Source organism: Pontibacter virosus, from assembly GCF_003096355.1.
Classification (GTDB): Bacteria; Bacteroidota; Bacteroidia; order Cytophagales; family Hymenobacteraceae; genus Pontibacter; species Pontibacter virosus.
This window is the reverse complement of sequence record NZ_QEKI01000004.1, coordinates 229,263-436,991: the sequence shown is the minus strand read 5'-3', so window position 1 is coordinate 436,991 and position 207,729 is coordinate 229,263. Positions and strand designations below refer to the sequence as shown.

At 51.4% G+C, this 207,729-nt stretch carries 169 protein-coding genes, 1 tRNA gene and 1 pseudogene (1 of these 171 cut by a window edge); 87 read left to right on the top strand and 84 right to left on the bottom strand.

The genetic code is table 11. The annotated features are described in order from the left end of the window. The first annotated feature begins 673 nt into the window (after positions 1–673). The 3 genes from C8E01_RS08960 (at position 674) to C8E01_RS08950 (ending at position 10,803) form a co-directional block, all read left to right on the top strand. Positions 674–4,099 carry a hypothetical protein gene (locus C8E01_RS08960; protein ID WP_133242748.1) on the top strand — a complete coding sequence of 1,142 codons (3,426 nt, stop codon included), beginning with the start codon at positions 674–676 and terminating at the stop codon, positions 4,097–4,099. Positions 4,100–4,164: 65 nt separating this feature from the next. Beyond that, positions 4,165–10,293 carry a DUF6443 domain-containing protein gene (locus C8E01_RS08955; RefSeq protein ID WP_133242747.1) on the top strand — a complete coding sequence of 2,043 codons (6,129 nt, stop codon included), beginning with the start codon at positions 4,165–4,167 and terminating at the stop codon, positions 10,291–10,293. 72 nt (positions 10,294–10,365) lie between these two features. Beyond that, the gene (locus tag C8E01_RS08950; RefSeq protein ID WP_116543014.1) at positions 10,366–10,803 is read left to right on the top strand and encodes a toxin-antitoxin system YwqK family antitoxin; all 438 of its coding nucleotides are present in this window, start codon (positions 10,366–10,368) and stop codon (positions 10,801–10,803) included. A 595-nt stretch (positions 10,804–11,398) separates the two neighbouring features. Here C8E01_RS08950 and C8E01_RS08945 read toward each other — a convergent pair. Next, positions 11,399–12,187 carry a hypothetical protein gene (locus C8E01_RS08945; protein WP_116543013.1) on the bottom strand — a complete coding sequence of 263 codons (789 nt, stop codon included), beginning with the start codon at positions 12,185–12,187 and terminating at the stop codon, positions 11,399–11,401. A 93-nt stretch (positions 12,188–12,280) separates the two neighbouring features. Between C8E01_RS08945 and C8E01_RS08940 the strand changes: the two genes are divergently transcribed. The 4 genes from C8E01_RS08940 (at position 12,281) to C8E01_RS08920 (ending at position 27,113) form a co-directional block, all read left to right on the top strand. Next, the gene (locus tag C8E01_RS08940) at positions 12,281–13,192 is read left to right on the top strand and encodes a hypothetical protein (RefSeq protein WP_116543012.1); all 912 of its coding nucleotides are present in this window, start codon (positions 12,281–12,283) and stop codon (positions 13,190–13,192) included. A gap of 1,514 nt (positions 13,193–14,706) precedes the next feature. Continuing rightward, a complete protein-coding gene (locus tag C8E01_RS08935; protein ID WP_116543011.1) occupies positions 14,707–17,949 on the top strand; it encodes an RHS repeat domain-containing protein in 3,243 nt (1,080 codons plus the stop codon). A gap of 125 nt (positions 17,950–18,074) precedes the next feature. Then, positions 18,075–24,620, top strand: a complete 6,546-nt coding sequence (locus tag C8E01_RS08930) for a DUF6443 domain-containing protein (RefSeq protein ID WP_116543010.1) — start codon at positions 18,075–18,077, stop codon at positions 24,618–24,620. Positions 24,621–25,943: 1,323 nt separating this feature from the next. After that, positions 25,944–27,113, top strand: coding sequence for a hypothetical protein (locus C8E01_RS08920; protein WP_116543008.1), 1,170 nt, complete (start codon positions 25,944–25,946; stop codon positions 27,111–27,113). A 259-nt stretch (positions 27,114–27,372) separates the two neighbouring features. On the opposite strand, the gene C8E01_RS08915 is transcribed toward C8E01_RS08920, so the two are convergent. Continuing rightward, a tRNA-Arg gene (locus C8E01_RS08915) sits at positions 27,373–27,446 on the bottom strand. A 69-nt stretch (positions 27,447–27,515) separates the two neighbouring features. Beyond that, entirely contained in the window at positions 27,516–28,235 is a 720-nt protein-coding gene (locus C8E01_RS08910; RefSeq protein ID WP_116543007.1) for a TVP38/TMEM64 family protein, read from the bottom strand. Between the two features lie 186 nt (positions 28,236–28,421). Here C8E01_RS08910 and C8E01_RS08905 point away from each other — a divergent pair, with 186 nt between their 5' ends. Together C8E01_RS08905 and C8E01_RS08900 are read left to right on the top strand one after the other, a co-directional pair. Continuing rightward, positions 28,422–29,561: a cystathionine gamma-synthase gene (locus C8E01_RS08905; RefSeq protein WP_116543006.1), complete on the top strand. Its 1,140-nt coding sequence runs from the start codon at positions 28,422–28,424 to the stop codon at positions 29,559–29,561. A 74-nt stretch (positions 29,562–29,635) separates the two neighbouring features. Further along, positions 29,636–30,160, top strand: a complete 525-nt coding sequence (locus C8E01_RS08900) for a DUF6141 family protein (RefSeq protein WP_116543005.1) — start codon at positions 29,636–29,638, stop codon at positions 30,158–30,160. Between the two features lie 90 nt (positions 30,161–30,250). Here C8E01_RS08900 and C8E01_RS08895 read toward each other — a convergent pair whose 3' ends face one another. From C8E01_RS08895 to C8E01_RS08885, 3 genes are all read right to left on the bottom strand, one after another. Continuing rightward, positions 30,251–30,967 (bottom strand): OmpA family protein, encoded by a 717-nt coding sequence (locus C8E01_RS08895; protein WP_116543004.1) that lies wholly within the window; start codon positions 30,965–30,967, stop codon positions 30,251–30,253. Between the two features lie 260 nt (positions 30,968–31,227). After that, positions 31,228–31,593: a SpoIIAA family protein gene (locus C8E01_RS08890; protein WP_116543003.1), complete on the bottom strand. Its 366-nt coding sequence runs from the start codon at positions 31,591–31,593 to the stop codon at positions 31,228–31,230. Between the two features lie 104 nt (positions 31,594–31,697). Next, positions 31,698–32,090 (bottom strand): DUF5329 family protein, encoded by a 393-nt coding sequence (locus tag C8E01_RS08885; RefSeq protein ID WP_243409491.1) that lies wholly within the window; start codon positions 32,088–32,090, stop codon positions 31,698–31,700. Positions 32,091–32,236: 146 nt separating this feature from the next. Here C8E01_RS08885 and C8E01_RS08880 point away from each other — a divergent pair, with 146 nt between their 5' ends. Together C8E01_RS08880 and C8E01_RS08875 are read left to right on the top strand one after the other, a co-directional pair. Beyond that, positions 32,237–34,165, top strand: a complete 1,929-nt coding sequence (locus tag C8E01_RS08880; protein WP_116543002.1) for a hypothetical protein — start codon at positions 32,237–32,239, stop codon at positions 34,163–34,165. A 41-nt stretch (positions 34,166–34,206) separates the two neighbouring features. Beyond that, entirely contained in the window at positions 34,207–34,704 is a 498-nt protein-coding gene (locus C8E01_RS08875) for a DUF421 domain-containing protein (protein ID WP_243409490.1), read from the top strand. 60 nt (positions 34,705–34,764) lie between these two features. Here the strand turns inward: C8E01_RS08875 and trxA are convergent, their stop codons facing one another. Next, positions 34,765–35,091: a thioredoxin gene (gene trxA, locus C8E01_RS08870; protein WP_076669473.1), complete on the bottom strand. Its 327-nt coding sequence runs from the start codon at positions 35,089–35,091 to the stop codon at positions 34,765–34,767. Positions 35,092–35,460: 369 nt separating this feature from the next. Between trxA and C8E01_RS08865 the strand changes: the two genes are divergently transcribed. After that, positions 35,461–36,051 carry a DUF3575 domain-containing protein gene (locus tag C8E01_RS08865; RefSeq protein WP_165820601.1) on the top strand — a complete coding sequence of 197 codons (591 nt, stop codon included), beginning with the start codon at positions 35,461–35,463 and terminating at the stop codon, positions 36,049–36,051. Positions 36,052–36,150: 99 nt separating this feature from the next. Here C8E01_RS08865 and dnaE read toward each other — a convergent pair whose 3' ends face one another. Then, positions 36,151–39,774 carry a DNA polymerase III subunit alpha gene (gene dnaE, locus C8E01_RS08860; protein WP_116543000.1) on the bottom strand — a complete coding sequence of 1,208 codons (3,624 nt, stop codon included), beginning with the start codon at positions 39,772–39,774 and terminating at the stop codon, positions 36,151–36,153. 286 nt (positions 39,775–40,060) lie between these two features. Between dnaE and C8E01_RS08855 the strand changes: the two genes are divergently transcribed. Then, entirely contained in the window at positions 40,061–41,389 is a 1,329-nt protein-coding gene (locus C8E01_RS08855) for an MFS transporter (protein ID WP_116542999.1), read from the top strand. Positions 41,390–41,463: 74 nt separating this feature from the next. On the opposite strand, the gene C8E01_RS08850 is transcribed toward C8E01_RS08855, so the two are convergent. The 4 genes from C8E01_RS08850 to C8E01_RS08835 all read right to left on the bottom strand — a co-directional run bounded on the left by C8E01_RS08850 (position 41,464) and on the right by C8E01_RS08835 (position 47,205). Next, a complete protein-coding gene (locus C8E01_RS08850) occupies positions 41,464–44,043 on the bottom strand; it encodes a LysM peptidoglycan-binding domain-containing protein (RefSeq protein ID WP_116542998.1) in 2,580 nt (859 codons plus the stop codon). A 341-nt stretch (positions 44,044–44,384) separates the two neighbouring features. After that, positions 44,385–45,029 carry an O-methyltransferase gene (locus C8E01_RS08845; protein ID WP_116542997.1) on the bottom strand — a complete coding sequence of 215 codons (645 nt, stop codon included), beginning with the start codon at positions 45,027–45,029 and terminating at the stop codon, positions 44,385–44,387. A 119-nt stretch (positions 45,030–45,148) separates the two neighbouring features. Beyond that, complete coding sequence (locus tag C8E01_RS08840) at positions 45,149–46,387, bottom strand: M16 family metallopeptidase (protein WP_116542996.1); 1,239 nt, start codon at positions 46,385–46,387, stop codon at positions 45,149–45,151. A 65-nt stretch (positions 46,388–46,452) separates the two neighbouring features. Then, a complete protein-coding gene (locus C8E01_RS08835; RefSeq protein ID WP_116542995.1) occupies positions 46,453–47,205 on the bottom strand; it encodes a hypothetical protein in 753 nt (250 codons plus the stop codon). 162 nt (positions 47,206–47,367) lie between these two features. On the opposite strand from C8E01_RS08835, the gene C8E01_RS08830 reads away from it, so the two are divergent. From C8E01_RS08830 to C8E01_RS08820, 3 genes are all read left to right on the top strand, one after another. Then, on the top strand, positions 47,368–48,366 hold the full coding sequence (locus tag C8E01_RS08830) for a glycosyltransferase family 9 protein (RefSeq protein ID WP_116542994.1): 999 nt from the start codon (positions 47,368–47,370) through the stop codon (positions 48,364–48,366). Between the two features lie 187 nt (positions 48,367–48,553). Further along, positions 48,554–49,846: an aminopeptidase P N-terminal domain-containing protein gene (locus C8E01_RS08825; protein WP_116542993.1), complete on the top strand. Its 1,293-nt coding sequence runs from the start codon at positions 48,554–48,556 to the stop codon at positions 49,844–49,846. A gap of 384 nt (positions 49,847–50,230) precedes the next feature. After that, positions 50,231–51,685, top strand: a complete 1,455-nt coding sequence (locus tag C8E01_RS08820) for an OmpA family protein (protein ID WP_165820600.1) — start codon at positions 50,231–50,233, stop codon at positions 51,683–51,685. Positions 51,686–52,639: 954 nt separating this feature from the next. On the opposite strand, the gene C8E01_RS08815 is transcribed toward C8E01_RS08820, so the two are convergent. From C8E01_RS08815 to C8E01_RS08790, 6 genes are all read right to left on the bottom strand, one after another. Beyond that, positions 52,640–53,563: an aspartate carbamoyltransferase catalytic subunit gene (locus C8E01_RS08815; RefSeq protein ID WP_116542991.1), complete on the bottom strand. Its 924-nt coding sequence runs from the start codon at positions 53,561–53,563 to the stop codon at positions 52,640–52,642. A gap of 7 nt (positions 53,564–53,570) precedes the next feature. Next, positions 53,571–54,119: a bifunctional pyr operon transcriptional regulator/uracil phosphoribosyltransferase PyrR gene (gene pyrR / locus C8E01_RS08810; RefSeq protein WP_116542990.1), complete on the bottom strand. Its 549-nt coding sequence runs from the start codon at positions 54,117–54,119 to the stop codon at positions 53,571–53,573. Positions 54,120–54,394: 275 nt separating this feature from the next. Then, positions 54,395–55,873 carry a hypothetical protein gene (locus C8E01_RS08805; RefSeq protein ID WP_116542989.1) on the bottom strand — a complete coding sequence of 493 codons (1,479 nt, stop codon included), beginning with the start codon at positions 55,871–55,873 and terminating at the stop codon, positions 54,395–54,397. A 106-nt stretch (positions 55,874–55,979) separates the two neighbouring features. Next, on the bottom strand, positions 55,980–56,384 hold the full coding sequence (locus C8E01_RS08800; RefSeq protein ID WP_116542988.1) for an EVE domain-containing protein: 405 nt from the start codon (positions 56,382–56,384) through the stop codon (positions 55,980–55,982). 101 nt (positions 56,385–56,485) lie between these two features. Further along, positions 56,486–57,049: a lysozyme inhibitor LprI family protein gene (locus tag C8E01_RS08795; RefSeq protein ID WP_165820599.1), complete on the bottom strand. Its 564-nt coding sequence runs from the start codon at positions 57,047–57,049 to the stop codon at positions 56,486–56,488. 55 nt (positions 57,050–57,104) lie between these two features. Continuing rightward, positions 57,105–57,503 carry a hypothetical protein gene (locus tag C8E01_RS08790; protein ID WP_243409489.1) on the bottom strand — a complete coding sequence of 133 codons (399 nt, stop codon included), beginning with the start codon at positions 57,501–57,503 and terminating at the stop codon, positions 57,105–57,107. A 118-nt stretch (positions 57,504–57,621) separates the two neighbouring features. Here C8E01_RS08790 and C8E01_RS08785 point away from each other — a divergent pair, with 118 nt between their 5' ends. Together C8E01_RS08785 and C8E01_RS08780 are read left to right on the top strand one after the other, a co-directional pair. Then, a complete protein-coding gene (locus tag C8E01_RS08785; RefSeq protein ID WP_116542985.1) occupies positions 57,622–59,367 on the top strand; it encodes a helix-hairpin-helix domain-containing protein in 1,746 nt (581 codons plus the stop codon). Positions 59,368–59,370: 3 nt separating this feature from the next. After that, positions 59,371–60,369, top strand: coding sequence for a glycosyltransferase family 9 protein (locus tag C8E01_RS08780; RefSeq protein ID WP_116542984.1), 999 nt, complete (start codon positions 59,371–59,373; stop codon positions 60,367–60,369). Between the two features lie 108 nt (positions 60,370–60,477). Here the strand turns inward: C8E01_RS08780 and C8E01_RS08775 are convergent, their stop codons facing one another. Beyond that, positions 60,478–61,425, bottom strand: a complete 948-nt coding sequence (locus C8E01_RS08775; protein ID WP_116542983.1) for a TraB/GumN family protein — start codon at positions 61,423–61,425, stop codon at positions 60,478–60,480. A gap of 121 nt (positions 61,426–61,546) precedes the next feature. On the opposite strand from C8E01_RS08775, the gene C8E01_RS08770 reads away from it, so the two are divergent. Further along, the gene (locus C8E01_RS08770; protein ID WP_116542982.1) at positions 61,547–61,957 is read left to right on the top strand and encodes a hypothetical protein; all 411 of its coding nucleotides are present in this window, start codon (positions 61,547–61,549) and stop codon (positions 61,955–61,957) included. A 204-nt stretch (positions 61,958–62,161) separates the two neighbouring features. Here the strand turns inward: C8E01_RS08770 and serS are convergent, their stop codons facing one another. Further along, positions 62,162–63,436, bottom strand: coding sequence for a serine--tRNA ligase (gene serS, locus C8E01_RS08765; protein WP_116542981.1), 1,275 nt, complete (start codon positions 63,434–63,436; stop codon positions 62,162–62,164). A 282-nt stretch (positions 63,437–63,718) separates the two neighbouring features. Between serS and rho the strand changes: the two genes are divergently transcribed. Then, positions 63,719–65,563: a transcription termination factor Rho gene (gene rho, locus C8E01_RS08760; RefSeq protein WP_116542980.1), complete on the top strand. Its 1,845-nt coding sequence runs from the start codon at positions 63,719–63,721 to the stop codon at positions 65,561–65,563. 212 nt (positions 65,564–65,775) lie between these two features. Here the strand turns inward: rho and C8E01_RS08755 are convergent, their stop codons facing one another. The 5 genes from C8E01_RS08755 to C8E01_RS08735 form a co-directional block, all read right to left on the bottom strand. Continuing rightward, positions 65,776–66,252 (bottom strand): hypothetical protein, encoded by a 477-nt coding sequence (locus tag C8E01_RS08755; RefSeq protein WP_116542979.1) that lies wholly within the window; start codon positions 66,250–66,252, stop codon positions 65,776–65,778. 67 nt (positions 66,253–66,319) lie between these two features. Next, entirely contained in the window at positions 66,320–67,225 is a 906-nt protein-coding gene (locus C8E01_RS08750) for a UbiA family prenyltransferase (RefSeq protein ID WP_116542978.1), read from the bottom strand. A gap of 155 nt (positions 67,226–67,380) precedes the next feature. Then, positions 67,381–68,193 carry a class I SAM-dependent methyltransferase gene (locus tag C8E01_RS08745; RefSeq protein ID WP_116542977.1) on the bottom strand — a complete coding sequence of 271 codons (813 nt, stop codon included), beginning with the start codon at positions 68,191–68,193 and terminating at the stop codon, positions 67,381–67,383. 24 nt (positions 68,194–68,217) lie between these two features. Then, the gene (locus C8E01_RS08740; RefSeq protein WP_116542976.1) at positions 68,218–68,679 is read right to left on the bottom strand and encodes a YciI family protein; all 462 of its coding nucleotides are present in this window, start codon (positions 68,677–68,679) and stop codon (positions 68,218–68,220) included. 20 nt (positions 68,680–68,699) lie between these two features. Beyond that, positions 68,700–69,212 (bottom strand): hypothetical protein, encoded by a 513-nt coding sequence (locus C8E01_RS08735; protein WP_116542975.1) that lies wholly within the window; start codon positions 69,210–69,212, stop codon positions 68,700–68,702. Between the two features lie 185 nt (positions 69,213–69,397). Here C8E01_RS08735 and C8E01_RS08730 point away from each other — a divergent pair, with 185 nt between their 5' ends. Next, complete coding sequence (locus C8E01_RS08730) at positions 69,398–71,737, top strand: penicillin-binding protein 1A (protein ID WP_116542974.1); 2,340 nt, start codon at positions 69,398–69,400, stop codon at positions 71,735–71,737. Positions 71,738–71,833: 96 nt separating this feature from the next. On the opposite strand, the gene C8E01_RS08725 is transcribed toward C8E01_RS08730, so the two are convergent. From C8E01_RS08725 to C8E01_RS08715, 3 genes are all read right to left on the bottom strand, one after another. Continuing rightward, a complete protein-coding gene (locus C8E01_RS08725) occupies positions 71,834–72,757 on the bottom strand; it encodes a TIGR01777 family oxidoreductase (RefSeq protein WP_116542973.1) in 924 nt (307 codons plus the stop codon). Positions 72,758–72,877: 120 nt separating this feature from the next. Beyond that, positions 72,878–73,573, bottom strand: a complete 696-nt coding sequence (gene folE / locus C8E01_RS08720; RefSeq protein ID WP_394342107.1) for a GTP cyclohydrolase I FolE — start codon at positions 73,571–73,573, stop codon at positions 72,878–72,880. Next, entirely contained in the window at positions 73,536–73,943 is a 408-nt protein-coding gene (locus C8E01_RS08715; protein ID WP_116542971.1) for a 6-pyruvoyl trahydropterin synthase family protein, read from the bottom strand. Before C8E01_RS08715 ends, folE begins: the two co-directional genes overlap by 38 nt. A gap of 221 nt (positions 73,944–74,164) precedes the next feature. Here C8E01_RS08715 and C8E01_RS08710 point away from each other — a divergent pair, with 221 nt between their 5' ends. Then, the gene (locus C8E01_RS08710) at positions 74,165–74,869 is read left to right on the top strand and encodes a coiled-coil domain-containing protein (protein ID WP_243409488.1); all 705 of its coding nucleotides are present in this window, start codon (positions 74,165–74,167) and stop codon (positions 74,867–74,869) included. Positions 74,870–74,937: 68 nt separating this feature from the next. On the opposite strand, the gene C8E01_RS08705 is transcribed toward C8E01_RS08710, so the two are convergent. The 9 genes from C8E01_RS08705 to C8E01_RS08665 form a co-directional block, all read right to left on the bottom strand. Continuing rightward, positions 74,938–75,525, bottom strand: coding sequence for an inorganic diphosphatase (locus C8E01_RS08705; protein WP_116542969.1), 588 nt, complete (start codon positions 75,523–75,525; stop codon positions 74,938–74,940). Between the two features lie 173 nt (positions 75,526–75,698). After that, on the bottom strand, positions 75,699–76,052 hold the full coding sequence (rplS, locus tag C8E01_RS08700; protein ID WP_007657440.1) for a 50S ribosomal protein L19: 354 nt from the start codon (positions 76,050–76,052) through the stop codon (positions 75,699–75,701). Positions 76,053–76,215: 163 nt separating this feature from the next. Further along, the gene (gene trmD, locus C8E01_RS08695) at positions 76,216–76,893 is read right to left on the bottom strand and encodes a tRNA (guanosine(37)-N1)-methyltransferase TrmD (protein WP_116542968.1); all 678 of its coding nucleotides are present in this window, start codon (positions 76,891–76,893) and stop codon (positions 76,216–76,218) included. Between the two features lie 11 nt (positions 76,894–76,904). Continuing rightward, on the bottom strand, positions 76,905–77,459 hold the full coding sequence (gene rimM / locus C8E01_RS08690; protein WP_116542967.1) for a ribosome maturation factor RimM: 555 nt from the start codon (positions 77,457–77,459) through the stop codon (positions 76,905–76,907). Between the two features lie 12 nt (positions 77,460–77,471). Continuing rightward, positions 77,472–78,017, bottom strand: coding sequence for a 30S ribosomal protein S16 (locus C8E01_RS08685; RefSeq protein ID WP_116542966.1), 546 nt, complete (start codon positions 78,015–78,017; stop codon positions 77,472–77,474). Positions 78,018–78,305: 288 nt separating this feature from the next. After that, positions 78,306–79,076, bottom strand: a complete 771-nt coding sequence (locus C8E01_RS08680; protein WP_116542965.1) for an acyl-CoA desaturase — start codon at positions 79,074–79,076, stop codon at positions 78,306–78,308. Between the two features lie 349 nt (positions 79,077–79,425). Next, positions 79,426–80,100 carry an RluA family pseudouridine synthase gene (locus tag C8E01_RS08675; protein ID WP_243409487.1) on the bottom strand — a complete coding sequence of 225 codons (675 nt, stop codon included), beginning with the start codon at positions 80,098–80,100 and terminating at the stop codon, positions 79,426–79,428. 158 nt (positions 80,101–80,258) lie between these two features. Further along, positions 80,259–81,077, bottom strand: a complete 819-nt coding sequence (panB, locus tag C8E01_RS08670) for a 3-methyl-2-oxobutanoate hydroxymethyltransferase (RefSeq protein WP_116542964.1) — start codon at positions 81,075–81,077, stop codon at positions 80,259–80,261. A gap of 85 nt (positions 81,078–81,162) precedes the next feature. Continuing rightward, positions 81,163–83,874, bottom strand: a complete 2,712-nt coding sequence (locus C8E01_RS08665; RefSeq protein ID WP_116542963.1) for a putative LPS assembly protein LptD — start codon at positions 83,872–83,874, stop codon at positions 81,163–81,165. A gap of 72 nt (positions 83,875–83,946) precedes the next feature. Here C8E01_RS08665 and C8E01_RS08660 point away from each other — a divergent pair, with 72 nt between their 5' ends. The 4 genes from C8E01_RS08660 to C8E01_RS08645 all read left to right on the top strand — a co-directional run bounded on the left by C8E01_RS08660 (position 83,947) and on the right by C8E01_RS08645 (position 88,655). Further along, entirely contained in the window at positions 83,947–84,729 is a 783-nt protein-coding gene (locus C8E01_RS08660) for an N-acetylmuramoyl-L-alanine amidase family protein (RefSeq protein WP_116542962.1), read from the top strand. Between the two features lie 22 nt (positions 84,730–84,751). After that, on the top strand, positions 84,752–85,807 hold the full coding sequence (locus C8E01_RS08655) for an MlaD family protein (protein WP_116542961.1): 1,056 nt from the start codon (positions 84,752–84,754) through the stop codon (positions 85,805–85,807). A 90-nt stretch (positions 85,808–85,897) separates the two neighbouring features. After that, complete coding sequence (locus C8E01_RS08650) at positions 85,898–87,526, top strand: acyl-CoA carboxylase subunit beta (protein WP_116542960.1); 1,629 nt, start codon at positions 85,898–85,900, stop codon at positions 87,524–87,526. Between the two features lie 280 nt (positions 87,527–87,806). After that, positions 87,807–88,655 carry a transglutaminase-like domain-containing protein gene (locus C8E01_RS08645; protein ID WP_116542959.1) on the top strand — a complete coding sequence of 283 codons (849 nt, stop codon included), beginning with the start codon at positions 87,807–87,809 and terminating at the stop codon, positions 88,653–88,655. A gap of 140 nt (positions 88,656–88,795) precedes the next feature. On the opposite strand, the gene C8E01_RS08640 is transcribed toward C8E01_RS08645, so the two are convergent. After that, positions 88,796–89,383: a thioredoxin family protein gene (locus C8E01_RS08640; protein ID WP_116542958.1), complete on the bottom strand. Its 588-nt coding sequence runs from the start codon at positions 89,381–89,383 to the stop codon at positions 88,796–88,798. A gap of 30 nt (positions 89,384–89,413) precedes the next feature. Further along, on the bottom strand, positions 89,414–90,052 hold the full coding sequence (locus tag C8E01_RS08635; protein WP_116542957.1) for a 4'-phosphopantetheinyl transferase superfamily protein: 639 nt from the start codon (positions 90,050–90,052) through the stop codon (positions 89,414–89,416). 85 nt (positions 90,053–90,137) lie between these two features. Between C8E01_RS08635 and C8E01_RS08630 the strand changes: the two genes are divergently transcribed. From C8E01_RS08630 to folB, 3 genes are read left to right on the top strand one after another with little or no spacing between them, the layout of a single operon-like run. Beyond that, entirely contained in the window at positions 90,138–91,106 is a 969-nt protein-coding gene (locus C8E01_RS08630) for a WD40 repeat domain-containing protein (protein WP_116542956.1), read from the top strand. After that, positions 91,066–92,049 (top strand): DivIVA domain-containing protein, encoded by a 984-nt coding sequence (locus C8E01_RS08625; protein WP_116542955.1) that lies wholly within the window; start codon positions 91,066–91,068, stop codon positions 92,047–92,049. The genes C8E01_RS08630 and C8E01_RS08625 overlap by 41 nt, the downstream gene beginning before the upstream one ends. Before the next feature lie 10 nt (positions 92,050–92,059). Then, entirely contained in the window at positions 92,060–92,416 is a 357-nt protein-coding gene (gene folB / locus C8E01_RS08620) for a dihydroneopterin aldolase (RefSeq protein WP_116542954.1), read from the top strand. A gap of 174 nt (positions 92,417–92,590) precedes the next feature. Here folB and meaB read toward each other — a convergent pair whose 3' ends face one another. The 10 genes from meaB to C8E01_RS08570 form a co-directional block, all read right to left on the bottom strand. Further along, the gene (gene meaB / locus C8E01_RS08615; RefSeq protein ID WP_116542953.1) at positions 92,591–93,571 is read right to left on the bottom strand and encodes a methylmalonyl Co-A mutase-associated GTPase MeaB; all 981 of its coding nucleotides are present in this window, start codon (positions 93,569–93,571) and stop codon (positions 92,591–92,593) included. A gap of 130 nt (positions 93,572–93,701) precedes the next feature. After that, on the bottom strand, positions 93,702–94,853 hold the full coding sequence (locus C8E01_RS08610) for a TolB-like translocation protein (protein ID WP_116543037.1): 1,152 nt from the start codon (positions 94,851–94,853) through the stop codon (positions 93,702–93,704). Positions 94,854–94,996: 143 nt separating this feature from the next. Next, positions 94,997–95,419 (bottom strand): hypothetical protein, encoded by a 423-nt coding sequence (locus tag C8E01_RS08605; protein WP_116542952.1) that lies wholly within the window; start codon positions 95,417–95,419, stop codon positions 94,997–94,999. Positions 95,420–95,492: 73 nt separating this feature from the next. Next, a complete protein-coding gene (gene treF, locus C8E01_RS08600) occupies positions 95,493–97,073 on the bottom strand; it encodes an alpha,alpha-trehalase TreF (protein WP_243409486.1) in 1,581 nt (526 codons plus the stop codon). A gap of 311 nt (positions 97,074–97,384) precedes the next feature. Continuing rightward, positions 97,385–97,579 carry a hypothetical protein gene (locus tag C8E01_RS08595; RefSeq protein WP_243409485.1) on the bottom strand — a complete coding sequence of 65 codons (195 nt, stop codon included), beginning with the start codon at positions 97,577–97,579 and terminating at the stop codon, positions 97,385–97,387. Between the two features lie 149 nt (positions 97,580–97,728). Beyond that, positions 97,729–98,253: a hypothetical protein gene (locus C8E01_RS08590; RefSeq protein ID WP_116542949.1), complete on the bottom strand. Its 525-nt coding sequence runs from the start codon at positions 98,251–98,253 to the stop codon at positions 97,729–97,731. Between the two features lie 141 nt (positions 98,254–98,394). Further along, positions 98,395–98,802, bottom strand: a complete 408-nt coding sequence (locus tag C8E01_RS08585) for a hypothetical protein (RefSeq protein ID WP_116542948.1) — start codon at positions 98,800–98,802, stop codon at positions 98,395–98,397. A gap of 180 nt (positions 98,803–98,982) precedes the next feature. Beyond that, positions 98,983–101,127 (bottom strand): methylmalonyl-CoA mutase, encoded by a 2,145-nt coding sequence (gene scpA / locus C8E01_RS08580; RefSeq protein ID WP_116542947.1) that lies wholly within the window; start codon positions 101,125–101,127, stop codon positions 98,983–98,985. Positions 101,128–101,226: 99 nt separating this feature from the next. Further along, the gene (locus C8E01_RS08575) at positions 101,227–101,598 is read right to left on the bottom strand and encodes a YybH family protein (RefSeq protein WP_116542946.1); all 372 of its coding nucleotides are present in this window, start codon (positions 101,596–101,598) and stop codon (positions 101,227–101,229) included. Positions 101,599–101,680: 82 nt separating this feature from the next. Further along, positions 101,681–103,519 (bottom strand): methylmalonyl-CoA mutase family protein, encoded by a 1,839-nt coding sequence (locus tag C8E01_RS08570; protein WP_116542945.1) that lies wholly within the window; start codon positions 103,517–103,519, stop codon positions 101,681–101,683. Positions 103,520–104,014: 495 nt separating this feature from the next. Between C8E01_RS08570 and C8E01_RS08565 the strand changes: the two genes are divergently transcribed. Then, on the top strand, positions 104,015–105,346 hold the full coding sequence (locus C8E01_RS08565) for an amidohydrolase (protein WP_116542944.1): 1,332 nt from the start codon (positions 104,015–104,017) through the stop codon (positions 105,344–105,346). 57 nt (positions 105,347–105,403) lie between these two features. Here the strand turns inward: C8E01_RS08565 and C8E01_RS08560 are convergent, their stop codons facing one another. Next, positions 105,404–106,810: a T9SS type A sorting domain-containing protein gene (locus tag C8E01_RS08560; RefSeq protein WP_116542943.1), complete on the bottom strand. Its 1,407-nt coding sequence runs from the start codon at positions 106,808–106,810 to the stop codon at positions 105,404–105,406. A 312-nt stretch (positions 106,811–107,122) separates the two neighbouring features. Here C8E01_RS08560 and C8E01_RS08555 point away from each other — a divergent pair, with 312 nt between their 5' ends. The 3 genes from C8E01_RS08555 (at position 107,123) to dnaA (ending at position 110,358) form a co-directional block, all read left to right on the top strand. Continuing rightward, a complete protein-coding gene (locus C8E01_RS08555; protein ID WP_116542942.1) occupies positions 107,123–107,878 on the top strand; it encodes a 5'-nucleotidase C-terminal domain-containing protein in 756 nt (251 codons plus the stop codon). Positions 107,879–107,891: 13 nt separating this feature from the next. Then, the gene (locus C8E01_RS08550) at positions 107,892–108,827 is read left to right on the top strand and encodes a bifunctional metallophosphatase/5'-nucleotidase (RefSeq protein WP_116542941.1); all 936 of its coding nucleotides are present in this window, start codon (positions 107,892–107,894) and stop codon (positions 108,825–108,827) included. Between the two features lie 106 nt (positions 108,828–108,933). Beyond that, complete coding sequence (gene dnaA / locus C8E01_RS08545) at positions 108,934–110,358, top strand: chromosomal replication initiator protein DnaA (protein WP_116542940.1); 1,425 nt, start codon at positions 108,934–108,936, stop codon at positions 110,356–110,358. A 93-nt stretch (positions 110,359–110,451) separates the two neighbouring features. Here the strand turns inward: dnaA and C8E01_RS08540 are convergent, their stop codons facing one another. Both C8E01_RS08540 and C8E01_RS08535 read right to left on the bottom strand, forming a co-directional pair. Then, positions 110,452–110,958, bottom strand: a complete 507-nt coding sequence (locus C8E01_RS08540) for a hypothetical protein (RefSeq protein WP_243409484.1) — start codon at positions 110,956–110,958, stop codon at positions 110,452–110,454. 61 nt (positions 110,959–111,019) lie between these two features. Next, entirely contained in the window at positions 111,020–111,454 is a 435-nt protein-coding gene (locus C8E01_RS08535; protein WP_116542939.1) for an OsmC family peroxiredoxin, read from the bottom strand. Positions 111,455–111,621: 167 nt separating this feature from the next. Between C8E01_RS08535 and C8E01_RS08530 the strand changes: the two genes are divergently transcribed. From C8E01_RS08530 to C8E01_RS08515, 4 genes are all read left to right on the top strand, one after another. After that, positions 111,622–113,133 (top strand): GH3 auxin-responsive promoter family protein, encoded by a 1,512-nt coding sequence (locus tag C8E01_RS08530; protein WP_116542938.1) that lies wholly within the window; start codon positions 111,622–111,624, stop codon positions 113,131–113,133. A 5-nt stretch (positions 113,134–113,138) separates the two neighbouring features. Then, positions 113,139–114,299 carry a 1-deoxy-D-xylulose-5-phosphate reductoisomerase gene (locus C8E01_RS08525; protein ID WP_116542937.1) on the top strand — a complete coding sequence of 387 codons (1,161 nt, stop codon included), beginning with the start codon at positions 113,139–113,141 and terminating at the stop codon, positions 114,297–114,299. 62 nt (positions 114,300–114,361) lie between these two features. Next, positions 114,362–115,675, top strand: a complete 1,314-nt coding sequence (gene rseP / locus C8E01_RS08520) for an RIP metalloprotease RseP (RefSeq protein ID WP_116542936.1) — start codon at positions 114,362–114,364, stop codon at positions 115,673–115,675. A gap of 14 nt (positions 115,676–115,689) precedes the next feature. Then, a complete protein-coding gene (locus C8E01_RS08515; protein WP_116542935.1) occupies positions 115,690–116,952 on the top strand; it encodes a LysM peptidoglycan-binding domain-containing protein in 1,263 nt (420 codons plus the stop codon). Positions 116,953–116,958: 6 nt separating this feature from the next. Here the strand turns inward: C8E01_RS08515 and C8E01_RS08510 are convergent, their stop codons facing one another. Together C8E01_RS08510 and C8E01_RS08505 are read right to left on the bottom strand one after the other, a co-directional pair. Beyond that, positions 116,959–117,705 (bottom strand): DUF4184 family protein, encoded by a 747-nt coding sequence (locus C8E01_RS08510; protein WP_116542934.1) that lies wholly within the window; start codon positions 117,703–117,705, stop codon positions 116,959–116,961. A gap of 21 nt (positions 117,706–117,726) precedes the next feature. Next, on the bottom strand, positions 117,727–119,712 hold the full coding sequence (locus C8E01_RS08505; RefSeq protein WP_116542933.1) for an OmpA family protein: 1,986 nt from the start codon (positions 119,710–119,712) through the stop codon (positions 117,727–117,729). Between the two features lie 226 nt (positions 119,713–119,938). Between C8E01_RS08505 and lon the strand changes: the two genes are divergently transcribed. The 28 genes from lon to prfB all read left to right on the top strand — a co-directional run bounded on the left by lon (position 119,939) and on the right by prfB (position 152,506). Next, positions 119,939–122,428, top strand: a complete 2,490-nt coding sequence (gene lon / locus C8E01_RS08500; RefSeq protein WP_116543035.1) for an endopeptidase La — start codon at positions 119,939–119,941, stop codon at positions 122,426–122,428. Positions 122,429–122,430: 2 nt separating this feature from the next. Beyond that, a complete protein-coding gene (gene porQ, locus C8E01_RS08495; protein WP_243409483.1) occupies positions 122,431–123,480 on the top strand; it encodes a type IX secretion system protein PorQ in 1,050 nt (349 codons plus the stop codon). 53 nt (positions 123,481–123,533) lie between these two features. Further along, complete coding sequence (gene hslU, locus C8E01_RS08490) at positions 123,534–124,931, top strand: ATP-dependent protease ATPase subunit HslU (RefSeq protein ID WP_116542932.1); 1,398 nt, start codon at positions 123,534–123,536, stop codon at positions 124,929–124,931. 345 nt (positions 124,932–125,276) lie between these two features. Then, positions 125,277–126,011 (top strand): SDR family NAD(P)-dependent oxidoreductase, encoded by a 735-nt coding sequence (locus C8E01_RS08485; RefSeq protein WP_116542931.1) that lies wholly within the window; start codon positions 125,277–125,279, stop codon positions 126,009–126,011. Positions 126,012–126,296: 285 nt separating this feature from the next. After that, the gene (locus C8E01_RS08480; RefSeq protein WP_116542930.1) at positions 126,297–126,716 is read left to right on the top strand and encodes an IS1/IS1595 family N-terminal zinc-binding domain-containing protein; all 420 of its coding nucleotides are present in this window, start codon (positions 126,297–126,299) and stop codon (positions 126,714–126,716) included. Between the two features lie 370 nt (positions 126,717–127,086). Next, positions 127,087–128,427: a hypothetical protein gene (locus C8E01_RS08475; RefSeq protein WP_116542929.1), complete on the top strand. Its 1,341-nt coding sequence runs from the start codon at positions 127,087–127,089 to the stop codon at positions 128,425–128,427. A gap of 30 nt (positions 128,428–128,457) precedes the next feature. Further along, positions 128,458–128,721 (top strand): DUF4212 domain-containing protein, encoded by a 264-nt coding sequence (locus C8E01_RS08470; RefSeq protein WP_116542928.1) that lies wholly within the window; start codon positions 128,458–128,460, stop codon positions 128,719–128,721. Between the two features lie 26 nt (positions 128,722–128,747). Next, a complete protein-coding gene (locus tag C8E01_RS08465) occupies positions 128,748–130,436 on the top strand; it encodes a sodium:solute symporter family protein (RefSeq protein WP_116542927.1) in 1,689 nt (562 codons plus the stop codon). Positions 130,437–130,886: 450 nt separating this feature from the next. Beyond that, on the top strand, positions 130,887–131,099 hold the full coding sequence (locus tag C8E01_RS08455) for a hypothetical protein (RefSeq protein WP_116542925.1): 213 nt from the start codon (positions 130,887–130,889) through the stop codon (positions 131,097–131,099). Between the two features lie 2 nt (positions 131,100–131,101). After that, a complete protein-coding gene (locus C8E01_RS08450) occupies positions 131,102–133,828 on the top strand; it encodes an ATP-binding protein (RefSeq protein WP_116542924.1) in 2,727 nt (908 codons plus the stop codon). A 4-nt stretch (positions 133,829–133,832) separates the two neighbouring features. Beyond that, on the top strand, positions 133,833–134,213 hold the full coding sequence (locus C8E01_RS08445) for a response regulator transcription factor (protein ID WP_116542923.1): 381 nt from the start codon (positions 133,833–133,835) through the stop codon (positions 134,211–134,213). 23 nt (positions 134,214–134,236) lie between these two features. Next, a complete protein-coding gene (locus tag C8E01_RS08440; protein WP_116542922.1) occupies positions 134,237–136,162 on the top strand; it encodes a propionyl-CoA synthetase in 1,926 nt (641 codons plus the stop codon). A gap of 310 nt (positions 136,163–136,472) precedes the next feature. Then, positions 136,473–138,371, top strand: coding sequence for an acetate--CoA ligase (acs, locus tag C8E01_RS08435; protein ID WP_116542921.1), 1,899 nt, complete (start codon positions 136,473–136,475; stop codon positions 138,369–138,371). Between the two features lie 126 nt (positions 138,372–138,497). After that, the gene (locus tag C8E01_RS08430; RefSeq protein WP_116542920.1) at positions 138,498–140,435 is read left to right on the top strand and encodes a DUF294 nucleotidyltransferase-like domain-containing protein; all 1,938 of its coding nucleotides are present in this window, start codon (positions 138,498–138,500) and stop codon (positions 140,433–140,435) included. Further along, complete coding sequence (locus C8E01_RS08425) at positions 140,435–141,133, top strand: 3'-5' exonuclease (protein ID WP_116542919.1); 699 nt, start codon at positions 140,435–140,437, stop codon at positions 141,131–141,133. The genes C8E01_RS08430 and C8E01_RS08425 overlap by 1 nt, the downstream gene beginning before the upstream one ends. Positions 141,134–141,249: 116 nt before the next feature. After that, entirely contained in the window at positions 141,250–141,846 is a 597-nt protein-coding gene (locus tag C8E01_RS08420; protein WP_116542918.1) for a hypothetical protein, read from the top strand. Positions 141,847–141,958: 112 nt separating this feature from the next. Continuing rightward, positions 141,959–142,780, top strand: a complete 822-nt coding sequence (locus C8E01_RS08415) for a retropepsin-like aspartic protease (protein WP_165820598.1) — start codon at positions 141,959–141,961, stop codon at positions 142,778–142,780. A gap of 89 nt (positions 142,781–142,869) precedes the next feature. Next, the gene (locus tag C8E01_RS08410; RefSeq protein ID WP_116542916.1) at positions 142,870–143,073 is read left to right on the top strand and encodes a hypothetical protein; all 204 of its coding nucleotides are present in this window, start codon (positions 142,870–142,872) and stop codon (positions 143,071–143,073) included. Positions 143,074–143,086: 13 nt separating this feature from the next. Next, positions 143,087–143,689 (top strand): hypothetical protein, encoded by a 603-nt coding sequence (locus C8E01_RS08405; protein WP_116542915.1) that lies wholly within the window; start codon positions 143,087–143,089, stop codon positions 143,687–143,689. 155 nt (positions 143,690–143,844) lie between these two features. Beyond that, complete coding sequence (locus C8E01_RS08400) at positions 143,845–144,225, top strand: RidA family protein (RefSeq protein ID WP_116542914.1); 381 nt, start codon at positions 143,845–143,847, stop codon at positions 144,223–144,225. A gap of 1 nt (position 144,226) precedes the next feature. Then, positions 144,227–144,787, top strand: coding sequence for an NUDIX domain-containing protein (locus C8E01_RS08395; protein WP_116542913.1), 561 nt, complete (start codon positions 144,227–144,229; stop codon positions 144,785–144,787). Between the two features lie 68 nt (positions 144,788–144,855). Beyond that, positions 144,856–145,629, top strand: coding sequence for a lysophospholipid acyltransferase family protein (locus C8E01_RS08390; protein ID WP_243409482.1), 774 nt, complete (start codon positions 144,856–144,858; stop codon positions 145,627–145,629). Continuing rightward, positions 145,604–145,891, top strand: a complete 288-nt coding sequence (gatC, locus tag C8E01_RS08385; RefSeq protein ID WP_116542911.1) for an Asp-tRNA(Asn)/Glu-tRNA(Gln) amidotransferase subunit GatC — start codon at positions 145,604–145,606, stop codon at positions 145,889–145,891. Before C8E01_RS08390 ends, gatC begins: the two co-directional genes overlap by 26 nt. A gap of 15 nt (positions 145,892–145,906) precedes the next feature. Beyond that, complete coding sequence (locus C8E01_RS08380; protein WP_116542910.1) at positions 145,907–148,951, top strand: tetratricopeptide repeat protein; 3,045 nt, start codon at positions 145,907–145,909, stop codon at positions 148,949–148,951. 10 nt (positions 148,952–148,961) lie between these two features. After that, positions 148,962–149,684, top strand: a complete 723-nt coding sequence (locus C8E01_RS08375) for an ABC transporter ATP-binding protein (RefSeq protein WP_116542909.1) — start codon at positions 148,962–148,964, stop codon at positions 149,682–149,684. Between the two features lie 3 nt (positions 149,685–149,687). Next, positions 149,688–150,239 (top strand): cob(I)yrinic acid a,c-diamide adenosyltransferase, encoded by a 552-nt coding sequence (locus tag C8E01_RS08370; protein ID WP_116542908.1) that lies wholly within the window; start codon positions 149,688–149,690, stop codon positions 150,237–150,239. Between the two features lie 32 nt (positions 150,240–150,271). Continuing rightward, a complete protein-coding gene (locus C8E01_RS08365; RefSeq protein WP_116542907.1) occupies positions 150,272–151,345 on the top strand; it encodes a branched-chain amino acid aminotransferase in 1,074 nt (357 codons plus the stop codon). Positions 151,346–151,428: 83 nt separating this feature from the next. Continuing rightward, positions 151,429–152,506, top strand: a protein-coding gene (prfB, locus tag C8E01_RS08360; protein WP_116542906.1) for a peptide chain release factor 2 whose coding sequence is annotated in 2 segments (ribosomal slippage) — positions 151,429–151,488 and positions 151,490–152,506 — 1,077 coding nt in all. Because the reading frame shifts where the segments join, the coding sequence is not laid out codon by codon here. A gap of 83 nt (positions 152,507–152,589) precedes the next feature. Here the strand turns inward: prfB and C8E01_RS08355 are convergent. Both C8E01_RS08355 and C8E01_RS08350 read right to left on the bottom strand, forming a co-directional pair. Beyond that, on the bottom strand, positions 152,590–154,047 hold the full coding sequence (locus C8E01_RS08355) for a SusD/RagB family nutrient-binding outer membrane lipoprotein (RefSeq protein WP_116542905.1): 1,458 nt from the start codon (positions 154,045–154,047) through the stop codon (positions 152,590–152,592). Between the two features lie 12 nt (positions 154,048–154,059). Further along, positions 154,060–157,251, bottom strand: coding sequence for a SusC/RagA family TonB-linked outer membrane protein (locus C8E01_RS08350; protein WP_116542904.1), 3,192 nt, complete (start codon positions 157,249–157,251; stop codon positions 154,060–154,062). 938 nt (positions 157,252–158,189) lie between these two features. Between C8E01_RS08350 and C8E01_RS08345 the strand changes: the two genes are divergently transcribed. The 3 genes from C8E01_RS08345 to C8E01_RS08335 all read left to right on the top strand — a co-directional run bounded on the left by C8E01_RS08345 (position 158,190) and on the right by C8E01_RS08335 (position 163,627). Beyond that, the gene (locus C8E01_RS08345) at positions 158,190–161,318 is read left to right on the top strand and encodes a SusC/RagA family TonB-linked outer membrane protein (RefSeq protein ID WP_243409481.1); all 3,129 of its coding nucleotides are present in this window, start codon (positions 158,190–158,192) and stop codon (positions 161,316–161,318) included. Between the two features lie 18 nt (positions 161,319–161,336). Then, positions 161,337–162,917: a RagB/SusD family nutrient uptake outer membrane protein gene (locus C8E01_RS08340; RefSeq protein ID WP_165820597.1), complete on the top strand. Its 1,581-nt coding sequence runs from the start codon at positions 161,337–161,339 to the stop codon at positions 162,915–162,917. Between the two features lie 92 nt (positions 162,918–163,009). Beyond that, positions 163,010–163,627 (top strand): ribonuclease HII, encoded by a 618-nt coding sequence (locus C8E01_RS08335; RefSeq protein WP_116542903.1) that lies wholly within the window; start codon positions 163,010–163,012, stop codon positions 163,625–163,627. Between the two features lie 3 nt (positions 163,628–163,630). Here the strand turns inward: C8E01_RS08335 and C8E01_RS08330 are convergent, their stop codons facing one another. Continuing rightward, a complete protein-coding gene (locus C8E01_RS08330; RefSeq protein WP_116542902.1) occupies positions 163,631–164,065 on the bottom strand; it encodes a response regulator in 435 nt (144 codons plus the stop codon). Positions 164,066–164,111: 46 nt separating this feature from the next. Continuing rightward, complete coding sequence (locus C8E01_RS08325; RefSeq protein WP_165820596.1) at positions 164,112–165,581, bottom strand: sensor histidine kinase; 1,470 nt, start codon at positions 165,579–165,581, stop codon at positions 164,112–164,114. A gap of 405 nt (positions 165,582–165,986) precedes the next feature. Here C8E01_RS08325 and gcvT point away from each other — a divergent pair, with 405 nt between their 5' ends. Together gcvT and C8E01_RS08315 are read left to right on the top strand one after the other, a co-directional pair. Then, entirely contained in the window at positions 165,987–167,075 is a 1,089-nt protein-coding gene (gene gcvT / locus C8E01_RS08320; RefSeq protein ID WP_116542901.1) for a glycine cleavage system aminomethyltransferase GcvT, read from the top strand. A gap of 97 nt (positions 167,076–167,172) precedes the next feature. Then, positions 167,173–167,892: a 2-phosphosulfolactate phosphatase gene (locus C8E01_RS08315; protein WP_116542900.1), complete on the top strand. Its 720-nt coding sequence runs from the start codon at positions 167,173–167,175 to the stop codon at positions 167,890–167,892. Between the two features lie 217 nt (positions 167,893–168,109). Here the strand turns inward: C8E01_RS08315 and C8E01_RS08310 are convergent, their stop codons facing one another. From C8E01_RS08310 to C8E01_RS08295, 4 genes are all read right to left on the bottom strand, one after another. Next, positions 168,110–168,436, bottom strand: a complete 327-nt coding sequence (locus tag C8E01_RS08310) for a nucleotide pyrophosphohydrolase (RefSeq protein WP_116542899.1) — start codon at positions 168,434–168,436, stop codon at positions 168,110–168,112. Positions 168,437–168,452: 16 nt separating this feature from the next. Continuing rightward, on the bottom strand, positions 168,453–169,379 hold the full coding sequence (locus C8E01_RS08305; protein WP_116542898.1) for a hypothetical protein: 927 nt from the start codon (positions 169,377–169,379) through the stop codon (positions 168,453–168,455). Positions 169,380–169,473: 94 nt separating this feature from the next. Beyond that, complete coding sequence (gene dtd, locus C8E01_RS08300) at positions 169,474–169,926, bottom strand: D-aminoacyl-tRNA deacylase (RefSeq protein ID WP_116542897.1); 453 nt, start codon at positions 169,924–169,926, stop codon at positions 169,474–169,476. Positions 169,927–169,994: 68 nt separating this feature from the next. Next, a complete protein-coding gene (locus tag C8E01_RS08295; RefSeq protein ID WP_116542896.1) occupies positions 169,995–170,645 on the bottom strand; it encodes a hypothetical protein in 651 nt (216 codons plus the stop codon). Positions 170,646–170,783: 138 nt separating this feature from the next. Here C8E01_RS08295 and C8E01_RS08290 point away from each other — a divergent pair, with 138 nt between their 5' ends. Beyond that, the gene (locus C8E01_RS08290; RefSeq protein WP_243409480.1) at positions 170,784–171,683 is read left to right on the top strand and encodes an ATP-grasp domain-containing protein; all 900 of its coding nucleotides are present in this window, start codon (positions 170,784–170,786) and stop codon (positions 171,681–171,683) included. 1 nt (position 171,684) lies between these two features. On the opposite strand, the gene C8E01_RS08285 is transcribed toward C8E01_RS08290, so the two are convergent. Next, a complete protein-coding gene (locus C8E01_RS08285; protein ID WP_116543030.1) occupies positions 171,685–172,554 on the bottom strand; it encodes a universal stress protein in 870 nt (289 codons plus the stop codon). A 174-nt stretch (positions 172,555–172,728) separates the two neighbouring features. Between C8E01_RS08285 and C8E01_RS08280 the strand changes: the two genes are divergently transcribed. Next, positions 172,729–175,443 (top strand): PQQ-binding-like beta-propeller repeat protein, encoded by a 2,715-nt coding sequence (locus C8E01_RS08280; protein ID WP_116542894.1) that lies wholly within the window; start codon positions 172,729–172,731, stop codon positions 175,441–175,443. A gap of 99 nt (positions 175,444–175,542) precedes the next feature. Here the strand turns inward: C8E01_RS08280 and C8E01_RS21905 are convergent. The 4 genes and pseudogenes from C8E01_RS21905 to C8E01_RS08260 all read right to left on the bottom strand — a co-directional run bounded on the left by C8E01_RS21905 (position 175,543) and on the right by C8E01_RS08260 (position 177,962). Further along, positions 175,543–175,839 (bottom strand): annotated as a pseudogene (locus C8E01_RS21905) (GIY-YIG nuclease family protein). A 144-nt stretch (positions 175,840–175,983) separates the two neighbouring features. After that, entirely contained in the window at positions 175,984–177,111 is a 1,128-nt protein-coding gene (gene corA / locus C8E01_RS08270; protein WP_116542893.1) for a magnesium/cobalt transporter CorA, read from the bottom strand. Positions 177,112–177,166: 55 nt separating this feature from the next. After that, the gene (locus C8E01_RS08265) at positions 177,167–177,769 is read right to left on the bottom strand and encodes an IMPACT family protein (RefSeq protein WP_116542892.1); all 603 of its coding nucleotides are present in this window, start codon (positions 177,767–177,769) and stop codon (positions 177,167–177,169) included. Between the two features lie 4 nt (positions 177,770–177,773). Beyond that, on the bottom strand, positions 177,774–177,962 hold the full coding sequence (locus C8E01_RS08260; RefSeq protein ID WP_116542891.1) for a hypothetical protein: 189 nt from the start codon (positions 177,960–177,962) through the stop codon (positions 177,774–177,776). Positions 177,963–178,100: 138 nt separating this feature from the next. On the opposite strand from C8E01_RS08260, the gene C8E01_RS08255 reads away from it, so the two are divergent. The 6 genes from C8E01_RS08255 to C8E01_RS08230 all read left to right on the top strand — a co-directional run bounded on the left by C8E01_RS08255 (position 178,101) and on the right by C8E01_RS08230 (position 184,934). Then, positions 178,101–178,514: a sugar 3,4-ketoisomerase gene (locus tag C8E01_RS08255; RefSeq protein ID WP_116542890.1), complete on the top strand. Its 414-nt coding sequence runs from the start codon at positions 178,101–178,103 to the stop codon at positions 178,512–178,514. A 15-nt stretch (positions 178,515–178,529) separates the two neighbouring features. Then, positions 178,530–178,757, top strand: coding sequence for a hypothetical protein (locus tag C8E01_RS08250; protein ID WP_207774879.1), 228 nt, complete (start codon positions 178,530–178,532; stop codon positions 178,755–178,757). Next, positions 178,750–179,718, top strand: a complete 969-nt coding sequence (locus C8E01_RS08245; protein WP_116542889.1) for a glycosyltransferase — start codon at positions 178,750–178,752, stop codon at positions 179,716–179,718. Before C8E01_RS08250 ends, C8E01_RS08245 begins: the two co-directional genes overlap by 8 nt. Positions 179,719–179,968: 250 nt before the next feature. Beyond that, complete coding sequence (locus C8E01_RS08240; RefSeq protein ID WP_116542888.1) at positions 179,969–180,946, top strand: acyl-ACP desaturase; 978 nt, start codon at positions 179,969–179,971, stop codon at positions 180,944–180,946. A gap of 977 nt (positions 180,947–181,923) precedes the next feature. Next, entirely contained in the window at positions 181,924–183,024 is a 1,101-nt protein-coding gene (locus C8E01_RS08235) for a vWA domain-containing protein (RefSeq protein ID WP_116542887.1), read from the top strand. A gap of 389 nt (positions 183,025–183,413) precedes the next feature. Continuing rightward, the gene (locus C8E01_RS08230) at positions 183,414–184,934 is read left to right on the top strand and encodes a sigma 54-interacting transcriptional regulator (RefSeq protein ID WP_116542886.1); all 1,521 of its coding nucleotides are present in this window, start codon (positions 183,414–183,416) and stop codon (positions 184,932–184,934) included. An 88-nt stretch (positions 184,935–185,022) separates the two neighbouring features. On the opposite strand, the gene C8E01_RS08225 is transcribed toward C8E01_RS08230, so the two are convergent. The 9 genes from C8E01_RS08225 to C8E01_RS08185 all read right to left on the bottom strand — a co-directional run bounded on the left by C8E01_RS08225 (position 185,023) and on the right by C8E01_RS08185 (position 192,447). Beyond that, the gene (locus tag C8E01_RS08225) at positions 185,023–185,313 is read right to left on the bottom strand and encodes a hypothetical protein (protein WP_116542885.1); all 291 of its coding nucleotides are present in this window, start codon (positions 185,311–185,313) and stop codon (positions 185,023–185,025) included. 30 nt (positions 185,314–185,343) lie between these two features. Then, positions 185,344–185,859, bottom strand: a complete 516-nt coding sequence (locus C8E01_RS08220; protein ID WP_133242746.1) for a DcrB/PsbP domain-containing protein — start codon at positions 185,857–185,859, stop codon at positions 185,344–185,346. A 93-nt stretch (positions 185,860–185,952) separates the two neighbouring features. Further along, the gene (locus C8E01_RS08215; RefSeq protein WP_116542883.1) at positions 185,953–186,543 is read right to left on the bottom strand and encodes a hypothetical protein; all 591 of its coding nucleotides are present in this window, start codon (positions 186,541–186,543) and stop codon (positions 185,953–185,955) included. A gap of 51 nt (positions 186,544–186,594) precedes the next feature. Beyond that, on the bottom strand, positions 186,595–187,785 hold the full coding sequence (locus C8E01_RS08210; RefSeq protein WP_116542882.1) for an NRAMP family divalent metal transporter: 1,191 nt from the start codon (positions 187,783–187,785) through the stop codon (positions 186,595–186,597). Continuing rightward, positions 187,782–188,561 carry a 5-oxoprolinase subunit PxpA gene (pxpA, locus tag C8E01_RS08205; RefSeq protein ID WP_116542881.1) on the bottom strand — a complete coding sequence of 260 codons (780 nt, stop codon included), beginning with the start codon at positions 188,559–188,561 and terminating at the stop codon, positions 187,782–187,784. Before pxpA ends, C8E01_RS08210 begins: the two co-directional genes overlap by 4 nt. Next, positions 188,558–189,538: a 5-oxoprolinase subunit C family protein gene (locus C8E01_RS08200; RefSeq protein WP_243409479.1), complete on the bottom strand. Its 981-nt coding sequence runs from the start codon at positions 189,536–189,538 to the stop codon at positions 188,558–188,560. Before C8E01_RS08200 ends, pxpA begins: the two co-directional genes overlap by 4 nt. A 16-nt stretch (positions 189,539–189,554) precedes the next feature. After that, the gene (gene pxpB / locus C8E01_RS08195) at positions 189,555–190,289 is read right to left on the bottom strand and encodes a 5-oxoprolinase subunit PxpB (RefSeq protein ID WP_116542879.1); all 735 of its coding nucleotides are present in this window, start codon (positions 190,287–190,289) and stop codon (positions 189,555–189,557) included. A 122-nt stretch (positions 190,290–190,411) separates the two neighbouring features. Continuing rightward, a complete protein-coding gene (locus C8E01_RS08190) occupies positions 190,412–191,725 on the bottom strand; it encodes a dicarboxylate/amino acid:cation symporter (protein WP_116542878.1) in 1,314 nt (437 codons plus the stop codon). 263 nt (positions 191,726–191,988) lie between these two features. Next, on the bottom strand, positions 191,989–192,447 hold the full coding sequence (locus C8E01_RS08185) for a peptidylprolyl isomerase (protein ID WP_116542877.1): 459 nt from the start codon (positions 192,445–192,447) through the stop codon (positions 191,989–191,991). 193 nt (positions 192,448–192,640) lie between these two features. Between C8E01_RS08185 and C8E01_RS08180 the strand changes: the two genes are divergently transcribed. After that, positions 192,641–193,270, top strand: a complete 630-nt coding sequence (locus tag C8E01_RS08180; RefSeq protein WP_116542876.1) for a fasciclin domain-containing protein — start codon at positions 192,641–192,643, stop codon at positions 193,268–193,270. A gap of 1 nt (position 193,271) precedes the next feature. On the opposite strand, the gene C8E01_RS08175 is transcribed toward C8E01_RS08180, so the two are convergent. The 3 genes from C8E01_RS08175 to C8E01_RS08165 all read right to left on the bottom strand — a co-directional run bounded on the left by C8E01_RS08175 (position 193,272) and on the right by C8E01_RS08165 (position 196,975). Next, positions 193,272–193,973, bottom strand: a complete 702-nt coding sequence (locus C8E01_RS08175; RefSeq protein WP_116542875.1) for an SDR family oxidoreductase — start codon at positions 193,971–193,973, stop codon at positions 193,272–193,274. An 831-nt stretch (positions 193,974–194,804) separates the two neighbouring features. Then, entirely contained in the window at positions 194,805–195,728 is a 924-nt protein-coding gene (gene rsgA, locus C8E01_RS08170; RefSeq protein ID WP_116542874.1) for a ribosome small subunit-dependent GTPase A, read from the bottom strand. A gap of 5 nt (positions 195,729–195,733) precedes the next feature. After that, positions 195,734–196,975 carry a 3-deoxy-D-manno-octulosonic acid transferase gene (locus C8E01_RS08165; RefSeq protein WP_116542873.1) on the bottom strand — a complete coding sequence of 414 codons (1,242 nt, stop codon included), beginning with the start codon at positions 196,973–196,975 and terminating at the stop codon, positions 195,734–195,736. 218 nt (positions 196,976–197,193) lie between these two features. Here C8E01_RS08165 and C8E01_RS08160 point away from each other — a divergent pair, with 218 nt between their 5' ends. The 6 genes from C8E01_RS08160 (at position 197,194) to crcB (ending at position 201,897) form a co-directional block, all read left to right on the top strand. After that, on the top strand, positions 197,194–197,694 hold the full coding sequence (locus C8E01_RS08160; RefSeq protein WP_116542872.1) for a hypothetical protein: 501 nt from the start codon (positions 197,194–197,196) through the stop codon (positions 197,692–197,694). 96 nt (positions 197,695–197,790) lie between these two features. Continuing rightward, positions 197,791–199,200 (top strand): leucine-rich repeat domain-containing protein, encoded by a 1,410-nt coding sequence (locus C8E01_RS08155; RefSeq protein WP_116542871.1) that lies wholly within the window; start codon positions 197,791–197,793, stop codon positions 199,198–199,200. Between the two features lie 123 nt (positions 199,201–199,323). After that, positions 199,324–199,806 (top strand): GNAT family N-acetyltransferase, encoded by a 483-nt coding sequence (locus C8E01_RS08150; RefSeq protein ID WP_116542870.1) that lies wholly within the window; start codon positions 199,324–199,326, stop codon positions 199,804–199,806. Beyond that, a complete protein-coding gene (locus C8E01_RS08145) occupies positions 199,803–200,429 on the top strand; it encodes a class I SAM-dependent methyltransferase (protein WP_116542869.1) in 627 nt (208 codons plus the stop codon). The genes C8E01_RS08150 and C8E01_RS08145 overlap by 4 nt, the downstream gene beginning before the upstream one ends. 377 nt (positions 200,430–200,806) lie before the next feature. Next, positions 200,807–201,436 (top strand): haloacid dehalogenase-like hydrolase, encoded by a 630-nt coding sequence (locus tag C8E01_RS08140; RefSeq protein ID WP_116542868.1) that lies wholly within the window; start codon positions 200,807–200,809, stop codon positions 201,434–201,436. A gap of 89 nt (positions 201,437–201,525) precedes the next feature. After that, positions 201,526–201,897 (top strand): fluoride efflux transporter CrcB, encoded by a 372-nt coding sequence (gene crcB, locus C8E01_RS08135; RefSeq protein WP_116542867.1) that lies wholly within the window; start codon positions 201,526–201,528, stop codon positions 201,895–201,897. A 3-nt stretch (positions 201,898–201,900) separates the two neighbouring features. Here the strand turns inward: crcB and C8E01_RS08130 are convergent, their stop codons facing one another. Continuing rightward, on the bottom strand, positions 201,901–202,215 hold the full coding sequence (locus C8E01_RS08130; protein ID WP_116542866.1) for a winged helix-turn-helix transcriptional regulator: 315 nt from the start codon (positions 202,213–202,215) through the stop codon (positions 201,901–201,903). 117 nt (positions 202,216–202,332) lie between these two features. On the opposite strand from C8E01_RS08130, the gene C8E01_RS08125 reads away from it, so the two are divergent. After that, complete coding sequence (locus C8E01_RS08125; protein ID WP_116542865.1) at positions 202,333–203,244, top strand: ClpXP adapter SpxH family protein; 912 nt, start codon at positions 202,333–202,335, stop codon at positions 203,242–203,244. A gap of 71 nt (positions 203,245–203,315) precedes the next feature. On the opposite strand, the gene C8E01_RS08120 is transcribed toward C8E01_RS08125, so the two are convergent. From C8E01_RS08120 to C8E01_RS08105, 4 genes are all read right to left on the bottom strand, one after another. After that, on the bottom strand, positions 203,316–203,945 hold the full coding sequence (locus tag C8E01_RS08120; RefSeq protein ID WP_116542864.1) for a peroxiredoxin: 630 nt from the start codon (positions 203,943–203,945) through the stop codon (positions 203,316–203,318). A 32-nt stretch (positions 203,946–203,977) separates the two neighbouring features. Next, positions 203,978–204,442: a Fur family transcriptional regulator gene (locus C8E01_RS08115; protein WP_116542863.1), complete on the bottom strand. Its 465-nt coding sequence runs from the start codon at positions 204,440–204,442 to the stop codon at positions 203,978–203,980. A 272-nt stretch (positions 204,443–204,714) separates the two neighbouring features. Then, positions 204,715–205,488, bottom strand: coding sequence for an enoyl-CoA hydratase-related protein (locus C8E01_RS08110; protein WP_116542862.1), 774 nt, complete (start codon positions 205,486–205,488; stop codon positions 204,715–204,717). 69 nt (positions 205,489–205,557) lie between these two features. Next, the gene (locus tag C8E01_RS08105) at positions 205,558–206,823 is read right to left on the bottom strand and encodes an aspartate kinase (RefSeq protein WP_116542861.1); all 1,266 of its coding nucleotides are present in this window, start codon (positions 206,821–206,823) and stop codon (positions 205,558–205,560) included. A 92-nt stretch (positions 206,824–206,915) separates the two neighbouring features. On the opposite strand from C8E01_RS08105, the gene fbp reads away from it, so the two are divergent. Further along, a protein-coding gene (gene fbp, locus C8E01_RS08100) for a class 1 fructose-bisphosphatase (protein ID WP_116542860.1) crosses the window boundary here: on the top strand, positions 206,916–207,729 show its 5' portion. The gene runs 212 nt beyond the window's last position; only the first 814 of its 1,026 coding nucleotides appear in the window; the start codon lies at positions 206,916–206,918; its stop codon lies beyond the right edge, outside the window.

The window sequence follows — 207,729 nt, the reverse complement described above, 5'->3', positions numbered from 1 at the left end:
AAAAGTTTGGCCCTTTTGCTGTAAGGACGCAGCCAGAACAGCAAAAGGGCCAGTAAATTAAGATATAGCAATGACACAGTTCTAATTACACTCCCTAATTAGGTTCCAGCTTTACGTTAACTTAATTCCCCTTCATCCTTTCAAAGCTGGCCCAAGCAAACTAGGGCCTCTGATAATTAAGAGCTTTCTACTGTATGATTACCTGATATATAAGGTTATGAGCCAGCAATAACTTTAGGATTTGGTTTGAACAGTTTTTATTACCTTTTTCAGAAGCACTGGTATATCTGACCCATTTATAAGTTACATACTGTTTTGTTCCTAACATAGGGTATATATAGTTATAAGATATATTAACTAGGTGCTAGTTACCTCCTTTGTTCTTTCTTCCTTGATGCAGTTGAGGGAAGCTCTTAACTTGAATACTATGTAGAGGCAGGGGCGTTTTTCAAATTTCAAAGTATCGCCTGGTTAGATCCTCCCATGATGATGCTGGTTTTACGCTAAGCCGATGGCTTCTGCAAATAATACCGATTCCTCTGAAGAATGAAAATGAGGAACAGTGTATAATGTAACTGAATATTTTATGAGACAAACTGTTTTATACGCAGGATTTATTTTAATAACCCTCTTTTGCAGTCATGTGGTTAATGCGCAGGACAAGCCAGCTCTTGTGAATTTTCCCAGCCCTAATGCGGCCAGCCTCGGCACATATGGGGAAGTGCCTGTCAGCCTTTTTACCGGTGTGCCCAATATACAGATTCCGCTAACCGAGCTAAAAGATGCAGGCGTATCGATGCCCCTCTCGCTGAGCTACCATGTGGCCAGTGTGAGGCCCAATACACGTGCCGGCTGGGTAGGTCTTGGCTGGAACCTGAATGTCGGAGGGGTGATAACCAGGACGATCAGGGGTTATGCTGATGAACAGAAATACAGGTCACAAACCAATGCGCCCGGTATCGGGTTCTTTGACCAGTATGCGTGGCTGAATCAAGATGACTGGGATCAACCCCACAGGCTGGAGGCGTATTATAAGGCGTTTTCTGAATTTCAAGGCAGAGAATCAGAATATTATAAAGGCCCCACTTATGATATAATGGCCGATGTTTTCAGCTTTAACTTCATGGGGTATTCAGGCAAATTCATGCTGGGGCATGACGGTAAGTGGAAAGTGGTGTCTGATCAGGACATAAAGGTGGAATTCAACGCTGCAACAGGATTTGTCAATGAGACTACCGTACTCTGGCGGGCGAGTAAAGTCGCTACAACGACCGGTTTCGACATTCCGGATTTGATGAAGAACTATCGACACCGCTTCTTCAATGAGTTCACGCTGATCACGCCTGATGGAACAAGGTATGTGTTCGGAGGGCAGCAAGTGCAGGACGGTTCTGATGAAACCGTGGCGGACGCCACGGAGTTCAGTGTGAGCTACAGGGGACAGAACGAGGAGGAGCTGGTTCCCACCAGTTGGTATCTCACTAAAATTATTCCTGCTTCAGGGACGGAAGTGACCTTTCGTTACCGGCCGGGACCTCCGGTTGCTTCGATTGGCAACAGTATAATTGATTCCAGTGTGTCCGCAGAAAGAAATGGTACGAGCTGTCATACAAACACCTTCAGCGGGCACGGTTACACCTGCGTGGACGGTGATCCTGTTTCGACAACAATGGGAGCGGCTGACGGATTCCTGATTCTCCCGGTTTATCTGGAAAAGATTTCCTCAGCCAACTACACTGTAAGTTTTTCGATTTCAAAGAGTGACGAGCTTAATTATCATGAGAAGGATCTGAAGCATACAGAAGACTACTATCCCTTCTCCAGGTACCTGCAGCGTGTGTCCGACCTGGAGTGGAAGAAGCTGGAAAGTATGAGTATCAATGGAAAAGATGGCCAATTAATAAAGAGGTTTTCGCTGGCATATTACCCATCTGTGGATGGCGATGGAAAGAAAAGGCGGCTGAAACTCCACAAGGTTACGGAGACGGGGCGGGATGGCAAGCCCTCCGAGCCGTATGTGATAAGTTACAACGAAACAGTCAAGCTTCCCCCTTACAACGTGGATGCTGTCGATCACTGGGGCTACTTCAATGGAGCAGACCTGTGCGGCATGAACAATATCTCTATCCATACCTATCATGCCTTGCGCCAACCAGATGGCTCAGGAGTGTACCAGCGGGCGGAGACTATCAATAGAATTACTTTCCCGACAAAGGGGTATACTGAATTCAGCTTTGAGCCACATGCCTACTACAAGGTGGTGGACAGGGACCGCGTATCATTTCAACAGGGGTACTCAAATCGCAAGGCAGGAGGTCTGCGGATCAAGGAGATTAAATCTTACAACTACGACGGACAATTGCTCGCAGCAAAGGAATTCTACTATGTGAAAGGCTTCAACGGCAATGAAAATCCAGATCATTTGAACTCCAGCGGCATTCTCGGCGGGCTGACTCAGTATGCGTGGGATGATTACGAAAGTAAGGATATAGAGGGAAATCACTACACCTATTCGTATTTCAACAGTGGCTCCCTGCTTCCCTTTGGCCTGAATGGGGATGGCAGCCATATCGGGTACTCGGAGGTGATAGAGCGTTCTGTTGGCAATGGCTTTACCAGGTACACTTTCAGTAATTTTGATACAAATTCTGAATCCAGCGTGCCAGGCGGGGTGGAACTCACGTCTGAGTACGGAGACCTGTCTGCCAATGGTAGAACGCATTATCAGACGAGTTTTTACTCCCCTTACAATGACAGGAGTATTCTAAGGGGAAAGCTTCTGCTCCGGCAGGATTATGACGAGTCAGCCAGAGAAGTTCGAAAGGCTATCATGCACTATGAAAAGTCCTCCCGGGAGGCGGTGCGCATGGTGGAGGTCCGCAAGCAAAAGCTATGCAGTCCTGTAAGCGGCTACTATGCCACTGCTTACCAGATTCCTCTCTACCGCTTTAACCTGGTGAAGGAGGAACTGATTGAATTCAATGAAAAAACACCTCCATTCACCTCAAAGAAGGAATACAGCTATAATGCAAGCAACCTGATCAGGGAGCAGGCCCTGACGGACAGCAAGGGTCAGTCACAGATTGTGGAGTACAGGTATCCGGGGGACTACGCTTTTGACGGGATTCTCAACAGCTACTATGCAGACCAAGTGCAATGGTGTGCTGCCAATGACCATGTGGGGCATTGCAAAGAAGTGGACCGTGCGTGTTACCCGTACTCGAGCTGCGAGGAGTTTGCAACGGCCATGACGGCGGAGCTAAGGTCTGAGAACAATGCTGCGACCACCTTGGAGAAAATGCAGGCATCGCATATGCTCTCTCCCGTTGTGGAGGAGCTCGTCTGGCTGCAGGATGCTAACGGAAGGGTGCTGCAGAGCTCAGTGCTGAATAAGTTCAGGGATTTCGGTGCCGCGGGTGGGGGCATTCGGTTGGAGGAGAAGTTGTCGGCATTCGTCAAGGAGCCCATAGCAGCGTCTGACTTTGTGCAATCAGTGATCAGCAGCGATTTCAAACTCAGCCATGACAGCCGTTACAGGCGGGAAATATACATGAAAGCGTATGATGACAAGGGGAACCTGATTGAAGCCCTTCCCGAGTATGGCCCACCGCTGACTTACCTGTGGGGATATAATGCGGCCTACCCGACAGCCGAGGTGAAAAACGCTACCGCTGACCAAGTATTTCATACAAGCTTTGAGGCTACCGGGACGGAGGGTGAAAGCGCTAAGACGGGCAATCGATTCCATAGCGGAGACTATACGTTTTCGCCACCCGCCGGTTTTTCGCCACTGCCTGGGTCTACATTATCTTACTGGAAGTGGTCAGCGACCGATAATAAGTGGAGCCTGGTGAAACAGCTATACAATGGGGGGCAGGTCACCTGTACAGGAGACCGGATAGACGAATTACGCATCGTTCCGCCTGGTGCTGAAATGAAAACCTATACTTATAACCCGCTGGTAGGTGTAACAAGCATGGCAGACACAAATGGCAAAACTGTTTATTACGAATACGACGTTTTAAGTCGCCTGAAGGTGGTGAAAGACCACGCGGGCAATGTTTTGAAGAGTTACGAGTACCATTACCGAGGCCAGTAATCCCTGACTTTATGAGAAAACGCTATACCCTTCTGCGCCATGCAGGCGCTCTAGTTTTGCTGATTATGTTATTACTTTCCCAGCTGAGCGTACTGGCGCAGAAGGGCCCGGGCAAGGGCAAGGCGGCGGTGCTCCCACCGGGCAACTGGTCCAAGTCCGCGCGTGACCAGGTGGCGGCGTCCTCTCTGCTGATGCCCGATCCGGGTAACGGGGGCTACACCTTCACCATCACAGGGCCGACCACTGTGTGCGTCGGCTCGACCTACACCTACACCGCGACGGGAGAGGTGGGCTGCTCGGCTGACTTCTGGAGCGTGAGCGGGGGCACCTACACGCAGAACGGCAACTCGGTGACGGTGACCTGGACCTCGACGCAGGGCTCCCTGCAGGCAGCCGGCGGCTGCCCGAGCCCGGACGGCAACTTCTACATGGCTACGGGCTCCCTGTCGGTGCAGGCCAACCCGGGCCCGAACGCCTACAGCGTGACGGGCGGGGGCAGCTACTGTGCCGGCGGCAACGGCGTGTCGGTGAAGCTTCAGGGCAGCCAGAGCGGGGTGCGCTACCAGCTGCGGCGCAACGGGGCGAACGTGGGCTCTCCTTTGACAGGCAACGGCGGTGAGGTGAATTTCGGCAGCCAGACGGCGGCGGGCACTTACACGGTCGTGGGCTCTTTTACCACGGGCTGTGCAGCCACCATGACTGGCAGCGTGCAGGTGGCGGTGAACCCGCTCCCCCCGGCCACTGTCCAAGTAGTTGGCTCCACTACTTTCTGTAATGGGGAAAATGTGTTGCTGCAGGCACCGGTGGGCGCGGGCTACCTTTACCAGTGGCTGCTTAATGGCAGCGCTATCTCAGGTGCCACGGGGCAGAGCCTTACGGCCACCGGGGGCGGCTCCTACACCGTAGCCGTGACCGTGACCAGTTCTGGCTGCACAGCGGTGTCAGCTGCCGTGCAGGTGAGCGTGACGACCGTGGATCAGCCGATCAACATGCCGACCATATCCACCAACATCTGCGGGCCGAAGACCATTACGCGGGACCAGCCGCCTTCGGGCATCTCCTGGTTCTGGCAGCTTTCGGCGACGGGTAAGGATACCTACCCAGTCAACAGTGCAGAAACGTTTACGGCCACCCGGACAGACACTTATTTCATCCGTGCCCGGAACGATGCAACCAACTGCTGGGGGGAGGCCGTGCCGATCCGGATAACAGTGGTCCCATTGCCCACGGCCCCGGCTACGCCATCCGTCTCGTCAAACCCCTGCGGAAGCAAAATACTGACGCGTACTGTCAGTCACTCGTCGGATGTGACCTGGTACTGGCAGGGACAGAACCCTGATGGCATGAACGACGATCCCGCTAACAGTGGTGAGACTTATATAGCCACATCCAGCGGAACCCACACCTACTACCTGAGAGGACATTCCAACTCGGGAGACTGCTGGGGGCCTGCCGTGGGGGAGCAGGTGACGGTGAATACACCGCCGCCTGCTCCCTTCGTCCCGGCAGCGTCACGGGTAGGGGAGGGCGCCGTGAGCATGGTCGTACAGTCACAGGTGGGCGGTTACACTTACCAATGGTACAGTGCCCCCTCGGGCGGGGCGCCCCTGCATACGGGGAACAGCTATACCCCGAGCCTGGCAGCGACGACTACATTCTATGTATCATCCGTGAGCCAGGGCTGCGAGAGTAGCAGGAGCGCAGTGACGGCAACGGTATATGAAATTCCTGTAATCACCGTTATCAACGGGTCTACAACCTTAGCCCCGGGAGAGGGTGTGACAATGGCGTCGGCTACGGCTTATGACACATACCAGTGGCTGCGTGACGGGAAGGTACTCACAGGTAAGACCGGGCGGGAGCTGTATGTCTCCACACCGGGTTACTACAGTGTGCGCGTGACTATGGGAGGAGGCATTCATCAGGTGGTCTCCAATGAGATACAGGTGCAGCGTGCGCGGGACCTCTCGGACATGAATTACATCGTGGAGAACACGCTCAGGGAAAAGGGTGTGGTGAGCGCTGAGGAGGCCGATGGGCTGCCGATAGACCCGCTGGCACAGCAGATTACCTACTTCGACGGATTGGGAAAGCCAGTGCAGGTGGTGCAGACGCAGGCCAGCCCGGGGTGGAAGGATGTCGTACAGCCGATTAGCTATGATCAGTTTGGGAGGGTGGAAAAGACCTACCTTCCCTATGTGAAAGGAGCTGATGGGACTTTCAGGCCGGAGGCCATCACCGGGGAAAACGAGCAGTTTTTGTTTTATAGTCCTTCAGCATCCAGCCCGGGCGTGGCTACAAGCGAACATCCCTGGGCAATTCCGATATACGAGAACTCGCCCCTGTGCCGGGTGCTGAAACAGGGGGCGCCGGGCACGGATTGGCAGCCCGATGGCCTCCCGGTAGAGACCAGCCCGGATCATTCTACCAAGCTGCAGCACCGCTCCAACACTGAAGGGGAAGTACGGCTGTGGCAGGTAAAGTCCATGGGGCCAGCAAGCACGGAATATTACACAGAGGCTTATTACCTGCCGAGCACGCTCAGTGTGACAGAGGTACGCGACGAGCATAATGCCCTGTCAATAGAGTATAAGGACCGGCAGGGACGGGTGGTGATGAAGAAAGTTCAGGAGGCAGACCAGGTTTCGGGGGTGGCCGAAGATTTCATGATCACACAGTACCTCTATGATAACCTGGGCAACCTCAGGCTGGTGATACAGCCCGAGGGTTACCGCGAGGAGCTCCCTTCCCCTAGTTTGAATGGGCGTATTACGCTCTCTTCCCAGTTCACACCTGAATTCCTGGAGCGCTGGTGTTTCCGTTACGAGTACGATGGGCGACGTAGGCTGATCGAAAAACAGGTGCCCGGTTCAGGCCCTACTAGGATGGTCTATAACCGGCGCGATGAGGTCATCTTCACGCAGGACGCCAATCAGGCAACTTCTCCGCAGAGATGGTCCTTCGTCAAATACGATGCGCTGGGCAGGCCGGTCATGACAGGCGTGGTAAATGATGATCGCGACCGCCAGGCTCTGCAGGATGCGGCAGAGGCTGTTTCACAGCAGTTTGAGGCAAAAGATAATTCAGGTGTAGGTGTTGGCTATACGCTCAATGCCTCTTCCCCGATCGGCATCGTGCTGGGAAAAGATAACCTGCAGACATTGACGTACTATGATGACTATAACTACCCGCAGCTCAGCGGCTACGGCTTTGATGATGCTTTTTTGGCAGGAGCGGGTTTAGAAGAGTTGAATAGCCAAGTGACGGGCCAGGTGACAGGCTCCCTTACCCGGGTGTTGGGAGCACAGGACGTATCGGGAGAACCAGTGTGGTTGACGGCAGTGAGTTTTTATGACGACAAATACCGGGTGATCCAGGTACTTGGTGACGGTTTTCTGAACGGGAAGCGGGTGGCCAAATGGGAGCGGACGGGCACAGTCTACAACTTCGTGGGGCAGCCGGAGGAAACCCTTTCTGCCTACCAGCTACCCACTGCAGGTTCAGTGCCGGCGCGCGCCCATCAGATTCACCAGCTACTAAAGTACGATCACATGGGCCGTCACACGAGGACGGAACAGAAAATTGACGAGCATGGACCGGAGATACTAGCCGAGAACAGCTACAACGAGTTGGGGCAGCTGGTGGCCAAACGGCTGCATAAGAAGAACGGTGCGGGGCAGGAGCCCTGGGAGCAGGATTTTCTGCAGAAAGTGGACTACCGCTACAACATCCGGGGCTGGCTAACGGACATCAACGGTATTGAGCTGGACAGGCTACCAGACGACCCGCAGGACGACCTCTTCAGCTTGAAGCTTCTCTACCAGGAGGAGTCGGCATTGGGAAATTCCCCTCAGTACAACGGCAACATTGCCGGGGCGCTCTGGAAGACTGCCTCCGGAGCAAAGGTGCAGCGGGGTTATGCCTACAGCTACGATAAAGCCAACCGGCTGCTGGGCGCGAGCTACCGGGCCCAGGGGGCCTCCGGGTTATGGGATGAGGAAGAGAACCACTACTCTGTCAGCGGCATTACCTATGACGCCAACGGCAACATCGGCTCCATGCTGCGCTACGGGCTGACAGCGGGTGACGCGCACGAGCGCCAGGACCCCAACAGGGCCTGGGGCGAGGTGGACAAACTCAAATACCGCTACGAGGGCAACCGCCTGGTGAACGTGCAGGACCTGGTCACGGATCCTGGTCTGGATACACAGTGGGCGGTGGACTTCCGCGAAGGCATCCACACGAGTGAGAACACTGTGGAATACCGCTACGACGACCATGGCAACATGAATTTTGATGCCAACAAAGGCATTGACAGCGTCATCTATAATTACCTGAACCTGCCCGAGCGGGTGAAAGTGGACGGCAAAGGACATATCCGCTTTTTCTACACGGCCGCGGGCCAGAAGCTGCGCAAGGAGATATACGACTTAAATGGTCAACTGACAGGCTCGACCGACTACGCAGGACCTTTCGTTTTTGAGGCTGGGCTGTTGCAGTTTGCTCACACACCGGAGGGTCGTGCGCTTTTCGATGGCAGCAAACCGGCAGATGAGCAGTGGCGCTATGAATACCACCTCAAGGACCACCTGGGCAACCTCAGGGTAAGCTTTGCAGAGCCGGTCAACTCAATGGAGGGGCTTTCAATGGAGCCGATGATGGCTTACGAGGAGGAGCAGACATTTGGTCGTGTCTCGGAGACGCGGCACCTGGACCGGGGAAGGGCGCGCTCAGGTTCTCACGCGGCACTCGTGGGGGCTGGGCATGATCGCCCGCTGGGGCCGAGCCGAAGGCTTTCTGTGAGAAAGGGTGACAGAGTCAGTGCAGAGGTATATGGCCTTTACGAAGAGGAAGTGAAAAGCAGTAGGGGCCTAGACCTTGCGACCTGGTTGCTGGGTTCGGCCACGGCTGGTGTGAGTACCATGGCAGAGCCTGGCAGCGGGAAAAGCAAAGCACTGCCTTACATCGGGGCGGGCATCGCCTTGGCCCCGCAGGTGCTGCAGAAAGAAAGAGGAGCACCTGTGGCATATTTGCGCTATATTGCCTATGACAAAGACTCCAGCTATGTGGATTCGGGCTACCAGCTGCTCACGCGGCAGGCTAACAGGGGCTGGGAGAAACTGGAACTGGCGTATACGGCACAGCAGGATGGCTTTGTGGAGGTGTTCCTCGCGAACGAGAGCCACGAGGCGGCCTGGTTCGACGACATGTCGGTGCTGCATGTGGAGCAGATGCTGGTGCAGGAGAACCACTACGACCCCTGGGGACTCAACCTGGTCGGTATTGAGAAAACCGGTACGCCGGACCACCTCTTCCAGTACAACGGGAAAGAAAAGCAGACGGAGCTGGGGCTAGGCTGGATGGACTACGGGGCCAGGATGTATGATGCCCAGATTGGAAGATGGCATGTGGTAGATCCTATGAGCGCAAAACATCCCTATGCAACTCCATATCATTACACTTTTAATAATCCAGTTCGATTTATTGATCCTTTTGGGTTAGATACAGCTTTATATAAATTGAATGGAGGTCAATTGCTAGCAACAAAGCCAGGAAATAATAAGAAGACACCTGTTTATGTAGTGGATGAGACGGCAGATAATTATAATGAAAATGATCCATGGGCAACAGCTAGACCTTTAACATACCAAGTTGGTAGAACGTCGGGAGGAGGTATTTCTGGGAGGTCATTTAGAGGTAACCATCCATTAAAGGGTAGAGGCACAAAGGTCGGTGCGCAAGTTTATAGTGAGGATCTGATGGATATGACTGATGAGTTTAATGCTCTTGTAGAAGGAGGTATTTCAGATTTTCTACCTCTTGCTAGTATGAAAGGTGGAATGTTTGGAGCCAAAGGACGTGCATTTAGGAACTTAGTCACGGATGATGCGAAATATGATTTGAAATCTGACATAACTAGTGATGGCACGTTGTCTTATGCTGCAAAAGTTATAGGGGAATGGTCATTCTTGAACGGTACTTTGAGACGTTATGATGATTATGGAAATATATCATATGGTATTTTTGGTGTAGCAGCAGGGTTTCCCAATTCAGATCTATTTAAAGGTTCAAATCTAAATCAAACTTTTAAAAATATATTTGGTGGTACTAGCGGTGGATTTGGAGATGAAAAGCGAGATGCATATATGATTCAAACTGGTATTTATAATGCTCAATTTTTCTTAAAGAAATAGGTTATGAAGGTATTTCTATATTTTTGTTTAATGGTATTTTTAAATGCTGGTTGTTCAATATCGACTATAACAATGGATCAGCTCCAAGAGAGAAAAGGGACATATTATTTAAATAAGAAGCCTTTTAATGGAAAAGCAGTTTCAAAATTTGATAATGGAAATATTTCAGGATTTATCGAGTTTAAAAACGGCATACCAAATGGTAAATGGATTGCATACGGCTATGCAGGCGAGATAGTACAAGAAGGTTCATTTCAACCTATTATTGTAAATAGCAATAATTCGCTTACGTCGGATGATATTAAACGTATAAATCTATGTACTACAAGAGAAGGTGCAATAGAGTTTACTGATGTTTATGTAATTGTTGAAACTAATGGAATCCTTGATAAATCAAGAATGAAAGCCAATGTTAATGCTTTTTTAAAAAGCGAATCAATTTCAATCAAGGGGGACAGTATAAACGAGATTAAGATCGTAAAGGGTGAGATAGATGAAGATCTAATATGAAGAGGCTTTAAAATAAACTGTGTCATCCACGTTGACGCGGACTTGTAGCCCGTTTCCTCAACCAAGTATCTGCATTGCAAAAGCCCATTTCACACAGGATTGGGCTTTTGCTTTTCCACTTATTTATACAGAGCTTAAACTACTGCTATTGAGAGGCTGTTGTCAGGTGAAGCGGGGTTCGTCCGTGTCCTCGGCCGGACTGCACTCCGGCAAGAGCAAGGCTATACAAGCTCGCTCCCGCTCGGCCTTGCTTTTGCCTTCGCTTGCCGGCCTGCGGTACTCCTCACGGTTGTTCCTTTTTTGCTTTTGAAGTTGTTTAGATCCCTGCGGGGCTAAGGCCAAAAAACAAAACCCACAACCCATGTTTTGCTCGCCTGCGGGTCAGCCGCCGCGCAGCCAGCCGCCCACCCTCTCGGGTGTTCTCCTCCTGGCTGGCTCTGGCTTCCGCTCGCAGCGGCTTCGCGCTTTGAATCTTACCCCCAACCCCCGGCATCAACCGGGGGCTTTACTTTTGATACTTTTAAGAGGAAGTTAGATTCTGTAATGTGACAAGTGCTTAATACATTTTATGAGTTAATTATTTTTTATACTTCTTTTATCTAATAATGTACTCCATAAATTCCCTACCAAACTGTGTAATGCTCATATACTCAAAAGGTTCAACACCAATGCCCCCAATACCCGTGTCAACTAACAAGCCTCTCGAAAAAAGCCTTTGTTTGAAGTAAAGGAATTGATCTTCTGTTATATTATAATATGGTGCTTCCAGTCTATGTCTGCCTAAGGTGATCTTTTCATTTTCAGATGCGATCAGATTATTCACTTCATTAATCTCTGCGATTAGAGAAAGATAATTGTTGGCATAACCAGCAGCTTTTAGTTCTCTTTCCGGTTCTAATCGTTCTCTAAGCTGTTCCAACTTATTGTTATGTCTTGCTAGATTTTGCTGAACAGGCTTAAGTTTAATATAGAAGAGGTTGAAATGATGCAAAATCGTGATTTCAGCTTCACTAAGACTTGAAATTAAGTCTAAATAAATCTCAGCACTGTCAATATTGATGCTCGGGCTAAGCATTTGATTGATCAATATATCCCTGAATCTTCTATGTTTTTCCTTAGAACTTGTCTGTACCACCCTCCTTAGCACGGACTCAAATAAGTCGCTAAATTCCTCGGTTTGAAGGATATCAGTGTTTATCGTCTGGGTATTAAAATCTGAATCATCTTTTAGCAAATCTGCAAAGTCGCTAATTCGATTCTTCTTGATCTGGCTTCTATCTGCAAATGCAACTAAATCAAGTGTATTGCCTATGTTCGGGATATCACTAAAGTAGTTTTGCATAACTGCAAGCCTTCGGTCTTTTTTATGGTTGCTATGCTTCATCGCTACATTTTATTTCTCCAAAGTTAATGTCATCATAACTTTACTCAATATTTTAGAGCTGCCTTTATCAAGGGTTTAACCAATACAAATTAAATGGAAATAATATTTCAATCTGGCGAGTTTTATGGCGAGGAAAATTCCTGGATAGGGGATTTCTTTATTACTTCAATAGGTGCATTTTTGGGGTTTTGTGGCGCATTGATTCTTTTTCGTTACCAGCTAAGTGTGGAAAAAGAAAAAAGTGGAAAGGTTGAAAAAGATTCAATAGAGAGAAAGCTCCATTATTTTACCTCGTTGATCCACAAAATAACTGGAGCAAGTAAAGAACAGGCTGATCATTTAAAAACGTTTGATAACTCGTTTAGTGAAGACCCTTTTGAGCTGCCTAGACCGGCACTGGTATCATCTCTGGATATTAGAAGGTTCTCAGAAGGATTGAGCCACGAAGAGTACTATTATGCATACATCAGCAAATTTGGGTTAACAAAATCAACAGTCTATGGATACAGACGCTTGTACTCTTATATTGATTTTCTAAATATGGCTTTCCCGCAGCTTGATGAAGTATACAAACAATCTGTAATTTACCACAACGAACTAAAAAGTGAATACACCGACCTGGTCAATGAAAGTGTACATATGGCAAGAGCATTGGTAAAGCAACTTGTTAATGATGATAAATACAATAGCTTGACTGAGTTTCTGGAAGAGCGACTTCACCGGAATAATGAGAATGCGGCAACTAGTTCAAGCCTTCTTTTAGCGCAGGAAGAATGGGTGGATGCAGTAAGTGAATTTCTAAAGATTAACTACAAAGATGATGAAACCCTAAGTGATTTGAATCAGAAACTGGACCGTATTACAAACGTCTTTATCTTCAAGGAGCAGGCTAATGAAAGAATAAAAGAAATGTTCAAAAAAAGTTGTACTAAAATTGAAGAAGCGCATCAGGGGTTACTTGAAGTATCTTCCAGTTTAGTTTCAACTTATATCTCATATCAATAGCGCTTATGCGACCGCTAAATTTCTTGGCTTTATTTAATTCTTTGAACTATTGCATTCTGATCTTCATAAAACGGATAAACAATGTATAGGCGCTGCTGGCTTATTTTGCAAGAGAATAGAAGAAAGGGTTTACCTCGTAAACTGAATATAATCTGGGCCCTGCATTTCCTTCAGTGTGTCTCCAATGCCAATCTAAGTACGAACTTAGCCTACCACAGAAGTTTCCTCACCCCAAGTTTTACAATTCCATTTCACAGGTAAACCAGCGGCCAATTTGGCAAATTAACGGGGAATCAATGATTGAGACCTCACCATGTACCGTATGGCTGATCATAACACATCCATGCTCAGCTCGTCAATAACCCGATTATTATGCAGAGTGCGGTAAGAAAGCCTCTGCATAATCCTATATGCTAGGTTCAGCAAGGCAGGCCTTCAAGGTCTTTGGTGTCCCCTCCCTAAAGGTCATTTGAGTTTCCCTTATGTCACATACCAGCAACAACGGAATTACAGTAAAGGGTGCTTACTTAGGAGTGCCTGAATCGATAGCCACTCAGATCTGAAAGCTCTAATTTCAGATGCCGGACCTACCATGTATCATGATTCCCTAGTAAGTTTGTATGCCTCATGGCCTACCTAATACGAGCTCCTGCTCGGAGAGAAAGCCTTTTACTACATTCTAGACAGACCGAGATCTTAGCAGTATGTGAAGAGCTTATAGTCTGCAGTAGACTTGGTTATAACAAGCAGGATTTAGGCAATTCAAATCACTTTTGCTATTGTAAGATCATCCAATAGGTCTATATAACATTTTCAGGATTATGTGTAAGCTGGTAGTCATTCACTACATTCCTCTTAAATATTCTTGGCGCAAAAAAAAGGCAAGTTCTGATAAGAAAGGTGCTCAATAGCAGTAATATAACTTAAATAAGATATATAAATATATTAGAACCTATCTGATCAAGCTTAGTATAATTCTGTAAAATTTTGTACACATAATTAGTCAAAACCACATTATGAAAACAATTTCTACTTCAGTTTCAAGCAGTTCTGTTTACCGTTTCGCCACCAATTACAAGCAACAGTACCCGCAGGGCTGCCGGCCCGGCTGTCACCATGCCCTTCTGGTACACTTCAGCATATGCCTATCTAAACAGGTCTGTCCCCTTTAAGAGTTCGCCCTGTATTTCTCGGCTTCAGGAAGTTATTTCGGTTCAGCCTAGCAGTCACATAAACATCATTTTAGAGATCAGAGCGTAACGCGCGAAGTGTCTCAGGAAGGAGCTGAGCGGTTATTCGTCTCTCCAGGGCATAGGTTCTCTGCGCGCGGGCAGGCTGTTTGTGACTGTCTCTACCAGCGCTTTGCGAAACTGTCTTAGCGGGTACAAAATGTTTCAGGATTTAAATCCGACTGGATTGCTAGGAGAGCGGCATAAAGCGAAGGTGCCTCTCAGGCAACGTAGCACCCCGGCCATTGTGCACACAAAATATAGTATGAAAATTAAGACTGAATTATGAAAAATCATTACCCATACTGTGTTCTTTTTCTGTTATTTTTCTTTCTGCCGGGCACTTCACTCGGGCAGCAGGGCAAAGACAACGGAGGAGCCGGCTCTGTGAGCGTGGACAACTTCAACATCGTTCCCACTACACCCGAGGCTGCCAGTTTCGAGCGATTCGGTAAACTGGAGGTCAACGCCTCCTCCGGGGTGCCGAACATCCGGGTTCCACTGCACACCATCAGGTTGAAGGATTTTGACTGGAACGTGGGACTGAGTTACCATGCCAGGGGCTTCAAGGTCGATGATATCGCCGGCAGCGTAGGCCTTGGCTGGAACATCAGCTTGAACGGCATGATCTCGGCCACGGTGCTGGGCCGCTCCGACGTGATCCGTCCCCTGGACGATGTGGAATCCGTGCTCAAGCGGGATCTGGAGCTTGGGGGCAGCTACAGCAGCACAGGCCAAATCGAGTACAACAACTACGATGACAAGCGGCTGGCCGATGAGGCCCTGGACCCGATGGGCAAGAACTACATGCCCGATATCTTCACCCTGAACATCGGGGAGCTGAACCATAAGTTCTTTCTGAAGCCTGTGGATGATTCTATCCCGGCTGATGACACCACCACGGTTCGCTACACCTCCGTCGGCTACACCATGCCAGCCTCCAACACCGTGATCAGGCTGACAAGCATGGTGGACCGCTACAATGAACAGCTCAAGGAAGCTGTCTTCGAGGTGACTGACCCGAAAGGAAACCGGTATTTCCTTAGCGCTAAGGGGGCGAACAGCGTTATTAATCGCTGCGGAACGCAGCGGCTGGCCTACTCTGACCCGAGCTATGTGTTTTACCTTGACAGCATCAGAACGTTCCGAGAGGAATGGGTGAAGTTTCATTACCAGGATGTGACTTACACCTACAGGTACGACAAGACCCCCTCGGAAGTGCGTGCTGAACGTATCTACAACGACTCGCAGTGCAGTGAACTGAACATTGAGTCCTACAACGGCGGGTGCCCTACCATCAGGTTCATTGCGGAGGAGCCGCTCCTGGCTGCGGTGGAGGCATCCGATCGGACGGTGCTGTCTGTGAATTACCGGCTGAGAGCGGATCTTCCTATCAGCTACGGGGCAGACGGCACACCGATCGAGACTGCTGTAAGTGGCTTTGCCGTTTTCAAAGACTCTCAGCACCGGCGCACTTTTGACTTTGAGCAGGGCCATTTTGACGCAGGGCCTGATGCGGATGACAAGCGGCTGCGGCTGGACGCGGTAAAGGAGCTTGATGCGGATCAACAAGACCCCAAACGGTACGTTTTCCACTACAACCCCGAAATGCTGCCCAACCGCTTGTCCCTGAGCCAGGACAGTGCCGGGTACTTCAACGGCAAGAGCAACACCACCCTCATTCCCCGCTTCTCAGACAGGAGGAGCTCACTTTCCGGCACGCAGGCCTGCGTGCTGGAAAAGATCAGCTACCCTACCGGCGGCAGCTCTGTCTTCCGGTACGCGCTCTCAGGGCTGCCGGATAAGGGGCTGGTCGTCTCTGAAATAGAGGACTTCGACGGCAGGGAGACCACACAAAAGCGCAGCTTCAGCTACCGGGAACCAAGGGGCGGGGGGCCGGAGGGTTGGGTGACGGTGGAAGATGCCTATTTTACGACGAGCACGGGCCGCTTCATCTCCTGCCTGGTTCAGAAAGAGCACTCCCATCCCTACGATGAGAACGTGCTTTCGCGGATAGACCGCCCCGACCCCTATTTCGGGAAGGTAGAGGAGGTGTTTGGCGCAGATGGCGAAGGGGGGAAAATCGTGTACCTGTTCACCTGGGAGCGGGTGGCAGGAAGGACTGCCGCCTTTCTGCCCGTCAAGCTTCGCGAAAAACAGACCTACGCCAGGGCGGCCGGTGCTCCGGGTGGGTTTGTGCCCGTGCAGCGTGAGGTTTTTCACCATGGGGCCAGGGTGGCAGAGATCGGTTCCCGCTATGAAGAGCCATCGGGTATAAAGGAAAAGAAAGTGTTTGGTAAAGAGATCGTCATGGTGCATGATGAAACTTTCGCCAACGGGGCCGGATATCCGGCCCAATACCTGCAGCGCCCCTTCGACCTGAGGAGTGTGCCTTTCTACCAGACAGCACATGAGACCTGGCAGTACAGCCCCGACGGAACCAACGAGATATACACCAGCAAGGAGTATCACTTCGACAATGACTGGCACGGAATGCCCACCCGCACGGAGGCCCCGACATCTGACGGAGGGTGGCTGGAGACCGTGACTAACTACCCGGGGGACTACAAGGAAGGGGAGGAGGGAGAAGCCGTCGCCGGTCTTTTGTCCAGGAACAGGGTAGAGGAGCCGGTCGAGACTGTTACCATTTACCATGGGGCGGGGAACGCATCGGAGGGAAGGGTAATTGAGGCGAAGGCAACGGTATTCACAGAGGAGGGGCTGCCGGGACGCCTGTACGAGCTGGGCAACCTGGAAGGGAGGGCGGAAGTGCCCCTGCAGGCGTTCCGGTACTCGAACTCCGCCACAGACGGTTCGCACCCCTATACAGAAGGTTTAACTCCGGAAGAGGATAGGCGCACCGCCTTTAATCCTGATCTCAGGAACTATGAACTGAAGGCGGAGTTCGTCTACGGCAGGTTTGGAACCGCAAATGAAATCCGCGTCACCGACAGGGCGTCCTATGCCTACCTGTGGGACGACGAGCGGCAGCACCCGATCGCCAGCGCTGCGAATGCGATACAGAACCAGGTTGCCTTCACCAGCTTTGAGGACGACCGCGGGGGCTGGGACTATGTCCCAGCCGTCAGTACCGAGAGCCACACGGGGCGCCAGTGCTTCAGCGGGCAGGAGCTCAGAAGCGGGACGCTTCCCTCTGGCGTCTACTTTGTGCAGCTCTGGACCAAGGGGAGCAACGCTGTCAAAGTGAACGGACAGGATCCGCTGACGTCTCTCCCCGCCAACGCGCAGGGGTGGGTGATGGCGGAATGGAAGCTGACCGACCCCGGCGTTATCACGGTATCAAACCCCGTCGGTAACCTGATTGACGAGGTGAGACTGTTTCCAGAAGGGGCGCACATGACCAGCTACACGTACCATCCGCTGTATGGCGTCTCCTCTTCCACTGACGCCAACGGAGTGACAACCTACTTTGAGTACGATGGGCATGGGCGCCTGAAGGCCGTGCTTGACCAGAGCCATCATGTCATCAGGAGCTATGAATACCATTATGCCGGGCCCGGACAGTGAGCATCCGGTTCGGCGGCCTCCAGTTGCCCCGAACTTTTTTAACGCACCTAATGAGAACCTGCTGCGGCACTACACGGTTCAGCTCTGCTTGAGCTGGAATTCGGCGCGGCGCTAAACGACCCCAAATGAGAACACTTTTACAGAAAATTATTTCAGTGGCCGTGTGTACCACTCACCCTGTTGGCAGGGGCAGGATGTTTCCCGGGACGAGCGGGACCATCTTTATTCTTTGGATGCTGTTTTGCATGCTCTCCGGCATACGAACAGCCCATGCCCAGGACGAGACGGGGCATCGGCGATACGCCGGCTTCCAGGAGGAGTTGTCCCGGCTCCGGGAAAGGCTCCTCAAGCCTGTGGAGACAGAAAGCTTCGACCCGGATGCGGAGAGTGCCCGGCAGGCGTGGCTGCGGGCTCTGCAGGCCTACGGCAAAGGGCGTGACTCGCTCCACCGCACATTCGCTGACCGTCAGGTGGCCCGGCAGATCAGCCAGAGGCAGGCCCAGGCGCTACAGGGGGAGACTCAGACGCTGCAAACCATGAGCACGAGCTCCTCGGGCGAGGGGAGTGTGCCGGACGCCGTGGAGCGGCAGGCGCTCGAGGAGCTTTTCAACAGCACCAACGGGGCGGGCTGGAACGCGAAGGCCAACTGGCTTAACGGGACTTCGAGTGCCGACATGGCCACCTGGCACGGGGTGATGGTGCAGGGCGGGGACGTAATAGGCCTGGCGCTCAACGGCAACGGGCTGAGCGGCGAGCTGCCCGCCTCACTTGGCAACCTGGTGGGACTGCAGTATGTGTACCTGCACGACAACGCCCTGTCCGGTTCAATTCCAGCCTCCCTGGGCAACGCGACCTCGCTCTACCACCTCTACCTGAGCAACAACAACCTGACGGGGGCCATACCCTCGGAACTGGGGGGACTTCCCTACCTGACGGACCTGGGGCTGAACGGGAATACGCTGAACGGGGGTATCCCGACCTCTCTGGGCGGCCTTGCCAGCCTGCGCTACCTCTTCCTCAACGGCAACAATCTCAGCGGCGCTATCCCTTCGTCGCTGGGCAACATTTCCGCATTGCGCCAGCTGTTTATGGGCAGCAACCCCCTGACAGGCGCTATCCCGGCCGGGCTGGGGAACCTGAGCCTGCTCCAGCAGCTGGGGCTTGACGGCTGTGCCCTGAGCGGGACTATTCCCGCATCGCTGGGCAATCTTTCCGCACTGCAGTACCTGTACCTGAACGGCAACAGCCTGACCGGCGACATTCCGGCTGCGCTGGGCAGTCTTTCCGCACTGCGCCAGCTGTACCTCCACAACAACACGCTGAGCGGCGCAGTCCCGGCGGAGCTGGGCAATCTTTCCGGCCTGTGGGAGCTGGGGCTGGACAACAACCAACTGGAGGGGGAGCTGCCGGCCTCGATGGCCACCCTTCCCAGCCTCTACTACCTGAGCCTGACAGGCAATGCCCTGACCGCGATACCCAATTTCACCACCGGCCCGAACGCCTCCTCCCTACACGTGGAAGCCTATGGCAACAGGCTGGGTTTCGGTTCGATCGAGGCCAACCTGACGGGGGTGGGCACCACCCCGCTGGCCTACTTCGGCTACGGCGGCCAGGCGCCGCTAGGGCAGCCTGAGACCCGGGAGCTGGCATCGGGCCAGCCCCTGGAGCTGCTGGTGGTGACGGGTGGTACGCGCAACTCCTACCAATGGCAGCGCCTGTTGGAGGGTGCCTGGCTGGACATCGCTGGTGCCACTGGCAGCTCTTTTTCCGTAGCATCTGTTTCCTCCACTGATGCCGGCGTCTACCGTTGCCGCGTGACCAACGAGTGGGCCACGGCCCTTACTCTCTACACCGCCGAGGTGACGGTGACGGTGTCTGCGGCCGGGGAGCCCCTGGCCTCTTCCCCTAGCCGGGAGGTGAACTACGTCATCACCAACACGGCGCAGATCGGAGGGATGACGACGCCGGAGGCGCTGGCACAGGGCACGGTGCGCGAGGTGAGCCAGCAAGTCACCTACTTCGACGGGCTGGGGCGTGAACTGCAGACGGTGCTCACCAAGGCCAGCCCGACCGGGCAGGACATCATCACACCGGTCCGCTATGACGCGCTGGGGAGGGTGGAGAAGACTTTCCTGCCCTATGCGGCGGGCGGGACGGCGGGCTCCTTCCGTCCTGCGGCCGCGGCCGAGCAGGCGGCCTTCTATGACCCGTCCAACACTTTGTTTCCAGACGTGGCCAAAGACGCGGCCCCTTGGGCCGTGCCGGTCTACGAAGCCTCCCCCCTGAACCGGGTGCTGGAGCAGGGCGCGCCGGGCGCCCTGCTCCAGCCGGGCACGGGCCGCAGCGTCAAGCAGGGCCACCGGACCAACCTGGCAGAGGAGGTGCGCCGCTGGGACTATGACCCGGTTTTAGGCTCTTTCTCAAGCCAGGACTTCTACAATGCCGGCACGCTGTACGTAACCGAAACAAGAGACGAGGAGGACGCGCTTACGGTGGAGTACAAGGACCTGCAGGGACGGGTGGTGATGAAGCGCCACGAGACAGAGGTGGTGCCGGAAGGAGCGGAGCTGGGTTCGGTAATCTGCGGAGCGGACCCGGTGCAACACTGGCCCTTCACGCAGGGCTCGCTTACAGAGGCAAAGACGGGACTGGTGGCCACGGGCTCCGGCAGCACGCCAGTAACGGGCAGGCTGGGGGAGGGCATTGGCTTCGACGGCATGGGCGGCCTCTCGGCGGCAGGCGCGGCCTATGACTGGGGGAGCGGGGACAGTTTCACCGTTGAGCTGTGGGTGCGCCGGCAGGGGGCGCCCGCCGACAACGAAGTGGTGCTGGGCCGCGACGACATGGAGTCGGGCGGCACGCTGCACTGGTGGATCGGGCTGGACCCGGCCGGCCGGGCGCGCCTGCAGCTACGCGACAACATTGGGGCGGGGGCTTACCTGGGAGAGGCACCTGATAACCCAACGATCACCGACGGTGCCTGGCACCACGTGGTGGCCGTGCGCGATGCGGCCTGGCTCAGGACAAAGCTCTACGTAGACGGCGTACTGGTAGAGGAGGAGACTGTCTCCTCCCCGGAGGGCTTTGCCAGCCAGGCAGCCCTGAACATCGGCTGGCTCAATAGAAGCAGCGGGTACCGCTTCCAGGGCGGGCTTGACGAGCTCTCCTTCTATGACAGAGCCCTCAGCGCCCGGGAGGTGGCCGCCCGCTTCGCCTCGGGCAGCTCCGAACCCGCCTGCCTTTCGGTTGAGCCGGAGCCCGGACTGGCCGACACCCACTACGTCTACGACGATATGGGCAACCTGCGTCTGGTGATCCAGCCCGAAGGCTACCGCAGCCACCAGCCCCAGTCGGGAGGTGACGGCACTGTCACGCTTGACAAGAGTTTTATAACGGACTGGTGCTTCCGCTATGAGTACGACGGGCGCAGGAGAATGATCGAAAAGCAGGTGCCAGGGGCCGGGCCGGTGGAGCTGGTCTACAACCGGCGCGACGAGGTGGTCTTCCAGCGGGACGCCGTGCAGGCGGCGGCCGGAAAGTGGGCCTTCACCAAGTATGACGCGTTGGGCCGCCCGGTCGTGACGGGCGTACTGGATAAGCAGATCGAACGGTCTGCGCTACAGGACGCGGTTAGCAGTACCGCGCAGCAGTTTGAGACGCGGGACAGCTCTGGCGAAGGGTACTCGCTCAACGATTCCTCCCCGGCAGGGGTGGCGGTCACTCCAGATGACGTGTTGACGGTCACCTATTACGATGACTATGACCACGCGGCCTTTACCCAGGACTATGATTTCACGCCAGCGGTGGGCGTGACAGCCCGCAACGAGCGGGTGAATGGGCAGGTGACGGGCACCCGCACGCGGGTGCTGGGCAAGGAGGACTGGCTGGTGTCAGTCAACTACTATGATGACAAGTACCGGCTGGTGCAGTCTGTCTCGGACGGCTATCTGGGCGGAGCAAAGCAAGTGGCTTCAGAGCGCATGGCCACCCGCTACGACTTCGTGGGCAGAGCTCTGGTGACGCTTACCTCCCACCAGGACGGCACCCACATGGTGCGGGACACCATGGCCTATGACCACATGGGGCGCCTGGCAAGCCACTGGCAGTCCATTGACGGCCGGGAGAAGGTGCTGCTGGCTGAGCGGGGCTACAATGAGCTTGGCCAGGAGACGGCGAAAAGGCTGCACCGGAACGTTGACGGTTCTTTTCTGCAGCAGGTGGACACGCGCTACAACATCCGCGGCTGGCTTGCCTCAATCAACGACCCGGGGCAGGTGAGCCAGCAGGGGGACCTGTTCGGATTCGTGCTCAGCTACAACACGGGCATGGAGCTTGGGGCGCAGGGGCAGTTCAGTGGCAACATCTCGGAGATGCGTTGGGCCACGGCCTCGGACGAAAAGCTGCGGGGCTACGCCTACGCCTACGACCGGGCGGGTCGCCTGACGTCAGGGGCTTTTCGTGCAAAGAGTGCGGCAGGCTGGGATGAAGAGCAGGACCACTACACGGTGGACGGGCTTTCCTACGACGCCAATGGCAACATCCAGCGCCTGGTACGCCGTGGACTGACTACGGGGAGCCCTTACGACAGACAAGACCCTGCCAGGTCCTGGGGGGAGGTAGACCGCCTGAGTTACCACTACGCGGGCAACCGCTTGGTGGGCGTGGACGATGAGGCCACGGCCACGGGGCCCGCAGGGGACTTCCGAGACAACGGCAGCGTGTACGCTGCCGCCGAGCCGGAGTACGGCTATGACCCCAACGGCAACCTGACGAGCGATGCTAACAAGGGCATCACGGCCGTGCGCTACAACCACCTCAACCTGCCTGACAGCGTGGCGCTGGGTGCAAAGGGCCACATCAAATACATTTACACGGCCTCGGGGGAGAAGCTTCGTAAGGAGGTGCACGAGGCGGCCAGACCGGCGGTGGCCACCGACTACGCGGGGCTGTTCGTCCACCAGGCAGACACGCTCTTCGCCCACACTCCGGAGGGGCGGGCGCTCTACGAGCCGGCAACGGACCAAGTGTGGCGCTACGAGTACCACCTGAAAGACCACCTGGGCAACCTGCGCGTGAGCTTTGTCGAGGAGGTGACCACCTCATCGCAGGCGACCATGGAGATGATGGCCGCGCAGCAGGAGGAGGCCGAGTTCGGCCACGTGGCAGAGACGCGCCACCTTGACCGGGGCCGCTCCCGCTCGGGCTCACACGCGGCCCTGCTGGGCGCCGGACGCAACAGGCCGCTGGGACCGAGCAAGCGCCTGATCGTGCGGGCGGGTGACATCGTGAAGGCTGAGGCCTTCGGTCTGTACGAGGAGGAGGTGCGCGGCAACAAAGGCCTGAGCCTGGCCTCCTGGCTCTTAGGGGCGGCCAGGGCCGGCGTGGGCACGGTAAGTGAGCTGGGTACGGGCAACGGCAAGGCGCTCCCCTACATCGGGGCGGGTATTGCAATAGTCCCGCAGGTGCTGCAGAAAGAAAAGGGAGCGCCTGTCGCCTACATGCGCTATATTGCCTATGCCAAAGACTCCTCTTACCTGGACTCGGGCTACCAGCTGCTCACGAGGCAGGCTAACGGACAGTGGGAGAAGCTGGAGCTGGAATACACAGCCCAGCAGGACGGCTTTGTGGAAGTGTTCCTGGCAAACGAGAGCTACGAGGCGGCCTGGTTCGACGACATGGGCGTGAGCCAGACCCAGCCGATGCTCGTGCAGGAGAACCATTACGACCCATGGGGCCTGAACCTGGTGGGCATCGAGAAGCAAGGGACGCCGGACCACAAGTTCCAGTACAACGGAAAGGAGAAGCAGACTGAGCTCGGGCTGAACTGGATGGACTACGGAGCTAGGATGTATGACGCCCAGATTGGCAGGTGGCATGTGGTAGATCCGTTGGCGGATCAAATGCGCAGGCACTCACCTTACAACTACGCCTTTGATAACCCGATCAGGTTTATTGACCCAGATGGGATGATCAGTACAGACGTTGTACAGAAAGAAGATGGGACTTATAAAGTTGTTGGAGGAAATTTAAACGATGGTGATAGAGGAATATATGTTGTTGATGGAGATGGTAAACGTACTGGTGAAAAAATTGGAAACTCAGCCACTATGTATTCATTCTATAACGATGATAAGCATGACCCGGTAGATCAACAGGGGTGGAAAGGTACCATTGATGTAAACTCTACAGAAGGTTCTGACTTTATTAATGATATAAGAAGTAATGAGCCGGGTCTTGTGAATTATATGGCTAACGCAATATCTGGAGGAGATTATGATTTAAAAAGATTAGATGAAAACGGAGTTCCTCTTAGTAAAAATGACGAAAGGTATAATGATCGTGAATACCATCATAGGGGTTCCCAATACGGAACTGAAAGTGACGGAACCAAAATATACGGATCTGCTAGAGATTTTGGTAATTATGCTGCTGGATATATAGCGGGTGTAAACAATATTGGATGGAGTGCTGCGAAAATTGCTTTTAATGGTTTAGAACAAATTTATAGTGGCGGTAAAAGTGAGGGGCTTCAAAGTGTGAGTGCTCAAAGGCTAGGGCATAGAGAAGGCGCTCAAATTGGAAGGGCAAGAGCAGCAGCTAGAGGGCGAGCTTTACAAACATTGAAAAGAAATTATCCTGAAATATTTTATCCAAGAGGAGCTACAAAATAACAGTAAGCATGAAAAAGCAATATTATATTTTTCCCATCTTCATCATATTGTGTTTATATTACTTTTTAGATTATAAAAGGAGTTTTGTACACAATAAAGATAAAACGGAGTACATTACGATCTGGAGAAAGCTAGGAGGGCAGACCTATATTATTCCCGGGAAGTATTATAGTATACTGCCCCCAAGCGCTAATTATATAAAGACATTAAGCTCCGCCAAGTTATATGTGATTTGGAACACTAGTGATGAAAATAGAGATATTGCTTTATATGTATATTCATCGTTTATACAACTGAATGATTTAGATGGAAGAGTTATGTTAGTTAATAGCTATAAGGATTTTTTTTATAGATATGGGGAATTTAATAAATCAACGAAGAGCAATATAATTAATACTAAGTATGATTTTGATTTGATTGATATAGGGTGTTTAAATGTACTTTTTACTTTGCTTCCTTGTCCTTCTAATTAAATTTCGCATGCTGAAAATTAATGTGGAGTAGAAACGTGTAAAGCTGAGTTCATGTGCTGCTCCCTCGCTATGGCGGCTTTGTATCCCATGCCCTCATTCCTGATTAATAGCAGTATCCTTTTCCACTCTGGATTAGGCTTTTGCGTTTACCGTCTACTCTCAGAACAAAAGCTAATACCAATAGAAAAGTCTAAGCAGGTAGAGCGGGGTTCGTCCGTGTCCTCGGCAGGACTGCACTCCGGCAAAAGCAAGGCTGTACAAGCTCCCTTCGGTCGGCCTTGCTTTTGCCTTCGCTTGCCAGCCTGCGGTACTCCTCACGGCTGTTCCTTTTTTGTTTTAAGAGTTGTTTAAAACCCTGCGGGGCTAAGGCCAAAAACAAAAACCACAGCCCGCGTTATGCTCGCCTGCGGGTCAGCCGCCGCGCAGCCAGCCGCCCACCCTCACGGGTGTTCTCCCCCTGGCTGGCTCTGGCCTCCGCTCGCAGCGGCTTCGCGCTAGATCTTGCCCCCAACCCCCGGAATCAGCCGGGGGCTTTTTGTTTATAGCTGGTGCCATACCTTATGGGTAAAGCTATACCTATACCTTATAGCAGGCGCTATACCTGATGGCAGCTGACTGGCCAGCGGCACGAAAGGTCAAGGGGTTTTTCCGGCCCCTTCCACCCTAGGAGCCTTGCCTTGTGAAAGGGAAGAGTATTTTCAATTCCTTTCTTGCCTATGTAAGTTGCAGTGCAGCATGATTTATTGAAAAGTAGACGTAATGTCCTATCTTGTAGGAGCGTTACCCATCCATTTTTTGGGAGCACTGCATCAAAAACCAGCTACCTTTTCGAAGAAAACAAAACTACTTTATGCGCTACCTGCTTTCGTCCCATTTCAGAGTCTGTTTTTACCTTCTAACCTTCCTTCTGCTTTCTTTTGCATCGTTTGCCCAGCAAACCAAACAGTATCTGCCGACCGGAGCACCGGAGGCCGGGGAGATGCTGCGCGAGATGATCGCCTGGCAGGACAGCCTGCGGGTAATCGATTACACATTGCAGGACTCCTCTCGCCTGCATGCTTCACTTGACAGCCTGCGGCAGCTGGGCGAGGAGGGGAAGGCGCTGGCACGAAGAGTTGACAGTCTCTCACAGGCTGTAGCAGGGGAGTCGGTGCTGCCTGAAGAGCTGAAGGAGGTGAGTACGAGACTGGAGCACCAGCTGCAGGAGGGAAGGGAGACCCTGGCCGCCCAGCTCCAGCCCGAGGAGCTCGAACAGGCCCTGCAGCAGTTGGAGGAGGCCGGGCGGAAGAGCACTGCTACACGGCTGCCCCAGTCCCCCGCGATGGGGCAGCTGCCCGCTTCGCAAGATGAGCTGAAGGCAAAAGCCAGGCAGGCGGCGCTGAAGGCGGCAGGGGAGCCCTTTACCGAATCCTTCGACAAGCTGGGGCAGGCGCATGCCGATTTCGACAAGTACAAGGGCCGGGCAAGCAAAGTGGAGAGCATGAAGGACATGCGAAAAGGCATACTGGGACCCAACCCGCTCAAAGGTAAGCACTGGACGGAGCGTCTGGTGGTGGGCAGCCTCTGGCAGGCGGGTAAGCAGGAGCGCTTCTTCCTGGACCTGGGGCCGACGGTGGCCTGGCGCTTCTCGGAACGTCTTTCGGCTGGCTTAGGCGGGCAATACCGCCTGCACCTGAGCGTGAAGGAAAAGCCCTTTGTAGGCGGCGCGGAGCGGGTGGGGGGGTACAGCCTCTTTTCAGACTTCCAGATCAAAAGCGGCTTTTTTGCACGGCTACAATACGAAGGCTTAAGTGCGCCGGTGGCGCACATGGATCCCCTCACGCAGGAGGAGACGCTTGGTCGAGAATGGGTGTCTGGGCTGTCGGCGGGGCTGGGCAAGGACTACACCCTCTACAAAAAGCTCAGGGGCTATGCGCTTCTGCAGTACAACCTGTTGCACGAGAAGGACCGCGCCCCATACCTGCACCCCCTGCAGGGCCGCGTCGGCTTCTTCCTCTATGGCAGCGATATTTTCAAGTGATTTTACGCAAGATTAAGCACTTACAATTTCATAGGCATCTTATTCTGTGAATGGCAACAAGCTTGCTTAGTGTTGGTAAGTCAAATCACATTTTAAGTTAATGAAGTTTGTTCGTTATAATTTCTAAATTTTTTGAGCGAAATAGGAAGAGATATAAAGGGCGGGATAATTAGCTCTTGAACAGGAAATCTGTGTGCAAATTGTGTGCACATAAAAAAAGCCACTTGACGATTTTATTCGTAAGTGGCTGATTTTCAAGTGGTCGCGAAGGGAGTCGAACCCCTAACCTTCTGATTCGTAGTCAGATGCTCTATCCAGTTGAGCTACGTGACCATTTTCCGTTATGGTGATGCAAAGTAAAGGCCTTTTTTCTTGCGATGCAAGCCCCAGAGCGAATTTTTCTCAATTTTTTGCCGTCGCTTTCCGAAGCGCCCTCTTCAGGGCATGGTCAAAAATAAAGTATAACCCGCCTATTGATATGATTACCAGCGCGATCATCAACAGTTGACTTCCTTTGTTGCTGCCGGGGTCCTGCAGTAATTTTATGACATCGCTGGCCTGCGTACCCACCCAGAAGAAGAAAAGTGTGCGCGGCAGCATCCCCACAATGCTTGCTAAAAAAAATCGGGTCTTGTCAACCTGTAGCAGCGAGAGTACGAAATTCATAAGGGCAAAGGGCAACACAGGCGAAATGCGTGTCAGAAAGATCAGGCTCCAGCTTTGGTCGCGCAGCTCCTGCATCAGGTACATTGTTTTTTCAAAGCGATTGAGGAAAGACATCATTTTGCCATGGTCGATGAGGCGGGCCAGGGTATAGCCGATAAGCGAAGCGATGCCGTAAGACACCACTACACCCGCAAAGCCAGGCCAGCCGAGGTAAAAGCCGCTCACCAAAGCCACAAACGTAGTTGGGGTGAGGGCCAGTGACATGGTAAAGGAGATCACGACAAAGTAGAGGAGCATCTGCGGCCAGCTCAGGTCCTGTAGCAGGGTTTCGTTCTGGTACAGGTATACAGCGGCCGAAGAGCTGACAACCAGCGGCACGATGACCAGCAGCAGCATGGAAATAAACGAAGGCGCGTTTTCCCGTATAAAAGTCCGCAGCATGGACAGTTTAGGCATAGTAGGCGTTTTAGTCAAAGATAGAGCCTTGCAGGCAAGAATTGCTGAAGGTATACGTAGATTCTGGTACGGCCAATAAAATTTTTACGATATGTGCTGAGAAGCGCGAAGCCCCCTACAGTGCTTCAACTCCTGGTGGTAAATTTATTAACTTGCATCAAACCACTTATCCTTTAAATAGATACTATGAGATTCGGAACAAAAGCTATACATGCCGGCGTGGAGCCGGACCCAACCACAGGCGCCATCATGACGCCCATCTACCAGACTTCCACTTACGTGCAGCGCTCGCCGGGCGACCACAAGGGCTACGAGTATTCGCGTACGCACAACCCGACGCGAACGGCCTTGCAAAATGCTTTGGCTGAGTTGGAGAACGGGAAGCATGGCCTTTGTTTCTCTTCAGGTATGGCTGCCATCGATGCCATTATCAAAATGCTGAAGCCGGGCGAAGAAGTAATTTCGACCAACGACCTGTACGGCGGTAGCTACCGTATCTTTACGAAAATATTCGCCAACTACGGCCTTAAGTTCCACTTTACCGACATGAGCGACCTGAGTAGGGTAGAAGCGCTGGTGAATGAGAACACCCGCATGATCTGGGTAGAGACGCCAACCAACCCGCTGCTTAACATCATCGATATCAAAGGCTGCGCCGCCATCGCCAAAAAGCACAACCTGCTGCTAGTGGCTGACAATACCTTTGCTACCCCGTTCCTGCAAACACCGCTCGATATGGGAGCCGACATCGTGATGCACTCGCTCACCAAGTACATGGCCGGTCACTCGGATGTGGTGATGGGTGCTGTGATCGTAAAAGATGACGAGCTGCAAGAGAAGCTGGCCTTTATCCAGAATGCCTGCGGCGGTACACCTGGTCCGCAGGACTGCTTCCTGGTATTGCGTGGCCTTAAGACGTTGCACATCCGGATGGAGCGCCATTGCGAAAACGGCCGTTCCGTAGCCCAGTACCTCAAAAACCACGATAAGGTGGAGAAGGTATACTGGCCGGGCCTGGAAGATCATCCGGGCCACCGGGTAGCCAAAGAACAGATGCGCTCGTACGGCGGCATGGTTTCGTTTATGTTGAAAGGCGACAGGATGGAAGACGCCATCGCCACGCTCGAGCGCTTCAAGTACTTTGCTCTGGCCGAGTCGCTGGGAGGTGTGGAGTCGCTTTGCGGACACCCGGCCTCTATGACACACGCCAGCATCCCGAGTGCCGAGCGTCTGAAAGCTGGCCTGAGCGACTCGCTGATCCGTTTGAGTGTAGGTATAGAAGACATCGAGGACCTTCTGGCTGACCTTGAGCAAGCCATTGGGTAATCTAAATAAAGACTGAAAGGTATAGCCGTTCCGCTCACAAGTGGGGCGGCTATTTTCGTAAAGTATAGCTATAAATGGAAGAGCAACGCATTTTGTTCCGGGAAAAGCAACGGTTCACGCAGTTCTGGCTATGGGCGCTGCTGCTGGGTCTGGCGGCCATTTTGTTGGCAGGTTTTGTGTACCAGGTCCTGCTGGGCGGCACCTTCGGCAACCGGCCCCTGTCGGATGTGCCGCTGAGTATTATGGTGGCCCTGATCAGTTTCGGGCTTCCTTTCTTTTTCTACTGGATAACGCTGACAACGGAGGTAATGCCAGGTATGCTACAGGTGCGCTTCCGCCCTTTCCATCTGAAACCGGTGCGTATACCTTTGCATACCGTGCGCGACATCGAGAAGGTCACTTACAACCCCATTGGTGAATACGGCGGCTGGGGTATACGCTGGGGAACAAAAGGCAAGGCTTACAGCACGTCGGGAAGGGAAGGGGTACTGCTGCGCTTCTACAATCAACAGTCTGTTCTGATCGGCTCACAGCACGCCAAAGAACTGTTTCAGGCCATAGAGCAAGCCAAAGCACTGGGCAAAGGTATAGCGGAGTGAGTCAGCAGGTATAGCACTCAATTAATACCTATAGAAAAGGCCGCTGTCCCATAGGAGCAGCGGCCTTTTTGTTTTATGCAGGTAAAAAGACTACTTCATAGACTGGATGCCTAGGATCTTGTAGATCTCTGTGAAGTCAGGTGTCAGGATGATTTCTGTACGGCGGTTCTTGGCTTTGGCGGCAGGCGTACGACCTGTGTCAATCGGCTGGAAGAAGGCGCGTCCGGCCGGTGTGATGCGGTCGGGCGACAAGCCGCGCTGTGCCATCAGGCGGGTGATCTCAGTGGCGCGCAGCACGCTCAGGTCCCAGTTGTCGGCAATGTCCTTCGTGCCTGGTCGTACCTCCACATCATCGGTGTGGCCTTCTACCATCACGCCCACGCTTTGGTTCTTCTTCAGCACATCTACCAACTGGTCGAGGGCCTGCTTACCGGTATTGTTCACTTTGGTGCTGCCGGTGGCAAACAAAAGCTTGTCAGACATAGACACGTATACCTTGCCGTCTTTGATGTTCACGCTCAGGTCTCCCTGGTTAAAACCGGCCAGCGCAGTATTCACCTCGTTGCGCAGGTCGTCCAGTATTTTTTTCTGGTCGTTCATGGCGCGCTCCAATTCTGTCAGTTTCTGCTCACGCGCACGCAGCGTATTACTTAGCTCTTTTTCCTTTTCGCGGCTGGCGGCCTGTTCGCGTTCCAGAGCCTCTTTACTGGCTTTCAGCTCGTCGTACTTTTTAGAGGAAACGCATGATGACATGAGGGCGCCACATAGAAGTAGTGACAGTGATGCTTTCGTGAAATTAGATTTCATGTGTGTTAGGGTGTTTATTGATCTGGTTGTTTGTAATTGATTTTTACTGGCAACTATGTGACAAAACGAAAAATGAGGCCTGGAAGTATAAATCGATTTAACCTTGCCCCTTGCCAGTCTGAGCTGAAGAGCAAATATTATGCTAAAGCTATGTATTTTATACAGCTTAAGAGATAAATATTTTTGATGTTGTAGTAAGGAATGAGGGAGAATGGGCTGACAAGGTTTTAAAGACCAAAAAGGCAGTCTGGCTTGATTTTTTACTCTTCGTCTTTTCGCACCCACTCAAGTGCCTTCTCGCGGTCGGTTGGTTCAAAGTACTTTACCCTTGCCGTGGTAAAAGGACTTGCCATGACGGTAAACCAGTCCAGCCACCTTTGGTTGCCAACGAGCGCCACTTTCTTAAAATCACCCGCATGGCGGAAGTCAAATTTCAAGTCTTCCCAGAGCGCCTGTAACGAAATCTCCTCAGCTTCCTGCAACTCGGCATACACGCGTATCTTACCGTACTGTTTGATCTTCTCTTCCAGGATCGGTAACATTACTTCATAGTCATGCCGGTCTATGCTGCCCGCCAGGCGAAAAGCAACTAGCTCTTCTCTCGACTCTTCAAGTAACTGTAGCATTGGGATCAGGTTTGTCGTCATAGATACGTAACGTCTATGTCCGCGTTCAAGTATAGCATTCCGTTTCCGCTATACTTATACCTGTTTTTGTACAGTATATGCGCCTATTGTACGACCAGTGTGCTTAGTCTGCGAAGCAGTACATCACGGGTGGTGCTGGTAGTGCCGTCAGCGAACCTTATGCTGTAAGGCGTGCCCGACGAAGACTCAGAAGCCAGTTTCGTCACAAATCCCTCGGCTGTTTTTACTTTAGAGCCGTGCTTTTCCCATTTGGAAGACAAGTGCTCTGCAGCCTTCTCTGGCGCAAATTCACTGTTATTTCGAATGAACGTGGCACCTTCGAGCGTGCGGACGTACTCGATCAATTTCTGAACTTTCTGCTCCTCCGACATAGGGACGGAAGCAACGCTGTATTCCTGAGAGCCCTGTGCGGATGCGGGTTGTGCTGTACTTTGGATTAACAGGATGGCAATCGCCATGATTAGTACTCTGAGCATGGATTTTGTACTCGTTTATTTTTAAAAAAATCTGATCGGCCAGGCAATTTTGCAAACCGATAAGGCACTTAATTTCAAGTCTTAACGTTAGGTTCAGAAGCAAAAGCTATACCTGAATCTGCCACTAAACCGGCTATGCGTATTTTATGAAGAAAATTTATTCACTCTTTGCGATAGCCCTGTTGCTATGCCAGCAGGCCTTTGCCCAGCAGAACATCGAAACAAGACTGGGTTATAGTTACAACGATAAATTTGAATTTTCGGACGAGTGGCAATACCTTTCCACTGATATTTATCTCTTCAACGGCGGTCAGTTCAACCGCGTTCTCAACGAGCTGGAGTCGGGGGTAAAGAAGAAAAGCAAGAAAAAATATGCCTATGAGTTGGAGTATCTGTTCATCACGGCGCAGCTCAAAAACCTGAAGCTCTTCGGCAATGATCAGATCGTGTACCCGCTCTTCAACTTTCACATCAACACCGACAAGAAAGAGTACCACACGCAGGTAAGCGACCACCTGGAAGTGGTACGCATTATCGACAAAATGCCGCTGACTTCTGCCCAGAACAGTATAGACGCAGCGATCAATGCAAAAGCAGTCACAAACCAGGACGGTGATCAGGTGTTCAACCTGGTGGCCAGCCAACTGGTCAACCTTTCGAACCTGACCAATCCATCTGTGGCGGTGATGTCACTGGTAGGGGAGTTTGGCAACCTGCTCAACTCACGTGCCAAGAAGAAAGAGTATAAGTTCAGCTCCACTATCCGATTGTATGAAGGGCAGGATTTTGACACGCGTCTGCACTCGGTAAAGGTTTATGTGTTCGTGCCGGGCAATGTGAAGACCGTTACGTTAAAGCCAGCCAAACTGGCTGACTACCTCAGCAAGAACACGAGCAAGCTGGACCGCAAGCAAATAGAAGACGCCATCGGGTATAAGGAGTACCCTTACATTGTGGTGGCCAACTACAAGTCGCTCTACAAAGTGGACGTACTGACCGGCGATGAAGTGACGATGGACCTGATCGAGAAGCGCAAGCAGAAGATCCAGACGGCCTACGACACGAAGCTGATGAATGACGAGACCTATCGCCAGGAAAAGCTGTACGTGGAGTTCCTGCGCATATTCGCCGAGATGAAGCAGAACCTGAATGCTTACCGACTTAACTACCGCAACAATAGCCCGGAGATCAATGCCAAAAACCTGTTCGGCATCATGCAGGAGTACAAGCGCATGAAGACCGCCTTTGAGGCCCGCGAAAAGGAGTTTGAGAAGAACAGCACTTATAAGAACATCTTCCGCTCAGAATACGAGTCCATACTGGCTAATGCAGACCTATACCTGGATGCCGACCATAACCTGAAAAACGCTAAGGTGCTGGTGAACACACTGCAGGAGCTTGAAAATAACCCGAAAGCATGGGATACACCCGCCAAACGCGAAGCCGCGCTGGCAAAGCTGTCATCGGTGGAGTTGCCCCGTGCAGATTACCTATCTGCCTCAGTGGAGGGGGAGGCCATTGTGCGCCTGACCAAGAGGCTCGAAGACATGCAGTACCGCGAAGTGTTTGAAAAAGAGGTGAAGAAATTGGCGGAGGCACAGGCTTCTGACGAAACGCTCTCTGTGCGCAATGCCTTACAGGACAAGGCCAACACAAGCAACTGCCTGAGCTGCCGCGAAAAGGTGCGTGATGCAGTGAACGAGTATAACAAACGCTACGAGAACTCCAGGTTAAAGGAGGAGACGAAAGAGATGGGCAAGCTACAAAGCGCCGCCGAGCAGCAAGTACTGCGCCACCTGCGCTGGCAGCTGTGCTTCGACAATAACCTGCAGGCTGTGGCCATAGTTAGTTCTGACAATGGCATGGACCAGTACTATGCCAAATTAGGAGAGAGAAGCAACGCCTTTGCCGCTACCATAAAGGAACTTGACACACTTGCCAAAAGCACACCCGAGAACCCGCGCCTGCAACAAGTACAGGCCTATAACAAACAGCTAACGAACCTGATGAAAGAAGTAGAGCAACACTATGCCTTGCTTTGCGAGTTAGATAAGAAACTGTGTGAGTGCCAGTAATCTGCCAATAACATTCCCACAATTTTACGCGTTGGGAGTGTATGGTTGATTATCTGGATTCGCTGTTGGGTATAGGCTCCGATTCGCTCACGTGGTGGCAGATGTCTGTTCGGGCGGTGCTGGTGTTTATTGTTGCCTTAATCATCATGCGGATCGGCAACAAACGCATTTTCGGCAAGCACACTGCCTTTGATATCGTGTTGGGGATCATCTATGGATCAGTCCTTAGTCGAGCCATTACTGGCAACTCTCCCTTCTGGCCTACACTTGCCGCGGCCCTCACACTAGTTCTCCTTCATCGCTTTTTGGCTTTTCTGGCTTACAATACTGGTGGCTTTATTGGTCCGTTTATCAAAGGAAACCCAGTCTGCTTGATAAAGGACGGGAAAATTCAAGAGGGAGAACTAAAAAAGCACAACCTCACGGAGAACGACCTGCAGGAAGCCTTGCGCGTAGGAGGTGTGACCGGTGTAAAAGAGGTGGCCTATGGTTGTTTAGAGCGAAGCGGGGATATCAGTATAGTAAAGAAAGACTCATAAACACGAAAGCCTTTCCAGTCTTGGAAAGGCTTTCGCTTTTAAATAATGTCAGACCAGTGCTTAAGCCATCTGCGCATCCAGCTTTCCAGCCAGTACGTTCTTAGGCACAGCACCAACTTGCTTGTCTACTACCTGTCCGTTTTTGAAAACGAGCAGCGTTGGGATGCTGCGGATACCGAACTTGGCAGAAGTCTGTGGGTTGGCGTCTACGTCCACTTTGCCGATCACGGCTTTGCCTTCGTATTCGCCAGCCAGCTCTTCCACGATAGGGCCTACCATGCGGCACGGACCGCACCACTCTGCCCAAAAGTCTACGAGCACGGGTTTATCTGAATTGATGATCTCATCAAAATTAGCGTCAGTGATTTCTAATGCTTTGTTAGCCATAACTATAACGTTTTGTTGGTTAAATTCTGTGTTTTAAATATAGTAACATTTTATAGCTTGTCAAATTTAAGCCCAAAGTGCTCCAGCCTGACAAGCTGTCCTGTTATCGGGCAAAACCCGTCGCAAATTTAGAACTTATACATACGGATTTACAAGCCGAGGGTATATTTATTTGTATAAACAAATGTTGCTGATAAAAGTTGCATGCGCAAGACAGCGAGAAAAATGAAGCATAAAAAGGACTTGCAACAACTCAATATATTATCTTTAGTTAATATAAGTTATAATGACAATTATTGAATTATAGGTATTTTGATTTTATAAAGCTTTCAACCCGATGATTCGATGAAGACTAGGTGCACTTTAGCTTTGTTTCTGTTCTTGCTTATAACCCGGGGAGTTTGCGCGCAAGATATCGAGGGAGAAGATAGTAAACTACAAAGGCCCAATGCATTTAAGCTTAATATAATACCTCTGTTTATTGGGTCTTTCAATGTTTCTTATGAGCGCCATATCACCCCACATTTTGCAGGGGCATTAACAGCTACCGCTTATCCGAGGCGACTCACTTTGATGAAAGACGATTTTTCTTCTACTTATGCGATCACATCCGATTTTAAATTCTATCCGAAGGGAAAATCTCTTAATGGATTTTATGCAGGGCCCTACATGAAGTACCGCTTACGCATAAACAATGAAAGAGAAGGAGGAAATGGCTTTTGGCTTTTCAGCGAACCCGATCGGGAATACGAGCAATGGGCAGGGTATGGCGCTGGAGCAATAATGGGATACCAGCAAGTGAAGCCTAAAGGTTTTACTATTGATCTGTTCTGGGGAATAGGTTATCATTTTCACCAAAAGCTGATCAGCAAATCAAATTATACGAAGGAAGAGATAGAGTACCACAAACCCTCACCTTATGATCTTCGGCTAGGTATGTCGCTCGGCTATGCCTTTTAAAGCAGAAAGGTATGCCACTTGCGCAGCATACCTTTCTATACCTAAAGAGACAGGTCTACTCAACTCTGAATCTCCCTTGTCTCCAAATTTTCAAATCAATTACAGCAACTTACACTCACCCAGCCCCAGGTCCTTGATCTGACCTAGAAACACTTTTGGATCAACGCGGTACTTGCGGGAGTAAGTGGGCAGCACCAGCTTTTCGTCCGGCACGTGCAGGGTAATTTCCAGTCGCTTCTGTCCCGGACTGGTCGCGATGGCTTCTTCCAGGGCCTCGGCAATATTCGGTGTAAGCAATTGCAGGTTAACGTTCAATTGCACACCCTGCGCCATTTTGTCCATCACGTCGCCTAGGAGCTGGATATTGGTTGGCTTGAGCTCCCACTGGTCTTCGGTGCGGTAGCGCAGCTGCACCTTGCCCCGGATGAACAGGTATAGCCCCTGCCGCAGGTAGGGTTGGAACTTCATGTAGTCTTCGCCAAACAGGGCCATTTGCAGCGTGGTGTCGTAGTCTTCGATGGAGAACAGCGCAAAAGGGTTGCCGTTCTTAGCCGTTCGGATCACCACCTCCGACACCATGCCGGCCACGTTAATGTCTTTGTTCTTGTGGTTGGCAATGTCAGCCAGCGCGGAGGTGCAATAGGAGTCAATCTCCATCTTGAACTGGTCGAGCGGGTGCCCCGAGATGTAGAAACCTACCACATCCTTCTCGCGGCGCAGCATTTCGGCCTGAGTCCATACCTGTACTTCCGGGATCTTCGGTAGCGGCGAAGCCACGGCGGCACTACCCCCGAACAGCGACTGTTGGGCCGCCTGTTGCTCCGCCTGGTAGTTGTTGCCGTAGCGAACCGCCTTCTCCAGCAAACTGATGTTTTCGCCTTCCGGCACTTCCATCAGCTGGGCACGGTGGTAGAGGCCCCACGAGTCAAATGCTCCCGCCAAGGCCATGCTTTCAAAGGTCTTCTTGTTCACGGCACGCAGGTTAATGCGCTTCGCAAAGTCGAAAATATCCTGATAAGGGCCGTTCTTTTCTCTTTCTGAAATAATGGCGTCTACGGCTGCTTCGCCGGTACCTTTGATAGCGGCCAGACCAAATCGGATCTGCCCCTGTTCGTTCACGTTGAACTTCAGCAAGGACTCGTTCACGTCCGGACCCAACACAGCAACACCTTGTTTGCGGGCTTCCTCAATAAAGAACGTCACCTTTTTGATGTCGTTCATGTTGTTTGTCAATACCGCCGCCATGTACTCGGCAGGGTAATGGGCCTTCAGGTAACCCGTCTGGTAAGCCACCACGGAGTAAGCGGCGGAGTGTGAGCGGTTGAAGCCGTACTGGGCGAACTTCTCCATTACGTCGAACACTTCCGAAGCTTTCTTTGCCGGGATCTTGTGCATTTCCATTGCACCGGCAATAAACTTCTCACGCTCCTCGGCCATCTTTTTCATGTCCTTCTTACCCATCGCGCGGCGCAGCAAGTCGGCGCCACCAAGTGAGTAACCGGCCAGAATCTGGGCCGTCTGCATGATCTGCTCCTGGTATACCATAATCCCGTACGAGTAATTCAGGATCGGCTCGAGCAGCTCGTGCGGGTATTCTACTTCCTCTTTGCCGTGCTTACGGTTGATAAAGTTCGGAATGAACTGCATCGGGCCCGGACGGTAGAGGGCGTTCATGGCAATCAAGTCTTCTATGTTGGTCGGCTGCAGGTCCTTGAGGTACATGCGCATGCCTTCCGACTCGAACTGGAACGTACCGATCGTGTCGCCACGCTGATACAGTTCGTAGGTCTTCTCGTCGTCTATCGGAATGTTGTCGATATCAATCTCCACCCCATGGTTCTTCTTGATCAGTTCCATGGCGTCTTTGATGATGGTCAGGGTTTTCAGACCCAAAAAGTCCATCTTCAGCATACCCGCGCTCTCGATTACCTTGCCATCGAACTGTGTCACTAACAGGTCGGAGTCCTTGGAGGTCGAAACAGGAATGTAATTGGTGATGTCGTCAGGCGCGATGATCACGCCCGCCGCGTGTATACCTGTATTGCGCACGGAGCCCTCCAGCTTCTCAGCCAGCTTCAACACGGCAGCACGTGCATCCGTCCCCTCACGTATGGCTGCCAACTCCAGGTTTTCCATAAAGGCTTTCGCCAGTGTCGTGCCCGGAGTTTCAGGGACCATTTTGGCCAACTCGTTGGCCTCGGCCAGTGGCAGGGAAGTAGAACGAGCCACGTCTTTGATCGACGATTTGGCAGCCATGGTACCGAAAGTAATGATCTGGGCTACCTGCGTTTTGCCATACTTGTCCACCACGTAGTCGATCACGCGCTGGCGGTTCACGTCGTCGAAGTCGATGTCAATATCGGGCATGGACACACGCTCCGGATTCAGGAATCGCTCGAAGAGGAGGTTATACTTGATCGGGTCGATGTTCGTGATACCGACACAATAGGCCACCGCTGACCCGGCGGCTGAACCACGACCCGGACCTACGAACACGCCCATGTCGCGACCACGGTTAATGAAGTCCTGCACGATCAAAAAGTAACCCGCAAAGCCCATGGTCTTGATCACGTGCAACTCAAAATCGAGTCGTTCGGTAACCTCAGCGGTAATTTCAGAATAGCGCTTGGCTGCACCCTCGTAGGTGAGGTGGCGCAGGAAATCATCGGCGTCAGCGTGCTGAGGCGGAATCGGGAAGTTCGGCAACAGGATGTCGCGCTTCAGCTTCGGCGGCGTGATCTTGTCTACGATCTCGTTGGTATTGTCCACCGCCTCCGGCACGTCCTTGAACAACTGGTTCATTTCGGCCTGCGTCTTGAAGTAGAACTGGTCGTTGGGGAAACCAAAACGCGTTTTCGGGCCGGCCTCGTCAATGCGCTGCAGCATCTGACGCACGTTCATGTGATTGCTATACTTGCTGCGCACGTTCTCCACGGTGTCGTAGATTACCTTCTGGTCGTCGCTCAGGAAGCGGTAATACTTGGTGGTAAAGTCACCCACCGGGGTGCTCTGGTCCTCTCCGGTGTTCACACAAAGCAGGATGTCGTGCGCGTTCCAGTCCTCCTGGTCCACATAATGCGAGTCGTTGGTGCAGATTACCTTGCAGTTATACTTCTTCGCCCACTTCAGCAGCACCTGGTTGATGTCCTCCTGGCTCTTGCCCGTGCCGTCGATGTTCATCAGGCCGTGGCGCTGTATCTCGATGTAGTAGTCTTCCCCAAAAACATCGAGCCACCACTTAAATATCTCTTCTGCCTCTTCTTCGCTTTTCCAGAGAATCGCCTGCGGTACCTCGGCACCAATGCAGCAGCTGGTCGCGATCAGGCCTTTGCTATACTTGAGCAGCAGTTCCTTGTCAATGCGCGGCCACTTGCTGTATACCCCCTCGATGTAGGAAAGCGAGCAGAGCTTGGCCAAGTTCTGGTAACCCTCCTGGTCCTTGGCTAAGAGCAACTGGTGATGCCGCACGTCCTTCTGTTCCTTGGTAAAGGTTTTCAGGTGACGGTCTTTCACCAGATAAAACTCGCAGCCGACGATCGGCTTCACGTTATACTTATTGGCCTCGTTCACGAAGTTAAAAGCGGCGAACATGTTGCCGTGGTCGGTCATGGCAACGGCGGGCATGCCATCGGCCTGCGCCTTTTTCATGAGCGCGCTGATGCTGGCCTGACCGTCGAGCAGGGAGTACTGGGTATGGGTGTGTAAGTGCGAAAAAACTGGCAAGACTATACAGAATTAGTAATGACGAATGATGAAATAAGAATGACACGCAGGTATAGTTCTTTCTATACTCTCGGTCATTTTCGGGATGTTAAAATTACAGAAAATCGGTCGGCTGCCCAAACTAAAAACAGCCCTGCTGCAAAACAAAACTAAGCTCGTATTGATCCCCTGCGCATTAAGTAATTTACCGACAGGCATTCATAAATAAAGCGTATAATTATAACTCAACAAACACGACTAACCGTAAGATAAAGCCTGTGCCAAACAGGCATAGCGAAGGAACAGCATGACAGAAACAGTTGACTCAGGGAAGATAGGAGGGATGTTCCGGGCTTTGCGCTCGCGCAACTACCGGGTCTTTTTCATGGGGCAGGGCATATCGCTCATCGGTACCTGGATGCAGCAGATCGCCATTAGCTGGCTAATATACCGCCTTACCGATTCGGTATTTCTCCTGGGTGCCGTCACATTCGCCAATCAAATCCCTTCCTTTCTACTTGGTCCCTTCGCCGGGGTGCTGGCCGATAAGTTTAACCGCCACCATGTATTGCTGGTCACGCAGTTCCTGTCGATGCTGCAGGCGGGTACCCTGGCTACACTGGTGCTGACCGGTACGGTACAGGTATGGCATGTGCTGACGCTGATGGTGGTGCTCGGCACAATCAACGCCTTTGATGTAGCGACCCGCCAGGCGTTTGTGGTGCAACTGGTCGACAAGCGGGAAGACATCAGTAACGCCATTGCGCTCAACTCCTCGATGTTCAACATGGCCCGATTGGTGGGGCCTTCGATTGCGGGAATACTGATTGCCTGGGTAGGGGAGGGTGTTTGCATCCTGATCAACGCGGTGAGTTACCTGGCGGTGCTGGCTTCGCTCCTGACATTGCGTCTCAATCCCTTTGTGCGGGAGATACGGCAGGAGAATATGTGGACTTCCCTCAGGCAGGGCTTTTCCTATGCTTTCGGTTTTCCGCCTATCCGGACACTTATCATAATCGTGGGCCTGATCAGCTTATTCGGTATGCCCTTCAGCGTGATGCTGCCCGTGTTCGCCCGCGACATCTTGCACGGTGGGGCCAACACGCTTGGCTACCTGATGGGCGCTTCAGGGCTGGGGGCCTTATCAGGTGCCTTGTTTTTGGCGCAGCGTAAATCGGTGATTGGCCTCGGTAAAGTCATTGTTTTTACGATGACTTTATTTGGAACAGCCCTGATGGCTTTCTCTTTTTCCACGATTCTCTGGCTATCGCTGGTGCTGATGCTGTTTACGGGCTTCGGTATGATCGTGACGATGGCCTCCTGCAACACGCTGCTTCAAACGCTGGTAGACGAGGACAAGCGGGGGCGCGTGATGAGCCTTTACGCCACTGCCTTTATGGGGATGGCACCACTTGGCAGCATGCTGGCCAGTGCTATTGCCGAGCAGGTCGGGGTAGCCTATACCTTGCTGGGTTGTGGTCTGCTTTGCGCTGTCAGTGTTATCCCTTTCGCCTGGAACCTGAAGCGCCTGCGCCTGATGGTGCAGCCCATCTACGAGCGCCTCGGCATTGTACCAGAGATTGCCACCGGTCTTCGCACCGCTACAAAACTGACCGGACCTCCGGGGAAACGATAATGGCAGCTATACCTCAAAACCGAAAGAGCCAGTTATTGCAGCTGGCTCTTTCGGTTTTGAGATCTTTTAAAGAACTACTTCTTTCTGATTGTCAGTTTGTCGCCGGGCTTCACGTTGAAGTCAGATTTGTTGTTCCACTCCATAATGTCCTTGATCGTAACACCATACTTGCGGGAGATCTGGTAGAGGCTCTCACCGGATGCCACCGTGTGCTGGGTGCTGGAACCTGTGAAGGTTTCTGCAGGAGCTTCTTCCAGATCCTCGTTTTTACCCTCCTGATCAGCAGGAGCAGTTACACGCAACTCCTGTCCGATGGAAAGTGCGCTGCTACGCAGGTTGTTCCATGCTTTCAGTTCGTTCACCGTCACGTTATACTTGCGCGACAGCACGTACAGCGATTCACCGGCAGATACGGTGTGGATCTCGGTTTTTTCAGCAGCAACTGGGGGCTCTGTATTTGCCTCAACGTTACGGGCAGACTCCTCAGGTAATGTCTGCGGCTCTGCTATAATCAACTCCTGGCCAATTTTAATCGGCGCGTCACCGAGGTTGTTCCAGGTCGTGATGTCGTTCACGGTCACGGCATACAGCCTCGATATGGCCCACAGCGACTCGCCCTGCTTTACGATGTGGCGGGCAGGTTTGGTAGGCGGAGCAGCATTTTCTTTCGCTATCGGATTGGCTTGGGTAGTTTTAACTGGCTCAGTCTTAGCAGGGGTTGATTTTGCCGGTGCAGCTTTAACAGGAGTAGGCTTGGCTGTCGCACGCTCGGTGGCAACAGCTTCCACTGTTTTCTCCGCTTCGAACACTTCAGCTGTTTCTTCCTCCTCGTTTCCGGAGAAACCCACAAACACATCTTCGCTCAGACCTACTGCCCACTCAGCATTCTCCTCTTCTGTCACTTCAGCTTGCGTCTCCTGAACTACCGTTTTTTGCTCCTCTGTTTCCTGGGCCTTCTTGCCAGGGTATAGCGTGGTATTCTTTGGCTTTTCCGCAGCGGCTGGCGTTGTCGCTTTTTGCTGTGCAACTGGTTCTGTGGCTTTCACCTCCTGCTCTGGCTGCTTCATCACAGGTATAGGCACCGTTTCATTTTTTGTGGTGACGGCCACCTCTGTTGTTGTTTCTTCTTGGGCTATACCTTGTTCAGCTTCTTTGGCAGGCGTAGCGGCGGCAACAGTTTCCTCTTCCTGTTTTTCTGTGGCAGCAGTTTGTGCTTCACTTTGTTCAGGGGCTGTCGGCTGGCCTTTCAGTTTGTTCCAGCTCTTTTTAAAGCGGGTCAGGAAATCCTCTTGCTGGGCAGCAGGCTCTTTAGCTGTTGTCTTAGCCGAAGCCGTAGCAGTTTGTGGGTCTTTTTCCTGGGCCTCTGTAACATTCTGCTTTTCAGCACCCGGTACTGGCTTTAACTCACGTACTTCGATGGCCACCTTGGCGGGACGGCGCTTCTGCAGCCAAAGCACGCGACCCGGTACAGGCACCTCCGCGCGTTTCATACGGTTCTTAAACTGCAGATAGTCCATGCGGATGCCGTATTGCTGGGCAATTTCCTGCATGGTTTCTCCGTGCTGTACCACGTGGTACTCTTTGTCGGCATTCAGTCGTTTTGCTTCAATGTAATAAGCCTCGCCTTCCTCGAACTTGTCGAAGTCGCGCATGTCGTTAAAGCGCAGCAGCTTGCGGGTGGTAATACCGGCTTTGATGGCTAGTTTGTCTTTGGTATCGCCTTTGCCGGCCACGATGGCGTTCAAGTTGTTACGTTTAATAATGCTGCCTGCCGCAGGTATAGTACCCGTCTGGCGGATAGGAGCTGTGCGAACCGGTTCTGTAGATGCCACAATGCCAGGCTCGGTCGTGTGGCGAACCGGAAGCATCACGTAATAATCCTTGTCGGCAGGTATAGTGCCGCCCAGCAACCACTTGTTGTATCTTTCCAGTTCAGACGGATCGGTTTCATAAGCTAGTGCAATGTCAGCGAGGCTTTGGCCGGGGGTGGCACGCAGTTCACGCAGTGAAACCACGGGCGGAGCGCTCTTTCCGATAAAGCTGTCATAGGCTACTTTGTGTGCCAGGAAAGTCAACAGGTATGGATCGGATTTTTCTGTGATGTCCATCTTTTTGCTGCCCTTGTCAGACTCCTTGGTATAGGCCTTGGCGCCCGAGTAGCCATGGTAATACGACAGGAGCGCATTGAACCAATTGTTATAGTAGTTGTTGCTGCGCTTAAAATAACGGGCAGCACCACGACTGGCCTCCACAATATGCCGGCGCTCGTCCACCAAATGGTCCATGCGCAGGTTGAAGTCCAGGGCTGCCTCTTTTTTGAACTGCCAGTAGCCCACCGCATTGGAGGTTGACACGGCATCGCCGCGCAGGCCGCTTTCTTGCAGGGCCAGGTATTTGAAATCGTCCGGAACGCCTTCTTCCTGAAACGTGCGCTCAATCAGCGGAAAATAGGCATCAGCCAACTCTACTTTCATTTGAAAGTACTTGGGACTACGGTGCAGGGCATCCACTTTTTTCTGAATCTCTTCCTGTGCCCGGGGTGAAATGCGCAGGTGGATGTCACCAAAATACAAGTTGTGAGGCACGGTGACAGTTTGTGCCATAGTAATCAATGGCAGGAGCAGGAGGAGCAGGAAAGGTAATGGTCTCTTCATAAAGGTAAACGGGTAAAGTAAGCCAAGCTATCCACAAAACGGCTACAGTATATGTTGAAACAGATGTGGATAACTCATTAAGGTATAGTATGTTCTCTATATAGAGATACACTTGCAAAATTAACGCAATTTACCCCGCATTCTAAAGCTTAGAACGAAGTTATTTTATAGAAATTTTTTAGTGTTGATAAGTAAAGGGGAGCACTTGCGGACTGTTGCGCCAACAACTGCAGAGTAGAGGTTATTCGATGTGGTCTGGTATACCTATACCCCGGCACTTTTTCTATACCTGGCAGCTATACCTACTAGACACAAAAAAAGCGGCACGGGCCGCTTCTCTGTTATTTTTTGCGGGCAACCATTAGCCCGTCCCGCACAGGCAGCAGGATGTTTTCTACCCGCGGATCGTCCTGTAATTTTTTATTGAAATCCAGGAGCGCAGCTGTGTCTTCATCGAGCTTCTTGCGGTACTTGGCCAGCACCTTGCCGCTCCAGAGCACATTGTCGGCAATGATGTAGCCGCCTGAACGTACACGGTCGATTACCAGATCGTAATAGTTGGCATAATTATACTTGTCGGCATCAATGAACACCAGGTCAAAAGTAGCGTCGATGGTAGGAATGATCTCCAGGGCATTGCCGATGTAGTATTTCACACTCTCGCTCAGGCCCGCCTCCTTAATATAACCACGCACCGTGTCTTCCAACTCTTCGTTGATGTCGATGGTGTGCAGTGTGCCGTCCTCCTGCAGTCCCTCCGCCAGGCAAAGGGCCGAATAACCGGTATAGGTGCCCACCTCCAGGATCTGCTTGGGACGGATCATGTGGGAGAACATGGAAAGCAGGCGGCCCTGCAGGTGACCGGACAGCATGCGCGGTCGCATCACATTCAGGTGCGTCTGGCGGTTTATCTTGTGCAGCAGCGCCGACTCCGGCGAGGTATGCTCCTCTGCGTACTGTTGCAGTTCTTCGTCCAGAAATTCCATCTGTTTAATTGTTAAATGGTTGATGGTTAAATTGTTGTTTTCTCAATTAGTGAATTAGTGGCAGTCAGCCTCTGTAGGAGTCGCCTTTTTAACAATGTAACCCTATAGCAATTTAGCCTTTAGTCTTTACTAGGCACATAATTCAGGAAGCTCAGCTTATCTTCACGGAGCACGTCGTTGGCAATATCGATCAGGTCCTGGGCGGTGGTATTTTTGATCTGTTCGAAGATCTCGTTTAGGGTGTCGATATGACCCTGGTCGAGGATGCTCTTGCCCATCATCATCATCAGGCCCATGTTGCTTTCTTCGGCCATGGCCAGCTGACCCATCAGCTGCTCTTTGGCAGTATGCAGCTGCAGCGAACCCAGTTGCTTTTCGCGTAGCTTCTTGAGCTCCTTCAGCACCAGGGAGGTGGTGCGCTTGAGCTGCTTCTTCTCCGTGCCGAAGTAAATAGACAGCAGGCCGGTATCAATGTAGGTAGCGTAGTTAGCGTCGATGGTATACACCAGGCCGTGCTTTTCGCGAACGGCCAGGTTCAGGCGTGAGTTCATACCCGGACCACCAAGCAGGTTCACTAGCATGAAGAAAGGTATGCGGCGGTCATCGTTGAGGGCGTAAGCCGGGCAGCCAATCACGCAGTGCGCCTGTGAGATCGGTTTCTCGAACGTCACCGTCTTCGGTATGTATTTCTCGAAAGCGACGCGCTGTCGTGGTTTGCTGATGGTCGGAATGTCAGCCAAATACTTTTCGGCCAGCTTTACCACCTTTTCGAAAGGCAGGTTACTCACCGAGCAAAACACCAGGGCCTCAGTACTCAGGTTGTCTTTAATAAAACGCTGAAAGTCGTCCTTCTTGAAACCAGACACGCTTTCTTTGGTACCCAAAATGTTGTTGCCAAGTGGGTGAGAGTCGAACACCACATTGTCAAACTCATCCACGATCGCCTCTTCCGGGGTGTCCAGGTACATGGCCATTTCCTCGAGTATCACGCCTCGCTCTTTCTCGATTTCCTTTTCAGGGAAGATGGAGTGGAAGGTAATGTCGGTGAGGAGCTCGAAAGACTTATCGAAGTGTTTGTCGAGCACGGAGCTGTAAAAGCAGAGCTTCTCTTTGGTGGTATAGGCGTTCAGTTCGCCGCCCACCGACTCCAGTCTGTTGAGGATGTGGAAAGACTTGCGCTTGGCCGTGCCTTTGAAGGCCATGTGCTCCCAGAAATGGGCCAACCCTAACTGGTCAGGCTGCTCATCGCGGCTGCCCAGGTCCAGGATAAAGCCGCTGTGCGCTATTTTGGTATGTAGTACTTGTTTGTGAACGATTCGAATACCGTTCGGCAATGTATGAATATGATAATCAAGCATTCAGTTCGCAATTAGCCTGCAAAGATAGGCAAAATTACCAAAATAGGCTGCTTGCCCGCCGAATGTTAGCGGTCGAGGCTGCGGCCGCCGACGTTGATCACGAAGCCCAGCGAAAATACAGAATAGCCTGCGGTGAGCGCCTTGCGGTTGCGCAGACCAAAGTTACTGCCGCTCGTGTACTGCAGCTGCACCGATGGCGTGAGCGTCATGCGGGTATAGAAGATCGGCTCCAGGAAAATGTTGTCCTCTTTGGGTTGCTCTACTGCATTGAGCAGGTGCTTGTTCATATTGACGTAGCTTACACGCAGGGCCGTACCGTAGTTGAGCGGGAACTCGTTTCCGAACAGGCGCAGCGACTTTTTCTTTTTGGAGCTGAAATTCACCTGCGTGAAATATTTGCTGAAACCTGCCTCACGACGGGTATAGGTCATCACGCCTTCTTTCTCTTCTTTCTCGGTGCGGTCGCTGCTGCCACCGCCAAAGCCACCGTATATCTCCAGCACCCGATTCTGGTTCGAACCAAACGTGGTGAAATAGCCAGCCCCGGCCTCTATCAGGTTATGGCGGAAGTCCCGCTTCTTGCGCTCCTGGTTCAGCATGGAGCCGTTCAGCATCACCCCGATGTTATCGGTAACGGCATAGGCCGTGTTGAACGTGATATTGCCTTTCGGTGTGATGTGTCCGCCGGCGCTCAGTTCGCCTTTTTCAGTGAACATGGGTACGTTAGGCACATTGGGCATGTAGGTAGACACACAACCTGTGGTCAGGAAGAGGAGGGCAGCTGCAAAGAGTTTAGTGGGATGTAATAGTGATTTCATACGGGGAAGCGTGGCTAAAAGAACTGCTAAACTAACTTTCCTGTCGCTAAGAAGAAAAATATTTTTGCTCTTTTCCGTGAAAGGCCGGGCTAACTTATACCTGCAGCTTCTAAACTTTCAAGTCTAGCCGCATTGGCGTAGCTTTGCGGCAGCTTATACCTGATGAAAAAGATCCTGATCATACAGACCGCCTTTCTGGGCGATGTGGTGCTGGCAACGGGGCTGGTGGAAAAACTGCATGCCCATTATCCGGAGGCGCAGCTCGACTTCCTGGTTCGCAAAGGCAACGAGTCGCTGCTGAAAGGGCACCCGCTGCTGCGGCAGGTCCTGATCTGGAACAAGCAGGAAGGCAAGTACAAAAGCCTGATGCGTCTGCTCCGGCAGATCCGGCAGGAGCACTACGACCTGGTAGTGAACCTGCAGCGCTTCGGGGCCACAGGTATACTCACCGCACTTTCTGGTGCCCGGGAGACAATAGGCTTCGACAAAAATCCTTTCTCCCGCTTCTTTACCCGCCGCTACACGCACGACATTGACTCCAGTACGCACGAGGTCGAGCGCAACCACCTGCTTATCGCCAGCATCACCGACGGACAAGCGGCCAAGCCCAGGCTATACCCTTCTCCGGAAGACTTTAACAGAGTGCAGCCGCTAAAGCAGGAATCCTTTATTTGCATGGCACCTACCTCGGTCTGGTTTACCAAGCAGTACCCGCTGGAGCAGTGGGTGGAGCTGCTCGATCAGCTGGACAACAGGTATACCGTATACCTGCTCGGGGCACCGGCCGACAAAGCCCACTGCGAGGAGATCATCAGCAAAACCAGAAACCGGCGGGTGGAAAACCTGTGCGGACAGCTTAACCTGCTGCAGTCGGCGGCCCTGATGCGCGATGCCGTCCTCAACTACGTGAACGACTCCGGCCCCATGCACTTGGCCTCTGCTTTGGATGCACCTACCTGTGCCATCTTCTGCTCCACGGTGCCGCGCTTTGGCTTCGGACCGCTGGCCAATTTCTCAGCCGTTGTCGAGAAAAAAGAGCCACTTTACTGTCGTCCTTGTGGTCTGCATGGCTATAAGTCCTGCCCGGAAGGACATTTTAAATGTGCAAAAGATATAGGAACAGTACAGTTGCTGGAAGTGCTCGCTAACCGCACAGCCTGAGCAGGTTATAGTAGTGACCAGAGTGTGGGAGTAAAAGGTATAAGACAAGTTAGAGGCAGCTGCAATATTAGGTTTTTTCTATAAAGGTATTTGCAGTTGATATAAAAGTACTACCTTTGCAGTGCAAGTTCAGTCGGGCCTCAGAACCTGACGAACTACTGCACCTAGCTACTATACCTACAAAACTATGAAATACCAGCCCATCGACAGGGAGCTGTTCTGCTATAACAGGCGCAATTTTGTGCGGCAGCTCAAGCCTTCCTCTCTTGCTGTTTTTCATTCTAATGATGTAATGCCGACCAATGCGGATGGCACCATGGCGTTCCGTCAAAACAGCGACCTCTTCTATCTTTCGGGAGTAGACCAGGAGGAAAGCATCCTATTGCTTTTCCCGGACGCACGCGACGAGCGCATGAAGGAAGTGCTGTTTGTGCGTGAGTCGAACGAGCACATCCTGATATGGGAAGGGTATAAGCTTACCAAAGAGCAGGCCCGCGAAACGTCAGGTATAGCCTCTGTGCTATGGCTGAAAGACTTTAAGCAGGTTTTCAACAGCCTGATGGCCGAGGCCGAGCACGTATACCTGAACACCAACGAGCACCTGCGTGCCGTGGTAGAGGTAGAGACACGCGATGCCCGCTTCATTAAATGGTGCCAGGAGGTATACCCGCTGCACCGTTACGAGCGCAGCGCCCCCATCATGCACCACCTGCGTGCCATCAAATCCGAAACCGAAATAGACCTTCTTCGTAAAGCGTGCGATATCACCGAACTGGGCTTTCGCAGACTACTGCAGTTTATCAAGCCCGGGGTGATGGAGTACGAAGTGGAGGCAGAGCTTTATCACGAGTTTATACGCAACCGCTCACGCGGCCCGGCTTACAGCCCCATCATCGCGTCGGGCGAGAATGCCTGCATCCTGCACTACACCGACAATAGCCGGGAGTGTAAGGACGGCGACCTTTTGCTGCTGGACGTTGGGGCAGAGTACGCCAACTATGCCGCTGATATGACGCGCACCGTGCCGGTGAACGGTAAGTTTACCAAGCGCCAGCGCGAGGTATACGATGCGGTACTGCGTGTGATGCAAGCGGCCACCCAAATGCTGGTGCCCGGCAACTCGCTTGATCAGTACCACGCGTTTGTGGGGACGGTGATGGAGAATGAACTGATCGGACTCGGCTTGCTTAATGCAGGTGATGTGCGCAACCAGGACCCGGCTAACCCGCTATACAAGAAATATTTTATGCACGGCACCTCGCACCACTTAGGGCTCGATGTGCATGATGTGGGCAGCAAGTACCGCTCTTTTGAAGAGGGAATGGTGTTTACCTGCGAACCAGGTATCTATATCCGGGAAGAAGGTATAGGTGTGCGATTGGAGAATGATATTCTGATTACACGAAACGGGCCGGTGGACCTGATGAAGAATATTCCGATGGAGGCAGATGACATTGAAAGGCTGATGCAAAAGCGCTAAGAGCGTGCATAGCAAGGGTTTACATATAACTACTTGCAGCCTTTTTTATTGTATTTACGTTAAAAAACAGATGCTTTGCATTTATTGATGTTGAGCACACAACCCTCGACCTGAAAAAAGGTTGAATTAGAGTGATACACGGTTGCAAATAACAGGTAAAGTAGTGCAACCAACGTATAGGAGTAGATTTAAGATTTAAGCTGTCAAGGACATTTTTTAGACATTAACAAAATGCTTTTGCTTATGGATAAAAACTACAACAATGCAACAACTACCCGCCTGACGTATCGAAATATACGTTCCGTCTGTTTTTTTATAGAAATATAAAAAAACTTACCTGAAAATATGTACGTATTGTCATATCAAAATATACTTTTTAAAATTATGCGAAAAACTCTAACGAAACTATTTACAACTGCTTTTGCTTTTGTATTCCTACTGTCTGCCAATACAGAGGTACAAGCGCAAAACGCTGACCAACGGACAAACCTCCAGCTATATGGAAGTGCGCTCCAATATAAAGGTGATTTAGGAAACAACTGGTGGAAAAGTAAAATGGGCTGGGGAGGCGGCGTATCGCTGAACCAATACCTGAGCCCGTCTTTCGACGCTGGTCTGCACCTGAGCTACGGTAACACTGAATTCAGCAGATTCGGATACTCCATGAATACCAAACTGGGTATGGCCATGGTTGGACTGAGACTGAAAATGTATGGCAACATCCTGAAAGAAGATGCTTTCATCGGTCCATACCTGTCGGTAGGTGGTGGTGCTCACTTCGTAAGACCAGAAGGTACTTCGCCAACTGGCAACTATGAAGATAACTTCATTGCCGGAGCTGGTTTTGGTGGTGCTGGTCTTCGTTTCAGATTCTCTGAAAACGTGAGCCTATTCCTGGAAACAAGAGCACACTTCACTAGCAACGACAAGTATGACAACATCGAGTCGAACATCAACGACCGCTTCTTGCAGCACAACATCGGCCTTGGCATTAACCTGGGCAAAGCGAAAGATACTGACGCTGACGGTGTTCCGGATAGAAGAGACAAGTGCCCTGACACTCCAACTGGCGTACAGGTTGACAAAGACGGTTGCCCAATCGATACTGACGGCGACGGTGTTCCGGATTACCAGGATGAGTGCCCTACTGAGGCTGGCGTAGCTAACCTGGGTGGTTGCCCTGACCGCGACGGTGACGGTGTAGCTGACAAAGATGACCAGTGCCCAGACGAGCCAGGTACTGCTGCCACACAAGGTTGCCCAGACAGCGACGGTGACGGTGTTCCAGACAAAGACGATAAGTGCCCTGACACGCCATCTGGTGTTCAAGTAGGTGCCGATGGTTGCCCAGTTGACTCTGACGGTGACGGTGTTCCGGATAACGAAGACCTTTGCCCTAACTCTGCAGGTACTGCCGAAACTAAAGGCTGCCCTGAGCTGGACGATCGTACTAAGAAACTGATCGAAGAGAAAGTTAAGTTCGAATTTGACCAGGCTCGCGTACAAGACGGTTACCGCCAGCTGCTTGACAGCATCGTGGTAGCGCTTGAGAAATACCCTGACCACGTACTGTTGATCAAAGGTCACGCTGACCACATCGGTTCAGAAGAGTACAACCAGGCACTGTCTGAGCAAAGAGCACAAGCTGTGAAGGATTACCTGATCCAGCGTGGTGTACAAAACCCAGACCGTTTGGTAACAAGAGGTTACGGTGAAACTCAGCCACTTGTACAGGTTAATACAAGACTCTCTAAAGCCAGAACTGCTGCTGCCCGTGCTCAGAACCGACGTGTCGGATTCGAGATGAACACGCCAGACATGCAACTGAATCTGGAGTAACATAAATAGCCGTTAAGGTTAAACGTTAAAAAGGCCCTGCAGAGCAATCTGCGGGGCCTTTTTGTGTTAGTGGGGAGCTGTAGTGTGGATTAAGGATTTTCAGAGTCGGATGGAAGTGAAAAAAACTCGCAGCGTCTTGCAGATTAGTGAGAGTATAAGTGGGCTACAGAGGTATAGCTTGTCTGAATCAGGATTTTCAGGATTTAAGGATTGACAGGATTCTCGAGCACGATTGTCATCCCCCTGCCCCCTTCGAAGGGGGACTTTCTGTAACTGCCAATTTACAGGTATAGTATTGTAGAACAGCAGTCCTTTTGTTGTACCGGATCCAACCACCCCTAACCCCTCCTTGTATAAGGCGGGGAATCTGTAACTGCCAATTTACAGGTATAGCATTGTAGCTGCTTACTATTTGTGCACGATTAACACACCTCTACCCCTCTCTTATAGAGGACCCCTACCCCCAGAGGGGAATCTCCGCCATTACCTCCCAAGGTATAAGTTCTAAATGCTTTAGGAAGACCACCGGCAGGTGTAGCAAGACTAACTCGCACGTCCACTACGAAGCAGATAACTATGACAGGTGCCCCAGTGACGATTTTGTGTTGGGGGTGAAGGGGTCCTCCTGTCAAGAGCGGTCAGCGAGTGGGGGTAGGGGCCCTCGGTTTTCATCAGGGAAAAAAGTAAGACCCGCCCGGCCAGGGCAAGCTATAGAACAAAACAGTTTGCTATACCTACAGCAGCAGCTACGCCAGGTATAGGCATACCAGACAAAGAGGCCAGAGGCCCCACCATAGCCGTCACGAGCGTGGACGCTTGCGCCATACCTGCTATACCTGCACTAACGGTAACTACAAGATAAAGAAAGCTCCGCCGGCAAGTCGACAAAATAGCCAAGCGGTTGCGAACGCCGCTATACCTATACAGCTTTCTTCAAAAATGATAAAGTGAGTTTTACTGCTTCGAAGCCAGCAGGTATAGCACTGCCATACGGATGGCCACGCCGTTCTCTACCTGGTTGAGGATGATGGAATGATGGGAATCCGCAGCATCGGAGCTGAGCTCTACACCACGGTTGATCGGGCCAGGGTGCATGAGCACGATTTCCTTATCGAGGCTGTCGAGCATCTTCTTGTCGATGCCATAATAGAGCGTATACTCGCGCAGAGATGGGAAATACTTCATTTGCTGGCGCTCGAGCTGTATACGCAGCACATTTGCTACATCGCACCAGGCAAGGGCTTTGCGGACATCAAATTCCACTTTTACACCCAGCTCTTTGATATACTTGGGTAGCAGCGTGACAGGGCCGCATACCATAACTTCGGCACCGAGTTTCTGCAGGGCAAAGATGTTGGAAAGGGCTACGCGCGAGTGCAGGATATCACCGATAATGACTACTTTCTTGCCTGCTACTTCGCCCAGCTTCTCCCGAATGGAAAAGGAGTCGAGTAGGGCCTGGGTGGGGTGCTCGTGGGTGCCGTCGCCGGCGTTTACGATGTTGGCGTCGATGTGGCGGCTCAGAAAGTGTGGAGCTCCCGGGCTGGAGTGGCGCATCACGATCATGTCCACTTTCATGGCCAGGATGTTGTTTACTGTATCAAGCAGGGTTTCGCCTTTCTTCACGGAGCTGCCGCTGGACGAGAAATTGATCACATCGGCGGAAAGCCTTTTTTCGGCTAGCTCGAAGGAAAGGCGTGTGCGGGTAGAGTTCTCGAAGAAGACGTTGGCAATGGTAATATCACGCATCGAGGGCACTTTCTTGATGGGCCGGTTCAGAACATCTTTAAAGTTATCAGCGGTCTCGAAAATGAGTTGAATGTCTTCTGCTGTAATGTCTTTGATGCCGAGTAGATGCCGGACGCTGAGCTCTTGCATGGGTGCTTTATTCTTCGTTTTTGGTCACTAACCAGATATTGTCTTCTTGTATTTCGGACCCTTGCCACTCCACCAGCACCCGCTGCGATTGCAGGGAGTTAACGCGCCGGCCTACGTAGGTTGGCTCAATAGGCAGGTGGCGGCTGTAGAGGCGGTCGATGAGCACCAGTAGCTCCACATTGGCCGGGCGTCCGAAAGAGATCATGGCATCCATCGCGGCCCTTACCGAGCGACCGGTATAGAGCACGTCATCCGCCAGGATCACCTTTTTGCCTTCGATCAGGAAGTCGATGTGCGTGGCGTTGGCGGCCAGCGGCGTTTCCCTTCTTCTGAAATCGTCGCGGTGGAACGTGGTATCGAGGTAGCCGGTTGGAACGGTAGTGCCGAGTATAGCTTTCAGGGTGCTTTGGATGCGTTGTGCCACCTGGCGTCCGCGGGGCTGCAGACCAATGATCACAGAATCAGAAAAGTCGCCATGATTCTCGATGAGTTGGTGACAAAGGCGCATCACCATAATCTCGAGCAACTGGTGGTTTACGATGAGTCTTTTCTGCATAGCCTGGGGGTCTTGGTTGCAAATATAGGATGTTCAGTTGAATTGTAGGATAGCTAAATGGCTAAATTGTTGGATGGTTGAATTGTTGAATTGCTTATTGACAATTGTTAATTGCTGATTGATATCAGGAAGAGTGAATCAGATTAGAATCGACAATTCTGATAAAAACTCAACAAGCACCCATAAATCATTTGAAAATTGAGCAGATTAACCAAAAGTAATGCAACAACCTGAATCTCAACGATTCAACCCTCAACAATTTAACAACTCAACCATCAAAAACTAATCTTATTGATGTAGAAGACTGCGCGGTTGGGGCCATTCGGGACGCGTACTCGCTGGAAGCCGAAAGCGGCGAAGTGAGGGCCATACCAGCGGATCAGGCCTGGCAAATCTGTGCTGATGATTTTTTCTTCTTTTTCGTAAGGCAGGAGCTCTATGGAGGTTTCCTTGTCTGTAAACTTGTTCTGCTCCATCCGGCGATAGATAATTTTCTCACGGTCAGGGTGGGCCATCACCAGGCGACCATCAGGCAAGCTGGCTATTTCTACAGCATGGGTAAGAGAGGAGGTTAGCACGTCGCGCAGCGGGAAAGTATTGTCCCACAGCAGAATACCATCCCGATCAAAGCCCAGGGCAATGGCATGCGTACGCTTGTAAGCCTGCGCCACTCGTTCCAATCCCCTGACACGGCTGTCGAAGTAACCGCTGCTGCTGCGATATTGCGGAAAGTATACCTCTGCGGCCAGAACATACCCGTTGGGAGTTTGGATCAGGTCGTGCAGGAGCATGCGGTAGCGCTGCAGGGGCTCCTTACCGGCAGCAATGCGGGCGAACTCACGCTTGCGGGTGCGCTCTTCGCGGCGGGGCTTCATGTATTTAAAGAAGTTCTGCAGATCCAGCAGCGAGTAAAATTCTCCTTCCACAATTTTAGAAGCCACCGGCGAGGTAAAAAAGCCCTGCACAAAACGTAGGTCCCTGGCCCCGTAAGTGCCCAGCAACATGCGGGAAAGCGTGTCGCCGGGTGTTACCTCGGCGTTGAGCAGGCTCCTGGCCTGGGGCTGCAAAATAAAGTAGTTCTGCTGCAGCTTGCCGTTGTGGTCAAAGCTCTTGACCTGCAAGCGCGATACCCGGCGGTTAGTCTCGACCAACACTACATCTACGCGACCATGCACGTGGTCGGTATGCAGGTCAGAGAAAGAGGACTCTTCGCCATAAAGGGCCGGTAGCATGGTGGGCTGTGGTTTTTCGGGGTTTAGGTATAGCAGGTTTGGCTTTGTGTCGTAATTGTTGCCGGTGATCAGGAAATGGTTGCCGCGCAGCACATTGAATTCATAAATGTACTCTACTTTGTCGAGTGTTAACTCGCTCTGTGTTACTGCGCCACTACCCAGGTGTAGGCGCACGAAGGTATAGAGTGTGGGTTTGGCTGCCTGAAAGATGAGATAGGTAAAGGGCGCCTCGGTGTAGTGGCGCACAAATTCGTACTCAGGCTTTAGATCCAGTTGGCTTTTCCAGACAGGCTCCAGTTGTGCGTTGTACTTCTCGAGGGTGAAATCAGGGTCTTTTGCCCATGTGTCGGACTTGCGACTGTAAACCAGCAGACTGCTGTCGGGCAGGGCCATTACCTCTACACGGCTGGTTTCGAGCTGATAGGGAAGCTCGAGGCGCACGGGCTGCAGGGGCTCCTGTGCCCACAACAGGACAGGTGCCAGCGCAGCAAAGCAGAACAGCAAAGGGCGCAGGTATGGCATGTTACAATCTTGTGCTGCCGGCTGGCAGTAGGTATAAGGCAGTTAAATGCTTTGTACTCTTTTTTGTAAAGTAACGTTGTGCCTGTGTGCGGCAAGCCGCCCCGGTTTAATTGCCCAGGGCGAGCAGCACGTCAAACTCCTCGGCTTTGAGCGGCATCACCGACAGGCGCGACTGACGCAGCAGGGCAATGTTCTCCAAGCGTGGGTCTTTCTTAATCTGGTCCAATGTTACGGGAGCCTTAAATTCGCTTTCCGGTACCAGGTCTACCGCCATCCACTTCGGGTCATCGGCGCTTGGGTCAGGGTAGGCGGCTTTCGCTACTTTGGCCATGCCCACAATGGCTTTTTCAGACACGCTATGATAAAACAGCACCAGGTCGCCAGGCTGCATCAGCTGCAGGTTGTTGCGGGCCTGGTAATTGCGAACGCCGTCCCAGCATACACGGCCTTCTTTTACAAATCTGGCCCAGGAATAGGCCTCAGGTTCTGATTTTACTAACCAGTATTGCATGTGGTAAGGTATAGGTAATTTCTTTATAATAGTTAGGTTGAATCGGCTCTGCTATAAGATGGCGAAGCTACCTTGTAGGTCTTGTTATGGGCTTTAATTTTTTATTCATCTGCAATCGAAGACAAATGAGATACTAATTGAAACACTCTTTCTTTTGTTAAAGTCAGAATACTAGATGATACTATCATCCTTTGAATTGTTCCTCCTCCAGAATATTCACCCTTTGACATTACTCCTATTAACTTACTTTCATTGTCGCGGTAAGCGATCCAACTTCTTTGTGCTTCCTTTAGTACCAACTGATCAGATGGAGACAATTTTGAAACTAGAATTTTGTAGTACTTATTCAATAGTTTGTCATATTCTCCTTTTAGTTCATGGGTAGCATTTACCATTCCTTTTGTTGAATAATCTACATCTATTCTTTTACCGTACACCTTTTCAATTTTAAAAGTATCTACGGTAAACTCAATAGAAATTTCCTTTTGATAATCCGAAATAAAAGAATCATCCTCCTCTAATTGAGTCCTTAAATTCTTCGATTGTATCTCAATTTCATTTTTCAACTGAGTCAACTCTTTCTCAGTTAGAGGTCGTGGGTCTTGACCTGAGGCACCATAAAAGGCTATCAATAATAGTACCCCAATTATCGTAAGCTTTTTCATATACTTATTGCCCATAACTAGCTTATAGCGCGACCTTCAAAGTTTTTATCAGCAACTAGTCCTGCACTTCAGGCTTTATCCGCACCTTCAGCACACTGTCTTTGAGCGACACGACTTCCATGGTGTATCGCTGCTCGGGGTAGCCGTTGCCCTGGATGTGTACGCGTATGGTGTTCTTGTCTTTGTACTCCCAGATGCCGACATGTTCTTCCAACCCGTCGGCAGGGGCTATAACATACTGCTTGGCCACGCCCTCACGCTCCAACGTAAAGCCGGTTCGCCCTCTTGACGGAGGAAAGTCGTAGCTGTTGGGCCGATACACGAGCACATCCTCCTCGTCTTCTTCATAAGAGTGTAACCAGGTTTGGCCCAGGAGCTCAGCTTCTGCCTGCTTTCGGCAGGTGTTGGCCAGCAACATGAGGCACAAAACGCATAAGAGCGAAGCGTATTTCATATTTTTTGTTTTGTGAGCGTCTTTTACAAACAGCTAAATAGATAGCCAAGATAGGGATTTCCTGCTTTATATAGAAGCCCCGTAATATAAAAGGACGCCGGATGGGGGTGGCAAAGGTATGGCGGCTTTTTCTATCTTTGTACTTATACACAACATCGTCTTGGAAAATAAGAAAATCATAAAGCTGTTTAAGCTGGCCGCCGAGCTCATGGAGCTGCACGACGAAAATCCGTTTAAGGTGCGTTCGTACGTGAACGGCGCCGCTGCGCTGGAACTGGTAGAGGAGCCGCTGTCACTCAAAAGCCAGGCCGAGCTGGAAGGTATAACAGGCGTGGGCAAGAGCATCGCCGCCCGCGTAATCGAGATCACCGAGACGGGTTCTTTTACAGAACTGGACCAGCTACTTTCGGTAACGCCGCCGGGCGTGGTAGAGATGTTGCGCATCAAAGGCATTGGCCCGAAAAAAGTGCGTAACCTCTGGAAAGAGCTGGGAGCGGAAACAGTGGAGGAACTCCTCGACGCCTGCGAGCAGGACAAAGTAAGCAAGCTGAAAGGCTTCGGTGCCAAAACCCAGGAGAACATCAAACAGGCGCTACTGTTTACGCAGCAGAACCGAGGCAAACTGCTCTATGCAGAAGCCGAATCAGCTGCCCAGGCATTGCTGGAGCAGGTACAACAGGCCCTTCCAGATGCTGAAGTAGCGCTGGTTGGCGATGTGCGCCGTTGCCTGGAGATAGTAGTGAAGCTGGAACTGGTTGTGAGCACCGACAATCCAACAGAAGCGGAAACTACCCTGAACAAACTGGATGAACTGCAGCAGGACGAGCTAAGCTCAGGCCCCATGGTATGGCGCGGCAAGCACAGCCTGAGCGGACTGGCCACTGAGATCCGCTTTGCCAGCCCGGCTAATTTCCAGAATGAACGCTTCATACGCTCTTCTTCGCCAGCACACCTTTCCCAGGTATTTGCAGCCAGCAAAAATATGCTCACCGTAGTCCGCGAAAGCAGTCACAGTTCTGAAGAGGATATCTACGCCTCGGCAGGTATGGCCTACATCGTGCCGGAGCTGCGGGAAGGCGCCAACGAACTGCAGCTTGCCATGGAAAACAAGTTGCCGAAGCTACTGGAGCTTGGTGACCTGAAAGGCATCCTGCATAATCACAGCACCTACTCGGACGGCGCCCATACCCTGGAGCAAATGGCCACTTACTGCCGCGACATGGGCTACCAGTATTTAGGTATATCCGACCACAGCAAAACGGCCGCCTATGCCGGTGGTTTGCGCGAGGGAGACGTGCTGCGGCAGCAGAAAGAGATTGACGAGCTGAACCAGAAACTGGCGCCTTTCAGGATATTCAAAGGGATAGAGTCGGATATTCTGGGCGATGGCTCCCTGGACTACGAAGAGGATATCCTCAAGACCTTTGACTTCATTGTGGCCAGCATCCACAGTAACCTCAACATGGATGAGCAGAAGGCCACGGCCCGCCTGATCACAGCCATCGAGAACCCTTATACCACCATGCTCGGTCACCCAACCGGTCGCCTGCTACTGCGCCGCGAAGGCTACCCGATCAATCATAAAATGGTAATCGACGCCTGCGCTGCCAACAACGTGATCATCGAAATCAACTCCAACCCCTGGCGCCTCGACATCGACTGGCGATGGGTGCACTATGCGCTGGAGAAGGGCGTGATGCTGAGCATTAACCCGGATGCCCACCACACCAGCGGCTACGACGACATGCGCTATGGCGTACTGGTCGGCCGCAAAGGTGGACTGACCAAAGAGATGACCTTCAATGCGAAGTCTGCGGAGGAAGTGGAAGCGTATTTTAAGGCCCGGAGCGAGAAGATAAAGTAGCGAATGCCGAAAATCCTTATTCTCCGTTTTTCCTCTATCGGCGACATCGTGCTGACAACGCCGGTGGTGCGCTGCATAAAGCAGCAGGTGCCGGACGCAGAAGTGCATTACGGCACCAAGCAGGCCTTTAGAGGTATACTGGTGCCCAACCCTTACATCGATAAGGTACATACGTTGGACGGCAGCCTGAACCAACTGGTGCAGCAACTCAAGGCCGAGAACTTCGACTTTATAGTAGACCTGCACAACAACCTGCGCACCCGCATCATCAAAATGCGGTTGGGCAAAGCCTCCAAAAGTTTCGATAAACTCAACTTTGAGAAGTGGCTGATGGTGAATCTGAAAGTGAACCGCCTGCCGGACGTGCACATTGTGAACCGCTACCTGGTGGCGGCTGCGCCACTGGGTATACAAGACGACGGCAAAGGGCTGGATTACTTTATACCTGCCGATGCCGAAGTAGACATTAATTCACTTCCGGAGCCCTTCCGGCGAGGGTATACAGCCTTCGCCATCGGGGCACAGCACTATACCAAGCGACTTCCCACGGAGCGCATCATCGAGCTGTGTGCGGAGCTAAAACAGCCAATCGTCCTGCTAGGTGGCAAAGAAGACGCAGTGGTAGGAGAGGAGATCGCTGCTCATTTTAATCAATCAACAACAAGCAATCAACAACCAACAACCATCTACAACGCCTGTGGCAGGTATAGCCTGGCTGGTTCGGCCTCGCTGGTGCGGCAGGCACAGCAGGCGGTGAGCCACGACACGGGGCTGATGCACATTGCGGCGGCTTTTCAAAAGGACATCATCAGTGTGTGGGGCAATACCATACCTGAGTTTGGCATGTATCCTTTCAGGACCAGGTATAAGGTGCTCGAAGTAAACGGACTGCCTTGCCGGCCCTGCTCTAAAATTGGGTATAGCAAGTGCCCCAAGGGCCATTTCAAGTGCATGCGCGATATCGATTTCAGTGCCATCGAGCGACAGCCTTTTAAGGTATAAAGCAGCTTAGGTATACACTAGGCAGGTATAAAAGCAGCATCGCCCGCACAGGTTTAAACTTGTGCGGGCGATGCCGTTTTCAGGTATAGCTATACCTGGAGGTTTGGTTTACTGCAGCGGTTTCACGGTGTAGCCGGCTCTTTGCAGCAACTGCAGCAGGCCGTTTTCGCCAGGCAGGTGCATGGCACCAACTGCTATAAAAGTAGACTGCTCTTTCATGATGGCAGGGAGCTTGGTCATCCAGTTTTTGTTGCGGTCGTCGGCTATGTAGGCCATGTCGCCACCGCCGGTCAGTTCGTTGTATTCATGTGAAAGCGCCCACATACCTGCCAGGTCTTTGTCAAAGTATAGCTGCACGAGTTTGTCAGACATTTGCATAGCCGTTTCCTTGTTCTTCACATAAGACACCAGTTGCTCAGCCTGCTTATCCAGCGGATGGTGGTTGTAAAGCAGGTCAAACTGCTGTTCCATGGTTTCGAGTGTGCTCACCTTCTTTTTGCTTTTCTTGTTGTAGCTGGCAAAATACATGTCAAGCGGCTGGCCGGTGTATTCCTTCAGCACTTCCATGCGCTGGTAGTCTTTCAGGGAAAGCATCAGGAGCAGTGTCATCGGCTTCATCTGGTCGGCCATGCTCAGCTCAAAGCCAAACTGCTCTTTAATTTCCTTGTTTACCAGGGCATAATCCTCTTTGCTCAACAGGTTTGAGAGCTTGTTGTCTGGCATCACCATTTTGGCACCCAGTTGCATCATTTTAGCTGAATCGATCTCGGTTTCTACCACCACACCACGGCTTTCCATAAACCGCTCAGTTACTTCCGGTACCGTGTTCAGGTAGCTGGCGTTGAGCAGGTGGTAAGTGCCGTACAGGTAAGACGGCTGCTTCAGACCGTTTCCGCTGATCTCCCAGAGTAACGATTTGGCGGAGGTAACAGGCTGTGCCTGGGCAGTAGTCGTTTTAGCCGGTTTTGATTTTACTTTCTGGGCCTGGCTGAGGGTAGGGCAGATAAGGAAGGCTACTAACAGGTATAGCCAGGCAATTTTGTTTTTGAAATGCATGTGTATAAGATGATAAAAGGTTGTTTCAGATTGAGCGGGATAGCTGTAGTTTTGCAAATGAAAAGGCCGTTTGCTGCTTTTGCGCAAACGGCACCTATAAAGATTCAGAAAAGTAATTAATATGTCCAAATTTAATCTGAGCTGGCAGGCCACTGACGAGCAATTACTCGATGCCCTGCTGCTGGCAACGGGCGGCGAAGGCGGCGCTACCCTGCAGGATGTGCTGCTGATGATCGACGCCCTGGATGGCGATGTGCTGGCGTTGCAAGACCTGGAGCAGGGGCTCGAAAAGCTGGTGTCAGCTGGCTTTGTACAAGTGCAAAAAAACAAGCTAGCCCTGTCTGAGCAGTTTCTGGCCCGGTACGAAGAAGTGACACTAAACTCAGCAGACGAAACATCTGAAAGTCCGCTGCAGAAGCTGCTCTCGCAGACATCGCTTAGCGAAGCAGGTATACAACAGGCCAAGACTGAAACACTCAAAAAGTATAAGCTTAAGAATTACTACCAGCAGTACCTGGAGCAGTTTGGATAGTTCCCCGATTTGGAGATAGGAAGCTCTGGAAAGTTAAAGGTTTGAAGATGATCAAGGAATGAATCTTCAATTCCAAACGCTAAGAATTGACTTCAAGCATTGGGGTATAAGTCCAGTAAAACAAAGAAGCGCCGCTGAAGTAACTCAGCGGCGCTTCTTTGTTCAGGTATAGAGGAATCTCTACAACCTTAAAATTTTCACTTTCTAGGAAATCTTCTCAAAACCCAGGTATGGGTGCAGCACCTTCGGCATGTTGATGCCGTCTGGTGTCTGGTTGTTTTCGAGGATAGCGGCTACGATACGCGGCAATGCCAGGGCACTGCCATTGAGCGTGTGCAGCAGCTGCGTCTTACCCGACTCCGTTTTGTAGCGCAGTTTCAATCGGTTAGACTGGTAAGTCTCAAAGTTCGAGGCAGAGCTTACTTCCAGCCAGCGGTTCTGGGCAGTAGAGTATACCTCCATGTCGTAGGTGAGGGCAGAGGTAAAGCCCATGTCGCCGCCGCACAGGCGCAGCACACGGTAAGGGAGCTCCAGTTTTTGAAGCAGGCCCTGGATGTAGCTGCTCATTTCTTCCAGCGTTTCGTATGACTTTTCTGGCAGCGTAATCTGTACAATCTCTACCTTGTCGAACTGGTGCAGGCGGTTCAAACCACGCACATCGGCTCCCCACGATCCGGCTTCTCTTCTGAAGCACGGTGTATGGCCCGCGTTCTTGATCGGCAGCTGCTCCACCGGCACAATCACGTCACGGTACAGGTTCGTGATCGGCACCTCGGCCGTCGGGATCAGGTATAGGTTGTCTTCAGTGGCGTGGTACATCTGGCCGTCTTTGTCAGGCAGCTGACCGGTGCCGTAGCCAGAGGCTTCGTTCACCAAAATAGGTGGCTGCACTTCTATGTAGCCGGCTTTCATGGCCTCGTCCAGGAAGAAGTTGATGAGTGCGCGCTGCAGGCGGGCGCCTTGCTTCTTGTATACCGGAAAACCAGCGCCGGAAATCTTGTTGCCCAGCTCGAAGTCGATGATGTCGTATTGCTGGATGAGCTCCCAGTGTGGCAGGGCGCCTTCGTGCAGTGTAGGAATTTCACCGTGTTGTAGAACTACTTCGTTGTCTTCTGCTGTTCTACCTTCAGGAACACTTGCATGCGGAAGGTTCGGCAGCTTGTATAGTGCTTGCTGTATTTGCTCTTCGATGGCGGCTAGCTGCTCACTCAGCGATTTGGTCTGCTGCTTTAACTCTGATGTTTCTGCTTTGGAGGCTTCCGCTTTTTCGCGGTCGCCGTTCTTCATCAGTATACCGATCTCTTTTGAGATGGTATTGGCACGGGCCTGCAGCTCATCGTGCTGGCTTTGCACCTGTCGGCGCTGCTGGTCCAGGGCTACAATAGCCTCTACCTCTTGGGCGGCATTTTTGTAGTTTTTCTTGGTAAGTCCAGCTATCACAAGCGCTGTCTGCTCTCTTAAAATGTTTAGCTGTAGCATAGTTTGAGTCTTTGTATAGCTGCAAAAATATACTTTTTTAGGTTGTAAGCGGCATTTACGAAATCTTTTAAGGAAAATCTGAAACATTTTCAACAAATTCTCCGCTAATATTTGTTAATTAATAAGCATTGCAATAACATTGCAGTGCAATTTATGGCAGGCCCTTTCCTGAGCCGCACAAAACTCTATCGCATTCATTCATTTTCCGAATTAATAAGTCAAGCTCTCGCTGCGTCCGCCCATGCGTGCCAAGCAGGTTAATTTAACTACCATACCACATTTATGTACAATATTGAAGAATTGAAAGATAGGCTTCTTTCAGAACTCAAGGAAATTGCAGAAGACCTGGGTGTTAAGAATTTCAAGAAACTCAGCAAACAGGATCTGGTCTACAAAATCCTTGACCAGCAAGCCATAACCCCTCCCGACAAATTGCCGAAAAAAGTAAAATCCTCCTCCAGTACAGCCGCCAGCGAACCCGCCGCTACGGAAAACACAATTACGATCAGTGAAGAGCAAGAGGCACCAGTAGCCGAGGCGCCAGCCCAGGCAAAACCTGTCCGCGAAGCAGCCCGCCGCGAGCAAACCAGCCCGACTTTAGTACAACAAGCAGCACCCGTAAAGGACCACGGTCCACAACGTGAGCGCGTAACGACCCGCCGCGACAACCGCAACGATGGCACGCCGCGTGAGCAGCGACAGGAACAGCGTGTGGAGCGCACCGAGGCTCGTCCGGAACGTGTGGAGAGAACAGAGCAGCGTCCTGAACGTGCAGAGAGAACGGAGCAGCGCAATGACAGAACTGAATCTCAGCGTCCTGAGCGTAGCGAAAGAAATGAAAGAAACGACAATCGTGAGCAGCGCCCTGAAGTAGGCAACCGAGCTGATCGCGAGCAGCGTCCTGAAGTGGGCAATCGCAGCGATAGCCGCCCTGACCAGAGCAACCGTGGCGGAGATAATGCGCCACGCCGTCAGCAGAACGCAGCCGCAAGTAGCAATAACTTCCGCGAGTTTGACGGAATAATCCTAAATGAAGGTGTGTTGGAGTTGATGCAGGATGGCTACGGCTTCCTTCGCTCTACACATTACAATTACCTGGCCTCGCCAGACGATATCTATGTGTCTCCTTCGCAGATCAAGTTGTTTGGTCTGAAGACGGGCGATACTGTGAAAGGACAGATCCGTCCGCCGAAAGAAGGGGAGAAGTACTTTGCCCTGCTCAAGGTGGATTTGGTGAACGGACGAACTACAGAGGAAATCCGCGACCGTATCCCTTTCCAGCACCTGACACCGCTTTTCCCGGAAGAGCGCCTGAAACTGACGACCAAGCCCAACCTGCTTTCAACCCGTATCCTCGATCTGTTTGCCCCGATCGGTAAAGGCCAGCGTGGTATGATCGTGGCGCAGCCGAAGACAGGTAAGACCGTGTTGCTGAAAGAGATCGCCAACGCTATCTCCGAAAACCATCCGGAGGTATACCTGATGATCCTGCTCATAGACGAGCGCCCGGAAGAAGTAACCGATATGGCCCGCAGCGTGAGAGCAGAGGTGATTGCCTCTACGTTCGACGAAACTGCTGACCGCCATGTAAAGGTTTCGAGCATTGTGCTGGACAAGGCCAAGCGTATGGTAGAGTGCGGCCACGATGTGGTGATCCTGCTCGACTCCATCACGCGTCTGGCGCGTGCCTACAACACGGTGGTGCCTTCATCAGGCAAGATCCTGTCGGGTGGTGTGGATGCCAACGCGTTGCACAAGCCGAAGCGTTTCTTCGGTGCGGCCCGTAACGTGGAGAACGGCGGCTCACTCACCATCATCGCGACTGCTCTGATCGACACCGGTTCTAAAATGGACGAGGTGATCTTCGAAGAATTTAAAGGTACCGGTAACATGGAACTGCAGCTGGACCGCAAACTGGCCAACCGCAGAATCTACCCGGCTATCGACGTGCCGGCATCAGGTACACGCCGCGAAGACCTGCTCATGGATCGCGACGAACTGAACCGCATCTGGATCCTACGCAAGTTTATGTCCGACATGAACTCCGTAGAAGCCATGGAATTCCTGAAAGACAGAATGCAGGGAACCAAGAGCAATGAAGAGTTCCTGATTTCGATGAACGGGTAAGGATACTTTACCAAAAACAGGCCGGCCCCATTGCTTTGTAGCAGTGGGGCCGGCCTGTTTTTGGAGGTTAAATTGTTGAATGGTTAAATTGTTAAGTGAGAACTTTTATCAACCACAGCGCTGAAATACTTAGGCTATCTTTTCAATTGATCGGTTTCCTTTACAAAACTTATTTAACCGTCAACAATTTAACCATTCAACAATTTAACCTTTTAATATAAACTCCAAAACGGGTAATCCGGCTTAGCTAACAGGTAGACGGTATAAGTAAGTACCAGGCCGAAGACAATGTGTGCAAAAACGAGTGTGGTCAGGTAAGTACGGAGTGCAATGAGCGGCGGCTTGGGGTGTACCATGAAAAACAGATACCAGATGAACATCGCGATCAGGCCATGCGCCAATCCGAAAAGAAATCCCCAGGAAGCATTGATGAGTCCGACATCGGAATGCCACAGCGCAATGTAGAAGAGCGCGAAAATAATCCCGACCAGGTAGTGCGCCACGGTGCCGTATCCCTTGGTGTTAGTCGCTTCCGAGAGCGAACCATCAGGTTGCGTGCGGTTCATGAGCATAGTCCCCAGTATCCGGGTTACCTTCATAACACGGTGCGTTACATACGAAAGCAGGTATAGGAAGGCCATGGCGGCGGTGGCGGCAAGTCCACCTATTACAGCGTAGAGAAGTTTCATGGCGAGACGGTTTTTGCTGTTATACGCAATCAGCCCAGGTAGTTATAAACCGATGTCTTGTATGAAACTACGAAGCGTAAACTGATCGCAGCAGGAGTATCAGGAAAAAAGCCAGGCTGATGCAAAGCGATGATATCTTGTTCATGCGCATCGTATTTTCAAAATTCACTTCTCCGGGGTTTTGCCATGACCGGCGCACCCAGCCTAGAAAGTAATAGGTGATGGGCGCGGTGAGAAGCAGGAAGATCACTATGTTGAGCAGTTGCCCCAGCGCCAGGTATAGCCCAATCAGAAGTGCCGCTCCCAGGCTGAGCGCAATACCTGCGAACACAAAAGTGCCCCGTATACCCAGCAGTAAACTTAGCGTTTTGTCACCTCGCTCACTGTCTTCCTGGTGCTGGTAAATTTGTGTGAGCGGGTAAGAGCCACAAAGAAAGAGTGTGCTCACCAAGGCAAACCAGACATTGGGTGCCTGCAGGGTTTGCTGCATGTCCAGACCAGTCCCGACCTGTACCATCAGAAAAGTAAACGCTCCCTGGAAAACTGTAACGACCAGCGTGCTGATAATGGGATATTTCTTGAGCCGGATACTCCGATCGCTGTAAGCCTTGGAAACCAACAGGTATAATGCGACCATCAGGGCGAACAGCGGCGATAGAAAGAAGCTGATCAGCAAGGCCAGCCCATCGAACAGCAGAACCAGGTGAAACAACTCATGCGTGACTTTTGGAGGCCGTCGGAGCCCGCCGATGCTGCCTTCGTCCCGATCGTGATAAGAGTTGTAGCCATTGCTGGCAGGGTATACGAGTACGTGCAGAATCAGGAACACAGCCGCCGCCCGCCACAAGGTATAGCCATCTGCCACGCTGAGCGCAAACCAGTACACCGGCATCAGGTATACTGAAAACGGGATCCGCATTAGGGTCAGGGCGCTGCTATATTTTGCGATGACAGGTATAGCGACTTGTTTCAAGTTGTGAATTGTTGATTGTTAGTTGTTGATTGTTTTTATCTCATTTACCAAAACCGTCAAGTCTTATGTTATCAATTCTCAAATCAGGCTTTATTCTTTTTATGATGTTGATACCTCCTTGTTCAGCAATTAGCAATCAACAATCAACAATTTTATTACTCCGGATATCCCAGCAGGTAAATGACCTGCTGGCCAGGTCCGCTCCCTACGATGCCGCTGCGCCAGGTATAGCCGGGCGGGGTATGCACGCGGGCCAGCAACTCGTCCAGCATCCGGGGATTGTATAGCCTGAACAACGATACCAGGCCATCCCACATGATACCCAGTGGGATAATTGGTATAAGGTACGTAAACAGAAGTCGACTCAGTTTAAAAGGCCTTATAAAAGGTGTCACCAACAGGATAATGATCGGGAAGGTAAGCAGGAAGATGATCAGTTCAGCCCAGGTTTTGCCGCCTCCTTCAAAGATGCCGATGGGCGCCCGCTGATCGGCAGCGTTCTGCAAAATAGCCACCGCCTGCTCTGGCCTGAAATGATGAAAAGAAGAAAAGATGGTACGAACGCCTTGTATTTGCGGTGGCACTTTGGTGGCATCAACAGGCGAGTCAATAAAGTCAATCAGGCCACCGGACTCGGCTTGTAAGTATTCGTACGCGCCCAGGTTGGGGTACCGGTCAGATAAGGTGACGCGCACAGGTTCACCCATGCGCTGGCTTAGGGCTTCGCGTATACCTGCTATGCCACCGCCGGCACCCGAGCAAAGGTCGGTGAAGTGCGTTTGACCGCTGCGCCGGAGCAGTTCCTCTAGCAGAGGTATAGCCGGGCCGTAAGCGCCGAGCTTCGAGATCATGAAGCGCAGAAAATCGAGCATGCCCTGCCGGAAAATGTGCGGAAACCAGGGCTGGTCTTCGAGCTCGAATAGATGCAGGCGGAAGTTCAAGGGCAGCAGCGAATGTTTTGTTCGCATACTGCCCTCTGCTTATAAAGGTTGCTAGGGTAATGTTGTGCCGCGCTGGCTCATCCAGGGATGCAGCTCCATGATCAGCTTGCCGGCTTTTACGGCCGGGTCTGCCTCTGTCAGTGCCTTCGCCTCTTCCAGGGTAGCCACGTCAAAAATGAAAATACCACGCAGTTCGCCATTGTCCAGAAACGGACCGGCCATCACCAGTTTGCCATCAGCGGCCATCTTCCGGATATGCGCCATGTGCCCACGCTGAATGCTGTTTACCTCAGCTGTGTCGGTTGGCTGGTAAGGACCTTTCTTGAGCAGGGCCATGTAGTAGGTCTTCATCTGGCTCATGTCCATCTCGCCAGACTTTTTAGGAGTCTCATTCGCTGTAGCGGCCGGCGCTTTTCTGGCAGCAGGCTTTGCCTTGGATTGAGCCTGAGCGCCTAGTGTGCAGCAAAGACCGAGGGCCAGAGCTATACCTGTGGTTTGTAGCAGTTTTTTCATTACGGTAAAGGTATAGAAACTTATCTGCGTTCCACAACGCCTGCAGCCCCGACCCCGATGCTGAAATTATCACCGGAATTGCTGAACAGCTGCCAGTATTCTTCCTGTGGCTTGCCCAGATCAGGAGTCAGGATCAGGCGGTCGCCGTTCACAAAAGTCAGGGTTATACCGTATGCGTCTCTTACTACAGCGCTCTCTATTGCCAGGGCCTGGCTGCTGATCACGAGTCCCTGCAGGCGCTGGTCGCGGAGGTTGGCACCGGGCACTTTCCAGTCGAATTTGGGGGAAGGCAGGCCGGGCTCACGCTTGCGCATAAACACCTCGCTGTGCTTGATGGTTTCGCCATTGGCCTGCTCAAAGGTCCAGGGGCAGTTCACGGCCAGGGTATAGAGGCCCACGTCTAGAATCAATCCTTGCGGCGTGGTATAGCTGGTTTTGCCGAAATGGAAGTATTGCACCAGTTCACTGCGGGTGGTCTTAGTCAGTGGCAGCCCCTTGATCTTGTCGAACGCTGCCTGTAATTGCTCTTGCATGGGTGTATGGGTAATGCTACCCGGCAAAGATAGGCAGGGCCTGCCAAAGTTATAACAGCTAATGCATATTGCTAACTAAGTTTTATCCGTTTCTGAGAAAGTATTTGTACACAAAAGGTATATTTGCAGTAGATTAGAGAGAAGCGATCCGGAAAAATACAGGCAATTTGCCCTGATGAAATAACATGCTGCAAGAGCAAGAAAAAGAACAAGTAAAGCAACCGGTTAAAAAGAGAAGGTCCGTTTATGGCCGCATCATTGGCTATACCTGGAAGCTGTTTCTGTTGGGACTGATGGTGGTGGTTGGCTACCTGGTAAGTGTGGAGTACAACTTCTTTTACCTCTTCGGTTCCTCCCCAAGTCTGGACAGGCTGGAAAACCCGCGTAGCGACCAGGCCTCCGAACTCTATACCGTCGACGGGCAGCTGATCGGAAAGTACTTCCGCGAGAACCGCAGCCCGGTAGGCTACAAGCAGATGTCGCCAACGCTCATCAACGCCCTCATAGCCACCGAGGATATCCGTTTTTACGAGCACGCAGGTATAGACCCGACGGCCATTTTCGGTGCTGTGTACGACAACTTGCGTGGCGAAAGCCGGGGAGGTAGCACGATTACACAACAGCTGGCTAAAAACCTGTACAAGACCCGCACCGACGACTCCAAAGGCGTGCTGGGTCACATACCTGGTCTGAACATTGTCATCTCCAAAACCAAGGAGTGGCTCACCGCCATCAAACTGGAGCAACGCTATACCAAAGAAGAGATCCTGGCCATGTACCTGAACACGGTAGACTTTGGCAGTAACTCCTTCGGTATACAGGTCGCCTCTAAGACTTTCTTCAACACCTCTCCTGATAGCCTCAAACCCGAGCAGGCCGCTGTGCTGGTGGGTTTGCTCAAGGCCCCAACTTTCTACAGTCCACGCTTTAACCCGGAGAACTCCACCCGCCGCCGCAATACAGTACTGGGGCAGATGGCTAAGTACGATTACCTCAGTGCAGCTGAAGCTGATTCGCTGAGCCAGTTGCCTTTGGAGTTGAATTATAAAGTAGAAAACCATTACGACGGACCAGCCACTTACTTCCGGGGGGCTGTGGCCGATTTTATGAAGGAGTGGTGCAAGCAGAACGGTTACGATCTATACCGCGACGGCCTGAAGGTATACACCACCATCGACTCGCGCATACAGGCGCATGCCGAGGCTGCCATGGAGCAGCAGATGCGCACGTTGCAGCGCCGCTTCGACAACCACTGGAAGGGCCAGAACCCTTGGGTGGACGAGAAGAACCGCGAGATTCCGAACTTCATTGAAGAAACCATCAAGCGTACCGACTATTACAAGCGCCTCAAAAAGAAGCACGGCGACAATACAGCCGCGATCAACAAAGAGCTGAACACGCCCCGCGACATGATGGTGTTTACCTGGGACAACCCGGAGCGCGAAAAGAAAATGACTATGTCGCCGCTGGATTCGCTGCGCTACTACAAGCGCTTCCTGCACGGCGGTATGATGACCATGGATCCCTTCTCCGGCGAAATCAAGGCTTGGGTAGGGGGTATCAATTATAAGTATTTCAAGTATGACCACGTGAAGCAGGCGCGACGCCAGCCGGGCTCAACCTTTAAGCCTTTTGTGTATGTAGCGGCTATAGACAATGGTTACTCGCCCTGCGACAAGATTGTGGACACCCGCATCACCATCAATTACGTGGAGAAAGGGGAGAAGAAAAGCTGGTCGCCTACGAATGCTGACTGGGAGTATACCGGTGCGCCTATGACGCTACGCCGTGGTATGGGTAAATCGGTGAACTCTGTCACTGCCCAACTTACCGAGCTGGTTGGCTGGGAAACCGTGGTTGATTATGCCCATAAGCTAGGCATCAGCAGCCCACTGGATAAAGTGCCTTCGATTGGCCTGGGGCCGAGCGATGTATCGGTTTACGAGATGGTGGGCGCTTACGGTACGTTCCCGAACCACGGGTTCCATACCGCGCCGCGTTTCATCACCCGCATCGAGGACCGTGACGGCAACGTGATCGAGCAGTTTGTGCCGGAGCAGAAGAAAGTGCTGAGCGAAGAGACGGCTTTCCTGATGATGCACATGCTCAAAGGAGGTATAGAAGAACCGGGCGGCACGTCGCAGGCACTGTGGGAATACGACCTCTGGAAAGGCAACGAAATCGGCGGCAAAACCGGCACGACCTCCAACCACTCCGACGGCTGGTTCATGGGCGTAACCAAGGACCTAGTAACCGGTGTGTGGGTTGGCGGCGAAGACCGCAGCATTCACTTCCGTACTTCTAACCTGGGAGAAGGCTCCAAGACGGCGCTGCCGGTATACGGCCTTTTCATGGAGCGCCTCTACCAAGACAAAGACCTGGGCTATACCATGGGCCGCTTTCCGAAGCCGACTGTTAAGATCAGCAAGAAGTACAACTGTACCACTGTGCTGCCTAAAGCTGAGCCTGACTCCATTTTCTTCGATCTGAACTTTGAGATTCCGGAGTTGATAGATACCTTTTAAGGTATACCTGAACCATAAAAAAACAGCAGCGCCGACTAGAGTATAGTCGGCGCTGCTGTTTTAAAGTATACGCTATACCTGTGCAGGTATAGGAAATCAACTTCTGTCCTTGCTATTGCTATAAAAGGATTCCAGCGCCTCGTCCAGGTAATTGTACTCGAAGGTAAAGCCGGTTTGCATCACTTTGTTAGCGCTCACGCGCTGGCCGCTTAGCACCACATTACTCATCTCGCCAAGCATCAGGTTAAGGGCAAAAGAAGGCACTTTAGGCAAGACCAATGGCTTATGCATGGCTTCGGCCAAAGCTTCTGTAAACTCCTCATTTGTGACAGGGTGAGGAGACACGGCATTGTATACGCCAGCAAATTGTGTGTCTTCAATGGCCCTGATGTAGAGGCGGCACAGGTCGTCGATGTGGATCCAGGACATGTACTGCTTGCCGCTGCCAAGCGGAGCGCCTGCCATCATTTTGATAGGCCGGGCCATCTGGGGAAGTGCGCCCCCTTTTTCGCTTAGCGCTATACCTGTGCGCAGAATGACAGTGCGTATGCCCAGGTCTTTGATCTGCCACACGGCCGCTTCCCAGGCTTTGCATACTTCGGCCATGAAGTCTTCGCCGTAACTGCTTTCCTCCGACATCAATTGGTCACCTGCATTGCCGTAAATGCCGATGGCAGAAGCCGAGATAAAGCCCTTGACGTGGTGGTTGTTTTGTTGAAGGCCGTTGAGCAGCAGCTGTGTGCTGTCTACCCGACTGCTCAGTATTTCGCGTTTGCGTTCTTTCGTCCATTTCTCGTCAGCCAGCCCGGCGCCCGCCAGGTGGATGATATAGTCTGCATAGGGGATGGCGTTCTCATCAATTGTTCCTTCCTTTATATCCCAGCGGAACGTCTTGTAATGAGAGAACTTATCGGGAGCTCTGGACAGGTGCGCTACCTCATAGCCCTGATCGATCAGCATCTCTGAAAGACGTAATCCGATCAGCCCTGAACCACCTGATATGAGTATTTTCCCAGCCATAGGTAAAGATCGTCGTTATAAATTATATAGAAATATATCTATACGGGTAAGGACTAATTGAAAGTTGCTTTCACCGATCAAAACCAGCAGGCGGCGCAAAGGTTTGCCTGAGAGCAGGTCTTATTTCTTACGGATGTGGCTCAGGAACTCGTTGCGGTACTGGTCCTGCTCGAACAAGCCGGAGTACTCCGCAGTGATGGTGCTGCTGCTCACATCGTTCACGCCACGGCTCATTACGCAAAGATGATCCGCCTCAATTAGGACAGCCACATCATCCGTCTGCAGGGCCTGCTTCAACTCGTTGGCGATCTGCATGGTCATGCGCTCCTGCACCTGCGGACGGCGGGCATAGTACTGTACAATACGGTTCAGTTTAGAGAGGCCAATCACATGCTCGTTGGGCATATACGCCACGTGGGCTTTGCCAATGATCGGCACGAAGTGGTGCTCGCAGGAAGAGTACACAGTGATGTCGCGCTCTACCAGCATCTGCTTATACTTGTACTTGTTCTCAAATCGGCGGATAACCGGCTTGTTCTCCGGATGAAGGCCACTGAAGATTTCCTGCACATACATTTTGGCAACACGTAGCGGCGTTCCTTTCAGGCTATCATCCGTGAGGTCGAGCCCCATGGTATGCATAATTTCGCGGAAGTGCCTTTCAATGATCACGATCTTCTCAGCGTCAGAAAGGGCAAATGCGTCAGGGCGCAGCGGCGTTTCCAGGGAGCTCATCATGTGATCGTCCATCTCTTCCGCTTCGGTGCCCAGTTCCTGGTTATCCATTATATTCAACAAAGTTTCGTTCAGTTTCATAAAGCGTTACCGCCAATTCATATTCCCGGCTTATTTTTTCACGCAATCGCTTCCAGATCACCATGGCAATGTTTTCAGCAGTCGGGTTCAGTTGCCTGAACTCCTCTGTGTCGAGGTTGAGGTTTTTGTGGTCAAACCTGTCGATCACCTCTTCTTTTACTAGCGTGCTGAGCTTTTTCATGTCGTACACATATCCGGTTTCCTCGTCCACGGCGCCCGTCAGCTTCACAATGAGCTCGTAGTTGTGCCCGTGGAAATTGGGGTTGTTGCACAGCCCGAAAACCTCCGCGTTTTGCTCGTCGCTCCAAGCCGGATTGTGCAGGCGGTGTGCGGCATTAAAGTGCTCTTTTCTGCAGATCGTTATTTTCATTGCGTTTCCAACAGGTGGGACTGTGTTATTGTTCGCGTACGTGAAAAATTCACATTGGGCTAGCCGGGCTGTAAACCTACAAAGGTAAGCTTCGCGGCCCCTAAACCCAAACAGAACGGTCGCTAAATTAATCCTGCCTCTTATATCTGATATATGCTATGGATTAGCTATTTTCGTAGGTATACGATTGTTCCTGTCAAATCATTATTTCTAAGTAGAGTATGCGAGTAAAAGGATTGTTGGTAGCGGCCATGTTGCTGGTATCAGGTATGGCGAGTGCGCAGGTGATGCGTGTAGAGGAAAACGAACAGGTGGTGAGCGGTATCAAGCGCAGTGGCCAGCAGCTGAGCGTACAACTGGACCCGAAGTTCGTAGAGAAGATCTGGAAAGACCACCTGAGCAAAGAAGCAGGTAAGGTAAAGCATACCAAAGGCGTTTACACGGTAGAGGAGGCAAAGCTGATCAGCATCAGCAAACAACCGGTGCGCGTCATCTCCACCGTTGGCACGCATGCAACCGGCAGCTATGTGTGGTGGTCGTTGGAAACTGGAGAGACAACCGTTGATAAGAATGCGACCCCCGAGCTGTTCACTGCTGCCGAGCAGTTTATGGAAAACTTCGGTAAAAAGCTGTATCAGGAAGATGTCCTGCTTCAGATTAACGAGGCCGAGAACGTGCTGCGCAATACCAAAAAGGAGCAGGACCGCGTCGTAAAGCAGGCAAATGAACTGCAACTAAGCATCGAAAAGAATAAGAAGCGCAAGCAGGAACTGGAAGCCGAACTCGTGCGCAATGCCGACGAACTGCGTCAACTGGAGCAGAACGTAGAGCTAAACGTGAAGCAGCAGGAAGCCAGCCGCCAGCAGGTGCAGGCTATGGAGAAGGCAGTGGATGAGGTTAGAGCGAAGCTGCGGGATATCAAGTAAGGTATAGCTGCTATACCTGTCGGAAACAAGAAAGCCTCCACATCAGGAGGCTTTTTCTTTGCTATACCTTACAGCTTCATCCAGCGCTGTATTTCCTGTTCGGCAAACTGCTCGTTGCGCCAGCCTACAATCTTACTCTTGGCTGTTGGGTTGTGGTGCACAAACCACTGCTGCAAGATAGCTTTGGCGGCCGGGTAGTCAGCGGTAAAGCTGTTGTAGTCGGAGGCGTTGATGGAGCGCTCGCTTGGCCTTGCCGGTACCGCGATGATCTTGTGGTCCAGTTCGCCGGCTGTTTCCAGCTGCAGCACGCCCACTGGGATCACTTCCATCACTGTGCCTGAGGCGACGCTCCCGGCCAGCACGATTACTTCCAAGGGTTTCTTCTGTGCGTTGGTTTCTGTGGAAGGTATAAAGCCGAAGTTGGCCGGGTAGGGGAGAAAAGGTATGATGCGATCCTGGCCGGCCTGCTGCTCGGGCTCAAAGGCTTTCGTCTGTCGATTATAATGCAGCTTGGTCGAACTACCAGCCGGTACCTCGATCACGGCCTGCAACTGTTTTTTGCCATTGTAGGTAGGCAGGGCGGCATAGTCTGTCTGGCAGGAGGCTAGCAGGGCCAGGGAGAACAACAGGAAGGTATAGCGTTGTAGAGTTTTCATGGGTGTAGAGAACAACAAAGGTAGAGAGCAGGTATAGCTGCACAAATATAGCAGGCCTGGCCAAAGCAGGTATAGCCTGACAGGTATAGCAGGTGTAAAAAAAGGGAGCCGTTTGGTTAGAAACGGCTCCCTTTACTAAAACTATGGAAAACTTATGAAAACAGGTTCTTCAATTATCTTCTTTCCTTGATACGAGCAGCCTTACCCTGCAGACCTCTCAGGTAGTATAGTCTAGCTCTTCTAACACGGCCTTTTCTTACCAGCTCGATCTTCTCGATAGATGGAGAAAGCAGTGGGAAAATACGCTCCAGACCAATCTGGTTAGACACTTTTCTTACAGTGAAAGTCTCACCGTTTGTGTTTACGTTCTTGCGCTGAATAACAACGCCCTGGAACTGCTGGATACGCTCCTTGTTACCCTCACGGATTTTCACGTGGATGTTGATGGTATCGCCAGACTGGAAAGTCGGGAAAGAGGCGCGCTTGTCTGTAGATTCCTGCTCGATAAATTTAAGTAATTCGCTCATGGCTATGTTGTTAAAGCTAAATATCTTCTTCAAAATTCGGACTGCAAAGATATGCAATTATTTATTACATAAGAATCTTTGCAGAAAAAAAATGTAAGTTTTTGAAACTTATCCTTTAAAAGCGCAAAAGAAACGCTTTTGACACCTTTACAAAGCTGTCCTGCTACTCGTTCAGCAGGTCCGGCCTGCGCTGTCTGGTACGCTCCACTGCCTGCTCAAAGCGCCATTGCTCTATCTTAGGCCCGTCTCCGGAAAGCAGAATATCAGGAACCGTCATGCCTTTGTAGTCGGCCGGGCGGGTATAGACTGGCGGCGCCAACAGCCCGTCCTGGAACGAATCGGTCAGGGCGGAGGACTCGTCGTTGAGTACACCCGGTATGATCCGGATAATGGCATCGGCCAGCACAGCTGCTCCCAGCTCGCCACCCGAAAGCACATAGTCGCCTATGCTGATCTCATGGGTTACGTAATGCTGTCGCACGCGCTCATCCACGCCTTTGTAATGCCCGCACAGGATGATGACGTTGCGGAGGAGTGAGAACTGGTTTACTATTTTCTGGTTAAGCGTCTGCCCGTCAGGCGTCATGTAGATGACAGCGTCGTACTCCCGCTCGGCTTTCAGGTCCGAAAGCATCCTGTCGATCGGTTCGATCATCATCACCATACCAGCTCCGCCGCCAAAGGCATAGTCGTCTATCTGACCATGTTTGTTGATGGCGTACTTGCGTAGGTCGTGTATGTGGATCTCTACCAGACCTTTTTGTTGGGCTCTTTTAACGATAGAATGGCTAAAAGGACTGTCCAGCAGGTCGGGCTGGCAACTGATGATGTCAAATCGCATGATAATGGGGGCTACTCGTCGGCGTCGTCAGGGGTGCCGGGCTGGGTGTATACTTCCAGCAGGCCTTCCGGCAGGTTTACGTGCAGCACTTTGGCTTCGTGGTCGGCGCGTACAAACACCTCATCCAGCACAGGTACCAGCATTTCCTGATCGTTATAGTCCATAGCCATCAGCTGTTGCTGCGGCATGTCGTAAAAGTCTTTCACGGTGCCAAGCGGGCCGTGGTTCTGGTCCACTACCTGGTAGCCGATCACCTCATGGAAATAGAACTGCCCTTCTTCCAGCTCCGGGAGCTCGTCTAGCGGCAGGTATAGGTTGACATTGCGTAGCTTCTCGGCCTGCTCGATCGTTTTTATATCCTCAAAAGTGATAATAAAACGGCCTTTCTGCACGGGCTCCATCTTGTCAATAAAAAAAGGAATCAGCCTTCCTTGTTGTTCAAGAAAGACTGATTCCAGACCATCATAATCTTCGGGGTAGTCCACGTCAAAAAACGCAACCACTTGTCCCTTGATGCCATGGGTCTTGACGATGTGACCTAACAGGAAGCAGTCATCAATGTGCATGGCCGATGTAATTTATGCTTGTTCTTCAGTAGACTCGCCTTCAGCAGCTGGTGCTTCAGGAGCTTCTTCTGCTTCAGCAGTTGGCTCAGGAGCAAGCTTGGCAGCCTCACGCTGACGGATAGCCTCTGCACGAGCTTCTTTTACTTTCGTTTCAGCATCAAGAGCAGCCTTACGCTTCGCATCTTTCTCAGAGCCAAGGGTAGTACGCTTGCTTTCGATTTTCGCGTCTTTCTCTTTCTTCCACTCTTCGAAACGAGCATCAGCTGTTTCTTGCGTGATAGCGCCTTTTACAACACCGATCTGCAGGTGCTTCTTGTACAGAATACCTCTGTAAGAAAGCATTGCCTTCACTGTGTCAGTTGGCTGAGCACCATTCATTAACCACTGGAACGCCTTCTCCTCGCTAAAATCGATAGAAGCAGGGTTAGTGTTTGGGTTGTAAGTCCCCAGTTTCTCGATGAATTTACCATCACGTGGTGATCGAGCGTCAGCTACTACGATATCGTAGATAGCAGCTTTTTTGCGGCCTCTGCGGGCCAGTCTGATTTTAACAGCCATTTTTTATATAAAATTTAAAGTCGGCGAAACCCGTCCGCCAGTTTTTAGAACCGCAAAGGTAGTGATTTTGTGCCGATTAATGCAAGGTTTTTACAGATTGATTTAGGGGAGGCCTATACAGGTATAGCGTTGCAGCGGTGCCCCTGCAGGTATAGGGTGTGTAAACGCTATACCTATTAAGTATTCCGGTTTACGTAGAGTAGTTATGTACCCAACAGCTTTTGTGTGCAGTGCTATACCTTGTTGTAAACAAAAAGCCCTCCGTTTCCGAAGGGCTTTTAAATCTATTTAAGCGTTGGCTTTTGCTCTGGGAGGTATGGCTGTCTTCACTTTTACAGGCTTTAGCTTGATGATGCTCAGCTTGTCCAGCGTCCAGATCACCGGCCAGGTTGGGTCTACTTCCCACCACTTCACACCGAAGTTTACGCGGTTAGGCAGTTTGTGGTGGTTGTTCTGGAACAGCTCACCGCCTGTCAGGAAGTCGAAGAAAAGCGAGTTGCGCGACTTGTCGTTGTTGTCGAAGTTCTGGTAACCGTACTTGTGACCGCTCCAGTTTACAATCGCGCCGTGCACCGGACCCATCAGGAAGTGAAGCGGCAGCAGCAGGAACATCCACCACTGGGTGGCGAAGGCGATGTAGAACAGCACATAAGCCACGCCCCAACCAATACGAGAAACCTTCGAATCCCCTATCTTCTCCAGTGCTGGCCATAGCGGGTAGTCGCCATCAAAGCGGCGCTCGGGCTCCACGCGGTGGTTGAGTACGTCGTTGTAAATGTTTTTGGTCTTCCACATCATCGCAAATGCGTTGTTGGAGTAATGTGGCGAATGCGGGTCACGCTCCGTGTCAGAGAAGGCGTGGTGCATGCGGTGCAGAATTGCATAGGCACGCGGCGACAGGAATGAAGAGCCCTGTGCGATGTAGGTCAGCAGGTAAAACGCCTTCTCCCAGAACGGGTTCATGGTGAACATCTTGTGTGCTGCATAGCGGTGCAGGAAGAATGTCTGCACAAACAAGGAGAGGTACCAGTGCAGTACGAAGAAAATAAGTATGGCCATTAAGCAATTAGTATGTTGAAGTGATTGATTCTGATTCAGGTATAGCGGCGCTTAAAGCACACACCAAGCCTCCGCAAAATTACGATCTGATTTTATAGAAAGAATAAAAACCGGTATAAAAGTTCAGAAAGATGATAAATGTCAGCTTTTAATAATGACGAGTTAGGAACGAATAGTGAATAATGAGGAATGAATAAGTAATAACGAATAATGGTAGAGCGCGATGGGTTTAGGACAATGATCAATGAACAGGGAGTGCCAGACGTGGGAGGCCAGGCTTATAAGCTGAAGCAAGGTGTAAACTGATTGTATACCTGTACTCTAATCATTACTGATTATTCATTCGTCTTTACTCATTAACAAAAGGTTTCCAGATCGGAGCAGCAGGCAGAGGTGCGGTGACTGTAATTATGGTCTTCAGGGTGGGATGCTCGAACTGCAGGCTGCGGGCATGCAGGGCGATGCTCTTGTCTGGTAACGGTTTGGTGGCGCCATACCTCAGGTCACCGGCAATAGGGCAGTTCATGGAGGCTAGCTGCACCCGGATCTGGTGCGGCCGGCCCGTGACAGGATTAACTTCCAGTAGGTAATTCTTGTCGTGCTCCCCGGCCAGGCGGTAGCTCAACTCGGAGCGGAGTCCATTTTTGTTTTCGCGGGCATAGGCTTTGGTTACGTTACGACTGCTATCCTTGATGAGCCAGTGCACAAGCGTCTGCTCAGGTATAGCAGGCCGGTTGAGCACCACGGCCCAGTAGGTTTTTACCGTCTTTTTGCTTCGGAAGAGTTCGTTGAGACGGCTGAGAGCTTTGGAGGTTTTAGCTAGCACCACCACCCCACTAACCGGTCTGTCCAGACGATGCACCACCCCAATGTAAACGTTGCCTGGCTTGTTGTACTTCTCTTTGATGTAGGCTTTGGCCAGATCGGCAAGGCACTCGTCGCCGGTTTCATCGCCGTGCACAAGCAGTCCTGCCGGCTTATTCACCACCAGCACATGGTTATCCTCAAAAAGTACATCTAACAATTTAGTTGAGAGTTAAAAGTGAAGAGTTATGAGTTAAAAGTGTTTTATCCAGAGGTGCCCAGTATCAAAGCCGGTATTAGCGTTAAGACTGTAGCCGCGCACTCTACCGTACGCATACCGCTCACTCTTAACTTTTAACTCATAACTCTTCACTGAAATTAATACGCTTCTTTCTCGTTCGGGAAATCTTTGCTCTTCACGTCTTTCACATAGTTCTGCACGGCGTCGGTCATGATGGTGTGCAGGTCGGCGTAACGACGCAGGAAGCGTGGCTTGAACTCCTTGTTGATGCCCAGCATGTCGTGCACTACCAGCACTTGTCCGTCCACGTGCGGACCTGCGCCTATACCTATGATCGGAATTTCCAGCTTCTCGGCAACACGCTTGGCCAACTCCGAAGGGATCTTCTCCAGCACAATCGAGAAGCAGCCCAGTTCCTGCAGCAACAGGGCGTCTTCGATCAGTTTCTGCGCTTCGGCTTCTTCTTTGGCTCGCACGGTGTATGTGCCGAATTTGTAGATAGACTGTGGCGTCAGGCCCAGGTGCCCCATCACAGGTACACCAGCACTCAGAATGCGGACAATCGATTCCTTTATCTCAGCACCGCCTTCCAGCTTGATGCCATGTGCGCCCGACTCCTTCATAATGCGGATGGTAGAGCGCAGTGCCTCTGAGGAATTGCCTTGGTAAGAGCCAAACGGCAGGTCCACCACTACAAAAGCGCGGTTCACGCCACGGATCACCGAAGAGGCATGGTAGATCATCTGGTCCAGCGTGATGGGGAGCGTGGTTTCGTGCCCGGCCATTACGTTAGAGGCGGAGTCACCGACAAGCAGTACGTCTACGCCGGCAGCGTCCAGAATGGTGGCCATAGAATAGTCGTAGGCCGTGAGCATGGAGATCTTCTCGCCGCGCTCTTTCATGTTTTGCAACTGGTGCGTGGTAACTTTTTTTACGTCGCTTTTATGAACAGACATAGGATGCTGGTTTGGATTTGATTCAAAATTATAAAAATCAAAACAAAAACAGCCACCCATTTTTCTGGCGCGGCTGTTCGGAGTGTTATCTGAAGTTCATGCCTGATCTGTTTCTGGTCAGGCGCAGGTCGCGCAGCAGGGCAGATCGGGCGTTGATGGTCACATTATAGCCGCGCATCAAGCCGAATGGTCTCCAGCCGATGCTCATCTCCCAGCAGTGCAGGTCGCGGTAAATGTCGAGACTGGCGTTGGAAATGTTCTGGTTCGTAAAGTCATACCCGGCCATGTAGCCAAACTTCCACTTTTCGGTCAGGTTCAGGGTACCCTGCATGCCAATGTTCTGCGTAATCTCGCCCCGGTTCTGCTGTGTGCCACCGGTGTAGAAGATCGTGTAGTCCAGGTTCAGTGTCCAGGGGATGTTGAAATCCACATAGTCAGGCAGAAACTGGTCGTTTGGGTTCAGCATACCGGGCAGGTTGGTCGGTGGCGGCACGTTAGTGGACCGCGCAGCAGGGTTAAAGTTGGCCCGCACACTCAGGTTGGCATTGGTGAGCCTGGCGAGTTTAAAACCAGGGCCTTCCAGCATGTAGCGGTTTACGGGACGGGTGCCACCCGGATTAAGCTGGTAAGGGTTGAGGGTAGAGGTAAAGTTCACATCAAACACTTTGAACAGGCGTGTGTTCATGCTGATGTTAATGGGGGAGAGCCGCAGCGAGTCGGCAGCCAGGTTGTAAGATGTCCCTATGTTCAGGTTGTCGATCAAACTCACCTTTTCAGACTTAGCCTCTGTGGAGTCGCTACGCGAGCGCACTTTCATCTCGACACGGTTATTGATCTGCATGCTCAGGCTGCTTTGCAGACCTCCGGAAGGCACGTTACCATTAAAGCGCGGCAGCGTCTGAAAGATCGGTTGGTTCGTCAGTGAGTCCAGGCCTACCTGTGTGGTTTGGGAGAAGCCAAAACGATTTTCGTCGCCAAAGTTAGGACGGTAGCCGTAGCTAACGCTCGGAATCATGGTATGGCGGATGGCCTCTACCCGCTTGCTCTTCGGGAACTGGACAGTACCGTACACAGTCGTGTTGAGGGAGGCGCCTGCACCGTACTCGTACACCCTGCCAAAGCTCGCCGTGTCGATGCGTACGGCCTGCTGCTCGTCGTCGTAGGTATAGGTCAGTTTGTTGTCGAACCAGGTCTCCCGGTAATTGACGTTCGGCGTCAGGTTGAAGAAGCGGAACACCTTGTAGTTACCCAGCCCGATGGTAAAGTTATGGTCGGCGCTCTTGCGGCCATTACGCCAGAGACGATCCAGGTTGTTCAAGTTAAGCGCAAAGGTGGTGTCTCTTTCTGTGCCATCTACCACAGGCACATTCCCTAGTCTGCGGGCAGCCACCTGGTTGGACACCTCGTTTCGGGCCCGCAAGTTGTATCCGAAGGTAAAGTTTTCGTACCACCTGCCGGTAGGCACATTCTTCGAGAAGAGCTCGTACAAACTCGTCTGCGTCATCGCAAAGTTGAGGTCAGGCAGCGTAAAGCGCATGGTGGTGGGAGCCGGTCTTTGGTTCTCACCCTCTCCTACGAAGCCCCCGTTGTTCTGGCCCTGGCTCAGTGTAGCAGTATAGCTGAAAGGCGTGTTCTGGATGTTCTTCTGGTACTGTATGGTTGAGTTGAAGGTCGGTGTCAGGTAATTGTTCGGGTTGTTGAAATTGACACGGTTGTGCTGGCTGCTACCGGCCCGCACGTTGGCTGAGAATCGTCCACGACCAGGCTTCTGCACCGGACTGTGCGACCAGTTAACAAAGGCAGTGCGTTGGGTAGGCGGCAGACCGGCCAGGCTGTTTGTAGAGCGGTTCGGGTCAGCCACATCGGCTTCGTCATTCTTAAAGTAATCGTAGCTGATGTTGAAGTTGCCACGGTATGCGTAGCGCTTGATGTAGGTGTTGTCTACCGTTACCTTATACCCGCCCAGCGAGTAAATGTCGCCGGTGATGCGGGTGCCGATGTAGTCGTTCAGGGCCAGGTAGTAGCCACCGTTGCTCAGGTAGAAGCCACGGGCCCGCGACTCACCAAAGGTTGGCATGATCACGCCCGAAGAGCGTTTGTTCTTTGGCGTTGGGAAGAGGCCGAACAAAAAGCCGAGCGGCGTAGGTATATCGGCGATCACGAGGTTAAACGGCCCCGACATGATCTTGTCGTTGGGTATGGCCTTGATCTTGCCAGCACTGATGTAGAAGTGCGGGTGCTCGAGGTTACAGGTAGTGTACTTGTTGTGCAGACCAAAAATTTCGTTCGCCTCATTTTTTTTCACCACCTCAGAATGTATATACCCCTCGCCTTGTTGCGTTACTACTTCAGAGATCCGGCCACGTTTGGTTTTGTAATTATAGGCGATGCGCTTGGCGGCGTAGCTTTCAGCCCCGTCCTTAAATACCGGAGTACCAGTCTCCTGGCCAGCTGAGTCGGCAAGGGTAGTAGCCGTAAGGGTATTGAGGTCGTAGTTGATCTCGATGTAAGCTGCCGAAAGCTCCATGGTGCCGTAATCAATTTTGGCATCTCCATACAGATGTACTACTTTGCGGTCTACCTCAAACAGAATGGAATCTCTGGCAGAGTAATTGATTGTGGTCTCGATGTCGCCCTGCGGTGCCGTTGTCACGAGTGAATCCTGAGGTGGAGAGATGTTGACAGTGTCTTTTGGCGAGGCTGTAGTGGTGGGACGACGCACCCGTTGACCCAGCGCAGGCTGGGCAGAAAGCACGGCGAGCTGCACCAGCAGCAAAAAGATGAAAATGTAGCGCAACTTCTTCAGACTTCCCTAAAGTTTTATTTATTTTGTACAAAGTTATTGTTTAACTTTTAACTAACGAGCGTTGTGAGAAATATTGTTACTATTTCAATTCTGGCCCTAAGTTTACTTTTACTATCCTCCAGCAAGCTCGAATACCGTAAGGCGTACAAGCTGCGCACGGTAGTTATCGATGCGGGTCATGGCGGCAAAGACATAGGTTGTAACGGCAAAGTCTCGCACGAGGCTGATGTGGCCTTAAAGTTGGCCTTACAGGTCGGTACGTTAATTGAGAAGAACGTGCCCGACGTGAAAGTTGTTTACACCCGCAAAGACGATACGTTTGTAGAACTGATCGACCGTGCCGGCATCGCCAACAAGAACAACGCGGACCTGTTTATCTCTATTCACCTTAACGCAGGACCTCCTTCTGCTTACGGCACCGAGACCTATACGATGGGGCTTCACACTTCCAATAACAACCTGGCCGTTGCCAAGCGCGAAAACGCCGTTATTTTGCAGGAAGACGACTATAAGGAAAAATACGGCGGCTTCGATCCGAATTCCCCGCAGAGCCACATTATGTTTGCGCTGCACCAGAGTGCCTACATTGATAATAGCCTCCGTTTTGCCCAAAAGGTAGAAAATGAGTTTAAAAACAGAGTAGGGCGCACCAGCCGTGGCGTGAAGCAGGCAGGCTTTCTGGTCCTCTGGAAATCCTACATGCCAAGCGTGCTGATTGAGGCCGGATTCCTTACCAACCCGGCTGAAGAAAAATTCCTTAACGATAAAACCGGTCAGACGTATATGGCATCAGGTATATATCGTGCCTTCAAGGAATACAAGCAAGAGCTTGAAGCCATGAACTAAAGCAAAAAGCAAACTCACCTACGTGAAAATATCAAAGGAAATTAAGGTTGCCCTGTTAGGTATAACGGCAATTGTAATACTATACTTCGGGTATGAATTCCTGAAAGGCTCCACGCTCTTCTCCAAATCCAATACTTATCATGTGGTTTACGACAGCGTGGATGGGCTTACCATTTCAAATCCTGTATTTTTGAACGGCATACAGGTAGGCCATGTGAAAGACATGGAGCTGCTTACCGACCGTGCAAACATGGTACGTGTGGACATTGAAGTGCGGAAAGACCTGCAGATCGGGGACTCTACTATCGCCAGCCTCGGCAACTCCGACTTTTTGGGAAGCAAGGCCATTACACTCTTCCTTCGCAACAACAATAAGGAATACAAAGGTGGAGAGGAACTGATCGCCTTTAAAGAAACCAGCATCACGGACATGCTCTCATCCAAGTCGGTGCCGGTAATTGACAAAGTGGACACCACGCTGGCCCGTGTGAATCGCCTGCTCGACAGCGAGGCAAAGGGCAACATACAGCAGATACTGGCCAACTCCAACAAAACGACAGAAGCGGTAAACGAGATCATACGCGACAACCAGCGTAACATCAACCAGATCACCAGAAACCTAAGCCAACTTACGGCGGCCCTCAACCAGACCCAGCGCAACATCGACCGCCTGACCCTGAATATGGTCGAGATTACAGACACCCTAAAGCAGGTAGAAGTAAAAAAACTGGTAGCCGACGCCAACTCGGCCGTGAACGAACTGGAAAGCACAATTGCTAAACTCAACTCGAACGAAGGCTCATTGGGCCGTTTGATGAACGATGAGCAGCTGTACCAGAACATGAACCGCTCAACAGAGGCGCTCAATCTGTTGCTGCGCGACATCCAGGCCTATCCGAAGCGCTATGTGCAGTTTTCGCTTATCGGTCGCAAAGACAGGTATAAGGTGGATGCCACGGGGCGTGTGATTACGCTGGAAGAGGTGAAAGAGCTACAGGATGAGAACCCGGATGAGTTTCGTCGCCCTGTTCAAGACTCTGTCAAGGTATCCCCTGCCGATACCACAAAAAGGCAATAAGCTATCTTATAAAAATTGTATATTTGTGAAATCCGCCCTTAAAGCGGATTTTTCATTGTAAGTAGTCCCCTTATTTATAATAACCCCTTCATGGATATCGAATTCAATAAGAACGAAGACTCTCTCAAACAGCTGAGTTTCCAGCTGAAAGGCAAACTGAAAAAAGTACACCTGGGCGGCGGCGAAAAGCGCATCGCAAAAGAGCACGACAAAGGTAAAATGACAGCCCGCGAACGCATCGACTACCTGCTTGACGAAGGAACCGAGTTTCTGGAAGTAGGCGCTTTTGCCGGCGAAGGTATGTACCAGGAGGTGGGCGGCTGCCCAAGCGGCGGCGTGGTGACAGGTTTAGGCTACATCAAAGGCCGCCAGTGCGTGGTGGTAGCCAACGATGCTACCGTAAAGGCCGGTGCCTGGTTCCCGATCACGGCCAAGAAAAACCTACGTGCGCAGGAGATTTCCATCGAGAACAAACTCCCGATCGTATACCTGGTGGACAGCGCCGGCGTGTTTTTGCCCATGCAAGACGAGATATTCCCGGACAAAGAGCACTTCGGACGCATGTTCCGCAACAACGCCGTGATGAGCTCAATGGGCATCGTGCAGATCGCCGCCATTATGGGCAGCTGCGTGGCCGGTGGCGCCTACCTGCCGATCATGAGCGACGAGGCCCTGATTGTGGAAGGTACAGGCTCTGTGTTCCTGGGTGGCTCATACCTGGTGAAGTCAGCTATTGGCGAGAGCATTGACAACGAAACGCTGGGTGGCGCTTCGACGCACTGTGAGATTTCAGGCGTGACCGACTACAAATGCAAAGACGACAAAGAGGCGCTGGACCACATCCGCACCATATTCGATAAACTGGGCGAAAACCCGAAGGCTGGTTTCAGCCGCGTGGAGCCTGCCGCTCCGAAGCTCGACGAGAAAGAGATTTACGGCATGCTGCCAGCCGACCGCACCAAGCCCTACGACATGATGGACATCATCCATCGCCTGGTCGACAACTCCGAGTTCGAGCCATACAAAGAACTGTATGGGCAGACGCTGATCTGCGGACTGGGCCGGATCGATGGTTGGGCAGTGGGTATAGTAGCTAACCAGCGCAAGATCGTAAAGAGCAAAAAAGGCGAAATGCAGATGGGCGGCGTGATCTACTCCGACTCAGCTGACAAGGCGGCCCGCTTTATCATGAACTGCAATCAGAAAAAGATTCCACTAGTGTTCCTGCACGATGTGTCGGGCTTTATGGTGGGCAGCAAGGCCGAACACGGCGGCATTATTAAGGACGGCGCCAAAATGGTGAATGCCATGGCCAACTCGGTGGTGCCGAAGTTCACGGTCATCCTGGGCAACAGCTACGGGGCCGGCAACTACGCCATGTGCGGCAAGGCCTACGACCCGCGCCTGATTTACGCCTGGCCATCGGCGCAACTAGCCGTGATGAGCGGTGCGGCAGCGGCCAACACCTTGCTGCAGATCCAGGTATCGGCTTTGAAAGCGAAAGGAGAAGAGATCACTCCAGAGGCAGAAAAGGAACTGCTTGAGCGTATCACAGCCAAGTATAACGAAGAGCTTTCACCCTACTACGCGGCGGCCCGCCTGTGGATAGACGGCATCATCGACCCGCTGGAGACCCGTAAAGTGATCTCGATGGGTATAGAAGCTGCTAACCATGCGCCAATCGAGAAACCGTATAATGTAGGTGTGATTCAAACGTGATAGTTGACTGCTCTTTTATTGCTATACCTGTTCAGGGGCTTTCGGATAGTCTTAACTTTGAGCTAATTGTTGCTTCGATCAATCACGCTACAGACTGTTTGGATAAGGAAGGTGTAGACGGTATACAGCAGGCTGACGTACAATTTGTAAGATTTTATTTTCCGTTCTGAAATCTTCCGGAAGAATCAGGGGTTTGTTTAAGAAGGGCGGTGTTATAAATTATGACGGACATAGCACTGTTCAACTAGTACTTATTACGCTTTAACCATTACGCATTATTTTGACAAAGAAGGAGATAAAGGCGATGATCTCGCTGTTGGATGATATCGATTATGAGGTCGCGTCGCACGTAGAGAAGAAGATTGTATCGCTGGGGGAGAGCATTATTCCGTTTCTGGAAGAGGAATGGGAGGAAACCCTGAACTCAGACCTGCAGAAGCGGATTGAGGATCTGATCCATAGTCTGCAGTTTGACGGCTTGTTGCAGCGCCTAAAGAATTGGAAAGAGAGCGGAGGACAGGACCTGGTGGAAGGGATGTGGCTGGTGAATACCTACCTGTACCCGGATGTGGAACTGGCTACTTTATCGAAAGGGCTGGATCAGTTGTACTTCGACGCCTGGACGAACATGAAGGAGAACATGCACCCTTATGACCAGGTGAAATCGCTGAACAACACACTTTTCCGCGAAAAGAAGTTCTCAGCCAATACCAAAAACTTCCACTCCCCGTCGAATTCCATGATGCACCTGGCGCTGGAAACCCGGCGCGGGAACCCGCTGACGCTTTGTGTGATCTACATGACCATTGCGCAACGTTTAGGTATGCCTGTTTACGGTGTTAACCTGCCAAACCTCTTCATCCTGACCTATAAACTGGGCGAGGTGCAGTTCTATATCAACGTATACAACAAAGGGCTGATGCTTTCAAAAGCTGATATAGACAACTACATCGTGCAGCTTAACCTCAACCCGATCGATATTTTCTACGAGCCGTGCTCTAACATCGAAATTGTGAAAAGGGCGCTCCGTAACCTGGCCTTCTCGTTTGAAAAGACCAACGACCTGGAAAAGGCAACCGAAGTGACTAAACTGCTGACGGCGATCACGGACGAGGATCCAACAGTATAAGCACAGCAACGATCAGGTATAAATAGAAAGGCAAAGGCTGGTACTCAGAAGTGCCGGCCTTTGCCTTTTTATCTACTACAGGTATAGCATTACCCTATTGTCCTGGGAAATGGCAGGTATAGCTACCGCCGTAGGTTTAATTAGTATCGCTTGATCATACAACCGGTCGCGCGTTTGTCGGCTGCGCTTATATTTTTATTGGCCAACACATCATCAATTACAGTTTTAAGGTAATTGTTGCGCACGCCGCTCTCAACTTGCGGACTGTCATCTATCGCGCCCTTGTACTTCAGCACAAATTCGCCGCCTATGTTGTGCAACACAAACACTTCCGGCGTTTTAGTAGCTCCGAATTTTTGACTGATGCGTTGTCCCTCGTCTGCCAGGTATGGGAAGCTATAGTTTTTAGTTACCAGATCTTCCATGGTATCACTGCCTTCGCCCACGCCTACGCCCGGATTAATGAAGATGAACTGCACACCACGGGCCGCATAAGTGCTCGATAGCGTGACAAGGCGGTTTTCGTAGAGTTTAGCGTAAGGACACTTGTTATCCGTAAACACCAAAACAACTGTTTTGCTGTCGGCAAAATTACTTAGCGACACATTGTTCCCTTGCCCATCTTTGAGCGAGAAGTCCGCGACTTTGCTGCCCAACTGGTAGCTGCCTTGTGCAAATACACTGGCCGTGACCAGGAATGCTACAACAAAAGAAGCCAGATATTTCATGTTTGTTTGTTTAGGTGCGTGTAAGATGTATCAACGATCAACACTATAGGTTAGTACGTGGTTGTGAAGCACTTCGTGATGGATCTGATACAATTTAGAAAAATTATCCGTAATAACGTGACCCTGCAATAAGTTGTTTTCAGGGCTCTGCGAAGGTTCCACTAATAAGTTTTCCTTAAAAATAAGTCGTTTTTGGCTGTACATCTTGTACAAGGTTTCTTTAGCGCTCCAGTACAGACAAGTCTGCTGTTCATCGTCGGCGGTAAAAGCCTTCTCCTGGTCAGTCAGGAACTTGTCAGCTACCCGCAGCGCCTTTGCGCTTACTAGTTCAAGATCTATGCCAACATCATATTTTTCGGAAAGTATAACGGCGGCCATGCGCGGCGAGTGGGTGATGGAAAGCTGAAAAGGAGCACTTGCAAACACAGGTTTGCCAGTAGCGTCGCGCAACAAGGGCAGCGGTTCGTTGGTGAAGCGTTGCAGTAGCAGGTAAGCCAATGCACGGCTGGCGAGCCATTCGCGTTGTCTTCTGGGGTGAGCCAGTTGCAGGCTCTCGTCAGGGTTTATGTGCGCAGGCAGCAAAGAGCGTAAAGCATCCGGCGCTTCGTCGAGAAGCCACACTCCGAGTAGGGTATGGGGGTCAAGTTCACGGGTCTGGAGCAGGGGCATGGCAGTAATTTCTGATTGGCAGCAATAGGGTTAGCGGCAATTGTTGTAAATTTAGCTAAATTTAAGTACATCAGACCAAGTAGAGATGGCTAGCAAGATACAAGTACAGAAAGTCGCCACCCTGACAGGCCACCGCGATTGTGTGTATACCCTGGAGGGTGGTGCTTCGCCTGCCACTGTTTATTCGGCGGGCAGCGACGGCATGGTGGCTTCCTGGGACCTGGACCAACCGGATAATGGCGAACTGGTAGCAAAGGTCACCACATCGGTATACGCCCTGCGGTTTGTACCGGAGCGCAACCAGTTGCTGATCGGGCAAAACCAAGAAGGCTTGCAGGTAATCGACCTGAACAGCAAGGCTATTCATAAGTCCGTGGCGCTGCCCAAAGTGGCGATTTTCGACATTGCCTACGTGCCGGAAACAGGGCAGGTATACGTGGGGATGGGCAACGGAGGTATAGCTGTGATCGGAGCAGAGGACTTTGAGCTTCGCAGCATGGTACGCAAATCGGACAAGAGTGTGCGCTGCCTGGCTTACAACAAAACCACCAACGAGCTGGCCGCCGGGTACAGCGACCACACCGTGCGTATTTTCGACGCCACCAGTATGGAGCTGAAGTATGAACTGCCTGCGCATACCAACTCCGTGTTTACGGTCGTTTACTCTCCGGATGGCACGCAGTTGCTCACAGCGGGCCGTGATGCCCACCTGCGGGTTTGGGAGGTACAGGAAAAATACAAGGAGCGCGGCTATGTGATTGCTCACATGTATACCGTCAATCACATCACCTATAGCCCCGACGGACGACATTTTGCGACCTGCAGCATGGATAAGTCCATTAAAATTTGGGACGCGCAAACCTTCAAACTGCTCAAGGTTATTGATAAAGTCCGAAACGCGAGCCACGGCACCTCTGTCAATAAATTATTTTGGTCGGCTCACCAGAATAAGTTAGTTTCGTGTAGTGATGACCGCACCATTTCGGTGTGGGATATAAAATTCAGTTTGGATCATGAAGATTACACCCTTAGAAATCAGACAAAAGACATTTGAGAAGGCATTTAGAGGGCTGGACAAGGACGAAGTAAATGCTTTTTTGCTGACTTTATCGCAGCAGTGGGAAAAGCTGCTCGATGAGAACAAAGACCTGCGCAACAAGCTGGAGGCGGCTCACCGCGAGACGCAGAAGCTGCGTGAGGTGGAATCTTCATTATACAAAACACTGAAAACCGCCGAGGACACCGGTAACTCTATTCTGGAGCAGGCCAACAAATCATCTGAGCTTAAGATCCGTGAGGCGCAGCTGCAGGTTGACCAACTGCTGAACACAGCCCGCAACCAGGCCCGTGTAGTGCTGGAAGACAGCCAGAAGCAGGCCGAGCGTATGGTGAGCGAAATGCAGCAGGAGGTAAAAGCCCTGGAGCAGGACTACCAGCGCATGGAGTCGTACCTGGAGAGTATGGTGCGTGACCTGCGCAACCTGGCCAACGAGGCGCTGGAGAAAGCCGAGAAGACAAAGTCAAAACCTAAAACCAGTACAGCCAGTATTCTTTCAAGAGCGGCCGAACTTCGGGTGGAACAGCCCGAGCTGCTGCGTAACATGAAAGATATGGAAACCACAACGAATAGAACGATACAACTGCCGGAGGCTACGGCCACTGCAGCAACTGCTATACCTGCTCTTGCCATCAGCAATAGCTACGAACCGCTTGGTGATCCGGCTCCGGACGTGACACAGCCGCACCCGGAAATTCCGAATCCGATAACGCCGGTGCCAAACGTACCATCGCCGGAGATCGAGCAGCCGAAGCCGGACTATCCGGGTACTATCCCTTCTCCTGAAATTGAGCAGCCTATACCTGAGATACAGCCTATTACGCCTGATAAGCCTGAAGTGCAGCCACCGATGACGGAGCCATCCCGCAATAGTCTGTCTGACTGGGCGCAGAGCCGTCAACCAAAAACGGCAGGCTCTTTCTTTGACGAGATAGGCTAGTTCGAAACGGATGGGACAGATTGCACTGGAAGGAATGGAGTTCTTCGCCTTCCACGGTTTTTACGACGAGGAACAGAAGATCGGTAACAAGTACGGCATCGACCTGTTCATTGAAACCGATCTGAGACGTGCCGCCGAGAGCGACGACCTGGGGGAAACCGTGAACTACGAAGTGCTGTATGCGCTGGCGCTGGAAGAGATGAGAGTCCCGGCCCGCCTGCTGGAGCATCTGGGCCACCGGATCATCGACAAGATCTACGACCGGTTCCCGTTTGTGCAGTCAGTCAAAATAAATGTATACAAGTTTAACCCTCCGCTGGGGGGTATTTGTAAGTGGGCCAAAGTGACATTAGCAGAGGCCCGATAAGTTTACTTATTGATGAAGAGCAGCCGGCGCAGTGATGTGCCGGCTGTTTTTTTTCTACTTTTTCAGCTTAGGGGTAAGGCCTAGTCCTGGAGGCTAAGCCTTTGCTGCATGCTACCTGTATCCTTACAGGATGACAAATAAGGTATTATGTGACGGCTCGGGCTCGGGGAGAAGTTATACCAGTTTCAGTAACTCAGTTGCGGCTGCAAACGCTGATTTTTTGCCTTCCTTTACCTCATCGGCTATACCTGGCAATTGGTCTTTCACTTGCTGGTGTGCATAGAAACTGTCCTCCAGCCCCTGGCGTATGGCTTCGTACATCCATTGCAGGTTCTGGCTGTGGCGCTTCTTCTCGAAGAATCCGCTTTGATGGGTCAGCTCCAGGTATGCCGCTATCGTCTGCCAGATGGTGTCGAGACCCGTTTGCTCCACTGCTGAGCATACGGAAACCTTCGGGAGCCAACCGGAGGCCGCCATCGGGTATAGGTGCAGGGCATTCTTGTACTCGGCGCGGGCGGCTTTGGCTTTCATCGCGTTCTCGCCGTCGGCTTTGGTAATGGCAATGGCATCGGCCATCTCCATGATGCCGCGCTTTATACCTTGCAGTTCGTCGCCGGCACCTGCTAGCATCAGTAACAGGAAAAAATCCACCATGGCATGCACCGCCGTTTCAGATTGGCCTACGCCCACTGTCTCCACAATAATGGCGTCAAAACCGGCTGCTTCGCAAAGGATGATGGATTCGCGGGTGCTGCGCGTTACGCCACCCAAGGACTTACCGGCAGGGGAGGGACGTATAAAAGCCTGCGGATTAACGGAGAGTGATTCCATGCGCGTCTTGTCGCCGAGTATACTGCCGCCGGTGCGCTGTGAGGTCGGGTCGATGGCCAGCACGGCCAGTTTCTTGCCCTGTTCCTGAATCAGGTAGTTGCCAAAGGATTCAATAAAGGTACTCTTACCCACACCCGGCACGCCGGTTATACCTATCCGCACTGATTTGCCGGCATGCGGCAGCACCTGGTTGATAACGTCCTGTGCCAGATCCAGGTCAGAGGCCAGCCGACTTTCTACCAACGTAATGGCACGACTCAGCATGACACGGTCGCCGGCCAGGATGCCCTCTACATACTTATCAGCACTGAAACGTTTTGCCAAGGCGGTATAGCGTTAGGTATAGAATCGATTGCTTTACAAATTTAGAATTTATGCGTTACCGAGCCAGTTATTTGTGTGAAACAAAAAAGCCGGACACTGCTGCCCGGCTCTTAAATCTGATTTTGAAACCTTATTTTACGTTTGCAGACCTACCTGCGCCCGACTGTATACCTTGCGGAAAGTTTGGAAGTCCAAGATCGCTCTTGCGGCCACCCAGGTGAAAGCCCGTGTCTACATAACCACTTTCCTTACCCAAGGCATTCGGATCGTTGATCACACCTAGATGAATGTTATCCTGGCGGGCCACATACATCTTGCCATTCGGCCCCATTTGTATAGCGCCGATGCGCGGACTGCCGGAAGTGCCCACCACCACAGCTGATTTGGCAATGGCTGCTTCGTCGCCAGCCTGCAGGTCGAATTGGATGATCTGCGCCTTGCCGCCCCCTTTGCCGTTCGCGGTGCCATAAAGCTTGGTGCCATCCGGAGAAAAGCACACGCCATACGCTTCTTCATAGCCTTTCAGCAAAACAGGGTCTGATACCTCACCGGTACTACGGTCGAAACGGAGCACCTCGAAATTGCTGTCGCTGTCCCAGAGGGCGGCGGCCAGACGGGTGCCGTCAGGAGAAGGAACGAGGTAGCCGATGGCTTTGCGGTGCGCGCCACCATGCACAGTGCCCACGTTGCTCATCACAGGCTCTACGTTCACGCCCTCAGCTGTCACCAGGTAGGCCATGTAGGCGTTGCTGTTCCAGCGGTGCGCAATCACCCACCAGTCGCGGTTGTTGCTGTGGCGAATGGCCGTGAGCTTTTCGGTGGCCGGCGCGATCATAAACACGTTTCGGGCCGTAATGGCCCCGTTACCATCGTCTTTGTTCATGTTCACCACACTGTAGCGCAAACCATTGGACTGCGCCTGTATGTCGGTTGTGAAAATGTAAAAGACGCTGTCAGCAGCTGGCTTCGGTATGATCAGGGCAGATTGGGTGGAGGACTTCATACCCATCAGGCCGTTGCCGTTTGGCAGCACGCGGTGGTGCTTGTTCCAGACGGTGATCCCGTTGGTATAGAACAACAGGTTGCCCGATTTATCGGAGATGGTGGCGCTGCCTTCTTCGGTCTGCAGTCTACTGTTGACCACTGCGGTTACCGTGTCGCCCCTAAAAATCATACCGGCTCCTTTGCCAAAGTACCAGTTGGATGTTTCGCCCTGCGCAAAAGCTGTGAAGGTGCTCAGGAGCAAGGCAAGTGCCGTTAATGTATGTTTAACCTGAATCATATCCTGTTTTTTTGTATAACGCTGACTTTGCAAACTGAGTGCCAGTTTCTGGACCAATCTGCAGATCAGGTACAACAACTACTCTAGTACCGGACTTGGTATATGCAGTCTTTAGTGTGCTAAAGATATGGGGAGAACGTGTTTTACTGTTCTAATACTATCAAATCAACTTGTTCGGCATTTATTTTTATGGTTTGTCCACCCCGAAAAATAAGAATCATATCATCATTTTTATAGTCTGGCTTCAGGCCAAAGCTGTCCATAACTTGCCTCATGTTTTGGGGAAGCCATCCAAGCACATCTAAACATTTGTCCTCGCTCACAGGAACTTCAGCATCTCTTTCTTGTATTTTAAGAAAACTAACTGCGCTAAAGCGTAATTTGAATTTATCAATATTATTAGATGTGGTTTCTTCAGTTTCTAATTTATCCCATTGTATTTCGAAGACTTGAGATGATAGTGAATACTTAAATTCATGAAAGTCATAATCGTTGTGAAGGTCTAAGTACAAGCCAGTATAATGTAGTGTGACTGTATCCTCTATCTCAAAATTGGTCAGTTTCATAAAATAAATAAGAGCTAACTAATCAGTATAACCGAATGTCCGCCTGCACAGAGGCTATAATTCAGGTATAGCTTTACCGATTTTGCAGCATGGCGGGCTCGCGCTCGGCAATTGGACGCAGTTCAGGGTATAGCGAAAGCAGTTTCAGAAACACACCGTTGGTCCAACCGAAGCCATCTTGGTTCGGGTACTCTCCGCCGCCTGCTTCGAGCTCCAGATTTTCTACATTATATTTCTCTACCATCTTGCCGGTGCTTTCATGTACTTCGGTGCCGAGGGTAATCCAGCGGGTAGCGATCGTGCGGGCCAAATCTTCGTGATCGTAATTGCGCAGCGCCTGTATACCCATCCACTGCAAAGGTGCCCAGCCATTTGGGGCGTCCCATTGTTGATCGGTATGCACCAGAGTTGTCGCCAGTCCGCCTGCTTTTAGGAAATCGTTTTGCAGGCGCTCAGCCACTGCATTGGCTTGTTTGCGCTTGGCCATACAGAAGTAAAGCGGAAACACGCCAGCCAGTGTTGGGATGTTGGTGGTGGTGCCCTGTACAAAATCATAATCATAAAAGAAGCCGTCACCATCGTGCCACATGTGGTGGAGCACTGCTTTGCGACGAGCTTTTGCTTTTTGGCGGTATAAACGTGCCTCCGCAGGGTTGCGCTCCAGTTCGGCCATCTCAGCCAGGGTCAGTTCCATGTGGAAAAGGAGCGAGTTGAGGTCTACGGGCAGGATGTCGGTGGTATGGATCGTGTTTAGGTTTTGCTTGTCGGCGAACCAGCGGCTGCTAAAGTCCCAACCCGACTCGGCCGCTGCCCGGATGTGGCGGTATACCTTTTCGGGTGACCTGCCAGATTCCTGTGCAATGTGCAAATCTTCTCTGTAAGATTCAGGGCGGGGGGCCGGTTGGTCGTCCCAGTAGCGGTTGAGGATGCTGCCGTCCGGTAGCAGTACCACCCGGCGGTGGGTTGGATTGTTAGGGGTAAGTTGTTCTACGCCATCCATCCAGAAAGCATACTCCTTGCGAAGGGCGGAGGCATATTTTACTAACACATCGCGGCCCAACTCCTGTGTAAGCAAGTGCAGCATCAGCGCATAAAATGGTGGCTGGGAGCGGCTAAGGTAATAGCTGCGGTTGCCGTTTGGTATATGGCCGGTGGTATGGATCAGGTGCGTGAAATTGTCGACCATGTGCTGGATCAAGGCTTTTTCGCCGCTTACCTGCAGCCCGAGCATGGTGAAGAAGCTGTCCCAATAGTAGATCTCCTGAAAGCGGCCGCCCGGCACTACATAGGCATGGGGGAGGGGAAGAAGGGAGCCGCCGCCCTCGTCCGGCATGCGGGTGAGGACTGGCCAGAGCTGTCGTATGTGCGCTGTTACAGAAAGGCTGGTGTCTGTCGTGAAGTTAGAGGAAGGCTGTGTTGGCAGCAGGAAATGTTCGAGCACAAACTCCTTCAAATCGAAGCCAGACTGCCCGCGCTGTTGGCGGTAGGCCTGTAAAATATGCGCTGGCTCCTGCAGGGGCACACAGTCTGCAAAGGTTTTAGAATCCGGGAAAACAGGCAGTAACTGTACATCACGAAAAAGCTCTTGCAAATCGGTCTCCGGCCGATATTGGGCATGTACCGGCGATGGAGCATAAATATAGGATAGAAGCAAAAGAATCAGGTTTAGTAGGAAGTATGATTTTTTTGATTTGCCTTGCTTCATAGTCAGCGCATATTATATGAATGTGTATTCATACGAATTAAAGAAGCAAGGGGTCAAGTATACTATTATGCAACCTGGTACGCAAGCGATATTCCGATAAGCTTATTTGTTTCCTGAATACCTGCAGGAAAATCTTGAAATTATAGGAGTCATTTGGATAGCATGAGAGTGTTCCTTTAATACTAAAAACAAAAGCGAGACACTGCTTTAACAGCCTCCCGCTTTTGCGCAACTAGTATGCTTGTCGGAATTACAGTTGTTTACATGGTGGTGCCACCGGTTGTACTTCCACTCGTGGTGCCGGTGGTAGTTGTACCAGCAGCATTCGTACCCGTACCTCCGCTAGCGTCTTCACCTTGGTTGTCTTCCAGTGAGTCACTGTCTATATCACTTGTTTCGATAGACTGATTATCCGGTACAGATTGTTGGTTGTCGCTTCCGCAAGAAGTCAACAAAAGAGAAGCTGTGCCTAAGCAGCAAGCAGCAAGCAGTGAAGTCCATTGTTTTTTCATAGCTTATTTTGGATTTGATCGATCGTATGGGTAGGTGTTAGATTCTGGTTGCTACGACCCATTCAAGGTGTAGCAACCAGAATGGATCTTAATTAATTGCCTGTTGTAGTACCAGTAGTGGTTCCCGTGTTCGTACCTGTAGTAGTTCCTGATGTAGTACCGGTCGTCGTACCAGTCGTGGTTCCCGTAGTAGTTCCTGATGTAGTACCGGTCGTCGTACCAGTCGTGGTTCCCGTAGTCGTACCTGTTGTTGTTCCGGTAGTGGTTCCCGTAGTTGTGCCAGTCGTAGTTCCAGTAGTTGTGCCTGTAGTAGTTCCAGTCGTAGTGCCTGTTGTGGAGCCTGTTGTCGTTGTGCCCGTAGTGGTACCGGTCGTGGTCATACCTCCCGTGGTGGTTCCAGTAGTTGTCGTACCTGTGGTACCGCCTGTAGTAGTTCCTTGCATACCAGCAGTATCTTCCGTCATGCCAGTGTCCTCCATGTCAGTGTCCATCGTATTATCTTCCATGGTTTCGGAGGGCGTATCTGTGGTATTGCCCTGATCTCCGCTACAAGAAGTCAGTAGTAACGCTGAACTCATGAAAAGTGTAGCCGCCGCTATTTTCCAAATTATTTTCATAGACTATTAGTTTTTAGGTTTCACATCCTCTCTTTTACGATTAATTTAAGGATGAGCCTAATAACTAAGCTGCAATTGTTAGGTGATAACTACTTAATTATCAGTAAGTAGTTATGGTATATTGAGGTGATTAAGCCCCTTTTAGCGGCTAAATGGATGTCGTACAAAGGATATTTGGCCCATGGCGTCTTTTTCGTAGCGAGCTAAGGTATAAGGCTCAAACTGGGAAGGGAAGTTTGGCTGTCCGGGTTGCACCTGATCGGGCGCTGGCTGGCTGTTCAAAAAGAAATAGACCCTGGTAGTGCCATATTTAGTGTGTGGCATGTAATTCCCGTATTGCTCCATCTCCTGCCACAGCGTATCAGCCACAGTCACTGCATATATCCTGACGATCGGGCCGGTGTTATTCTCATTGCGATAAAAAGCCACTTCTTTAAAATCACCATCCAGGTCGTCAACGCTGGGAAGGGAAAACGAATCATAGATGAAGTAGATGATGAGGGCGGCAGCGAAGCCTAGCAGAGTGTATTTTGTTGATTTAGAAGACATAATAAGTTTTTGTAAGTGCCACAAAGGTACGGCTTAAAAAAGGGTATGCCAAAGTACTTCCAGGCTGTATGCCGCTCAAAAGTGGGTGTGTGTCTAAAAGAACAATGTCCTTTTAAAGCGCAAAAGCTGCAGCCAACCAAAGTCAACTGCAGCTTTCAGATTTTAACTCTTAACTCTTAACTATTCCACTACTCTCCTGATCAGGTTTTCCAGAATGTTCTGAGCCGCTACTGAGATAATGGTGCCAGGTCCAAACACACCAGCTGCGCCTGCCTTGAACAGGAAATCATAGTCCTGGGCAGGTATAACACCGCCTACGATCACCATAATGTCTTCTCGACCGAGTTTGCGGAGTTCTTCTATCAGCTGCGGTACCAGTGTTTTGTGGCCGGCTGCCAGCGAGGAGACACCCACCACGTGCACGTCGTTTTCAGCAGCCTGCATGGCTACTTCCGCCGGGGTCTGGAACAGTGGGCCGATGTCGACGTCGAAGCCGAGGTCGGCGAAGGAGGTGGCGATGACTTTGGAGCCGCGGTCGTGACCGTCCTGCCCCATCTTGGCGACCATGATGCGTGGTCGGCGGCCTTCCATTTCCTCGAATTGGTCGGCCAGCACCTTGGCCCGCTCGAAGTTCTCATCGTCGGAGAGCTCGGCAGAGTAGATGCCTGATATGGATCGTATCACAGCTTTGTGTCTTCCGTAAATTTTCTCTAATGCGTCAGAAATTTCGCCCAACGTAGCACGGTGGCGGGCAGCGTTCACCGCCAACTCCAGCAGGTTGCCTTCGTTGGATTCTGCCGCAACGGTGAGTGCCTGTAAAGCTTCATTCACAGCTTCGTTATCACGACTATCCTTTACCTGTGCCAATCTGCGGAGCTGCGATTCGCGTACAGCCGTGTTGTCGATGTCGAGGATGTCGATTTCCTGAATCTGATCCGGGCGGTATTTGTTCACCCCCACAATCACGTCCTTGCCGGAGTCGATGCGGGCCTGCTTGCGGGCGGCAGCTTCCTCAATGCGCATTTTCGGCAGACCGGTCTCAATGGCTTTAGCCATACCACCGAGTTCTTCCACTTCCTGAATCAGCTCCCAGGCCTTGTGCGCAATCTCGTGCGTGAGCGCCTCCACATAATAAGAACCTCCCCACGGATCTACCACTTTGTTGATGTTGGTTTCCTGCTGCAGGTAGATTTGCGTGTTGCGGGCAATGCGGGCCGAGAAGTCGGTTGGCAGCGCAATGGCCTCGTCTAGTGCGTTGGTGTGCAAGCTTTGCGTACCGCCTAAGGCGGCGGCCAGTGCTTCCACGCAAGTGCGGGTCACGTTATTGAACGGGTCCTGCTCGGTCAGGCTCCAGCCGGAAGTTTGGCAGTGCGTACGCAGCGCCAGCGATTTCGGGTTCTTCGGGTTGAACTGCTGGATAAGTTTCGCCCACAGCATACGGGCGGCGCGCATTTTGGCAATTTCCATGAAGTGGTTCATGCCGATGGCCCAAAAGAAAGAAAGGCGCGGCGCAAATACGTCGATGTCCATACCTGCCTTCAGACCGGTGCGCACATACTCCAGACCGTCGGCCAGGGTATAGGCCAGCTCGATGTCGGCGGTGGCACCGGCTTCCTGCATGTGGTAGCCTGAGATGGAAATGGAGTTGAAGCGCGGCATGTTCTGGGAGGTATACTCAAAGATATCCGCTATGATCTTCATGCTCGGCTCCGGCGGGTAGATGTAGGTGTTGCGCACCATGAACTCCTTCAGGATGTCATTTTGGATCGTTCCGCTCAGCTGCTCCGGCGTCACGCCCTGTTCTTCGGCCGCCACAATGTAAAAGGCCATGATCGGCAGCACGGCCCCGTTCATGGTCATCGATACCGACATCTCGTTGAGCGGGATCTGGTCGAAAAGGATCTTCATATCCTCCACCGAGTCGATGGCCACACCGGCCTTGCCCACGTCGCCCACCACACGCGGATGGTCGGAGTCGTAGCCACGATGCGTGGCCAGGTCGAAGGCTACAGAAAGGCCTTTCTGCCCGCCTGCCAGGTTGCGGCGGTAGAAAGCGTTGGATTCCTCGGCGGTGGAAAAACCGGCATACTGGCGGATAGTCCAGGGCTTCTGCACATACATGGTGCTGTACGGCCCGCGCAGGTAGGGCGGCAGACCGGCAGCAAAGTCCAGGTGCTCGAAGTGCTTTACATCTTCTGAGGTATAGTAGCTCTTCAGCGGAATCTGCTCGGCCGTTTTCCAGTCCTTCGGCGGAATCGGGTCTACGGGACCGTGCTCCGCTCCGGCTACTTGCTTTATGTCTATGTTCGAAAAGTCAGGTTTCATCTAAATGAGATCAAATTGCTTAATTGTTAAATTGTTAAGAGTTAAATGCGCGTTTTGGAGAATAACAATTTAGCCATTCAACCATGTAGCAATTCAACTCTAACTCGCGTGCTCGGAGGTAATGACCCAGCGGCCGCCAATTTTCTTCCAAAGCTGCGACGATACACCGCCCATCAATTTTTTGCCTTGCAGGTCGATCTTCCAGCGGTACACGTAGTACACGGCCTCCGGGCCTACCTGCTCGATGTGTAAAGGTTCGTAGGTGTACTCACCCATCTTGCTGCGGTCGGTAAAGTCGGTCTGGAACATCTCCAGCACTTCTTTCCAGCCTTTTTCGGTGCCGTTGCGGCTGATCCAGAGCATGTCCGGCGACTCCCAGTAAAAGTCCATGGCCTTCTCCAGTTCGCCTTTGTTCCAGGCGGCTACCTGTCCGTCAAGGGCTTGCTTTACTTCGGTGATCGCTTCGTTCATGATCGCTGGTTTGTGTTTTTTGAATGTAAAGGTTGCTGTTGCAAGCGACGGTATACCTGATCACAGGTATAGCACGCGGCTTCTAGTGCTTCCCACCATTGTTTTCATCCCGGTCCAACCGCTTCTGCACTAATTCGAGTATGGTCGACATGTCGCAGTCCTCGAAAATGAACTCGTCGTACCCATGGGCTACCAGCTCGTCTTTCATGTGCTGCGGATCGTCGGCCATGATGATGGTCGGCTTGGATTCGTGCTGGCTGATCCGGGGACCGAACTCACGGGCATATGTTGCTTCTGAAGTAGAAACTACTACTACCTCAGCGGCTGCGTGTAATAGCCTGGTGACGGCGGTTTCCACATCGTCATACTGCTGTATGTCTGTTTCAAAGCCAGCGCAGCTGAAGAACTCCTTTGCGAAAGAGGCGTTGATGTGTCGCTTGGCGGCCTGTCCTATGACGGCGATAATCGCTCTCGGACGGCGTTTGCGCTTGCGCAGGTGCAGTTCGGTTGCCATGCGCATCACCTCGGTCGGGTAGGCGGCGCGGGTGGTGTCGAACTCGGCGCGTTGGATAAGCTCCTCCGGGTCGAAATCGATCTGCTCTTTCGGGTTAGGGTATTTGTTGGTGCCTACCAGCACCATGCGGCCCTGTGCGATGTCACGGAACTTCTGGCGGCTTACTTCGGTGATCGAGCTCAGGATAAAGCCATTCTCGTAAGCGGCCTCAAACCCTCCCTGTGCCTCTACCTCTTTAAACAGCTCCCATGCATTAGTGGCTAGCTCGTTGGTAAGCGACTCCAGGTAATAAGAGCCGGCAGCTGGGTCTACGGCTTTGTCGAGGTAGGATTCCTCTTTCAGAATAATGGATACGTTGCGGGCAATGCGCTCCGAAAATTCATCTGAATCCTTGAAGGTGCTGTCGAAAGGCAGCACGGTGAGGGAATCAGCGCCGGAGAGCACTGCTGACATGGCTTCGGTGGTGACACGCAGCATGTTCACGTAGGGATCGAGCGTGGTTTGGTACCAACTGGAAGTCGTGCTGTGGATACGCAGTTTGGCGGCCAGGGCAGGATCAGCCTGGTAGGCCTCCACTACGGCAGCCCACAACAGGCGCAGCGCACGCAACTTGGCGATCTCGAAAAAGTAATTGGTGCCGGCTCCCATGCAGAACAGCATGTTGCGCAGTACCGACCCCAGGGGCTCACCGGCTGTGGTAAGGCGATCGGTATAGGCCACGGCGGCACTCAGGGTATAGGCCACTTCCTGCGTGAGCGAAGCCCCGATACTGCTGAAATTGGTGCCGCAAACAGTCACACCATAAAAATCGGGGCTGTCCTTGGTCAGGTCGAGCACCTGTGCGATGATCTTGTTTTCATCATCGCTGAGCTGGCCTTTTCCTGACATGGGGTCGTAATTTGCGAAGCCTCTCAGGTTGCGGTGCGAGATATTCTGCTTTGAAAGTAAGGTATAGAGACCTTTGAGGAAATCAGCCGGATCGCCGTTCAAGGTATAGCTCACAGACTGAGAAGTTAGGTCGATCTGCTCGGTCAGATAGGCGATGTCGAAAGTCTGCGGATCTTCCACAATAAAGAGCACGCCGTCCGCGCCTCTGTTCAGGGCATCAACCGCTTTATCGATGGCCGGTTTTCCGTTGCCTAAGGCCTTTATTTTCTGAATGTTTTGCCAGTTATTGTCGCTGCCGGTGTTGCCGCGCACAAAGGGGAAGTCGCCGGGTTTCTGCTGCACAAACGGCAGGTGCTGAATGTCTTCGCGGGTATAGTAGGGCTTGATCGTAATGCCTTCGTAGGTATGCCAGTTCAGGCTTTCGAGTGGGGTCTCGCGCAGGTCTTTCTGCGTGCGCGCCGCCCAGTCGGCTGCCGTGCCCGGCTTGAATTCTGAGAATAGCTTCTGCTCGTCAGTCATCGTGTAGGGTGTTATTTCCTGTAAATATATACTTTCTCTTGCAGCTTATAAAAAGCGGTAAGAAGGTCTGGAGGTTTTATCACTGTGAATTTAGTCTACGTGAACCACAAAGCGCAGGTATAGCTAATTGACTAATTAGAGCCAGACCAGAGGGATGACACCTGCCAAGATATAAGTGCGCTTGCGTCTCAGCAGCTGTTATCTGGCTTTTGCGCTATGCTTCTGTATAACTTCTAAGGAAAGCAGCTAACGAGATGGACAGATGGCCTGTAGGAGCAAAATCAGGTGGGTGAGGTAATCCAGGGTAGGTATAGATAGCAGGTATAAGAACTACCCCGGCAAAAACAAATCACGGGCGGGTAGCAGTAGGCCAGGCATAAGGTATACGCGTCCTCTCTTAGCTCCTTGTCTGTGGCTTCCCACTGCAGCAAGGATTGTTTTACGTCAATCCCAAAAATTATGTAGCTTTAGAGGAAGCAAACATCTAATCTGAAAATGACACACCCTTATACCTTCCTTCAAAAAACGCTGCCCCTTTGCCTGGGACTGCTCGTGACTGTGCCTGCTCTTGCGCAGGACTCCAAACTGCTGGCGAAGGCCAATACTATGGCTGATAAAATCGAGCCGAAAGTGATCGAGTGGCGGCGCGACTTTCACCAATACCCGGAATTGGGTAACCGCGAAACCAAGACAGCCGAAAAGATTGCAGACCACCTCCGCAAACTAGGTATAGAAGTACAAACAGGCGTGGCCCATACCGGTGTAGTGGGCATTCTGAAAGGTGGAAAGTCCGGCCCGGTCGTGGCCCTGCGCGCGGATATTGACGGCTTGCCTGTAACGGAGCGCACTGATGTGCCTTTTGCCTCCAAAGAGCGCAGCACCTACAACGGCCAGGAGGTAGGTGTGATGCACGCCTGCGGCCACGATACCCACATCGCCATGCTGATGGGGGCGGCAGAAATTCTGGCAGGCATGAAAAACGACTTGAAAGGAACCGTGAAATTTATCTTTCAGCCAGCTGAGGAAGGCTCTCCGATAGGGGAGGAAGGCGGTGCCGCCCTGATGGTAAAAGAGGGCGTGCTCGACAAAGGGCCAAAGCCTGAAGTGATCTTTGGACTGCACATCAACTCGCAGACGGAAGTGGGCACCATCAAGTACACGCCGGGCGGGACTATGGCGAGCGCCGATATCTTCCGCATCAAAGTAAAAGGCAAGCAGTCGCATGGCGCCTACCCATGGTCAGGTATAGACCCGATCGTTGTTTCGGCGCAGATCATCAACGGACTGCAGACCATCATCAGCCGTCAGACTCAGTTGCCGGAAGGCGCCGCTGTGATTACAGTGGGCAGTATACACGGTGGTGTGCGCAACAACATTATTCCGGAGGAGGTGCTAATGGAAGGCACGATCCGGGCGCTGGACGTGGAAATGCAGAAGAAGCTGCATGAGAAGATCAACCTCACCGCCACTAAAATTGCAGAGAGCAGCGGAGCTGTCGCTGAGGTAGAGATCATTCCGCAGACCCCTGTTACCTACAACGACCCGGCCCTGACCGAGCGCATGCTCCCTACGCTGCGTACCGTGGCAGGACGCGATAAAGTGGTGCTGGCCAAGGCAGTGACCGGAGCTGAAGATTTTGCTTTCTACCAGGAAAAAATTCCCGGGCTGTTCCTGTTCGTGGGCGGTATGTCGAAAGGCAAGAAGCCTGAAGAAGTGGCCCCACACCACACACCTGATTTCTTTATAGATGAAAGCGGCCTAAAGCTTGGCGTGAAGACCCTGACCAGCCTGACTTTGAACTACATGGAAGGAAAAGGTAAGAAATAAACAGGTATAGAAAAGCCTCCCTCAACACCAGTTGAGGGAGGCTTTTTATTGACTAGCTTATTGCAGCATGAGTTTGCCTGTTTCGATGGGCGAGAGTTGACTGGTTAAGGTATAAGTATAGAGTCCCGAGGCTAGTTTGGCAGGGCGGGCGAAATCGTTTCTGCCCGGCCGCAAGGTATAGCTTGCCACCACCTTACCCGTGATGTCGCGCACCAGCAGGTGGAGGGCTGGCAGGTCGGGTGCCAGGACGGTGAACTCGCCACGTGTCGGGTTTGGGTATAGCTTCGGCCTTTCGGGAGGGAAGTCGTCGCCGGAGGAAAGCGGACGCCGCTGCTCCCCCACATAAATGTAAGCAAAGGCCCAGTCATCCTCCACTTTGGTATAGGGGAGCCTATCTCCCGTAAATTCTTCTCTCGGTCTGCCTCGCATGCCTATCAGGTAAGGTTCTGAGCGCTCCATGTCAGGGCCAGGAGTGAAGGAATAGGTAATGGCAAAACCATCTGCAGTATCCCGGAAAGTAAGCGACGTGTTGATCAGTTCTAAGGTATCTATCTCCCCGAATGGCCTGGCACTTAGTGGTAAATCACTGGCCGGATTCTTTTGCAGGTAAAATTCCAGCTTCACCGGTTGGCCAGGCCAGGTCTGAATTGAACCATCGCCGTTCACCGTCAGGCGGTTCTTATTCAGGAGGCTCATTTTCGGTTGATCCGCCCGCTCGGTCACCACGAAGCTCATGTCAACTATCATGTGGCCTATTTCCCTGCCATCACGCATTTCTGTAACTTTTAGAGCGATCACGTATTCTCCTTTTTGAGCGGGATTTGGCCAGTGGATTTCCCCAAATTCGCTCACTGTTAACCCCTCCGGAAGCCAATAACCGGGAACATCGGCAATCTCGAAAGAAGAAGATCTGTGTTTGGGAGTCACCAGATCATACTTCAGGTAGTCTCCATCCTCATCGTAGGCTAAGAAATTGTGAGTCCAGGGCTCACCTATATAGGCTGCAGTAACTGGTACGCCGGCAAGCTTTGCTCCATGCAGGTTTTGAGTAGCAGTGCCTGCCTTCACAAGTGTAACTATTTTTAAAGTTATTAAGTCGCTGGGTGCTGCCATATTTATGACTCCCCCGTTCCGGTTCTCGCCAGTCCAATGCACGGTATAGTTTCCAGGGGCGGCGTAGGTATGGCTCCAGATGAAAATTTCCTTATCATAACGATAGGAATAAGGAGTAATTCTGGCTCTTTCAACCGTCTGAACCTTGCCATCGCCCATGTTTATGGATACAAAAGGATCATCGGCCGTGGAAGCGGTTTTTGTGTAAAGTGTAAACACAAAATCAAACTTGAGCGGATTTTGCGGATCTGTTGTATAGCTGATGTGGCCGCTGTAGAGGTGCGTCGCCTGTGTTAGCAACGGCGCAAAAAGCAAAGCAGTTAAGCAAAAAAGGTGGTATATTTTCTTCATAGCCAAACAGTTATCTGTGGAAGTTTCTAAGAATACGATTTATAGGGATGTTTTAGTATTATTCATTCAATTTTTTGACTATTTGTTGCTTGCCCTATACATACACTACTTCCCAAGGGATAAATAAATGGGTTTAGAGAATCTCGCTGATGCAGGCATAAAAATTGTGCCTCAATAATATAGCCAAAAGCTTATATAACTAGGTAACAACGTGTAAGTTTTTTGCAGACGCAAAAGAAAAATTAATCTTGGGTAGCATTTTGCCTGAGCCCGACAATGTTGATAACTTTGGGGATAATTACAGCAGCACCCATGAAGCGCCCTTTCAAAAAATACATCTCCGGACTGGTCCTGGCCGTTAGTCTGGTCGCCTGCCAGCGGCCGTTGCAACCATCCGCCAACCTGAACGAGACAGACGTAGCCGTGGACCATACCATCACGGCCGATCCGGCTGTAGAGGCACTAGTAGCCCCGTACCGCGAGGAGGTGACCGTGAAAATGTCGGAGGTGGTGGGATCGGCGCCGGTAGCCCTGGGCAAAGGCGACTACGAATCGCCGCTCGGCAACTTTGTGGTGGACCTGCAACTGGCCCAGAGCGAACCGATCTACGGTAAACCCATCGACCTGTCCGTGACCACGCAGGGCGGACTGCGTGTGCCGCTGCCACAAGGCGATATCACCACGGGCCATATCTTTGAGCTGATGCCTTTCGAGAATGAAATGGTCGTGCTGACCCTGAGCGGCGAGGCTGTCAAGCGATTGTTCGACGATGCCGCGGCCCGTAAGATCACCTACATCGGCAATGCGACCTATACCGTAGCTAACGGCAAAGCACAGGATATTAAGCTCAAAGGCCAGCCCCTGGACCCGAATAAAAGCTATACCCTGGTTACTTCTGATTACCTGGCCGGAGGCGGCGATAAACTCGACATGTTGAAGAATCCGATCAAGTACGAGAAGCTGGGCCTCTTACTGCGCGATGCCATTCACCAGCACATACAGCAACTCACGGCGGCCGGAAAGCAGGTGACAACCCCAGCCGAAAAACGCGTGACCATCCTTCCATAAGCTATACCTGACCATGAAGAGAAGAGACTTTTTGAAGCACACCGCCCTCGGCGCGGCAGGTATCAGCATGCTGGGCCTGCCCTTTTCGGCAGAAGCCGCCCGCGAAGGTATTAGGCTGACCATTCTGCACACCAACGACCAGCACTCGCGCATCGACCCCTTTCCGGACGATGGGCGCAAGTACGGCGGTATGGGCGGCATGGCCCGCCGTGCCACGCTCATCGAGCGCATCCGGCAACAGGAGCCCAACGTGCTCTTGCTCGACTCCGGCGACATTTGGCAGGGCACGCCCTACTTCAATTTCTTTGAAGGCGAGCTCGAGTACAAACTCATGACTCAAATGGGTTACGATGCCTCTACGCTCGGGAATCATGATTTCGATATAGGGTTGGAAGGGCTGGAGAAGCAATTGCCACTGGCTGGTTTTCCGTTCCTGACGGCCAATTACGACTTCTCCAACACCATCCTGAAAGGTCATTTTCAGCCATACAAAGTGTTCGAAAAACAAGGTATACGGGTAGGTATATTCGGGCTAGGTATAGAGCTCGACGGACTGGTGAGCAAAAACATGTACGGCGAGACCGTATACTTGGACCCCGTGGAGAAGGCACGCGAAATGGTGCAGGCCCTGCGCGAAAAAGAGAAGTGCCATTATGTGGTCTGCCTCTCGCACCTCGGGTATAGCTACGACACCGATAAAATAGACGACCGCAAGCTGGCCACGCAGGTGTGCGGCATCGATCTGATTTTGGGAGGTCATACCCATACCTTCATGGAAAAACCGGAAGTACTGCGCCACGAAAATGGCCACGAGACAATGATTAACCAGGTAGGTTGGTCGGGCTTGTTTTTGGGCAGAATAGATGTTACATTCAGCAGAAAATCAAAGCGAAGGACCGACACAAGGACCGCTGTGTTGGCTGTGGATAACCCTGTATTAACTTCGTGAATAAATAATTTTTTGTTTAGAATAAATTAGTCAAATTTGTAACCCCCCCGCCGTCAAGGAGAGGTTTGTTTCACCAAACGAATCTTAGTGTGTTTTGGAAAATTGGATGATAAAAGACTGTTCAACAGTATGGAGTAACTGTCTACAGGTAATTAAGGAAAATATTGGAGAACAGAGCTTTAAAACTTGGTTCGAACCGATCAAGCCTTTGTCCCTGCGCGACAACGTGCTCACCATACAAGTGCCTAGCCAATTCTTTTATGAATGGCTGGAGGAGCACTATGTAGGTTTGCTGAAGAAGGTAATTTACCAGGAGCTTGGCAGTGAGGGGCGCCTGGAGTACTCGATTATCGTGGACCGTGGCAATGAGTCCAACAAGCCGCAGACGGTCAATATTCCGACCAAGAAAATACCGCAGGCCGTTGTTAATTCTTACCGGCCGGAGCAGAACTTCATCAAGAGCCCGTTCGAGTCGAAGACCATCGACCGCAACTTCCTAAACTCGCAGCTGAACGGCGCCTATACCTTCGAAAACTACATCGAGGGAGATTGCAACCGCCTGGCCCGCTCGGCAGGTTATGCCGTGGCCAACAAGCCAGGCACCACTTCCTTCAACCCATTGATGGTATACGGTGGTGTGGGACTGGGCAAAACACACCTGGTGCAGGCCATCGGTAACCATATCAAAAACAGCAACCCGGATAAGTTCGTGCTCTACGTTTCTTCCGAGAAATTCGTGAACCAGTTCATCGAATCGCTCAAGACCAACAACGTGCAGGACTTCGCCAACTTCTATTTGCTGGTAGATATTTTGATCATCGACGACGTGCAGTTCCTGAGCGGCAAGGAGAAGACGCAGGAAATGTTCTTCCACATCTTCAACCACCTGCACCAGTCCGGCAAGCAGATTGTAATGACTTCTGACTGTCCGCCACGCGACCTCAAAGGCCTGGAGGAGCGTCTGCTGTCCCGCTTTAAGTGGGGCCTCACCGCCGACTTGCAGAGCCCGGATTTCGAGACGCGTATGGCCATCATCCAAAAGAAAATGCAGGGCGACGGGATTGACATTCCGGACAACGTAGTGGAGTACCTGGCTTACAGCGTGGACACAAACGTGCGTGAACTGGAAGGCGTACTGATCTCTTTGATTGCGCAGTCGTCGCTGAACCGCAAAGAAATTGACCTGGAGCTTGCCAAGCAGGCCCTGAAGCATATCATTGAGGATGTGGAGACCGAGGTAAACCTCGACTTCATCCAGAAAACGGTGGCTGAGTACTTCCAGGTGAGTCTGGACTCGCTCAAAGCCAAGACCCGGAAGAAAGAGATCGTAACGGCACGTCAGGTGGCCATGTACTTCGCCAAGGAGTTCACCAGCCATTCACTTAAGTCCATCGGTTACCACTTCGGCGGCCGCGACCACAGTACGGTGATCCACTCGGTGCAGACCGTTTCAGACCTGATCGATACGGACAAGAAATTCAAAGTGAGCATTCAGGAGCTTCAGAAGAAATTCAAGTCAAAGGCAGGTTAAGCTATACCTGTTGCATATAAACAAAGAAGGCCATCCCTGCAGGGATGGCCTTCTTTGTTCAGAACTACCTATTCACTTCTTCTGGTCAACGAACTAATTGTTAGGTATGGCCGCTTCACTTACGTCGAAATTATGAACCTGTGCCAATTCGCGGATGCGTGATTTTATTTTTTCAATGTCACGCTTCTTACGGATCTGCTTCAGGTCGAGGTATACCTTGTTGCCGTCGCGCTGCGTAATGCGCAAGGCCATCGGTGACATGTGTACCGCTTCGATATCAGGTATAGCCGTGATCATCTTGGTTCGAAACACGCCATTCTTCTGTACGATGTATTCTGGTGTCACTTCGATGTAAGACTGTATACCAAACACAGAGGTATTCTGCAGGATCACGTAGCCCAGGAAAACGACAGCCAAACCGAAAAAGATGTAGTACAGGTAATTCTGGTCGTTAGTCGGGTTTTCGCTTACGAGCAGCATAATGGCCCAGGCCAGCCAGAAAAGGGTGAGTACCAGTTGCACCGTGAACGAGAGCTTAGCATTGCGCGAAGGGCTTAACTGTACTAAAAGCGACGATCTTGCATTACCGGCTGTTGGCATATAAGGATGTTAAAGTGAGACGAACGTGCACAGTTTATGTGCAAGCTGCAATATAGTAAATTTATTTTTTCAGTGAAGCGGTAAGTGTGATCTCAGGAACAGCTCCCAGTGCCTTTGATATAGGGCACTTGGCTTTCGACTCTTCGGCCAGTTTCTGGAATTCTTCGTCGCTTATACCCGCCACGCTCGCCTCGGTGTTCAGTTCGATCTTCATCACATGCGGTCCGCCGTCCTTTTCGCCCAGGTGCACGGTGGCGGTTGATTGCACCGACTGTGGCTCGTAGTTGGCCTTCTCGAGCAGAGAACTCAAAAACATAGAGTAGCACCCTGCGAGGGCCGCACCGATCAGTTCTTCCGGGTTGGTGGCCGAGGCGTCGTTCTCGAAGCGGGAGGCGAAGGTATAGCCTGCTTTAAAGTTGCCGGTGCCGGATTGTACCTCGCCATTACCATTTTTCAGGCCTTTGTTCCATTGGGCCTTTGCTGTGCTCTTTTTCATAAGTTTTGTCGTTAGTGTTAGTTACAGATAAATACAATACCTATAAACTACGCGAGTGCGTTTTTTGTTGGCTCTAAAAAAACGGTGTGCTGGTAAAACATGGCGAATGACTATGACAAAACCCGTTTATCTGGCTATATTTACCCCTCTAAAAAAAGAAAAACCATATGGGTGTGAAAGCATGGCTCAGTAAGCCTCTGGCCGCTTACGTGCACAAAAAACACCAGTCCTGGATACAGAACCCGGTAGAAGCGCAACAGGCTGTTTTTGAGATGATCATTAAAAAAGCACAGCAGACCGCCTTTGGCCGTGAACATCATTTTTCTCAAATAACGACTCACGCTGACTTTGTAGAGGCCGTTCCCGTGCGTGACTACGAAGGCCTTGCCTCGTACTTCAACCGCGTAAAGGCGGGGGAGCGCGACATACTATGGCCCGGCAAACCCATATACCTGGCCAAAACATCCGGTACCACGTCCGGCACCAAGTACATTCCGATTACCAAAGACTCTATACCCAACCACATAAACGGAGCGAAAGACGCGCTGCTCTCTTACATCCACGAAACAGGCAATTCCAGTTTTCTGGATGGGAAGCTGATCTTTCTTTCGGGCAGCCCGGTGCTGGACGAAGTAGGTGGCATCCACACAGGGCGTTTGTCAGGCATCGTGAACCACCACGTGCCGGGCTACCTGCGCACCAACCAGATGCCGAGCTACGATACCAATTGCATCGAAGACTGGGAAACCAAGCTCGACCAGATCATCGAAGAGACGATTGACCAGAACATGACGCTCATCTCAGGTATACCGCCCTGGGTGCAGATGTACTTCGACAAACTGATCAGACAGACAGGCAAGCCGATCAAGGATATTTTCCCAAATTTCTCGCTGTTTGTGTACGGTGGCGTGAATTTTGAGCCTTACCGCAAAAAGTTGTTTGAGTCGATTGGCCGCGAAGTGGATTCCGTCGAAACATTTCCAGCCTCCGAAGGGTTTTTCGCTTATCAGAATGAGCAGCATGACAAGGGTCTCTTGCTGTTGCTGAACGCAGGCATCTTCTTTGAGTTTATACCTACGGATGAGTATTTCAACGAAAAGCCAACCCGACTGACCATCGGTCAGGTAGAGACCGGCGTGAACTACGCATTAGTGGTTAGCAGTAACGCAGGGCTTTGGGCTTATTCCATTGGCGATACTGTGAAGTTTACTTCCGTGAAGCCCTACAAGCTGATCGTGAGTGGTCGCATCAAGCATTACATTTCTGCCTTTGGCGAGCACGTGATAGGCGAGGAGGTGGAAAAGGCGATGCAGCGCACCATGCAAAGCTACCCAATGGTAGAGTTGGTGGAGTTTACAGTGGCACCTTACGTCAGCCAGGACAAGGGGCAGTCTTTCCACGAGTGGCTGGTAGAGTTCTCGATCGCGCCCGCCAACCAGGAGGCGTTCGAAAAAGAACTGAACGCGCAGTTGCAGAAATTGAATACCTATTACGACGACCTGATTACGGGCCATATTCTGGCAGACCTGAAGATCAGGGCGTTGCCACAGGGAACGTTCCGCCACTACATGAAGTCGCAGGGCAAGCTGGGAGGACAGAACAAAGTGCCGCGCCTGAGCAACGACCGCAAACTGGCCGAGGGCCTGATCGAGTCGGCAGGCGCTCTTAACGCTAACTAAAATTAATGAAACGAATTGCTATACTTGGTTCTACAGGCTCCATCGGCACGCAGGCACTGGAGGTGATCGGGGCTAATCCTGATAGTTTTGAGTTAGAGGTGATTACCGCCAATAACAACGCCGACCTTTTGATAGCGCAGGCGCTGGCCTTTAAGCCGAATGTGGTAGTAATAGCCAACGAAGCCCTGTACGAGCAAGTGCGCGATGCCTTGCAGCACGAGGATATCAAGGTATACGCCGGAGCCAATGCCCTTAATTCGGTGGTGGAGATGGGTACTGTGGATATGGTACTGACTGCCATGGTCGGTTATGCCGGTCTGCAGCCAACCATCCGCGCCATCAAAGCCGGGAAAGAGATCGCGCTGGCCAATAAGGAAACCCTGGTGGTGGCCGGTCAGTTGGTGACCGAACTGGCTCGCCAGCAGGGCGTGAACATTTACCCGGTAGATTCTGAACATAGTGCTATTTTTCAGTGCCTGGCCGGTGAGTTTCACAACCCGATCGAGAAAATTATTTTGACCGCTTCTGGTGGGCCCTTCCGTGGGCGCAAAGCCGACGAGTTGCGCCAGGTTACCCGGGCACAGGCCCTTAAGCACCCGAACTGGGAAATGGGTGCTAAGATCACCATAGACTCGGCTTCGCTGATGAACAAGGGCCTGGAGGTGATTGAGGCGAAGTGGCTTTTCGGGCTGAGAAACGAGCAGATCGAAGTGGTGGTGCACCCGCAATCCATTATCCATTCGCTGGTGCAGTTCGAGGACGGCTCCATCAAGGCGCAGCTTGGGCTGCCCGACATGAAACTGCCGATCCAGTATGCGCTGGGCTATCCGAACCGACTCAAGTCCGATTTCCCGCGCTTCAACTTTATGGACTACCCGCAGCTTACGTTCGAGCAACCGGACCTGGAGGCTTTCCGCAACCTGCAGCTGGCATTTGATGCCATGGAGCGTGGCGGCAACATGCCGTGCATTCTCAATGCCGCCAACGAAATAGCGGTGGCTACCTTCCTGCGTGAGGAGGTCGGCTTCCTGGAGATGTCCGATATCATCGAAAGCAGTATGGCAAAAGTTGCGTATATTGCGAATCCTTCTTACGAGGACTATGTTGTAACAGACAGAGATACACGTGCTTACGCGATAGAAGCAGCAGGCAAGCTAAGCCTTTGATCGTCGCTTTGAGGCATAAATTTTTCTGTCAAAATCATCGATTCTAAATTTATTTCTTTTAAATGGATATTTTAATAATGGTGGGCCAGCTCATATTGGGCCTGACAATACTGGTTGGATTGCACGAGCTGGGACACATGTTGACTGCCAAATGGTTTGGCATGCGTGTAGAAAAGTATGCGATTGGATTTCCTCCCAAGATTTTTAGTAAGAAGGTAGGCGAAACAGAGTATATGCTGGGTCTCATCCCGCTGGGTGGTTTCGTTAAAATATCAGGCATGGTGGACGAATCGCTGGACACCGAGGCCCTGAAAAAAGATCCGGAGCCTTATGAATTTAGGGCCAAGCCAGCCTGGCAGCGCCTGATCGTGATGATGGGTGGTATTATCGTGAACGTGATCACGGGTATCGTCATTTTTATCGCTCTGAACTACTACTACGGAGAAACTTACCTGCCTGCCAGTGAAGTGAAGTATGGTGTACAGCCAAATCAGCTGGGTCAGGAACTGGGTTTTGAGGCCGGCGACAAGATCGTGGCGCTGAATGGCCGTCCGCTCGAGAACTTCAACGATGTATACTCCATGGACATGCTGCTGGACCGCGGCTCATATTATACCGTGGAGCGCAACGGCAACCAGGTGGATATACCTATACCTACTGATTTCATGGACCGCATGGCCGATAATAAGGAGCGCATGGTGTTCATTCAGCCGCGTGAGCCTTTTATGGTAGGTCAGGTAGCGCCAAACAGCACAGCAGACAAGGCCGGTTTGAAGGCGGGTGACTATATCAAATCGGTGAACGGTGAGAGTACGCTCTTCTTTAGTGATTTCCAGGCGGCGATGCAGAAGTACGCCGGCAAGCCTGTGACTATCGAGGTAGAGCGCAACAACGAGCCTGTAATCCTGAAAGCCACTGTGAACGAAGACGGTACCCTGGGCTTTTACCAGAAGCCGCTGCTGGAGTATGCAACCCGTGACTTTAGTCTGGGAGAATCTATTCCGCGTGGCACGAACCAGGCTTTTGGCGTGATCACAGCCAACCTCAAAGGGTTTGGTAAAATATTCAGAGGAGAAGTATCGGCTTCTAAGTCATTGAGCGGACCAATCGGTATCGCCCAGATCTTCGGCGACACCTTCAACTGGTACAAGTTCTGGTCGATCACAGGTATGTTGTCGATGGTGCTGGCCTTTATGAACTTCCTGCCAATTCCGGCGCTGGACGGTGGCCACGTTGTATTTTTAACATACGAAATGATCAGCGGTCGCAAGCCGTCAGATAATTTTTTAGAAAACGCTCAAAAAGTGGGCATGGTTTTATTGTTGGGCTTAATGGCTTTTGCTATATTTAACGATGTATTCAAGATAATCTTCTAACCAAAGATTCGTTTATGAGAGCCGTCGTGAAGAGCGCCCTAACTGTAGCCATACTTTTTGTTTTATTTGCATTTAATCAAGCCGGTGCTACACCAGTAGCATCGGCTTTTTCTATACCTCAGCGTTCCGCTGCAGTTGACACCACCTACCTGGTGCAGCAGGGAGATACCTACTACAGCCTGTCGCGTCGGTTTAACATCCCGCTCGACTCACTGCAAAAGTGGAATGGTACGCAACTGCAAATGGGCCAGACGCTATACCTAAAGCGCCGCGGTGCCAAGGGTAATGCTATTGCTACCAAGCCAGCAACTACTGCCAACCCACAGCGCAATGTGGTAAATGCTACGCCAGCAGCTGCAAGTCAGCCAGCCAGCACTGCAGCCAAAACACCGGCTACACCGGCCAGGCAGCCCGCCACCGCCAAGGCTGAACCTCAGGCAGCTAAGCCAGCCGCTATACCCCCTGCACAGCCAGCAAGAGCAGCGACTACAACCAATCCAACGGGCCCGGCCCGCACGCAAGCGAGTACCTCGGCTGCGGCCTCTACACTGCCAACGCTGGAGAGTAAAGAAAAGCAACGTATCCTGGTAGTACCGTTTGACCCTTACTTGTACTTCTCTGACGCCGACGACGAGATAGCTCGCCATTCTAAAATACCGCGCCAGAACGTGCGCCACGTGTTCCGTGGTAGACTAAATGCTTTGTTGGCTCCCGAAGGATACGAGACTATCAACCTGCTGGGCGGTGTTTACCGCGACAGCGTGAGCGAATTGAGCACCCTGTACAAATCGCTGAGCTACGGCTACCAGGATAACAAACAGTCGCGCTACAACCACCAGCCTACCATAAAAGCAAAGGAGCGCGAAAACGCACTGGACTGGGTGAAACGCAAAAAGAACGACCTGAATATCAGAGGCGGTCAGCCAGCTACAGTGCCCGTAGCGCAGGACGAGAACAAGCACTTTGGTGTGAAAGTGAAAGACCCGAAATTCTTCTCCCACTTCAACGGCCAGTATGGCATCGACTACTACGTATTCATCAACCAGTTTGAGGTGAAGACCAATTACGAAAACTGCCTGGACCGCGCTACCTGGAACTACGAACGCGATTTCCTGGTGCATTACTCCATCTACAACAGCAACGGAGAGCTCGTTTCAGGCAACAAGGTAAAAGTGCCTTACCAGTCCAACCTAAACGACGTGCAGCGCATTGTGAGCGACAACATGCCGAACATGGCAAAACGTGTGCTGGCTGACTTGCCGCAGGCCCAGAAATAAGTTATTCTAAGTCCTTTTCCTCGACCAGCTCAGCTTCAGAACTGTGCTCACGGCAATTGTTGCCATTATGGAGCCGGTCAGGAAGGAAACAACAATACCCATCGGAGAGCGCATAAAGGCGCTGGCATACAAGGCGTAGCCCATAAAGGCTATACCTGCCAGCGCTATACCTGCCCAGAACACGAGCTTTTGCTGAAGGCGCACCTTGTCAGGTATAGCCACGCTTGGTTGTCGCCAGGTATAGAGCAGAATGAGCAGGCCTCCTGCCATCGTGCTGCCATGCTGTATGATGCGGCAGAGCATAATTTCCTGTCCCATCATATGCATCCTACTTGTCAGCGCAGGCCACTTGCCTGCAAAGTAGCCCGTCTCGTGGGTGAAGGAATCCCAGAAAATGTGCGTGGCTGCACCGATCATGACAGAGAAGGCAAAAACAAACCACCGTTCTTTTAGGTAGCTAAGCCAGTTAAGTTGCGGTACAGCCAGGGCCCGGCGTTTAAGCCAGTTGGGGAGATGCGCAACAGCAGGCCGGCGTACGATCAGGTGGAAGACGGTCGCGATGACCAGCGCAACAGGCAGGTTAAAATACAGCAAGCCTTCCAGTGTATGCCCGCTATGCTTGAAAAGGGGGAGGAGCAGGAAATACTGAAAATCCGGTGCGATGCTGCCTGCTACCAGGCCGGTGGCTGAAAACCAGCGGCTGTGCTTCAGAAATGGCAATACGGCAGCAGGATGTGCGGCGGTGAAGGGCATAAGGCATAGAAAACAATTAAACTACCTTCCTATACCTCGCCCCTGTAGTACTGGTTTTATCAATCGGAATTCTACGCGGCGGTTAATGCGGCGGTCCTCTTCTGTCTTTTCTTCGCGCAAGGGCTTGCTGCTTCCATAGCCATAGGAGTCGATGCGCCCATCCCCAATGCGCACTTTATGCTGAATGTACTGCATGATGGCATCGGCACGGTCCTTCGACAGAATCTGGTTGAATTCAGGATCACCGGCACTATCCGTGTGTCCCGCAATCTCCAATCGGAAAGCCGGGTTCTCTACCAGGAAGTAAGCTACTTCATCCAGTACAGGCTCCATTTCTGCCGTGATATTCGACTCGTTCTGCTCAAACTCAATGTTTCGGAACACGATCGGGATATTATGATCGATCACTTTGGTCATGATCTGCAGCGAGGTGTCCTGCTGCAGCGCCAGTTCCCGCTCAATCGTGAAGAAATCCGGACTCTGGATGATCATCATGTAGCGCGAATTATCGATCAGGTGGAAGGCAAAAGAGCCGTCCGGACGAATGTACTTCGACGAGATCTCAATGCCATTGTCCAGGTCGATGATGGAAATGATGCCCGAGAGCGGTTTGTTGGAAACCGAGTCGCGCAAGACGCCCTCCAATTTGGTCACGGCCAGCGGGTGCGCTTCCATCGGCAGCGGAAAAGAGAAGAGGTCCAGGTTTTTGAGGTCGCTTTCTTCGGAGCGGGCATAGTACAGGTTCTGCGACTGCGAGTCGATGGTGAAGTAGTACTCGCTGCCCCGCCCGTTTACGAGCGGACCAATATTCCGCGGTTCCTGCCACTTGTTGCCTACCAGGTAGGTCTTGTAAATGTCGAAATCACCAAAGTTGAATAGCTGCCCGCGGGAACTGAAGTAGAGCACCTTGTACTTGGGGTGGTAGAAAGGACTCACCTCGCTCTGGCGCGTGTTGATGATCGGGCCCATGTTCTGTGCCGGTGCCCACTGACCGTTTTTGAGCTTGTGCGTGAAGTAGATGTCGGACAGACCAAAGCCACCCAGGCGGTCAGAGGCAAAGTAGAGCGTGTCTTCGTTAGGCGACAGGGTAGGCTGCGAGTCCCAGGACGGGCTGTTCACATTCGGGCCCAGGTTCTCGATCTCGTGCCAGCTGCCGTCGGGCTGCAAGGTCGCTTTGTACAGGTCGCAGTTGCCAAAGCCGTCCGGCGATTCGCAGCGGGCGAAGTAAAGCGTCTTGCCGTCGCGGGTGAGCGTGGCGGAGCCTTCGTTGTAAATACTGTTGATGGGCTTGCCAAAAGACTGTGCCTCGCTCCAGTAGCCGTTGTTGTTATGGGAGTAGTAGAGGTCTTCGTTTGGTTTGCTCTGTATACCCTGGAAAGTACGCTTCGAAGTGAAGATAAGTGTACTGTTGTCCGCGTTGAGGGTGGGGCCGTAGTCTTCGTAAATGGAATTGATGCCGTTGCCCATATTCAGGTATACCCCGCGTGGCGGCTGATAGGTCGAGATAGACTTGCGGTACTCTACCAACTCATAGTAATAGCTCAGCGGCACATAGTAGTCTTTGGTGTTCTGTTCCAGCGAGTCGTAGTAGGACTGCACCTGGCGCACATCGCTGCGGTGGTGCTTGAGCACGAGGCGGTATACCTCCATGGCCTGGTTCAGCATGCCCTGGCGCTCATAAAGCTGGCCCAGCCTCCAGAGCAGGTTGGTATCTTTGTAGAAGTTCTGTATGCCGAAATTGCGCACGTAGCCTTCGAGCAGCCTAAGGGCCTGTCCGTACTGTTTGCGTCTTTCCAGGCGCTGGATTTCCGATAGCTTTTTGGAGTCCTTGTAGTGGGCGATCTTATTCAGGTTTGGGAAATCCAGGTGCATTTCCTGGTTCGGGGCTTTTTTCTTCACCTTCACATCAGGCCCGTCCTGCAATGGCGTATGCTTTAGCTGACCCATGCACAGGAGCGGAGCCAGCAACAGCAGCAGAAAGAAAACAGGGGCTTTAAATCGTTTCATCGGCGCAGAGCATGATACCTGAAACCAAAGATATTATTTTTTAGCCTATGTTCTGAAACGATTTATTAATAATCCCTTATATTTTGGGGAGAAGCAGCAACACGGCTGCTAATGCGACAATTTGGGCGGACAGGAGCACTTGGCACAGCTCTTGACAATAATACACTCCACAGGCATAAAGCAGAATTTCCACTATCTTTATGTCAATTTGGCACTGAAACAATCTATGAACTATACACTGAAGAACTTTCTCAACCATCTTTTAATCGGAAACTTGTCGGTAGATGATAGCGACGATCTGATTCCGGTAATCACCACAGACCCTGACGAAGAAATGCTGCCGGAAGACATGCCGGACGAACTGCCTCTACTGGCTGTTCGCAACACAGTATTGTTTCCGGGTGTGGTATTGCCTATTACTGTTAGCCGCAAAAAATCAGTGCGCCTTGTGCGCAAAGCCCACAAAGGCGATAAGATCGTTGGGGTGGTGGCGCAGCGCAACACCAATAGCGACGACCCGTCTGCCGAAGACCTGTACGGGATCGGCACCATGGCCAAGATCCTGAAAATGTTGGTGCTGCCCGATGGCAATACGACCATCATCATTCAGGGCCAGAGCCGTTTCAAAATAGAGGAGGTGACGCAGGAAGACCCTTATCTGTCGGCTAAGGTAAGCTACTGCAAAGACACTTTCCCGAACAAGAAGAGCAAAGAGGTAAAAGCCCTGGTGCACTCGCTGAAAGATGCGGCCGCCAAAATGCTCAAACTCAACCCCGAGATTCCGCAGGAGGCGCAGGTCGCCCTTGATAACATTGACAGCCCGAGTTTCCTGACGCATTTCCTGTCGAGCAACCTGAACGTGGATGTGGCGCAGAAACAGAAGCTGCTGGAAGTGAACGACGGCGTGGAGCGCGGCACGCAGCTCCTCGAGATTATGCTGCGTGAGATCCAGCTGCTGGAGCTCAAGCAAGAAATCCATACCAAAGTGCACACCGACATTGACCAGCAGCAACGCGATTACTTTCTACGTCAGCAGATCAAGGTGTTGCAGGACGAACTGGGGCAGGAGGGACCCGATCAGGAGATCGAGCGCTTCCGCGAGCGTTCCATGAAAAAGAAATGGCCGGAGCAGGTGGCCAAGCATTTCAACAAGGAGATCGAGCGACTGGCCCGCCTCAACCCGCAGGCAGCTGAGTACCCGGTGGCGGTCAACTACCTGGAGTTTCTGCTGGATCTGCCTTGGAACGAAACCACCAAAGATAACTTCAACCTGAAGCGCACCAAAAAGATACTGGACGCCGACCACTACGGTCTGGAGAAGGTGAAGGAGCGCATCATCGAGTACCTGGCCGTGCTCAAGCTGAAAAAGGACATGAAAGCGCCTATTTTGTGCTTGTACGGTCCTCCGGGTGTGGGTAAAACCTCTCTGGGGCGTTCTATTGCTACGGCATTGGGTCGTAAATATGTCAGAATGTCACTGGGCGGCGTGCGCGACGAGGCGGAGATCCGTGGTCACCGCCGTACCTATGTGGGCGCCATGCCGGGCAAGATCATCAGCCAGATCAAAAAAGTAGGCTCTTCCAACCCGGTCATCATCCTCGATGAGATCGACAAACTGGCCTCTGACTTCCGTGGTGATCCTTCTTCGGCTTTGCTGGAGGTGCTGGACCCGGAGCAGAACCATACCTTCATGGACAACTACCTGGACGTGGAGTACGACCTCTCGAAGGTGCTCTTCATTGCCACAGCCAACTCACTGGACACCATTCAGCCTGCCCTGCGCGACCGTATGGAGATCATCGAGCTGACCGGCTATACCCTGGAAGAGAAGACCGAGATCGCGAAGCGCCACCTCGTACCGAAGCAGGTGAGCGAGCACGGTCTGGAGGAAGAAGACGTGAAAATGTCGAAAGCCACGCTTCAGAAAGTAATCGACGACTATACCCGCGAGTCGGGTGTGCGCAGCCTGGAGCGTAAGATCGGGCAACTGGTTCGCAACACGGCCAAGCAAAAGGCGATGGAGGAGAAGTATGCCCCTTCTATCAAACCGGAAGACGTGGTGAAAATTCTCGGTCCGGAGACTTTCGACAAAGAAATCTATCAGGATATTGACACAGCCGGTGTGGTAACAGGTCTGGCCTGGACCTCGGTGGGTGGTGATATTCTGTTCATTGAGTCCATTCTGAGCAAAGGCAAAGGCAAACTGACACTTTCGGGTCAGTTGGGTGATGTGATGAAAGAGTCGGCCATGACGGCCATTTCGTACCTGAAAGCTCACGCCGAGCTATTGGACATCGACTACCGCCTTTTCGACCAATACGACCTGCACATTCACTTCCCGGAAGGCGCCGTGCCAAAAGACGGTCCGTCGGCAGGTATAGCCATCTTCACCTCCATTGCCTCAGTGTTCACGCAGCGCAAAGTGAAGTCGCGCCTGGCGATGACGGGCGAGATCACGCTGCGCGGTAAGGTACTGCCGGTGGGCGGTATAAAGGAGAAAATTCTGGCTGCCAAGCGGGCAGGTATAACCGATGTGATCCTCTGCCAGAAAAACCGCAAAGACATCACGGAGATACCGGATCAGTACATCAAAGGCCTGCACATTCACTATGTAGACCGCGTGGATGACGTGGTGCAGATTGCCTTGCTCAAGCAGAAAGTGAAGCACCCGCTTAATCTGACGGTGTCGGAGGATGTCAAAGGTATAAACATCTAAAGGTGAAACTTGTTGTTCTCCTATTGCTTGCTTTGTTCCTGGGCTTTCCGCTCATGGGATGGGCGCAGGTAGGCGGGCAGCGCGGTTTTCCTTTCTTGCAGTTGCCCGGCAACGCGAAAGTGGCAGCACTTGGGGGCATAAACGTGAGTGCCCCCGGCCATGATGTGAACATGGTGGCATCGAACCCCGCTTTGTTGAGCGAGGCGATGGACCAACAACTTTCCCTGACCTATGTTGGTTACTTAGCTGACATCCGGCAGAGCAATGTGGCCTACGCCTTCAGCACGCCAAGGTATGGCCGCTGGTCCGCCAGCCTGAATTACCTGAACTACGGGGACTTTGTGCAACGCGACCTGACAGGTATGGAAGAAGGCAGTTTTTCAGTCAACGACTATACCTTCAGTCTAAGCCATGCACGGCAGGTAGAGGCCTTTACTCTGGGCGCAACCGCGAAGCTGGCCATTTCGAGTATGGCGGGTGATAAAGCGGTAGGTATACTGGCCGATGTAGGAGGCGCTTTCCGGCACCCCGAGCATGACCTGAACATTGGTATGGCGTTTAAGAATATCGGCTACCAGGTGCGTACCTTTACCGGTGCTGACCGACAGGCCATGCCCTTTGACCTGCAGTTGGGGACAAGCTATAAACCGGAGCACATGCCGGTTCGTTTGTCGCTCACGGCACACCACCTGTACCGTTTTGACGTTGTATACCTGGACCCCAACGCATCGGGCCAGCTCGATGCGAACGGCAACGAGGTAGAAGAGGAAAAGAAACTAAGCGATATGATAGCCCGGCACTTTGTGGTGGGCACAGAGTTTATCTTCAGCAACAACTTTCAGGTGCGGGCCGGATACAACCATTTGCGGCGAAAAGAGCTGCGGCTCGACAGCAACGCTGGTGGTGCTGGTTTCTCAGTAGGAGCCATGCTGCGGGTTCGGGCTTTTGAGTTAAACTACGGTAGTGCCTTATTTCACCCGTCGGGCGGCACACATTATGTTACGCTCAGCACCGACACAGGTACGTTCCTGAAACGTAAGCGTAAAGAGTAAGGCAGCCTATACCTGGTATATGGCTGCCGGGTTTAAATTTTTAAATAGAGAAAATGTTAGATTCAATTGAGCATTTGACCCCAGCCCAGATTGTAGAGGAGCTGGATAAATATATTATCGGGCAGAAAGACGCCAAACGAAACGTAGCCATTGCACTGCGCAACCGCTGGCGCCGCATGAATGCCGACGAGAGCATTCGCCGTGAAATAGTGCCCAACAATATTCTGATGATCGGTGCAACGGGTGTGGGTAAAACCGAAATCGCCCGTCGTTTGGCTAAGATTGCCGATGCGCCTTTCACCAAAGTGGAGGCATCTAAGTTTACCGAAGTAGGCTACGTAGGACGCGATGTAGAAAGCATGGTGCGCGACCTCGTGGAGCAATCGGTGAACATGGTAAAGACCCGGAAAAAGGAAGAAGTGAAGCAGAAAGCCGCCGAGGTGGTGGAAGACATCATCCTCGATGCGCTGATTCCGCCGATTCAGGGTGGCCGCGCAACACCAAGCTTCTCAAGTAGTGCTGATTCGAACGGCATGCCGGACAACGATTATGAACTGAATGAGCGTACGCGCGAGAAATTCAGAGAGAAAATCCGCAACGGGGAGCTGGAAGACCGCAAGATCGAAATCCGTATTCAGCAGAGCGCCATGCCGGGTATAGGTGCTATGGGGCCAGGTATGGACGAGGCTTCGATGATGAACATCCAGGAGATGATCAGCGGCATGATGCCCAAAAAGACCAAAAAGCGCAAAGTGACCATTGCCGAAGCCCGCAAAATTTTGCTGGAGGAAGAAGCCTCCAAGCTGATTGACATGGACGAGGTAAAGGAGGAGGCCATCTTTAAGGCGGAAAACTCCGGTGTGATCTTTATTGACGAGATTGACAAAGTAGCCAGCGCAAGCAACAAAGGCGGAGGTGGTCCCGATGTGAGCCGTGAAGGTGTGCAGCGCGATCTCCTGCCGATTGTAGAGGGCTCTACCGTGAACACCAAGTATGGCGTCATCAACACCGACCACATCCTGTTCATCGCCGCCGGTGCCTTCCATGTGGCCAAGCCGTCGGATCTTATACCTGAATTGCAGGGTCGTTTCCCGATTCGCGTAGAGTTGCAGAGCCTCACCAAGGACGACTTCTACCAGATCCTGAAATTCCCGAAAAATGCCCTGACGAAGCAGTACGAAGCGCTACTGAAAGCAGAGGACGTAGAATTGAGCTTTGCCGACGAAGCTCTGGACGAGATTGCGTCTATCGCCTTTGAAGTCAACTCCGAAGTAGAGAACATCGGTGCCCGCCGTCTGCACACGGTCATGAGCCGCCTGCTCAACGACATCCTCTTCGACGTGCCGGACAAAATAGGCCCCAACGCCCACATCGTCATCAACCGCGAGATGGTGCTGGAAAGGCTGTCTGATATGGTGAAGAACCGTGATCTGAGCCAATATATTCTTTAAGTTTAGGAGTTTTAGAGTTGGGAAGTTGAAGTGTAGCGAGGTTACATGGTAACGTCGTGGTGCTACGAAGCATTTCCGTTTCATTGTAGAGACAGGTCACCACCTATCCGAAGCGGACACGGACTTTTGGAGGTGCTGCCACATGAGCATATCCTGTGACTCTTAAAATAAAGCTGTTTTACAGCTCGTGAAAACAAAAGCTGGAGTTTCTGTGAAGGCAGGGGCACCAGCTTTTTTGTTTGCAGAAACATCTGCTACCGGGTTTAGGTATAATCAATACACGATCTAAAAATTGTATGTTTAGAACAGCTCTTAACTCCTAAACCCTCAAACTCCTAAACTTCCATGAACTACTACTTCATCACCGGAACAAGCAAAGGTATAGGCAAGGCGATTGCCGAAGAACTGCTGCAGGACGAGAATAACTTTGTAATCGGGGTTTGCCGCAACAGCACCATACAGCACAAAAACTACCGGCATCAGCCGCTTGACTTTTCGGATATACCTGCCGTAGAGCACAACCTGCACAAAGTGTTTGTTCCTTATAGAGACGCTCAGAAGCTTGTGCTGATTAACAATGCAGGCGTTTTGGGCGACATTGGCTATGTGGGCGAGGGGATGCCAAACGAGCGTTTTGAATTCGTGTTTGATATCAACGTGATCGTGCCGGCTATGCTGATGAACAGCTTTCTGTATGTATACAGGCCACTGCAGGTTCCCAAAGTGATAGTGAATGTTAGCTCAGGGGCTGGAAGATACCCAATAGATGGCTGGGCTAGCTACTGCGCTTCCAAAGCGGCGATCGATATGCTATCGCAGACGATACAGCAGGAACAGAATGTGCGTGCCTCTGGCGTGCGGGTATTCTCTTTGTCACCGGGCGTGGTAGACACCGCCATGCAGGAGCATATTCGGGAAAGCGACGCGCAGAAATTCAGTAACGTGCAACGATTTATAGATTATAAAGAACAAGGGGAACTGGCCTCACCGGAAGAAGTGGGCCGCAAAATCGTCTGGTTCCTAGATAACACTGACGATTTTGATGACGTGTTGGTATCGGTGCGGGATATGGAGGTATAGCGCTTAAAGCATTTTCTTAACCAACTAGAGATATAACAGACAGCATAGGGATTATCTTGAAGCCTTGCCATACCGGCTGGGCTTTTTTATGGTGCCCGGCAGGTATACCTACCAATGAAATGGATAGTTACAGGTAGAACTCAGTTTAATTATAAACTCCTGATTTGATTGCCCTTAACCTGCTGATACTTAAAAATATAGACTTTATACTAAAGTTTGCTAAATTGATATAGTTATGCTAAATTAGTATACCTGATTTCAAAAGCCGCTATACCTTAGTCCTTTATGAAGAAACCCCTTTGTCCTCGCTGCAGTGCTCTGGAAGTCGTGAAGAGCGGCATCATCAACGACAGGCAGCGTTACCGCTGTAAAAAGTGCAGTTATTACTTCACAGTGAATAAACTTGGGAAGGGGATTGACAGCTATTACGTAACCAAGGCCCTGCAGCTTTACATCGAAGGCATCAGCTACCGCGAGATTGAGCGGATTCTGGGCATAAGCCACGTTTCGATCATGAACTGGGTGCGCAAGTACAAAATCAAGGCTCCGGAGCAGACTGAGTATCACCCCACCTACAAAATCCTGAACCACACCGAACTGGTAGAGCATATGAAGAACAGCGCCAACCTAAAAGGCGCCGGCATGATGATCACCGAACTCGGAGACAAGTACATGATGATTAAGTGGAAGCGGTTTAAGGATTAGGTGCATTGTTAAATTGTTAATGGTTAAATTGTTGTTCTAGGGTAGGGTCGTTTCAGATTTAAGAAAACAGGCTAAAAACTTACTGTCATTCTGATAGGAAACTTGGTTGAAATCGAGAGCCCGCCACACAGGCGAAGTTATAAAACACCATAAGTTACTATACCTGCAACAGCCGCAGCTACAATACATAGCAAGCTATACCTATATCAGAGACCCCTAAATATCAGATATAAGCATGTACGCCCCATTATGTATACCAATTTACCAAATATATACACCTCTTCACCCTTTTTCATAAATCTTCCTTAAAATAGATAAAGAATTCGGGGAAACAGCTGACCTCTCTTCACCTTAACATTTAGTATTCCAAATGAAAAAACTGTTACTATATGTAGCGGCAGGGCTGATGCTTTGCTGCGCAGGAAGGAGTGCGTCTGCTCAAGGCTCCACAGAATATGGCGCAGGCATTAAACTGCCTATTAACGAAGACGGGTCAAAGTACATTCGTTTTATCACCTGGCACCAGGTATGGGTTAGGTATAACGAGCACAACTCGGGCACGATCCGCAACGGCGAGCCTGTCGACAACACCCTGGACTTCGGTTTGCGCCGTTCCCGTTTCCTGACTTACTCTCAAATCTCCCCTCGATTCCTGGTGCTCATGCACTTTGGTATCAATAACCAGAATGCGGTTAGTGGGGGTGTGAACCCGGGCCTGGATGGCAAGAAGCCGCAGATCTTCATTCACGATGCCTGGACCGAGTATAAGGTGTTCGACAAGGCGCTTTCCATTGGGGCGGGTCTGCACTACTGGAACGGTGTGTCGCGCAGCACCAGCGCCAGTACGCTCAATTTCATGGCCATCGACGCGCCGATTTTCAACTGGGCTACCATCGATGCCGCCGACCAATTTGCTCGTATGCTAGGCGTGTACGCTAAAGGTAAATTGGGTAAGCTCGATTACCGCATGGCCGTAAACGATCCTTTCCTGACAAACACGGCAGAGGCGATCGGGCCAAATGCCAACTACAATCCAAAGAACAACAACAAAGTATACCAAGGCTACTTCAACTGGCAGTTCCTGGAGCAGGAATCGAACTTGCTTCCTTTTATGGTGGGCACATACCTGGGCACGAAGCGCGTGTTTAACATCGGCGCAGGCTTTATGCACAACAGCGACGGCATGTGGCGCGAACAGAATACCATCAATGGTTTCATAACGGAAAAAGAAGACATCAACCTGTTTGGTGTGGACGCTTTCCTGGACCTGCCGCTCAACACCGAAACCAACACGGCCCTGACAGCTTATGGTGTGTACTACAACTATGATTTTGGGAGAAACAATGTCCGAAACATTGGCATCATGAACCCGGCGCAGGGCGGGGGCGGCCTTCGTGGCAATGCCTTCCCGACTATTGGCACGGGCGATATTCTGTACGGACAGGTGGGCTACTTGCTACCCAAAGATTTAATTACCGAGAAAGCCCGTTTGCAACCATACGCTGCTTATAGCTACGGCAGTCTGGATGGCGTGCAGAACAGCCGTGGCGAGAAAGTGCCCGTGAAAGTGCTTGACCTGGGTGCCAACCTCTTGCTCGAAGGGCACCACTCCAAACTCACGCTCAATTACCGCAACCGGCCTGATTTCACGAACCCAGACAACCTGAAGTACCGACCTGAAATCACGCTACAGGCCATGATCTACTTATAACAGAACCTCAAAAAACAAATCGCTATACCCATGGAAAATAACAAGAACAGAATGCAGGAGTACTGGCAGCGCAACGTGCGCATCCTCCTGACGCTATTGGGCCTTTGGTTCGCCGTGTCCTATGTCTTCGGCATTTTGCTCGTCGACGAGCTCAACCAGTTCCGGCTGGGCGGCTTTAAGCTGGGCTTCTGGTTTGCGCAACAGGGCTCCATTTATGTGTTTGTGCTGATCATCTTCATCTATGTGTGGCTGATGAACAAGCTCGACCGCGAATTTGACGTGCACGAAGACTAATCTCCCACCACAAAACACTTAAGACAATGGATATCTTAACCTGGACATACATCATCGTGGGCCTCACGTTCGCCCTCTACATCGGTATCGCCATCTGGTCGCGTGCCGGCTCTACAAAAGAATTTTACGTGGCAGGTGGCGGCGTTTCGCCATTGGCCAACGGTATGGCAACTGCTGCTGACTGGATGTCGGCTGCCTCGTTCATCTCCATGGCGGGCCTGATCTCGTTTATGGGCTACGACGGCTCGGTATACCTGATGGGCTGGACGGGCGGCTACGTACTGCTCGCTTTGCTGCTCGCCCCGTACCTGCGCAAGTTTGGCAAGTTTACGGTGCCTGATTTTGTGGGTGACCGCTATTACTCCAAGACCGCCCGTCTGGTGGCCGTTATCTGCGCCATCTTCATCTCCTTTACCTATGTGGCAGGCCAAATGCGCGGCGTTGGCATCGTGTTCTCCCGCTTCCTCGAAGTACAGATTGAAACAGGCGTAATCATCGGTATGATCATCGTGTTGTTCTACGCCGTGTTGGGTGGTATGAAAGGCATCACCTATACCCAGGTGGCGCAGTATTGCGTGCTGATCTTTGCCTACATGGTACCTGCCATCTTCATCTCGATGATGCTGACCGGCAACCCGATCCCACAGCTTGGTTTGGGAAGCACCTTGGCCGACGGCACCTACCTGCTCGATAAACTGGACGGTTTGCTTCCGGAGCTTGGTTTCACCGCCTACACCGATGGCAGCAAAGCAACGATTGATGTGTTCTTCATCACAGCGGCCCTAATGGTGGGCACAGCGGGTCTGCCGCACGTGATCGTGCGTTTCTTCACAGTGCCAAAAGTAAAAGACGCTCGTATGTCGGCGGGTTATGCGCTGGTGTTCATTGCCATATTGTATACAGCGGCTCCTGCCGTGGGTGCTTTCGGAATGTACAACATGCTGCAAACCACTAGCAACCAGGAGATAGCAGCCATGCCGCAATGGGTGAGCAACTGGCAGAAAACAAAGCTGATTGGCGTGGACGATAAAAACGGGGATGGTCGCATCCAGTATGTGAAAGACCCAGTAGTGAATGAACTGACAATAGACAAAGACATCATGGTACTGGCTAGTCCGGAAATTGCGCAGTTGCCTAACTGGGTGATTGCCTTGGTAGCAGCAGGTGGTTTGGCAGCAGCCTTATCCACAGCAGCTGGTCTGTTGCTGGTTATCTCAACTTCCATCGCCCATGACTTACTTAAGAAGTCTGTGATGACCGGGATATCTGAAAAGCAAGAACTGATTGCAGCCCGTATCGCAGCAACTTTCGCAGTAGTAATAGCTGGTTATTTCGGCATCAACCCTCCGGGCTTTGTGGCCGAGGTAGTAGCCTTCGCCTTCGGTCTGGCGGCGGCTTCATTTTTCCCTATCATCATAATGGGCATTTTCTCGAAGCGCATGAACAAGCAGGGCGCGATCTGGGGTATGGTCTCAGGCTTGCTGTTTACGATCAGCTACATCTCCTATTTTAAGTTCATCAACCCAGCTGCCAACCTACCAGAAAACTGGTTCATGGAGATCTCTCCGGAAGGCATCGGCACGGTAGGTATGGTGATCAACTTCATCGTGTCATTTATCGTGTCCCGCTTCACACCAGCCCCACCAGCCCACATCCAGGAGCTGATCGAGGATATCCGTATCCCAAGAGGTGCCGGCGAGGCAGTGGCGCATTAAGATTGGATGGTTAAATTGTTAAATGGTTAAATTGTTGGGTGGTTGATTCGGTGCTTTTCGCCAGTCAGCCATTCGGCAGTTTGCTGGTACGCAAAGAGCGATCATCCCCCTGGCCCTTTAAAAGGGGGTTTCCTTGCACGATGATTCTCCTCTGGGGGAAGGGGCACTCGACAAAGAGAAGGGCAAGGGTGTGTTATAGCATCGGCCTGACCTCCCTTCAACCAAGATCCTTTCAGGATGACAGGTGGAGAAGCAAAGTCCCCTTAGGGGTAAGGGCACTTGACAGAGAAGGGGCCAAAGGGATGACAAACGTGCACCAGCAGCCAGAGCCCAATAGATACTTTACATTCGCGAAATACTAGCGAAGGTATAAGCAACTTTCTAAATTTAACTTCCAAGCATAAAACAACTCACTCAATCACTAAATCACTCATTCACTAACTGAAAACCATGCGTGACCGCTCCAAAGGCAGACGACTCTTTTTCATCAGTGCCTTGTTTATGGTGCTGTTGAACTTTCCGGTGCTTTCGATTTTCAATTCGGGAGCGACGGTGAGCGGTGTGCCGGTGCTATACCTGTACATGATGGTAGTGTGGCTTGTGTGCATTGCGGCGATTGCGTTTTTCATTAACCGGCAGAACCCCAGAAAGGAGCGGAAATAACCATGAACTACTGGCTTGTCATTGGTGTGTCGTTTTTCTACCTGGCTTTGCTCTTCGGGCTGGCCTCGTGGGCAGAAAGGCGTTCGGCTGCGGGCAGGAGTTTTGTGGGAAATCCCTACATCTATGCACTTTCCATGGCCGTGTACTGCACCGCCTGGACCTATTATGGTTCGGTGGGAAGGGCTGCCACAACAGGGCTGGGCTATCTGGCGATTTACATCGGTCCGACGCTGATGGCGCCGCTTTGGTGGGTGGTGCTGCGCAAGATCATCCGCATCTGCAAGGTGCAGCGCATTACGACCATCGCCGATTTTATCTCGTCGCGCTATGGCAAGAACATCACGCTGGGCAGCATCGTCACCTTCATCTGTGTGCTTGGTATTATACCTTACATTTCTATCCAGCTCAAAGCCATTGCCAGTAGTTTGGATATACTCACGGGTGCTAACGAAGTGGGTCGTAGTCCGCTGTTTGGCGATACGTCCTTCTTCATTACACTGGGCTTGGGTCTGTTCACGATTGTATATGGCACGCGGCACGTGGAGGCTACTGAGCGACACGAAGGTATGGTCACAGCCATTGCCTTTGAGTCGCTTTTCAAGCTGGTCATTTTCATTGTGGCGGGTGTTTTTGTGACCTACGGCGTGTTCAACGGCTTCGGCGATATCATGCAACAGGCCACGCAACTGCCCGACTTCGAGCGACTGATGACCTTCGATAATGATAGCGGCTTTTCGCAGTGGTTCTGGATGGTGGTGCTTTCCATGCTGGCGGTTCTGTTTCTGCCGCGCCAATTCCAGGTGGCCGTGGTCGAAAACGTGAACGAACAGCACCTGAACAAGGCCATGTGGCTGTTTCCGCTATACCTGTTCGCCATCAACATCTTCGTGTTGCCCATCGCCTTTGGCGGCGACTTGCTTTTCAATGGCGCCAACGTAGACGCTGACATGTTTGTGCTGGCTATACCTTTGAGCGAGGGTAAATCCATACTTGCGCTAATGGTATACCTGGGTGGCTTTTCGGCGGCCACGAGTATGGTCATTGTGGCCACGATCGCCCTTAGCGTGATGGTCAGCAACAACCTGGTGATGCCGCTTCTGGTAGGTATACCTGCCATCAAGAACAACTACCAGAACCAGCTCACCAAAATCTTACTCTTCAGTCGCCGGTTCGGTATACTGGTGGTTCTGCTACTGGCCTACCTGTACTACAAAGGTGTGGCTGAATATTACTCTTTGGTGGAAGTAGGGCTGGTGTCCTTTGCGGCGGTAGCACAGTTTGCGCCGGCCATTATCGGGGGTATTTTCTGGAAAGAGGGGACTAAGAACGGGGCGCTGGCAGGTATAGTAGTCGGCGCTGTGGTTTGGTTTTATACTTTGGTGGTGCCGTCGATGGTGGGCGTGGGTATGCTGCCGGGCTCTATCTTGGAGAACGGTCCGCTCGGTATAGCGTGGCTCAAACCTTTCGAGTTGTTTGGCCTGCAAGGCATGGATTACATCTCGCATGCCATGTTCTGGAGCATGTTTCTGAACGTGGGACTCTACATCGGCGTGTCGCTGCTGAGCAAGCAAACGTCGCAGGAACGCAACCAGGCCGAGGTGTTTGTAGACATCTTCAAGTATTCTACCGTGTTCGAAAGCTCCATTGTCTGGAAGGGCACGGCGTATATACCGGATATCAAATCCTTGCTGGTCAACTTCCTGGGGGAGAAAAAGGCAGAGGTGGCGATGAAAGCCTACAAACGAAAATACCCTGAGCCGGAAGACGAATCAGGCAAGGCCGATCCGAAGCTGGTGACATACGCAGAGAAGGTCTTGTCAGGTGTCATTGGGTCTTCTTCGGCCCGCATCATGGTGTCGTCGGTGGTGAAGGAGGAGGAAATCAGTATCGACGAGGTGCTCAACATCCTGAAAGAATCCCAGCAACTGATCTCGATCAACAACGAACTGCGCCGCAAATCCATGGAACTGCGACGAGCCACCGAGCAATTGCGCAGCGCCAACGAAAGGCTGAAGCAAATCGACGAACTGAAAGACGAATTCCTCTCCACGGTCACACACGAGCTGCGCACGCCGCTGACTTCGATTCGGGCACTTTCTGAAATTCTCTACGACAACCCCGAGATGGAGCGCGAAGACCAGGAGCATTTCCTACAGACCATCGTGAAGGAATCGGAACGGTTGACACGACTGATTACGCACGTGCTGGATTTGGAACGCTTCGAATCTGGCAAGCAAAAGCTTAACCTGGCGCCTGTGCAAATAGAGGAAGTAGTGCGCGAATCGGTGCAGACGCTTGAGCAACTGGTGCAGGAAAAAAATATTGATTTGGTGGTGGACGTGCAGCACAATCTGCCAAGCATCAACGGCGACAGAGATCGCTTGATACAGGTGCTGGTTAACCTGATTTCCAACGCCATCAAATTCTGCAACCCCGAGCAGGGCCGCATTATCGTGTCGGGCTACTACATCGACGGCGACATTAAAGTGAACGTGGTGGACAACGGCAAGGGCATCGACCCTGAGTTTCACAAACAGATATTCGACAAGTTTTACCAGGCCCAGAACCAGAACATCCGCAAACCCGAGGGCAGCGGGCTGGGGCTGCCTATCAGCAAAAAGATAATTGAATCGCACCAGGGGCACATTTGGGTGGAGAGTGAACTGGGCAAAGGGGCCAAGTTTTCGTTCGTGCTGCCCGTGAAAGTAAATGTGCCCGCAAACGTATAAGACTATGAGTACCAAAGAGAAATTGAAGGTGTTGGTCGTGGATGATGAACCGAGTATCCTGATGCCGCTGGAGTTTTTGATGCGCAAGAACGGCTACCAGGTATACATTGCCCGCAACGGTACCGAAGCCATGGAGAGTGTGGACAAGGAGCGCCCCGACGTGGTGTTGCTTGACATTATGATGCCCGACGTGGATGGCTACGAGGTGTGCCGCCACATACGCGGGCAGGAAAACATGAACGGGGCCAAGGTGATCTTCATGAGCGCCAAGACCAAAGACGCCGACATCAAGAAAGGCTACGACGTGGGGGCTGACCTGTACATCCCGAAGCCCTTTTCGACACGCTTCCTGATGGAGAAGATCAAGGAGCTGACACAGAGTTAATCGCAATAAAAGACGCAGGAGATATGGAAAGCTTAACCCAAACCAACAGCTCGTATGCCGAGGCCTACGAAAGAAGCATACAGGACCCCGAAGGATTCTGGGGCGAACAAGCGCGGCAGATTGCGTGGTTCGAGGAGCCGAAGCAAATCCTGACCACCGATGAGAACGGTTTCTACCGCTGGTTTGCGGGCGGCAAGCTTAATACCGCTTATCTGGCGCTGGACTACCACGTAGAGAACGGCCGAGCTGACCAGACCGCCCTGATCTACGACTCACCGGTGACCAACACCATCCGCAAGTACAGCTATCGCGAGTTCCGCGACATGGTGGCCCGCTTTGCCGGTGCATTGCGTGGTTTAGGGGTGAACAAAGGCGATACCGTGGTGATTTACATGCCGGTTATACCCGAGGCCGTAGTCGCGATGCTGGCCTGCGCCCGACTGGGAGCCATCCACTCGGTGGTGTTCGGTGGCTTTGCGCCGCACGAGCTCACCGTGCGTATCGACGATGCCCGTCCAAAGGTGGTTATCTCCGCTTCCTGCGGCATTGAGTTCGATAAGTACATTCCGTATAAGCCCTTGCTCGACAAAGCCCTGAGTGACAGCAAGCACAAGCCGGAGCATACCATCATTTTGCAGCGCCCCTACGTGGAAGCCGAGATGCAACCGGGCCGCGACCTCGACTACGTGGACGTGCTGCAGAAGGCGCAACCCATCGATCCGGTGCCGGTAGACGCCCACGACCCGCTGTACATTCTCTATACCTCTGGCACTACTGGCAAACCCAAAGGCATCGTACGCGACAACGGCGGCCATGCAGTGGCGCTCAAGTTCAGTATGAAAGCCGTGTATGGCGTGGACCCGGGCGATGTGTTCTGGGCCGCGTCGGATGTGGGCTGGGCCGTAGGGCACTCGTACCTGGTATACGCCCCGCTGATTCATGGTTGCACCACGGTGCTCTTCGAAGGTAAACCCGTGCGCACCCCGGATGCCGGCACGTTCTGGCGCATCATCATGCAGCACGACGTAAAAGTGCTTTTCACCGCCCCAACCGCCATCCGCGCCATCAAAAAAGAAGACCCCGACGGGATAGAAAAAATCAAGTACGACCTGCCTTCGCTCAAGTACCTGTTCCTGGCCGGAGAGCGCTGCGACCCCGCCACTTACTACTGGGCAAAGGATTTACTGCGCATACCTGTAGTCGACCACTGGTGGCAAACCGAATCGGGCTGGCCGATGGTGGCCAACATGGTGGGCTATGGAATAAAGCCAGCCAAACCGGGTTCTGCGGGTTTGCCGGTGTGCGGGTATAAAGTGGAGATTCTGGGTGAAGAAGGACAGGAGCTTATACCTGCGCAGGAAGGCTACGTGGCGGTGAAGCTGCCGCTGCCTCCGGGTTGCCTGCCCACCTTGTGGGAAGACAATGATCGCTTCTACAAATCCTATCTCGACCGCTTCCCGGGCTATTACATGACCGGCGATGGGGGATATATGGACGAAGAAGGCTATATTTATATCATGGGTCGCATTGACGATGTCATCAACGTGTCCGGTCACCGTCTCTCAACTGGAGAGATGGAAGAGATGGTCGCCTCACACCCTGCTGTAGCCGAATGCGCCGTGGTAGGTATAGCCGACGACCTGCGCGGACAGCGTCCGATTGGTTTGGTGGTGCTAAAAGACGGGCAGCATATCAGCGAACAGCAAATCGAGCAAGAGCTGATTTCCCTGATTCGGGAGAAGATCGGAGCGGTAGCTTACTTCCGTAACGCCCTGATCGTAAAGCGCCTGCCCAAGACCCGATCCGGCAAGATCCTCAGAAAGATCCTGCGTAACATCGCCGACGGGGTGCACTACGCTATACCTTCCACCATCGACGACCCGGCTATACTCACCGAGATTCACGATGACCTGAAGGAGCGGAAGATTGGGAATGCTTTTTTGGAGTGAGTTTTAAAATAGGGGTGACCATCGTTCCCAAGTTCCCCTTCTCGGAGGGCCAAGTTCATTCAAATAAGACAGACTCAAAAATCATTGTCATTCTGTTAAGAAACTTGGTTGAAATAGAGGGCCCCTACCCCCGGGAGGTTAAGCCTTTACTACTAGCGAGGGTAGGGGCCCTCTTTACCAAGATCCTTTCAGGATGACATAAAAAGTAGGATGAACTAATCCTATTCCTTGGAGGGGCAGGTTAATCACAAAGAAGCCCCAATTTTTTAATCAGAACATAAACATTAATCACCAATAACAAACCGATACCATGCCTAACATTCAAATTAAAACTTATCAGGAATACGAGGAGGCCTATAAGCGCAGCATAGATGACCCGGAAGGATTCTGGTCCGATATAGCGAGCACTTTTACGTGGCGCAAAAAATGGAACACGACGTTGGAGTGGAATTTTGAAGAGCCGAACATCAAGTGGTTTAAGGGCGGCAGGCTGAATATCACCGAAAACTGCCTCGACCGCCATTTGAAAACCCGCGGAAACAAACTGGCCCTAATCTGGGAGCCCAACGACCCGAAAGAAAGATTTGTGCGCTATACCTACCGCGAACTCCACGAGAAGGTATGCCAATTCGCCAACGTACTCAAGAAGAACGGTGCCAAGAAGGGCGACCGCATCTGTATTTACATGCCGATGATCCCGGAGTTGGCTTTCGCTGTTTTGGCTTGCGCCCGCATTGGGGCGATCCATTCGGTGGTGTTCGCCGGTTTCTCCGCCGTAGCTATGGCCGACCGCATCAACGATGCACAGTGCAGCATGGTGCTCACCTCTGACGGTCTGAACCGCGGCGCAAAACAGATTCCGGTGAAGCGTGTGGTGGACGAGGCTTTAGAGCGCTGCGATTCCGTGCAAAAAGTGATTGTGGTAGAGCGTTTGGGCTGGGCTGTGAACATGGTCGAAGGTCGCGACGTGTGGTACCACGACGAAGTACAGGGAGTGAGCAAAGACTGTCCGGCCGAAGAAATGGATTCAGAAGACATGCTCTTCATTCTCTATACCTCCGGCTCCACGGGCAAACCCAAAGGGGTGGTGCATACCTGCGGCGGTTACATGGTATACGCCCAGTACAGCTTCAGTAACGTGTTCCAGGTGCAGGAAAACGACATCTACTGGTGTACCGCCGACGTCGGCTGGGTTACGGGGCATACCTATTTGCTCTACGGTCCGCTCTTGTCAGGCTCTACCTCGCTGATGTTCGAAGGCGTGCCTACTTACCCGGACATGGGCCGCTTCTGGCAGGTAGTCGATAAGTTTGGCGTGAACATTTTCTATACCGCTCCAACGGCCATTCGCTCGCTGATGGGTGGTGATATTGACGATGTGCTGTCCTATAGTCTGGACTCACTCAAAGTGCTGGGCTCAGTAGGCGAACCGATTAACGAAGAGGCCTGGCACTGGTATCATACCCACGTGGGCAAGGAGCGTTGTCCGTTGGTAGATACCTGGTGGCAGACCGAGACCGGCGGCATCATGATATCCTCCCTTGCCAATGTGACGCCCACCAAGCCTGCCCATGCGGCATATCCATTGCCCGGGGTCCAGCCAATTCTGGTGGATGCTGAGGGCAAAGAAATAACTGAGAACGAAGTGGAAGGATACCTCTGCATGAAGTTCCCTTGGCCGGGCATCATCCGCACCACCTACGGCGACCACGAACGCGCCCGCCTGAGCTACTTCTCCACCTACAAAGGTCTGTACTTTACGGGTGACGGTGCCAAGCGCGACAAAGACGGTCTGTACCGCATCATCGGCCGTGTGGACGACGTGATCAACGTGTCCGGTCACCGCTTTGGTACGGCCGAAATCGAGGAAGCCATCAACCACAACGATCACGTGGTGGAGTCGGCTGTAGTAGGGTATCCGCACGACGTGAAAGGGCAGGGGATTTACGCCTTTGTTATCTGCAAAGAAGTACCGGAGCGCGAGGATTACCTGCGTGCTGAAATCATCGAAACGGTAGTGGAGAAGATCGGCAAGATTGCCAAGCCAGACAAGATTCAGATCGTGAGCGGTCTGCCAAAAACCCGCTCGGGTAAGATCATGCGTCGAATACTCCGCAAAGTGGCCGAGGGCGACACTTCTAACCTGGGCGATACTTCTACCTTGCTTGATCCGGATGTAGTGGATGAAATCAAAGCGGGTGCTTTGTAAGTTTTTTAATTGATAAGTTTAGTTGATTGCGTAAAGTCCTGCGGCGTGTGTTGCAGGACTTTTGCGTTTCAGCCTCTTGCAATCCTCTGCCCAAAACCGTATCTTCAACAGGTATAAATCCAAGCTATGAAGCCCTCCAACGTCATACAAGAACGCGTCCACGAGTTTCTGAATGCCTACCCGCCCTTCAACCTGATCGACACCGAAAATCTGCGGGCTTTGGCGAGGCAGGTGCGGGTGTTGTACCTAGAGCCGGAACAAGTGCTCTTCTCGCAGGGCGATGCAGCGCACGAACACTTTTACGTTGTTCGGCAAGGCTCTGTGAGGTTGGAGCAGGCAACCGAAATCGGTAAACCGAAGCTACTCGATGTGTGCGACGAGGGGGATGTGTTTGGGGTGCGGGCGCTGATCGCAAAAAAGAATTACTCTTCCACGGCTACCTCTGCAGAGGAGTCGTTGGTGTACGCTATACCTATCGCGGCCTTCGATCCAATCCTCACCGAGAACCCGCAGGTGGCGCTGTACTTTGCGGCGGGTTTTGCGGCAGGGCAGCCGGTGCAGAATCCCACCCTGCGCGATGCGCAACGAGCACGTATTGGCCTGAGCACCATCGCACCTTCGTCCATACCGCTGCACCTCGAAGACGCTCTCAGGATCGATACGGCTAAAAGCATTGTAGCTTGTCCGCCTGATACCTCTATCCGGCTGGCCGCCCAGATGATGAGCGACAGGGATTCCAGCTTCATGATGGTGATCGACACCGAAGAACGGCCACTGGGTATTCTGACCGACACGGACCTGCGCCGTCAGGTAGTGGCCGGGCACGTGGCCATCGACGATCCGGTAAAGGTGATCATGTCATCGCCCGTCATCACGACCGTGCCTAATCCGCCGATGGCAGATGCGCTGATCAACATGATTCGGAACAAGGTGAAGCACCTCTGCGTGACGACCGACGGCACCGTGAACTCCAAGGCCTTGGGGGTGCTCACCGAGCACGACCTGTTGCTGGCACAGGGCAACAACCCGGCCGTGCTGATTTCCGAGATCCGCCAGACCCGCGACATTGCTTCACTGCCAGGTATACGCGACCGTGCTGAGGAGCTGTTGCTGAAGTACCTGGAGCAGGAGGTGAGCATTTCATTCATCGCTAACATCATTACCGAGATCAACGACGCGATCATTGTGCGGGCGCTGCAGCATGCCGAAAAGGAGCTGGGCGAGCCGCCGGTGCACTATTGCTGGCTATCGCTGGGCAGCGAGGGGCGCGAAGAGCAACTCCTGCGCACCGACCAGGACAATGCCTTGGTGTTTGAAGACAAGAGTATCGCACTGGAAAAGGAGTACCAGGAATACTTTGTGAAACTGGCCGCTATCGTGCGCGATATCATGGTGCAATGCGGCTTCGAGAAGTGCCCTGCCGACATGATGGCCAGTAACCCGAAGTGGTGTCAGCCCCTACATACCTGGAAGCAGTACTTCTACAACTGGATACACGAGCCGACCGAGGAGGCGCTGATGCACACTTCCATTTTCTACGACTACCGTCCTGTGTACGGTGACTTCAGCCTGAGTCGGCAGCTGACAGACTACATCTACGACAACATCCAGCAGGAGCGCATTTTCCTGCCTTTCCTGGCGAAGCATGCGCTGCAGAGTCCGCCGCCGCTGAGCTTTTTCCGTAACTTTATTGTGGAGCGTGGAGGGGAGCACAAAGACCAGTTCGATATCAAACTGCGCGCTATGACCCCGCTTGTGGATGCCGCCCGAGTACTGACCTTAGACAACCGCATTGCCGGCGAGAACAACACCTTCAAACGCTTTGCAAAACTGGCTGAGTTGGAGCCGCAAAATGCCGAGCTGTACCGCGAAGCTGCCATGGCCTATGAGATCATGATGCGCTTCCGGGCACTCAACGGTTTGCGGAACAAAAACTCAGGTCGCTACCTTAATCCTAATCAACTCAACAAGCTGGAGCGGCAGACGCTTCGCAGCACCTTCAAACCGATCAGCGACATTCAGGAGCTCCTGCAGGTGCGCTTCCAACTTAATTACCTCGGCTAATGGAGTGGCTGAAAGAGTTAATACATCAACTGCAGCCAGTCGATAAGAACGCCCCGGCTTTCTGGCACAGGTATAGCACTGCGCTAAAAGAACAAGCATCGGGGGGCACCCCGCTTGCCGAAGCCGAGTTTGTGGTATTCGATACAGAGACCACCGGTCTGGATCAACGCAGGGACAAAGTGCTTTCCATGGGTGCCATCAAGGTGCGCAGTTTGCAGGTGCTCGTGTCAGACACCTTCGAATGCCTGGTGCAGCAGGAGGGGGCGCCCTCCACCAAAAGTGCCGAAGTGCATGGTTTGCTCTCTAAAGAACTTGAGGGAGGTATAGCGGAGCAGGAAGCTGTGGAGGGTTTTATTGATTTTATCGGGAACGCCATTTTGGTCGGGCAGCATGTGGCCTTCGATATTGCCATGGTCAACCAAATGCTGAAACGGCAAGGTATAAGCGGCAAGCTCCGAAACCGCTCCGTCGACACGGCACACCTGGCCATCCGGTTGGAGCGGCGCCACGCGGATAGCCATACCTTGAAAACAGGTGAGTATAGTTTAGATGCTCTCTGCGAAAGGTATAACCTGCCCTCCGACGACCGCCATACCGCCTCCGGTGATGCTTTTGCCACAGCCTTGCTTTTGCTCAAGTTGCTCTCGCTGGCAAAAAAACGGGGGATAGCGACCGTTGGAGAGTTGTTGAAGGGCTAGGGGATTAGTTTTATATAGACAGAAGCCTATATTTTAAACGCTGCTAAGCTGATGGCTCACCGTAAAAGCATAGCTTTACCAGAACTGAATTAAATTCAATTTAAAATCATAACCCAATGAAAAAACCTCTACACCTGATCTGCTTACTGGCGCTTGTAATTTCGGGCTTCACAATAAACAAATCAAAGCCCACCGATTACCTCAACATACCTGGGCCAATCAACTTTAATGAAACGGCTTTCAATCTGGCATGGTCTTCAAATCCTACACCTACATATTTCAAGCAAGAGTACATACCTGCCGGAGAGGTAGTTGAAAGGTATAGCCAGATGATCCTGGTAGAAGCTGTGTATGGAGACCTAACCGTAGAAGATGCGGTGAGGGCTCAGGTGAATGTGATTCAGCAAAGAAAGAAAACAGACGAAGTAGCCCAGTATCAAATCATCGAGAATCCCAATACAGGAGAAATTATCCTTGATTTTTTGATGAGCGCCGGCACTAAAAAGAAGCTGGATGTGGTAGAATGGAATGCGTATCGCTATAAAGGATTTCAAGATGAAAAAGGGCGAAAAGGAATTCTGCTGTTTGCCTTGAGCAGACGTGGCTACAACGATAATATTACGCCTTTTCTGAAAGGACTGAAGGATGAACGAATAAACTTTATAAATCTGCTGGGGGCGTACGAAATGCCTGTTGTCAGAGTTAATCAATAGCCAAGATCATGCCTTTGGAATGAAAGGATTCATGTAGGCTAGTCGTTATATCATTTGCTAGCCAAAACCTATTTCCGACGTACACGCTTAGATGATCAGTAAATTTTTCAGTATGAGAACATTCTTCCTGAGTCTCCTATTAAGTCTGGCTTTGACTTTAGGAGCCAGCGCCCAAGAAACAATTCTGCTCAAAGACTACTTTCGGGAATTGAAACAAGTGGAAGTGACCATACAGGGGCAAACGTATAATTTTCTGTTCGACACCGGCGGAGGCGAAACCTTTGTATCGCCCGAAGTGGCCAGGAAACTTGGCCGAACTGTATATGGCCGTGGCACCGCCTACCGGATGAGGGGGGAGCGTTTCAGCTATGAGAAAATGGATTCTGTTGCGATGCAGGTAGGGAAAGTGTCTTTTCCTGCTGCCACGGTGGGCGTTTGGGACGTCATGGGCATTTTGCCGGAAGGGCTTCCTAAAGTGGATGGCGTACTCTCGCTCAAAACCTTTCGGGACAAAGTGCTCACGATTGACCTGGCTGCCAATCAACTGACGCTGGAGACGGCAACCTCACTCAGAAGGCAGCGCAACAGACTTACACCACTAACAAGCCGCTTCGCGAGTGGGCTGGATGGGAACGAGCTCACTATTTTCCTGGAAGTTCCACGCCAGGGCCGCGCCTATTGGTTCCTCTTCGACACCGGCAACATCAGCGAACTGCTCCTGTCGCACCACACGGCCGCTGAATGGGGCCTGCAGAACGACACTACCTCCCAGCGCATCCAGCTTAACCCCATCGCCTTGCAGCTAGGAAATCGAAAGCTGGTGAGCCGGGCAGCCGCCGAGCGAATTCTTTATGACGGGGTGCTCAATTACAATCTGATCGGCCAGGCCAAATTCACCATCGATTTCAAGGCCAAAGAGGTATGGATGCATTGATGCTGCCACTTTCAGTGCCTAATGAGTATATTGCCAAATCGCAATAGTACCAACATCTGTTTAACTAATACTCAAATAACCCTGATTTTATGAAAAAACATCTTCTAGTATTCGCCCTTGGTGCTTTACTAATGGCCAGCTGCAACAGCACGCCCGACACGGAGGAAACAACCATAACCAAACCCGAAGCTGATACGGCACCCGCCGACACAGCTGGAGTGGAAATGGACAACACAAGAGTAGAAATAGAAGAAGCTGCTGCCGAAGTAGATTCCTTGTTGAACGAAATTTAACCGATAGCACATCATGAAAAACAGCATTACCAAAAACATAGGCGTGGGCCTGGCCCTTGGCCTGAGCATACTCGCTACCGATACGGCATTAGCCCAGCAAGCAAGAGGCAACGCAAATAAAAATGCCACTGAAGTAGAAGAGGAGCTGGATGCTCGCGAGAGAAACCAAAACGCCAGAGCCAATAAGGACAACCAAAAGGGCGGTCAAAAAGATAACCAGGGCAAGGATAAGCAGGAGCGTGAGCAGCGCGACCGCGCTCAGGCGCAAGGGAAGCAAGGCCAGCAAGCTGACAACTCAGGCAAGGGCAATGCTTATGGCCAGGAGAAAGGTGACCAGAGTGGCCGTGAATTTGGGCAGAACAGAGCGGCTGAAGCCCGTATGACTGGCGAGCAAAGAAAAGCCCAACTCGTTACGACAGTTGATGAAGGAGACAGCAAGGTAAAAGAAGCGAGGGGCCGGATTGCAAAGGCGAAAGACGAATTGGAAAAAAACAGAAGATCTGGAAAGATTTCTAATGCGGAAGTGGATGAAAGAAGAGCCGCCATTGAACGGGCGGAAAACGCCGTGCGCGTACTCGAAGAGAGAGTGAATGCCGGCAGAGCCATATTGCAGTGATAAATTAAATACCGCCATACCTGTTCAACCTGCAACGGCTGCGCATCTAAAGCCTGGCTGTTGCAGGCTTTTTGTAGGCATTACTTATTGTCTTTAAATTGAATTCCCCTATACCTTATCTTTGCTCAGAATTAGATTTTAAATAAGCTTAACCTATGTCCAGAAAAGCTTTTAATGCGGAAGGAGCAGTCGCCGTAGGCCCCTATTCCCATGCAGTAGCATCGGGAGAACTGGTTTTCCTGTCAGGTCAGACTCCGATTGACTCCAGTACAGGCAAGCTGGTGCAAGGCGACATTGCCGCGCAGACAGAGCAGTGCTTTCAAAACTTGTTTCAGGTGCTCAACTCCGCCGGTCTTGGCCCTGACGATGTGGTAAAGGTGAACGTCTTCCTGACCGATATGGCCAATTTTGAGGCGATGAACAAGGTATACGCCGGCAAGTTTGCTAGGCCATACCCGGCCCGTACCACCATTGGAGTGGCTTCGCTTCCGCTGGGGGCGCAGGTAGAGATAGAGATGATCGCCAAACGGAAATAGCATGATGGTCGACGAAAAACACAACCCCTGGACCACCCTATCCAGCAAAGAGATTTACCAGAACCCCTGGATCAAAGTGCGCGAAGACCAGGTACTCAACCCACGTGGTGGCGAAGGCATTTACGGCGTGGTCAGCTTCAAGAACAAAGCCATCGGCATTATACCCGTTGATGATGAAGGCTATACCTACCTGGTGGGGCAGTACCGCTATGCGCTCAACGAGTACAGCTGGGAAATACCGATGGGCGGCGGCCTGATCGAAAACGACATCCTGGCTTCGGCGAAGCGCGAGCTGCAGGAGGAAACCGGCTTTACGGCCGAAAAATGGACCAACATTGCCCGTTTGCATACCTCCAATTCTGTTACAGATGAAGAGGGTTTTGTTTTTCTGGCACAGGAACTAAAGGCCGGTGAAACCGCTTTTGAAGAAACGGAGGAGCTTCACATCCGGCGCGTGCACTTTGAGGAGGCTGTGCGCATGGTCATGGACAACGAAATTACCGATGCCATCAGCGTGGCAGGTATACTCAAAGCGGCCATTCTGCTGCAGCAGGACAAGTAATCAGGCAAAGCCTGTTTGCCCGAGCGCCTCTGATTGATAACTGGTGGATTATTCTTACATTTGAAGGCATGAAAGCGCTTAAATACCTGTCCCATCGCCTCTACACAACCTGGTGTGTCACCTGGTTCGTGATGCCGTTTGTGGTCACGTATCCGTTTCAGGCAGTGCTTATTCGCAAGCAGCGCTGGTACCCGCACGTGCACGGCATCAACCGCTTCTGGTCCTCATCGGCCCTGCGCATGTTCCTGGCGCCGCTGCAGGTGGAGTGGCGTATGCGCTTCGACCGAAACAAACAGTATATATTCACGCCGAACCACAGCTCATACCTCGACATACCGCTTTTGCTGCATGCCATTCCGGGTTTTATTAACTTTGTCGGGAAAAGCTCGCTCACCAAAATACCGCTCTGGGGCAAGGTGTACGAAAAGCTATACATTGCCGTAGACCGCAAGAGCGCGATCAGCAGTGCCAAGAGCTACATCCAATCCGTGCGCACGCTGGAGCAGGGGCGCAACCTGGTGATCTTTCCGGAGGGCACCATACCGCCCACGGCCGGGGAGGAGCTGTTGGCTTTTAAGGACGGGCCTTTTCGCCTGGCGATAGAAAAGCAGTTGCCGGTGGTGCCGGTTACCATGCCTTACAACCACAAGTTTCTGCCCGATCTGGAGGGCAAGCTAAAGGTGCGCTGGCATCCGCTTAAAATTGTGATTCACCAGGCGATCGAAACCAAGGGCATGACGCTGCAGGACCTGCCCGCCCTGAAACAGAGAGTATTTCATATTATTCAGAAGGAACTTACGAAACATAACAAGACAGATGTCAACCGATATACAAACCATTAGAAAGATCGCGCACTTGGCCCGATTAGAGTTTAATGAAGAAAAAGAGCAGGAGATGCTGCAGGACCTGAACAAGATCCTGAACTGGGTGGATCAGCTTCGCGAACTCGACACCGAGAACGTAGAGCCGCTCATTCACATGTCAGAAGAGGTGAATGTGATGCGCGAAGACCTGGCGCAGAACACGGTATCGCATGATGAAGCGCTCAAAAACGCACCAAAGAAAGACTCCGATTATTTCAGAGTACCGAAAGTGCTCGAATAATCTGACAGTTTGTCTATGAACAAAATCAAGTTTTGGAACAGTTGGGATGCGGACACCAGGTATCCCTTTCTGTTTTTGCTGATCGTGGCCGTGCTGGCGCTCATGCTGGGGGTATACCATTACTTCACCGGCGAGAGCAATTTTCTGGCCTGGGATAAGCTGCCTGAGCTGCAGGTGGTGCAGGTGCCCGTGCACGAGTTTTCGCGGCTACTGGAGACGTTCACCCTATATGCCGACGGTTATCTGCTCACAGAGCAGTACGACGTAGCCATCCCTTCCCTCAACAAATTTGCGGCCGTCGCGCTGGTGCTCTTGCTGGCTCTCTGCCTGGCTTTCTATGCAGCGGCGATCTCCACCATGAAGCGCATTCCTTACTTTGCAGGTATACTGCTGCTCATGATGCTGCTCGCCTCCTTCAACCTCGATCTGCTGGGCATTATTGGCAACAACACCGGTCAGAGCACGCTGCTGGTGTCAATCGTTTTTTTTGCGCTGGCGACCTACGCCTTTCAGGCTTTTTACCAGCAGGTTTCCTTTACAGTGCGGGTTATGGTGATGATCGCGTTGGTCAGTGTACTGGGTGCTTTCATCTACACGGAGTCCGACTTCACACCGCTGCTCACCACGTTGCACCTGGCCAATTACAGCTCGCTGGCGCTCATGGTGGCTTCGCTGCTGTTCATGATCTGGGTTGGTTATGAAAACATCAATGCCCTGCTCTGGATCAACACGCAGGCGGCCAGGCCGGAACGTCGTTTCAGCGTATGGCAGTTTGTGCTGGTCAGCGTGCTGTACCTGGCGAATCTGGTGTTGCTATACCTGCGCCACGTCGGCTATGTGAAGGGGGATTTCTTTTACATCAATGCCTTCGTTATTCTGCTTTTCTCGGCATTAGCCGGCTTTTGGGGCATGCGCCAGCGCGAAGCCCTGTATGGCAGGCTTTTCCCCTTCAGGCCCACCGGTGCCATCATTTATCTGGTGTTTGCCACTATTACCTTCCTGAGCATCGGTTACGCCTATGCCACCGCCAACGATTCTGCTATTTCCGTCTTTCATAACCTGATCGTCTACACGCACCTGGCCTTCGGAGCCTTCTTTTTTGTGTACGTGATGGTGAACTTCGGGGAGTTGATCAGTCAGCGACTGGCCGTTTATAAGGTCGTGTACCAACCCAAAAAGCTGCCGGTGTATACCATCTATACCATGGGCGCCATTCTGCTGGTCATCCTGGTGATGCGCACACAGTTCAGGGTCTACTTCAATGCCTACGCCGGCTACTACAGCTACCTGGGTGACCTCTACCAGGGCTCTGATAACGATATTCTGGCGGAGCGTTTCTACAAAGAAAGCGACCTGTTCGACTCGCATAACACAAAGGCCAGCTTCAGTTTGTCGGCCATGTATCGTGAACAAAACGAGCGCAACAAAGAGATTCTGACACTGCAGGAAGCCCTGGAGCGACGCCCGAACCCGAAACTCTACATCCGTCTGGCCAACCTGTATGACCGCAAGCAGTACTTTTTCGAAAAGCTGTATGTGCTGCAACAAGGGGCAGAGGCTTTCCCAAAGAACGGGGAGATCTACAACAACCTGGCCCTGCTTTATGCGCAGACAAGCGTACACGACAGCGTAGCCTACTACTTTGATCTGGCCCAGCGGCACGCGGAAAATCAGGATCTAGTGCGCAGCAACCGCCTGGCTTACTATACCCGCCAGGCCATGCCGGAAGAAGCCAAGGAACTGATAACGGAGATACGCTCTGCTAAATACAAGCCGCTGCGTAGCAACATGGCCGCACTCAATCAGTTGCTGGGCCGTACTTCCGATGTCAAGGAAGATAATTTTGTGCCGGATTCGCTGGAGCAGGTAGAGGACCTGACCTTATTCTACAACAAAACTATTTCCAGTGTAAACAAAGGCGATACATCGCTGTTGAAACCTATCAACCGCTACCTGGGCTCGCAGGAAAACAGGCTCTTTATGGAGGACCTGCTATACCTGAAGGGCCTGGCGCACCACTACGATGGCAGGCCGAAAGAGGCGCGCAGCGTGGTAGAGAACCTGGCGCTGGCCGCAGGTGAGCGAAGTGGCTACTATTACAATGCCCTGGGGCACTGGATGATGGAAGAAGAAAACTACGGTGCTGCAGCCCATTACTTTAAAGAGGCCAAAGACAGGGGCTTCACGCAGGCTTTCCTGTCGCATGCCTATGCGCTGGCGCTCAACCACCAGTCCGACGAGGCGGTAGTGGCGCTGCGCGATGTCGCCTTTACAGAGCTGGAGTCGGCGGTTGCGGTAGCGCAGTCGCTGGAGGAAGTGCTGGAGCAGGCGCCGTCTGCCATCATCACAAAGGCCCCGGACCGCGACAAGGTGCAGTACCTGATCGCCTATCTGCCCGACCTGCTGCCTGCGGATATAGACCGCATCGTGAAGAGCGTGCAGGAAAAAGACCTGCGTCGTGAGGCGCTGGTGGCTAAGGTAGACTACTTTATGGGAAAACGGCAGTGGAAGTTGGCCAATGAGGCCATCAAAGAGGCAGCCGCTGAACTGCAACCCGAAGGAGAGCTCCGTTCCAGGCTCAATCTGCAGCAAATGCGCCTGTGGCTCAATACCAAGAACCACGAGGTGCTGGTGAAGCGGATGGACAATCTATACCTGACACCGAAGGACAAACGGCATAAACTGTATTTCCGGGCAAAAATAGCTGAAATAAAAGAACGTGACCGCGAAGCCGCCGAGCGATATAGCCAGGCACTGAAGATGCTGCTGTTCGACGAGCAGGTGGTAGAGGATGCCGCAGCTTTCTTTGCCAGGTATAGCCCGGCCGAGATGCAGGCTTATGACATCCTGCTGGACGGAATCACCTATAATCCATACTCTGCCAGACTTTACAAAGCCTATGCGCTGGAGAGTGTAAACAGGGGGCTTGTCAGCTATGCAGACCAGGCACTTGTTTCGCTTCGCAGCTTGCTTCCTGCTTCGGAATATAGTACTTTTAAAGAGAAATTTGATAAACAGCGCCAGGCTAAAGAGGCGGAGGCGGACCAGTGGCAACTCTAAAACAAGTTCTATGAGCACCATCATCGAGACACATGATATTTCGAAGGTATACCGCATGGGGAGCGAGACCATTCATGCACTTAAGTCTGTGTCTATCAAAATAGAACGAGGAGAGTATGTGGCGTTTATGGGGCCGTCCGGTTCCGGAAAATCGACGCTCATGAACATCATCGGCTGTCTGGATACCCCCTCGGGAGGACAGTACGTCTTGAACGGGAACGATGTGAGCAATATGACCGACAACGAGCTGGCGGAGGTGCGCAACAAAGAGATTGGCTTTGTGTTCCAGACCTTTAACCTGCTGCCCCGCCAGACTTCGCTCGAAAATGTAGCCCTGCCACTGATCTACGCCGGGTATAACAAATCGGCGCGGGAGGAAAAAGCTCAGAAAGTATTGGAGAGTGTAGGCCTGGGCAACCGGGGCAAGCACAAACCAAACGAGTTGTCAGGTGGTCAGCGCCAGCGTGTGGCCATCGCCCGTGCCCTGATCAACGATCCAAGCATCATTCTGGCCGATGAACCAACCGGTAACCTCGATACCAAAACCTCTTACGAGATCATGGAACTCTTCGAGAACCTGCATGCCAAAGGCAATACCATCATCATGGTGACGCACGAAGAGGACATTGCCAAATACGCCCACCGTATTGTGCGCCTTCGCGACGGTTTGGTAGAGACAGACGAGGTTAACCAGGATATAACTTCGCATGCGAAAATGAACGCAGCGCAATAACTCATGAAAATATACACCAAGACAGGCGACAAAGGCACCACTTCTCTCATAGGCGGTACCCGTGTAACCAAGTCGCACTTACGCATTGAAGCCTACGGTACTGTAGACGAACTTAACTCATACATCGGGCTGGTACGGGACCAGGAAGTAAACAAGAGCCGTGCCGACATCCTGAAGGAGATTCAGGACCGCCTCTTCACCATTGGCTCCACGCTGGCCACCGACCCCGACAAGAACACCAAAATGGTAACGCCCGACCTCCAACCCGAGGACGTCACTCTGCTGGAGCAGGAAATTGACAAGATGACGGCAGAAGTGCCTCCGTTGCGCTCCTTTGTGCTGCCAGGCGGTCATCAGTCAGTTTCGTTCGGGCACCTGGCCCGCTGCGTTTGCCGCCGTGCCGAGCGCCTGGCCATCCGCCTCCAGGAAGAATCGCCGGTCGAAGATCTGGTGATCGTATACCTCAACCGCCTGTCGGATTATCTGTTCGCTCTTTGCCGGAAAATGACGTATGAGTTACAGGCTGAGGAAATCGCCTGGAAGCCACGCGTCTGATTGCATTGTTCAACTAATAATTCCCTTTATTTATGTCAGTTGATACCCTTACTATACCCACTCAGACGGTTTCGCAGAGCCGCATCGCTGAGGTAGACTTTAACAATATTGAGTTCGGGAAAATATTTGCCGACCACATGCTGGTAGTCGATTACAAAGACGGCGCCTGGCAGAACCCCGAAATCGTGCCTTACGGCAACATGTCGCTAAGCCCGGCAACCTCAGCCCTCCACTACGGGCAGGCCATCTTCGAAGGAATGAAAGCCTATAAGAATGCTGAAGGCGAAATCCTGCTGTTCAGACCGCTCGACAACTTCAAGCGACTGAACATCTCCGGAGACCGCATGTGCATACCTGAACTGCCAGAGGAAATCTTTATGCAGGGGCTGGAGCAACTGTTGCGCCTGGATGCAGCCTGGGTACCACCAACACCGGGTTGTGCCCTGTACATTCGCCCCTTCATCTTTGCCACAGACGACTTTATTGGTGTGCGTCCATCCTCAACTTACCGTTTCGTGGTGTTTAGCTGTCCGGTAGGAGCCTACTATGGTCAGCCGCTGCGTGTGGCCATAGAGCCAAATTATGTACGTTCGGCCGAGGGTGGTGCAGGCTATGCCAAAGCCGCCGGAAACTACGGTGCTGCGCTATACCCTGCCCGCAAAATGCAGGAGTGCGGCTATCACCAACTCATCTGGACAGACGCCCGCGAGCATAAGTACATTGAGGAATCCGGCACCATGAACGTGATGTTTGTGATTGATGGAAAGCTCGTGACCCCTGCCGTGAGCACTACCATTCTGTCAGGCATCACCCGCGACAGTGTACTGCAGGTAGCCCGCGACAAGGGTATACCTGTAGAGGAGCGCAAAGTGGCTATAAGCGAGATAGTGGAAGCGCATAAAGCGGGCAAGCTGCAGGAAGCTTTCGGTACTGGAACAGCAGCCACCATCGCCCAGATCGCCACCATTCATTACAATGGCGAAGACATAGATCTGCCGTCAATAGAAGGCCGCGAGATATCCAATAGCATCGCAACCGAGCTGGATCGTATCAAGACCGGTCAGGCACCCGATGCCCATAATTGGATTTACAAGATCGGCCTATAGCAAACAAGTATAAGTAAATGCTGGATTGGAAGCATGTAGGGCTTGCGATCCAGCATTTTAGCGTTTAATAAATAATAGAAAGCATGACTTCAGAACAATTGAAGGAATTAAAGGCTCGTGTTGCAGCCTTGAGGAGGTACCTTTGACTACGATGCCAAGAAAGAGCAGATAGCGGAGACCGAGAAGCAGACCCTGGCGCCTGACTTTTGGGATGAACCAAAGGAAGCAGAGAAAGTACTCAAAGAAGTGAAACTACTGAAGGTATGGACAGACCACTACGAAGAGGTAGAAAAGTCGCTGTCTGACCTGGAGGTGCTCTTTGATTTCCACAAGGAAGGCGATGTGTCGGAAGAAGATATAAAAGAGGAGGCGAAAAAGACAGAGCAGGCCATTGAGGGACTGGAATTCAAGCGTATGTTAAGTGGCGAAGAAGACCAGTTGAACGCCATCCTGGAGATCAACCCGGGAGCGGGTGGCACCGAGAGCCAGGACTGGGCCGAAATGCTGATGCGCATGTACATCATGTGGGCTGAGTCCCATAATTTTGGGGTGAAGCAGGTGAACTACAATCCCGGCGACGGGGCAGGTATAAAGTCAGCCACGCTGGAGATAACCGGAGACTTTGCCTACGGTTATCTCAAATCCGAGATCGGGGTGCACCGTCTGGTTCGTATATCGCCCTTTGACTCAGGCGGGCGTCGCCATACCTCTTTTGCCTCGGTATTTGCCTACCCGGTAGTAGACGACACCATCCACATCGATGTGAACCCAAGCGACATTGAATGGGATACTTTCCGATCAGGAGGAGCCGGTGGCCAGAACGTGAACAAAGTGGAGACGGCTGTGCGCCTAAAGCACAAACCAACCGGTATCGTGATCGAATGCCAGATTGAGCGCTCACAGCTGATGAACAAGGAACACGCCCTGCGCATGCTCCGTTCGCGCCTATACCAGATTGAGATAGACAAGCGAAACGAGGAGCGTGACAGGGTAGAGAGCACGAAGAAGCGTATCGACTTTGGCTCACAGATCCGGAACTACGTGCTACATCCATACAAACTTGTAAAGGACGTACGTACGGGCGTAGAGCGGTCTGATGTGCAGAACGTGCTGGACGGTGATTTAGACGAGTACATAAAGGCATTCCTCATGCAGGCGTAAAACAAGCTATACCTGTCATCAAAAAAACAGGCTCCCCAACAGGAGCCTGTTTTTTTGATGTGAAAAAATGTTGCCTGCCCGGTTTACTCAGGGCCTCCCGCCCACCAGACAGGCACGGAGAATATTTGAGTGCCTCTTATATCAGGAACATTTCCCTCATTGGTATCCAACTCATTTTGTGCATAAGGGAAGCGCAGTGGCGGAGGAGAAATCTGATGTTGTGAAATAAAGGCGGGCAGTCCTGTCCTTCTCCAGTCATTGTAAGCTTCTATGGATTGGAACAGCCAGAAGGCGATCCATTTCTGGCGGATTATGTTTTCTAATGAAACAGTAGTCGCATTAGCTGCAATGTAGGCATCAATGGCAGGGTCTGGTGCATTAATCTGTCTTCGCATAGCCTCCCGAATGCCATTTTGATAAGCAGTAAGGGCTTCGCCTGTATTACCCAGCCTGAGGTGCGCTTCTGCCTGTATGAACAGCAGTTCATCATATGTCATAATTGGCATGGGGGCGGTGGCGTTGAGCACAGCAGGAGTAGGGTCAGAGAAACTTTCATTTGCCTGATCATTGGTTTGTGTTCCATTAGGTGCCCCCACTATCGCAGGGTCTTCATCTTCCGTACTTGGGTCAGGGTCGGGAGCAGGTGCTACCAAAGCTTCTAAGCGTGGATCATTTAGACTCTGGAGCGTAGTCACAAAAGATTGGCTCACCGCATGGTGGCTGCGGTCGTTAGACTCCTGGTACCACGGGTGCTCACCAATGGCTGCGGCAGTATACCTTGTAAAAGTGAGGTTTTGGGATGCGTTCTGGAAGCCTTGGGCTGCCGCTGCAAGCGCAGCTTGAGCCGAGCCTGCCGGGTCTATATTGCTCAGTCTGTTGTGAAACCTTGCTTTCAGGGAGTAGGCCGTTCTGGTCCAGTTGTTCACGTTGCCCGAGTAGATCAGGTCCTGCCCCCCTGGCGAGGGAGCCCCACTGGCCAGATCAACGATCGCCTCATCAAGCAAATTTTGAATCTCGGTATAGATTTGCTGTTGGGAGTCATAAGTAGGGGTCCGGTTCTCCACACCCTGGCCTGCTTGAGAATAAGGCACGCGGCCCCACACGTCTGTAGCTACGGACATGGTATAGGCCTTGAGTACTTTGGCTATACCTACGTGCACAAGGTTGCCTTCCTCTTCCCCACCGGGGGAGCCACGCTCAATAATAATGTTCAGATCCGGTAGCACACCAGCGTAAATGTTATTCCACATATTATTGACCAGTGTATTGTTTTCGAGTCCGGAGCGACGGTCTGCCTCCTGCAGCTGGGCATGCACCCCAGCAGTGTGCTGCACAAAAACAGAAGAGTACCAGGACAAGTCAGCGCCTGTCACTGCCGTAGGAACGTTTACCGTAACCTGGGGCAAGAGCAGGTTCACTGAAACCTCCTCCGGGCTATTGGGGTTGGTGTCAATCTCGTCCAGTGTGTCGTCGCTGCATGAGCCGCCTATTAGGACTAACCCGACAGCGATTAGATAACTTATATATCTATGCTTCTTCATGATTTCTGTCTGTTAAAATGTTAGTCTTAATCCAGCGCCAAAGCTTCTCGCCTGTGGTAGCGTCACATACTCCAGTCCCTGGAAATTACTGCCCCCACCCACACTAGTCTCGGGGTCAAAGTTGGGGTAATCTGTAATCAGGAAGAGGTTGCGGCCGGTCAGCACCACCGAAGCATCTTTGATGAAGGTCCGTTCGGTAAGCGTTTCAGGTAGGGAGAAGCTGAGCGCAACCTCCCGCAGCCTGACAAAGGTGGTGGAATACACGTTCGACTCGTCGATGGCATCCAGTGTGCTTTGCCAGTAAGTCTGCCCCCGAACGATTGGGATGTCGTTGGCTCCCTCCACGACCAGGTTGCCGTTTTCATCCTGAAAGCCTTTAACACCCGGGTACACGGAGTCGCTTTCGCGGTCTTCGGTTACTTCGTCCATGCCGTACAGTTTCAGAAGCCTGGTGTTACCGGCGTACATGTTGCCACCTTTTCTCCAGTCTACCTGGGCGGTAAGGTTGATGCCCCGGAAGGTGAAGCCGTTAGTGAAGGACATCTCGAAGTCAGGTTGTACGTTGCCGATGTTCTTGGCCTCGCCTCCGAGCAGCGGCATGCCATACCTTGGGTTAGGGTTGCCAGTCGTTAAAGTTTGGCGACTGTCCACCACCACGTTGCCATTGTCGTCTCTTATAAAGGAAGATCCAAAAATGATAGGGTAGAGCGCCCCCGCCTCAGCCCGGACGTTCGGTGTCACGAAGCCTCCAAGGAAAATGCTCTCTACACCCTCCGCCAGTTCAACTACCCGGTTTCTGTAGCGCGTGTAGTTGGTGGTGAAAGTCCACTCAAAATTGTCTGATCGGAATGGGACGATAGTGGCAATTAACTCATGCCCTTTGGTCTCCAGGCGACCGGCATTCCTGAACTCAGCGGTAAAGCCCGAAGAGGCAGCAACCGGAACACTGAAAATCTGATCTTCCGTCGTTTGCACGTAATAGGTATAGTCCAGCGTTAATCGATTGTCGAACAGTCTGAAGTCACCACCAAACTCAATGGTTTTGGTGTTTTGCGGTCTCAAGTCCTCTGTTCTGAATACAGCGCTACGGGTATAACCAATCGTGTTGTTGAATGGGAACTGGATACCATCGTTCAGGAAGCCGGAGCCAGCACCACCCGGTATGAAGATGTTCCGCGTAATATAGGCCTGATCAGGCGCCTGCCCTGCCTCTGCATAGGATGCTCTCAACTTGCCAAAATTCAGGATGTCATTTTGTAGCTCAAAGGCATCTGTAAAGGCAAAGCCCACACCCACTGATGGGTAGAAGAAAGTGCGGTTGCCACGAGCCAGGTTAGAAACGTAGTCCTGTCTGGCTGATGCGTTCAGGAAGAGATAATCCCGGAAGCCTACCTCCGCATTGGCGTAGAAGCCGGCTACCCTGCGTCGGGTGATGGTCTCTGCGGCGTTCTGCACCACGGTGTTGCTTATGTTGCGGAAACCACCCTGGGCAATACCCCGGCCTACTGTAGAGATCAGCCGGTTGCGTATGTCATAAATTTCGTTGCCCAAGAGGAAATTCAGGTTAATATCCTCACCTATCTCCCTGTTGAGGATCAGGGACAGGTTGGAGTTGATCTGGTTCTGATTGAATGAAAAGTCGTTGATCTGACCGCCGGCAGGTATAGTGGTTATACCACCAGTAAATCCCGAACCAAGTTCATACACCTCTTTGCCGTCCGTAATAAAGAAGTCACCACCCAGTCTGTAGTTTACCTGCAGCCAGTCGAGTGCCTGGTAGTTGATGTTGGCCGTACTGATGACACGGCGCGTATCTTCGTAGAATTGGTTATTGGCCAGGGACCAGCGCGGGTTGTCTATCTGTCCGCGGTAGTTGATTTGTCTGTAGGGGTTCAGTGGATCTGCAAAAGGCAGCCCCCACAGGTCGAAGTTACGCGGGGCGGCATACAGTGTGAACAGCGGATTAGAAAGGTTAGAGCCGCCCGGCACCTTATCGATGTGTACGTCAGAATAATTGGCGGATGCCCCAAGGGTCACTTTCGGATGCACCTTAAACTCACCGGCTATTTTACCGGTAAAGCGTTCCATGCCTGTAGTAGGGATAATGCCTTCCTGGTCGGTATATCCCAGCGTTACGGCGTAGTTGCCTATTTGTCCACTGTTGGCCACCGAGATGCTGTTTGTGGCCGTATGGCCAGTCTGAAAGAACGGATCCATGTTGTCAAAAACCCTGTTGCCCGACACCGTGGCCCCCGTGGCATCCACCACATCACCCAGTGTGCTGATTCTCGGGCCCCAAGACAATGAGGTGGCACGATTGTAGACACCGGCAGACCCCTGCGAGTAAGTGCTCTGCAGGTCAGGTAACCTGGACACGCGGTCGATCTGATAATCGGTGGAAAACGTAACAGTGGCTCTGTCCTGTGCATCAAGGCCCCTTCCTTTTTTAGTGGTGATCAGCACAACCCCGTTTGCAGCTCTTACACCGTATAGTGCCGCTGCAGCCCCACCTTTGAGCACGGAAATAGACTCTATGTCGTTCGGGTTGATGTCGAGTGCGCGTGCCGAAGCATCTGTTCCGCTCACACCCCCAACACCTATACCTGTGCCGCCGGCCTGCTGTATGGCGTCACTTTCAATTGGCATGCCGTCCACCACATACAGTGGCTGGTTGTTGCCAACAAGGGAGCGCGCTCCCCGAATGGTGATCTGAGAAGACGAACCCGGCATACCGCTGGATTGGCGCACAACCACACCAGCTACCTTGCCTTGCAGCGCATTCGTAACATTGGGGTGGTTGGCACGGCTGACATCCTCTCCATCCACCTGTTGCACCGAGTAACTGAGTGCCCTTTCTTCTCTTTCAATACCGAATGCTGTAACCACAACCTCACCCAACTGCCGTGTGTCCACGCTCATGGTAACGTTGATCGTGCTCTGGTTGTCAATATTGCGTGTAACGGTGGCATAGCCAATAAAGCGGAAGGCGAGTGTATTGGAGCCCTCAGGCACGTTAATAGTGTACTCTCCGTTGGCTCCAGTTGCGGTGCCGACGCTGGTGCCTTGTACCAGCACGGCGACGCCGGGCAGTCCTTGCCCTGTTTCCTGGTCTGTCACGGTACCCGTGACCGTTCTAGTCTGAGCCATGCCCTGTTGAGAAAAGGCAAGCACCAGAATAAAACATACTAGTAGTAGTTTGTTCATGTCCCAAAAAGTTTTGGTTTCATAAGATGTGTAGAGTCAATCTGGCAAAAGTGCCTCGTGTTAGGGCACTTACTGGTGAGGTAGGGCGGGGGAGCCTTTCAGAAGGGAGTCCTTTGTAGGTAGAACAAAAGTTAGAACATTAAATATGGTAATGTATGTATTGTTTAATGTTAAAATTCAATTAGATAATCATAACATTATACGTGACAAATTTTAATTAGCATTTGATTAATAGTATTTTAACTAAAAAATAATGCAATTAAGGTAAGGTGAAGTTATTTATATATTTATGTTTTTATAGTATGATTTGGGGTAATGCAGCCTTTAAAGGGAGGAAAGGCTAGCGGAATGGCTGAATAAAGAGGAGCCTACATAAAGCAAGTTGACTTTAGCTCACATTTTTATAATAGTTGTTACAACCTTGTTGACTGAAGGGGTCATAGCTTATTTACTACCCAAATGCAGGTATGTGTCATAACATTGACTAAGAAAGAGTTAAGAAGATTGATAATTAAACTGTTTTAACAGATTTGGTAGAATGTTGAGAAGGAGGTAAGGCAGGGTTGATGAAAAGTATTCTGATGATCAGTTGTTTATGGTCTTTATCAGATTCAGAAAGTAGGATTGTATTTGTAATAACATAGGATAAAGGCTTAAGTAACTGAAAAAGACGTGTATACGGGTGCGTAAATTTAAATTGCAGTTTTGTATATATTGAAAAAATATGCTTAGTTTGGAGCATTCAAATAGTGTAGAAAGTTTACTTAAATACTAATTAGGCTTGTTTTATTCCTGTTTGATTGCTAATATGGACATGAGTTTGGAGGGCTTTAATAGTCCGTAACATAAAGCCCATGTATTTGTTAGCATCTTAACATTGCTTGTTGCAAACCATTAATCTTAACTACTATTTATCTTTCACCTCAATTAACAGACCAATGAAAAAACTACTACTATTGAGTTTTGCGCTGGTATTCGTCGTGCTTCAACAGGCATTGGCGCAGGGCAGAACTGTTACGGGTACTGTGACAGACCAGTCGACTGGCCAAGGCCTTCCTGGTGTGGCAGTACTTGTAAAGGGCACTAGTACCGGTACGGCTACCGGTGCAGACGGTACTTACTCTATTACTGTGCCGGCAGACGGAAACACGCTTGTGTTCCGCTTCCTCGGTTACAAAACAACTGAGCGTGCGATCGGTACAGCAGCTTCTATTAACGTAGCACTTGAAATCGACCAGAGACAACTTGATGAAGTTGTGGTGGTGGGTTACGGTACACAGCAGAAAAAAGACGTGACCAGCTCTATTGCGCAGGTTAAAGGTGAGACAATTGCTAACATGGCAACACCGTCTTTTGACCAGCAGCTGGCAGGCCGTGCTTCTGGTGTGCAGATCACGCAGCCATCCGGTATCCTGGGTGCGCCTCCAAAGATCAACATCCGTGGTGTAAACTCTATCTCTTCCAACACGCAGCCACTTATCGTAATCGACGGTGTGCCTGCTACTTCTGGTAACCTGGGCGGTTTTACACCTTCAAACGCACTTGCCGACATCAACCCGAACGATATCGAGTCTTTCGAGATCCTGAAAGATGGTGCTGCGACAGCGGTTTACGGTTCACGCGCCTCTAACGGTGTAATCCTGATCACAACGAAGCGTGGTAAATCAGGTCAGGCTAAGTTCTCTTATGATGGCTGGGCTGGTTCTGCAAAAGCAATTGAGCTGCACGACCTGCTGAACGCCCGTGAATTCGTTGATATCACGAACGAGAAGTACGCTAACCTTGGCCAGACATCTCCGGCAGCGTTGGGTGATGCAGACACTGACTGGAACGAAGAAGTGTTCCGCTCTGCTTTCCAGCAAAGCCACGCATTCTCTGCCAGCGGTGGTACTGACAAAACGACTTATTACTTCTCTCTTGGTTACTCTAACCAGGAAGGTATTGGCCGTGCGAACAGCCTGGAGCGTTACTCCATCCGCACAAACCTGCAGACTAAAGTAACCAGCTTCCTCGATTTCGGCTTACAGGCTGGTTTGACCAACCAGATCAACTCTGGTCCGCTTACTGGTTCTAACAACTTGTCTGGTAACATCTTCGGTGTTATCCGTATGCACCCTAACGTGCCTGTGTTCAACCCAGAGCACCCAACCGGCTACAACATCGACTTCAACGAGCCTAGAGCACTTGGTCGTGGTCCAAACGCTGGTATCATTGCCAACGGTATTCCAAACATCCGTTTCGTACTGGATAACAACAAGCGTAGAGCTACTACATACCGTGGTCTGGGTAACGTGTTCCTGGATTTCAAACTGGTGGACAACCTGCGTTTCAGAACACAGCTTGGTGCTGACTTAACGCTGGTAGACGACTTCCTGTTCAACGACCCACGTCATGGTGACGGCCAGGGTTCTGGTGGTGTAGTTTCTCAGGCTTACTCTCCTATTAAAGCATGGAACTGGCAAAATATCCTGAGCTACAACAAGTCGTTCAACGAAGTGCACAACCTGGACGTGACTGCAGTACAGGAGTATAACAAAACAAGATCAAGCTTCTTCCAGGCGCAAGGCACAGGTCTTTCTGACCGTTTCTTCAACGAAAACCTGGTTTCTGGTGCATTTGCTAACCAGTTTGCTTTCGGTGGCATCGGTGAAAATGGTCTTGCTTCTTACCTGGGCCGTTTCAACTACAACTATGCCAGCAAGTACTATATCGGTGCTTCTATGCGTGCTGACGGTCTTTCTAAGCTTTCTCCTGACAACCGTTGGGGTTATTTCCCTGGCGTGTCTGCCGCCTGGAGAATCTCTGAAGAAGAATTCTTCAAGAACTCATCTGCTCTTAGCGTTATCTCTGACCTGAGACTGCGTGGTAGCTGGGCTGAAGTTGGTAACATCGGTATCCCTGGTGGTAACTATCCATACCTGGGTTCATTCGGTGCTGCTCAGTACGGTACTTTCAACGGTATCTCTTTCAGCAACACGGGTAACCCTGACCTGCGTTGGGAAGCTCAGAAAATCACTGACTTCGGTGTTGACCTGGGCTTGTTCGACGGTCGTCTGAACGTAGAATTGGCTTACTGGATGAAGGACAACTCTGACGTAGTTCTTGCTGCGCCAACTCCTCCATCACTGGGTGTGCCTAACAACTCGATCATCCGTAACATCGGTCGCGTTTACAACGACGGTATCGAGATCGGTATCTCTGGTACGGTAATCGACAAGTCGAACTTTAGCTGGAACTCTAACTTCAACTTCTCTACACAGAATAACGAAGTGAAAGAACTGGTTGAAGGTCAGGACATCGTGTTTGAATACACCATTCACCGTGAAGGCGAGTCTATCAACTCGATCTACGGCTACCAGTACGAAGGTGTGAACAGAGCAAACGGTAACCCAATCTACCGCAAAGGCGATGGCTCTCTGGTACAGGGTAACATCTCTGGCAACGGTGGTTCTGCTGGTGTATACTACGGTTACGACCCTGCTAACCCAACCGCACTTGGTACACAGTCTTCTCTGTCATCTGCTGACAAAGTAATCCTGGGCACTACGCTTCCTAAGTGGTTCGGTGGTTTCGATAACAACTTCAAACTTGGAAACTTCGATGCCAACGTATTTGTTCGCTTCTCAGGCGGTAACAAAATCATGAACCGTACACGTCAGGACCTTTTGACAATGGCGTTTGAGAACAACGGTCGCGAGATTCTTGGCAGATGGCAGTCTCCTGAAAACCCAGGTGACGGTCAGACTCCAAGGCTGGCTGCCGGTGCAAACTACGGTAACTTCATCAACACGAACGGTGAGTCTTCTTCTCGCTTCGTTGAGAGCGGCGACTTCCTGAAAGTGAGCAACCTGTCGCTTGGCTACACACTGCCAAAGACACTGTCTGATCGCATTAGTGTTGATCGTCTGAGAGTTTACGCCCAGGTACAGAACGCTTTCGTGTTCACAGATTACACAGGTCTTGATCCAGAAACTTACACTAACCTGAACAACAACAACCTTGGTGTGGACTGGAACGGTCAGCCACAGCAGCGTACGTTCACAGTTGGTTTAAACCTTGGCTTCTAATTTCTTAATTCCCTTAAAATGAAAAATAGATCATTCATCAAAAATAAACTGAAGTTAGCGTTGCTCGCCCCCGCGGTGTGCTTCTCCCTGATGCTGACTTCGTGCGAGAAGGATACAGTAGAACTTGATCCTTTCGATAGACTTACCGAAGAGAGTGCCTTTACAACCCCTGAGCGTGTAGAACTGGCAGTAGCCGGTGTGTATGATGCTGCTCAGAGTGGTTTCTATGCTGGTGGTGCTGTGCGTGGTTATCCGTTTGGTGCGGCTCACGTAGAGCAGGGCGACAACCGTGGAGAGGACATGCTGAACCTGGAGGCGTTCTACGCTATCACGTACGGCTCAACTTACAATGCGGCTTCTGCCAACAACGTGTACCACTTCGAAACACTTTACTCGGTAATCAACAAAGCTAACATTGTGATCGAGGGTGTTGAGAAAGCAGTAGCGGATGGTTTGATCACACCTGAAGTAGGCAATGCCTACAGCGGTGAGGCTCGCTTCCTGCGTGCTCTTTCTAACCACGAACTGTTGGTGCACTTTGCGCGTCCTTACAACCACACAGCTGATGCTTCTCACCCGGGCGTTCCGATCAGAACGATTCCGGTGAACACACCAGCGCGTGTAGAAGAAGCAAGACAGCAAGGTAGAAATACGGTGAAAGAAGGTTATGATGCTATCCTGGCAGACCTTGACTATGCTGAAACCAACCTGCCTGATACACGTGCAGCCGGTGCTAAAATTTCTAGAGCTACGAAAGGTGCTGCTATTGCCATGAAGTCTCGTATAAGACTGCACATGCAGGATTGGCAGGGAGTAATTACTGAGGGCAATAAACTGATCTCTGGTACAGAGACATTCACTAGCCCTATCGGTGGTTATGCTTTGACAGCTTCGCCTGACGCTCCTTGGGCCAGCAACTCTGGAAACTCTGAGTCAATCTTCTCGTTCATGAACACTGCGAACGATAACGCCAGTGTAAACGGTTCGTTGGGTCAGATGTATAACGCACAGCCAGGTGGTCGTGCGCTGGTTGCCATCAGCCCACTTATCTGGAACGCGTCTTTCTGGCCAGCTGATGACGCCCGTCGTGACATTACGTTTACTACAGCTCGTGCTATCTTCACAAGAAAGTACAGAGATGCTCAAACGCAGACGGACTGGTCTCCAATCATTCGTTATGCTGAAGTGCTGCTGAACGTAGCTGAGGCTGAGTCTAGACTGGGTAACAGTGGCAGAGCACTGGATCTGTTGAACGCAGTTCGTGGTCGCTCTACTGACGAAACATACACTGGTCTGGCAGGCGATGCCTTAACACAGGCGATTGTAAACGAGCGTCGTATCGAGTTCCTGGCTGAAGGTATGCGCTGGAAAGACATCCACCGTCTGGCAAAAGAGGGTAGATTCGGTCCGGCCGGTATACCTGCTAAAGTAGCTTCATTGTCGAACCACATACCACAGTACAGTGCGGCAAGCGGTACGTTCCCAGCTGCTACTATACCTTTCATTCCGTACGATGACTTCCGTTTCATCTGGCCAATTCCAGTTTCTGAAGTGGCATCTAACCCTGTGTTAGCTGCTCAGCAAAACCCTGGATACTAAGCCAAACGGTTAGTATAAATTTAAAAAGCCCTGTCAGCATAAGTTGACAGGGCTTTTTGTTTTATTTTTGTTTACAAACCTACCTACACACCATGGCTCTTCTACCTAATTACAGTGGCTATACCTTAGAAGCAGGTATAGATGAGGCTGGCCGGGGCTGCCTGGCGGGCCCAGTAGTGGCCGCTGCCGTTATATTGCCACCAGACTATAGCCACAGCCTGTTGAACGACTCAAAGCAACTGAGCCATAAGCAAAGGCTGCAAGTGCGGGTAGATATAGTGCGTGATGCGGTGGCCTGGGCCATAGGAGAGGCGAGCCCGGCCGAGATTGACCAGGTCAACATTCTGCAGGCAACCTACCTGGCAATGCACAGAGCTATAGCAGGACTTGCCCGGGAACCAGAATATTTAATAGTGGATGGAAACCGATTTAAGGTATACGAAGCGCTGCGCCATACCTGTATTGTGAAGGGGGATGGGAAGTACCTGTCTATTGCGGCAGCCTCGGTGCTAGCCAAGACGCACCGCGATGAGATGATGTGTGCGCTTGCAAAAGAACATGGCGCTTATGGTTGGGAGCGAAACGCAGGATACCCTACGAAAGAGCATCGCAATAGCATTGCGCAGTATGGAGCCACGCAATACCACCGCCAATCTTTTAGATTATTGTCAGAAGAGCAATTGCCGTTGTTCCCAACGAAAGAGAGCTAAAGTTTATTTAAGCTTTATGAGGTCGAGGAACAGGGTGAAGTTGTCGAGAGAGGAGGGGCTGGCTTCAAAGTTCTCAAAACTCATCGGCTTTACGATATAGCCTGCCACATTCAGCTTTTGTGCAGCCATGAGGTCAGTCTCCTCATTTGAAGTGGTCATGATGAAAACCGGGATGTGGCTGAACTCCGGCTCGTGGCGCATTTCGGCCAGGAACTCCAGGCCGTTCATGCGCGGCATGTTGATATCGAGCAAAATGACGCTAGGGGCTGGAGATATTTTGGGCACACCGCTTCCGCGTAGCATATCAAGCGCCTCGCGGCCATTGCGGGCTACATGGATCGGGTGTGTAATGCCTATTTTTTTAAGTTCGCGTTCTACATTCATAATATCCAGGTAGTCATCTTCCACTAAAAGGATATTAACGTCTTTATTTATCATAGCACTTCTAGAAATTCAATAATCAAATTTAATACAATTATTTTAGTTATGCCTGATTTTTAGGCCAGGTAAAGCTAAATGTTGCCCCTTGACCGGGGCTGGAGGCCACCCAAATATTGCCTCCATGGTGCTCTACGATCTTTTTCACAATAGCCAGACCCACACCTGTACTTTCTACTGCATCGCGTTCCTGTAGCGTCTGGAAAATCACGAATATGCGTTCGTGGTAGTGCGGATCTATACCTGGACCATCATCTGACACAGAGAAGGTATAGAAGTTCTCAGACTCCTGACAGGAGATGTCAATACGGCCATCTTCGCGATGATGGTATTTGATGGCATTCGAAATTAAGTTGAGGAAAATCTGGTGCAAATGCACCCGCTCTGTGTAAATATACGGCATATTGGGGCCAATTTCGATGGTAAAGCCCTTCGGTGGTGAGGCCATATCGGTTACCTCGGCCAGGAGTTGCTGCACGTCCACCATCTCCTGCGCATAACTGTTTCGGTCCACGCGGGCAAGAGCCAGTATGCCATTAATCAGGTTTTCCATGCGGTGTACCCGCACACGCATCATCATCAGGTACTCCTTGATATTGTCAGGCAAGTTCTGCCCCATGTCTTCCTCCACCCACCGCGATGCCACTTCTATACCTCTCAAAGGCGCCTTCAGGTCATGCGATACCACATAGGCAAACTGATCGAGCTCTTTGTTCTTTCGATCCAGTTCCGAGAACGTTTCATCAATAGTGGCCGACATCCTGTTCAGGGAGTATGATAGCTGGCTAAGTTCGTCCTTGGAGGTATCCACGATCTGGGTCTGGTATTCCCCCTTCGATATCTTTTCGGCCAGTGTCACCATCTTCATGATGCGGTTAGAGATAATGCGGGTGATGTATAATGCCCAGCCAAGGCCCAATAGTACCGACAGTATGGTTAGAACGGTGGACACCTGTCTCGTAGTATTGATACTGGTGTTCAGTCGCTCATTTCTTTCTCCCCGCAAAGTATACTCATGGGAGTTAAACACACGGAAGTCGCTTCGGATGGTGTCCATCAGCACTTTTTCGCCCAAAACCAAAGTGTCTAACTTCATGTCGAATGCTCGGGAGGAGTATTCGAGCGTGTCGCCCCTTTTCATCTCTATAAGCGGCTCTGCATACTTCGTAATCCAGTTATCATGCGTGCTGATGATTTTGGAAAGTTTTTGCTGCTGGCTCTCGGAAGCGGTATAGCTTCTGACATCCTCACGCAGCCTGGGCAATATACTTTTGGCCTCATTGTAAGGCTCCAGGAACACTTCGTTTCCATTAAGCAGGAAGCCCCGCAAACCCGCTTCCATATCAATGATGTTACGCTGCAGCGAGGCAGAATTGCGGACCACGATCTGAGAGCGCGATACCCAGCGCATGTTTTCGATCACGTCCTCCGACAACCTGAAGTTTACAATGGCAACAGTAGTGAAAAGCAGTGATATCAGGACGAACCCGATAAACAGCTTGGTAGATAGCTTCATGGAATATTATCTGATGTGCGCCAGACTGAGCTTTTGATAAGACAGACGATATGCTGCTAATTTAGTAAAAATGATGCGAAGCAAACTAAAACGGTAAGCAAAACGCATAGCAGATTGCAGTTTGAGCAAATAAGGAGTAGGCACACTTATCCTGTGTGCTGTGCGGTAAAGAGTAGTAAATGGCATGATCCTTTTGGCTAAAAAGTGACGGGTTGATTTACGTACCGACCCTGACAAGGTTATGCACAGCAGGGTGTTGATAAATGCCTGCAGGAGGACGGCGGCAAGTAGAAACGTGTAAAAATAGCGTTTAAGCTATACTAAGCTTGTTCCTGCATAAAATTTCGGAAGCGGTTTTATTTTACTTAATTTTGGGCATCTACTTTATAAGCAATCAAACCTGATATGGAACTGAAGAAAATAGCTTTGAATGATGTGCACGAGTCGCTGGGAGCGAAAATGGTGCCTTTTGCTGGGTATAACATGCCAGTGCGCTACTCGTCTGACCTGGAAGAGCACAACACCGTACGCAACGCGGTAGGTATATTCGACGTGTCGCACATGGGCGAGTTTCTGGTAAAAGGCCCTGAGGCACTCGACCTGATTCAGCGTGTTACCACGAACGATGCCTCAAAGCTAACACCTGGCAAGATCCAGTACTCCTGCTTCCCTAACGAGGAAGGCGGCATTGTGGACGACCTGTTGGTGTACTGCATGGCCGAGAATGAGTACATGCTGGTGGTGAACGCATCAAACATCGAAAAGGACTGGGCCTGGGTGAGTAAGTACAACACCAAGGGTGCGGAGCTACAGAACATTTCGGATGAGATGTCGCTGTTTGCCGTGCAGGGTCCCAAGACAGTGGAGGCATTGCAATCACTTACTTCTGTAGACCTAGGCAGCATGGCCTACTATACCTTCGAAAAGGGCGAGTTTGCCGGTGTGCCTGATGTTATACTCTCTGCCACAGGCTATACCGGTTCGGGTGGTTTTGAGATTTACGTGAAGAACGAAGATGCCGAGAAGGTGTTCCATGCGATTATGGAAGCTGGTAAGGAACAGGGTATCAAGCCAATCGGTTTGGGTGCCCGCGACACTTTGCGCCTCGAAATGGGCTTCTGCCTCTACGGCAACGACATCAACGACTCGACTTCGCCCTTGGAGGCTGGCCTGGGTTGGATCACTAAATTCGACAAGGAGTTTGTGAATGCTGAGAACCTGAAAGAGCAGAAAGCAGCGGGTGTACAGCGTAAGCTGGTTGGTTTTGAGATGCTGGAAAAAGCTATACCTAGAGCGCACTACGAGATCGTGAACGCCGATGGCGAAAAGATAGGAGAGGTTACCTCTGGTACGATGTCACCATCACTTGGCAAAGGCATCGGAATGGGCTACGTGCAAACCGAGTACAGCAAGCCGGGCACCGAGGTGTTCGTTCGCGTGCGCAACAAAGACATGAAAGGCCAAATTGTGAAGCCACCATTTGTGAAGAAGTAAACTAATTGTTGATGGTTAAATTATTAAACGTATTCGCAGTATCGAATACGTTTAATAATTTAACCATCAGCAATTTAACCATATAGCAATTTAATTAATGCCGAGTATAGATGTGTGTTACAGCCCGGAGCTGTTGCACTTGTATGAACTGGAGGGGAAGGCAGTGGTGGCCGTGGATATTCTGCGTGCTACCTCTACCATGGTGACGGCTTTTGCGCATGGCGCTACCGATATTATACCTGTGATGCAACTAGAGGAGTGCCGCGGCTATGCCGAGCAGGGCTGCCTGACCGCTGCTGAGCGCAACGGTATAAAAGCGGAAGGCTTCGACCTGGGCAACTCCCCGTTTGCCTACATGAACGGACAGGTAAAGGGCCGTACCGTGGCCATCACGACCACCAACGGTACCCGTGCCATCCGATTGTCAGAGGCCGCCGACGAGATTGTGGTGGGGGCATTCCTCAACCTGGAGACTGTTGCGGAGCACCTGCGAGAGCTGCAGCTGGATGTATTGGTGGTTTGTGCCGGCTGGAAGGGTAAGTTCAATCTCGAAGACACACTGTTTGCCGGTGCACTTGCCGAGCGCCTGCAGGGCGAGTTTGAGTTTGAAAACGACGCCACCCTGGCCTCGCTATACCTGTACCATGCCGCCAAAGAGGACATGGTCGCTTTCCTGCGCCAATCCTCTCATGTGCGCCGCCTCGAAAACCTCGAAATCCACAAAGACATCGAATTCTGCCTCCAGCACGACACCTACAACGTATTGCCGGTTTGGAAAGGGGACAGACTGGTAAACCTGAAGGAGAAGCTGAAGTAAGTTTGGGAGTTTGAGAGCTGGGGAGTGGAGAATTACAGGATTTTGGAAATCAGAGGGTATGACTTTTTCACTCTTAATAACCAACACCTGAATCGACTTAACCATTTAAAACAGAACAGGGCCGGTCTTTCAAAACCGGCCCTGTTCTGTTTTAAATATCATTCTCAATTCCTCTTTTCCTAAACTCCTCAACTCTCAAACTCCCAAACTCCCAAACTTACTTCAGCTTCTCGTTCTGCTTATGCCGGTCGCTGTCGCGGGAGGTTTTCTTTTCCAGGTTTTTGCGGAGGGCTTCGGTGAGGTCTATACCTGTCTGGTTGGCGATGCAGATGAGCACGAAGAGCACATCGGCCAGCTCGTCTGATAGTTGCTTTCCCTCGTCGCTTTTCTTAAAAGACTGCTCGCCATACTGCCGGGACATAATGCGGGCCACTTCGCCTACCTCTTCCGTCAGAATGGCCATGTTGGTGAGCTCGTTGAAGTAGCGCACACCGTTTTCTTTGATCCAGTTGTCAACAATAGTTTGGGCTTCGGCAATGGTCATAGGTATAGGGGCTTTGTTATTTGCCAAATTTAATCACAAAATCGACGTAGGGTATACCGATGGCGATAGATTCCGCGATTTCACCGTTGTTGATAAAAGCCAGATCGACTGTTATACGCTCTCCCATAAACCGCACGCCGTACGAGATCAAACCGTAATAGCCGTCGCTCGGCACAAGCCAGTTCTCCGAAACCAAGCCCACCCGGCGACTTAGCCGCTTCATCCCACTCAGGTTAATCACGGGTCTTTTTGAGAACTCGTCGTCCACAAAGCCATAGCCCATACCCAGTGTCACGTTGTCGTCGGTGTTGCCATAGGTCACGATGCCATAGCCTATACCTAAGCCGGAGAAATCTTCTTCCAGCCCGATCACATTCATGTAAAGCAAGCCGCCGCCAGCCCGCCACTTGTCATTGATCCCGAAGGTAGCCTTTGGGGTGAGGTAGAAAGCCGGTGTGCCAGAGAAAGTGGAGATCAACTCAAAGCCACCGCCCATGGTGATGTTATCGGTGATGCCGATGTTAAAAGAGTTGAGCACCAGGTAAGTGTTCTGGTAATAGGCTTCGCCTTTTTTGAGGCTGAAGGCAGAAGGAGAGAACAGGTAGCGGGTCGCATTGGGGTTTTCGAACCAGTATTCGCCGTCGCGCATGCGGCTGTCGTCGATGATCTTGGTGCTCTTGATCTGGGTATGCGGAATAAGCACCTCGCCGGCGCTGTCAGTCTGCAAGCGTATACCACCATCCGTTTGGCCTAAGAATATACCCTGTATTACAGAACCATCACGGGTTTCCACGATCCAGCGTTTGCCAATCACACTTTTGGTGGTGGTAGTATCTGTCTGGGCCTGCGCGCCAGTTGCTATACCTGTTATGAGTAAGGCGCACAGCAGTAGCCGGCCAAGAAGTAGTGGCAGCCAGGCTGCCTGATGGGGTAGGGCTTTCATATAAACTGTCCGGTAAGGTATAGCTGAATCAGGTAGAAATATAAGTATTATTTCTTTTGCTTTTCCAACCTGCCTTAGAATTATTCGGAGCGGTTTATTCCCTGTTTTTGGAGTCGATTGTAATCGTAACCGGGCCATCGTTAAGCAGCGCCACTTTCATGTCAGCGCCGAATTCACCAGTCTGTACTTTCTTCCCTAAAGCTTCCTCGAGAAGCACTACAAAGCGCTCGTACAAAGGTATAGCTATGGCAGGAGCAGCAGCCTGAATATAAGAGGGTCGGTTTCCTTTTTTGGTGAGGGCGTAAAGCGTAAACTGGCTGATCACCAGCACATCGCCCTGCACATCCTGCACACTCAGGTTCATTTTGTCTTCGACATCACTGAAAATGCGGAGCTGCACCACCTTGTTGGCGATCCACCTCAGGTCTTCTTCCGTGTCGTCGTTAGTAAAGCCTGCCAGCAGCAGCAGACCGAGGCCGATCTCGCCTTTCACCTGGTTATTGATGGTAACAGATGCCTGGGTAACGCGTTGGACAACGATGCGCATAGGGTATACCTTTGGTTCAGCGGCAAAGGTAGGGTTTCTAAGCTATTTATGCTTTGAACAGGAGTTGCTTAATCCACATAGCCCTCGTACCGGATGCGGTTCACTTTGCCATTCTTCAGGAAGAAGCGCAGCGAAGTAGGGGCCCCTTCCACCGAAGTAGCCACGATCTCGGAGTTGGTTTGCAGGATGCGCACGTCAAAATTTTTGAGCTTGGTCATCAGCTCCGGCTGGCCCATACCTACTTTCATGTTGTTGCGAAGCGCTATACCTGCGTTGCGGATGTCAGCCACCTGCAGCAGCAGATCGCCGGTTTGCGTTGGGGCATAGAGTTCTATCACCGACTCGCCAAAGCGGATGGTATAGATTGTGTCGGTAACGGACGGGCGGTGTATGTTCTCAATGGGGTCGGCATCGAGTGTGAAGTCGGTGTTAATGCGGGCAAAGTAGGCATCCAGCTTTTTGCTCTGGCGATAGTCCGACAGAAAAGGGTTGCCCAGAAAATCGATCTTAGCTGGCGGGCCGGCTGGCTGGCGACGGGCCAGCAGCGTGTCAGGTTCTATTCGCTGCTGCTTGCGTTCCCTGGGCTCTTCTGTGTGCTCTTCCTGCGTGTCCTCCGGGCGACAGGCGCCTGCGGTGGTACTGATCAGCAACAGCAGCACCAACAGGCGTACAGAGAGACTGTACCTGTGTCGTAGGCTGAGGCTGAGAAGATGTAACATGGTATTAGTTAAAAAGCGGGAAAGCAGATTATACTTTTCATACGAGAACAGACGTTCTTAAAGTTTTGTTTAATTAGGAATTTATTCTGTAGATTCTGCGGCGGATAAAGTATAATTTTGCGGCAAATATCCGCATTTATGTCATTACAACAAATAGCTTTGGTCACTTGCCAGAGCCTGGGCGATTATACCACCAACGCCGACAGCGAAGATGAGCGCCTATATCGTTTTTTGGCCGAAAAAGGCCACAAAATTTCTTTTCAGGTATGGGACGATGACCAGGTTGACTGGACGGCATTCGATGCCCTTATCATTAAGTCGCCCTGGGATTACTTCGATAAAATAAACACCTTCTATACCTGGCTCGATAAGCTGGAGGCACTGGGCTGCCGGGTGCTCAACCCCGTGAAAACACTGCGCTGGAACGCCGACAAGGTATACTTCCGGGACATGCAGACGCAAGGTGTTAAGATCGTGCCCACGGTGTGGCTGGAGCAGGGCGGCTCGTTCGATGCCGACCGTGTGTTCGAAGCGATCGGGCAGGAAAAAATCATCGTGAAGCCCCGTGTAAGCGGAGCAGCCAAGAATACCCTCGCCATCAGCAGAGAAGATGCAGCTGGGTATACTGAACGCATCAACGCCCTGCTGCAAGACGAGCCATTTCTGGCGCAGCCTTTCCTTGAGGAGATCAAAACACAGGGCGAGTGGTCTTTTATTTTCTTCAATGGCAGGTATAGCCATGCCGTGCTCAAAAAAGCCAAGTCAGGCGACTTCCGGGTGCAGCACTTTTTCGGAGGCAGCGTGCATACCCCGGTGCCACCAGCCGGCATGCTGCAAACCGCTTCTAAGATTGTAGAGCAGTTTGCGCAAGACTGCCTGTACGCCCGCGTGGATGGGGTGGAACTGAACGGCGAACTGGTGCTGATGGAGCTTGAACTGATCGAGCCCTTCCTTTTCCTGAGCACAAGCGACGGAGCTTTGGAGCGGTATTACCAGGCCTTTTTGGATTTGACCAATCAGTCTGCCGCCAAGGTATAGCCTATACCTTACCCTGGAATACAAGCACAGGCAGCGGCGCGTGCAGCACCATTTTCTTTGCCAGGCTGGGGTTGAAAAGCGAATCGAACGTGCCGCGCTCCTGGGTGGTCAGGGCCAGCAGGTCGATGTTTTCGCTGCGGGCAAAGTCCTGTAGGGCCTCGGCCACATCATCTCCCTCGAGCAGGGCGTAGCGGATGTCATTTTCAGGGGCGCCGTGCTGTAGGTTTTGCTGCAGTACGAGCAGTTTCTCGCGGTCCTCTTCCGGATCGTCGGAAATGTGCACGCAGTAGATCATGGGTTGCAGATGGCCGAACAACTGCCGGATGCGGTCGATGTCGGCCACGTCCGTTTTGCCGAAGTCGGTGGCATAGAGGATGCGGCCAGGTATAGCGCCATCAAATTGACTGGGCACTGTCAGCACAGGCACCCGCGCCTCTTCGATCACCTTGGTCGACACGGTGCCGAACACAGCCCGTCCGATGCTCGACTCGACTTTGGTGCTCATGATAACCAGGGCAGGGCGGAAACGCTCCGCCTGTTCGGGAATTTCCTCTTCGGGCAGGCCATGGATAAAGGTCCGCTCGATGTGGAGGCTGCTGACCATGCTGTGGGCTTTCCGCTTTAACTCCTCATAAATCTCTTCGAGTTGCGCCAGTGCCTCGGTTTCGTTGCGGTGCAGCACACGCTCCGTTAGTTGCTCCGAAGGATTTAGGCTGGCAGCGCTGGCAGGCGCCGGATCGGCCAGGTAATCCTGAAAGCAGTGGAGCAACAGCAGTTTAGCCCCGGGCACGCCAGCCGCGAGCTGTAGCGCATAGTGACTTGCCTTGGCCGAGCCTTCTGAAAAATCAACGGGTGTGAGTATCCGAAACATATTTGGAGTTTTGGGTTGGCCCATATATACGCATCCAGGCTCGTGCAGGTATAATGCATGGTATTTAAATAAACATTCGACCCCTATATTTTCAGTTTGAAATGGGTCGGGAGCAGACAGTGTCGGGTGAATTCTAATTTTTTCGGTTAATTTGTAGCTTCATACACCCCCACTATGCCGAAACGCATTGTCTTTTTCTTCATCGGATTTGTGGTACTGGCCTCCCTGGTCTATTATGGCTTTAGCAGGTGGCAGGACGCACAGCAGAAGGTGGACCTCTGGACGCTGGTGCCGGAGACGGCAGCTTTTGTAGTGGAAACCAACAACCACAGCGAACTGAGGGAGCACCTGCAGGAGACTGACTTATGGGAGAGCTTCTCGGTGCTTCCGGTGGTGCAGCGTTTTCAGGAAAACATGGCCATGCTCGACAGCGTGGCGCCCGGCAACCAGCGCCTCGAACGCTTCCTGGACAAGAAAAATATCCTCACCTCTGTGCACGTACGCGGCAAGACCGATGTGGAGTTTGTGTACTACATCCCCGTGGTATCGGTAGGGGAGCACCGTTTTCTGCGCACACTCAACGAGAATATTAACAAAGACCCAATCTTTAAAGAGGAGAGCCGTGAATACCAGGGCATGTTGCTCACCGACGTAACCAACACACAACTGGGGAATGGCTTTACTTATTTCTCTTTCCACAACAATATCATTCTGAGCGCTTCACCCGTGCTGGTAGAGGAGATCGTGCGCCGCATCAACCGTGGCAAGCTCAACTCCATTGCCGCTGATTACAAAAAGGTTAATTACTTGAGCCAGGCCGATGTGTATGCCAACGTGTTTGTGAACTACCGTGCCCTGCCCGACCTGCTTGGCCTTTTCCTGCAGGAGGAACTGATGCCACAGGTGCGCTACCTGAGCAGCTTTTGCCGCAACGCCATGCTCGAGCTCAAACTCGACCAGCATAAGGTCTTCCTGAACGGTTTTTCTAATCCCGAAACGCTCGAAGGCTCTTTTCAGGCGCAGCTGCGTCCATCCAAGCCCCGTCCGCTCGACATCAAACTGCTGCTGCCTACGCGCACAGCCATCCTGATGCACTTTGGGGTGGGGGAGGTGGCCCGCCTGCGCGACGGCAAAGCACCCAACGACGCATACAGCCCCGCTATCGACAGCCTGGCCCGGTCTTTTAATCAGGAGATCGCGCTAGCTTACATGGAGTCGTACAACATGAACACGAGCCCCGACAAAATGGTGATTGCCCGCATGGAAAGCAGTGGCAAAACGAGGACTCGCTTTAAGATCCTGGCAGAACAGGTCGGCAAAGCGCAGAACGAAAAGGTCTATTCCGAGAAATATGGAAACTATACCTTGCAGCTGCTGGATCTGGAAGAGTTGCCCGCCCGGTTGTTTGGCAGTCTGTTCGCTGGTTTTGAGCAGAGCTATGTGCTGCAGCTCGATAATTACATGATCTTCTCGCCAGAAATAGCCAGCCTGCGTGCCCTAATCGACGACATCAATGCAGGAGAGGTATGGGGACGTTCCGTGGCGCAAAAGTCTTTTCTGGAGGAAACCCTGCAAGAGGGTAATTTTAGTTTATACCTGAACACCGTAAATGCCTGGTACATTTTGAACCGCTATGTGCAGGAAGAGAACCGAGAGGACCTGTTGCAGAACTCCAGTCTGATCCGAAGGTTTAATCAGGTGAGCGTGCAGTTCGCCCGCGCCGAAAACCAGTACTATACCAGTGTGCTGTTCAGAAGGCAGGAGCGCCATGCCGACGGTGTGCAGGAAGGTTTTGAAGAAGAGCTGACCATCCCTTTTGCAAGTCGCCTGATATCGCCGCCTTACCCGATCCAGAATGCCATAGACCGCAGTCGCGAAGTGGTGGTGCAGGACTCGCTGCTTGTGCTGCACAACATTACTTCTACCGGCAGTCGTGGCTGGACCGATACGCTGCAGGCGCAGGTAAGAGGTAACCTGCACCAAGTCGAACTCGGCAGCGAAAAGCGGCTAAGGTATGTGTTTGCCACGGGTACCCGCATACAGGCCATCGACCACCTGGGGCGTGATCTGGAGCATTTCCCGTTTAATGTGGGCGACACCCTTCGCCTGCAGCGTTTGGCTGTATTTGACTTCGAGAAGAACCGTGACTACCGCTTTTTGGTGGATGATGCTTTGGGCAACCTGTACATGTTCGACACACGCGGCAATGCCATACCTGGCTGGCAGCCCCGCCACATGGACTACCGGCTGGCTGCCACACCGCAACATGTGCGGGTAGGAGGCCGAGACGTTATCCTGGTGCTGCTCGAGAACGGCTATGTATATGCTCTCAATGCCAAAGGCGAAACCTACCCGGGCTTCCCCTTCAGTTTGCGGGTGCCAATCACGTCAGAGGGCGTTATCCGGGTGGGTGCCGACCTGCGCCGCTCCGTGGTGACAGTGGTAACGCGGTACGGTGAAGTGGTGGAGTTTAACCTGCAGGGCCAGGTGGTGGAGCGGGAGCAGCTGCCGCGGCCGAGCAAAAGCGCCATGTTTGATCTGGTGCCCGATGCCAGTGGCCGCTCATACATTATTGTGCGGCAGGACCAGGGCAAAGTAGCCGCCTTCGACCAGGACCTGAAAGAACTGTTTGAGAAGCGCTTCGTCACATCTGCACCCAAAATTGTTCAATACTTTAACTTTGGGGGAGGCAACCAGGTATACGCCATCACCGAAACCGGTCCGCAGAAAACCTACCTGTACGGCCCGGATGCCCGCCTGATCGGAGGCAAATCGCTGGAAAGCAACCAGGCTGTGAGTATCCACTATAACGAGGTAGGCAACAACTACTCCGTCTATAAGGTGTTTCGAAATGAACTGCAGAAGCTGAGCTTCAAATTGCCTAATTAGGACAGTTCAGTATTCCTCCCAGTATTTTATTGGACAGAGTCACTCTACTTAATTTGTCATCCTGGGAGGATCTTGGTAGCTAGGGTTAATGACTGTTATTCAGGGCTCAGATTTCAGGAATCGCAGGTATGGATTCTCACTTTTAATAAGTTCTATTTTCTTTTCACGATTCCAACTCTTCAGCTCCTTTTCTCTATCGATGGCGTGCTGTACATAGCTATAGCATTCATAGTAGAGCAGCTTGTAACAGAAGTAGCGGCCTGCAAAAGTTTCAGGTTTGCCTCGATTTTCCTTGTGTTGCTAAAGTCGATATACTAAATCATTTGTCACTCCCACATAAAGCACCGTTCTGCTCGGGTTAGTCGTAATGTAGACAAAGTAATTGTGACTTTTCATAGCTGCGGCTTAACCTCCCTTCTACCTGGTTTCTTTCAGAATGACATAATATTTGGGTTCCGTTTTAAAAATTGTCGCTCCTACCTAAGGTATAATTAGTACAGAAAGTAACCAGTTTAGGAATAGGAAGACGTAATAAAAATTCTAAAAGCTATTAAACCAACCTTTTTTATAGAACAGGTATAGCTGCACCAGTACCAGGGTAGTCATCAGCACCATCAGGATCGGATAGCTGTAGGGCAGGTATAGCTCGGGCATGCTTAGACGGAACACTTCGCCTGTTTCGGGGTCTTCGCGCGAGAAGTTCATGCCGTATACCCCGGCGATAAAACTCAGTGGGATAAAGATACTCGAGATGATGGTGAGCACTTTCATGATCTCGTTCATGCGGTTGCTTACCGTGGACATGTACAGCTCTACCAAGCTTGTAGACATTTCCTTGTGACTGTCAATCAGGTCGATGAGTTGGATGGTATGGTCGTAGGCGTCGCGGAAGTATACCTTCAGGTTATCCGGTATAATATCCTCGTCCATGCGCAGCAGTTCGTTCATTTTGTCACGCTCCGGCCAGGCAATCCGTCGCAGCTTGATCAATTCGTTCTTCAGATCGAGAATCTCCCGCAAGGTCTGTTTTGAAGGCTTATCCAAAATCTTCTGCTCCAGTTCCTCAATATAAGCGCCGATGGCTCCCATCACCGGGAAGTAGTAGTCGAGCACTACGTCCAGAATTGCATAAACCACATACATCGGCGGCCGCTGCCGGATAATGCCTTTGCCAACACGGATACGCTCACGGAGTGGCTCCAGGCAGTCTTCGTAGTCGCTTTGCAGAGTGAGTACGTAGTTGGGGCCTGAGAAAACCGAGAGTTGCACATCTTCCAGGGTATGGTGCTCTTCCCTCCAGCGCAGCATGCGGGTGATGATGAAAAGGCGGTCGTCGAGCTCGTCTACCTTGGGGCGCTGATAATCGTTGATCACGTCCTCCATCTGCAGCGAGTGTATGTCGAAATCCTGTTTGAGCAGCTCCAACATGGTCAGGTCGGCATAGCCGCGGATATCGACCCAGTGTGTTACCTCAGGCTGTGACTTTACCTGCTGCACCAGTTCGGCGTACGAAACAAGCTCCTGCTCCTTGAACAGTTGCTCGTTGAAGGACATCAGAAAGTAGCGGGGGGCATGCGCCTCGGCAGGTATAAACAGGGAGCCCGGGCTGATGCCGAGCTTACGATCGAGGATTTTATGACGGGAGCGGTGACGTTTTTTCTTAGCCATACTGCTTTTAGGGTGTACTGCAACTGTACAAGGTAATAAATTTTGGCTTGTACTGCTAGTCTACAACCTCTACGGTTACCCCATCGATATCTTCCAATTTCCCAGCCAGTTCTACCTCCAGCTTTTTACGAACCTCCAACGTCATGCGGCAATCGAGTTCGAACTGCTGGTCTTTCACGCCGAGTTCGTACTCTTTCACCAGGCTCATCACATCGTTCATCTGTGGGTAGGCGAAGTGGACCTGCAGCATAGTGGTTTCATGCTTTTCGATAATCGTGGCATTGGTTAGGGCTTCGGCAGTAGAGGTTTTGTAGGCGTTGATCAGGCCGCTGACACCGAGCTTGGTGCCGCCGAAATAACGTACCACTACAACCAGTACATTGCTCAGATCAAAGGAGCGGATCTGGCCCAGGATGGGGTCGCCGGCGGAGTGGTTGGGCTCGCCGTCGTCGTTGGCGCGGTAGCGGCTTTTGTCAGCGCCAAGGCTGTAAGCGTAGCAGTGGTGACGGGCATCGTAGTACTGCTTGCGCAGGTCAGCGAGGACTTCTTTTACTTCTTCCTCCGTGTAAACCGGGTAGGCCAGTGCGATGAACTTACTACCCTTCTCTTTGTAGAGGCCTTCGGAGGGGGCTTCGATGGTACGGTAGGTATCTTCCATAATTTTAAAACAGGTGGGCGGCTTTTCCCTGATACGAAAGTAGCACCAGCGCCAGTACTGTAAGGCCCATCGCGATGCACGTCACGTAATAGACAGCGATCGCCTGAAACGAATGTACATTGAAATGCTGGTAAAGCCTAAACGGGAACACGAGCGAAACGCCCGGCAACACACGTAAAATCAGGTATAGCATAGGTATAGAAGCAGGAGCAAGCGGCACATCCTGCTTTGCAAAAGTAACAGAAGCGTCCTCAAGGGCAAAGCCGAGCCCGGATGTATAGGCACATTAGCCGAAATTGTTTTAATTTGTGGCAGTCCTAAATTTTTCCTTTTGTCTGCCACCCCATACCTGATCCACTTTACCGAAACCGGTAGCCCGGAAATAGGCTTCATTGCCTCCACGCAACTGGCCCAAAACATACCCTTTGTGATTAAACGGGTGTTCTGGACCTATGGTACTCCGACCGGTGTGCTGCGGGGGCAGCATGCCAACAGAGCTACCGAAGAGGTGCTGATAGCTGCAACAGGGAGCATAAGGGTAGAAACGGATAATGGCAAAGACAAACAGACCTTCGTGCTAGATGATCCTGCCACGGGGCTATACCTGCCGGCCATGTGCTGGACCGACCTGCATTTTGCCCCCGGCACCGTAGCCGTCTGCCTGACCTCCACTGATTTTGAGGAATCTGACTACATCCGCGATTACCCAACTTTTCAGCGTCTGGCAGCCCATCCGGCCCTGTAATCATTGTCCATACCTATGCCTGCAACTCAGGTCCCATACTTCGCTTTCCGTGGCTTCCCTGCAGGTATAAACCAGCAGACAGAGGAGGCCTATACTTATTTAAGGTATAAAAAAGAAAGCTATCCGGTAGCGGAGGAACTAGCCGACACAAGCCTGGGTCTGCCTCTTTTTCCGGGTATGATGGAGGCCGAGCAGGATGTGGTAGTCACCTATAGTCACACTTTTTTTGAGCGCCATGATTGATGCTGCTCCACTGCCGCTAGTGTCGGTCATCTGCCTGTGCTACAACCACGAGCGCTTCATCTCTGAGGCGCTGAACTCGGTGCTGGCCCAGACATATCCCCATCTGGAGATCATCATCATGGATGATTGCAGTACCGATAACAGTGTGAGCATCATCCAGGAATACGTACGGAAATACCCGCAGCTCACCTTTATGAGCACTAGCACCAACCAGGGCAACACCAGGGCGTTCAACCTGGCCTGGCGGGCTTCCAGAGGGGCGTACATCATCGATTTTGCCACCGACGATGTGCTGCTGCCTGAGCGGATAGCACAGCAAGTAGCGGCGTTCGAAAAGTTGGATGATTCGTATGGTGTGGTTTACTCGGATGCGGAGTACATCAATGATAATGGCCGGCATGTTCGCTACCATTGCCAGCGCAACAAAGCGGGTGAGGTGATCTCCTTTGCACCTTCCGGCGATATCTTTCACCATCTGCTGGGTCGCTACTTTATCTGTCCGCCTACTATGATGATGAAGCGGCAGGTGTTCGAAGACTTGCAGGGCTATGACGAGACGCTGGCCTATGAGGACTTCGACTTTTGGGTGCGCTCCTCGCGCAGGTACAAGTATTTTTTTCTGGATGCCGTTACTACGAAACGCCGCCTGCACGCTAACTCGCTGTCGCAGCAATTGTACAAACCGGGTGACAGACAGCTGAACTCAACAATGTTGGTTTGCGAGAAAGCGGCGAAGCTGGTGCAAAGTACCCAAGAGCGCCAAGCTCTGACCAAGCGCTTGCAGTACGAGGCCCGGCACGCTTTTCTGACAGGCCACTACCTACAGACCGAGCAATTTTTAAATCTGCTACGACAGCATGCCGGACTTGGACCGGTATACCACACTCTCCATCTCCTCAACAAACTTAAAGTAGACCTGCGCTTCCTCAGAGTGCTGTATCAGAAGCTTTTAGGTCGCTAAAATTGCACTCTGTCAGGGACTTACTACATATTGCAGGTAAACGTGTAAACTGTTTCCCGTTTCTGCGTAAGTATAAGTTATCCCGGGCGTGCTGTATGGTTTGTGTTTTTGATAATGGACAAGTCGAAGTTTAAACACGACGCTAAACCCGAACTCCTTTTTCAGCAGAGAGTTAACTTAATATTACGCAACGGACAACAATTTTAGTATAAATACCTATATTTGAATTTCAATCGCCTAAAACAATACCATGATTACAGCCATTGCATCCCGTGTAGAAGTCATGAAGTGGATGGAAGACTTTGTCCACGAGAAAATGACAGAGTTTCTAAAGTCTGTAGAGGACAGCTGGCAACCAGCTGATCTGCTGCCTGACGCCCGCATGGAGAACTTCTTTGAAGAAGTTAAGAACCTGCAGGAGCGTGCCCGTGACCTTAGCTACGATCTGCTTGCCGTACTGGTAGGCGATACCATTACCGAAGAAGCCCTGCCAACTTATGAAAGCTGGCTGATGTCCATAAAGGATTTACCAACCAACGAAGAGAGTCCATGGATGAGGTGGAACCGTGCCTGGACAGCCGAAGAGAACCGCCACGGGGACTTGCTGAATAAGTACCTCTACCTGACCGGCCGCATCAATATGCGCGAAATGGAGGCTTCTACACAGTACCTGATTGCCGATGGCTTTGACCTGCAGACTGATAATGACCCGTATCGCGCTTTCGTGTATACCTCTTTTCAGGAAACAGCAACCAATTTGTCGCACCGCCGCGTGGCCCAGATCGCCAAAAAGCAGGGCGATGGCATGCTGGCAAAACTTTGCGGCTATGTAGCTTCCGACGAGGCCCGTCACGCCAAGGCGTACAAGGCTTTTGTAGGCAAAATATTTGAGGCTGATCCGAACGAAATGATGCTGGCCTTTGAAGACATGATGCGCAAGAAGATCGTGATGCCAGCACACTACATGCGTGAGCTTGGTGTGGACATGGGCAAAACGTTCGGCCATTTTACCGATGCCGCCCAACGCATCAACGTTTACACCGCACTCGACTATACCGATATCCTGAGTGACCTTGTGAAAGAGTGGAAGCTTGAAACCGTTTCTGGTTTGAATGATGCCGGTGAGCGTGCCCGCGACTATTTGACTGCTCTGCCAGACCGCCTCAAAAGAGTAGCGGAGCGTATGAGATCGCCACAACTGGAGTACAAGTTCCGTTGGATTGACTAAGTAGCGAAAGCTATACCTTATAAAGTCAGAGGGCAGGTTGCGAAAGCAGCCTGCCCTCTGACTTTATAGCGCTGTGTGTATTGTTTTGCTATTGCATAGCGGATTAGTCTTCTTTTTGCCGGTTATTGTGATGATGTTATGGTGCGAGCGTACTCGCTCGTGACTGGTATAGAGGGGCCTCTGGCCCCTTTTTCTATCAGGTAATTTTCTGGTATAGTTGCGGTTTTGCAGGTATAGTAACTTATGCTGTTTTATGGCTTCGCCTGTGCGGCGGGCACCTTCTTTTTGTCTTGACACAAAAAGAAGGCAAAAAAGTCAAGACGATTTTAAACTCGCTGACCGCTCAAACAGTGTATTGTCATTTTGTGCACCTGGCTCAGTTGATCTGTTTCATAGTTTAAGGGGCAAGTTACTCTTGCTTCACCTGCCAGTGGTGTGTGGTAGAAACTACAACGCTTATACCTGTAGATAGGCAGTTGCAGGTTCCCGTCCTTGGACAAGGAGGGGTAAGGGGTGGTTGGACCCGGTACTGCAAAAGAACAGCTGCAACAACAGGGCCTATGCCTGAGGGTTGGGCAGTACCAGAAATTACCCTCTGGGAATAGGGACCTCTAAAAGAGAGGGGCAGGGGTGTGTTATAGCGAGGCTTAACCTCCCTTTAACCAAGATCCTTTCAGGATGACAGATGGAGAAGCAGTAGCCCATAGTCCCCCTTAGAAGGGGACAGGAGGATGACAATCGTGCACGGGAATCCTGTCAATCTAAAAATCCTGCAAATCCTGATTCAGACAAGCTATACCTCCGTAGCCACCCCAGACGCTCGCGGGTCTGGAAGACGCTGTAAGGTCCTAACAATCCCCTCCAACACAACTAAACAAACCTAATCAAAGCCAGCCAGGGTATTTCACGTATAAGAACGGATGTGCAAGAACATTCGCCTGTGTAGCGTTGTTAGAGTATAAATCAGAAGAGAGCATATGAGTATAGGGTATAGATTTGGAGAGTACGTACCGCCGCAGGATGACAAGCAGGGCTTCGAGTCGCTGCTGAAGATATTTTTGCAGCTGGTCATGATCACTTCCGGTGATGTCGCCGAGGCCTTGGCGTGGCTTAGCTCGCTGGACAAGCAGTATAGCCTTACGGGCGACGACTATGGGATAGGGGACTTTATTGAGGACCTGAAGAAGAATGGATACATCGACGAGAATCCGCAGGAGGAAGGGGTACTGAAACTGACTGCCAAAAGTGAGCAGAACATCCGGAAAAGTGCGCTCGAGGAGATTTTTGGTAAACTGAAGAAAGGCGGAAAAGGCAGCCACGCAACACCCCAGACAGGTATAGGCGACGAGGCCAGCACCGACCGACGGGAGTACCGCTTCGGTGATGCGCTGGAGCAGATCTCCATGACCGATTCCATCCGCAACGCCCAGATCAACCACGGCCTTTCCGACTTCCGACTGACAGAGCAGGACCTTGAGATCATGGAGACGGAGCACAAAACGCAATCTTCCACCGTGCTGATGATCGACATTTCGCACTCCATGATTTTGTATGGAGAAGACCGTATCACCCCGGCCAAAAAAGTAGCCATGGCGCTGGCCGAACTGGTGAAACAGAAGTACCCAAAAGACACCTTGGATGTGATCGTGTTCGGCAATGACGCCTGGCAGATCGAGATAAAGGACCTGCCATACCTGGAAGTGGGGCCATACCACACCAACACGGTTGCCGGGCTCGAGCTGGCCATGGACATCCTGCGGAAGCGCAAAACGCCTAACAAGCAGATTTTTATGATCACGGATGGTAAACCGACCTGCCTGAAAGAAGGGCTGCACTACTACAAAAACAGCTTCGGCCTTGACCGCAAGGTGGTGAACAAGACCTTAAACCTGGCAGCCCAGTGCCGTCGCATCAAAATACCTATTACTACCTTTATGATTGCGTCGGACCCATACCTGCAGCAATTCGTAGATGAGTTTACCAAAGTAAACAACGGCCAGGCGTATTACAGCTCGCTGAAGGGCTTAGGTCATCTGGTGTTCCGCGACTATGGCCGCAACCGGAAGAAGAGCTTTTAGAGTTTGAGAATTGAGGAGTTGAAGAGTTAGACAGGTATACCTGTCCGAATCGTGCACTAAAACTTGCCGACTGAATAGTGGCTCTTTGCTATCAGAAGATGGAAAGCTGGTTTGCGCATATCAGGCAAATCAGGCCCGTCAGCACTTACGAATGCTTCTTCAGTGAATTGGCATACAAAAACAGAAGAATCAAAGCACCTAAGGCAGTGTAATACAAAGCAGTACTTAGATCAAAATATAGTCTGGAAATGAACGCGACGAGAAACAGCAACAGTCCGGTCATTTCCAGCATTTTATAAAGCGGGATCTTTTTCATGCAATCAAGATAAGATTTATCTGAAAAGATCACTAAAAATTAAACCATTTAACAGTCATTCAACCAAAAGAGAATGCAATACAAAGACATACCAGCAGAGAACTTACTGAAGATAAAAACCCTGGGCCAGCTGCGTGCAGCCGGGTACGAACCGCAAACGGTGAAGCAGGAGCTTCGCCGTAACCTGATCCGCAAACTACAGAGCAAAGAGGAGGTGTTTCCGGGCATTTGGGGCTATGAAGAAACTGTGGTGCCGGACCTGCAGCGGGCTATCCTCTCCATGCACCACATTAACCTGCTGGGTTTGCGCGGGCAGGCCAAAACGCGCATTGCCCGCCTGATGGTGAACCTGCTAGACGAGTACATACCTGTTGTGCAGGGCTCCGAACTCAATGACGATCCTTTGCAGCCGCTTTCGCGCTACGCCAAGGACCAGGTGCACGAGCACGGCGACGATACGCCTATCGGCTGGATGCACCGCTCTGACAGGTATACCGAGAAGCTCGCTACACCCGATGTGTCGGTGGCTGACCTGATTGGCGATGCTGACCCTATCAAAGCGGCCACGCTCAAATTGCCTTATTCTGACGAACGGGTGATCCATTTCGGACTGATTCCGCGTTCACATCGCGGCATTTTCGTGATCAACGAACTGCCCGATCTGCAGGCCCGTATTCAAGTGTCCCTTTTTAATATTCTTCAGGAAGGCGATATCCAGATCCGGGGTTTTAAGGTGCGCCTGCCACTCGATATTCAGTTTGTGTTCACGGCCAACCCCGAGGATTATACCAACCGTGGCTCCATCGTGACGCCGCTCAAAGATCGCATCGACTCGCAGATCATCACGCACTATCCAAAGTCCATTGAGATCGGCAAGAAGATCACGCAGCAGGAGGCGCATATCAAAGAAGAACAGGAGCAGCTGGTGACGACCAATGACATCATCAGCGACTTAATAGAGCAGGTGGCGTTTGAGGCGCGAGAAAGTGAGTATGTGGATGCCAAGAGTGGTGTGTCGGCACGTCTGACAATTTCTGCTTTTGAGAGTTTGCTCAGCGCAGCCGAGCGACGTGCTTTGCTGAACGGCGAAAGCAAAACCTATGTGCGCCTGTCCGATTTTCTGAACACCATACCTGCCGTGACGGGTAAAGTGGAACTGGTGTACGAAGGTGAGCAGGAGGGCGCGGGACATGTGGCGCAGGTGCTCATGGGCAAAGCCATCCGCACGCAATTCCTCCATTACTTCCCTGACCCTGACAAGGCCAAGAAGTCAAAGGAAGGCAACCCTTACAAGAAAGTAACGGACTGGTTTGGCGACGGCAATACAGTAGATATTCTGAATGACGCCACAGCTTCGGAATACAAAAAAGCACTGCAAGCTATACCTGGTTTAAGCGAATTGGTAGAAAAATTCCGGTCCGATGCCAAAGGGGAAGAGAAGCTGTTTATGATGGAATTTGCCCTCCATGGCCTGGCCGAACACAGTCAACTCAGCAAAAACCGACTGAGCACCGGCCTGCAGTTCAAAGACCTGCTCAGCGGCATGTTTACCATGCCAAGCTTCGGTGAGGAAGAAGACGAAGATGACTTTTAAGAGTTTGAGAGTTTAGGAATTTAAGAGTTGAAAGGCAGAAGCGGTACCAGTACTGCTCCTGCCTTTTTTGGTAAGGCCAGGTTGGGATTTATACCATCAATAAGGCAGTAGCGATGCTCTCCCATTCTTCCTGAAGCGCGATTGCGGGTCTTTTGCGGCCTGCACGGCTATACCAATAGTCCGCATTCCAGGTGTCACCCTCTCTGCGGTGCAGGTAAGCGTGAATCCAGGCAGCGGTTTGGTCTGGCAGGTCTTGAATGAACACATGCGCCTTGTCCCAATCGCCCTTCGCCTCATACCACAGCGCCTGCAGGTATACCGTCGACTCCGGGGGAGGAGCGGGAGCGGTGAGGCTGGCTTTGAAGGTGGTGAGGTTCATGGGGAAGAAAGCTACTTGGAAGAAGACATTTTAGAAATGCAAACTCAATGCAATTTTGTCAAAAAGGGCTCTGTAAGATTCAAAGTTGGGAGAAGTAGTCACCATAGTTAAAATCAGTAGTACTCCGTCCCTATTTGCAAACAGAACATAGTTGTGCATGTCTTCTTTGCTGTATTTATTTTTATGTGTTTCTATCAGGTATTTGTATTTCCTGTCATTGATTACAGTGTCACCCTGTTCAATAACTGTAAACCCTTCGACCGTTCCAATGCTCTTTAGAAATTCACTATAAGTTGCATCCAGGCTTGTTTCGTCATGATGCAAAATGTTAATATTAAAATTCTCCCTGGGCACATCTTCCTCACTATGTTTCTGCCTGAATGCCATCAAGGCCAACGATTGATCAGCAGGTACACCGTACTTCCAGCCAACCGGAACTCCAATCTGGTAATTTTTTACAGTATCCTGAATAATGGCAAGTTCCTGTCCGAAACTTATAGTTTTGACAGATACTAGAATAAGGAGGGTGAGTAAAAGGTGTTTCATGTTCGGTATCAGTTCTAGAGGGTTGTCTGTCGTGAAATTACTAATCAGTCCCAATTCTGTAAAGTTAAAGCACAGATTACTGTCTATTATAGTTTAGTATCCCTGTGTATCGTTCTTATTTAAAATTGGCTTTTCAACATTGCTTCTGTAAAGCGCTAGTGCACTTGAAATAAATTGGTAAAGTAAAGGATGCGTATCATGTCGGGGTGATACCGCATAAAGTTCATATGCTGGACCATTTTCATGTTGTACTTTTATTCTTGCACTTGTCCCATCTATGATTATTCTGTTTTTGTCAGTGTCATTCACTTTCAATGTCTTTTCCTTTGATAGTGCATCGCTGATACGAAGCAAAGGATGGTTTGATGATATGACTAAACTATCTTTTTCATAACTCTTATACTTTTCAAAAATCTGGGTAAGCTGCTTCCGAGTTTCAAAATCATTCAAGTTTTTCACTAATTCTTGTATCTCTAAGCTGTCTTGCTGAGTTGGTTTTAAATCCTCCTGCTTTCTTTTAAAATAAACAACTTTTGTTGTGTTCCCTTTTTTTGAGAGATGAATCTTAAACTCTGAATGACTGGCTGATGCTTTTGATGTGATTTCAATTTGGTAATTGTCCGTAGTCTGAGAATAAGAACGAAGCGCAGTAAGAGTAAGAAGGAAAAGTAGTAATATTTTCATGTTTTGAAAGGAGTTTATACAGAAGCTAAAGGACTGTTGCACATGATGATCCTATACAAACAAAGCCGGCAGCTGCTTTACCAGGGTATAGCCGCCCATCCAGGCCATTACCAACACCACTAGTATACCAAAAATCGTCAGCCAAAGCGGGTGCTTATACCTGCCGATGATCCTGGATTTGTGAGCGGCGATCAAAATAGTGCCGAGCGTAATCGGGAGGATGAGGCCGTTTAATGCACCCGCCAGGATGAGCAAATGCACTGGACGGCCGATGGTAACGAAGATGGCGGTTGAGACCACAATGAAGCCGATGATGAACCAGTTTTCGTAGCGCTCGATGCTCCTGTGGAAGGACTTGATAAAGGAAACCGATGTGTAAGCCGATCCAATCACTGAGGTAATGGCCGCCGATACCATCACGATGCCGAACAATTTATAACCCACATTGCCTGCCGCCAGTTGAAAGACCGAGGCTGGTGGATTACTTTCGTCCAACACAAGGCCTTTGCTCACTACACCCAGGGCCGCCAGGAAAAGAAAAATGCGGATGATGGATGCCACGGTTATACCTGATACGGCACTGGTGTTTACCTCTGGCAAAGCCGTTTCGCCTTTCACGCCGGCATCGAGCAGACGGTGACCGCCTGCAAAGGTAATGTAACCGCCTACTGTGCCGCCTACCAAGGTGATGATGGCGATCAGGTCAATCTGGTCGGGTACGAAGGTTTTGACAGCTGCCTCGGCAAGGGGAGGAGAGGAGGTGATGGCCACATACACGATCAGCAAGATCATCAGCAGCCCCATGATCTGGGCAAAGCGATCCATCACCTTTTTGGCTTCCCGCACCAGGAAAATGCCAATAGCTATACCTGCGGCAATGATGGCCCCCAACTCCGGGGAAATACCGAATAGCACGTTGAAGCCCAACCCGGCGCCACCCACGTTACCGATGTTAAAGGCAAAACCACCCAGCACAATCAGCACCGCCACAAACAGGCCAAGACCTGGCAATAGCATGTTGGCAATATCCTGCGCCCGTTTCTCTGACACGGCAATGACCCGCCAGACGTTCAACTGCACGCCGATATCGAGGATGATGGAAGCGAGTATAACAAAGCCGAAGCTGGCGGCAAGAGATTGTGTAAAGACGGTGGTTTGGGTGAGGAAACCGGGCCCGACGGCGGAAGTGGCCATCAGGAAGGCAGCACCCAGCAAGACGCTCCAGTTGCGTTTCTGCTTCATGGGCGCTGCACGTTGGGTCTGGCAAGCGCTATACCTTCGCGCTGCAATGTTTCATGTATATGGTGTGCAAATTCAAGTGCCTGCGGACCGTCGCCGTGGATGCAAACCGTATCAGCCTGTATATCTACCTCAATTCCCTGCTGCGACTGCACTTTGCCTTCCTGCACCATGCGCAACACCTGGTTGGTAGCTTTGTCCGGGTCCGTGATCAGCGCATCGGGCTGACGACGGGAAGTAAGTGTGCCATCCTGCTGGTATGTGCGATCCGCAAACACTTCGTTGGCAGCACGCAGTTGTAGTCTGTTTGCCGCTTTGATAAGTTCACTTCCGGCCAGGCCGTACAGCAACACTTCGGGATTTACCTTATACACGGCTTCGCCAATGGCTTCGGCCAGTTTGGTGTCGGTGGCAGCCATGTTATAGAGCGCGCCGTGTGGTTTCACATGGTGCAGGGTACTGCCCTCAGCCTGCACAAAGGCCTGTAGTGCTCCCATCTGGTAAATTACCATGTCGTATACCTCCTCTGCCGAAACAGCCATGTTGCGTCTGCCAAAGCCCACCAGATCGGGCAAGCCGGGGTGAGCGCCGATGGCCACGTTGTGCCGCAGGCAAAGCTGAACGGTTTTGCGCATCACGCCCGGGTCGCCGGCATGAAAGCCGCAGGCAATGTTGGCTGAGGTGACGAAGGGGAGAATCTGTTCATCATTACCCATACGGTAGGCGCCATAACTTTCGCCCAGGTCGCAGTTCAGGTCAACGGAGAGGGGTTCGTTCATGTGTTGTGCTTTAGTTGGATGGCACGTGCCAGTTGCATTAGGTTTTGCTCCCGACGGATGTAAAGCTGCTGGGCTTCCTCCAGCGACACTTCCTCAAACGAGATGGTCTGCCCTGGCACGACCTGCGCCAAGATAGGCAAATCGACGCTAACTACCTGCAGGATGCGCGGGTAACCGCCTGTTGTCTGGTGGTCGGCCATCAGCACGATCGGTGTACCCTCGGGCGGTACCTGCACCGTGCCGAATGTCACGGCTGTCGAAATAAGCTCCGCCTCTTCGCTCAGGTGGAGCGAGACACCCTGCAGCCGGTAGCCCATCCGGTCTGATTGCGCCGATACCTGGAAGCGCTCCGACCAAATCTGCTCCTGGCTGGTTTCAGAAAAGAGTTCAAATTCTGGTCCCTTGATGGCTCGAATGGTGGGGTTTGGATCGTAAGCAGGATAGAATTGCGGATCGGGTGTCCAGCTGGCAGCTACATAAGCGTGCCCACTCGTGGCACTCATCGATTGCGAGAGCAGGGCTATACCTGCAGGTGTAGGGCTGTTGCAAGGTATAACATCTCCTACCTGTAACGCGCGTCCCTGCCAGCCGCCTATACCTGCCTGCAGGTAAGTTGCATAGCTGCCCATCAGTTTAGGCATGGCAAACCCGCCTGACACAGCCAGGTAAGCTCTGCAGCAAGCTACAGGCGCTCCGAAAGACAAGATACTGCCTTTCTTCACCAAAAGTGGCCGCCACATCGCTACCTGTTCTCCGTTAAGCTCAGCGGTCAGGTCTGCACCAGTCAAGGCGATCAGATGGTCTTCAGTAAAGCGGATGGTAGGCCCGGTAAGGGTAATCTCCAGCACGGCTTCGTCATCCGCATTGCCAGCCAGCATATTGGCTACCCTGCAGGCAAACCTATCCATGGCGCCACTGGTGATGATGCCCTCTTTCTGATGCCCATACCTGCCGCTGTCCTGCAGGGTAGTAAGCATGCCAGGTTTGATGATCTCAAGCCCCATGCGCCCGCTCCTTTCGCTCCCAGAACTCGTCTTCCGAAATAGCCACAAACTTTACCTCGTCACCGGCCTGCAGCAAACTGGGCTGCTCCCGGTTTGGATCAAAAAGCCGGAGTGGTGTTTGGCCAATCAGTTGCCAGCCACCCGGCGTTTCGATGGGGTAGATGCCTGTTTGGTCGCCTGCTATACCTACGGATCCGGCAGGAATGCGCGGTCTCGGATTCTGCTTGCGGGGAGTGGCTAGTTTCCTGGCCATGCCGCCCAGGTATGGAAAGCCAGGGGCAAAGCCGATCATGTATACCTGGTAGGTGCCACGTGTGTGACTGGCTATTACTTCTTGTGGTGTGAGTTTGGTATAACGGGCCACGTACTCAAAATCAGGTCCGAAGGAGCCGTTATAGCACACCGGTATTTCTACCACGCGGGTAGCTGCGGCCTTGTCGTTTTCACGGGCCACTTTGAGGATATACTGCAGCTGCTCGGTTACGCGGGTATATGGGTTGTGAAAGCCCCGCTCGCTCGCCTGCCAGGGGTTGTAGTACACAGTCACGGTATTGTAAGCGGGCACCTGTTCTATAAAACCAGCAAAGGGATGGCGGTCCAGGTAAGTGCTGAAGGTGCGCACTTTGGCGTGGGTCGCCCTGTCGATGCTATCGCCGAACTGCACCGTTATGGCGCTGTCGCCAAGCGGGTATAGCCGGAATAGCTGCATGTCTTTTTGCTTCATACCTGCGCTGAGTTGTGTGCCTCTGTATACCTGATGAGGTAAGGTATAGTTAACCAAGGTACATAAAAAAACACAAGACCGCATGGGGCAGTCTTGTGTTGTTGCTAGGAGGTCAGGATTACTTAGTCGTGCAGGCCGATGTCTTCAAGAACGGGGGGATGCAGCTGCCCCTCGGAGTGGGCCACAATCATGGCCACAGAGGCGTCACCGGTTACGTTCACGGTAGTCCGCAGCATGTCCAGTAAGCGGTCAGGGGCCAGGATCAGGGCAATACCCTCAATGGGTATACCTGCCTGCTGCAGCACGATCACGAGCATCACCACGCCTGCACCTGGCACGGCTGCCGCCCCGATGGAGGCAAGTGTTGCCGTCAGCACTATGCCGGCCTGCGCTGCAAGCGACAGGTCCATGCCATAAGCCTGCGCGATAAATACAGCCGCTACCGACTGGTAAAGACTGGTGCCGTCCATGTTGATGGTGGCGCCAAGCGGCAGTACAAAGCTGGTAATCTCGCGGTTAATGCCCAGTCTTTCTTCGCAGCGCTCCATGGTAACCGGAAGCGTTGCCGCGCTGGAGGAGGTAGACAAAGCCAGCATCTGGGCCGGGAAAATGCCTTTGAAGAAATCGACGTAGCTGGCCTTGCCCAGGGCTTTGATAAGAAGCGGATATACTATAAACATCATGATGCCCAGGCCAATCGTTACGACAATACAGTAGTAGCCGAGCACAAGCAGCAGTTCGGCAGCGGCCGAAGGGTCATCGCCTGCAAACTCCACTACCAGACCCGCCAGCAGGGCGAACACACCGTAAGGAGCGGCCATCATGATGATATCCACCATCTTGAGGATGACAAGATTGACTGCATCGAAGAAGGCGTTGACAGGGCCGGCTTTGTCCCTAGGTATGAGGATGAGGGCAATACCGAACAGCAGGGCAAAGAAGATGACCTGCAACATGCTCGCATTGTTTGTCATGGCCCTGAAAATGTTGTCGGGCACGATGTCGATGAGCGCCTGCAATGGCCCCTGCTGATCTACGGCGGCGGCGTCTGAAGACTTATCCATAGCGGTAGAGGCATATTGGGCTTTAAACTCCTCCCGTTTTTCAGGGGAAAAAGCTTTGCCCGGCTCCGCTACATTCACGATCACAAGACCCAGCACCACAGCGATCAAGGTTGTCATCAGGTATAGGCCGATCGTTTTGGTGCCGATGCGGGACAGCTTGCTGATATCACTCAGACTGGACACGCCCGTAATTAAGGACACCAGCACAAGCGGAACAGCGATCAGTTTGAGGAGGTTGATAAAGATGGTGCCGAACGGCTTTATCCAATCGGAGGTGAACTCCATGAGGCCGAAAGAGCTGGCTGAAATACCCCAGGCTACCCCAAGCGCCATACCGATCAGAATCTGCCAGTGTAAAGCTAATTTCTTCATATACAGGGTGATGGCAGGGTGTTAGTAGGTACCTGCCGGTAAAAGATGTAAGGTTCAGGAAATCACAGGAAAGAGCAAACACACCACGGAAGGCTGCATCATCTGCCCGAAACAATTGTTCCTTTCAGGTAAAATTAAGAATAATTCCTTAAGAAAAAGGGACAGTATTAGAAATAGGAAATTTAATCTGATCAAATAAAAGGGTCATAAATGAGGAAGGCCGCATTTATGCGGCCTTCCTTTAATAGCTGACAGTAAGCGGACTATGCCTCGTTTACCACGATCTTTTCGATCCTGTCGTTCGCGCGGATCTGATCGATTACGTCTACGCCTTCTACCACCTTGCCAAAGCAGGTATGGTTGCGGTCGAGGTGCGCCGTGTTTTTGCGGCTGTGCACAATGAAGAACTGTGAGCCACCTGTGTTGCGGCCGGCATGCGCCATGCTCAGCACACCGCGGTCGTGGTACTGGTTCTCGCCAGTCAGTTCGCAGTCGATCTTATAGCCCGGTCCGCCCGTGCCCGGCACGCCCTTGGCGCCTTCGCGTGAGTTCGGGCAGCCGCCCTGTATCACGAAATCAGGAATAACGCGGTGGAAGGTAAGGCCATCGTAAAAGCCTTCTTTGGCAAGCTTTATAAAGTTGTCTACCGTCTTAGGAGCGTCCTTTTCATAAAACTCTACTTTCATGACGCCTTTGCCGGTATGGATTTCTGCGGTTTTCATAATTTTAATTGTTTGAGGTAATGTGATACTAACAAGTACAAAAGTACGCAAAATATTAATTGGCAGCCAGACACCCGCCTTGCGATTTGGCTAAACATAGGCCTGGCCCGGTATTTGCCAAAACTTGTAGCGCTTTAAAACAGTAATTGTATTATAGCGCGACACCTGAATCTGACTAAATCCTAAGCCTAGTATGAGAGCAATTCCCTACATATTAACCTTTTCTGCACTGGTCATGCTGCTGATCACTGCCTGCGACCAGCCCAAAGATACCCAAACCGGAAACGAAGTTGCCCTGCAAGAGGGTGTCAACGCCCTGCAGACTGATGGACCCGTTGAGCCACAAGCCAGCACCGCCCGCCAAATTCCTGGCAGTAACGAGGCATCCCGTGTGTCTTCCCGCAGTTTACTGGACATTGTAGAATCCAACAGCGACCTGAGCACTTTCAACTCGCTTTTACAGAAGGCAGGTGTCGCCGAAAGTCTGAGTGGCACGGGCCCCTACACGGTTCTCGCTCCCACTGAAGCAGCTTTTCTGGAGTTACCTGACAGCCTGCGGGATAACCTCGATAGTCCGAAGCACCGCGAACTGGTGCAGCAACTACTCAACAACCACATCATAGCAGGCAGACTGACCACGAGCGACCTGCAGGATGGCGCTATTTTGAAAACAGCAGCCGGTCACCAGCTGAAGGTGGCGAAGCGCAACGACAAAGTTCAGATCGGCCATGCTGTGATAGAAAAGCCCGACGGCATGAGCAGCAATGGTGTGCTTCACACGATAAACAAGGTGCTGGTGCCCTTAAAAGAAACAGCTCTGTAGTTTAGAACGGGTTCGTCGCCCACACCGCCAGTTCAGGCACAAAGCCCCGGTCATCCAACTCTAATACTCCTTTAATGGCTCGCGCAATTTCACGGCCGCGCAGTTTGTTCGGCTGGCTGTCGCGTTCTTCTCTATCTTCACGGCCAAAAGCTGTGGTTACCTCGCTGGGGTTGAGTAACACAACCCGCACATTGTACCTGCGCAGCTCTGCCTGCCAGCACTGGGTCATGCCACGCAATGCAAATTTAGAAGAACAGTATATCGAGCCGCCCTCGTAGCCTTTGGTTGCTGCTGTGGAGCCGATGTTGATGATGTTGCCGTAGTTCTGCTTTTTGAAAATTTCCGCAGCCCTTTTTCCCATCATGGCTGCACCAAACACGTTCACGCTGTATACCTGCTGAAAATCCTCCAGCGTTATGTCTTCCAGCTTTTTGGATACGCCTATACCTGCATTGTTGATGAGCGCATCGAGCCGGCCGTATTCGTTCAGAAAAGTCTTGAAAGTCCGTTTCACATCGTCCGGATTGGCCACATCCGCGGTGATGGGCAACGCACCGAGTTCCCGTGCCGCCTTGTGCGTTCGTTTCTCGTCACGGCCTGTTATGGCTACGTTAGCACCGTGCTCTATAAGTAGTTTGGCAGTAGCGTACCCGATGCCGAGTGTGCCACCTGTGATCAGGATGTTTGCATTTTCGATTTTCATAGTTTTGAAAGTGAGTGGTTTGTGTTTTGTAACGTGGGAGGGGTGGTTGTTGTTGAGGTTATGCGTGCAGCTGGGTTTCGCCTTGCCGGCGTGGCTGGTCTACAGTGCGAACTCACGATGCCGCAAGTTTTGCGTTAGCGCAAGTGTGTTTTCATATGATGTGCAGGTTGCAACTGGCGTAGCGGCGGCTTTTGTATGTATGGCAAACAGTGTTGTTCTATAGCTTGCCCTGGCCGGGCGGGCCCTACTTTTTTCCTTGATGAAAAAAGTAGGCAAAAAAATCAAGACGATTTAAAACTCGCTGACCGCTCAAACACAAAATCGTCAAGGGTGCACCTGGCTAGAGCTATTTGCTTTGTAGGTTCAGTGCAAGTTAGTCTTGCTATACCTGCCAGTGGTATATAATAGTAACTACAGGATTTATACCTTTGGATTGGTAGTTACAGATTCCCCGCCTTGGATAAGGAGGGGTTAGGGGTGGTTGGACCCTGTACTACAAAGGAACGGCTGTAACTACAGGGGTATACCTATATATTGGTAGTGGCTAATTCCCTTCTCGGGAGGGGCAGGTTAAATTAATAGGAGCCTAAGCAGCAGAAGCAACAATGCTATACCTGTGAGGCGGACTCAGCCGAAAAGTCCCCCTTGGAAGTGGTCGGGGGGATGACAATCGTGCTTGAAAATCCTGGGAATCTTTTAATCATGAAAATCCTGATTCAGACAGATTAAACATACACACAATTTGAGCAGGTCCCGACCTGTTCAAACAGGTATACCCATCACTCTTTTTTAACTTTCTAACTCCTCAACTCCTAAACTCCCAAACTTAAACTACTTCCTGTTATCCTCCCCATGCATCATGCTCAGGTAGCTTTCATATCTGGTTAGGGCGATTTCGTTGTGGCGGACGGCCTCTACTATCGCGCAGCCGGGTTCGTTGAAGTGGGTGCAGTTGTTGAAGCGGCACTGATTAAGGCGCTCGCGCATTTCGGGGAAGAAGTGACCGAGCTCTTGTTTGGGGATGTCGACGATGCCGAGCTCTTTGATGCCGGGTGTGTCGATAATAAAGGTTTCAGTATCGATCTCGAACATCTCAGCAAAGGTGGTAGTGTGCACGCCTTTGTCGGAGAAGCCGGAAATTTCAGAAGTTTTCAGGTCGAGATCGGGCACGATCAGGTTGATGAGCGTGGACTTTCCTACACCCGAATGACCCGAGAAGAGTGTGGTTTTACCGTGCAGCAGGTTTTTGAGTTCGTCCATACCTTCGTTGGTATGTGCTGATACGGCCATTACTTTGTAGCCAATCCGTTCATACAGGTAATTGATCTGCCGCTGGTACTCCTGCATGTCCTCGTCGTAGAGGTCGGTTTTGTTGTACACGATTACGGTAGGTATACCGTAAGCCTCAGCCGTTACCAGGAAGCGGTCGATGAAACCGAAAGACGTGCGTGGTGACACCAGCGTGGCGATCAGCAGCGCCTGGTCGAGGTTGGCTGCAATGATGTGGGCGTGCTCGGCTTTGTGTGTGGATTTGCGGATGATGTAGTTTTCGCGGACTTCGATTTTGTGAATCACGGCGGTGTCTTCGCCGGTGGTTTCCACGTCGAACTCCACACGGTCGCCGACGGCCAGCGGATTGCTCACCTTCATGCCCTTAAGCTTGAACTTGCCACGCAGACGCGCCCGGTGCAGCTTGCCCTCCACATCACGCACCAGATACCATGACCCCGTCGATTTTACTACAACTCCTTTCATTCGTTTTATTTCAACAATTGGCGCACGTCAGCCATGATCTTGGCCGTGGCACCCGCCTGTTCGTGTACGTAAGTTTTTTCTTTGTCGGTTATACCTTGGCGCAGTCCTGGCGTGGTATGCACCCGCTCAAACGCCTGGAGCAGCTCCTCCGTATTGTTTATCGGGAAGGCACAGCCCAAGTCCACCAGATCTTTCGCTTCCTGAAACTTGTCGAACTTCGGCCCGAAGAACAGCGGCAAACCGAATACGGCCGCCTCCAGCGTGTTGTGCAGTCCCTTGCCGAAAGCCCCGCCGATGTAGGCGTAGGTGCCGAAGCTGTAAAGCGACGAAAGCATGCCGATGTTGTCAATCACCAGCACGTTATACCTGTCAGCGTCTGACTCCGTGGCCTGCGAAAAGCGCACAGCGCCCTCACCGAGCTGTTGCATGAGCTGGCTAATACCGCTCTCGTGAATCTCATGCGGCGCGATGATAAACTGTATACCTTGTCTATACTTCTGAATCAGCGGCAGCAGCACTTCGATATCCGCAGGCCAGCTACTGCCGACCATAAACACTTCCTTGCCCTGCGCAAAAGCCTCCACCACAGGTATTACCTTTACACTGGCAGCTGTCTGCAACACGCGGTCGAAGCGGGTGTCGCCCGCAATGCTGGCTTTGTCTATAGCTATACTTTGCAGGAGCTTCAGCGAAGTCTCGTTTTGGGTATAGATGTGCGTGAAGCGCTGCAGCATGCTGCGGTTGAAGCCGCCGTAGGGCTTAAAGAAGACTTGATCAGGACGGAAAATGGCAGAGATGGACAGCACAGGTACAGCCCGCTCTTGCATGGCTTGCAGGTAATAGTGCCAGAACTCGTACTTCACAAACACCGCTAGCTTGGGCTGCACGATGTCCAGAAAACGGTTGGCATTGCTTTGGCTGTCGAGCGGCAGGTAGAAGATGTAGTCGGCTCCTGCGTAGTTTTTCCGCACCTCGTAGCCCGAAGGAGAAAAGAACGTCAGCACTACCTTATACCTTGGAAACTCCTGTTTGAAAGCTTCAATAACAGGCCGCCCTTGCTCAAACTCCCCCAACGAGGCGCAATGAAACCACACCACAGGCGCTGTGTTGTCCTGTAGCTGTTGCGCCATCCGCTCAAACTGCCCCACACGCCCTTCCTGCATTAGCTTCGCCTTCTGGTGAAAAGGCGCCGCCAACGCGATAGCCGCTTGGTAAGCTTTCAGTCCAATGTCGTAGAGTAGTTTCAAGTATAATTTGGGGACTATTACATCACAGCGTATTTCTATACGCTGATTTCAAGGTGCAAATATAGGGTATTCTGAAGCGATAGTGGCAAAGGGGTTTTAGTTTATCAAAGGGTAGGGAAGGCTTGTGGGGTTGGTGGGATGTGGTATATTTGGTAGGCTGAATGAAGGATGGTATGTTCAGATGAAAGTTCTACACTATTTAAAATAAGAACTAATAAATGCCAACAATTGAAATAGTCTCGGTCGGAGCAAGCAGATTGAGCTTGAACCAGAGTAACTTTGAGTTGGCGCTTATTGAAGAAAATAAGCTTAAAAGTCATCGTGGACTCTTTTATGATTGGTTGAATGGGCAAGAAGGTGTAATTGTTCATCTCGGCAATCCAAAATTTAAAGAAGATAAAACTGGTGGGTTCTTCGCAGGAGAGTTGATTGATTGGAGCTTCGAGCCGACTACCATTGAGCTACCTAACTTTGGTAAAGTAGAAACAGGAGCTAATCAGATTTCAGGTTTTAGATTCTTGACTAACTATCAGATTGAAGTTGCGCTCATACTTGAGAAAGCAATTACCGCTTCACCTGAACTCAAAGTCTATTTTCTAACAGACATTCAGTTCGGAGCAGGCAATGGAAAGATGGAAGAATTGAACCTAAAAGAATTCTGGACAATGCACGATACAGAAGGCTTAAAATGGAATACTCTTTATAAGCTGGGAAAGTGAAAACCACGGGGATAAATTCAATTTATAGTCTGTACCTCAGCTACGCCTTTCACACAATATACACGAGTACATTGTAGAGCATTTTAAAATCCGACAGTGAAGCGAATAGTAAACTCAGCACTAAAAATCACAGGACTTCTAACAGTCATTCTCGGAGTGTTAGGAGTGCTAACTTTTAGTTACTTCTTCTTTGTTGGTATTTACCTTATTGGTATAGGACTGCTTTTATACCTTTTTGATTATCTAACGCTCAAATTTATAAGGAATAGAAGGGCTTACAGCGCAACGCAAACGATATTAACCATTGCCTATTTGGGTTTGGCCTTTGTGACCTACATGAACTGGCAGGAACACAACTACATTGTTTTTCAAAAGAACTTTAAAGGGCAGGCAGGAATTATTTTTGGGATTGAAGGGTATCCGGAACTACCCAAGACTAAATACTGGAAGAAGACCATAAAATTACCTAACGACGGAATTTTAATAACGTCAACCAAAGTAGAAGATATTCCGAGCACAATTCGCTTTGCATTTACCGACAATTCAGAAGTTGATTATCTGAATATTGACTGGGACCCGAATTTTGAAATGGACTGTATTGTTAATGACAGTAAAATAAAGAGCTGGCTTTTTTATGTCAAAGGGGAAGAGAGCACAACTGTGAAGGAAGTAATGACTTCAATGTGTAACGAAATCTCCTCAAACACAAAGAAAAGTGTTTATAAGAGTGAATATTCACCTATAGTAGCGGACAACAAAGGGAAGTATTTATGGCTTCAAAGTAAAGGCTTGAATTCCCTGCCCGACGGGCTTGGAAGCCTAAGCATTTATAAAGCCATACTAACAGGAAACGGCTTCAATGAAATTCCGGAACAAATTTTCGAAATAGGTACGCTCGAAGACTTAATAATGGCAGTAAATCCTATCAGTGAATTTCCTTGTAACCTTACACGACTAAAAAGACTTAAAAGTATCTCATTTGCAGAAACCAGAATCAAAGAGATTAGCTGCGACTTATCTCAACTTGACAGCTTAGTGCATTTTGATATTGCACGTAATGAGTTGACAACATTTCCCGACCAATTAAAAACTATCCCTAATTTGACATGGTTATCATTAAATAATAATCAGTTTACTGACTTTTCATTCATTGACAAAAGGCTTAATAAGCTGGAAATGCTTTATCTATATACCAATAAAGTTAACCGCATTTCATCGGAAACGAAGTACCTTGGAAACTTAAAAGAGCTCTTAATCTTCGATAACGAAATAGATAGCATCCCAGAAAATATTTCTGACTTAAAGAATCTAGAGAAGCTTGAAATTTGGGATAATCCAATTAAATATATTTCACCTAGGATTGCCGAGTTAACTCAGTTGAAAACTATGCGAATTGACGACGATTATCTCACGCAAGCAGATAAAGAAAATTTAAAAAGATGGCTCCCAAACTGTAGTATCAGTTACCAGACAAGGAGTGAAAAGTTAGATATTTTAGAACGATAAAATGAACTAGACTTGCTGAATGACAGGCGGAAACCTCAAAAAAGATAAGCTGACAGTAGCCATACTTATTCAGATAACTCTCAGAAATGCTCATGCCGAGTTTGACAAACCATACCCTATACCATGCCCCTCACCATCCGCCCCATACAACCCTCCGACAACGAGCCACTGGCAACCCTAATCCGAAAGGTTTTCCGGGAGTTTAAGATCGACAAGCCCGGCACGGTGTATACCGACCCGACCACCGATGCTTTGTACGAGCTGTTTCGGCAGCCTGCCAGTGCCTACTTTGTGGCCGAAGAAGATGGCACCATTATAGGAGGCTGCGGCGTATACCCAACCGAAGGCCTCCCCACTGGCTGCGCAGAACTGGTGAAGTTTTACCTTGCCGCCGAAGCCAGAGGGAAGGGAATTGGCAACCAACTGATGCAGCAAAGTATAGCGGCGGCCCGGGAGTTGGGCTATACACAGCTATACCTGGAGTCGTTCCCCGAACTGGCCAAAGCCGTATCGATGTATGAGAAAGCAGGCTTCAGACCCATACCACATGCGATGGGCAATTCAGGTCACTACGCCTGCAACATCTGGATGCTGAAAGACCTATGACCGTAGAGGAAGCCTATAATAGTTGGGCCGCACAGTACGACACCAACAAGAACAGAACCCGCGACCTGGAAGCCGTGGCCTTGCGCACGACGCTGGCCGGTATACCTTTCGAGACCTGCCTGGAAATAGGTTGTGGCACCGGTAAAAACACAGAATGGCTGGTGCGCAGGGCGATGCACGTCACAGCAGTGGACTTATCTGCGGCCATGCTGGGACGTGCCCGAAAGAAAGTAAACTCGAACAAAGTAGCCTTCCAGCAAGCCGATATTACCAAACCCTGGAACTTCGCCACACAGGTATACGACCTCGTTACCTTCAGCCTGGTATTGGAGCACATCTCACAGTTAGATTTTATTTTTGAACAGACGGCAGCAGCCCTGAAACCCGGGGGATACGTTTACATCGGCGAATTGCACCCTTTCAAGCAATACACAGGCACCAAAGCCCGCTTCGAAACGGACGAAGGACGGCAGGAAGTCGAATGCTATACCCACCACATATCCGAATTTGTGCAGGCGGCCAAATCCCACGGCTTGAAACTGGTCGATCTGAACGAGTTTTTCGACGACCACGACAGAGCAAGTATACCCCGGATTTTGACTTTGCTTTTGCAGAAGGTATAGCCTTGCCCTGTCCTATTGCTCTTCTGAAAAAGTGAATGCTGCGAATTATGTACTACCTCAGGGATTGGGTCGTTTCGTTATAGCAAATTCTCCCCTTGAGGGCAAAGGCACGTCATTCTAGGCAAATAGGCTCAAAATCCACTGTCATTCTGTAAGAAACTTGGTCGGAGGGAGGTTAAGCCTATACTACTTGCGACCAAGATTCTTACAGAATGACAAAGAAGTTAGAAAAAACGACCCTGCCCTTAATAGAGGTTTTGGGTTGCGTATACCTAGTAAGTCATCCCATACCTGTTCTCTTCCTGCTTTCATCAGCCCAATCCACTTGTTTTCCGTAAACTCCATACCTGCTTCGGCAGGTATAAACGCACTTTCGCATGACGGAAAATAAGCAAGACGAAATAAAAGTAGTGGTGTTCGACCTGAACGGCACTTTCTATACCAAAAGCTCCAAAGAGGAGTTCTTCAAGTTTATCAGCAAGAAGAAACCTCATAAACTGGGTTATTACTTCCAGATGCTCTACTACAAGGCGCTCCTCAAAATGAACCAGATCCGGATGACCGAGTTTAAGGAAAACTTCTTCAACTACCTCGACAACATTCCGCCTGAGCAGGTAGAAAAATATGCCCGCGAGTTCTGGAAAGAGGAGTTTCCCGGGGAGTTTAACAAGGAGGTCAAGGCCAAGTTGGACAGGTATAGGCAGGAGGGGGTGCAGGTGATCTGCGCCACAGGAGCGCTGGAGGTATACGTAAAGCCACTTTTCGAGCTATACCCGATCGATGCCGCTTTCGGGACGGCGACCAGGTACAACGGCGAAACTTACATCGTGGAAGGAAAGGCCTGCAAAGACGAAGAAAAGATAAAGCGCCTCGACAAGCATTTCAAAGGCAAGCCCTACAAGATCGTGGAAGCTTTTTCAGACGCAAAAGAAGACATACTAGACCACGCTGAAAAGGCCTGGCTGGTAAAAGATGACGGGGAGTTGGTTCCCTATACCGCATCCTAAAAGATATTTTTTGCGGGGTATACCTGGCGATTATACTATATTTGAAGGTATAAGATCAGTTCAGGCATGGGATGCCCCACTAGCAAAAGATGAAGATACTATTGGTCATTGGTTTGGGTAGTTTTATTGGCGGCATAGCACGCTATCTGCTCACGCTCTTCATCCAGACACGGGCTATTGTTGTTTTTCCCTTTGGCACCCTTGCTGTAAATGTGATCGGTTGTTTTCTGATGGGGCTTGTCTTCGCGCTGATTGCAAAACACGATATGGCTGCCTCCTGGCGTCCTTTCCTGGCAACAGGTATACTGGGTGGGTTCACCACTTTCTCCGCTTTCTCACTCGAGTCGGTTTACATGCTGCAGACAGAGCAGTACGGGCAGGCAGTTTTGTATATTTTAGCCAGCGTACTGCTGGGGCTGCTAGCTACCTTTGCCGGTATGTGGCTGGTGAAACTGGCCTAAGCCTTAGCTCAGGAATCCCTCCATACTTCTGAAAACCGACACCATTGCATGGCCTTTCTCTGACAAGGTATACTCTATGTGCAGTGGCTTCTCCTGCACCACGGTCTTGACAAGTATATCCGCCTCTTCCAATTCCTTGAGTGCCGTTGCCACCGACTGCTTGTTGGAGCCTGGCAGTTGGCGCAGCAAACCATTAAACCGCACCGGTCCGTCCAAGGCCAGCCTGAAAATCTGTGGCTTCCATTTTCCGGATAACTGCTTTAGTATGCCCTCGGCAGGGCAGCTTGCCTCATCCTGTGGTAAATTGTTGGTAGTCATGTTTTTTTGACTAATTGACTCTCCGAAGGTTTAGTCCGACCTTTGTAAAAGTAACTCAGAAAAGCCTACTGGCTAACAGGCTGATTTTTATAAAGTTCAACGCTAAAATAGAAGATCATGGATACAAAACCAACGATGCATTGCGATATTGAGACCGGTATTTGCGAAATTCCGGGAACACAGGCAAGCACAGAAGATACCAACATTGCTGCAGCCCAAAAACCAATCAAGCTGCTGTACTTTACTGACCCAATCTGCTCCTCTTGCTGGGGCATCGATCCGCAACTAAAGAAACTGGCGCTGGATTACGGCCCATACTTTGAGGTGGAGTACCGCATGGGCGGCCTGCTACCAAGCTGGGAAGCCTACGGCGGCCGCGATGTAAATGGCCCTGCCAGCGTGGCCCAGCACTGGGAAGAAGCCGGTGCGCATTACGAAATGCCCATCGATGGCGACTTGTGGCTCGAAGACCCGCTGCCATCTTCTTATCCACCTTCCATCGCCTTTAAGGCGGCCCAACTGCAGAGCGAAGAGAAAGCCGTGAAGTTCTTGAGAAGAATAAAGGAGATGATCTTCCTGGAGAAGAAAAACATTGCCCGCTGGGATAACCTGGCACTGGCCGCCGAACAAACTGGTCTGGATGTGGTACAACTTAAAGCTGATTTTGAGGGTAAGGCCGCCGGGTTGTTTCAGCAGGACCTGGCGCTGGCACGTCAGCTGGGCGTGCGGGGCTTCCCAACCATCTTTGTGACCGATGGGAACGATAACCGAATCCTGGTATATGGCTCCCGTCCTTACGCGCAGTACGAGCAGGCGCTGCTCCAGCTGCACCCAGAGGCTACTAAGCAGGAGTATGACACAACCTATACCTCGATGTTCGGCAAGTATAGCACGCTAACCACCAAAGAGTTTGCGGTGTTGTCCGGAATGAAGACCAGTCAGGCAGAAGCCCACTTGCAGGAGCTAAACACGGAGGGAAAGATCGGAAAGTATGCTTCCAAGAATGGTGCGCTCTGGAGCGGATTCTAAGCTGATAACCAATTAAAAACAAAAAGCCCCGGCAATGGCCGGGGCTTTTCTTTGTTCAAGCTTCGTAAAGCTTAGTGCTTTGCAAGGTAGTTAGATACACCTTCTTTTGTAGCGCTCATCGCTTCTTTGCCTTCAGACCAGTTGGCTGGGCAAACTTCGCCTTTCTGCTCGAAATACTGCAGGGCATCCACCATACGCAGCGCCTCGTCGATAGAACGGCCAAGCGGAAGATCGTTTACAACCTGGTGACGAACCACGCCTTCTTTGTCGATCAGGAACAAACCGCGGTAAGCAACCGGCTCACCTACAAAGATCGCCTCGCCTTCTTCGTTGTAGTCGTAGTGACCAGCCAGCACGTCGAAGTTCTGAGCGATCGTCTTAGCTGCGTCAGCTACAAGCGGATACTCAACGCCTTCGATACCGCCTTGGTTGCGTTGAGTGTTCAACCATGCAAAGTGAGAAAAATGCGTGTCGGTAGAGCAACCAACTACGGCAACATTCTTACGATCGAACTCTTCCATTCTGTCCTGGAACGCGATAATCTCGGTTGGGCAAACGAAAGTGAAGTCCATTGGGTAAAAATAGAATACCACGTGCTTCTTGCCGATGTACTGGTCAAGAGAGAAGTCTTCTACGAATTCGCCGTTCACTACTGCTGTAGCTTTGAAAGAAGGAGCTTTTTTACCTACTAATACTGCCATTTTGTTTTGTTTTTATTGGGTTTTGAAATAATCTATTTGGAAACTCTTGTAATGCTTATCTTTTTGTCGGGCTCCACCTTACAGCCTGTCAGCTGTATCGAAAAGCCCTTGATTTCGAAGTTCTCTACCTGGCGCTCACTGAAAAACTTGATCAGCAGCTGCTCCAACTCTTTATCCTCGAAGTCAACAATTTCCTTGGTCTTGCTGCAGTAGATGTGGCTGTGCGTCATCGTATTCGAATCATACCGCTTGCTGCCTCCCTCTGACACGACCCGCCGCAGCATACCTGTTTCGGTAAAGGTGTCCAGCGTTTTGTAAACCGTTCCGAGCGAAATCGTCGGGTTGGCCGGTCGTAGCCGCTGGAAAATATCCTCCGCCGTAGGGTGCGACCCATGCAGCTCTGCCACCGCTTCGAGCACCACAATGCGCTGATGCGTCGCCTTCAGGCCACACTCAGTTAAGCTTTGTCGTATTTCGTCTCGGGTCAGGTGTTGCATACTCAGATAAGAATGATTCTTAACTAGGAATAGTTCCGTAAAGGTATGGCTTCTTCTTAAGAATAAAAAGTCGAACTATAAAAGTTGTTCGTGAATGGGGAACTTTGGGTGGGAAAAAAGTTGGAAAGTAGGGAGGGTATATAGTTGGTGCCGGAACAGGTATAAAGCAATATGTCATTTCGAACAGAGTGAGAAATCTGGTTTTCTAGTACCAGTTCAGATTTCTCACTCTGTTCGAAATGACATCAAAGTAAATTTTATTATTTGTTATTCTACCGTCCCTTAAACTCCGGCTTCCGCTTTTCCACGAAGGCATTCATCCCTTCGGTTTGGTCTTCGGAGGCGAAGCAGAGGTAGAAGTTCTTGCGCTCGAAATGCAGGCCTTCGTCGAGGTTGGTTTCGAAAGAGCGGTTAACGGATTCTTTGGCTAGCTTGGCGGCTACCGGAGACATCTGGGCTACTTCTCCTGCCAGTTTAAAGGCCTCTTCCAGGTATAGCTCCACCGGCACCACACGGTTGATGAGACCATGTTTTTCAGCTTCGTCAGCACTCATGAATTTGCCGGTTAGTACCATCTCCATGGCTTTGGCTTTTCCGATGGCTTTGGTCAGGCGCTGCGTGCCGCCTGCACCTGGCATTACCCCGATTTTAATCTCAGGCTGGCCAAACTGCGCCGTTTCAGAAGCCACGATCATGTCGCAGGTCATGGCCAGTTCGCAGCCACCGCCCAGCGCAAAACCCGACACAGCCGCGATAATAGGCTTTTTGGTTTTGCGTATCTGGTCCCAGGTAGAGAACTGATCGATGTTGAGCATGTCGATGGCCGTCTTGCCCGCCATCTGCTTAATGTCGGCCCCAGCGGCGAAAGCGCGCTCGTTACCCGTAATGATGATGGCACGCACCTCGTCGTTGTCGTCCAGCTCTTTCAAGGCGTCGCGCATTTCACCCATCAGCTGCAGATTCAGGGCATTAAGTTCTTTGGGGCGGTTGAGTTGGATCAGGGCCACGTGCGGACGGGCCTGTGGCGTAACCAGTATAAATTCCATAGTTCAGTCGTGTTTGTTTCGGACTAAGTTACGGCTTTTGCAGGAATTGGGAAAAGGGCAGGAGGGAGGTCACCGGCACACCACCTGAAAGGTCGTTCTGGTCCGCTGCTCCAGCAGCACTTCTTTGCCTTTGGTAATCTCCTGTATACTTTCGTTGTCGTAGTTCTTGATCGTGAAAAGCTGCAGCCCGGTGTTGTAGTGGATCGTGAACTGGTCCTTTAAAGTATCCAGCAACTTCTGAAGGCGCTGCTCATTATAATCCGTGCAGATCGAAAAAGAGATGGCGGAGTTCTGCATCAGGTTGATCTTGAGCCGCAGTTCGGACAGGGCATTGAAGATCGTGCCCAGGTTTTTTTCGCTGATAAAAGTAAAGTCCTTGGCGCTGAACGATATAAGGCACTGGTTGTCTTTCACAATATAGGCCGGACTCAGCTTTTCGAAGCGGCAGTCGCAGATCTTGGTACCTTCCGCCGTCGGATCCAGAAAGGACTTCACATAGAGTGGAATCGACTTGTTGGCCAGTGGTTTGATGGTTTTGGGGTGGATGACCGAGGCACCATAGTAGGCCATTTCCACTGTCTCCTGGTAATCGAGCATGTGGTAGCGCACGGTATGGGCAAAGCGCTTCGGGTCGGCGTTTAGCAGACCGGCTACGTCCTTCCAGATGTAGAGTCCTTCGGCATCGAGGCAATAGGCAAAGATGGCGGCGCTGAAGTCGGAGCCCTCGCGGCCTAGTGTGGTGGTGAGGCCGTTGTTGGTGCCGCCCAGGAAGCCCTGCGTCACAATAAGTTGCTGAGCCAGTATGTCGGGCAAATCGCGCTTGATTACCCGTTCTGTCCAGGCCCAGTCCACGCGGGCTTCCCGCCAGGTGTTGTCGGTCTGTATATATTTTCGGCTGTCCACCCAGGCATTGGCTATACCTTGTTCCTGCAAAAAATAATGTACTATAACAGAAGATAATAGCTCCCCAAAGCTCACGACCTGGTCATAGCCTTTGTCGTAATTTGTAACTGGCTGGCTTTTAAATCCCTGCAATACTTGCTGCAATTGTGCGAACTGATGTTCGAGGCGTTCGTATATAGGGTGTTCTCTGTTCGGGAAAAGCTCATGCACAATAGCTAAATGGTACTGACGATTCTGATTCAGGGCGTCACTGAAATCATGACCCGCGGATGCCAGGTCGTATACCTGCTCCAGGGCATTGGTCGTTTTGCCCATGGCAGACACCACAAGTAGCAGTTCTTTTTCGCCGCCCTGTGCGGATACGACCTGAGCCAGGTTTTGCAATGCACTGGCGTCTTTAACCGAGGCGCCGCCAAACTTAAATACTTTCATCAATTGAGACTATTGCTGCGTAAATGTAAGTATCCTTCGGTTATGTTTCAAAATATCATATTTTTGTAGCTATATATTTAAATTTCACCATAATGAATGACAAACTAGCGCTTCCTGTCGGTACCACGCTTGACAGGTTTATCATGAGAAAGCAGGAGGACTTCCCTTTTGCGACCGGAGAACTATCGCAGTTGCTGCGCGACATAGCCCTGGCAGCCAAGATCGTGAACCGCGAAATTAACCGTGCCGGCCTGATCGATGTGACCGGCGCTTACGGTCAGCAGAACGTGCAGGGAGAAGAACAACAAAAACTCGACGTGATCGCCAACATTCGCTTCATACGCGCCCTTCGTAACGGAGGCGAGGTGTGTGCCATCATCTCAGAAGAGGAAGACGAAATCATTCAGACAGGCAACCTCAAAGGCAAGTACATCGTGGCCATCGACCCGCTGGACGGCTCTTCTAACATCGACGTGAACGTTTCGATTGGTACCATCTTCTCGATCTACCGCCGCGTTTCCGAAGCGGGTTCAGAGGGAACTATGGAAGACTGCATGCAGAAGGGTACGGCCCAGATCGCAGCCGGCTATGTGGTATATGGCTCTTCCACTATGCTGGTATACACCACAGGCCATGGTGTGAATGGTTTTACATATGAGCCATCGCTAGGTGAATTCTTCCTTTCTCACCCTAACATGTGCATGCCAAAAACAGGCACTATCTACTCCTGCAACGAGGGCGGTTATAATAGCTTCCCGGAGGGCATCAAAAATTACCTGAGCTACTGCAAAGAGAACGGTTACTCGGGTCGTTACATCGGCTCGCTGGTGTCTGACTTCCACCGCAACCTGATCAAGGGCGGGGTATACATTTACCCGGCCACAGCCAAGGCGCCTAACGGTAAGT

What these genes read in the sequence shown, in the direction of transcription:
- C8E01_RS08955 (WP_133242747.1), top strand. Translation starts at nt 4,165, where the DNA reads ATGTTATTACTTTCCCAGCTGAGCGTACTGGCGCAGAAGGGCCCGGGC.
- C8E01_RS08950 (WP_116543014.1), top strand. Translation starts at nt 10,366, where the DNA reads ATGGATCAGCTCCAAGAGAGAAAAGGGACATATTATTTAAATAAGAAG.
- C8E01_RS08945 (WP_116543013.1), bottom strand. Translation starts at nt 12,187, where the DNA reads ATGAAGCATAGCAACCATAAAAAAGACCGAAGGCTTGCAGTTATGCAA.
- C8E01_RS08940 (WP_116543012.1), top strand. Translation starts at nt 12,281, where the DNA reads ATGGAAATAATATTTCAATCTGGCGAGTTTTATGGCGAGGAAAATTCC.
- C8E01_RS08935 (WP_116543011.1), top strand. Translation starts at nt 14,707, where the DNA reads ATGAAAAATCATTACCCATACTGTGTTCTTTTTCTGTTATTTTTCTTT.
- C8E01_RS08930 (WP_116543010.1), top strand. Translation starts at nt 18,075, where the DNA reads ATGAGAACACTTTTACAGAAAATTATTTCAGTGGCCGTGTGTACCACT.
- C8E01_RS08920 (WP_116543008.1), top strand. Translation starts at nt 25,944, where the DNA reads ATGCGCTACCTGCTTTCGTCCCATTTCAGAGTCTGTTTTTACCTTCTA.
- C8E01_RS08910 (WP_116543007.1), bottom strand. Translation starts at nt 28,235, where the DNA reads ATGCCTAAACTGTCCATGCTGCGGACTTTTATACGGGAAAACGCGCCT.
- C8E01_RS08905 (WP_116543006.1), top strand. Translation starts at nt 28,422, where the DNA reads ATGAGATTCGGAACAAAAGCTATACATGCCGGCGTGGAGCCGGACCCA.
- C8E01_RS08900 (WP_116543005.1), top strand. Translation starts at nt 29,636, where the DNA reads ATGGAAGAGCAACGCATTTTGTTCCGGGAAAAGCAACGGTTCACGCAG.
- C8E01_RS08895 (WP_116543004.1), bottom strand. Translation starts at nt 30,967, where the DNA reads ATGAAATCTAATTTCACGAAAGCATCACTGTCACTACTTCTATGTGGC.
- C8E01_RS08890 (WP_116543003.1), bottom strand. Translation starts at nt 31,593, where the DNA reads ATGCTACAGTTACTTGAAGAGTCGAGAGAAGAGCTAGTTGCTTTTCGC.
- C8E01_RS08885 (WP_243409491.1), bottom strand. Translation starts at nt 32,090, where the DNA reads ATGCTCAGAGTACTAATCATGGCGATTGCCATCCTGTTAATCCAAAGT.
- C8E01_RS08880 (WP_116543002.1), top strand. Translation starts at nt 32,237, where the DNA reads ATGAAGAAAATTTATTCACTCTTTGCGATAGCCCTGTTGCTATGCCAG.
- C8E01_RS08875 (WP_243409490.1), top strand. Translation starts at nt 34,207, where the DNA reads ATGGTTGATTATCTGGATTCGCTGTTGGGTATAGGCTCCGATTCGCTC.
- trxA (WP_076669473.1), bottom strand. Translation starts at nt 35,091, where the DNA reads ATGGCTAACAAAGCATTAGAAATCACTGACGCTAATTTTGATGAGATC.
- C8E01_RS08855 (WP_116542999.1), top strand. Translation starts at nt 40,061, where the DNA reads ATGACAGAAACAGTTGACTCAGGGAAGATAGGAGGGATGTTCCGGGCT.
- C8E01_RS08850 (WP_116542998.1), bottom strand. Translation starts at nt 44,043, where the DNA reads ATGAAGAGACCATTACCTTTCCTGCTCCTCCTGCTCCTGCCATTGATT.
- C8E01_RS08845 (WP_116542997.1), bottom strand. Translation starts at nt 45,029, where the DNA reads ATGGAATTTCTGGACGAAGAACTGCAACAGTACGCAGAGGAGCATACC.
- C8E01_RS08840 (WP_116542996.1), bottom strand. Translation starts at nt 46,387, where the DNA reads ATGCTTGATTATCATATTCATACATTGCCGAACGGTATTCGAATCGTT.
- C8E01_RS08835 (WP_116542995.1), bottom strand. Translation starts at nt 47,205, where the DNA reads ATGAAATCACTATTACATCCCACTAAACTCTTTGCAGCTGCCCTCCTC.
- C8E01_RS08830 (WP_116542994.1), top strand. Translation starts at nt 47,368, where the DNA reads ATGAAAAAGATCCTGATCATACAGACCGCCTTTCTGGGCGATGTGGTG.
- C8E01_RS08825 (WP_116542993.1), top strand. Translation starts at nt 48,554, where the DNA reads ATGAAATACCAGCCCATCGACAGGGAGCTGTTCTGCTATAACAGGCGC.
- C8E01_RS08820 (WP_165820600.1), top strand. Translation starts at nt 50,231, where the DNA reads ATGCGAAAAACTCTAACGAAACTATTTACAACTGCTTTTGCTTTTGTA.
- C8E01_RS08815 (WP_116542991.1), bottom strand. Translation starts at nt 53,563, where the DNA reads ATGCAAGAGCTCAGCGTCCGGCATCTACTCGGCATCAAAGACATTACA.
- pyrR (WP_116542990.1), bottom strand. Translation starts at nt 54,119, where the DNA reads ATGCAGAAAAGACTCATCGTAAACCACCAGTTGCTCGAGATTATGGTG.
- C8E01_RS08805 (WP_116542989.1), bottom strand. Translation starts at nt 55,873, where the DNA reads ATGCCATACCTGCGCCCTTTGCTGTTCTGCTTTGCTGCGCTGGCACCT.
- C8E01_RS08800 (WP_116542988.1), bottom strand. Translation starts at nt 56,384, where the DNA reads ATGCAATACTGGTTAGTAAAATCAGAACCTGAGGCCTATTCCTGGGCC.
- C8E01_RS08795 (WP_165820599.1), bottom strand. Translation starts at nt 57,049, where the DNA reads ATGAAAAAGCTTACGATAATTGGGGTACTATTATTGATAGCCTTTTAT.
- C8E01_RS08790 (WP_243409489.1), bottom strand. Translation starts at nt 57,503, where the DNA reads ATGAAATACGCTTCGCTCTTATGCGTTTTGTGCCTCATGTTGCTGGCC.
- C8E01_RS08785 (WP_116542985.1), top strand. Translation starts at nt 57,622, where the DNA reads ATGGCGGCTTTTTCTATCTTTGTACTTATACACAACATCGTCTTGGAA.
- C8E01_RS08780 (WP_116542984.1), top strand. Translation starts at nt 59,371, where the DNA reads ATGCCGAAAATCCTTATTCTCCGTTTTTCCTCTATCGGCGACATCGTG.
- C8E01_RS08775 (WP_116542983.1), bottom strand. Translation starts at nt 61,425, where the DNA reads ATGCATTTCAAAAACAAAATTGCCTGGCTATACCTGTTAGTAGCCTTC.
- C8E01_RS08770 (WP_116542982.1), top strand. Translation starts at nt 61,547, where the DNA reads ATGTCCAAATTTAATCTGAGCTGGCAGGCCACTGACGAGCAATTACTC.
- serS (WP_116542981.1), bottom strand. Translation starts at nt 63,436, where the DNA reads ATGCTACAGCTAAACATTTTAAGAGAGCAGACAGCGCTTGTGATAGCT.
- rho (WP_116542980.1), top strand. Translation starts at nt 63,719, where the DNA reads ATGTACAATATTGAAGAATTGAAAGATAGGCTTCTTTCAGAACTCAAG.
- C8E01_RS08755 (WP_116542979.1), bottom strand. Translation starts at nt 66,252, where the DNA reads ATGAAACTTCTCTACGCTGTAATAGGTGGACTTGCCGCCACCGCCGCC.
- C8E01_RS08745 (WP_116542977.1), bottom strand. Translation starts at nt 68,193, where the DNA reads ATGCGAACAAAACATTCGCTGCTGCCCTTGAACTTCCGCCTGCATCTA.
- C8E01_RS08740 (WP_116542976.1), bottom strand. Translation starts at nt 68,679, where the DNA reads ATGAAAAAACTGCTACAAACCACAGGTATAGCTCTGGCCCTCGGTCTT.
- C8E01_RS08735 (WP_116542975.1), bottom strand. Translation starts at nt 69,212, where the DNA reads ATGCAAGAGCAATTACAGGCAGCGTTCGACAAGATCAAGGGGCTGCCA.
- C8E01_RS08730 (WP_116542974.1), top strand. Translation starts at nt 69,398, where the DNA reads ATGCTGCAAGAGCAAGAAAAAGAACAAGTAAAGCAACCGGTTAAAAAG.
- C8E01_RS08725 (WP_116542973.1), bottom strand. Translation starts at nt 72,757, where the DNA reads ATGGCTGGGAAAATACTCATATCAGGTGGTTCAGGGCTGATCGGATTA.
- folE (WP_394342107.1), bottom strand. Translation starts at nt 73,573, where the DNA reads ATGAAACTGAACGAAACTTTGTTGAATATAATGGATAACCAGGAACTG.
- C8E01_RS08715 (WP_116542971.1), bottom strand. Translation starts at nt 73,943, where the DNA reads ATGAAAATAACGATCTGCAGAAAAGAGCACTTTAATGCCGCACACCGC.
- C8E01_RS08710 (WP_243409488.1), top strand. Translation starts at nt 74,165, where the DNA reads ATGCGAGTAAAAGGATTGTTGGTAGCGGCCATGTTGCTGGTATCAGGT.
- C8E01_RS08705 (WP_116542969.1), bottom strand. Translation starts at nt 75,525, where the DNA reads ATGAAAACTCTACAACGCTATACCTTCCTGTTGTTCTCCCTGGCCCTG.
- rplS (WP_007657440.1), bottom strand. Translation starts at nt 76,052, where the DNA reads ATGAGCGAATTACTTAAATTTATCGAGCAGGAATCTACAGACAAGCGC.
- trmD (WP_116542968.1), bottom strand. Translation starts at nt 76,893, where the DNA reads ATGCGATTTGACATCATCAGTTGCCAGCCCGACCTGCTGGACAGTCCT.
- rimM (WP_116542967.1), bottom strand. Translation starts at nt 77,459, where the DNA reads ATGCACATTGATGACTGCTTCCTGTTAGGTCACATCGTCAAGACCCAT.
- C8E01_RS08685 (WP_116542966.1), bottom strand. Translation starts at nt 78,017, where the DNA reads ATGGCTGTTAAAATCAGACTGGCCCGCAGAGGCCGCAAAAAAGCTGCT.
- C8E01_RS08680 (WP_116542965.1), bottom strand. Translation starts at nt 79,076, where the DNA reads ATGGCCATACTTATTTTCTTCGTACTGCACTGGTACCTCTCCTTGTTT.
- panB (WP_116542964.1), bottom strand. Translation starts at nt 81,077, where the DNA reads ATGTCTGTTCATAAAAGCGACGTAAAAAAAGTTACCACGCACCAGTTG.
- C8E01_RS08650 (WP_116542960.1), top strand. Translation starts at nt 85,898, where the DNA reads ATGGATATCGAATTCAATAAGAACGAAGACTCTCTCAAACAGCTGAGT.
- C8E01_RS08640 (WP_116542958.1), bottom strand. Translation starts at nt 89,383, where the DNA reads ATGAAATATCTGGCTTCTTTTGTTGTAGCATTCCTGGTCACGGCCAGT.
- C8E01_RS08635 (WP_116542957.1), bottom strand. Translation starts at nt 90,052, where the DNA reads ATGCCCCTGCTCCAGACCCGTGAACTTGACCCCCATACCCTACTCGGA.
- C8E01_RS08630 (WP_116542956.1), top strand. Translation starts at nt 90,138, where the DNA reads ATGGCTAGCAAGATACAAGTACAGAAAGTCGCCACCCTGACAGGCCAC.
- C8E01_RS08625 (WP_116542955.1), top strand. Translation starts at nt 91,066, where the DNA reads ATGAAGATTACACCCTTAGAAATCAGACAAAAGACATTTGAGAAGGCA.
- folB (WP_116542954.1), top strand. Translation starts at nt 92,060, where the DNA reads ATGGGACAGATTGCACTGGAAGGAATGGAGTTCTTCGCCTTCCACGGT.
- C8E01_RS08610 (WP_116543037.1), bottom strand. Translation starts at nt 94,853, where the DNA reads ATGATTCAGGTTAAACATACATTAACGGCACTTGCCTTGCTCCTGAGC.
- C8E01_RS08605 (WP_116542952.1), bottom strand. Translation starts at nt 95,419, where the DNA reads ATGAAACTGACCAATTTTGAGATAGAGGATACAGTCACACTACATTAT.
- C8E01_RS08590 (WP_116542949.1), bottom strand. Translation starts at nt 98,253, where the DNA reads ATGAAAATAATTTGGAAAATAGCGGCGGCTACACTTTTCATGAGTTCA.
- C8E01_RS08585 (WP_116542948.1), bottom strand. Translation starts at nt 98,802, where the DNA reads ATGTCTTCTAAATCAACAAAATACACTCTGCTAGGCTTCGCTGCCGCC.
- scpA (WP_116542947.1), bottom strand. Translation starts at nt 101,127, where the DNA reads ATGAAACCTGACTTTTCGAACATAGACATAAAGCAAGTAGCCGGAGCG.
- C8E01_RS08575 (WP_116542946.1), bottom strand. Translation starts at nt 101,598, where the DNA reads ATGAACGAAGCGATCACCGAAGTAAAGCAAGCCCTTGACGGACAGGTA.
- C8E01_RS08570 (WP_116542945.1), bottom strand. Translation starts at nt 103,519, where the DNA reads ATGACTGACGAGCAGAAGCTATTCTCAGAATTCAAGCCGGGCACGGCA.
- C8E01_RS08565 (WP_116542944.1), top strand. Translation starts at nt 104,015, where the DNA reads ATGACACACCCTTATACCTTCCTTCAAAAAACGCTGCCCCTTTGCCTG.
- C8E01_RS08560 (WP_116542943.1), bottom strand. Translation starts at nt 106,810, where the DNA reads ATGAAGAAAATATACCACCTTTTTTGCTTAACTGCTTTGCTTTTTGCG.
- C8E01_RS08555 (WP_116542942.1), top strand. Translation starts at nt 107,123, where the DNA reads ATGAAGCGCCCTTTCAAAAAATACATCTCCGGACTGGTCCTGGCCGTT.
- C8E01_RS08550 (WP_116542941.1), top strand. Translation starts at nt 107,892, where the DNA reads ATGAAGAGAAGAGACTTTTTGAAGCACACCGCCCTCGGCGCGGCAGGT.
- dnaA (WP_116542940.1), top strand. Translation starts at nt 108,934, where the DNA reads ATGATAAAAGACTGTTCAACAGTATGGAGTAACTGTCTACAGGTAATT.
- C8E01_RS08540 (WP_243409484.1), bottom strand. Translation starts at nt 110,958, where the DNA reads ATGCCAACAGCCGGTAATGCAAGATCGTCGCTTTTAGTACAGTTAAGC.
- C8E01_RS08535 (WP_116542939.1), bottom strand. Translation starts at nt 111,454, where the DNA reads ATGAAAAAGAGCACAGCAAAGGCCCAATGGAACAAAGGCCTGAAAAAT.
- C8E01_RS08530 (WP_116542938.1), top strand. Translation starts at nt 111,622, where the DNA reads ATGGGTGTGAAAGCATGGCTCAGTAAGCCTCTGGCCGCTTACGTGCAC.
- C8E01_RS08525 (WP_116542937.1), top strand. Translation starts at nt 113,139, where the DNA reads ATGAAACGAATTGCTATACTTGGTTCTACAGGCTCCATCGGCACGCAG.
- rseP (WP_116542936.1), top strand. Translation starts at nt 114,362, where the DNA reads ATGGATATTTTAATAATGGTGGGCCAGCTCATATTGGGCCTGACAATA.
- C8E01_RS08515 (WP_116542935.1), top strand. Translation starts at nt 115,690, where the DNA reads ATGAGAGCCGTCGTGAAGAGCGCCCTAACTGTAGCCATACTTTTTGTT.
- C8E01_RS08510 (WP_116542934.1), bottom strand. Translation starts at nt 117,705, where the DNA reads ATGCCCTTCACCGCCGCACATCCTGCTGCCGTATTGCCATTTCTGAAG.
- C8E01_RS08505 (WP_116542933.1), bottom strand. Translation starts at nt 119,712, where the DNA reads ATGAAACGATTTAAAGCCCCTGTTTTCTTTCTGCTGCTGTTGCTGGCT.
- lon (WP_116543035.1), top strand. Translation starts at nt 119,939, where the DNA reads ATGAACTATACACTGAAGAACTTTCTCAACCATCTTTTAATCGGAAAC.
- hslU (WP_116542932.1), top strand. Translation starts at nt 123,534, where the DNA reads ATGTTAGATTCAATTGAGCATTTGACCCCAGCCCAGATTGTAGAGGAG.
- C8E01_RS08485 (WP_116542931.1), top strand. Translation starts at nt 125,277, where the DNA reads ATGAACTACTACTTCATCACCGGAACAAGCAAAGGTATAGGCAAGGCG.
- C8E01_RS08480 (WP_116542930.1), top strand. Translation starts at nt 126,297, where the DNA reads ATGAAGAAACCCCTTTGTCCTCGCTGCAGTGCTCTGGAAGTCGTGAAG.
- C8E01_RS08475 (WP_116542929.1), top strand. Translation starts at nt 127,087, where the DNA reads ATGAAAAAACTGTTACTATATGTAGCGGCAGGGCTGATGCTTTGCTGC.
- C8E01_RS08470 (WP_116542928.1), top strand. Translation starts at nt 128,458, where the DNA reads ATGGAAAATAACAAGAACAGAATGCAGGAGTACTGGCAGCGCAACGTG.
- C8E01_RS08465 (WP_116542927.1), top strand. Translation starts at nt 128,748, where the DNA reads ATGGATATCTTAACCTGGACATACATCATCGTGGGCCTCACGTTCGCC.
- C8E01_RS08455 (WP_116542925.1), top strand. Translation starts at nt 130,887, where the DNA reads ATGCGTGACCGCTCCAAAGGCAGACGACTCTTTTTCATCAGTGCCTTG.
- C8E01_RS08450 (WP_116542924.1), top strand. Translation starts at nt 131,102, where the DNA reads ATGAACTACTGGCTTGTCATTGGTGTGTCGTTTTTCTACCTGGCTTTG.
- C8E01_RS08445 (WP_116542923.1), top strand. Translation starts at nt 133,833, where the DNA reads ATGAGTACCAAAGAGAAATTGAAGGTGTTGGTCGTGGATGATGAACCG.
- C8E01_RS08440 (WP_116542922.1), top strand. Translation starts at nt 134,237, where the DNA reads ATGGAAAGCTTAACCCAAACCAACAGCTCGTATGCCGAGGCCTACGAA.
- acs (WP_116542921.1), top strand. Translation starts at nt 136,473, where the DNA reads ATGCCTAACATTCAAATTAAAACTTATCAGGAATACGAGGAGGCCTAT.
- C8E01_RS08430 (WP_116542920.1), top strand. Translation starts at nt 138,498, where the DNA reads ATGAAGCCCTCCAACGTCATACAAGAACGCGTCCACGAGTTTCTGAAT.
- C8E01_RS08425 (WP_116542919.1), top strand. Translation starts at nt 140,435, where the DNA reads ATGGAGTGGCTGAAAGAGTTAATACATCAACTGCAGCCAGTCGATAAG.
- C8E01_RS08420 (WP_116542918.1), top strand. Translation starts at nt 141,250, where the DNA reads ATGAAAAAACCTCTACACCTGATCTGCTTACTGGCGCTTGTAATTTCG.
- C8E01_RS08415 (WP_165820598.1), top strand. Translation starts at nt 141,959, where the DNA reads ATGAGAACATTCTTCCTGAGTCTCCTATTAAGTCTGGCTTTGACTTTA.
- C8E01_RS08410 (WP_116542916.1), top strand. Translation starts at nt 142,870, where the DNA reads ATGAAAAAACATCTTCTAGTATTCGCCCTTGGTGCTTTACTAATGGCC.
- C8E01_RS08405 (WP_116542915.1), top strand. Translation starts at nt 143,087, where the DNA reads ATGAAAAACAGCATTACCAAAAACATAGGCGTGGGCCTGGCCCTTGGC.
- C8E01_RS08400 (WP_116542914.1), top strand. Translation starts at nt 143,845, where the DNA reads ATGTCCAGAAAAGCTTTTAATGCGGAAGGAGCAGTCGCCGTAGGCCCC.
- C8E01_RS08395 (WP_116542913.1), top strand. Translation starts at nt 144,227, where the DNA reads ATGATGGTCGACGAAAAACACAACCCCTGGACCACCCTATCCAGCAAA.
- C8E01_RS08390 (WP_243409482.1), top strand. Translation starts at nt 144,856, where the DNA reads ATGAAAGCGCTTAAATACCTGTCCCATCGCCTCTACACAACCTGGTGT.
- gatC (WP_116542911.1), top strand. Translation starts at nt 145,604, where the DNA reads ATGTCAACCGATATACAAACCATTAGAAAGATCGCGCACTTGGCCCGA.
- C8E01_RS08380 (WP_116542910.1), top strand. Translation starts at nt 145,907, where the DNA reads ATGAACAAAATCAAGTTTTGGAACAGTTGGGATGCGGACACCAGGTAT.
- C8E01_RS08375 (WP_116542909.1), top strand. Translation starts at nt 148,962, where the DNA reads ATGAGCACCATCATCGAGACACATGATATTTCGAAGGTATACCGCATG.
- C8E01_RS08370 (WP_116542908.1), top strand. Translation starts at nt 149,688, where the DNA reads ATGAAAATATACACCAAGACAGGCGACAAAGGCACCACTTCTCTCATA.
- C8E01_RS08365 (WP_116542907.1), top strand. Translation starts at nt 150,272, where the DNA reads ATGTCAGTTGATACCCTTACTATACCCACTCAGACGGTTTCGCAGAGC.
- C8E01_RS08355 (WP_116542905.1), bottom strand. Translation starts at nt 154,047, where the DNA reads ATGAAGAAGCATAGATATATAAGTTATCTAATCGCTGTCGGGTTAGTC.
- C8E01_RS08350 (WP_116542904.1), bottom strand. Translation starts at nt 157,251, where the DNA reads ATGAACAAACTACTACTAGTATGTTTTATTCTGGTGCTTGCCTTTTCT.
- C8E01_RS08345 (WP_243409481.1), top strand. Translation starts at nt 158,190, where the DNA reads ATGAAAAAACTACTACTATTGAGTTTTGCGCTGGTATTCGTCGTGCTT.
- C8E01_RS08340 (WP_165820597.1), top strand. Translation starts at nt 161,337, where the DNA reads ATGAAAAATAGATCATTCATCAAAAATAAACTGAAGTTAGCGTTGCTC.
- C8E01_RS08335 (WP_116542903.1), top strand. Translation starts at nt 163,010, where the DNA reads ATGGCTCTTCTACCTAATTACAGTGGCTATACCTTAGAAGCAGGTATA.
- C8E01_RS08330 (WP_116542902.1), bottom strand. Translation starts at nt 164,065, where the DNA reads ATGATAAATAAAGACGTTAATATCCTTTTAGTGGAAGATGACTACCTG.
- C8E01_RS08325 (WP_165820596.1), bottom strand. Translation starts at nt 165,581, where the DNA reads ATGAAGCTATCTACCAAGCTGTTTATCGGGTTCGTCCTGATATCACTG.
- gcvT (WP_116542901.1), top strand. Translation starts at nt 165,987, where the DNA reads ATGGAACTGAAGAAAATAGCTTTGAATGATGTGCACGAGTCGCTGGGA.
- C8E01_RS08315 (WP_116542900.1), top strand. Translation starts at nt 167,173, where the DNA reads ATGCCGAGTATAGATGTGTGTTACAGCCCGGAGCTGTTGCACTTGTAT.
- C8E01_RS08310 (WP_116542899.1), bottom strand. Translation starts at nt 168,436, where the DNA reads ATGACCATTGCCGAAGCCCAAACTATTGTTGACAACTGGATCAAAGAA.
- C8E01_RS08305 (WP_116542898.1), bottom strand. Translation starts at nt 169,379, where the DNA reads ATGAAAGCCCTACCCCATCAGGCAGCCTGGCTGCCACTACTTCTTGGC.
- dtd (WP_116542897.1), bottom strand. Translation starts at nt 169,926, where the DNA reads ATGCGCATCGTTGTCCAACGCGTTACCCAGGCATCTGTTACCATCAAT.
- C8E01_RS08295 (WP_116542896.1), bottom strand. Translation starts at nt 170,645, where the DNA reads ATGTTACATCTTCTCAGCCTCAGCCTACGACACAGGTACAGTCTCTCT.
- C8E01_RS08290 (WP_243409480.1), top strand. Translation starts at nt 170,784, where the DNA reads ATGTCATTACAACAAATAGCTTTGGTCACTTGCCAGAGCCTGGGCGAT.
- C8E01_RS08285 (WP_116543030.1), bottom strand. Translation starts at nt 172,554, where the DNA reads ATGTTTCGGATACTCACACCCGTTGATTTTTCAGAAGGCTCGGCCAAG.
- C8E01_RS08280 (WP_116542894.1), top strand. Translation starts at nt 172,729, where the DNA reads ATGCCGAAACGCATTGTCTTTTTCTTCATCGGATTTGTGGTACTGGCC.
- corA (WP_116542893.1), bottom strand. Translation starts at nt 177,111, where the DNA reads ATGGCTAAGAAAAAACGTCACCGCTCCCGTCATAAAATCCTCGATCGT.
- C8E01_RS08265 (WP_116542892.1), bottom strand. Translation starts at nt 177,769, where the DNA reads ATGGAAGATACCTACCGTACCATCGAAGCCCCCTCCGAAGGCCTCTAC.
- C8E01_RS08260 (WP_116542891.1), bottom strand. Translation starts at nt 177,962, where the DNA reads ATGCTATACCTGATTTTACGTGTGTTGCCGGGCGTTTCGCTCGTGTTC.
- C8E01_RS08250 (WP_207774879.1), top strand. Translation starts at nt 178,530, where the DNA reads ATGCCTGCAACTCAGGTCCCATACTTCGCTTTCCGTGGCTTCCCTGCA.
- C8E01_RS08245 (WP_116542889.1), top strand. Translation starts at nt 178,750, where the DNA reads ATGATTGATGCTGCTCCACTGCCGCTAGTGTCGGTCATCTGCCTGTGC.
- C8E01_RS08240 (WP_116542888.1), top strand. Translation starts at nt 179,969, where the DNA reads ATGATTACAGCCATTGCATCCCGTGTAGAAGTCATGAAGTGGATGGAA.
- C8E01_RS08235 (WP_116542887.1), top strand. Translation starts at nt 181,924, where the DNA reads ATGAGTATAGGGTATAGATTTGGAGAGTACGTACCGCCGCAGGATGAC.
- C8E01_RS08230 (WP_116542886.1), top strand. Translation starts at nt 183,414, where the DNA reads ATGCAATACAAAGACATACCAGCAGAGAACTTACTGAAGATAAAAACC.
- C8E01_RS08225 (WP_116542885.1), bottom strand. Translation starts at nt 185,313, where the DNA reads ATGAACCTCACCACCTTCAAAGCCAGCCTCACCGCTCCCGCTCCTCCC.
- C8E01_RS08220 (WP_133242746.1), bottom strand. Translation starts at nt 185,859, where the DNA reads ATGAAACACCTTTTACTCACCCTCCTTATTCTAGTATCTGTCAAAACT.
- C8E01_RS08215 (WP_116542883.1), bottom strand. Translation starts at nt 186,543, where the DNA reads ATGAAAATATTACTACTTTTCCTTCTTACTCTTACTGCGCTTCGTTCT.
- C8E01_RS08210 (WP_116542882.1), bottom strand. Translation starts at nt 187,785, where the DNA reads ATGAAGCAGAAACGCAACTGGAGCGTCTTGCTGGGTGCTGCCTTCCTG.
- pxpA (WP_116542881.1), bottom strand. Translation starts at nt 188,561, where the DNA reads ATGAACGAACCCCTCTCCGTTGACCTGAACTGCGACCTGGGCGAAAGT.
- C8E01_RS08200 (WP_243409479.1), bottom strand. Translation starts at nt 189,538, where the DNA reads ATGCTTACTACCCTGCAGGACAGCGGCAGGTATGGGCATCAGAAAGAG.
- pxpB (WP_116542879.1), bottom strand. Translation starts at nt 190,289, where the DNA reads ATGAAGCAAAAAGACATGCAGCTATTCCGGCTATACCCGCTTGGCGAC.
- C8E01_RS08190 (WP_116542878.1), bottom strand. Translation starts at nt 191,725, where the DNA reads ATGAAGAAATTAGCTTTACACTGGCAGATTCTGATCGGTATGGCGCTT.
- C8E01_RS08185 (WP_116542877.1), bottom strand. Translation starts at nt 192,447, where the DNA reads ATGAAAACCGCAGAAATCCATACCGGCAAAGGCGTCATGAAAGTAGAG.
- C8E01_RS08180 (WP_116542876.1), top strand. Translation starts at nt 192,641, where the DNA reads ATGAGAGCAATTCCCTACATATTAACCTTTTCTGCACTGGTCATGCTG.
- C8E01_RS08175 (WP_116542875.1), bottom strand. Translation starts at nt 193,973, where the DNA reads ATGAAAATCGAAAATGCAAACATCCTGATCACAGGTGGCACACTCGGC.
- rsgA (WP_116542874.1), bottom strand. Translation starts at nt 195,728, where the DNA reads ATGAAAGGAGTTGTAGTAAAATCGACGGGGTCATGGTATCTGGTGCGT.
- C8E01_RS08160 (WP_116542872.1), top strand. Translation starts at nt 197,194, where the DNA reads ATGCCAACAATTGAAATAGTCTCGGTCGGAGCAAGCAGATTGAGCTTG.
- C8E01_RS08150 (WP_116542870.1), top strand. Translation starts at nt 199,324, where the DNA reads ATGCCCCTCACCATCCGCCCCATACAACCCTCCGACAACGAGCCACTG.
- C8E01_RS08145 (WP_116542869.1), top strand. Translation starts at nt 199,803, where the DNA reads ATGACCGTAGAGGAAGCCTATAATAGTTGGGCCGCACAGTACGACACC.
- C8E01_RS08140 (WP_116542868.1), top strand. Translation starts at nt 200,807, where the DNA reads ATGACGGAAAATAAGCAAGACGAAATAAAAGTAGTGGTGTTCGACCTG.
- crcB (WP_116542867.1), top strand. Translation starts at nt 201,526, where the DNA reads ATGAAGATACTATTGGTCATTGGTTTGGGTAGTTTTATTGGCGGCATA.
- C8E01_RS08130 (WP_116542866.1), bottom strand. Translation starts at nt 202,215, where the DNA reads ATGACTACCAACAATTTACCACAGGATGAGGCAAGCTGCCCTGCCGAG.
- C8E01_RS08125 (WP_116542865.1), top strand. Translation starts at nt 202,333, where the DNA reads ATGGATACAAAACCAACGATGCATTGCGATATTGAGACCGGTATTTGC.
- C8E01_RS08120 (WP_116542864.1), bottom strand. Translation starts at nt 203,945, where the DNA reads ATGGCAGTATTAGTAGGTAAAAAAGCTCCTTCTTTCAAAGCTACAGCA.
- C8E01_RS08115 (WP_116542863.1), bottom strand. Translation starts at nt 204,442, where the DNA reads ATGCAACACCTGACCCGAGACGAAATACGACAAAGCTTAACTGAGTGT.
- C8E01_RS08110 (WP_116542862.1), bottom strand. Translation starts at nt 205,488, where the DNA reads ATGGAATTTATACTGGTTACGCCACAGGCCCGTCCGCACGTGGCCCTG.
- C8E01_RS08105 (WP_116542861.1), bottom strand. Translation starts at nt 206,823, where the DNA reads ATGAAAGTATTTAAGTTTGGCGGCGCCTCGGTTAAAGACGCCAGTGCA.